Raw genomic sequence first — 228,973 nt, 5'->3', positions numbered from 1 at the left:
ATGCCCAGGGCGGCGAGGATGGCGCCCACCGAACCCAGCAGGTCACCGGCCACATGGAGCAGGGCGCCGCGCAGGTTGCTGTCGTCCTTGTGTCCGCTGTTGAGCACCACGAAGCCGACGATATTGACCACCAGGCCGATCACCGCCACCACCAGCATGGGGCCGGACAGCACCTCGGTGGGCTCGCGCAGCCGCATGATGGCTTCCCAGCCGATCCACAGGACCAGCAGCAACAGGGCGACGCCATTGGTCAGGGCGGCGAGGATGCGTACCCGGTGGAAGCCATAGGTGAAGCGCGCATTGGCCGCCTTGGCCGCCACGCGGTAGGCCACCAGGGCCAGCAGCAGGGCCGCGGCATCCGAGACCATGTGCCCGGAATCGGCGATCAGCGCCAGGGAGCCGGACCACCAGCCGCCCACGGCCTGGACGATGGCGTAGCCAAAGGTGAGGACGAAGACCAGCTTGAGCTTGCGCTCGTTGGCGGCGGTCACCCGCGGGGCATGGGAATGACCATGGCCGTGGTCGTGGCCATGCTGATGATCGTGGTCGTGGTCGTGGTCGTGGTCGTGGTGAGGGGTGGAGCCACTCATCTACAGGTCTCCGAAGCGTTGAGGAGGCAGTGGGCGCAGGCCCTTTGCTGACCATCCTGAAGCCTGAAGTGACTTCAGGGTCAAGCCGGTCGGCTCGTATCCGACCCTTGGCTCATCTGTTACCGCGCATGAGCCGCTAAGACTTCATTAAGGTTCGTCCCTCAGGGTAGCGGCTCCCTGTCGCTGGAGCCCGCCATGCCCGCCTGCCTTTGCCTTTCCTCGCGCCTGCGCAGGGCACCCTGATGCTGCTCGCGGCCTTCTCTCGCCCCCGCGCCTCGGGCTGGCGGCACTGGCGCAATCTGCTGCTCCTGAGCAGTCTGAGTTGCCTGCTGTTGCTGGCCGACGACGTCCTGCAGCAAGGCTTCACGCCAAACAACCGCGCCGAGCTGGAGGCGGGCTATGTGGCCGCGCTCTGGGTGTTCAGCCTGGCGCTCTGGCTGAGCAATCTGCCGCGCCTGGCGGCGGTCATCCTGCTGCTGTTCGCCCTGATGCAGCTGCTGCAACTGGGCAACCTGAGTTTCTTCGGCGAGCCGCTCAGCGCCATCGACATCCAGGCCCTGCTGGGCGATACCGCCGAAGTGCGCCAGACGCTGTGGCTCAGCCTGCCCGCGCACTGGCCGGTGCTGCTGTGCGTGGGGCTGCCCTATGGCCTGCTGATCGCCCTGCATCTTCAGTTGCCAGGCCGGGTACCGCTGCCGGCCAGTCGCTGGGCGCTGCTGCTGATCGCCGTGGTGCTGCTGTCCAAACCCTATCGCGCCACCTACCGTAACCTCGATGCCTTCGTGCCCAGCCCCAGTCGCAGCGGCCTGCACAACAGCCTCAACGCCTTTTCCGCCTGGGCGGTGCGCCTGGCCGGACGTGACGATGTCGTCCTGCCGCCCACCGCCTATGCACCCTATGGCCTGGCCCCGGTACCCAGCGCCGCGCGGCATGTCTGGCTGGTGGTGGCCGATTCCCTGCGCAGCGATCGCCTGGGCGCCTTTGGCTATCAGCGCGATACCACCCCCAAGCTGTCGGCCTACCTGGCGGCCAATCCCCAGGCGCTGATCCGACCCGGGGTGGCGGCGGGGGTGGCCACCGACGTGAGCCTGCCCTATCTGCTCAATCCGATCCGCGAACCGGGCCAGGACCAGCGCCTGCGCAGCGGCGAGATCAATCTGTTCCGCTTCGCCCAGGCCGCCGGCTTTCGCACCCACTGGCTGTCCTCCCAGGAATCCAAGCTGCTGGCGCACCTGGGCAGTCGCTACCTGGACGTCTCAATCACCCGCGAGGACCATCCGTTGCGCTTCCTGCAGCGCCAGGATCGCGCCCTGCTGGAGATCCTCGACGAGCAGCAGTGGGCGCCGCGCAACTTCGTGGTGCTGAATCTGCGCACCGCACACCTGCCCTATGCGCAGAACTACCGGCACGAGGGCACCCCGGTGCCCTGGCCGGATAGCGGGGCCGAGGGCCAGGCCAATGCCTACGACAATTCCCTGCACTACCTGGATGGCCTGCTCGCCGAGATCCTCGCCGACTTCGATCGCCTGGACGGCGAGCGCTATCTGATCATCACCGGCGACCACGGCCAGCGGCTGGGGGAGGATGGGCACTGGGGGCACAACGACCTGGTGCCCGAAGTCAGCGACGTACCGGTGATCGTGGTGGCGCGGGACGCACCGCCGCAACCCCTGGCCGAGCTGCAGGGCGAGCGCTGGATCAGCCACTACGAGGCCGGCAGCTGGGTGGCGGAGCGCCTGGGGACCCGCATCGACAATCCCAATCGTCGCCCCGAGGAGTACTTCGTCCATGGCAAGCTCCTGTTCAGCGACAATTTCGTGCAGCGCGTCTGCGAATCGCCCACCGGCCTGGTGCACCAGCCGCCGCAGCAGTTGAGCAAGCTGCTGCTGGATACCGCGGAAAGCCCCTGTGGCTAGGGCCTTGCGGCCATACCTTCAACCCCCGGGCGCCGCTACACTGCCGGCGCCTTTTCACCTCAGTAGCAGGATCCCGTCATGCCCTCCGCTTCTCCTGTTTCCCGCTATGCGCGCAGCGCTCGGCTGCTGCACTGGCTCATGGCCCTGCTGGTACTACTGGCCTATGTACTGATCCTCAATCGCGGGCAGTTCGAGCGGGGCTCGCTGGAGCGCCAATGGGTGGTGCTCAGTCATTTCTGGGTCGGTCTGCTGGTGCTGGCACTGGTCCTGCCGCGGCTGCTGGTGCGCCACCGCCATCCGGTACCGCCGATCACGCCGCCGCTGGCGAAGAGCCTGGAGACCGTCGGCCGGCTGACCCACTACGGACTCTATGCCTTTCTGCTGGCCCAGCCGCTGCTCGGACTGTTCACCGTCTGGCTGACCATCGGAGCGGTCAAGATCCCTTCCAGCACCTGGGCGCTGCCTTCACCCTTCCCGGTGGACCCGGAACTGGCGAAGACGCTCAAGGGCGTGCACCTCTGGCTGGGCAAGGCCTTTTATTGGGTGATCGGCCTGCACGTGCTGGCCGCCCTCTGGCATCACCTGGTGCGCAAGGACGACACCCTGAAGCGCATGCGCTAGCGCGGATCGAGGGCGATGATGCGGTTGCGTCCGCCTTCGGCCAGCAGATAGCCGTCGCCCCGTGGCAGCAAGGCCTGGGGGGCGCGCAGGAAGGTCAGGATGGCGCGCGGGGCTGACTGGCGATCCCAGAGCAGCAGGCGGGCGCGGTGCGTGGAGTCTTCGCTGATCCACAGGCCGCGTCGGTCGCAGAGCAGAAAGCTCGGCTCGCGCAACTCGCTCAGCGCCGGCGGATCACGGCCGTCGTCGCTCAGCTGGCGCACCAGACCGCGGGCTTTCTCGGTATAGAAGGCAGTGCCATCCGGGCAACGGGTAAAGGACTCCGCCTCGTCCAGGTGGTCACGCAGCACGGTCAGGCTGCCATCGGCGGCGTCGTAACGCAGCAGGCGTCCGGCCCTCTTGCGGTCTTCCACGGCATAGAGGCGTTCGCCTTCGGCCCAGAGGCCCTGGGCATTGATACCGGTGAAGAGATCGCGACTGCCGGTGGCGTCGAGCCAGCGGATGGGATGGGTGCCGCCTTCCTGGCTGTAGGCGAAACCGTTGCGGTAGGGCACCAGGCCATCGGGCTTATACAGCCCCTCGCTGAGTACGCTGCGTCGGCCCTGGGCATCGATACGCAGCAGCCGGCCCTTGCCGTCCTTGAGTTCTTCCGCGGTGATCAGGGCATCGCCCTGCCAGGCCAGGGCACTGGCCTTGGCGATGTCGGCATGGGCCACTTCGTAGCGCCAGCCGGGGGCGGCCTGGGCCGGCCAGAAGCGCTGCCAGGCGAGAAAGCCCAAGGCGGCCAGCAGCAGGACGGCCAGGACGAAGAGGACGCTACGCCAGGGCCGGGCCATCAGCTGGCCACGGTGGCCAGGTGCTCATGGAGGATGGCCGCGCCGATCACGATCAGCACCACGCCACCGAGCATCTCCGCGCGCTTGCCGACCAGATTGCCCATCACCCGACCCAGCATCACCCCGGTGGTGACCATGATCATGGTGGCGAGGCCGATGGCCAGGGCGGCGGTGATGATGTTGACGTCGATGAAGGCCAGGCCCACGCCCACGGCGAGGGCATCGATGCTGGTGGCCACGGCGGTCAGGGCGAGCAGCATGAAGGAATGCTGGCGGGGCTTTTCCTCTTCGGCCTCGGGCGCGCCGAAGCCGGCCCAGATCATGCGCAGGCCGAGCACGGTGAGCAGGGTGAAGGCGATCCAGTGATCCCAGGGCTGGACGTACTGGGCGGCGGTGAGGCCGACGGCCCAGCCGATCACCGGGGTGATGGCTTCGATGACGCCAAAGATGGCACCGGTACGCAGGGCTTCGCGCAGGCAGGGCTTGTGCAGGCTGGCACCCTTGCCGACGGCGGCGGCAAAGGCATCGGTGGACATGGCGAAGGCCAGGAACATCAGGGAAGCGGGATTCATCGTGACAGCGCCGGCCGGGCTCGATCCACAAGGCACCCCCGCACGCCCGGCATGGCGCGGTGATGCCTCTGGTCTCGCCAACCCTGACTGGCTGTCCTGACCACGGCGGTTGCCGAGTATGTTGATCAGGACGCTTTCCACCGCGGTGGAAGCAGGCTACTCCCCAAAGAGGCCGCCACCTTACCCATCCGGATAGAGAAAGTCTATCTTGTAGATAGTTCTAATATATATAGCCTTGGCTAAATTCCTGCTGCCAAGCCGCCTACACGGATGCGCCAAAAGGCCTGCAAGGCCCGTCGTAACTGGATCGTGGCCACGGCACAGGCTGCTGAGACGACCGCGGGCGGCGGACAGGCGTGTCGTCTGGTGACCACCGGAGGTCGCCTGTAGAGGCTGGTCGGGACGTAGGCGGCCCCTTTGCCATCGGCAGTTGGTCGAAGCGGTCTGCTGTGAGGCCCAGGCGCGGACACCTTCGCCTGCCTGCGCAGGAGCCATTGCCGTCGCCCTCAATGATGGCGCTCTGCCGTCCCCGTTTCGTCATGCCGCTGACACTTAATTGTCACATTTCGGCAATAGCCTAGCGCCAGCCCTCACTAGGTAATGGAGCCACCATGAAACGCACGTTCAGCCTCTCTCTGTTGTTGTCGGCCTTTTGCCTGAGCACCGCCGCTCATGCCGTGGATGTCACGGGCGCAGGCTCGAGCTTCGTCTTCCCCGTTCTGTCGAAGTGGTCGCAAGGCTTCAGCGAGAAGACTGGCAACCGTATCAACTATCAGTCCATTGGCTCCGGCGGCGGCATCGCCCAGATCAAGGCCGGCACCGTGGACTTCGGCGCCACCGACGCCCCCATGAGCACCGACGACCTGCAGAAGGGCGGTCTGGGCCAGTTCCCGACCATCATTGGCGGCATCGTGCCGGTGATCAACGTGGAAGGCATCGAGCCCGGCAAGCTGAAGCTCGACGGTCCGACCATGGCCAAGATCTTCATGGGCGAGATCAAGACCTGGAACGACCCGGCCATCGCCGCGCTGAACCCCGGTATGAAGCTGCCTGAAGGCGCCATCACCGTGGTGCGTCGTTCCGACGGCTCCGGCACCTCCTACAACTTCACCAACTACCTGGCCAAGGTCAGCCCGGAGTGGAAGGAGAAGTTCAACTTCGGCACCACCGTCAACTGGCCGGTCGGTGTGGGTGGCAAGGGTAACGAGGGTATCGCCGCCTACGTGAAGCAGATCAAGGGCTCCATCGGCTACGTCGAGTACGCCTATGCGCTGACCAACAAGATGACCCACGTGCAGCTGAAGAACGCCGCCGGCAACTTCGTGCAGCCCGAAGCCAAGAGCTTCCAGGCCGCCGCCGCCACCGCCGACTGGAAGAGCGCCAAGGACTTCAACCTGCTGATGACCAACGCCCCGGGCGCCGATGCCTGGCCGATCACCGCCACCACCTGGATCGTGATGTACAAGGAACCCAAGAACGAAGAGCGCAGCAAGGTCGCCTTCGACTTCTTCAAGTGGTCCCTGGAGCATGGCCAGAAGGATGCCGCGGCCCTGGATTACGTCCCGGTCCCGGACACCCTGGTCAAGCAGATCGAAGGCTACTGGGCGTCCGACTTCAAGAAGTAAGCACGACTGTCCCGCCGCCTGGATCCCCTGGGGTCCAGGCGGTTTCGCGCGTCCTTCCAGGTAGACGGAAAGCTCCATGACCGACCAGACCCTGCCCCTCTCCGCCGCTCAGGAACAGCGCATCCGCCGGGATACCCGCGCCGATGTCTGGTTCCGCCGGCTGCTGTTTTCCGCCGCGCTGCTGGTACTGCTGGTACTGGTCGGCGCCGCCGCGTCCACCCTCTGGGGCGGTCGCCACGCCTTCATGACCTTTGGCCTGGACTTCATCACCTCGGCCGAATGGGATGTCGGCGCCGAGAAGTTCGGCGCCCTGGTGCCCATCTACGGCACCCTGATGACCTCCTTCATCGCCCTGCTGCTGGCCGTGCCCACCGCCTTCGGCATCGCCCTGTTCCTCTCGGAGATCGCGCCGCCCTGGCTGCGCGGCCCGGTGGCCACCGCGGTCGAGCTGCTGGCGGGCATTCCCTCGATCATCTACGGCATGTGGGGCCTGTTCGTCTTCGGCCCGTTCATGGCCGCCTACATCTCGCCCTTCATCAACGACTACCTCGGCGCCATCCCGGTGATCGGGGTGCTGTTCCAGGGGCCGCCGCTGGGCATCGGCATGCTGACCGCCGGCATCATCCTGGCGATCATGATCCTGCCCTTCATCACCTCGGTGATGTACGAGGTGTTCCGCAGCGTGCCGGCCCAGCTCAAGGAATCGGCCTACGCCCTGGGTTCCACCACCTGGGAAGTCTGCTGGGACATCGTGCTGCCCTACACCCGCTCGGCGGTGGTCGGCGGTGCCTTCCTCGGCCTGGGGCGCGCCCTGGGCGAGACCATGGCGGTGACCTTCGTGCTGGGCAACGCCCACCAGTTCTCCCTCTCGCTGATGATGCCGAGCAGTTCCATCGCCTCGGTGATCGCCAACGAATTCAACGAGGCCTACACCGATCTGCACCGCTCTTCGCTGATCGCCCTGGGCTTCCTGCTGTTCGTGGTGACCTTCTTCGTGCTGCTGGCGGCACGGCTGATGCTGACGCAACTGTCGCGCAAGGCAGGTAACTGATGCACATCGACGCCTATCTCTATCGCAAGCGGCGGATCAAGAACGGCATCGCGCTGATCTTTGGCAGCGCCGCCGCCGTGCTCGGCCTGGGTTTCCTGGCCTGGATCCTCGGCACCACCCTGATCAAGGGCGTCAGCGCCCTGAGCCCGGCCCTCTTCGTCGAGATGACGCCGCCGCCCGGCGCCGCCGACGGTGGTCTGGCCAACGCCCTGTTCGGCAGCGTGCTGATCACCCTGCTGGCCACCGCCATCGGCGCGCCCATCGGCATCCTCGCCGGGCTCTGGCTGGCCGAATACGCCCGCCACTCCAAGCTCGGGCTGGTGGTGCGTTTCGTCAACGACATCCTGCTGTCGGCGCCGTCGATCGTCATCGGCCTGTTCATCTACACCGCCGTGGTGGTGACGCTGAACCAGTACTCCGGTGGCAGCCTGGGCTTCTCCGGTTTCGCCGGCTCCCTGGCGCTGGCCATGCTGGTGGTGCCGGTGGTGACCCGTACCACCGACGAGATGATGCAGCTGCAGCCGCCGGCCATGCGCGAAGCGGCCCTGGCCCTGGGCATTCCCCAGTGGAAGGTGACCCTGCAGATTCTGCTGCGCGCCTCCCGCGCCGGCGTGGTGACCGGGGTGCTGCTGTCCATCGCCCGCATCACCGGCGAGACCGCACCGCTGCTGTTCACCGCCTTTGGCAACCAGTACTGGAACGCCGACGTGCTCAAGCCCATGGCCACCGTGCCGGTGACCATCTTCCAGTTCGCCATGAGTCCGTTCGAGAACTGGCAGCACCTGGCCTGGGCCGGCGCCTTGCTGCTGACACTGTTCGTGCTGCTCCTGAACCTCTCCTCTCGCTTCTTCTTTCGTAACCGGGATTCCAAGTGACTACCATGCAGACGCAGATACCGGAACTGCAGGCGCGCGACGTCGGCTTCCGTTACAAGGGCCACCAGGCGCTCAAGTCGATCAACCTGGACATCGCGGCCAAGCAGATCACCGCCATCATCGGCCCGTCCGGATGCGGCAAATCCACGCTGCTGCGCATCTTCAACCGCATCTACTCGGAATACCCGGGGCTGGAAGCGAGCGGCGAGATCCTCATGGACGGGGAGAACATCCTCGATCCCAAGTATTCGCTGAGCCGCCTGCGCAGCACCATCGGCATGGTGTTCCAGAAGCCGGTGCCCTTCCCGATGTCGATCGCCGACAACGTCGCCTACGGCATCCGCCACCACGAGCGCCTGTCTCGCGTGGAGCTGCAGGATCGCGTCGAGCAGGCGCTGCGCGGTGCGGCGCTGTGGGACGAGGTCAAGGACAAGCTCAACCAGAGCGCCCTGGGTCTCTCCGGCGGTCAGCAGCAGCGGCTATGCATCGCCCGCACCATCGCCCTGCGTCCGCGGGTGCTGCTGCTGGACGAGCCGACTTCGGCCCTGGACCCCATCTCCACCGCGCGCATCGAGCAGTTGCTGGCCGAACTCAAGCAGGAGTTCACCGTGGTCATCGTCACCCACAACATGCAGCAGGCGGCGCGCTGCTCCGACGTCACCGCCTTCATGTACCTGGGCGAGCTGATCGAAGTGGACAAGACCGACAAGATCTTCACCAAGCCGGACAAGAAGCAGACCGAGGACTACATCACCGGTCGCTTCGGCTGAGGATTTCGCCGGCGCTTGGCAAGGCCACTCCCCGGAGTGGCCTTTTTCATGGGCGGTCGGAAAGCGCCGGGCCAGGGCCTCGGGTCATCGTGTTCCATTCCGAGCCACTGCCGAGTCGTCCGGGATGGATGAAGGTTTGATTAAATTTTGCTTTATATTCAATGACTTGAATTAAAAGCTTTATCTTACTGCAAGCAAAACGACATCTCTTCTGCCGAGACTGGCCCAGCTTCGTGACGGGCTGCACTGCCAGCCCTCACTCCCTGGATTGTCTTGCAAGGAGATCTGCCGATGTCTGTTAACCCTTATCGATTCACGGCGCTGTTCTCGGGCGTGCTCCTGGCCACCTGCTCGGCCGCCGCGAGTGCCGCGGTCGATGAGAAGCTGCTCGACATGCTCAAGGCCAACGGCTCCATTACCCCCGCCCAGTACGCCGAATTGCGCGGCGATCTGCAGCAGGAGCAGCAGGCGCGTGCCGCCCAGGTCGCCCAGCAGCAGAAGACCTCCGACTTCGAGAAGAAACTGGCCTGGGCCGCCAAGACCCAGATCAAGGGCGACGTGCGGGTGCGCCACGAGAGCATCGATATCAGCGGCGAACCGGACAACGGCCTCGATCGGGACCGCCAGCGCATCCGCGCGCGGCTGGGCGCCTACAGCGAGATCAATCCGCAGGTGGATACCGGCATCCGCATCGCCACCGGCGGCGGCGACGATGCCCGCTCCACCAACCAGGACCTCAACGGCTACTTCAACAAGAAGCAGCTCTGGCTGGATCAGGCCTACATCGACTACCACCCCACGGCGCTGCCGAATCTGCATCTGGTGGGTGGCAAGATGGGCCAGCAGTGGGTCAGCACCGGCGATGTCATCTGGGACGCCGACATCAACCCCGAAGGCCTGGCCGGCACCTACAGGTACGACCTGGGCGGTGGCGCCGAGCTGTTCGGCAGCACCGGCTACTACGTGCTCAAGGACAATGTCGACGGCGAAGGCTACGAGTTCAGGCACGACCTGCGCCTCTATGCCGGCCAGCTGGGCAGCCGCTTCAACCTGGGTGATGCCGCCAAGCTGATGGTCGGTGGCAGCGTCTATGCCTACGACAAGGACCAGGACAGCGCCTGCCCGACCACCGGCTCGGTCACCTCGCCCTGCGCCCTGGCGGTCAATGGCAACACCACCGACCGCTTCCAGCTCTACGAGGGCTTCGCCCAGCTGGACCTGACCAAGCTGTGGGTGCCGCTGTCCTTCTATGGCCAGTATGTGGTCAACGACAAGGCCGACGACGGCGAGGACACCGCCTGGCTGGTGGGCGCCAAGACCAAGCTGCTGCAGCGGGTCGGGCTGGAATACAACTACCGTGATGTCCAGCGCAACGCCGTGGTGGGTGCCTTTACCGACTCGGACTTCGGCAACGGCTCGACCGGGGCCCGCGGCCACAAGCTCAAGCTCGGCTACGACATCGACAAGAACTTCGGTGTCGGCCTGACCTACTTCCTCGCCGAGTCCGATACCGCCAGCCGCTTCCGCCGCGACGCCGACGTCAAGACCCTGCAGCTGGACCTGGAAGCCAAGTTCTAACCACGACCCTGAGGTCGTGCTCCTCTTGAACCGCCCTCGAGCGGTTCTTTTTTGCCTGCTCGATGGAGAGAGCCGCCTGGCAACTGTTGGGCTTCGCTGCGCTCAACCCAACCTACGCTGCCTTTCCCTTACGTCGGAGCTGCTGGTTTTGCCTCTCTCCCTCCAGGAGAGGGTTGGGGCGAGGGAGGCTTCCCACTAACGCTCGACCCTGATCTCCACCAGCTTGCCATCGATGAACTTGAGGTGACGCGAGGCGCCGTTCTGTGGGGCATAGGTCCAGAACTGGGTCTCGGCGGCATTGAACTTGGGCACGTTGTTGTTGCGCAGGGCCGGCGGATTGATCTTGCGCTCGGCCGGGGCGCCGCAGGCGGCGAGGACCTGTTCGACGCTGTCGCCTTCCTCGACGAGACTCTGGCCACAGCGCAGGCTGGCCTGGGCGAGCGTGGGCAGCAGCAGGGGAATCAGCAACAGATGACGAGCGCGCATCGAAACTCCGAGAGGTAGCGGCAGAGGCCATTGCCTTTAGCCTAGCTGTTCTCTCCGTAATGGGGCGCCTTGGCAAAGCCACGACTCAGATAGCGCGAACCGGCCAGACCGAAGCGCCAGGGCACCTCGCGCGCGCGGCTGATACCGATGCGTGGGCCCGCGATCACGGCTACTTCGGCAGCGGCTGGCTCCAGCAGGAAGGGCAACTCGGTCAGCGGCAGACCGTCGTGACTGCCGTCGATGGCGAGGGCCTGGCACAGTCGGCCAGGGCCGGCGCATAGCAGGCGGTCGGCCAGGCCGCCACGGCGTTCGCGCATCGCCTCCAGCCCCCACAGCGGCTCCAGCGCGCGGATCAGCACGCCCGCGCCATGCCCGGCCTCGCGGCAGACCAGATTGAAGCACCAGTGGATGCCATAGGAGCGATAGACATAGGCATGCCCGGGCGGACCGAACATGGCGCGGTTGCGCGGGGTGGGGCCAGAAAAGCTGTGGGAGGCCGGGTCTTCGCCGTCGTAGGCCTCGGTCTCGACGATCAGGCCGCCCACACCTTCGAGTCTGAGCGTGGCGCCGATCAGTTGCCGGGCGACCTCGTCCACCGGGCGGGTGAAATCCAGATCGCTCACGCCTCGGGCTCCGGTTCTTCCAGGATCAGCGCCGCATGCACCATGGCCAGGTGACTCAGGCCCTGGGGAAAGTTGCCCAGGGCCGTGCCGTCGCGGGGATCACGCATCTCGGTCATCAGGCCGACGCCATTGAGACTGGCGGCCAGTACCTCGCGCATCAATTCCCGCGCCTGGTCCACCTCGCCCAGCACGGCATGGGCCTCGACCATCCAGTAGGAACAGGCCAGGAACGCACCTTCTTCCTGCTCGGCACCGCTATAGCGGTAGACCAGAGGTCCATGGGCCAACTCACGACGAATGGCCGCCAGGGTGCTGACCGAACGCTCGCCGCCGTCGAAGCCGAAGCGGATGCCGAGCAGCAGCCCGGCGTCCAGACGCTCGGTACCGGCATAGAAGGTGTAGGCCTGCTTGCGCTCGCTCCAGCAGTGTTCGTTGACCCAGTCGCGGATGCGATCACGCTCGCGCTCCCAGCGACCGCACATGGCGTCGGGGATATGGCCGTCGCGGGCGAGGGTCACGGCGCGATCCAGGGCGAACCAGCAGCCCAGCTTGGAGAGGGTGTAGTGGCGCTCTTCAGGCAATTCCCACATGCCGGCATCCGTCTGCCGCCAGCCATCGGCGCAGAGATTGGCCAGGTCGGTGAGCAGGCTGGCGGTGGCGAAATCCAGCACATGGCCCTTGCTGGCATAGAGGCGGAAGGTCTCCAGCAGATCGCCATAGAGACTCAGCTGGCACTGGGCGCTGGCGCGATTGCCGACGCGTACCGGCTGGGAGTCGCGATAGCCAGGAACCGGGATGATGCGTTCCTCGGGGGCCAGTTCGCCCTCCAGGGTAAAGCAGGTGTGCAGGCGATTACCGTGGCGGCGGATGACGTTCTGGATCCAGGCCAGGGCCGCCTGGGCCTCGCCGAGGGCGCCCAGACGCAGGAAGGCCTTGATGGTAAAGACCGCATCACGCACCCAGGCATAGCGGTATTCGTAATTCTTGTCGCCGCCGATTCGCTCCGGCAGCGAGGTGGTCGCTGCGGCGACGATGGCGCCGGTGGGGGAGTAGAGCAACAGCTTGAGGGCCAGCGCCGAGCGCTTCACCTCGCTGAGGAATTCGCCCCGGTAGGCGAAGCCCTGGGCCCATTCGCGCCAGGCCTGGTCACTGCGGTCGATGCGCTGGTCCACCTCGTCCAGGGACGGCACCACGAGGGGTTCGTTCTCGGTCGCGGTCAGGGCCAGGACACTGCGTTGCCCGGCTTCCAGCACCAGGCGCGCTACCAGTCGGCGGTCATCGCACTGGAGGATCTCCAGTCGCTCGCAATAGCGCAGGGTGGCCATCACGCCATCGACGTGCATGACCTCGCCATTGGGGGTGCTGCGCATCCAGGGCGAGACGGTCTGGCCCTGGGTCCCGGGTACCAGTTCGATACGCAACTCGACCCGTCCGGAAAGGCCTTCGACGCGGCGACCCAATTCGCACCAGGGCAGGCGACCGGCTGAGCCGCTGTTGAGCGATTCGGTAAGGCGCACGCTGCCGTCAGCGGTGTGGAAGCAGGTTTCTAGGACGTTACTGTCTTCGCGGTAGGCACGCTCGACGCGATAGTCGGCCACTGGCGCGATCGAAAAGAAACCGCCCGCCGGGGCATCCAGCAGGCGGTCGAACAGCGGTGCGGAATCCATGTTGGGCACGCACCACCAGTCCAGTGAGCCGTCCGGCGCCACCAGGGCGACCGAACGGCCATCGGAAAGGGCAGCGTAGCCCGCCAGGGGCGCGTAGCCGTCCTGGCGGGCGGGATCGAAGGCCGCCATGGCCGTCAGCCCATGCCTCCGGTGGCGCCATAGACCTCACCGGTCACATAGCTCGACTCCTGGGAAGCCAGCAGCACATAGATGGGCGCCAGTTCCGCCGGCTGCCCGGGACGCTTGAACACCGTTTCGCCGCCGAAGGTGGGGATCTTTTCCTGGGGCTGGCCACCGCTGGGCTGCAGCGGCGTCCAGAAGGGGCCAGGGGCCACGGCGTTGACGCGGATGCCCTTGCTGGCGACCTGCTTGGCCAGCGCCTTGGTGAAGTTGGTGATGGCCGCCTTGGTCGATGCGTAGTCCAGCAGGAACTCGGAAGGCTGTGTGGCCTGGATCGAGGTGGTGTTGATGATGGCGGCACCGGCCGGCAGATGCGGCAGCGCGGCCTTGCACAGCCAGAACAGGGCGTAGACGTTGGTCTTGTAGGTAGCGTCGAATTGCTCGGTGGTCAGCTCGGCGATGTCCTGCACGGCGGTCTGCTTGCCAGCCACATTGACCAGGATGTCGAGGCCGCCCAGAGCCTCCCTGGCCTTGCTCACCAGTTGAGTGCAGAAGGCTTCGTCCTTCAGGTCACCGGGCACGCAGACGGCCTTGCGACCCTCGGCTTCCACCAGCTTGACCACTTCCTGGGCGTCGGCCTCTTCCTCGGGCAGGTAGTTGAGCACCAGATCGGCACCCTCCCGGGCGTAGGCGATGGCCGTGGCCCGACCGATCCCCGAATCCGCGCCGGTGATCAGCGCCTTGCGCCCGGCCAGACGACCGAAGCCCTTGTAGCTGGCCTCGCCATGATCGGGACGCGGCTCCATGACCTGGGCCAGGCCCGGGGCCTGCTGGGGCTGCTTGGGGAATTCCGGCTGGGGATACTGGGTGAGGGGGTTCTGCATGCTGTACTGGTTGTCGCTGGACATGACATCTCCTGAAGGGGGCCAAAAGGCGCCCGTTTGGCATCTTTTCGATGACGTTCAAGGAAATGGAGCGACAAGGTGCATGAGAGGTTCCCACCGATCGGCGGCGGATGTATCGGGCCAGACAGCGTTCTTACCTGACGTTTACCCAGGGCTACGTCTTTTTCGGCCTGGCCTGGCGTCCAATGACGGCGAGAAGGGGAGGGTCCTTCGGCAGGAGAGATCGTCGTGATGGCGAGAAGCACGAAAGTGGCCGTGCTGGCGGCACTGCTGTCGTTGTCCGGGTGCTGGCTGTTCATGCCGCCGCCCGGCGGCGGAGGTCATGGTGGCCATGGGAGCGGGCCGGGAGGTAGCCCCGAGCAGAGGGGACCGCGCTAGCCGTCCTGCCTCAGGCGTCGAGTGGCTCCAGCCGCAGGGCTACGCCAGTTCGCTGCAGGGTGAGGATATCCGCGTCGCGGCAGCCGATCAGCCGGCCCTCGGCGGTGCGCAACTGGTCATCTTCCAGCTGCGCATAGGACTGCGGTTGCTTTCCATCGCCCGCGACCATGATGTACAGCTGCCCACACAGCAATTGCCCAGCCAGACGACCATCGTCCAGGCCGATCAGGCGGTAGCTGCGGCGGGCATCGTAGGTAAAGCGCATGGGAGCATCCATTCAGGTCTTTATGCTCAGAACCGTACTGGCATGCAATGTTCAATTCCGAACACCGGCGCGTCACCTCTGCAAACCCATGGCTGCGCCGGAAGCCCGCCACTCGCTGGGGCGAGGGCAGGCTGACCGCCGGTCGGAAGGTCCCTGGGTGGCCGATCAGTAACGGAATTGCGCCACCAGGCTCTGGAAGGAGGTGGCCAGTCGCGACAGCTCCTGGCTGGAGGCGGCGGTCTGCTGGGCCCCGGTTGCGGTCTGGGTGGACAGGTCCTGGATATTGACCAGATTGCGATCCACTTCGCGGGCGACCTGGGCCTGCTCCTCGGCGGCACTGGCGATCACCAGGTTGCGCTCCTCGATCTGGGCGACCCTGGCGGCGATGCGGTCCAGGGCTTCACCCGCCTGGTTGGCGCGCGCCTGGGTACTGTCGGCCAGGGACTGGCTCTTGTGCATGGCGCCCACCGCTTCCTCGGCGCTGCTGCGCACGGCGCTCATCATGCGTTCGATCTCGCCGGTGGAACCCTGGGTGCGATGGGCCAGGGCGCGGACCTCGTCCGCCACCACGGCGAAGCCGCGGCCCTGTTCGCCCGCCCGGGCGGCCTCGATGGCGGCATTGAGCGCCAGCAGGTTGGTCTGCTCGGCGATCCCGCGGATCACCTCCAGCAACTTGCCGATCTCGCGCACCTGGCCTTCCAGGGTCTGCACCTTCTGGGTCGAATCGGTGATCTCGCCGGTCATTACCGCCATGGCCTGGGCGGCCTGTTGCACCTGCTCGCGACCCTGCTGGGCTTCGCGGCTGGTGTCCTGGGAGGCGGTGGAGGTGGAGGCGGCATTGCGCGCCACCTCTTCCACCGCGGCGGTCATCTGGTTGACGGCAGTGGCAGCCTGCTGCACCTCGTCGTGCTGGCGGACCTGGCCACGCGAGCTCTCCTCGGTTACCGCGTGCAATTCCTCGGCGGCCGCGGCGAGCTGGTTGGAGGCGCCGGCCATCTGTTGCACGGTGTCTTTCAGGCTGCGCTGCATGCCACCCAGCGCTTGCAGCAGCTGCCCGGCTTCGTCACGGCGCGAACTCTGGATCGACTGGGTCAGATCGCCCTGGGCGACGCGCTCGGCGCTGGTCACTGCCTGGCGGATTGGTGCAACGATCATCCGGGTGATGACGATGCCCAGCGCCAGGGCGCAGAGTGAGGCCAGCAGCAGACCCAGGCCCAGTGCCCAGACCGCCTGCTGGTAGGCGGCATGCGCCGCGGTGCCGGCTTCGGCGCTCTGGCGCTTGTTGGACTGGATCATGATCTTGAACGAGGCCATGGTCTTGCGGTAGGTGGGTTGCACCTGCTCGTTCAACAACTTGGCGGCACCGGCTACGTCCTTGGCGGCCAGCCGCGCCAGGATGGCGTCGGTACCGGCGATATAGCTCTTCCAGTCCTGCTCGAAGGCATCGCCGGCCTGCTTTTCATCGGCCTGCAGTGGCGTGGCGCGATAGGCGGCGAAGGGTTTCTCGGCATCGGCCTGGTTGTCACGCAGGGAGGTGATGACGGTCTGGAGGTCGCTCTGGGGTGCCTCGCCATAGGCCATGGACAGCACGCGGAACAGATCGCGGTTGTGGCCGATGACATTGCTCTTGGCATCGTTGAGCAGGCTGATGGAGAGCAGCGTGTCGTTCAACACGTTATCCAGCTGGGCGTTGACGCTGCGGATACCGCTGAGGCCGACGGCGCCGATGCCCAGGGTGATGGCCGTGCACAGGCCAAAGGCCACGGCGAGTTTCTTCGCCAGCGCCAGATTGTTGAACCAGACCATGGAGCCTTCCTTTCTGCGAAGTGGGTATCAGCCAAGTTGCGCTGGATACCCTCGCTATCGGCACCAACAGTCCGACCTTTAGGTGGCCCAGGAGCGTCCGATCCGCCTTCAATCGCGCCCATAAAGGCTATCAAGCAGCCGATTGGCCTTCAGGGCGTCCGCCAGACTGGCCAGTTCCGGTCGCGACTGGCCGAGCAACTGATCGAACACCGCCTGGGCGCCCTGGGGCACGCCAGGGTCCACCCCCTCGGCCAGCACCTGCCGATTTCCCTGGGCATCGTTTAGCACCAGGCGCCCCGCGGAAAGCTCCAGGGTTCCGGCGCTACCGTCCAGTCGAATGGCCAGCCGCGGACCGCGCAGGGTGGCGCTGGCGCGCAGATGAATCGGCAGATCACCGGCCTGGAGCAAAGCCTCGCCACCATGATCCAGTGGCCAGCGCGGATCGCGCTCCAGTCGGCTATGGGCGACCGTCAGGGCCTCACCGCATAGCCAGGCGCTGAAATCCAGCAGGTGCACGGCCAGATCGCCAAAGGCGCCATAGCCCATGCGGCGCTCGTCCAGATGCGCTGGCCAGTCGCTGAGCCAGCCCTCCAGCAGTCCCGGGTGGCCGGCGGTCAGTGACAGGTGACTGAGGCTGCCGATGGCGCCGTCCCGCGCCCGCTGGCGCAGCAGCTGCAGGGCCGGGTCGGTACGCAGATAGAAGCCGCTGAAGCAGGAACGCCCGGCGAGCTGATCGGCCAGGGCGGTGGCGCGGGCTGCCGAGACGGCCAGCGGTTTTTCCACGAAGAGATGACGGGCCCGGGGGAGCAGAGTGGTCACCGTCGCCTCGTGATCCTCGATGGCGGTGGTGACGAAGGCCAGGTCCACTTCGGGCAATCGGGCGAAGTCATCCAGTACCGGCAGGCCATGGGGCGCGGCGAGGCGCCGGGCGCGGGCGGGATCGCGTTCGCTGGCCACCGCCACTACCCGCACTCGCGGATCGGCCAGGCTGGTGTCCAGATAGTCCTGGGCGTGGATCTGTTCGCAACCGACGATGGCGACGCTGAGCATGACAAGGGGTCCTCCAACGGTAACTGTTCCGTTATGGACCCCTGGTGTGCCGCGAAGCTTCCCCGATCAGACCGGCTGGTAGGCCCTGCCGAAACGGTTGGCCAGGAAGGCCTCCATATCCACCTGCTCCTGGGCGATGAAGCCGCGCTGCGGCAGCTTGCCTTCGCGGAACAGATCCAGGGCGGTGCAGATGCCGGCCGCGGTGGTGATCTGGATGGCGCTGGTCAGGCGACCGTCGCGCTCGGCGGCAAAGATCTTGCGGCTGAACACCTCCTGCACCAGCTTGCCACCACGCATCCCGCTGACGGTGACGAACACCAGCACCACGTCCTGCATGGTGGTGGGCACGGCGCCGCGCAGGATGTTCTTGAGCTGCTCCTGGTCACCGGCCAGGCGCAGGTCTTCCAGCAGGAATTTCATCAGGTCGCGGTGACCGGGATAGCGCACGGTCTTGTAGTCCAGGGTTTCCACCTGGCCCTGCAGCGTCTCGCAGAGGGTGCCCAGGCCGCCCGAGGTGTTGAAGGCCTCGTATTCCACGCCGTCCAGGGAGAAGTGCTCCAGGCCTTCCAGCGGCTGCACCAGTTGCAGTTCGCCGTTGCGCACGGCCTCGCAGGGGTGGCAGTACTCGTTGACCAGGCCGTCGACGCTCCAGGTCAGGTTGTACTTCAGGGCATTGGTGGGGAATTCCGGCAGGGCGCCGACGCGCATCTTCACCTCGCGCACGCTGTCGAAGCGCTTGGCCAGCGAATGGGCGGCGATACCGATGAAGCCCGGCGCCAGACCGCACTGGGGCATGAAGGCATTGCTCGCGCCCTCGGCCAGCTGGCGGATGGTCTTGGTCGCCTTGACGTCTTCGGTCAGGTCGAAATAGTGGGTATTGGTGGCCTTGGCCGCCTGGGCCACCGGAATTGCCAGGTGATAGGGCAGGGCGTTGAGCACCACGTCTTGGTCGTCCAGGGCCGCGGCCAGGGCGCTGGCGTCGGCGGTATCCAGGGTGCGGGTCTGCACACCCAGCGCGGCGATGGCCGCCAGGGCGCGCTCGTCGCGATCCGCCACCGTCACCTGATAGTCGCCACTTTCGTGCAGCAATTGCGAAATGGTGTAGCCGATATGGCCGGCGCCGAGCAGGGTGACTTTCATCGCGGGATCCTCCGTGGTTGAGGCTCCAGCTTAGAAAGCGGCGCTGCCAGATGTGAGCGTCAGAGCGTCGAAGTGTCGTTACTTATTTAGCGAAACGTCGGATTTTTCGACGATATGACCAGGGTGCTCGTTTCTTCCGGCTTTTTGCTTATCGCTCTAGGCGAAAGGCTGTCGAGCACGCCACAGGAATCCCGACACAGGTCGGCGCCGCGTACCGCCGCCTTCTATAAGCCAGGGACTCGGCCACAGCGGGTGGCCGCTTCAAGGAGGAGAGACCATGGTCGTGGACAATGCAGCACGGGTGGACGCCTGCTACTGGGGCGTACTGGGTCGTGCCCCGGATACGGAAGGCTTCCGCTTCTGGGTCGCCAAACTGGACGAGGGCCTGGGCGAAGAGCAACTCATCCGCCTGTTCCTCAATGGCGCCGAACGCCAGCAGGCGCAGCCCGCGGACGAAAGCGCCAGTGCCTTCATCGACGGCTGCTATGGCGACCTGCTCGGCCGCAGCGCCGATGCCGATGGCAAGGCCTTCTGGTTGGGCCGGCTGGAGGCGCTGGGCAGTACCCATCAGGATGCCAGAGCGGCAGTCATCGTCGAGATGATCGACTACCTCGGCCGCCCGGATGGCCAGAGCGCTGATCAGCAGCTGTTCCAGACGCGTCTCGCGCACTGGGAGCCGCTCATGCCTGGCCTTGTCCTGCACGAGGACAGCGGGGTATCGGCCACCGATGGGATCACCCGCAACGGCCAGGTGGACGTGACCCTGCCGGATGGGGTTGAGAACTGGAGCTACAGCCTGGATGGCGGGCAGCACTGGACCCTGGCGAGCGCCGGCAGCACTACGCTGCAGTTGGGGGCGGGCTACTATCAGGCGGATCAGCTGCAGGTCAGTTACCTTGGTGACGACGGTAACGCCCGGACCCAGGCGAACCAGGCGCAGTGGAGGATCGACACCCAGGGTGCGGAGCTTCATCTCTTCACCACCCGCGGCCCCACCACCGAGAACCTGTTGCAATTCCGCTTCTTCGACGATGGCGACATCTTGCAGTGGCGCAGTTCCAGCGATGGCGGCCAGACCTGGCAGCAGGGTGAGGGACGCTGGCCTGCGCCCAAGCTGGAGCCGGGCTTCTATGTGCAGGGATCGATTCTGGTCGAGACCACCGATACCGCCGGAAATGTCGCGGTGACAGCCCTGCCGCGCGACCTCACCGTCCTGCCTGCCGACCTCACGCCGCCGCGGTTGACCGGTATCCATCAGCAGTCCTACTTCAATCCCTATGCGGATGACTTCATCAGCCTGCTGTTCGACGACTCCATCTATCGCGGCACGCGCGACCTGTACTCGGAAGCCTATCCGATACCGGTGAAGGTAGACCCGACGCTGCTGGAGAAAGCCTTTCTGCTCGATGTCACCACGGGTGCGAGGATCGGCTTCGAGATGGCGAACCCGGTGCGTCAACTGACCAATCTGCTGGACATCCGTCTGACCAGTGAGTTGGAGGAGGGCCATCAGTACAGCGTCTATCTGCCAGGGGCTTTCGTCTATGACGGCTACAACAATCCCAGCGACGAGCTGACCCTGCTGGGCGCCAGCAACACCTTCATCGCTGCCTGACCAGGTCCTGGGGGGGCTCCTGCAGTGGCCCCTGCTACCCCGGCACCACCCGCAACAGCTGCCCCTCCTCGCCATCGGTGAGCAGCCAGAGATTACCGTCCGGTCCGCTGCGCACGTCGCGCAGACGCTGGTCCAGCTCCTGGAACAGCAGCTCCCGCGGACCAGGCACACCTGCCACCAGCGGTATCCGCCGCACCGATTTCTCCCGCAGCGCCGCCACGAACAGACTGCCGCGCCAGGCGGGAAAGCCCGGGCCGGCGTACCAGGTCATCCCGGCGGGCGCGATCGACGGCGTCCACTCCAGCAGCGGCGGGGTGATGCCCGGCAATTCGCGAAAGGGCGAGATGCGCGCGCCGGTGTAGTCCACGCCGCCGGTGGTCAGCGGCCAGCCGTAGTTGGCGCCCGCGCGAATCAGATTGAGTTCGTCGCCACCCTTGGAGCCGTGCTCGTGCTCGTACAGCGCCTGGCGCTCGGCCACCCAGACCAGGCCCTGGGGATTGCGATGGCCAAGGCTGTAGATCTCCGGCAGGGCGCCGGGTCGCTTGACGAAGGGATTATCCGCCGGCACCTGGCCGTCGCGGGTGATGCGGACGATCTTGCCCAGGTGGGTATCCAGTCGCTGGGCGTCGGTGCGCTCGACGTTGCCGTCGCCCAGGGCGATGGCCAGGGTGCCGTCACCGAGCAGGGCCATCCGCGCCCCGAAGTGCTGCCCGAAGGCCTTGGCCGGCTGGCTGGTGAACAGCGGCTGCAAGTCCTGCAGGCGTCCACCGTCCAGCCGCGCGCGTACCACCCTCAAGTGATTGGCCTGGCGCGTGCCTGTCGCATAGGAAAGATAGATCAGCTGGTTCCGGGCGAAATCCGGATCCGGCAACACCTCGAACAGACCGGCCTGGCCGTCGGTATAGAGCTCCGGCAGTCCGGTGATGGCTTGCGCCTGCAGCCCGAGGCGACCTGCACCGTCCCGTACCAGCAGCCGCAAGCGCCCGGCGCCTTCGGTCAGGAGTGCCCGGCCATCGGGCAGGAAGGCCAGCGACCAGGGTCTATCCAGCCCGGTCGCCACCGTTTCGATCCGATAGGCCGGCGCCGCCAGCCCCAGCGGCGCCGCCAGCAGGGCTAGCCACGCCAGCCAGGCCAAGCGGCCGGAAGCTTTAGGTAACGCTTGAGGTCTGTTCCGGGTACCCGCTTTCGCTAGCATCTGCCTCTCTCCAAGGGATCTTCCGACCATGCCCCAACCGCTCTGGCGCGCCCTGTTGCAACCGCGCACCCTGCTGGCGTTCGCCGCGGCCCTATTGCTCGCTACGGCCTGGGGCAGCCTGGTGCAGACCCAGTACAACCTGGCGGCCCTCCAGGGACTCGGCCAGCCGATCGACCTGGCCACGCGCTGGCGGACCTCGCTGGAGGATCTGCTGGGCTTCGGACCCGTCTATGCCGCCATCGTGCTCGCCGCTTGGTTACCAGCCTTTGCCGCGGCCCTCTGGCTGGGTCGTCACGGCGGTGCCTATCGCGCCTGCCTGCTGCCACTGGCCAGCAGTGTCAGCCTGATCGCCGCCATCCGCCTGATCGACGCCTTCGCGCCCATGCCGGTGCTCATCTATGCCACGCGCACCCTGGAGGGATTGCTGGCGATGGCCGTGGGTGGGCTGCTCGGCGGGCTGCTGTTCATCTGGCTAGCCCGCTCGGTGATCCCGCGCTAGGGGAGGGCGCTCAGGACGAGGTCAGCTTCATCAGCACCAGCCCGCTGACGATCAGCGCGGCGGCCAGGATGCGCAGCGGACTCGCCGCCTCGCCCAGCACCAGGATGCCGACCATGAAGGCGCCGATCGCGCCGATACCGGTCCAGATCGTATAGGCGGTGCCCAGCGGCAGGCTGCGCATGGAGATCGACAGCAACGCCACGCTGGCCACCATGGCGACCCCGGTGATGATCGTCGGCGTGAGGCGGGTGAAGCCCGCGGACTGCTTCATGTAGAACGCCCAGACCACTTCGAGCAGTCCCGCGCACACCAGATAGAACCAAGCCAACGACGGCCTCCTGTGACACCGGGCCGTCCCGGAACGCTGCCCACCGATCGCCGGGGTCGTCCCCGTGGGCCAAGAGAAAAGGGCGGCAGGCTGCCCTACCGCCTGATCGGCCCCATTATCCTAGCCGTTCATGGCCGTACCTTTCGACCCGACCTGGCAGGCGCTACCCACCAACCGCTAGCGCGGCTGGCAGATCTGCCTAGCGATCCCGTCGAATTCGCGGTCGAAACTGGCGCGTTCGGCCGCGCTGAGAAAGCCCTGCTGCTTGACCAGGTCATCGGTCTGGCTGCGCACCGCGGCGATGCGCTCGCTGAAGGCCGTTGCCTGTTCCTGACTGATCCGCCGCGCCTTGCGCGCCGTGCTCACATCCGCCAGCAGCACATTGGCGCGCAGCGAGACATGCGCCTGCCGTGGATCACTGATGGCGCCGCCCAGCTCACCCGGAAGTTCATGCTGCTGCTGCAGATCGCAGCTCGGCAAACCGAGGTCGTTCTGGCGAATCGGCTCCCGGGTACAGGCGCCCAGGGCGAGCGGCAGCAGCAACAGGGGAATCAGGGATTTCATCCAGGTCTCCTCGGGATGGCCGTAGTGGAGACCTTGAGAGCCCCGGACGGGCGCTTCGTTCAAGAAGGCCTCTGCGCCGGGCCTTGGCAAAGCCCTGAGGCTAGTCGTCCCGCCGCGCCTGCCGTTCCAGCACCGCCAGCTGCAGCCGCGCCTCGTCGGCCACCGGGCCCCTGCCGACCGCACTGCTCTGCAGCAGCGATAGATTCAGGGAGTACACAGCTGCCTCTATCCCCGGACGGAGGGCATGGCCGGCCTGGGCCAGGGCGGTGTCTTCGGTCAGGAGCGGAGCGGCGAGAAAGAGGGTGACCGAGCTGGTCAGGAGGTATCTCATGAGGCGTCCTTGCTGGGTGGATCACCAGGGTATCGGCATCCGGCCGGCTGGTTGGAGCGGATCTAGAGGTCAGAGCTTAGATCAGAATCGCGAGCGTGGTAGTGATAATGGTCAGATAAATCACGCCGGCAATCTGGCGTAGGTTCTTTCGCGAACGGTCTGTGCGTCTTGGAAAGGCTTGAACGACGGCCAGAAACAGCAAAGCCCGCGCGATGGCGGGCTTTGCTGAGGTTCACGCGGCGGTGAACGGAAGATGGCGCACTCGGCGGGATTCGAACCCACGACCCCTCCTTCGGAGGCCAATACGGTACAGGAATCTTGACTGGCGGTAAGCGTTCAAAAATGCCTCAAAGTGCCGTACTGCAAGGGTTTAGTCTTTTAGCGTGCCTTGCAGTTTAGGGCTAATAGTGACATCTGGGGGTGGTTACCCTTGGCACAAAAAACGAAATCCGAGATATCGATTTTGACCACTAGCCAGACCCTGATACGTCCTACCGTCTTCTCATTGAGCCAAAGCTTTGCTCGCGACACGCAGCGGGATGGGCCAAGTACGCTCACCGGTGGGCGTGGAGCTTAACGGATCGCTAGCACCTGGCGCTGCTTTGGCTCCAGCGGCGTGTGGTATGCATGACTTCAGCCTTGCTGCGCCTGAGCCTGAGTTCGTACCAACCTGTTTCTTGTCCTGGGCGTTTACATATGCGCAACCCAAGCATGGGCTGGTCAAAAGTTACCGGCACCTATCTATGCGTGTAGGACTTTGCTCTTGCAGGAGGCAACAGAGTCGCAAGCAACAAGATTTGCGGGCGAGAGGCGTTGCGGTTAGCTCACTCGTCCTTGGCGTTTACGTCGGCAGAGACTTTGCCAAACGACTCCCAGTGGCCAACCAGCTCATCTACGCTATCAGGGATGCGCGGAGATTTACTGAGCACCAGGCAACGGGTAGTGCCTACGTACTCTTCAAGCAGATAGAGCGTGTCCCCAACGTCGACGCCCATCTCCTGCAGAACGTCGTCGGGTAGGCGAATAGCACCGTCGCCGTCCCAGTCCTCAATCACTACATGATTCCGCATGGTGACCTCAGGCAGCGGCTGAATGAAGTGTCCGCAGGGGGAGGCAACGGCGAGCCGATGCCAACAAAGTCCCGCGGCGCAGATCGATAGGATACCAAAAACGATTGGTCTCAAAAGGGACTAACGAACGCAAATTATTCGCTGTTCAGGGACGCATCGGAAAGAATTAACGAGCGGCGTTGGCCGCAAGCAGAGCGATACCTCATGTGAAGGTGCTCTTGCGGGACCGACGTACGATGTGCAAATAGCGCTACACTTGCGTCATATTTTGCAGCTGGCGATCAGCGAGTTCCGCCGAGACCCTACGCGCAAGACAGTCGCAGCTCAACGGAATCCTTCTCGGTATTGCTCACGCCAGCTCAGCTGGGCCATGCTCTGCGGGATGATAGTCAACGTCTTTGGAGTGAAACGTCGAAGACATACTTTCGAGAAAAATCATGAATCGAATCGTGGGTAAGCCCAGCAGGACAGCTGGAGGTCAGACAGCAGTAAGCAGCCTGCACATCCCGATTCCCAGCAGAGCACCGTTGCCTTCCAATACGCAAAGGTGATGGAGCACGCTATCAAAGTGTTCGGCGCTCAAAAACTGGCGGAAGAATGGCTAGGTCGCCCTTGTAAGTATCTGGGCGGCGACGTACTGATGAACATTGACAAGAGCCCCGTGCGATTTCGGGCGGTCGTGCTTGGTCTGTTTTCGCGGGCAAGTACTTGGTTTGTCGATGAAGCCGCAAATGACCAGCAACCTGGTTATCGATGCCTTGCTGATGGCGGTTTGCCGGCCTAAGCCAAAGCAGGACGTGATGACTGACTCAGACCAGGGTGGCCGGTTCAGCAGCTGTGACTGGCAGAGTTTCCTGAAAGCCAACAACTGCTTGGCAACATGAGTCGACGTGGCGACTGCACTGAAAATGGCCTTCTTCACAGCGTTGCGTGCGACATCGACCATGGCACAGTCAGTTTATGTCGCACTCAAACCTCCTCCAGGACCAGAAGCTTCAGGCCGTATCCCTGATAGCCTTCGGTGAACAGAAACACATCCGCCGTAGTGATGCCTAGAGCGTCCTCGACAAGGTTTTTCAGCGAGGCCGAGTCGCCGAGTAAAAAGTCAAGATTAGCCTCGATTAACAGCACGGCATCACTAGTTGCCAGGTACACCTCGGGTGGTGCATCGATGAGCAATGCATTCACGGCGGCGACGCGGGTGGCGCCCCAGCCCGTCGCGATTTGGCATATGGCCCCGGAAAGCGTTGTCGATTCATAGCTACTCCAGTCGAGCCCGAGGACGTTGTGCCATATCTGCGCCCGGTGAAAGCTGGCCCAGAACCGTGCCAGTTCATCTGTACTGCTCCATAAGTAAGTGCGGCTGCCTGAGTGGCGCGGCGGCTGTGCACCGGCCAGATAGTGAATATGCACAATCGCTGCGCGCGCGGTGATGTCTTGCGCTGGCTTGGGCATCTGCTCATTGGTGCACAGCCAATGCAGCTCAGCGAAAGGCTGATCTGGCCACTCCTGGTTCCAGGCCAGTGCGGTAAACGAAATGCCTACTATGCCGCTGGCCGCATTGCCGGCGGAACCGGCGTGCTGCTGAAGACATTCGGCTAACTCATGCGCTTCGATCAGCGTGGCGGCGACCACTGCGATGGTTTTGTGGCTCATCTTCAACGCGCCGGTACCGGAGCGTTGATGCATTTGTAGCCAGGGTATTGCGCTTCGGCCGTAATCCGCGCCATTTCCGAACTCACGGCCTGCACGGTCATTCTGAAGTTGGCGCGCGGGCCGGCGTTGGCGACTACGCGTTGCAGCGAGGCGGTATAGGTTTTCATGGATGACTCTCCTGTGAAGTGACAGGAGAGAGAATCTGTTGGCCTTACGACATTCGATGGCGCAATGAAATACTTTTTTGTGCCTAGCGTGAGTAGGCGATTCGCTCACGCCTTCCCCGCGGCAGGATGCCGGGGAGGGCTGAGCTACCCGGCTTCAGGAGAACCATTGCTTTAGTATTTCTTTGGCCTTGGCGACGTGTTCTTCCTTGATATGACTTGCCGTCGCTGCCAATGCCGCGCAGAGCACGCCGATGTCGTCGGTGTAGCCCACCATCGGAGTGATGTCCGGAATAACGTCAACAGGCGATATGAAGTAGCCGAGTGCCCCGTAAATGGTGGTTTTCGCCCAGACCGGCGTGTCTGCATCAATCGCGGCGTAGTACATCTTCAACGCGGGTTCGAGCGCCGTTTCACCGGCGGATTTTGCGTAGGTTTTAACCTTCGTCCAGAACGAGTCGTCTGAGTAATCTTTTTCAAATGTATGGTTTGACATAACGTCTTTGCTCCGTGTCGTGTGGTTTATTTGACTTGATCGCCAGGCTTCGGCATTCCTACGACAAACTGTGTCGCGCTGCCTAGGTGACGGCGTAAAGCGCCGCCATGCGTTTCGCCGTGTCGGCAATCTGTTCTCTTAGCGCCTTTGGCGCCAATACTTCCAAGTGTTCGCCCTGGCTAAGCAACCATAAATCCAGGCCCTGGCTCAGATGCAGGCTTGCCGTTACCTGCCACCAGCCATCTTCACAGGGGGACAGCTGTTGGTCGAGGCTGAGCGGGTTTTCCTGCAGCCGCTGACAGAGCGTATGGCTAACACGTAGTTGCAGCTGCACCGGCGTGTCGGATTTGAGGCCAATCAGACTGCGCTGCGCTGCGCCGCTACCGATTTAATGTCGTAATTCTCCGGAGCCGGGATATTTTCAAAGGTCTCTTTGGCTGCTACGAATCGGTGCATCGGCAAGGCGGCGATGCTGCCTGGCTCCATTCCCTTGAACACACAGGACAGGTAGATATTGGAGTCTTGGTAGGACAGGCCTAAGGGTTTCAGGTGCATCGACCGCGGCTCGGTCGCGCCTCGCTTCAAATACAGCACATCGACGCAAGCCCCCGCTAATAGCGCGTTCTGAATTACTTCGAGTACCTCCGGTGAAATGGTGCCGGGCAACAAGGTGACGAAGCGCGTACTGCTCATCACTTTACCGGTGAAGTCCTGAACTACCCGGTTGCCGCTAAGCAGCGATCTGGCGTAGTCATGCAGGGGCTGGAGCTTGTCTACCTGTGCCGCCATATCAAAGCGCGCGGCGTGGTCCATGATCATCACTAGGTTCATCGCATCGCTGGGCAGCATGCTCAAACGAGATAGCGATTTGTCCGCCCACCAAAGTTTTGCGCTGCCTTCTCCACGACTGCGTACGTGGGGGTACTTTGCCTCGAGTTCCTTAAGGTCACGCTGGATGGAACGCGTGCTTTTTTCAACACCCTGGTTTGCAAGCCTGGCTACCACTGTCGTGGTGTCGATCGCGTTTTCCTTTCTCAGAAGCATACGCAAAATCAAGTCATGGCGATAAAGCCGATCCAATTTCGCATCCTTGCTGGAGTGCGACATGAGCTGTCGCAACGCTGTTGATAATGGCCTGATGCAATCAGTAGCGAGGGCGCAGCATGAACAAAACTGTCGATGTGTTCAATCTGCTAGACCACCTTTTGCCTTCCCTTGAGCAGGTCAGTGTCTGCGAGCCAGGACTGTTGCAGCAGTTGTATGCGGGCGTCGGCATCTCGGTGTCGGCGCAGGGCGGACTCAATGATCGCGCAGTCATTCGCAGCAATACGGCATGCTCCGTACTCAGGCCTTGCAGGGCGATGCAGACGCGCTCAATGACTTGGGCTGGCTTTGGCTCAATGGCACACGCCTGGCTGCCAACCCTCAATTGGCAAAGCGTCTGTTCATATCGGCCGCGTGCCTGAGCTCAGCGCATTCGTTGTTCAATCTTGCCGAACTTGCCTATTTCGGCAAAGGGCTTGAAGTCGATGTGCCGTTGGCTGTCGGCTACTACCAGCAGGCATACGAAGCCGGCATCACCTGCGCGGCGCAGGCGCTGGGGAGCATTTACGAGGACGGCGAAGAAGGCGTTGTTGCTGATCATGCCAAGGCCGTCACTTGGTACAAGCAAGCAGCGGCGGAGCTGGACCCCATGGCTTGTTTCCTGCTCGGTAAGTTGCTGTTGGAAGAACAGTCCGCTGAGTACGACGTGGCGAGCGGTCTCCATTGGCTGCAAGTCGCTGCAATGCAGGGGCAGGTTTCTGCCAGCGAGCGGTTAGCGGATTTCTACGCCTGGAGTTCGACGCGCCGCCGGACCCTGATGGTGTGACGTATCGGTTCTGGCGAGATAGGGCGCTGTCTCAGGGAGGGACTGGTCTGAAATCCGCTGCACCGTGAGGGTAGATGTCAATTGGCCATGATGCGAGAATAAGATGCACGCTCATGGATGTATTCGTAGCGTTTCAAATCAAGGAAACCCCTCCCAATGGCTCTGAGCAGTATCCAGGTTGGCGTGTTAGAACAGGCAGTCTTGAACTATCAATTTCCGCTTGATTATTACGATTTCAAGCTCGCTCCGACGGCCAATCCGCGAGTGGCTTTGAACGTGCAGGAGCTTGAGTCAGTAATCGCTGCGCAGTTGAGCTCCTGTATTCCGGGCGCTGTCGAGGAGGGGCTGGCTAACGTTATCTATTGGGGAAACGCTAGCGCTGGATATCGCGACGATCGCTTCAACCGGTTTCTCAAAACGATCAAACCCTTTCATCCATACGCTGACTTTTGCTCGCTCCACAGTTCGGGCACCTTGTCCCTGGGGAGCATCAAAAAGCTTGGCTACCCCGCCTACTCAGGCATTTCCTTTGTTTCCAAAGTCCTGATGTTTCTCGATCCACTGAATTTTTGTGTGCTCGATTTGCAGATAAGTAAATTGGCAGTGCCTGGCCGCTCTGTGCCCAGAGCGCTGGATACGTTAAGGGTTTATCCAACCAGCATCCCTATCACCGTACACAACGAAAAGGTGTATGACCTCTGGCGTGAGGAGTGTCGGAGTATCAGCGGCACCTACTATGCAGGCAAGTATCGGGTTGCTGATATCGAGCGTGGTTTTTTTGAGTTGATCCGCAGCGGAAAACTCAGCGATGCGCTCGGCATTTACACCGATTTTTGATGCCTCTCTTCTTCTGCCTGTGAGTACCGCCATGCAGCTTTTTCGAGCGATTCCCGCCAGCCGGCTTGCAGATGCCGCCATTGGTATTGGTCGGCAGTCTACCGTTCGTGTACACAGTAATGTGCCCTATGTGGTGGATAACCTGTGGGAGTCACTGCGGCCGAAAAAAATGCCGTATCGCCGCCACGCAATTTACGCCGGTTGGTATCATACCTGACAAGATCTTCGTCCTGCAGGCGATGGATAACCTGTAGCCATTGATCTGCGGTCCATCCGAATTCTGCGCCGGCAATGCGCGTCGGAGGCTAATGCGGTACAGAAGTATTGGGCGGCGGAAGGCGTTCAAAAATGTCTCTAGGTGCCGTACGGCAAGGTTTTCGCCTTTTGCTGCGCCTAGCAGTTTAAGGCAGATAGCGGCATCTGAACGTGGTTATCCTTGGCACAATAAACGAAATTTGGGGTATCGTTTTTTTGACTATTGGCCAGGCCCTGGTGCGTCCTACCGTCTTCCCATTGAGCTTGAGCTCTGTTTGCGGTCCGCGGCGAGCAAAGTAGCGCAATGCTCTCACCGGTGGGCTTAGAGCGTAAAGGAGCTTAGGTGCGTTTTTGGACCCGTCGGTGCGTGTGATGCAAGGCTAAGTCGTGCCGCTTCTGAGCTCGCTAACCTATCGCAGGTTCTAGGCTGTCACATATGCGCAACCCAAGCATGGGGCTGGCCAAATTATCGGCGCATGGCGGACCCTGCTTTGGCAAAAGGCAATGCCAGCGTCGTAATCAAGGACACTTGCGGGCAAGTGGCTTTGCAGTTTACTCACTCGTCCTTGGCGTTTATCTCGGCGGAAAGTTTGCCAAATGGTGCCGAATGGCCAGTTAGCTCATCCACACGATCAGGTATGCGAGGTGACCTACTAAGCACTAGGCGGCAGGCCGTACCCCACATACTCCTCAAGGAGGTAGAGCGTGCCCCCGACCTCGACGCCCAGTTCCTGCACGATCTCTTAAGGAAGCCGAGCAGCACCGTCACCGTTCCAGTCTTCGAGCACCACATAGTGCTTCATCGTAACTCTTAGAGCGGTTAAATGGATGTCCGCAGGGGGAGGCAACGGAGCTGTTGCCAACGAAGTCCCGCGGCGCAGATCAAAAGCATAAAACTCTAGCGCGGAATTCTGCAACCACCGTTTAGGAATGGCTGCTGTCACTTTTCTGAGCAATCGCACCGGCTTTTCAGAAACCTAGGGTTATCGAATGATGCTTAGCGCAGCCGCAGGTATTTGGCCAGGCAGCCAATACCAATTCCTGCAAAGGCTGCGGCTCGGCCGCTTCAAGCGGTGAGTGCGAAATTTCCAGACTCGGATTCTAGAAGCGGATTATAAGGCCTGTCGTCTGCTGAGGTCTGCTGACCCGAAATGGCGGCTTATAGGTCGTTGAGGTCTTCACTATCAGAAAGTCCCGATTCAGCCTTGCTTGCGCTGATCCGAACGACGTGATTTCGGGGCTTGAAAAGGTTGGCGCTGACCTGCGGAGCCCATTCTCAATTCCCCATGTGGGAGTTGAGAAAATTTTCAGTGCAGGCGTTAGCACAGCCGAGCATCCGGTTATCTTGGTGTTTCGTATCTAATCGGAAGAATAACTGATGAGATGGTTGTTTATGGTGATGCTTAGCGGAGGCGCAGGGCTTTGGCTAAGTAGCCAGTACCAGTTTCCGCAATGGCTACTTTGGGCCTTGTTGACGCTAGGGGCCGCGACGTGGTGTTTTGCTAAGTGGACGGAATGGAAGGATTCTAAAAAAGGACGTAATCATGATGGCGCGCGCTGATCGTAGTTGGAATGCATGGCATGTTCAAGCGGCAAGAACTCTACAGATTTTAACTCAGAAGATCTGATGAAATGGAATTCTTAATAGCTTAGGAAGAGGTCGTGATGCGTAAACGGCGTTCAGTAAAGAAACACTCGGTCCAGTTCAACTCAGAACATTACAAGAGGGTGCTGGAGCTGGCAATTGACGTCTTTGGTAACCGAGTACTAGCTGAGGAATGGCTTGGCCGACCTTGCAGGTACTTCAATGGTGAATCACCATCGGCAATTATCGCTGATCCGGTAGGATTGCAAACTGTCGAGGCTTACTTGCAGCGCATTGAGTATGGCGTGTATCACTAGAAATGCAGTCGATGCCTGCCCAATGTTCCGGGTCAATTTTCTACTTTGAGGAAAGTAACTAGCCGGTGCCGGTCGTTTGGAATGTATCGCGCGTCGATGTTAGTTCCGCTTGCTTCCCCGATCGATTATAACTATTCAGGCAGACCTTGCCCTCTCCTGATTCAGCTGGATGTGGCCCTTCAGTTAAGCGCTGCTTATCTTGTTGATCTTGCTCATGAGTCATAGCATTAAAGCTGATCCAATTTCGCATCCTTGCTAAGGCGAGACAAGAGTCGCCGCAGCGCTGTCAATGTGTTCGATCTGCTAGATCACCTTTGGATTCCACCCGGTTTTATCGCTTCTTGATCTGCAGCATGGTCTCTCGCACCTGGAATGGCAGTGCTTACTGAAGGTGTGCCACGAGGTGTCACTCCAAAACCAGTCATCCGGCAGCAACTAGGTTCGACTAGGTAGGCATCGAAAATCCGCGCATGCGCGGATCGTGTGCGCCCGTGATTAGGGGATTTGGCTCTCCCACTATGGAGGTGAACCCTTTGTAGAGCGGTAACCATATGAACCGAAAAGCGCTAATTTCTCTGGCCATAGAGCAAGGCCAATCCGGCCAAGTAGTTGGAGAAATCCTTGATGTCCTTTGTGCACACCCAGATCTGATCGACTTGCCACGTATGGTGGCAGGGCTGCTGCGCGCATTGCGTATATCCGAGCTTGGTTCACCTATCAGAATAGGGAGCTGTGACCCGCTCGTGTGGCGAGAGGTATGCCTGTGGATCGTCTCGCTGAGCAGACAGCCCCAAATCTCGGAGCGTTTGGGGAACCGCTTCTGGTTGGGAACACCACCACCTATTCGAAACCCAGTGCTGAGCAAGGGGGTGAAAAAGTATGGGTTCCCTTATGCAGCGCTGTGGCATGCGCCACGAGATACGGAGAATGCACCGGACTACGACCGTCTGGTCGCTCAGCTACTTGCGGCAACGCAGCCCCCTAGCCATTCGCCACTGTCCGCTCAGCGGTATGCCGCGTTTCTAGATCTGAGGTGGTTGTGCGAAACGCGTCATCTGATCATTCCCCCCGAACTGAGGGTTTGGGGGGACACAGCCAGCTTCGTGGCGGCATGTCGAGGTTTCTCGGCGCTCGACTCCAGCTCTGAGAATTCAGATCGATTCGCTTCTATTACTCGATTGGTTCGTTACAGCCAAGGGGAGGAGCCGCCAACGAGATCAGGCGGCGGCGGTAGCCGCGGCCGGCGCGGAAAACCGGTCGCTCTTGAATTGACGCATTTCATTGCTGAGGATCGCGATGGTTTTGCATTGGGCGATCCAGATGATCCTGACCAGTTGCCGGGTCATTATCAAATCCTCACCCAGCCCCCGACTACTGATACCGACATGGCTGAGTTAGCTCCAGATGAGTTGAGCCCTGTTGCTGAAATCTGGGTGCTGGACGACGTGTGTGCAGAGCGGCCATTTGTTGCTGATTTGCTCAGTCAGCGGAGCATCGAAAATCACATAATACGAAGTCGCCAGCAGTTGCCGTTCACATATACCCAATTCACTCTGACAGAGTTGAGGGGTCTGCTGTTCGGTGCCAGTGATATGTTTGAGGAATGTCGGCGGGCGCTAACCCATAGCCAGAATAAGGTGCACCTTCAGCTGCGGATGGAAGCCATCCTAATGCTGCACATAAGCCTCTGGCTCGGACAGGCTCCATACCACGTCGTTCAGCTAACGGTGGTTGATCGGGAAGCAAATTGCACCGACGGTATGTGCCTATTGAGAGGGGCAGTCTCGCAGTTCTGTGTTCGTGTTCGTCACCCGGAATTGGTGGGAGATGAGCGTTGGCAGGCTAAATACGGATTTCGATCTTCACAGGCCTGCTTGCTGCTGCCTGATCTGGCCGGCAGCTCTGCTTTAATAGCAGTGCTGTTGAGACATTTTCCTCGCACGTCCGATTATGTTTTTACCCATCAGGTCGAAGAGCTGGTCGCAGAAGTCAGGGAGGTTCTCGCGGTTCTAGGCAAGAGCGATCCCAGATACACCCTGAGCAAGGTCAGGAACTACTTGTTCTATCAGATCACCGCGGATACGCAGGACGTAGCTATCGCTGGAATGCTGTCTGGTGTCCGAGTGCCTTCCGCACAAACGCCACAGTATTACCTGCAGCCCAGGGCCAGCCATTTACAGCACATCTACCGTTCTTCTCTGGGACGCGTCCTACAACGAGTCTATGCCTGTGCTGGCTTAGCATACCAATTGCCAGAAATGGATAAGGTCGGTCAGCACGGAAGTGTGGGCGCCACGCACTGCCTATTGCCCGAGACGATTGCATCCAATGTAAGATCCATGGCGAGCATACTGCGTAAGAAGCCGTCGTCGACCCTTATTCACCAAATTACGTGGCATAACGTCTATACCCTATGGGTTGTGCAAATGTTCATGCTATCCACGGGCTGCCGGGCGATCAGCAACCCGTTGCGGTTCGTCGACGAATTTGATTCGCTACTAAGGATTGGCGCGATAGCTGACAAGGACAACGGCGATCGGCACATGAGCCGGCTGGTCTGGGTGCCTGAAATGCTGCAACGGCAATTGGCCCACTACCTCGCACACTGCGTGGCTATCTCGAACGTGCTTCTCGCTGGCTCCTCGGAGGATCATGAGCGATGGTCTCGCGGGTTCTTCCTCTCGCATAGTGATAGCGGAGTCCGCCGCATAGAGATCAGGCCCGCCACTCTTTACCTGTATATGGAGCAGGTAGCTGATTACATTCCACATCGGGTCAATGCTTACCGAAAATTTGTACGCACAGAGCTGTTCGAGCGTGGCTGTCCTGCAGAGGTCCTTGCTGCATTTATGGGGCACTGGCTGCGCGGAGAAGAGCCTCAAGACCCGTATTCATCGTTTTGTCCCGCAGCCTATGCCGGGGTGGTGAGCGACTGGATAACGCAACTGCTGAAAACACTGGGCTGGTACGTCCAGGGAAGTCGGTGGGGGTGATGAGATGACACGTCTGAGCGACCAAGAGGTTGAGTATTTATGGTCTGCAGCACCTCATGAGCCGGACTGGAGAGGAATGGTTCGTGAGCGTTTGAGGCGAATCGTTGAGGAATGTGGAGTGCCACTTGGGCAGTGGTTACTAGGTGCATGTGCCATTCGAGACATCACTGTCGAGCATGTACGCGAGTTGGAGGCTCAATTGGGAACAGATCACGCGCTGCGTAACATGCTGCGAAGCATTACCCAGCGGGTGCGGAACCACCTCCCCAGATTCCCACTAGCGCGCCTGGCTATCGCGGTTGAACGTCCCGCAAACCCGTTCAACCCAGATATTTACACCGCTGAGCGATTACGCCTCAGCCGTCAGTTGCTCAGGGCCTTGCAGATGGGTTACCGGCGCGATCTCGAGTCGCTCCATCCTCCACAGCGCGTCGGACTATTGCTAATGAGCGCTGCCTATAGCGGTGGGTTGCTAGATATCGCTCAGCTGGATGCTCTCGTTTCAGTACCCTTGGAGCGGATCGAATGGCTGGCGGGTGTGCCTGAGGTAAGGCTTCCTTTATCGCTTCGTGGCAAGCGAGAGGCCGAGCACAGACAGTGGTTCCCGGATCCGGCGACGCTGATGTTGATGTTTCGGTGCGCGGACGATCTTCGCTTATTGAAGGAGCAACTGCAGCGTAGAGGCGGCATGCTCCGATGCGTTAACGCATTTTTGACGTCATCTGGGATGCCTGTTAAAGATCTCCCGGGCAGTCTGAGAGAACTACTGGAGCTGCTACGTATGCAGGTGCAGTTGCACCTGCCTCAGATGATAGTCAATTTTGCCTGCCGACAGATGTTCGTGTCCCATTCACTGCGCCCTTCCTCATGGGGAGAAATATTTGGGGTCGCCGGACTAGATGACCCCGCTAATGCTTATGGAAGAAGTGCTGGTGGGGAGGCTGAAATAGAGGAGGGGGCGGACGCGCCAGATTGGTTACTGGAGATATGTCAAAAGATTCGCTCGGAACAACGCATTGAGGCACCCCAAGATGCCAGTGAGCTTCAGCTCTTGGTGACGGAGTGGGCAGGCTGCATGCTCTCTGGGGGCTCGGTATATGGAAACAGTATCGGCCGGTCAACGGTTGCCCGCTATGTTCGGCTGCTAGGGCAGGCGTTGGAGCAGCTAGATGGTCTGACGGTATTCAGACTGGAGCCAGATGCACTGGAGAACATTTATGAAGGTTTGCTCGAGGCCCAGCCCAGCAATGGCAAGCGCCGGACTCTGGCTAGAGCAATTTATGAGTTTCATACGTTTCTGGAGCGCCATCACCATTATCCTCCCATCAGCCCCTTTGCAGTATTGGGTATCGGCCAGGACGTCTCAAGCGTTGATGCACGTATCCTCTCCGAAGATCAGTATCAGGCGGTTTTACGCGCTATTTCTATCTGCGGACTAGAGCTTCGAACACCGCGTTTGGTGACAGCGGCCAAGTTGTTCCTCATCTTAGGATTCCGGCTAGGCTTGCGGCGTAACGAGGCCCTGAAGCTACGGCTATGCGATATACATTTTCCCTTGCTAGAAGCGGATTGCAGCGAACGCATTCACCAGCGTCAACCAAACATGCGCAGACTGTCTCTACCAGAGCTTGTTCATCTGGACTTGCCCATTGACCTGCTCGTTCGACCTCACGCCCTGCGCGGCCTGAAAACACAGAACTCGGTCAGAAGGCTGCCCCTTGTGATGCTGCTGGAGCCTGACGAGCTTACTTTGTTGATGAGCTGGTGCCAGCAACGTCAGGCAGAGGAAGGTAAAAAGCCATTTTCGGAGTTTCTGCTCTGTATCCCAGAGTTGAGATCACAGTGGATAAGCGAAAGCACTTTAATGCCGGCATTACATGCCTGCATGCGTGCTGTGACGGGTTCGGACGTCATTCATTACCATCATCTGCGCCACTCATGCGCCACCTGGCTGATGCTCAAGCTGAGCGGTTTAGTTACCAATGTCACACCGAAGCTTATTTTCGATGATCTACCGCAGACCAGCCGGTGGCTGCAGGATCTAGAAAGATTGCGTGCTGGGCTAGCACCGCCCGGTGGCGGGCCAACACGGCGTGTTGCCCATATCGTCAGCGCCCTTCTCGGCCATAGCAGCCCGAAGGTGTCGCTTCTGCACTATGTTCACTGCCTGCCGCAGATGTTGGCACTAGCCTGGCAGTGGAACCCCAAAGCCTGGCTGTTTAGCGCTTCCAATGTAGCGTCGATTGCACAGGTGAGTCTGCCTACGATGGAGGCGTCTTCGGAAGCTGAGCACCTTCTGAAGGTTATCCGTCGGGTCAGGTCTCTCAGAGCGCATAGGCGCACTCGAAAAGCTGTAATGCGTCCAGTCGCGCAGTTCGTTGAGCAAAACTGGGCGATAAAGCGAATTTGCCAAATCGAGTCCATGCTGGCCTATGCCTCTTATGCGGAGGAAGCCAATCAGCAGATTAATCTGGATTGGCTGGAATTTTCTCCAGAGGATCGGGCCTTGATGCTTGAGCGGGCGCGCTATATACGAGATTTGGCACAGAGCTCTCTGTCTAGTAATGGCAACAAGCACCGATTGCGTTTTTCATTACACGCCAATGCGCCATCGCTAGTGCCGATGCCGCCGCGCCATGGGGGGCGCAACTCAGTAGCTATTTACGCCCACTGTCTATACACGATCTTGGAAGGCGCCGAAGGCGATCGCGCCAATCGAGTTCTAGATGATTTTGTAGAGCGAAGCTGGTTCTCGGAAAGCACTCTGCGCTTTTACCGTAACCGTGATGAGGACCAGGCACGGGACTATTTGTGGCTGCTGAATGCGCTAGGCATTCCTGCGCGGTCGATTGAGCTGATCGTTTATGACAGGCGAAAGCCGAGAGCGAGCAAAGCATATTGGCGCCGCGCGCTTGGAACCCCCCGGAAGCCAGTCGCGCTGCTCCAGCCGGAGAATACCGAGGTGGAGAATCTGCATTTAGGCATTCGCGCCACACTGGAGCTCCAAGATGGATTGCAGCAGAACAGGCATTCAGGCGCGGCCTTACGTTACCTGCTGCTGATGGCTTCCATCGACTGGCATTTCCGCGCCTGACCAGGTCCGGAGGACATTCAGCCTTCCGGATCATCCTGCAATTCTAGCAAGTCTCCCACTTGGCAGTTCAGGTACTGGCAGATCGCTTCCAGGTCCTTGAGCTCTACCCTCTGCGCAGTCTCGTGATACAGCCGCGTGAGGGTTCCGCGGTTGATGCCGGTGTCCCTGACCACGTCACTGATCTTCAGTTTCCGCTCGCCCAGTAAGCGAGATAAATGGCACTTGACCATCCTAATCTCCAAAAATGATCTTCAGAAGATCATTTTGTTCTTGCAAAGCTCAAAATGAGCGTTATATTGATCTGCAGGAGATCATTATGAGTATTCAGGAGCTCATAAGAATCCGCTGTCGTTCAATTTAGCAGAGAGGGCATATCCATGTCTCACACATACCTGACTACCGAAGAGCTGGCCACGCGCATGAAGTACGACGCGCGCACCATCCGTAATCGCTTGAAAGACTCAGTCCTGCTCGAAGGGATTCACTACTTCCGTCCCTTTGGCGGCCGCAAGATCCTTTTCATCTGGGAAGCCGTCGAAGAAGACATGCAGAAATTCTCGCGGGCTTCTGGTTTGGTTCCGATGGCTGGTGGAGGTATCTGCCATGGGTAAGGTTCGCGCCCGCGCTGACAACGAGAAGTTGTTCTTTGACTTCACCTATTTGGATCAGCGGTGCCGCGAGCAGACTACGTTGCCTGATACGCCTGCTAACCGGAAAAAGCTGGAGAAGATCCTGGAGCGCATAGAGGCGGAAATCACCCTCGGCTGCTTCGACTACGCCACCTACTTCCCTCAAAGCAGCAAGGTGCAAGAGATCAGTCGGCTGCAGGCTGGCTGTGCATCACTGAAAACACCACTTTTCAAGGATTTTGCCGAATTGTGGTTTGAGGAGATGAGGGTCGAATGGCGTGATACGCACGCCAAAACCGTGCGCCTTACCCTTGATAAGCACTTGCTGCCTGAGTTCGGCAAAAAAGAGGTCAGCGCCATCACCAAAGCAGAACTTCTGTCATTCCGCTCGGCACTCGGCAAAGTTCCCGGGCAGAAAGGTCAGAGTCTGACAGCGACGAGAATCAACCACATCATGACGCCATTGCGCATGATCCTTAGTGAGGCAGCTGACCGCTTCGAGTTTACCTCGCCATATCTCAACATCAAATCACTGAAAGTCCCCAAGACAGACGTGGAACCCTTCACCTTGGATGAGGTACTGCAGGTCCTCAGCACAGTGCGTGATGACTTTCGCAACTACTACACCGTGCGCTTTTTCACAGGCATGCGGACGGCAGAAGTTGATGGTCTGCAATGGAAGTATGTCGACTTTCAGCGACGGCAGATTCTGATCCGTGAAACCTGGGTGGGCGGCAAGCTCGACTACACCAAGAACGACGGCTCACAGCGTGAGATCGATATGTCTGGGCCGGTTTACCAGGCGCTACTCGGCCAGCGGGAGAAAACCGGCAGCGGACAGTTTGTCTTTAGCACCCGCGAAGGTACGCCGCACGCATACCGCAACATCAACGACCGGGTTTGGTATCCGCTGCTGCGTCACCTGGGTCTGCGTAGGCGGCGTCCCTACCAAACTCGTCATACGGCCGCGACCCTCTGGCTAGCTGCAGGCGAAAACCCGGAGTGGATCGCCAGGCAAATGGGACACACCACCACCGAGATGCTGTTCCGTGTCTATTCGCGCTATGTCCCCAACCTGACCCGGCGTGATGGCAGTGCCTTCGACAACCTGATCAAAGCCAATCTCAAGGGCTGAGGAGTTCCACCATGAAACTGATCAAACGTGACAACGTGACCCCTCTGCATCCATCGATGGAGGCTCGCGAGCATAAGTACCTTAAGCATCTGGCTTCAGCCATGAGTCTCTACCTTGAGAATCCCCATGGCACCGAGCTTGTCTGCATCCTCGGCTCCGGCTACGAGAAGGATAATCGGCACGCCCTCGAAACCTGGATTGCTTACCACCGGAATGAAGTTTTCGAGACGCGCCTGCAGGGTCGAAGTCCCCTGCATCATCTGATCGAGAAGCTTGAGAACCTGTTGGTTAACTAAGTTCGGAAGGGGCCGAAAGGCTCCTTCATTGTTCCCCCTTGGTAGTGGCAAGACTGCTCCATTCACTCGCTAATCTTCGTTTGGTGGAGTCACCAGTCCCTGCCGGCTACACCTCAGCTTGTACATGTAGTCAGACATTTGAAGACCCGGATCGACGGATTGGTTTACTATCCATGGCGCGAACCAGAGCACATTTTTTCCTGCCTGCAGGCAGGCAAGAGGGAAGCCGGGGGTACAGGAACAGTGGTAAAGAAGCAAAGCGTATTGGCAAGCTGGGTGGGCGGGAATGATCTCAAGGCAGTTGAGGGCGGTGAAATAGGCCCGATTCTATCGACCCTAAACAGGGTAGATTTTGATAGCGTCGAGCTGCTCTGTTCATATCCCGCCGAGATCGTTGAACCCTACCTGGACTGGCTGCGCCAGCAGGTCGATGTATCAATCGCAGCGCATTACGTTTCCCTGTCTTCTCCCGTTCATTTCGGGGAAATCTACCAGGCCGCCAGCCAGCAGTTAAAACGCCTGAGCATCTCCAGCAATCAGCTTTCCATTCTGCTCAGTCCCGGCACACCGGCCATGCAAGCAGTGTGGATTCTGCTGGGCAAAACACGCTATCCGGCAACCTTCTACCAGTCGTCACTTGAGCAAGGCGTGCAGCAGGTCGAGGTGCCGTTTGAGATCGCCGCCGAGTATGTCCCGGCTGCCGATACCATAAGCACCGACAAGCTGGTTCAGCTTGCCGGGCTGGATGCCCCCGTGGATGCAGCCTTCGACAGCATTGTGACGCAGAGCGAGCGTATGCTGGCGCTCAAGGCTCAGGCGCAGATACTCGCAGCGAAGCAGATCCCAGTGTTGATTTACGGCGAAACCGGCACTGGCAAAGAGTTGTTTGCTCGCGCCATTCACAACGCTGGTCCACGTTCTGCAGCGCCCTTTGTTGCGGTGAACTGCGGTGCCATCGTGCCGGAACTGATCGACTCCACCTTGTTTGGCCACAAGAAGGGCGCATTCACTGGCGCGATTACAGATCGACCCGGAGTGTTCCAACAGGCCCATGGCGGCACGCTTTTTCTGGATGAGTTCGGTGAGCTAACGCCGGATGTCCAAGTGCGCCTCCTGCGCGTACTGCAGGAGGGCACCTTCACTCCGGTAGGCTCTAGCCAGGAGCTCAAGGTCGATGTGCGGCTGATTGCCGCCACTCACCGCAATCTGATGCAGGAAGTTGCTCGTGGGCGCTTCCGTGAAGACCTGTTTTATCGCATCGCTGTAGGTGTACTGCACCTCCCGCCGCTTCGAGAGCGCGAAGGTGATCTGCTGTTACTGTCGGAAAAGCTGCTGGCCGGCATTGCTAGCCAGGATGCCAGCCTTGGCGATAAGAAAATTTCTGCCGAAGCAAAAAATCTTATCCTTCAGCATCCCTGGCGTGGCAACGTTCGCGAACTGCAATCTACTCTGTTGCGCGCGGCTCTCTGGTGCTCGGGCAATCTAATTGCTGCTCATGATATCGAGCAGGCACTGTTCAAATTGCCGCACGCGCAGGCCGATGTACTGGCAATGAATGTTGCGCAAGGCATTGATTTACAAAAGATAATTGCTGGGGTAGCAGGGCATTATCTGCGTAAGGCTTTGGCGCTTACCGGCAACAACAAGACCCGTGCGGCTAGCCTGCTTGGCCTCAAAAGCCAGCAGACGCTGAGCAATTGGATGGACAAGTACGGCATCGAATAAAACCTGGCACGGTCCTCGCTAAAAGACCGTTATGAACAGAATCGCCCACATGAAATCAGTTAACTTCGAGTTTCTTCGCACCGGTAACGATTTGCTGGCAAACCTTGCCGGCCTCGCCGAAGCCGTTCTGCACATCGATCCGGGCAGTGCGCTTACTCGCTTGCGTAGCTTCGCCGAAGAGCTCACCAAAGCCATCTACAAGGAAGAGCTGCTGCCGCGCATGCCGCAGTCGACCTTCTACGACCTGGTGAAAAACCCGGTGTTTGCCGATTGCGTCAGCAAGCCGCTGGTTCACCAGATCAACTTCCTGCGCATCCAGGGTAACGACACCGCTCACGGCGCTGAAGGTGACCTGCGTAACGCCCAGCTGGCGCTAAAGACGGCCCATCAATTGGCCATGTACATGGCCATCAAGTACTACGCTACTGCACAGGCCAATATTCCTGTCTTTATCGAAGTGCAAGATCCAACCGCAGCCCTCGCCCGCCTGCAGAAAACCGTTTCCAGCTACGAGAAGGAGCTCAATCAGCAGCAGGAAGAGCTGCAGCGCGTCATGGAGAAGCTGGAGCAGGAGCGCACCCGCAATCTTGACAAGCTGGAACCGCCTGCCAAGCCGGACCAGCAGAAGCGTCAGCAGCAGAGCCAGAGGGTTGCAGATAGCCTGCAGTGGAACGAGGCCAAGACCCGCGCCCTGTTGATCGACGTCATGCTGACGCAGGCGGGTTGGGATGTCAGCAATCCCGCGCAGGTCGGTCAGGAAGTCGAAGTTGATTTCCCCAGCAACGTTTCCGGCAAGGGTCGTGCGGACTACGTGCTATGGGGCGACAACGGTCAGCCCCTGGCGGTGATCGAGGCCAAGAAATCCGGCAATGTCAGCCTGCAAGCCGGACGCGAACAGGCGCGCATGTACGCCGATGGCTTCGAGCGCATGGGCATGCAACGTCCGGTGATTTTCTACAGCAACGGATACGAGACCTTCATCTGGGACGACGCGCAGTACAACACCTACCGCCCGGTGTATGGCCTCTACAGCAAGGACAGCCTCGAATACCTGATCTACCAGCGGCAATACCGCAAAGCGGAGCTAGAGCGTCATAACCCTGATCTGAACATTGCTGACCGTCCCTATCAGATCGAAGCGATCAAAACGGTCGCCGCTCACTTCCAGCAGCAGCAGCGCCGCCGTGCGCTGATCATCCAGGCCACCGGCACGGGCAAGACCCGCGTGGCCATCGCACTGGCCGAATTGCTACTGCGCACCGGTTGGGCCAAGCGCGTGCTGTTTCTCTGTGACCGCAAGGAACTGCGCGTGCAGGCCGATGAGGCCTTCAAGCAGAACCTGCCTAGCGAGCCGCGCTGCGTTATCGGGGAAACCAACAAGGTGGATCAGACCGCACGCGTCTACATCGCCACCTACCCAGGCATGATGAACCGCTTCGCCCAGCTTGATGTGGGCTTCTTCGACCTGATCATTGCCGACGAAAGCCACCGCAGCATCTACAACAAGTACCGCGACCTGTTCGACTACTTCGATGCCCTGCAGGTAGGCCTCACCGCCACCCCGGTGAAGTTCATCAGCCGCAACACCTTCGACATGTTCGACTGCGAGACCACCGACCCGACCTTCGAGTTCGGCCTCGATGCCGCCATCAACAACGATCCGCCTTACCTGGTGCCGTTCCGCGTCAAAGACCTCACCACCGACTTCCTGCGCGATGGCATTCACTACAACGACCTGAGTGAAGAACAGCAGCGTCAGCTCGAAGAGGACCTCGGCGAGGAGGAGGCCAAGCGCACCACCATTGCCGGCAAGGACATCGGTCGCAAGATCTTCAGCGAAGACACCGACCGCATCATCCTGGAAAACCTGATCAACAACGGTATCAAGGATGAAACCGGCTCACTGGTCGGCAAGACCATCGTCTTTGCCCAGCGTCAGGACCATGCCGAGCACCTGGAAAAGCTCTTCTGCAAGCTCTACCCCCAGTACGGCAGCAAGGTCTGCAAGGTCATTCACAACCAAATCCCGCACGTGGATACCCTGATCAAGGAATTCAAAAAGCCGGGCAACGACTTCCGTATCGCCATCTCGGTGGACATGCTTGATACCGGCATTGACGTGCCCGAAGTGGTCAACCTGGTCTTCGCCAAACCCGTCAAATCCTGGGTCAAGTTCTGGCAAATGATCGGTCGCGGCACGCGTCTGCGCCCCAACTTGTTTGGTCAGGGAAAGCACAAGACCGAGTTCCTCATCTTCGACCACTACGGCAACTTCGACTTCTTCGAGCAGGAGTACGAGGAGCCGGAAGACCAGGGCGGCAAGTCGCTCCTGCAGACCACCTTCGAAGCACGTCTGGAGCTGGCGCAGGCGGCCCTCAAGCACAATCATGCCGCTGCCTTCGATGCCGCCATCGAGCTGCTGCGTGCCGACATCAACGACCTGCCGGAGAGCAGCGTGGCCGTTAAACGCGAGCTGCGCGCCGTGCACCAGTTGCAGCAGGGCGACCAACTGCAGAAGTTCGACGCCAAAACCCAGCACCTGCTGGCGACCACCATCGCTCCGCTGATGTCGGCTCGTGTGTTGCGTGACAAACATGCCACCGCGCTCGACAAACTCATCGCCGGTATCGAGCGCTGCCTGGTGGAACAGGCCAGTTGTTTCGAGGATGGCAAGATCATCCTGCTGGAGGAGATCGACAAGCTCGCCATCAATATCCAAGCCGTGCGCCAGAAAGATGCCCTGATTGCGGAGGTACGCAGCGCGGATTTCTGGCACAACGCCAATGTGGGCAAGCTGGAGCGTGCTCGGCAGGAACTGCGCGGCATCATGAAGTACCGCCAATCGGGCAATGGTCCGCTCTATGCCACCCCAGGCACTCGCACTTTCGATGGTGGAGTACAGGAGGCGGAGCGTGTCATCACCATTGCCGGCGCCAACGAGGCGCTGGCTTACCGGCGCCGCCTCAAGGACATCCTCGACGGCATGCTGGCTGCCAACCCGACCCTGCAGAAAATCCACAAGGGCGAGCCGATTGCTGAGCAGGAGCTGAGTTCGCTCACCTCGACCATCCTTACCACCCATCCCGGCGTCAGCCTGCAGGTGCTCAACGAGTTCTATGGCCGTACCGCCAGCGAGCTGCAGTTGACCGTGCGGGAGCTGATCGGTCTGGACGTGCAGGCCATCGAGCAGCATTTCGCCCAGTTCCTGCATACCCATCCCAGCCTCACGGCCCAGCAGGTGCGCTTTATGAACCTGCTCAAAAGCTACATCGCCCAGCACGGCAGCATCGTCATCGAAAAGCTCTACGACGCGCCGTTCTCCAGCATTTCCCACGAAGGCATCGACGGTGTGTTTACCCCTGCCGATGTGGGTGAGCTGGTGGCAGTGCTCAAGCCCTTCTTGCGCGGGGAAACCCCGCCTACCAGTCACTAGGAGTGCACATGCAAGCCAGTCAATGGACAACCGAGATCATCGTCATCACAGCCGTACTCGCACTGACCGGTGTGCTGTTGGGGTATTTCGCGGCAGCGCTACGCCAAGGGCGGCAACTCAGTCTGCTGGCGGCCCAGCTTGAGCAGGCCCAGCAGGCTCAAACAACTGCACTGGCAGGCAGCACAGCACTGAGTGATCAGCTCAAGGCCGCAGAGGCGCGCGGCCATGAACTGCAGGTCGCAGAGTCCAAACTGAAGGCGCAGCTGCAGGCCGCCGTCGACAATGTGACTCGGCTGAATCAGGAGCAGCAGGCAGGCAAAGACGCACAGGCTGCGTTGCAACTGAAGCTGGACGATGCCAGCCGGCAGCATCACGAAGCCGCCAAACGCCTGGAAAGCGCTCAAGCCGAAGGGCGAGCGCTGCAGGAGCAAATCTCTGAACTGCGTGATCGTCTGACGGCAGCGCAAACTGCAATCACCTCATTGCAAGGTGAGCGCGACACTCTCAAGGACGAACTGGCAAATCTGGATGCCAGTGCCAAGGTAGCGGCAACGGGCGAGCGAGAGGCGCGTGAGCAACTTGCTGAGATTCGCCAGAAGATGGCCGCTCAGGCTCAGGATTACAACGAGCTGCTGGGGCGTTATCAGCCGCTCAGCAATCAGCATGCGGAGCTCAAGACCTCCTTGCACAAGCGTGAGGAGCTCGTGGCTGAACTGCGTGATCGACTGCAAGCAGCGGAGGCCGTCAGCGCACAACTGCAAACCGACCGGGATCAGCTGAAGGACGCATTGGCCAGCGAAGGTCAGCGCAGCAAAGCCCTGGAAACCTCCGAGCGCGAAGTGCGTGAGCAACTGCAGGACATCAAGGCTCAACAAGTGGCCGCCGTAGCGCGTTACGACGCGCTTCAGGCCCGCTTTGCCGCACAAAGCAGCGAGTACACTAAGCTCAAGACCGAGCTGGATGAGCGCGAGGCCAGCCATGCCCGTGAGCTGGCCAACTTCGAACAGCAGAAAGCCAGCCTGAGCGAGCAGTTCAAGCTGCTCTCCAACGAGATTCTCGAAGCGAAGACTCAGGCCCTGCAGGAAAGCAGTAAGCTCAGCCTGAGCGCCGTGATGACGCCTTTCCAGCAGTCCATCGACACCTTCAAGCGTGAAGTGCAGGAGATCCACCACCGCGAAACCACCCAGCAGGGTGAGCTGCGCAAAGAGCTGGAGCAGCTGAAAACGCTGAACCAGCAGATCACCACCGAGGCCCATGAGCTCTCCACCGCGCTGCGTGGCCAGAAGAAGCTGCAGGGCAATTGGGGCGAGCTGGTGCTGGAAAACGTCCTCGACCGCTCTGGCCTGCAACTGGGCAAGGACTACCAGCGCGAAGTCAGCATCACTACCGAAGAGGGTCGCCAGCGCCCCGATGCCGTGGTGTACCTGCCCCTGGGCAAGCACCTGATCATCGACGCCAAGGTTTCGCTTAACGCCTATACCCGCTACGTCAACGCAGAAGATGAGTTGGAGCGTAAGCAGGCCCTGAAAGAGCATGTGCAGGCCGTCGCCAGCCGCATCAAGGAACTGGCCGACCGCGACTACTACAAGCTGCCGGGGCTGAACTCGCCGGACATGGTATTCATGTTCATCCCCATCGAGTCTGCCTTCGTTGAGGCGCTCAAGGCGGACGAAACTCTGTTCCAGCAGGCCATCGAGAACAACGTGCTGGTGGCCACGCCGACCACGCTGCTGACCAGCCTCAACATCGTTCGCCAGCTCTGGCGCTATGAGGATCAGAACAAGCACACCGCCGCGCTGGCCAGCCGGGCAGAGGGCGTTTTCAAAAAACTCAATACCTTCCTGGCCAGCTTCGAGAAAATCAAAAAAGGCCTGGAAACCGCCACCGAAGCCTACGTCAAGGCCGAAGGCCAGCTGGTCAGCGGCAAGGGCAACCTGGTCAAGCAGGTGGGTGAATTCAAGAACCTGGCCCCCTCCATCAAGGCGCAGCTACCAGCCTATTTCGCCGACAAGGCCGCGCTGGAAATCGACTTTATCCCGGCTGAACAGAACATCCAGGCGCTGACCGACAGCGCCGACGATGAAGACCTGCTGGCAGAAACCGACACTGAAACTGAATACGAGACCGCCTGATGCTCACCGGCAAAATCCGCACTGATATCGACAAGCTCTGGGAAAAATTCTGGACCGGCGGCATCACCAACCCGCTGACCGTAATCGAACAGATCAGCTACCTGATGTTCGCCCGCATGCTCGACATGCAGGAAGACGTTGCTGAGCGTAAGGCCAACCGCACCGGCAAGCCCTTCGACCGCCTGTTTCCTAATACCCCGGACGGCCAGTTGCTGCGCTGGAAGAACTTCCGCAACATGAGCGGCAAGGAGTTGCACAGCCACCTCAAGCAGAAGGTCTATCCCTTCTTCGCCCAACTCGGCGGCGCTGAAGGTGAGGGCGGTGAGCGCGAGGGCCTCGGTCATATCAGCGAGTACATGCAGGACGCCGATCTAGAGATCAAGAACGAGTCCGTACTCACTTCCGCTGTGGAGATGGTCAACGACCTGCCGCTGACCCAGAGCGACGTGAAGGGCGATATCTACGAATACCTGCTGAGCAAGCTCACCACCGCCGGCATCAACGGCCAGTTCCGCACCCCGCGCCATATCATCGACGCGATGATCGAACTGATCACCCCGCAGCCAAACGAGGTGATCTGCGACCCGTCCTGCGGGACCGCCGGCTTCCTGGCCCGCACCATGGAATACCTCAACCGCGTGCACTCCAGCCCGGAAGGCACCTTCAGCGACGAAGACGGCAACCTGCATTATTCCGGCGACCTGCTCGAACCCTACCGCCAGCACATCAACAGCGAGATGTTCTGGGGCTTCGACTTCGACACCACCATGCTGCGCGTCTCCAGTATGAACATGATGCTGCACGGCGTGAACGGCGCGAACATCCGCTACCAGGACTCCCTGAGTAAATCCATCAAGGAGCACTATCCACGTCAGGAGCAGGACTTCTTCGACGTGGTGCTGGCCAACCCGCCGTTCAAAGGCAGCCTGGACGAAACCAACACCAACCCCGACGTGCTCGGCCTGGTGAAAACCAAGAAGACCGAACTGCTGTTCGTCGCCCATATTCTCCGCTCGCTGAAACTCGGTGGCCGCGCCGCCGTGATCGTGCCGGACGGCGTGCTCTTCGGCTCATCCAAGGCTCACCAACAACTGCGCCAGGAGCTGCTCGATAACAACCAGCTGGAAGGCATCGTCAGCCTGCCCAGTGGCGTGTTCAAACCCTACGCCGGTGTCAGCACCGCCATCCTGATTTTCACCAAGGGCGGCAGCACCGAACGCGTATGGTTCTACGACCTGCAAGCCGATGGCTACTCACTGGATGACAAACGCACCGAGCTAAAAGGCGAGGGCAGCAACGACCTGCCCGATGCTATTGCCCAGTGGCACAAATACCGGCAGATGGTCGAGGGCAATATCAGCGCCAGCACCATCAATACCCTGTTTGGCGACAAGCGCAAAAAGGCCTTTGTCGTTCCGGCTGAGGATATCGCCGCCAACAAGTACGACCTCTCCATCAACCGCTACAAGGAAGTGGAGTACCAGCAGGAGCAGTACGAAGACCCCAAGGTGATTCTGCAGCGGCTTAAAGGGCTGGAGCAGGAGATTTTGGCGGATTTGGATGAGTTGGAGGGGATGCTGTGAGTTGGCCGTTGGTTAAATTGCATGACGTATGTCGTCCTCGTCAGTGGAAAACTATATCCGCCAGTGATCTGCTTGAAGAGGGTTACCCGGTTTATGGTGCCAATGGGAAAATCGGTTTCTACTCAGAGTATACCCACGAATTTGCGACGTTAATGATAACTTGCCGCGGTGCTACTTGCGGAAATGTCCATATATCTGAGCCGAAGTCATACATTAATGGCAATGCAATGGCTTTGGATGTGTTGGATAGTGAGAGGGTAGATATTAGGTTTCTCTACTACTACCTGTTGGGGCGCGGTTTCGATGACGTAATTTCTGGCTCGGCACAGCCTCAAATAACCGGGCAGGGACTGGCAAAAATTGAAATCCCCCTCCCACCCCTGCCCGAACAAAAGCGCATCGCCGCCATCCTCGACAAGGCCGACGCCATCCGCCGCAAACGCCAACAAGCCATCCAGCTCGCCGACGAATTCCTTCGCGCCGTGTTTCTGGACATGTTCGGCGATGTGATTGAGGGTGCAGAAAATGTCGTTAGGTTTTCTGATGTTGCCATGCTGGATGCGCCAATGGTTGATCCGCGAGTCGACGAATATATAGATTTAATACATATCGGTCCGGATCGGATAGAGAAAAAAATTGGCAAGCTGCTTCCCGCGCTAACTGCGCGAGAGGAAGGACTTATTAGTAAGAAATTTCTTTTTGATGACCGCTATGTGTTGTATTCAAAAATACGACCATATCTTAGAAAGTGCGCAATGGCAGAAGGGGTGGGTTTGTGTTCAGCTGACATGTATCCGGTCAGGCCTGTGGAGGGTGTTGCAACTAAGGAGTTCCTATGGATGTTGCTCCTCTCTGATTTCTTCACCGCATATACCGAGTCGTTGCCTGCCCGTGCAAATATTCCAAAGCTCAATCGTGAGGAGCTTGAGGCATTCACTCTTTCGTTGCCGGACTATAGTCGGCAACTTAAATTTTCCTCAATTGTGAGAGCGACCAACATTGCCAGTCAGCGCGTGGTGGAGAGTGCTGCTTATGTTGACGGCGCATTTGAGTCCTTGAGCCAAAAAGCCTTCTCCGGCCAGCTATAGATAAGGAAATCCCCATGCGCCTCAAGTCCGTCAAGCTCACGCATTTCCGCGGCTACCGTGCCACCACCGTCATTCCCATCGACGAAGCCAGGACCGGCATCGTCGGCCGCAATGACTATGGCAAATCGACCATCTTCGAAGCCCTGGCCATCTTCTTCGAGAGCGGCGATGTCAAGGCGGACAAGAGTGATATGAACTGCTTCAGCCTGGCCGAGGGTGCCGAGCAGTTCGAGATTGCCTGTGAGTTCGATGATCTGCCTGAGGCGCTGGTGCTCGATGAAAATGCCGAGACCTCCTTGGCGCAGGAATACCTGCTCAACGCCTAGGGTGCGCTGGAGATTGTCAAAACCTTCAAGGGCAACACCGGCAAGCTGGAGCGAACCGCTATCCGCTGCCAGCACCCTGCGGATGAGGCGCTGGCTGGGTTGCTAAGCCTGAAAATGGCCGAACTGAAAAAGCTCGGTGAGCAGCAGGGCATTGCTGAGCAATTGGCAGACAAGCGCGTGGCCTCACAGTGGCGGCAGGCTATCCGTGCGGCAGCACAGCCTATCGCCTGTCAGGAGATGCTGCTCGACGTCAGCAAAGGACTTTCGACTGACAGCAAATCTATCTGGGAAAAAATCGAGGCTCAGCTGCCCACCTTCGCCCTGTTCAAGGCGGATCGTGAAAGCAGCGATGGTGACGCCGAAGCCAAGAACCCCCTGCAGCAAGCGGTCAAGGAAGCCCAGGCTGCGCTGCAGAATGAAATCAGCGCACTGGAGCAGCAGATCGAAGCCAGCGTCCTCGATGTCGCCGCCCGCACCCTCGACAAGTTGCGGGAAATGGCTCCAGAGCTGGCCAACGAACTGACCCCACGCTTCAAGGAAAAGCCCAAGTGGAGTTTCAGCTTCACTCTGGATGGTGAGAATGGCATTCCGATCAACAAGCGCGGCAGCGGCGTGCGCCGCCTGATTCTGCTCAACTTCTTCCGCGCCGAGGCGGAGAAGGCGGTAGTGGGCTCCCAGCGCAACGTGATTTACGCCATCGAAGAGCCGGAGACCTCCCAGCACCCGAACTACCAGATGATGCTGATGAAGGCGCTGCTGGAGCTTTCCAACCAGCCCAACCGGCAGATCATCGTCACCACTCACGTCCCGGCCCTGGCCGGCCTAATGCCCATCGATGGCATCCGCTATGTCACCAAGGATGAGAACGGTAACTACCGCCGCTATATGCAGGAGCGTGAGGATGAGCCGCTGGCGCCGGGTACCGGGTATCACCTGGTCAAGGCACTGCTAGACCTCAACCGGCATATGAAAGGTGGCGAGACCTCGCCATTGGTCGAGGTGGTGGTGATGTCGCGCAACAGTCCGGACACCGGCATCCGCGTGCTCAAGACCATTCGCCGTGACCAGTTGGCGATAACCCGTTCGGCCTTTACCGGTGGCGAGTCGGTGGCCGACTACATGGATGCCTTCGATGTGGACCTGTTCCTGACCACCAATGTGGAGGATGCGCAAAAGGTCATCGACTCCCGGCAATGTGCCGCCGCGATCCTCAAGGCTCCACCGGCCAACGCCCCGCAAATCCCTGAGGGCCAGGTGCGCATCGCCTTCGACGGGGACGCGGTGCTGTTCTCCGACGCCAGCGAGCTGGTTTACAAAACCCAGGGGTTGGAGGCTTTTAAGGCCCAGGAGGATGCGCTGCAGCACACGCCGATGGAAGAGGGCCCTTACGCCAGTCTGCTGAAGAAACTGGCCCGCCTGCAGGAGCGCCTGCCCACCGGTGGCAAGGACTCACCGATCAGAATCGCCATCGTCACCGCACGAAATTCCCCATCCGAGATGCGCGTCATCAATACCCTGCGAGCCTGGGGCGTGTACGTTGATGAGGCCTTTTTCCTGGGGGGCGTCGGCAAAGCCAAAGTGCTCAGTGCCTTCACCCCGCATATCTTCTTCGATGATCAGGATGTGCACTTGGAAGCCGCTGCCAATCTGGTACCGTCTGGCAAAGTGCCATATATCACCCGGTCCGGTCTGGCAGAACTGCTGCCAGCTGCGAGCGCGTAGATTCGTTTTATACGTATGCAAAGGAATGCCCATGTCAGCGCAGAAATACTCCGTCAATCAGCACCTGATCGAAACCTTGCTGACTTGGGTGATATCCGGAGAGATCGCCATCCCGGAAATCCAGCGGCCGTTCGTGTGGGATGCCACCAAAGTGCGCGATCTGATGGACAGCTTGTATCAGGGCTTTCCGGTGGGTTACATCATTGCCTGGCGCAACCCGACGGTGAAGCTAAAGGACGGCTCGCTGGCCGAAGGCAAGAAGGTGTTGATCGATGGTCAGCAGCGGGTAACGGCACTGACTGCCGCCATCGCCGGGCAGCAGGTAATCAACCAGGATTACCAGCAGGTGCGTATCCGCATCGCCTTTCACCCTATTGAGGAGCGCTTTGAGGTCAGCAACCCGGCTATCGAGAAGGACAAAACTTGGTTTTCCGATATCGCCCCCATCGTCAGCGGTGAGCTCAAGGCGCACAAGGTGGGCCGTGACTATCTGGAGCTGAATCCCGGGGTGGACGAAGATCTGCTCTACGAACGGCTGGACAGGCTGTGCGATATCACCAAGAAGCAAATCGGTCTGATCGAGCTGGCAGCTGATCTGGATATCGAGACGGTCACTGAAATCTTTATCCGCATCAATTCCAAGGGTGTGGTGTTGAGTCAGGCGGACTTTGCCATGTCGAAGATCGCTGCCAACGAGGAGTTCGACGGCAACACGCTACGCAAGGCGATCGATTATTTTTGCCACCTGTCCATTGCGCCGGAGTTTTACGCGCACATCGAGAACAACGACAAAGCGTTCGTGCAGACCGATTACTTCAAGGCCATGCGTTGGCTGAAGGGCGAGAACGACGACTTGTACGACCCCAGCTACTCGGACATGTTGCGGGTTGCATTCACCACTCGTTTCAACCGTGGACGACTGTCGGACCTGGTCGGCCTGCTCTCGGGGCGTAACTTCGAGACTCGCAGCTACGAGAAGGAAATCGAAGAGGCGTCGTTCAAGACCCTGAGCGAAGGGGTGAAAGAGTTCATCAACGAGACGCACTTCAAGCGCTTTCTGATGATCGTCCGCTCGGCCGGTTACGTGGATAGCTCCACGATCGGTTCGGTCAACGCGCTCAACTTCGCCTACGTACTGTACCTCAAGCTCAAACGCGACCTGGGCAACAACCCCAATATCGAAAGCTGGGTGCGCCGCTGGTTTGTGATGTCGCTGCTTACCGGGCGCTACTCGGGCTCTCCGGAATCGCGGTTCGACAAGGACATCAAGGCCGTGCACGACCGGCCATTTGCCGAGGTGTTGGCGGAAATCGAAGCCGCAGATTTGTCCGACGCCTTCTGGGATTTCGGCTTGCCGCAGGCGCTGAACACCTCCTCAGTCAACGCCCCGGCCATCAAGGTATTCTGGGCCGCGCAGGCCAATCGCGGGGACAAGGGCTTCCTGTCCAAGGACATCACCGTGCGCGACATGCTTACGCACCACGGTGACATCCACCACATCTTCCCGAAGAACTTCCTCAAGCAGCGGGGGCTGCTCAGAAGCAAGTACAACCAGGTGGCCAACTACGTGTACGTGCAGCAGGAAGTGAACATCAAAATCGGCGACACCGCCCCGGCGGCCTACATGGACGCTGTTTTCGCGCAGTGCTAGAAGGGTGAGGCCCGCTACGGTGCGATCACCCGAGTGGATGATCTCAAGGCCAATCTGGCCGCCAACTGTCTCCCGGAGGATCTGGCAGCCTACCAGCCCGAGCGGTTCGAAGCGTTTCTGGCCGAGCGTCGTAGGCTGATGGCGCAGAAGATCAAGCAGTATTACTGGGCGTTGTAAATGACGCAGGCAGCGCAAATAAGTTTACTTTCACATAAGAAATATTACTTTTCACGGCAATTTCCTCAGCCTTTACTGTTGCCTAACATAATGTTTTAACTGAATAAAACGAGTTGGCACGGAATGCGCTATAGGACTGAACACCTGAATACCAAGGAAGTATGAAAATGTCAGAGCTCAAGAAATTCCAAGTCCAAAGCGCTCGTCCACTACCGGTCATCGTATTGGCGGATACCAGCGGCAGTATGTCCGTCGACGGCAAGATCGAAGCCTTGAACAAAGGGCTCAAGGACATGATCGCCAGCTTTTCAGCCGAGAGCCGCCTGCGCGCGGAGATCCAGGTCAGCGTGATCACCTTTGGCGGCAGCCAAGCTGAGTTGAGCCTGCCTCTGACCCCGGCTCATCAGCTGCAAAGCTTTACACCGCTACTTGCAGAAGGCACGACCCCACTGGGCGGCGCTCTATCGCTGGCCAGCCAGATGATCGAAGACAAAGATTGCATCCCTTCCCGTGCCTACAAGCCGGTAATCGTGCTGGTATCCGATGGCTACCCCAATGATGACTGGCAAGGTTCCTTCGCTAGTCTGGTCAATGGTGAACGCTCCTCCAAGGCCACTCGCTTTGCCATGGCTATCGGTGCCGATGCTGATGAGGCCATGCTCGGCGACTTCGCCAATGACCCTGAGGCACCGCTGTTCCGTGCCGAAAATGCTCGCGATATTCACCGCTTCTTCCGTGCGGTGACTATGAGCGTCAGTGCGCGGAGTCAGTCGGCTACGCCTAATCAATCTACACCCTTACAGATTCCCAACGCTGACGACCAAGACTGGGAATTCTGATGCCCTTGTTGGCAGCTGGGGCATCCGTGCGAGGCCCTTCGCATCAGCTGGATGGTGCGCCCAATCAGGATGCCTTATGCGTCAGCGGTAACCGAGGCGGCTGGTGTGTCGCTGTGGCTGATGGGCTGGGCAGCCGGCCACTTAGTCATATTGGCTCGCAGAAGGCCGTCCAACTGCTCAGGCAGTTGGCCCGACAGCGACAGGGCATTCCGCCCGGTGAAGTTGTCCCGGCTTTGCGTGATGCCTGGCTGGCGCATTTTGGTGATCGCTACAGAGCCCATGAGACGACCTGTCTCTGGGCCAGGGTGGATGCATCCGGACAAGGTGCGGCTGGTCAGGTTGGGGATGGTCTGCTGCTGGTCAGAAACCAGGGTGTATTTCAGGTGCTTACTGACCAGCGCCAGGGGTTCGGCAATCAGACCAATACCTTGGCGCAGGCTGGCACGCAGGGTTGTTACAGCACAGTGCTTGAGTTGAGCCAGCCGGGTGATGGCGTGTTGCTGATGACGGACGGCATATCGGATGACCTAATTCCAGAACAGCTAGAGCCATTCTTCGATGCGATCTACCAGCGTCAGTTGCGCTGCAGCAAACGCCGCATGCGCCAGTGGCTGACACGAGAGCTACACAGCTGGTCCACACCTCGTCATGGCGACGACAAGAGCATCGCTGGAATTTTCAGAGCGGATTGAAGCAGATGACCACGACTACGACAGCGCCGCAGAAGCGCGTGGTGCAGGACACCAAAGGCTCGGTTTATGAGCTGCGGGAGGAATTGAGCCGCGGTGGCCAGGGTATCGTCTACCGGACTCAGTATCCCCAGGTTCTGATCAAGGGTTTTACCAATAAAGATGAGCAAGTCCGCCAACGTTGGCATCGCCATATTGCTTGGCTGATTCACCAAGATCTCAGTGATCTGAAACTGGCCAGGCCGCTGGCTCTGCTGGCTGAGCCGCGCTTCGGCTACGTTATGGAGCTGATGGATGGTCTGGTTCCGTTGCAAGGCCTTCTAGACAGCTTCATCAATGCAGAAGATGAGGCGTCTGCCGATTATCTTCGGCAGGGTGGCCTGCGGCGGCGTATCCGTATTCTGAGCCAGCTGGCCAGAACACTGAATCAACTACATGCGCGCGGCATGCTTTACGGCGATCTATCCCCGAGCAACATCTTCGTATCGGATGACCCCATCCATGCGGAAACCTGGCTGATCGACTGCGACAACATCAGTCTCGAAGCGCACAGCGGCATGACTTTGCACACGGCTGACTATGGCGCCCCAGAAGTGGTGCGTGGTGACGCGCTGCTGTCCAGTCTGACGGACATTTGGAGTTTTGCTGTCATCGCCTATCAGTTGCTGACCCATAACCACCCCTTTAAGGGCGAGTTGGTCAGTGATGGGGAGCCTGAAGAGGAGGAGGCCGCGCTGCGTGGTGAACACCCTTGGATCAATGACACGCGGGACGATGCCAATCAGTGTTTTGCCAACCTGCCCATCCAACTGATTGAGCACAGTCGGCTGCCAGTGCTCTTCAGCCGCTGCTTCGAGCAGGGGCGGCATCGCGCCAGTGAGCGACCGTGTATGGCCGAGTGGCTTGAGGCGCTGGCGGAAATTGACGAGCGCCTCTACTGCTGCGCCGGTTGCGGAGGCACTACCTTGCTGCCTGCGAAGCTTGATTCACTCGATGAAGCGTCATGCTTTTTCTGCGACGAACCTGCCGATAGCCGGCTGGTGTTGTTCGAGGAGTTTATCGCTCTGCCGGACGAAGCAGAGGGTTCGCCTGAGGAGCCAGGCAACATGATTGCCACTGGCCGCAAGGTATGGCTGCAACCGGGGGGCGATCTGGAGCTCAAGCGTTTGATGCCCACCTTCAGCTATGACCGTTGGCCCGCGGACCATCTCCGCATCGAATACTCCGATCAGGGGCTTGGCATCTACCCGCTGCCGCAGAGCAAATTGCATTTGCAGCGGGGCTCAGCGAAGAAGCCACTGGAGCGATACCAGGGGCTCAAGGAAAGTCTGCGCGGACAGCATGAGGAGCCTTATCGGCTCCATGTGGGTGAGCTGGCAGAGTCCCATGTCATTTGGCAGTTCCGGTGGTGATGGCGTATGGAATTTAAAGACTTTCCCCTGCTGTCCGAGGATGTGTTGGCGCTTTCTTCAGATGAGCTCATCGATGGCTTTCAGGCTGGTCAGGTGATTTTTCTCCAGAGCTATCAGGACGAGTGGCTGGCGATTCAGGGCGACTTACGTGTCAGGGTGAGCTGCGCTCCGGCTGATCATGGTCTTTTTAGCCGCCTAGTAATGCGCGATCAGAGCCGCTGGCTGCTGACCAGCAAACAGAGCAGCCAGCTACTGGTGCAGTACTGCGCACCAGTCGAAGTGTCCGCCATGCAGCTTGAGCTTGGGGTCGACGAGCTGATTGCCGATGATCTCTATGGGAAGCAGGAAATCGCCGATAAGAGCATCGAGCTCGCCTGCCGATGGTTCGCGGAGCAGTTCCTGGTGCGTGGGCTGGACGAGGGTGACTGGCTCACAGTCGCGCGCTTTAGCAACAGCACCTCCAAGGGAGGCTTCCAACTGCTGGGCAAGGGTTGGCGCGCCGATGTGGAGCAACGACAGGACCGTGGACTGCTGATCAAGCGCATTACCCGCCACTCGCGCCGTGACGGCGCGTTTTCCTTGCTGATCGGCCAGTTTGAGTTCCGTGATGCTTCTGTTGCCGCGGTTCTCAATAGCGCCAGTCAACAGGCGTTGCTGGATGCCGCGCTGAGAGATAGCGCCAGCTATTTGGAGTTGTGGAATCTCTACAACGACAAGGAGTGGCAGGGTGCGCTGATGAAGGCAGAGACGTTGCGCTCGCTGCGCTTCGTTCACTGGGAGGGTGCCGAAGAGGGACGTGAGAACGTATGGCGTCTGACGCCGAAATCTCAAGATGACTATCGGGAGTTCAGGGAGCGTTGGCGCAATCTTGAGTTGTCGGCAGACACTCAGGTTGACTTGGGTGCTGAGCGCCCTGACTGGTCGGAAGAGCTCACCACTGAGGAAGCAAATAAGGCTGCAAGCACTCCGCGTGGCACCATCCGCTTCGAGGCGGACTGCGTCATCTTTAAGCCAGCCTCAAACCGTCGTGGTGTTCGCCCTAAACAGGCAGAGGGCTGGTTGTACCTCTCATTGGCAGGTCATCGCTCCGTAGGGAAGCGGCGCTTGGCGGCGAAGCGTTCGATTGATTCGGGTAAGCGGTTGCCTCAACTGAAGTGGCTTTTGGAGGGGGTTGCGGTACCTGCAGCTAGGCATCGAACTATTCCAGCGATGACGCCCTACGCACGGGAAACGTTCAAAGGAGGGGAACCTACCCCGACGCAAAAGGATGCCTTGTATGCGGCACTGAACACACCGGATTTAGCCATCATCATTGGCCCTCCAGGTACAGGCAAGACTCAGGTGATCGCGGCGCTTCAGCGGCGCTTGGCTGAAGAGGCACGGGATCAGAACATTTCTGCGCAGGTTTTGATCAGCAGTTTTCAGCACGATGCTGTAGACAACGCTCTGGATCGCAGTGATGTGTTCGGCTTACCTGGCGCGCGCGTGGGTGGTAAGCGCGGCGCGAGCGATGAGGCGTCACTGATCGATCCCTGGCTTGAGCGGCATGCAGCCCATTTGCAGGAAAAAATTACTGCGGAGTACAGCAAATACCCGGAGCTGGAGCTAATCAGGGATTTGTCGACCAGGTTAGCGCTAGCTCGAGTTGTCGGTGTATCGCAAGTTCAGCAGGCGGAAGCATTCGACCGCATTTTGGATGGACTGCAAGGTTTGGATCAGAGCGGTCTGGTATTGCCGCCCAGGCTGGAAAGTCAGCTCGAAGACTATATCGAGCAACTCAAGAAGCAGGCGCCCAGCTTGGCCGAGAGCCAGCCGGACGGACAAGCCTTGCGACGCATTCGAGCACTACGTATCGAGGCCTCTTCATTTGGCGACGATGGTCCTGATCGAGCCTGGGATTTGTTCAGTTGGTTGAAGCGTCATGGCCAAGGCAGCGCCGAGTTGCTGGCATTGCTGCAAGACGCTGCGGATAGCTCGCAGCTAGAGGAATCTGCCCTACATGCGCTTGCGGACTGCCAGGCTCGTCTACTCGAACAGTATTTGCCCGACTACCGGCCTACGGAGTTGAGGCGTCAGGCGGATCCTGAGGGTCAGACTCTGCTTGATGAAATCGACAGGCATCTAGAGAGCAAGCTGCGCCAGCGCAAACAGGGTGTGGCCTGGGTGCTGGAGCAGCTAGCCGACAGCCTGGCGATGGACCGCAATGCTGCTCAGGCTGTCGTTAATGAGTACTCCATGGTGGTGGGGGCAACCTGCCAGCAAGCTGCTGGCCGGCAGATGGCGAGCCTGAAGTCAGTGGCTGGTCTGGATAGCACCGATATTGAGTTCGACACCGTGGTGATCGACGAGGCCGCACGCGCCAATCCTCTGGATCTGTTTGTGCCGATGTCCATGGCCAAGCGGCGCATCGTCCTGGTAGGAGATGACCGGCAGTTGCCGCACATGCTCGAGCCTAACATTGAAGGGCAACTGCAGGAGGAGCACGAGCTGACCGAACTGCAATTGGCTGCGTTTCGCTCCAGCCTGTTCGAGCGCATGCGTGTGAAGCTGCAAGACCTGGAGAAGCAGGACACGATTCGCCGGGTCGTGATGCTGGATACCCAGTTCCGGATGCATCCCATACTGGGGAATTTCGTCAGCAAACAGTTCTACGAGGCTGTTGGTCTTGGGGAGGTACGCTCCGGCAAGGCTGCGGGAGATTTTGTTTTCTCCCAGGATTTTCTGGGTGCTCTAGGGGAGCTTGAGCAGCACTACCGAGGCCGGGTATGTCAATGGATCGACGTATCCGTTTCCCAGGGCAAGGATCAGCGCCCCGGGACCGGGACGAGTCGAGTCCGGGATATTGAGGCCCAGCGCATTGCTGAAGAAGTGGTCAGGCTGATGCAGGCCGGAGGTGACAGCCTCTCGATTGGCATCATCACTTTCTATGCGGCGCAACGTGATCTGATCATGGAGAAGCTTGCTCAGCAGCGGATAGAGGGGGTTGCGTTGATGGAGCGGCGCAACGGCTCCTATGAGCCACACGAGCATTTCAAATGGGCCAGAAAGGTGCGAAGCGATGGCTCAGTCAGCCTCGAAGAGCGACTGCGTATAGGTTCAGTCGATGCCTTTCAAGGCAAGGAGTTTGATGTCGTCTTATTGTCCTGCGTACGTACCTATCAGCAGGCAAGGCCTGGGCAAGCGAGCGGAGATGTAGTCGCTGACCGTGAGAAGCAATTGAATCGCCAGTTTGGCTTCCTGCGTTTGCCGAACCGAATGAACGTGGCCATGAGTCGCCAGCGGCAAATGTTGATCTGCGTGGGGGATGCTGCACTGGCAACCAGTCCCGAGGCGGAAGAGGCTATGCCGGCATTGGCGGCTTTCTACCGGATGTGCAGAGGTGAGCATGGCAGTCTTCGTTGAAACCGGCACATACCTCAGGTTCGGCCTTGCTCCGAGGAGCAAGAAAAGGCCGGTGCTTTGGCCTGTGCTGGTGCATCGAGTGCTATACCCGGACGCCAAGCGAACGCAGTTGAATTTTTTTCAGCGTGCGGTGCTTGGGTTGATTCGTGCGCGCACTGTCCGCGACGAGGCTATCGCCGAGTTGACCGGGCTTCACCAGAACCTGATTAAGCTGATATTGGCTCAGGGCGTGAGTAATGGCTGGCTGGTGGAGAATGCTCAGGCATTGACGGCCAAGGGTGAGCGCCTGCTAGACGACGAGGAGATAGACGAGGCCAACCTGAAAACTGGCTATTTGCTACAGGACGCACTAACGGGACAGTTTTGGCCGCGCCTTGTTGCTCAGCTAAATCTACTAGAGCCAAAGGATCCGCTGGCTCACTATCCTGAATTCCTGAGCGAAAGAAAGACCGGAACTACCATCCGACCGTACATGATCGCAAGCGGAAGAGCTGATCTACCTGCACTTGATCATGAGTCCTTGACGCTAGCCTACCGGGATTATCGTGAAGACTATCGATCGAGCCAGCAGCTCGGCCAAGGCAACCAACTGTCGAAACAGATCAGTTTGCAGGGCGTGCAGCGACTGGATGATGCACCGCAATCTGCGCGGGCGCTTATCTGGGTGACGGCTGATGACGATGGCGTTGATCTTTGGTCGGTCAAGGATCCATTTGAGCTACGTGAGAATGCCTGGTGGCTGCAGGGCACACTTCTTCAGGTGATTGAGCGTGACGCCAAACTGCTCGCTCGTCTTGAGCCATTGGTGAGTGCGCCGCGTGCCGACAATCAAAGTGTCGAGCAATGGTTGGAGGCCTTGCGCAAGCAGACAGAGCTGCAGGTGCTAATTGAGTTCCCCTGGGTTGATCGCCAACCTGACATCAAGCGCCATTTGGCAGCACTGCTGGTGCGCAGGGAGAAGCTTCATCAAGGAGACAGCCACGACCAAGAGTTGGATGCGGCGATGATGGAGTGCCAGAAGCTGCTAGAGGTTGTCATGCAATGGCTAATTCGCACGTATCCAGCCGACGTCGGGCAGCTACCAAAACAGCAGCGGCCCGATCCGAAGCTCAATCGGCGGATTCTCTCAGCGTTGCAGATTCCTGCATTCACTGAGGATGTAATCAGGCTGCTATCTAGGCAGAAGATCGATCAAGTTGTCAGGGCCTGCTCCAAGCCAAGCGACTCACTCAAGGCCCTCCTGTTTGCCGCATCCATGGGCACTCTTAAGGCTCGGCAGCACCCGCTCAAGGTGCTGGGTGATAGGGATCTACAGTTGGCCAAGCTCCTGGAGCTTGCGGCCCTACGTAACCAGAGCAGCCACGCCCAGAGCAGTTTTACCGGACGAGAAACAACTCAAATCACCAGTTGCATGGCGCTGGGCAGTATTCAATACGCCTTGGGCTTCACCGCATGTTTTAAGGAATGGATGTGATGGGGAAGAAGAGCTCGAATAAATTTGGCCCTCAGCAGATGCCTGCTGCTGCAACTGCCACGGCAGGAGTTCCGCGCCCTTCGTTGGAAAAGCTGATCCCTGTGTGGAGTGCTTCATTTGAGAACGCATCCAAGGTTTATCAGTCGTTTGATATGAGCCTTGATATTCATGTCGAGCCGGATTGGTTGCGTAGCGTGTGCGAGCGCTTCCAGTCTGATGGCGACACTGATCTTGCACGATGGATTGAGCAGTTCGCGGATGTGTGCAAGGAGCTTGTGCGGTTCAAGGAGCGCCTGTGTGATGAGGCTTCAGAGCGTTGGAACGAGGCTAACAAGCTAGCGTCCACTGTTGAGGTTCGGGAGCAAGTCATTGCTACAGAGCAGCAAGCGCTTGAGGTGGCGAGAGCAGCGTTGGCTCTTGCTCAGGCCGATTTTTCCGGCGACCAGCAGGCGCTGGCCAAGAGGAAGTCAGAACTGCTGGATGCTGAGCGTTCACTCAACATGCGCGAAACAAATGCGCAAGCCGGCTTCGTCGAGCAAAACGAAGATGCTCTGCGCCAGCTTGAGGATCGCCAGCGTCAGATGGTTCAGCAGCATGAGATTCAGTTACAGCGTTTGCAGGAGGAGAAGCGCCAGCTTGATAGCGAGCTTTCTTCGGTCGCCCGACGTCTGGCAGAGGTCAAATTTAACTGTACCGAGGCTGAGGCTGAACGCGTTAGTCAATTGGATCAGCGCGAGCACGAAATCAAGCAAAGCAAGATGGAACTTGATCGTGCGCGCAGCAGGCTTGATCGCGAGTGGTCCGAAATAAAAACGGCAGAAGTGGAAATGGAACAGCGCATTGCCACTGAAATGGCGGCAGAGCGTACGAGCCACGCTCAAACCATTTCTAGCCTGGAAAGTCAGCGTGATAGGGCCTGGAATAAAGCTGAAGAGTTAAAGAAACAGCTGGCTGATATGCAGGAGCTAAAGCTGGCGCTGGGTGAGCGAACAGGTAGAGAGATTCTGGAGCAGCTTGACAGCCTGACCCAGGAAAACAGGGTCCTGAAGCGTGACTTGGAACAGTCGGACACCGCTGAGCTTCAGCGGGAAAATGAATACCTGCGTAACAGCAAGGCTGATCTGGAGCGGGATCTTTCAGCTCTGCGACCCGAGCTCGATGAGCTGCGGCGAGAACTGAGCAGCAAGCGTGTCGCATCGACTGAGTTGGAGGCTGTTGCGCGTGAGAAACGAGTGTTGGAACAGCACAAAAATACGCTGGCAGTGCATATAGATGATCTGGAAAGCCGCATTGAGCAACTGACCAGCGCACAGAAGACGCAGACTCCATTCCCGGCAATGTCGCTGATGGACTCGGGTCGTGAGTACCGAGCCAGCATGGAGCTTGAGGAAGTGCCCGATCTCAAGTTGTTCGCCGAAGAGCTGCAGCACCGGATTGCCAAGGCCGAAAAGCATGTAGAGCTGTTCTATCCACTCGAAGATATTCGCGTGCTGCTTGGCGGCTTGTCCATGAGCCAATTGCATATATTCCAAGGCATCAGCGGAACTGGCAAAACAAGTCTGGCCAAGGCTTTTGCCAAGGCAATGGGGGGCTTCTGCACGGACATCGCCGTCCAAGCCGGTTGGCGTGATCGCGACGATCTACTGGGGCATTACAACGCTTTCGAGCGGCGCTTTTACGAGAAAGACTGTTTGCAGGCCCTGTACAAGGCTCAGACCCCCCGCTGGCAGGACACCTGTAACGTCATCCTGCTGGACGAAATGAATCTATCTCGCCCCGAGCAGTACTTTGCCGAGTTCCTCTCCGCATTGGAGAAGAACAATCGGGACGAGCGCTTGATCAGTCTGTCCGAGACGGCCCTACCAAATGCACCCACGATGCTACATGAGGGGCGCAAGATCCTGGTGCCAGGAAATGTCTGGTTCATTGGTACGGCCAATCATGATGAAACTACCAATGAACTGGCTGACAAGACCTATGACCGTGCTCATGTGATGACACTGCCCAAGCAGGATCATCGTTTCGATATCAAGAAAATGGAGCCGGTGAACTACTCCTATCGCTCTTTGCGCAAAGCATTTGACCGCGCTCGTGAAGGGCGAAAGGTGGAGGTTGTTGAGTTGCTGAAGCGCTTGACTAGTGACGCATTCACTGAGCAGTTGGGCAGCCAGTTTGCGCTTGGGTGGGGCAATCGCTTTGAAAAGCAGGCTCTGGATTTCATTCCCGTGATGCAGGCTTGCGGAGCTTCTTCTGGTGATGCGCTGGATCACCTGTTGTCCACAAGAGTTATGCGACAAGGCAAGGTCACCGGTCGCTACAACGTGGGCGTAGAGGCCGTCAGAAATCTGAAAGATGCCTTGGAGGCTTTCTGGGTCGAGACCAACCTTGATGGGGAGCCACAAAAGTCTCTTGAGCTACTGGACGCTGATATTCGACGCCTGGAAGGCCGCAGCTGATGTGGGTTGATCGACTCACTGGCGCGCAATGTTGCCAGCTACCATCGGTCATTGAACAAGGTCGCTATCAGCTTGCTGCCGGCGGACCAGCCTTCAATGGTCATACGCCGGCTTTTTCAGGCGTTTTGGTGAGTGATGGAGGCGATCGCTGCCAGCTGGGCAGTGAGGTGCGCTCCTTTGTTCTACCGCAGCAGGCTCAGACTGCGGCGACAGAGCTGTTGTACAAGGCCATCGAAACCATCGACGCTGATGTACAACAACAGCCTTCACTGATGTCGCCGTTAATGCCAGCAGCGATCATTGATGCTCAAAGCCATCTTCAACCCTTTGAAGAGTGCTTGCTTGATGTGGTGCAACAAGGGCATCTACATCAGATATCTCAACGTCCGCGCCTAGATCTTCACTATGAGGATGAGGTGACCGATGTCGCAAGGGCGCGGCGACTAGCAAAAGGTGCTTTGGTGCATTTGGCATCACATTCAGAATGCTGGCAGCGGCAGACGCTGAGCGGAGTGATTCCCAAGAAGGTTTTAGCGCGATTCAGCGAGGATGATTGGGGCATCTACGAAAACCGCGTTTATGCCCGGTTGCTGGATAAGATTGAGCGGCATCTGCAGAGGAGGCTGTCGGCACTGAAGAGCCTTCAAGCAACCTTGGATCAGGCATTGAAGTTCTATCAATCTGAGGATGTTGATTTTCGTCTTTCTCACGAGGTTTGCCGACTTTGGGGGATGACATTTGATCAAGCGGCAACCAGCAAGGCTTCTGAGCTTCTAAGCGAAACATTAGGGACTCTTCAGCGTCTTCATCGAACCATTTCGGGGTTGCAGCAAAGAGGCTTGTACCTGCTGGTCAGCCGGCAGGCACAGGTCACAGGAGCGTTGCATCTAACCAACATCCTCAGCCATGACCCGCATTACCGGCATCTAGCGATTCTTTGGGATCTTTTGGCTAAGACGACGGTAGCTAATCGCAAGACTCCTGAGGAGCGGTTCAGGCAGAACCAATATCTGGCCAATGCCTATTCACGTTATGCCGGGTTAGTTCTGCGCCATGCGCTGAATCCTTACCTACATGGGCAAGATGATGGTACTTGGGGCGGTAGGCGCATACGTCTTCAGCAACGAGGGCTGGAGTGGCAGTTGGTGAGCACCGCCCCAAGCGGGGAGGTATCCGATGAGCCTCTTCTCACCGTGGTGCCCTGGCTGAGCGATGTCTCTTTGGTGGAGGAGCTTCAACAGCCTTCTGTGGATAGATACATAGCTTGGCCCGCTATTGGTCAGGAACCTCCACAATCGGCATATCAGGGTAACTGGATAGCGCTCTCCCCATCAGACATGTACTGCGTTGAGCGTTTTGGTCAGCTCGTTGATCAGGCACTTTATCGCATGGTTCTGTTGTCGTATGCCCAGCCGATCACCAAGATTCCGATGCAAGCGCTTACATTGGCTGGCTCTATCAAGGGAGTGCATGTTGACCATCAGAATCATGTGCTTGAGGTTAGAGAGGCTGTTTCCGAAAGCTCGATTGTCGCACTGACGGACGCCCTGATAGCGGCTAATTCAAAACGCCAAGCAGGTGCACTGAAACAGCACAACCAGGGGATATATGCCTTGGAAAATTGCCCTGTTTGTAAAGCAAAGGTAGCCCTGTCTTTTCAGAGCCCTGCGGGCTTTAGAGCCAATTGCGAGAGATGCAGCACCGAGCGTTACTTGCGGCAACAGGATGGTCGACTCGTATTTGAGCAGACAGTCTCAGGTCGTACTGGTTTTCCTACCTTGGGCCGCAGAGCGTTTTCTATAGAGGTATAGATTAGCGCCAATGCATCCAAATTCTTCAGATGTTACTTAGCTTATTAAGCATAGCTTGATGTAATCCCAGTAATTGCGAAGCAATACTCCTTTGTGGGGGCGGGGGTTCTCCCGTTCGTATGTGCAGTGCGGTTGTCATGAGCAGCGCTGCAACTTCTACAAGACAGTTCCTCGCGCTGCGGGCGCTAGGCTTAACAGAGTCATCGGACATGGATCTTCAAGGTCATCTTCTCTACATCGACATCACCCAGATATGCGGAATCGGCTGTGCCTTCTGTATGTACGCCGACAAGCACAAGGCGGGCATCAGCATGGAGCTATCAACGTTGGCGCGGGAAAACCTCGCTAAATTGATCAATGCCCCGGAGGTCAAGCGCATCTCCATCAGTGGTGAAGGCGAGCCACTAAACAACGCCAAAGTGTTCCACGAGATTCTCGGGTTGTCCGAAGGTGGCAAGTGCTTCGAATTCATCACTAGTGGGTTCTATCCACATGACAAGATGGCGGATTTCTACGACACGACTAACCGCATCGTTTCGGGTAACGGCGACACCTGCAACATCCGCTTGAGCGCCGACAGCCACCATATTGAGAAGGTAAAATGGCGGGCTCATGGGTTCAGCCTGGACTACCAGCGGCGCCGGCGACCGTCCGGGCTGAGCTTCTCGTTTCGCTCGATCGACACCGATCGTGACTTCACTCGCCAGTACCTGAAGTCCGAACTGGCCCGGTGGGGGGTCGAAGCAACCATCGAACCGCGGAGTGTGCTGGAAGACGTGCTGATCGCGGGCGGCGAGTGCTTCGGTATCGACTACAAGAACCTGGTACACCCCGCACCTGGAACCGCCCTGGGTTATCTGGACATGCTGGGCTACATCGAGGCGATTGAGTCCAAGGTCAACAAGCGCTTCACCTTCGGCAGCTTGAACAAAGCGCCGCAGGCCAACGGTCTGGATATCACGGTGAAGCCTAACGGCGGCGTATACCTGTATGGCATCGAGAACCAGCGCCTAGGCAATATCCACTTTGACCGGATCGATTGGCAACGGCTAGTTGCCTACGTACGGGAGACACCTCTGCCCCGAGCGCTCTATACGCAACCCTTGACAGAATTACTGGCTCGCCTGGAGAACACGGATCTGTTGCGTTCAATCATTGTCAAGACAAACAACCCCTACTGGCTGGTGAAGGAACTGGCAGGTCATGCCGGGCTGCTCGAAAAATGGGAGGTAGCATGATCGACTCACACAGCCACACCTCTTATTCGAAGCATGCGATCGGCACCGTCGACGAGTTAGTTCGCGCCTCGGTCGCCGCCGGTGTGACCATCTTAACCATCACCGACCACGCGCCGTTCCCCGTGGATACGGACAATCGTCTGCTCTCCTCCGAACTCGATCACTATTTCGCCGACATCGAGCGGGCGCGGGAGATCTACCGGGGGCAGATCACCATCCTGTGCGGCCTGGAGTTCGACTACATGCCAGGCACCGATGCCTTCAATCGCGAGCTGCTTACTCGTTACCCGATGGACTTCGTAATAGGCTCGATTCATTACGTGGAAGTTCCAGACGAAACCATGGTGAAGGTCTGGGAGCTGCCGCGCCTTGCTGGGCAGGCGTTTCTAGATCGCTACTTCGCCAATCTCGAAGGTCTGCTAGACAGTGGACTGTTCGATGCCGTAGGGCACGCCGACACCTTGCTGCGCGGAGTGCCGGAAGACATCGTCCTGCGCCGTTTCGAACCTTTGCTGGAGCCGCTCGCCCGAAGCGGTATTGCATTCGAGCTCAATGCCTCAGGTCTTCGAAAGTCGAGCCTGGACCCAGCAACGGGGGGGGAGGTTCAGGGCCTTTGGTCTTACCCGTCTCGGGAATTGGTGGCGCAGCTCATCGCACACGCAGTGCCCTTCACGGTTGGGTCTGATGCCCATGACCCGAGTGACGCTGGTGCGGGAATTACCGAGCTGCTCGCGGCCCTGCGGCCTTCGGGGCTGAAGAGCATTAGTTACTACGAGAGGCGCCGACGAATCGATGTTGCCCTCGACAGCCTGGCGTTACCGGGCACACCAGCAGCTTTGGCAGAAGGACTTGAACGGCCTTGAACATGATTTCCCCCGGATATTCCGCGCTATGGTCCGAGGTACTTAATAGCCCGGTTGATGTCCAGTTGGCGATGTTTCGTCAGGCTTCCGCTCAGCCTTGTGCTGATGATGTGAAAACTGGTTTCCGCGCGTTCGCTGCCGACCTGTTTGCACGCGAACTGGTCAGCATGGCCGAGTATGTTTCGATTTTTGGCGGCACTGCCCTGAACTACCTTACACCTGCCGAGCCGGGGTTGTTCCGCGACATGGTCAGGGGAACCGATGCCACAGTACTGGCCGGGATCTACAGCCGTGCAAAATACGGCAGTGTGGGTGATATCCAGTGTCTCGCACGACAGCTGATCGACTACCTCTGCGATGAGCTGGATAGGTCAGACTCGCAATGGTCACGCCTGTTCCGGAAAGCCAAGGCTTGTGGTGACAACGTGGTGATGATGACCACTGGTTGGCGCAACGTGCCGTCCACGGCGAACGTGCTCTATGAGATCGTGGTCGAGGAGGTCAACGTCAAACTAGCGCATATGGCGTTGCCGACAATCATCAACGTCAAGCTGCCCAGGATTGCGCCGCCCTGCGAGGATTACGCCAGCCTCAGCACCGACGAGCGCGAGCACGTCAATCTGATCCAAGATCATGTCATTCCGGCTGAGAATTTCTACCGCTGGAGCGGTGTGCATGTGATTTTCGGCGACGATGTGCTGGTCACCGGATCTACCGCCGACAAAGTGCTTTATGAATCCATGCGTAGCGGTGCCAAGTCGTTCCACGCGATCTACCCGGTGGCGATTGATCCCCGTGTGGCGCTCGGCGATGCCTCAGTCGAGGACCGACTGAATAGCGTGGCGGTCGAGCAGCGGCTGGATGATACCGTTGCGGAGCTGTTGTCTGCGCGGGACTACCAACCAATCCTGCGCACCCTGCGCCTGTTGTTCGGGGAGGGAAACCGAGAGTCGCTCGCCGCCTTCCTGCCGAAGGTGCCTGCGCCGACCTGGCTGCGTCTGTACAAGTCTGCCTTGGGTAACGAGTTTCTAAGTCAGCCGCAATGTGCTCCTTCCTTGGTGTTGCTGAGGGAGTACCTGACAAATGCCGAGTTGTTAAGTACCAATGGCAGGGCGATTCATCCGTGAACAGCTGCCTTCATGGTCCCGTTCGATATGTGAGCTATTGGGAAAATGCCCCTGGGCAGGTCATGCCAGCCTATGTCGCGCTGGCATTGGTCTCGATGCGTAGAGCCCTGGGTGAGCGCTTTCAATTGCTTACACCACGGACAGTCCAGGACCTGATCGACCCTCGAATCCTTGCTAAGCCATGGGCCTTTGAACCGTTGCCATTTACTCTGGCGGAGGGGATCGAGGCCATAGTTGCCAAGAGCGACTTCATCCGCATGGCCTTCGTCCATCGATATGGAGGCGCGTGGGTGGATGCGGACACACTGTTCTTGCGCGACCCAACCAGCTCGCTGTTTCCGGCAGGCCTCAGTCATAAGCTGCATTGGCATAGTGAATGTATTTTCGCGTCCCAACCGGGAAACCCCCTGCTTGCCCGGGCGTTGGCTACTGGACTGGAAGGAGGTGCCCATACGTGGGGCAATCCTGGGCGTATCAAGGACATCGTGGCGCAATCTGCTGACGAGTTGGTGCCTATTGCCGGAGATGTCGTCGACCCCGGCTATCGTCCGCGGTACAACTTCGCAAACTGTGAGGTGATGCGTCGCCGGGATGTCAGCGTTGTAGATTTTCTGGTGAGAGATACAGCCATGCTCAAGCTCTACAACACCTACTTTCGGCGTACGGCAAAGCGTATGGAGTCTGTTGAAGAATTCCTCTCTAGCGGTACCTTGCTGGCCAGATTGTTCCTGCACATAGAGGCTGATCGTGGCTATTGGTTGGGAGAGAGCGAGCGGCTGAGGGGCACCGTTTGTTGATGTGTAAGTGTCAGTGTTACTGCGCTTGCGCGCAGATGAATTTGGCACTCACTGACCTCACTCAGGTTTAACTGCTGAGTTATCACCTCATGGACGGTCGGTGTGCCACGGTGAGGGGATGCGTGGGCAACGTACAACCATGCGGGCACGCGCGTTGGTAGTGGGCCGAACTCGAGCTCAATGCGTACCAGGTCGAATACTTCAGTCGTCCGTCCGCTCGGAGTCCAGGCGAGCGGGGCAGTGCGATGATCGGGCTGCGTTACTTCGAGAGGACATTCGAGCTCCAAGTTTATGGTCCCTGGGTGACAGTCTGCGACCTCGGGGAAGTCCTTGCTGATCAGGGGCAACTGGCGGGCGAGGGTTCCCTGCGCGACGCCCAGACCGGGCACTATCCGCGCTCTGAGCGAATGGAGTTGCTCAGTTTCGGATCTAGTGGCCAACAACTCGTGAAGATTGTCCAACAGAGTTGCTATTGAGAACGCATTCATGTCCTTCTTGCCGGTGCGCCGGATCTGACCAGTGTTTTGCTGGCTATAGACGACCCGAGTCAAAGGAGACGGTGGGGGTAGCCACGGGTTGGCTTGTCCGGGCATGGCTGGGTAGATTGCCACCAGCTTTGTTTCTAGGCCGACCGCCATGTGAACAATTGCCGTGTCGACACTGATTACGACCTGTGCGCAGCAGATGTACCTGGCGGCATCCTTGGGGGATGCCAGTCCATGGACGACGCGCACGTTTCGTCTAGCCGCCGCGACTTCCATACTCAGCGCATCTGCTCGGGTCGCGGGGCTACACAGGATGCCGATAGACCAGGTTGGATAAGCATCGGCGATGGCGTGCAGCAAGCTCACGGATCTATCGAAGGCCAAGCATTTGTCTGGGCGGCTGGCGTAGGGATTGAATAGGATTCTCGGGGCGAGGTTGGGGTTCTGCATCTTGTCAGGAAGAGGAACTATGTACTTTCTATCGACCAGGCGTACACCCAAGTCTATGAGTACGCGTCGGTAGCGCTCGGCCATGTCGAGGCCGGCAGTCATTTCTCCGAGCTTGCGATTGACACAGCGTAAATGGTCATCAAGGGAGTACACGCGGGACGGGCGCAAGAGTCGCAAAAAAAGGATCTCCGCAGGCTGGATCCTCCCTACCAGATGCACCACGGCATCGACCTGTCCAAGCTGCTGCGCCAGGCGACGAAGTTCGAGTAGTCCTGGGTTGGCGTTCGTAATCACGACCTGATCCACACCAAAGTCCAGCGCGTGCATCTGGGCAAGCTCTGCGACCGTCAGTACGGTCACTCTGGCATTGAGTTTGCGAGCCTCGCGAAAGAAGAAGGATGAAACGATCGAGTCGCCTAGCTTGGCATCCCAGCGAGGGACAAGAATGTGCAGATTTCCCTCCGTAGGCCTGGGCTGCAACGACCTATCGACAAGTAAGCGAAACACCACACGCATGCATGCTTTAGATGCGTTTCGCAGGAATGACATTTTATGTAGGCTCAATTTTCCACGGGACCGGGTGGACACTAAAGCAGGGCCGAAAGTTTGCCTATCAAAACAGGCTTGGTTCGATCTGTATGTGTCATTTGAGGTGGCCTTGACTGGCATATATGGACGTCGGTCGTTGGCTATCTGTGCTTCTCTCTGGGACGCTGGAGCAGCGAACAAGGCAACTCACCTTCTACCAGTCGAGTGACTGTAGTCATGCAATAAGTGGTTGCTCTCAGCTCAGTAACGAGTTGCAGCCTATACTCCAGCTTATGGCTAGTACTCAAAATTCTGGTTCGCCGAACGGGCGGGCCAGGCTTGGGGGCACGGTTTAGGCACAGAATTGGCACAACCCGAAAACCAACCTAAATCGAGCTGTTCAGGCAGTGCTCATTTTCCGCTTCAAGCAGGGCTGATTGAATTCAAGGCGTAGCTGGGATGAGGGCAGGTTGATTTATCGTCTCTTATAAAACGCTTGATAAATCAATGAGATATGGCGCACCAGGCGGGATTCGAACCCACGACCCCCGCCTTCGGAGGGCGGTACTCTATCCAGCTGAGCTACTGGTGCGTATGTGTTGCGGCGGTCTATTTGACCATTAGCTGACACCCTTCTCAACTCGACGAGTATTGCCTTCGGAGGGCAGTACTCTATCCAGCTGAGCTACGAGTGCAACGATTCGGTGACGCTGAATCGGTCGCCATCATACTCACCTTGCCCCCGACCGTCCATGCCCGGATGCACGATGTTGTTGATTTTGAACGACTGTTTCGCGAGGTGTGGTGAGGGCTGCATAAACAAGGAGGAGGGCCGCGCGAAAACCGCTCCGGCGCTCTTGCGCGGGGGTTCAATATTCTCCTAGGATGCGTTCAATATTTCGAACGCCCAGGGTGGTTCGAACGTTGCTCGAGCGGGCGCTGAACGGTGGCGATGCCAGCGTTTCCAGGCCTGACCCTATCGCAGGCGCAGGGGTGTCATGCCCTTGCTTCCGGCCCTTTCAGCCAAGGAGACCGTAATGCAGCTCAAAGACGCTTCCCTGTTTCGCCAGCAAGCCTATGTCGACGGCGCCTGGATCGACGCCGACAGCGGTGCCACCGTCAGCGTGGACAACCCGGCCACCGGCGAGACCCTGGGCACCATTCCCAAGCTCGGCCGCGCCGAGACCAAGCGCGCCATCGACGCCGCCAACCGCGCCCTGCCGGCCTGGCGCGCGCTGACCGCCAAGGAGCGTTCGGCCAAGCTGCGTCGCTGGTACGAGCTGATGATCGAGAACCAGGACGACCTGGGCCGGCTGATGACCCTGGAGCAGGGCAAGCCGCTGGCCGAAGCGAAGGGCGAGATCGCCTATGCCGCCTCCTTCATCGAGTGGTTCGCCGAAGAAGCCAAGCGCATCTATGGCGATACCATCCCCGGTCACCAGGCCGACAAGCGCATCCTGGTGATCAAGCAGCCCATCGGCGTCACCGCCGCCATCACGCCGTGGAATTTCCCCACCGCGATGATCACCCGCAAGGCCGGTCCGGCCCTGGCCGCCGGCTGCACCATGGTCATCAAGCCCGCCAGCCAGACCCCGTACTCGGCCCTGGCCCTGGTCGAACTGGCCGAGCGCGCCGGCATTCCCAAGGGCGTGCTGAGCGTGGTCACCGGTTCCGCCGCCGAAATTGGCGCCGAGCTGACCGAAAGCCCCATCGTGCGCAAGATCTCTTTTACCGGCTCCACCGAGATCGGTGCCAAGCTGATGGAGCAGAGCGCGCCCACCATCAAGAAGCTGTCGCTGGAGCTGGGCGGCAACGCGCCCTTCATCGTCTTCGACGACGCCGACCTGGACAAGGCCGTGGAAGGCGCCATCGCCTCCAAGTACCGCAACGCCGGCCAGACCTGCGTCTGCGTCAACCGCCTCTATATCCAGGACGGTGTCTACGACGCCTTCGCCGAGAAGTTCAAGGCCGCGGTAGCCAAGCTCAAGGTCGGCAACGGCCTGGAAGAGGGTGTGACCATCGGCCCGCTGATCGACGCCAAGGCTGCGGCCAAGGTCAAGGAACACATCGACGACGCCGTGAGCCAGGGCGCCAAGGTCATCGCCGGGGGCAAGGCCCACGCCAACGGTGGCAGCTACTTCGAACCGACCATCCTCGCCGACGTGCCCAAGAGCGCCAAGGTGTCCAAGGAAGAGACTTTCGGCCCGCTGGCGCCGCTGTTCCGCTTCAAGGACGAGGCCGAGGTCATCGAACTGGCCAACGACACCGAGTTCGGCCTGGCCTCCTACTTCTATGCCCGCGACCTGTCCCGCGTGTTTCGCGTGGCCGAGGCGCTGGAGTACGGCATGGTCGGCATCAACACCGGCCTGATCTCCAACGAGGTCGCGCCCTTCGGCGGCGTCAAGGCCTCGGGCCTGGGCCGCGAAGGCTCCAAGTACGGCATCGAGGAATACCTGGAGATCAAGTACCTCTGCCTGGGCGTCTGATACCGCTTTCGGCTGGGCCTGTTGGGCTTCGCGGCGCTCAACCCAACCTACGATAAATGTAGGTTGGGTTGAGACGGCTTTATGGTCGCAGCCCAACAGCCCCTCGGTCTGATCCAAAGCTTTTCCCGGCGCGGACGCCGGGCCGTTGGCAGTCGATCATCGTATGCTGCCCGGAATCCGGTCCGCGTCTTTCCCGTAGCCGGCCGCCACGATGAGCGGCCATCGAGGACTGCAATGAGCCACACCAATGATTCCCTGATGCACCGTCGCAGCGCCGCCGTCGCCCGTGGCGTCGGCCAGACCCACCCGATCTTCGTCGCCCGCGCGGAGAACGCCAAGGTCTGGGACGTCGAGGGCAACGAGTTCCTGGACTTCGCCGGCGGCATTGCCGTGCTCAACACCGGCCACCTGCATCCGCGCGTGGTGGCGGCCGTGCAGGAGCAGCTGACCAAGGTCTCCCACACCTGCTTCCAGGTGCTGGCCTACGAGCCCTACGTCGAGGTCTGCGAAAAGCTCAACGAACTGGTGCCGGGCAACTTCCCAAAAAAGACCGCACTGTTCAACTCCGGCTCCGAAGCCGTGGAGAACGCCGTCAAGATCGCCCGCGCCGCCACCCAGCGCGCCGGCGTCATCGCCTTCTCCAGTGCCTATCACGGCCGCACCATGATGACCCTGTCGCTGACCGGCAAGGTCGCGCCCTATTCAGCCGGCATGGGCCTGATGCCCGGCGGCGTCTATCGCGCGCTCTATCCCTGCGAACTGCACGGCATCAGCGTCGATGACGCCATCGCCAGCGTCGAGCGCATCTTCAAGAACGATGCGGCCCCTGGCGACATCGCGGCCATCATCCTCGAGCCGGTGCAGGGCGAGGGCGGTTTCTATGCCGCGCCCAAGGAATTCATGCAGCGCCTGCGCAAGCTGTGCGACACCCACGGCATCCTGCTGATCGCCGATGAAGTCCAGTCCGGCGCCGGTCGGACCGGCACCTTCTTCGCCATGGAGCAGATGGGCGTCGATGCCGACCTGGTGACCTTCGCCAAATCCATCGCCGGCGGTTTCCCGCTGTCGGGCGTGACCGGCCGGGCCACGGTGATGGATGCCGTCACCCCGGGTGGCCTGGGCGGCACCTACGCCGGCAGCCCCATCGCCTGCGCCGCGGCCCTGGCGGTGATCGAGACCTTCGAGGAAGAGCAGCTGCTGGACCGCTCCAAGGCCGTGGGTGAACGCCTCACCGCAGGTCTGCGCGAACTGGCCGCCAAGCACGCGCAGATCTGTGACGTCCGTGGCCTGGGCGCCATGATCGCCATGGAGCTGGGCAAGGGGGGCGACATCGAGCAGCCCGATGCCGAGCTGACCAGCCAGATCGTGGTCCGGGCGCGCCAGAAGGGCCTGATCCTGCTCAGCTGCGGCAGCTACGGCAACGTGCTGCGCATCCTCGTGCCGCTGACCGCCAGCGACGAAGAGCTGGATCGCGGCTTGGCCATTATCGGCGAGTGCTTTGCCGAATTGGCCTGAGTCCTGATCGGACCGCCCTCCCAGAGGGCGGTTTTTCTGTGACGCGCTTGGCATTAAGTCCGCTTTGCCGCATCATCCGCCGCTTCGCTTTCCTCAAGCAGGAGTGGGTTGGGATGCCGCCCCTGATACTTATCGTCGACGCCAATCCCTGGACCCGTGACCTGCTCAAGTCACTGGTGCTGGCCGTGCGTGCCGATGCCCTGGTGCACGAATACGGCCATGGCTATCAGGCCCTCGCCGAACTGGATCAGCGCAAGAGATGCGCGCTGATCATCGTCGAGCGACCGGCCGATTGCGATGGACTCGACCTGCTGCGCCGCATCCGCCAGCGCGGCGCCCAGCCGCTGCAGCCGGTGATCCTGCTGTCCGAACAGGCCGATGCCGCCTATGTGCGCGCTGCCCTGCGCCTGGCACCCACGGCCTATCTGGTCAAACCCTATGCGGCGGAAGAGGTGTTGCGCCGTCTGCGCAGTCTGTTGCCACCGGCGGGAGACGCGTCCCGGGCGGCCAGTAGTGCCGCGGCCCTGGGATCGCTCGACGATCATCTGCAGCGGATGGCCGCCGAAATCGACGCCGTGCCACTGTTCGCCGATCTGCCGGCCACCATCGAGCGCTGTCGCGAGAGCGAGAGTTGCAGCCTGGGGGAGCTGGAAACCGAGTTCGGCCAGGATCCCCTGGTCACGGCGACCCTGATCGCGGCGGCCAACAGCGCTTCCCAGCGCGTTGGCCAATCCTGCCAGACCCTCAGCCAGGCCCTGCCGCGGCTGGGCGTCGGCTTCACCCTCAATCTGGTCCTAGGCCTGAGTCTGCGGCGAGCAACCCGCCTGGCCGAGCCGCTGCTGGCCGGACGCGCCGAGGGCTATCTGCGCCTGGCCCAGCGCGCCGCCGACTGCGCCCGGCTGCTGGCGCTGCGCTATGTGCGCGAAGACGCCGAGCGCTGCTATACCGCCGGCCTGCTGCATCGCCTGGGTGAACTGGCGGTGCTGCAAGGCGTGCAGCGCTGGTGCGACGGGGGTGGCGTCATCGAGGAGGCCGCGCTGGAGCGCGCGCTGCTGAGCTACAGCCTGGAGTTTTCCGCGGAATTGCAGCGGCACTGGCGGCTGCCACTGGAGTTGCGCGAGCTGGTGGCCGCGGTGCACAGCCTGCATGGCGTGCTGCCCAAGCCGTCACTGATCCTGCACCTGGCGGCGCAGGCGGCGAACCCCGCCCCGGGCGAGTCTCTCGACACCCTGCTCGAGCACAAGGCCGGGCGCATGCTCGGTCTGGAGGCCGCCGTCTGGCAACTGGCGGTCACCCAGCTCCAGCTGGGTTAGCGTGCGCTGTCGGGGCGATAGCCCAGGCGCAGGCCGCCCCAGTGCCGGCCGTTCACCAGAATCGGCACCGAAAGGTCGTGCATCACCTCACCGGTGTCTCTCATGTAGGTCTGCAGCAGCAGGCGGCGCTGATGGCTGCCGCAGCGCTTGCCGGTGCGATCGCTGAACAGGCGCTTGCTGCGACTGCGCGCCGTATCCACTGCCACGTCGCCGGTGGGTGCATGGGCGAAGGCGCGGTTGTGGGTGGGCACATAGCCTTCCGGCGTACAGGCGATGGCGAAGACCAGGCCGGGATGCTGGTCCAGCAGCGGCTCCTGGATCGCCGGTAGCACGCCATCGGTATAGCTGTCGAAACGGGTGCGGTACTTGGCCGGCTGACTGCCGGGCACGGGCTGGTACTGGCGGTCGAAGAGGGCGTCCTGGGTGATGCGCCCGGCGGCCAGGTCTTCCTCGAAGCGCCGGCCGATGGCATCCGCGCCCTGGCGCGCCAGTTCGAAGATGCGCTGGTGATAGCTGTCCAGGCCGACCTCGGCCAGGCGTTCGCTGCTGGCTTCGGCCATGTCCACCAGTTCGTCGGCGGCGCCGCTGAGCCGGCTGGTCTGGCGCTCGCTGTCGGCGAGATCGCTGTGCACCTGCTCCATCGCCTGGGCCAGGCTTTCCAGCTGGGCGAGATTGGCCGAGGTGCCCTGGGCGATATCCGCCGCCTGGCGCTCGGCGGTCCGCGCCAGCTGGGCGATCTCCTGCAGGCCTTCGCCAGTGCGCTCGACCTGGCGCACCCCGTCGTCCAGCGCCTGGGCCAGTTGCTGGATCTGCGCCACCACGGCGTCGGTCTGCTGGCTGATGTCGGCGACGATCAGCCCCACCTCGCCGGTCGCGCTGGAGGTCCGCGCCGCCAGGCCCCGGACCTCATCGGCGACCACCGCGAAGCCGCGCCCATGTTCCCTGGCGCGCGCGGCCTCGATGGCGGCATTGAGCGCCAGCAGGTTGGTCTGGCTGGCGATACCCTGGATGACCTCGGTGACCTGCTGGATCTTGTCGGTGCGGGCACTCAGGCCGGCGATCAGTTCGCGGCTCTGGCGGGCGTGCTCGCTGAGGGCGCGGATGGCGGCGATCGCCGTACTCAGGGCGTCCTGGCCGGCCTCGCTGCGCCGGTGCACCTGCTGCGCCACCGCCAGGGCCTGGCGGGCGCTGTCGGCGCTGTCATGCTCGGTCTGGGTGAGGGCAGCGGCGCTGCTGGAAATCTGCGCGGCCGTGCTGGCCTGGGATTGCACCCGTGCCGCCAGTTGCTGGGCGGCAAAGGCCACACCGGCGATGGCCACGGCGTTGCGCGCCGTGCTGCGCGAGAGATCGCTGGTCAGCTCGTCGAAGGACTGGCTCGGCGCGGGCGGCGCTGTAGGCCTGCGCAGCAGCAACCAGGGCCAGAGGGCAGCGGCGAGCACCAGTCCCATACCGGCGGCGATGGGTAGCGCCAGCCACTGCCAGAGCAGCAGCGTGGCCATGAGGATGGCCAGGTGAAGCGACAAAACGACGGGCCAGCGCCTGGGCATGCGACCTCCTTGTTATTCTGCTCGATCGAGGACGAAGTGTGACGGCTGTCAGTTTCGTCGATCATGGAGCCCGCTTTCCGGAGGTTGCAACCGCTGTCTGGTCCCGGCGGCTACGACTTTGGTCTTAGCCGCCTGCGGGGGACTCAGGGCGTACGCGGCAGGAAATGCAGCGGCGCACCCCGTTGCAGCCCGGCCAGTACCGGGTGGTCCTTGACCAGTTCCACCTCGATCACCTCGCTCTGCTCCGGCACCCTCAGGGTGATCCGGGTGGTGGCGCCCAGCGGCCGGATGTCGCGCACTTCGGCCGCGTGATAACCCGCTCGCGGCTCGCGCTCCAGTTCCACCTCGTGCGGACGGAACAGTACCTCCTGCTCGCCCAGGGCCAGGCGGTTGGAGTCACCGAGGAAGTGATAGACGAAGTCGCTCGCCGGCTGTTCGTAGACTTCGGCGGGCGAGCCGACCTGCTCGATCTGGCCCTTGTTCATCACCACGATGCGATCGGCCACCTCCATGGCTTCCTCCTGGTCGTGGGTGACGAATACCGAGGTCAGGTGGATCTCCTCGTGCAGCCGTGCCAGCCAGCGACGCAACTCCTTGCGCACCTTGGCATCCAGCGCGCCGAAGGGTTCGTCGAGCAGCAAGATCTTGGGCTCCACCGCCAGCGCGCGGGCCAGGGCGATGCGCTGGCGCTGGCCGCCGGAGAGTTGCTCGGGATAGCGATCGGCCAGCCAGTCGAGCTGCACCATGTTCAGCAACTCGTGCACCTTGCTGGCGATCTGCGCCTCGCTCGGCCGCTCGCGGCGCGGCTTCATGCGCAGGCCGAAGGCCACGTTGTCGAACACCGTCATGTGGCGGAACAGCGCGTAGTGCTGGAAGACGAAGCCGACATTGCGATCGCGCACGTCACGCCCGGAGACGTCTTCGCCATGGAAACCGATGTTGCCGGTATCCGGCGCTTCCAGGCCGGCGATGATGCGCAGCAGGGTGGTCTTGCCGCAGCCCGAGGGGCCGAGCAGGGCGACCAGCTCGCCACTCTCGATGTGCAGGTTGATGTCCTTGAGCGCCTGGAAGGCGCCAAACCTCTTGTTGATACCCTGGATCTCGATACTCATGGCGCCTTATTCCTCGTCACGGTGCTGCAGTTGGCGGCTCAGGCGACTCTCGCTCCACTGCCGCAGCAGCAGGATCACCAGGGCCATCATCAGCAGCAGGATCGCCACGCTGAAGGCGGCGACGATGTTGTACTCGTTGTAGAGAATCTCGATGTGCAGCGGCAGGGTGTTGGTCAGGCCGCGGATATGGCCGGAGACCACCGACACCGCACCGAACTCGCCCATGGCCCGCGCGGTGCAGAGCACCACGCCATAGATCAGCGCCCATTTCACGTTGGGCAGGGTCACGTGCCAGAACAGTTGCCAGCCGCTGGCGCCCAGCAGGCGTGCCGCTTCTTCTTCCTGGGTACCCTGTTCCTGCATCAGCGGGATCAGTTCGCGGGCCACATAGGGAAAGGTGACGAAGATCGTCGCCAGCACGATGCCGGGCACGGCGAAGACGATCTGCACATCGACGCTCTGCAGATAGGGGCCCAGCAGCCCCTGGGCGCCGAACAGCAGCACATAGATGAGACCGGCGATCACCGGTGACACCGAGAAGGGCAGGTCGATCAGGGTGATCAGCAGGCTCTTGCCGGTGAACTCGAACTTGGTGACGCACCAGGCCGCGGCCAGGCCGAAGGCCAGATTCAGGGGCACCGAGATGGCGGTGGCGAACAGCGTCAGCTTGAGCGCCGAGAGCGCATCCGGTTCGCTGATGGCGTCCCAGAAGGCGCCGATGCCGTTGGCCAGGCCCTGGCTCAGCACCATGTACAGCGGCAGCACCAGGACCAGCAGGAAGATCAGCCAGGCGCTGGCGATCAGCGCGATGGCCACCGGGGTGCGCTGCTTGATGGCGCGCGCATCGGCCTTGGTCGAAGTCATGAGGCTCATGCGGTCGTCCTTAGATGTTGGGCTGGATGCGGCGCTGCAGGATGTTGATCAGCAGCAGCATGACAAAGGACACCAGCAGCATGAACACGCCGATGCCGGTGGCACCGGTGTAGTCGTACTGGTCCAGCTTGGAGACGATGAGCAGCGGCAGGATCTCGGTCTTGAACGGGATGTTGCCGGCGATGAACACCACCGAACCGTACTCGCCCACGCCGCGGGCGAAGGCCAGGGCGAAACCGGTCAGCCAGGCCGGCAGCAGGGTCGGCACCAGCACGTAGCGGAACACCTGCCAGGGGCGCGCGCCCAGGCAGGTAGCGGCTTCCTCGATTTCCTTGGGGATGTCCGCCAGCACCGGCTGCAGGGTGCGCACCACGAAGGGCAGGGTGACGAAGATCAGCGCCAGGGTGATGCCGATCGGGGTATAGGCGATCTTGAAGGGAAACAGCGAGCCTATCATGCCGTTGGGCGCATAGAGCGCGGTCAGGGCGATGCCGGCCACGGCGGTGGGCAGGGCGAAGGGCAGGTCGACCATGGCATCGATCAGCTTGCGCCCGGGAAACTCGTAGCGCACCAGCACCCAGGCCAGCAGGGTGCCGAGGATGCCGTTGACCAGCGCGGCGAGCAGGGCCGTGCCAAAGGACAGCTGCAGCGCGGCCAGCACCTGGCGCCCGGTGATCAGCGACCAGAATTGCCCGAGGGTCAGCTGGCTGGCATGGAGGAACATGGCGCCCAGCGGGATCAGCACGATCAGCGCGAGGTAGGTCAGGGAGAATCCCAGGGTCAACCCGAAGCCGGGTATGACCGGGGAGAGACGGCGAGACATGAGACGTCCTTCTGCAAGGCGCCCCGGCGATGCATTCGCCAGGGCGCAGAGGGGTGGAACGATACCTGCTCCGGGCCGGTCAGCGTGAGCCGTCCCGGCCGCGGCGCTATTTGTTGATGTCGGCGAAGATCTTGTCGAACACGCCGCCGTCGGCGAAGTACTTCGGCTGCGCCGCTTTCCAGCCGCCGAATTCCTGGTCGATGGTCACCAGCTTGACCGGCTTGAACTGATCCTTGAATTCCGCCGCCACCTTGGCATCGCGGGGGCGATAGAAATTCTGCGCGGCGATGCGCTGGCCCTCGGGGCTGTACAGATACTGCAGGTAGGCCTCGGCCTGCTTGCGCGTGCCCTTTTTGTCGACCACCTTGTCTACCACGGCTACCGGCGGCTCGGCCAGGATCGACAGCGACGGGGTGACGATCTCCAGCTGGTCGCCACCTTCTTCCTTGAGGGACAGATAGGCTTCGTTTTCCCAGGCGATCAGCACGTCGCCCAGCTGGCGCTGCACGAAGCTGATGGTGGCGCCACGTGCGCCGGTGTCCAGCACCGGGGCGTGGCGATAGAGCTCTGTGACGAACTTGAGGGCCTCGGCATCGCTGCCGTACTTGGCCTTGGCATAGGCCCAGGCGGCGAGGAAGTTCCAGCGGGCACCGCCGGAGGTCTTGGGATTGGGGGTGATGACCTGGACATCCTTCTTCACCAGGTCGTCCCAGTCCTTGATGCCCTTGGGATTGCCCTTGCGCACCAGGAAGACGATGGTCGAGGTGTAGGGGGTGCTGTTGTCCGCCAGACGCCTCTGCCAGTTCGGGTCGACCAGTTGCTGGTGCAGATTGAGGGCATCGATGTCGCCGGACAGCGCCAGGGTCACCACGTCGGCCTGCAGGCCATCGATCACCGAGCGCGCCTGCTTGCCGGAGCCACCATGGGAATTCTTGATGGTCACGTCTTCGCCGGTTTCGGTCTTCCAGTGCTTGGCGAAGGCGGCGTTGTACTGCTGGTAGAGCTCGCGGGTCGGATCGTAGGACACGTTGAGCAATTCAACGGCGTGGACCTGGGTGGCGAACAGGGCTCCGGCCAGCGCGGCCAGGGCGAAACGGCGAATCGACATGAAAAGGCTCCTTGACGTGAGAAAGCCGGACACCGTCTGGCGGGCGCCTTGCCCGCTCGTCCGCTGACCGCGAGAACTCAGGGCTTGTTGGCTTGGCCGGTCTGAGGCCGGAATTTTTCCTTGCGCTCGATCTGCACCACCTGTCCGTTGTGCACGGTGATCTCGATGGCGCCGAATCTCAATCCGCGCAAAGCCTGCTGGATATCGCGGAGCAGTGCGGTTTCGTCCTGGTTTTCCAGGCTGCGGAACGGAACGGAGCTCATGGGGTGGCGTCCTCGTGTACAGCGGTGGGCGGGGAGGTGGCGCCATCTTAGGGGGCTGATCTTTATTTCTTAAAATTGCTAATAATGCTTTGTTTATTCACTTTTAGAATTAGCAGTCTGTGAAGGACACGTTGTGTAGCAAAAGGGAGGGCTGGATTTATCGCCCACCCCGGCAATAATGCGCGAACGCCTGTTCACTGAACTTTCAGCGACAGTTGCACCACACAACCCGCGCGAGGTCCTCTGCGTCCATGAGCTACAACGGCCTGCTTGACCTGTCGGTCTGGCAACTGGTGGTGGTCACCCTGCTGCTGACCCACCTGACCATTGTCAGTGTCACCGTCTACCTGCATCGCTACTCCGCCCACCGTTCGCTGGAGCTGCATCCCGCGCTCAGGCACGCCTTCCGCTTCTGGTTGTGGCTGACCACGGCGATGAACACCCGCGAGTGGACCGCCATTCACCGCAAGCACCACGCCAAGTGCGAAACCGAAGAGGACCCGCACAGCCCGGTGCACAAGGGCCTTGCCACCGTGGTGCGGCGCGGCGCCGAGCTGTACAAGGCCGAGGCGAACAACGCCGATACCCTGCGCATCTATGGCAAGAACTGCCCGGACGACTGGATCGAGCGCAAGCTCTACTCCAATCCACGCACCCGCAACATGGGCGTGGTGCTGTTGCTGCTGATCGACATCGCCCTGTTTGGTGCCCTGGGTCTCACCGTCTGGGCCGTGCAGATGGTCTGGATTCCCTTCTGGGCCGCGGGTGTGGTCAATGGCCTGGGCCATGCCGTGGGCTATCGCAACTTCGAATGCCGCGATGCCGCCACCAACCTCATCCCCTGGGGCATCGTCATCGGCGGCGAAGAGCTGCACAACAATCACCACACCTATCCCAACTCGGCCAAGCTGTCGGTCAAGCGCTGGGAATTCGACATGGGCTGGGCCTGGATCAAGCTGTTCACCTGGCTGCGTCTGGCCAAGGTCAACCGCGTCGCCCCCATCGCCCATCGCATCGAAGGCAAGGGACAGCTGGACATGGACACCGCCATGGCCATCCTCAACAACCGCTTCCAGATCATGGCTCAGTACCGCCAGCAGGTGATCGGCCCGCTGTTGCGCCAGGAGCGGGGCAGTGCGGCGCCCTCCCAGCGTCCGCTGTTCCGTCGCGCCCGGGGTCTGCTGGCCCGCGAGACCAGTCTGCTCAAGGCTCGCCATCAGGTGCGCATCGACGAACTGCTCGAGCACAGTCAGGCGCTGAAGCTGATCTACGAAAAGCGCCTGGCGCTGCAGCAGATCTGGGCCCGGACCAGTGCCAACGGCCACGACATGCTGGCCGCGACCCGGCAGTGGATCGGCGAAGCCGAAGCGAGCGGCATTCAGTCCCTGCGCGAATTCGCCGAACAGCTGAAAACCTATTCCCTGCGGCCGGCCGGAACCGCCTGAGAAAGGCTTCACAAAAGCCCACCGAAGCGGTGGGCTGCCCTATGCGGGGATTGAACCAGGCTGGTTTCAGCTGTCTCTAACTCCCTCAGGACCCCGCGTAGGCGCATGTGTATATGGATGAACAACCCTCTCTGTCTGCTCTTCCCACTCCGGAAGAGAATCTGCTGGCTCTCCTGCATTCGCGGGCCGAGACAGATCGCCTGCGTGACCGGGAGCAGCTGTTCAGCGCGCTGCTGGAAAGCGTCAACGCGGTGCTCTGGGCCCTGGACTGGCGCACTCGCCAGATCATCTATGTCAGCCCCGCCTACGAACAGATCTTCGGTCGCTCCCAGTCCCTGGTACTGAGCGACTACAGCACCTGGCTCAACAACATCTATCCCGACGATCTGGAGTACGCTCAGCGCACCCTGGAACAGGTGATCGAGCAGGGCGCCGTGGAGTCCCGCGAGTACCGCATCATCCGCGCCGACGGCGAGATCCGCTGGCTCAGCGACAAGTGCTTCGTCAGTCAGCGCAGCGAGGCCGGTATGCCGCTGCTGGTGGTGGGTATCGCCGAAGACATCACCGACAAGAAGCGCATGGAGGAGGAGCTGCAACGGCTCGCCACCACCGATGTCCTGACCCGCAGCAGCAATCGTCGACATTTCTTCGAGAGTGCCCAGCGCGCCTTCGAATTCTCCCAGAGCGAAGGCGAGCCCCTGGCCTTCCTGCTTCTCGACATCGACGACTTCAAGAAGATCAACGACCGCTTCGGTCACCAGATGGGCGATCAAGTGTTGCAGCGTGTTGCCGAATGCGGCGCCCAGACCACCCGCCGCGGGGATCTGTTCGGCCGTATCGGCGGCGAAGAATTCGCCCTGTTGCTGCCGGGCTGCGACAGCGACCTGGCGTTGCAGATCGGCGGGCGCCTGCAGCGCGCCGTGCGGCAGTTGGCGGTACCCAGTGCCGAGGGCCCGCTGAAGGTCACCATCAGTCAGGGCGTCACCGTGTTGCGGGAGGGCGACGAGTCCCTCGACACCCTTTATGTGCGGGCGGACGAGGCCATGTACCGCGCCAAGCGCCAGGGCAAGGATCAGGTCGTCCAGGGCTGAATATCCCTTGCCAGGCCGCGCCGGTGACAGCTCGGCCGGCTTGGTTCGCGGTTCCGTCCACCACTGTCACGTCATCCCACCCAGTCCACCGCACCCTTGCTTCCTTGTCCATCTGGCCTGCAGCCGATCTCTTCTCCGTGTCCTGTTGACCGTCCTTGCTGACGCGGCGATGCCCCCTCGATTGGAAGGAATGTGCCTGCGTGATCGACTGGGCAAGGTGGCCCTTGCAGCAGGGCATGCGGTGCGTCATACCGGGCGATAGGCGTCGTCTTCAGGGCAAATCGACTGAAAGAGGCGTCGCAAAAACTTACAAGTCCTTGAAGCAGATAGGGAATTCCTTCAGATCCTGCTTTTTTGATGCTGAGATCGGCCGGTTTTTAAGACCGAGCCAGTGCCTTGGGAGGCCCGTCCCAGAGCCTCAGCGCGTACGGATGGGGATGGCGTCTCCCAGGAAACGGCGAACCGTTCCATAGGCGTAGGCCGCGCAGGTTCCCTTGGGCCATGACCGAACAGTCAGAGCGGAAGACCACAGGGCGGGTTTTCAACCAGGTATCGCTAGACGAAATGCTTTTTTGCAATTAGCTTTCGCAACGTGGAAGACGGTGGCAGGGACCCTGTGCTGGAGGTCGCAACTTAAAAGTCGACCAGGCCCGGGATAATTCTCCAAATTGAAACAAAAGCCCTCTAGCTTTCCCTTCCGCACGGCCCGTCGGGCATACCACCAGCAGGCGCTGACACCTCTGGTGGCCGCATAACAACGATTCACCCCTGGAGCACTCATGGTCAAGAAGCCACTGGTGGTCGCGGTCTCCGCGGCCTGTCTGAACCTGTCCCTCATTGCCGCCGCCCACGCTGCCGGCTTCGTCGAAGACAGCAAAGCTACCCTCAGTCTGCGTAACTTCTACATCAACACAGACAACCGCAACGGTACGGCCAATCCTTCCCGCGTGATGGATTGGGGTCAGGGCTTCATGCTGAACTACCAGTCGGGCTTCACTCAGGGCACCGTTGGCTTCGGCGTCGATGCGGTCGGCATGCTGGGCCTGCGTCTGGACAGCGGTGGCAAGGCCAACGGCGGCACCGGTGGCAGCGTGCAGAACGGCACCATGTTCCCGCGCGATACCGATAACAGCGCTGTAGACGAGTTCAGCAGCCTGGGCGCTACCGCCAAGATGAAGATCTCCGAAACTGAGTTCCGCTACGGCACCCTGATGCCGAAGCTGCCGGTCGTGGTCTCCAATGACGGTCGTCTGCTACCGCAGACCTACCAGGGTGCTCAGATCACGTCCAAGGACATCAAGAACGTGACGCTGACCGCCGGCCAGCTCGAGCGTGCCAAGAACCGTAACTCCACCGACGAGGACGATCTGTCCATCGCCGGCTCCAACGGTGCTGCGAATGCCGCCCTGCGTCGCAACAGCGACCATTTCCGCTTCGTCGGTGCCGACTACAAGGTCACCAAAGACCTGACCCTGCAGTATTACTTCGGTCAGCTGGAAGACTTCTACAACCAGCACTTCCTGGGTCTGGTGCACAGCGTCAAGCTGGGCGACGGTACCTTCAAGACCGACCTGCGCTATTTCGATAGCAACAGCCAGGGCGAGAACCGCAAGGCCGACAGCACCGGTCTCTACGTGTCCAGCGGCTACTACGGTGGTACCCGTACCACTGGCGAGATCGACAACCGCCTCTACAGCGGCCTGTTCACCTACTCGATCTACGGCCACACCTTTGGCCTGGGCTATCAGGGCAGCAACGGCAACAGCGCCTTCCCCTACCTGAACGAGAACGGTGGCGCTTCGACCTATGCCATCACCGATATTCAGATCAACAACTTCACCCGTTCCGGCGAAGACACCTGGCAGGCTCGCTACTCCTATGACTTCGCTCAGCTGGGCGTCAAGGGTCTGACCGCTGGCGTCATCTATCAGCGCGGTGACAACATCCGTACCCGTACTGGCGACGCCATGGAATGGGAACGCGATCTGACCGTCAGCTACGTGATCCCGGAAGGCCAGCTGAAAGGTCTGGGCTTCACCTGGCGTAACGCCATGCTGCGCTCCGACCTGCCGGCCGTTTCCCAAGCCGGTGTGCCGGGCCAGCGTGACGTCGACGAAAACCGTCTGATCGTCAGCTACACCCTGCCGCTGCTCTAAGCCGCGCTCAGGTCAGAAAAAAGCCCGTCGCGAGACGGGCTTTTTCGTTTCCGCCGGAAATCAGCGACCAGTCGGCTGCTGCTGGGTGATGCAGTGGATGTTGCCACCGCCGAGCAGGATCTCGCGCCCCGGAACCTGTACCACCTCGTGCTCCGGGAAGCAGGCCTGCAGGGTACGCAGGGCCTCGGCGTCCTCGGGAACGCCAAAGGTCGGGGCGATGATGCCGCCGTTGACGATGAGGAAGTTGACGTAGGAGGCGGCCAGCCGCTCGCCGGCCCGGCGTGGCTGGGTGCCGAGGCAGGCATCCACGTCGCGGCATTCGTCTTCGCTGGCGAACAGCGGACCCGGGGTGACGATCCGATGCACCTTGAAGGTGCGGCCGCGGGCATCGGTTTCGCGCTCCAGCACTGTCAGGGCCTCGCGGCAGCGGCTGTAGTTGGGGTCGGCCTGGTCGTCGCACCAGCTCAGCAGCACCTCGCCCGGGCGCACGTAGCAGCAGAAGTTGTCCACGTGGCCGTTGGTTTCGTCGTTGTAGAGACCGTGGGGCAGCCAGATGACCTTGTCCACCGCCAGGTAGTCGCTCAGGTAGCGCTCGATCGCCTCGCGATCCAGGTGCGGATTGCGATTGGCGTTGAGCAGGCATTCCTCGGTGGTGATCAGGGTGCCTTCGCCATCGACATGGATGGAGCCGCCTTCAAGGACGAAGTCCGGGGTGCGATAGCCCGGCAGATTCTCGATCGCGAGGATCTTGCCGGCGACCTGGTCATCCCGCTGCCAGGGAAAATAGAGGCCGCCATCCAGGCCGCCCCAGGCATTGAAGCTCCAGTCGACACCGCGCACGCCACCCTGACCGTCGCTGACGAAGGTCGGGCCGGTATCGCGGCACCAGGCGTCGTCATTGCTGATTTCCACCACCCGGATGTTCGGGTGCTGCAGGCGGGCACGGGCATTCTCGTACTGATTTGCCGAGGCGCCGATGGTCACCGGCTCGAAACGGGCAATGGCCTGGGCGACTGCGGTGAAGGCGGCCTGGGCGGGCTTGCCGCCCAGGCGCCAATTGTCCGGGCGCTCGGGCCAGACCATCCAGATCTGGCGCTGGTCGGCCCATTCGGCCGGCATGTGGAAGCCGTCGGCACGCGGCGTGGTGAGGGTGGTCATGGCGAAGCTCTCCGTCCAGAGTCGTCGTTGGCTGAGAAGGGGGAAAGGCCGGCAGGGCGCCGCGGGCGTGAACACGCGCAGGGCTCCGGCGGTACCGCAGAACAGCTGCCGACCGGCGCAGAACCGGTCGGCAGGCAGGTCCCTACACGGTGTGCAGGTACCAGTTGTACTCGAGGTCGGAGATGGAGTGCTCGAACTCCTCCAGCTCGTGCTCCTTGCAGGCGACGAAGATGTCGATGTACTTCGGGTCGATGTACTCCGCCATCACCGAGCTGTCGTCCAGGTAGCGCAAGGCATCGCGCAGGTTGTTCGGCAGGCTCTGCTCGTGCTGTTCGTAGGAGTTGCCCTCGGTGACCGGGCCGGGTTCGATCTGCCGGGTCAGGCCATGGTGCACGCCGGCCAGGACGCCGGCCAGCAGCAGGTAGGGGTTGGCGTCGGCGCCGGCTACCCGATGCTCGATACGGTGCGCCTCCGGCGTACCGGTGGGGACGCGCAGGGCGGTGGTGCGGTTGTCCAGGCCCCAGCTCGGCGCATTGGGCACGAAGAACTGCGAGCCGAAGCGGCGATAGCTGTTCACGTTGGGGCAGAGGAAGGCCATGCAGGCGGGTAGGGTCTCGAGCACACCGCCGATGGCATGACGCAATGCGGCGTTCTGCTCGGGATCCTCACCGGCGAAGATGTTGCGGCCGTCCTTGTCCAGCAGGGAAATATGGACGTGCAGGCCATTGCCCGCCTGGCCCGGATAGGGCTTGGCCATGAAGGTGGTGTCCATCTCATGGTCATAGGCGACGTTCTTGATCAGGCGCTTGAGCAGCACGGCGTAGTCGCAGGCCTTGATCGGGTCGGCAACGTGGTTGAGGTTGACCTCGAATTGCGCCGGAGCCGACTCGGCGACGATGGCGTCGGCCGGAATGCCCTGGGCGCGGGCGCCGTCGATGATGTCCTGCAGGCAGTCCGCATACTCGTCCAGATCGTCCATGGAATAGACCTGGACCGACTGGGGACGCTTGCCGGAAATGGGCGAACGCGGCGGTTGCGGGCGGCCGTTGATGTTCTCCTGATCGATCAGATAGAACTCCAGCTCGAAGGCGGCGCAGACGGTGAGCCCGAGCTCGTCGAAACGCTGGACGACCTGGCGCAGGACCTCGCGGGGATCGGCGAAGAAGGGCTCGCCTTCCATCTCGTGCATGGTCATCAGCAGCTGCGCGGTGGGGCGCTTCTGCCAGGGTTCCATGGAGAGGGTGTCGGTGATGGGGAAGCAGACGCGGTCGGCGTCGCCGATGTCGAGCCCGAGACCGGTGCTTTCGACGGTGGAGCCGGTGATGTCGAGGGCGAACAGCGAAGCGGGGAGGTTGATTCCTTTCTCGAAGACTTTGGGCAGATTGGTGCGCTCGATGCGTTTGCCACGCACCACGCCATTCATATCCGCAATCAGAAGATCGACGAACTGGACCTCAGGGTGTTCCCTGAGGAAGTCGGTCGCTTCATCCAAACGAACGGCACGCGGGGGTACCGACATGATGAAACACCTTTGCTTTTGGCTGCGCTCGACAAAACGGTTAGCGCCTGATGCGCCTGTTTGCCCAGTGGGCCAACCGCAGTGAGGGCACGAGTGCCCGCTGTCGATCCGACAGCGACCTGAGAGTACGGTCTCGCCTGCGCTCCGACGCTTTGTCAGCGCCCCTGTTAAAAATATCAATCAGCGGAGTTACCACCCTGGAGTCAATCCGAAAGGCGGACCAAAGTCAACTGGAGGCAACCCTGCTCAGGGGTGGTGCGCAGGTGCCTGTTTTTGGCGCATTCAGCGGGGCTGAAACGCCTCTGTTTCGCCGCTTCTGTGCAGAATCTCGAAACTTTTTGCCGGTGGTTGTGAAAAATAACGAACAAGACTAGGCTCGGATGATTCCTGTTCAACCCGGTGTCCCATGTCCGCGCTGCCCCTCATAGGTGTCACAGCCTGTACCAGGCAACTAGGCCTGCATCCCTTTCACATTGCCGGCGACAAGTATCTGCGCGCGGTGGTGGAGGGCGCCGAGGGCATGCCACTGGTGATTCCGGCGCTGGCCGATCTCATCGCCACCGAGGCCCTGCTCGAGCGCCTGGACGGTCTGCTGTTCACCGGTTCGCCATCCAACGTCGAGCCCCATCACTACCAGGGTACGCCGAGCGAGCCCGGCACCCTGCACGACGCGGCTCGCGATGCCGTGACCCTGCCGCTGCTGCGCGCCGCCGTGGCGGCCGGGATGCCGGTGCTGGGCATCTGCCGCGGCTTCCAGGAAATGAACGTGGCCTTCGGCGGCAGTCTGCACCAGAAGGTGCACGAGGTCGGCTCCCTCATGGACCACCGCGAGCGCGGCGAGACCCTGGAGGAACACTATGGCCTGCACCATCCGGTCGAGGTCCAGCCGGGTGGCCTGTTCGAGGCCCTGGAGCTGCCGGCACGCTTCGACGTGAATTCCATCCATGGCCAGGGTATTGATCGCCTGGCACCGGGGTTGCGCGCCGAGGCCCTGGCGCCCGATGGCCTGATCGAGGCCGTCTCGGTCCGCGAGGCGCGCGTCTTCGCCTGTGGCGTGCAGTGGCACCCTGAATGGAAGGTGCGCAGTCACCCCGTCTATCTCGCCTTGTTCAAGGCGTTCGGCAAGGCCTGCAAGGCGCGCGCTGCCGAGCGCTGATGCTGTTCACCCCGCTCGAACCTTCGAGGTCTTTATGAGCACCCCGCTTGACCGGCTCACCGCCTGGTTGAAAGAACGCAAGATCACTGAAGTGGAATGCCTGGTCGCCGATCTGACCGGCATCGCCCGCGGCAAGATTTCCCCCACCGCCAAGTTCCTCAACGAAAAGGGCATGCGCCTGCCGGAGAGCGTGCTCCTGCAGAGCGTGACGGGGGACTATGTCGACGACGACATCTACTATGAATTGCTCGATCCGGCCGACATCGACATGCACTGCCGCCCGGACGATCGTGCCGTGTTCCTGGTGCCCTGGGCACTGGAGCCCACTGCCCTGGTGATCCACGACACCTACGACAAGCGCGGCATTCCCATCGAGCTGTCGCCGCGCAACCTGCTCAAGAAGGTGCTCAAGCTCTATGCCGAGCACGGCTGGCAGCCCATCGTCGCACCGGAAATGGAGTTCTACCTGACCAAGCGCAGCGACGACCCCGACTATCCGCTGCAGCCGCCGGTAGGCCGCTCCGGGCGCCAGGAAACCGGGCGCCAGTCCTTTTCCATCGATGCGGCCAACGAATTCGACCCGCTGTTCGAGGACATGTACGACTGGTGCGAGGCCCAGGCACTGGATCTGGATACCCTGATCCACGAGGAAGGCACCGCGCAGATGGAGATCAATTTCCGCCACGGTGATCCGCTGCACCTGGCCGACCAGATCTTCGTCTTCAAGCGCACCCTGCGCGAGGCGGCGCTCAAGCACAACGTCACCGCCACCTTCATGGCCAAGCCCATGACCGGTGAGCCCGGCAGCGCCATGCACCTGCACCAGAGCGTGGTGGATCTCAAGACCGGCAAGACGGTGTTTTCCAACCCCGATGGCAGCATGAGCGAACTCTTCCTGCACCACATCGGTGGCCTGCAGAAATACATTCCCGAGGCGCTGCCGCTGTTCGCGCCCAATGTGAATTCCTTCCGCCGCTTCCTGCCCGACACCTCGGCGCCGGTCAACGTCGAGTGGGGCGAGGAGAATCGCACCGTGGGCCTGCGCGTGCCGGATTCCGATCCGCAGAATCGCCGGGTGGAGAATCGCCTGGCCGGCGCCGATGCCAATCCCTATCTGGCCCTGGCGGCCAGCCTGCTGTGTGGCTATCTGGGCATGATCGAGAATGTCTCGCCCAGCGCCCCGGTGCAGGGACGCGGCTACGAGCGGCGCAACCTGCGCCTGCCGCTGACCCTGGAAGCCGCCCTGGAGCGCATGGAGCAGTCGGCCACCCTGGAGCGTTATCTGGGGAGTCGCTTCACCCGCGGCTACGTCGCGGTCAAGCGTGCCGAGCACGAGAATTACAAGCGCGTGATCAGTTCCTGGGAGCGGGAATTCCTGCTGCTCAGCGTCTGACCGCGATTCGAGGAGAGGCTTCGTGACTACCTTTACCACCGCCCATTGGCAGGACCTGAGTCGCCGGCATCTGCTGGCGCCCTTCACCGACTATCGCCAGCTCAACGAGAAGGGCGCGCGCATCATCACCCGTGCCGAGGGCGTGCATCTCTGGGACAGCGAGGGTCAGCGCATCCTCGACGGCATGGCCGGACTCTGGTGCGTCAACGTCGGCTACGGCCGTGAAGAGCTGGTCGAGGCGGCCAGCCGCCAGATGCGCGAACTGCCCTATTACAACCTGTTCTTCCAGACCGCCCATCCGCCCGTGCTGGAGCTGGCCAAGGCCATCGCCGAGCTGGCACCGGAGGGTATGAACCACGTGTTCTTCACCGGTTCCGGCTCGGAGGCCAACGACACCGTACTGCGCCTGGTACGCCATTACTGGGCAACCAAGGGCCAGCCGGAGAAGCGCGTGGTCATCGGCCGCTGGAATGGTTACCACGGCTCGACCTTGGCCGGTGCCAGCCTGGGTGGCATGGCGGCGATGCACGAGCAGGGCGGCCTGCTGCCCGACATCGTGCACATCCCGCAGCCCTACTGGTTCGGTGAGGGCGGCGAGATGAGGCCGGAGGAATTCGGCATCTGGGCGGCCGATCAGCTGGAGCGGAAGATTCTAGAGGTCGGCGAGGAGCGCGTCGCCGCCTTTATCGCCGAGCCCATCCAGGGCGCCGGCGGAGTGATCATTCCGCCGGAAAGCTACTGGCCGCGGGTGCGCCAGATCCTCGACAAGTACGACATCCTCTTCATCGCCGACGAAGTGATCTGCGGCTTCGGTCGCACCGGCGAATGGTTCGGCAGCCAGTACTACGGCAATGCCCCGGACCTCATGCCCATCGCCAAGGGTCTCACCTCCGGCTATGTGCCCATGGGCGGCGTGGTGGTACGCGACGAAGTGGTCAGGGTGCTCGACGAGGGCGGCGAGTTCTATCACGGCTTCACCTATTCCGGGCATCCGGTGGCCGCGGCCGTGGCCCTGGAAAACATCCGCATCCTGCGTGACGAAGGCATCGTCGACCGGGTTCGCAGCACCACGGCACCCTATTTGCAGAAACGCTGGGCGGAGCTGGCCGACCATCCGCTGGTGGGCGAGACCCGGGGTGTCGGCATGGTGGCGGCACTGGAGCTGGTGCGCGACAAGAAGACGCGGGCGCGGTACGAGGGTGGGGCGGGCATGCTCTGTCGCGAGCACTGCTTCCGCAATGGCCTGGTGATGCGGGCGGTGGGCGATACCATGATCATCGCGCCGCCACTGGTGATCACGCCGGAGTCCATCGACGAACTGGTCACCCTGGCGCGGCTGAGCCTCGATCAGACCCATGGGCTGCTGCGCCAGCGCGGCTAATGGCTGCCAAGGCTTGAGCCCGGCGGCGGACCTTGCCAGACTGCGCGCGGGCGCTGGCCGCGCACCGAATCAAAAGACCAACGATGACTTGAGGAGCACCACCGCATGAATGTTTTTGGCAAGACTCTTCTAGCGCTGAGCCTGGCCGGCCTCTTTGCCGGCAACGCCTCGGCGGACCCCAAGGTCCTGCACGTCTACAACTGGAACGACTACATTGCCGAAGACACCATCGCCAACTTCGAGAAGGAGTCGGGGATCAAGGTGGTCTATGACGTCTACGACAGCAACGAGACCCTCGAGGCCAAGCTGCTCGCCGGCCGTTCCGGCTACGACGTGGTGGTGCCGTCCAACTCCTTCCTGGCCAAGCAGATCAAGGCCGGCGTCTACCAGCCGCTGGACAAGTCCAAGTTGCCCAACTACAGCAACCTGGATCCGCAGCTGATGAAGACCCTGGAAGTCAGCGATCCGGGCAACCAGTACGCCATCCCCTACCTGTGGGGCACCATCGGCATCGGCTACAACCCGGCCAAGGTCAAGGCCGCCCTGGGCGACAACGCCCCGGTGGATTCCTGGGACCTGATCTTCAAGCCCGAGAACCTTTCCAAGCTCAAGGGCTGCGGCGTGGCCGTGCTGGATTCGCCCACCGAGATCATCCCCGCCGGTCTGCACTACCTCGGCTACAAGCCGGATAGCCAGGATCCCAAGGAGATCAAGGCGGCAGAGGAGCTGTTCCTCAAGGTGCGGCCATACATCACCTACTTCCACAGCTCCAAGTACATCTCGGACCTGGCCAACGGCAACGTCTGCGTGGCGGTCGGCTATTCCGGCGACATCGCCCAGGCCAAGGCCCGGGCGGCCGATGCCAAGAACGGCGTGACCGTGGCCTACAACATTCCCAAGGAAGGCGCCGGCACCTTCTTCGACACGATGGCCATTCCCAAGGACGCCGAGAATCCCGAGGGCGCGCTGAAGTTCATCAACTACATCATGGAGCCCAAGGTGATCGCGGCGGTCAGCGACTACGTGCAGTATCCCAACGGCAACAAGGAGGCGACCCCGCTCGTAGCCGAAGCGATCCGCACCAACCCGGGGATCTATCCGACCCAGGAAACCATGACCAAGCTGTACGCCTTCCCGGATCTTCCGGCCAAGACCCAGCGTCTGATGACCCGTACCTGGACCACCATCAAGTCCGGCAAGTGAGTTCGGTCGCCGCGTGCGACTGAAAGGACGGCACGCCGGAGTCACTCCGGCGTGCCGTACGTCTGTATGGACCGCTGAAAGGGTGTCGCCGCCGATGCCCACCATGAAAGGAGCCGCCCGTGCTTTCGTTGCGTAAAACCCTGCTGGCCATGACCACCCTGACCGTCATGGGAACCGCCGTCGCCGAGCCGACGGTACGCGTCTACAACTGGAGCGATTACGTCGGCGAGACCACGCTCGAGGATTTCCAGAAGGCCACCGGCATCACGCCGGTCTATGACGTCTTCGATTCCAACGAAACCCTCGAAGGCAAGCTCCTGGCCGGCCACACCGGCTATGACGTGGTGGTGCCCTCGAGCAACTTCCTCGCCAAGCAGATCAAGGCGGGCGCCTTCCAGAAACTGGACAAGAGCCAGCTGCCGAACTGGCAGAATCTCGATCCGGCGCTGCTCAAGCAGCTGGAAAAGAGCGATCCGGGTAACCAATACGGCGTGCCCTACCTGTGGGGCACCAACGGCATCGGGTACAATGTCGACAAGGTCAAGGCCGCGCTGGGCACCGACAAGCTCGATTCCTGGGCCATCCTGTTCGAACCCGAGAACCTCAAGAAGCTGAGCAAGTGCGGCGTCTCCTTCATGGACTCGCCCGATGAGGTCTATCCGGCAGTCCTGCAATACCTGGGACTCGATCCCAACAGCACCAATCCCGACGACTACAAGAAGGCCGAGGCCCAGCTGCTCAAGGTGCGGCCATACATCACCTATTTCCATTCCTCCAAGTACATCTCGGATCTGGCCAACGGCAACATCTGCGTGGCCTTCGGCTATTCCGGCGATGTCTTTCAGGCGCGTTCGCGTGCCGAGGAAGCGAAGAAGGGCGTCAACATCGGCTACGCGATTCCCAAGGAGGGCGCGAACCTCTGGTTCGACCTCCTGGCCATCCCCAAGGATGCCAAGAACGTGAAGGAGGCCCATGCCTTCATCAACTATCTGCTGCAGCCCGAGGTCATCGCCAAGGTCAGTGACTATGTCGGCTACGCCAACCCCAATCCGAAGGCGGGCGAGCTGATGAATGCCGAGCTGCGGCAGGACGAGACGGTCTATCCGCCACAGGCGGTGATGGACAAGCTGTACGTCATGAAGGAGCTGCCCCCGCAACTCCTGCGCCTGGAGACCCGCAGCTGGACGCGGGTCAAGTCCGGCAAATAACCAATGCTAAAGTGGACCGGCCCGACCGGTCCCCGATTTTCCTGGGGAGATGTACATGGCGACTGCCACCAGTGCCTTCAAGAAAGCCGCCACCGGCGACAAGAAAGCCAAGGAAGTCCTGGTCAAGATCGACCGGGTCACCAAGAAGTTCGACGAAACCGTCGCTGTCGACGACGTCTCCCTGACCATCAACAAGGGCGAGATCTTCGCCCTGCTCGGCGGCTCGGGTTCGGGCAAGTCGACCCTGCTGCGCATGCTGGCCGGTTTCGAGCGACCCAGCGAAGGGCGCATCTTCCTCGATGGCGTGGACATCACCGACATGCCGCCCTACGAGCGGCCGATCAACATGATGTTCCAGTCCTATGCGCTGTTCCCGCACATGAGCGTGGAGCAGAACATCGCCTTCGGCCTCAAGCAGGACAAGCTGCCCAAGGCCGAGATCGACGCCCGCGTGGCCGAGATGCTCAAGCTGGTGCACATGACCCAGTACGCCAAGCGCAAGCCGCACCAGCTCTCCGGTGGCCAGCGCCAGCGGGTGGCCCTGGCGCGTTCCCTGGCCAAGCGGCCCAAGCTGCTGCTGCTCGACGAGCCAATGGGCGCCCTGGACAAGAAGCTGCGCTCGCAGATGCAGCTGGAACTGGTGGAGATCATCGAGCGCGTGGGCGTGACCTGCGTGATGGTGACCCACGACCAGGAAGAGGCCATGACCATGGCCGAGCGCATCGCCATCATGCACCTGGGCTGGATCGCCCAGGTGGGCAGCCCGATGGACATCTACGAGACCCCGGCGAGCCGGCTGGTCTGCGAGTTCATCGGCAGCGTCAACGTCTTCGACGGCGAGCTGACCGACGACGGTGCCGACCACGCCATCATCCACAGTCCGCAACTGGAGCGACCGATCTACATCGGTCACGGCATCAGCACCCGCGCCCAGGAAAAGCAGGTCACCTTCGCCCTGCGCCCCGAGAAGCTGCTGATGGGCACCAGCCTGCCGGCGGATCACGAGCATCCCGACTACAACTGGTGCAGCGGCACCGTGCACGACATCGCCTACCTGGGCGGGCACTCGGTCTATCACGTCAAGCTGGGCACCGGTCCCATCGTGCAGTGCTTCATCGCCAACGCCGAGCGCCTCGGCAAGCGACCCACCTGGGATGACGCCGTGGTGGTGTACTGGGAAGACGACAGCGGCGTGGTACTGCAAGCATGACCAGACCCCCCTTGCTCAAGCGCCTGCTCGATGGCCGCCGCCTGACCATCGGCGTGCCCTTCGTGTGGCTGTTCCTGTTCTTCCTGCTGCCGTTCCTGATCGTGCTCAAGATCAGCTTCTCGGTCGCGGACGTGGCCATTCCGCCCTATACCGAGCTGTTCAGCTACGCCGATCAGCAACTGGATATCGCGCTCAACTTCGGCAACTACCTGATGTTCGCCGACGATCCGCTGTATCTGGACGCCTACCTCGGCTCGCTGAAGATGGCCGGCATCAGCACCCTGATCTGTCTGCTGATCGGCTATCCCATGGCCTATGCCATCGCCCGGGCCAGTCGCGAGAAGCAGACGGTGCTGCTGCTGCTGATCATGATGCCGACCTGGACCGCCATCCTCATCCGCGTCTACGCCTGGATGGGGCTGCTGTCCACCAACGGCCTGATCAACAGCTTCCTGATGAACCTGGGGATCATCAGCAGTCCGCTGCAGATGCTCAACACCAACTTCGCGGTGTACCTGGGGATCGTCTATTCCTATCTGCCGTTCATGATCCTGCCGCTGTTCGCCAATCTGGTGAAGCATGACCTGACCCTGCTGGAAGCCGCCGGCGACCTGGGTGCCAGTCGCTTCACCAGCTTCTGGAGGATCACCGTGCCGCTGTCCAAGAACGGCATCATCGCCGGCTGCATGCTGGTGTTCATTCCGGCGGTGGGCGAGTTCGTCATTCCCGAGCTGCTGGGTGGCCCGGAGACCCTGATGATCGGCCGCGTGCTTTGGCAGGAATTCTTCAACAACCGTGACTGGCCGGTGGCCTCGGCCCTGGCGGTGGTGATGCTGGTGATCCTCATCGTGCCCATCGTGCTGTTCAATAGGAACCAAGCCAAGGAACTGGAGGGCAAGCTATGAAGGGCCTCAAGTTCACCAACCTGATGCTGGTGCTCGGGCTGCTGTTCATCTATCTGCCGATGGTCATCCTGGTCATCTACTCCTTCAACGAGTCGCGGCTGGTGACCGTCTGGGGGGGCTGGTCGGTGAAGTGGTACGTCGGCCTGCTGGACAATACCCAGCTGATGAGCGCGGTGTTCCGCTCGCTGGAGATCGCCTTCTACACGGCCATCTCTTCGGTGATCCTCGGCACCCTGGCGGCCTTCGTGCTGACCCGCATCCCGCGCTTCCGCGGCCGCACCGTCTTCGGCGGCATGGTCACCGCACCGCTGGTGATGCCCGAGGTGATCACCGGTCTGTCGCTGCTGCTGCTGTTCGTCTCCATGGCGCAACTGATCGGCTGGCCGCAGGACCGGGGCGTGACCACCATCTGGATCGCCCACACCAGCTTCTGCTCCTCCTATGTAGCGGTAGTGGTCTCCTCGCGCCTGCGCGAGCTGGACCTGTCCATCGAGGAGGCGGCCATGGACCTGGGCGCCCGGCCGTGGAAGGTGTTCCTGCTGATCACCATTCCCATGATCGCGCCCTCGCTGGCGGCGGGCGGCATGATGTCCTTCGCCCTGTCGCTGGACGACCTGGTGCTGGCGAGCTTCGTCTCGGGCCCCGGCTCGACCACCCTGCCGATGGAGGTGTTCTCCGCGGTGCGCCTGGGCGTGAAGCCGGAGATCAATGCCATCGCCAGCCTGATCCTCCTGGCGGTCTCGCTGTTCACCTTCTTCGCCTGGTACTTCACCCGCCGCGCCGAGAAGAAGCGCCTGCAGGGCCTGCAGGAAGCCATGGACGCCACGGCCTCGGAGATCACCCGGCGCGAACGCGAAACGGCGACCCTCATGGCGCCGCCGGCCAACAGCTGAGGGTTGGTGGAAAAGGCGGCCCCAGGGCCGCTTTTTTTGTGTCCGATGGTCAGGGCTGCGACAAGCGCGACCGCTCTCGCAGGGCGCGATTTGATACCATTTGCCTTTTGCCAGGTAGCGCTCCCGCCATGAAACAGTACCTCGACCTGATGCGCCATGTGCGCGAACACGGCACCTTCAAGAGCGACCGCACCGGCACCGGGACCTACAGCGTCTTCGGCTACCAGATGAGATTCGATCTGGCGGAGGGCTTTCCCCTGGTCACCACCAAGAAGTGCCATCTGCGATCCATCATCCACGAACTGCTGTGGTTCCTGCAGGGCGAGACCAACATCCGCTACCTCAAGGACAACGGCGTGTCCATCTGGGACGAGTGGGCCGACGAGAACGGCGAACTGGGCCCGGTCTATGGCTACCAGTGGCGCAGCTGGCCGGCACCGGACGGTCGCCATATCGACCAGATCGCGGGGGTGGTGGACATGATCCGCGCCAAGCCCGACTCGCGGCGTCTGATCGTCTCGGCCTGGAATCCGGCGCTGGTGGACGAGATGGCGCTGCCGCCGTGCCATGCGCTGTTCCAGTTCTATGTCGCCGATGGCCGCCTGAGCTGCCAGCTGTATCAGCGTTCCGCCGACATCTTCCTCGGCGTGCCCTTCAACATCGCCAGCTACGCGCTGCTGACCCTGATGGTGGCCCAGGTCACCGGACTGCAACCGGGCGAATTCATCTGGACCGGCGGTGATTGCCATCTCTATGCCAATCACCTGGAGCAGACCGATCTGCAGCTGACCCGTGAACCGCTGCCGCTGCCGACCATGACGCTCAATCCGGCGGTCACGGACCTGTTCGCCTTCCGCTTCGAGGATTTCGAACTGGCAGGCTACCAGGCCCATCCGCACATCAAGGCGCCGGTCGCGGTCTGAGCCGGCGGCCGCAGCGCTCAGGCGCCGTGGCCGTGCGCAAGCACCTCGTCCACCAGCTGCCCGGGTGCCTTGCGTACGTCCAGCACCTGGGCTTCCAGGTGATCCGGCGCCTCCAGGGTGTCGAGCTGGCTCTGCAGGAGCTTGGGATCGAAGAAGTGCCCGCGGCGACTGCCGATGCGCTCGGCAAGCAGCTCGGGTGAGCCCTTGAGGAACAGCAGCCGGACGCCTTCCAGGCCGTTCAGCAGGCGATCGCGATAGACCTTCTTCAGCGCCGAGCAGGCAAACACCCGGGTGGTGCCTTCGGCCTGTGCCTGCTGCATGGCGTCGTGGATGGCATCCAGCCAGGGCCAGCGATCCTCGTCGGTGAGGGCGACGCCCTTGGCCATCTTGTCCTTGTTGGCCTGGCTGTGAAAGGTATCGGCATCGTCGAAACGGCAGTCCAGCCGGCTGGCCAGGAGTTCGCCCAGGGTGGTCTTGCCACTGCCCGAGACGCCCATTATCAGATAGATCATCGTCGTCGCTCCGCGTGAGGATTCGCCTCGCTATAGAGTGTCTAGAGCGGCGTTTGCTCCGGGGTCAGCCGGCTGCTCCAGGTGGCGCCGATGGACGCGACGATGATGCAGGCGAGGGCGAACCACTGGGCGACGCCCAGGATCTCGCCGAGGAATACCCAGCCGGAAAGGGCGCCCAGCGCCGGTTCCAGACTCATCAGCGTGCCAAAGGTGGAGGCTGGCAGGCGGGTCAGGACGATCATTTCCAGGGCATAGGGAATGGCCGTGGACATCAGCGCCAGGGCCAGCGCCAGCGGCCAGATTTCCGGTTGCAAGAGATTGCTGCCGCTGTGGACGATGCCGATGGGCAGCACGACCAGGGCGGCGATGGAGGCACCGAAAGCCACCGTGCCGGTACCGTGAACCGCGCCGGCGCGCTTGCCCAGGACGATGTAGATCGCCCAGCAGGCGCCAGCACCCAGGGCCAGCGTGGTGCCCAGCGGATCCAGTGCGGAGGCGTTGTGGCCGAAGGGCAGGAGCACGGCCAGGCCGGCCACCACCAGCACGATCCACAGCAGGTCCAGCCAGCGACGCAGGGCGCACAGCGCCACCACCAGCGGACCGACGAATTCCAGGCCGACGGCGATGCCTATCGGCAGCCGCTGCATGGCCAGGTAGATGGTCAGGTTCATCACGCCCATGGCGACGCCATAGCCCAGCAGGCTGCCCAGCGCCGCGCGGCGGAAGTTGCGCCAGGGGCGCAGCACGATCAGCAGGACCAGGGCCGCGAAGATCAGCCTAAGGGTGGTGACACCGACCGGATCGAGACGCAGGAACAGGGTCTTGGCCAGGCTGGCGCTGGTCTGGATCGAGGTCATGGCGACCAGCAGCAGGGCGACGGCGAACAGCGGAGAGCGGGCAGACATCGGCAGGGCTCGACTAGCGGGCCCGCCAGCATAGGTCATCCGGTCAGGGCCGCAAGGTTGGCTGCGACCTCAACGTGTTCTCGAGCGCTGCAACAGCGATTCGGCGCTTTCGCGATTTTCCCGAACCTGCTCGATGAAGCGCTGCTGCTCCTCGCGCTGGGCCACCTGCACGCATTGCGCGTAGCCCGCGTCCCACCCTTGCTGGTAGGGCTTTTCCGCGGCGAAGCGACGGGCGTCCTTGTGCTCGTAACCGACGCCATTGACCGCCTGCTTGCCGGTCTGGCAACCGTCGCTGAAGCCGTCGGCATAGGCCGGGGGGTAGCCCTTGGCGATCAACTGGTCGTGGTAACTGGTGCAAGCCGCGAGACTGGCCAGCAGGACGAACAACGAGGCGAGACGACGAGAGACAGCCATGGGAGCCTCCTCACGGGATACTACGTCTGATCCCTATGCAGAAAGCTTAGTTGGCGCCTGGTGAGAATTTCGTCAAAAAACGCCTGGGTCGAAAAATACCGACGGACGTCATGGCAAGCCGTTCGAACCGCTGCGCTTAAATACGCGGCGGAGCGCCGCTTGCCTTGCTTCGGCTGTCATCCCGGTCGCAGAATGCGGACACTGCTTGCATGCCTGACAAGGACTTACGATGCACGATCCCGTCGCAGCCGGTCTCCGGCTCGCCCCTGATGAGCTGACCCGCCCCTTCGCCCCCGAACAGTTTTCCTTCGCCGATACCGATCAGCTCGAGCCCTTCCGCGGCATCCTGGGTCAGGAGCGCGCGGTGGAGGCCCTGCAGTTCGGCGTGGCCATGCCGCGGCCCGGCTACAACGTCTTTGTCATGGGCGAGCCGGGCACCGGTCGTTTCTCCTTCGTCCAGCGCTATCTCAAGGCCGAAGCCAAGCGCCAGCCGACGCCCAACGACTGGGTGTACCTGAATCACTTCGAAGAGCCCCGGGCGCCAAGCGTGCTGGAGTTGCCCCCCGGCGAGGGCGAGGCCTTCGTGGCCGACATGGCCCACTTCATCGACAACCTGCTGGCCACCTTCCCGGCGGTATTCGAGCATCCGGCCTTCCAGCAGAAGAAGAGCGCCATCGAGCGCGCCTTCAACCAGCGCTATGACCAGGCGCTGGACGTGGTGGAAAAGCTCGCCCTGGAAAAGGAGATCGCCCTCTACCGCGACGCCAACAATGTCGCCTTCACCCCGATGAAGGAGGGCAAGGCGCTGGATGAAGCCGACTTCGCCCAGTTGCCCGAAGCCGAGCGCGAGCGTTTCCACGCCGACATCTCCAGCCTGGAAGAGCGCCTCAACGAAGAGCTGGCCAGCCTGCCGCAGTGGCGGCGAGAATCGAGCAACCAGCTGCGCGCCCTGAATGAAGACACCATCATCCAGGCCCTGCAGCCGCTGCTGGCGCCGCTGTCGGAAAAGTACAACGACAACCCCGGGGTCTGCGCCTATCTGCAGGCCATGCAGGTGGACCTGCTTAAGACGGTGGTCGAGCAACTGGCCGATGACGCCAAGCCCGACATGCAGCGGCGCAAGGAATTGCGCGAGCAGTACGAGCCCAATCTGATCATCGGCCACCACGTCACCGGGGGGGCGCCGGTGGTGTTCGAGTCCCATCCGACCTACGACAACCTCTTCGGCCGTATCGAATACCAGTCCGATCAGGGCGCGCTCTACACCAACTATCGCCAGCTGCGCCCCGGCGCGCTGCACCGCGCCAATGGCGGCTTCCTCATCGTCGAGGCGGACAAGCTGCTGACCGAGCCCTTCGTCTGGGACGCCCTCAAGCGCGCGCTGCATTCGCGTCAGCTAAAGATGGAATCGCCGCTGGCCGAGCTGGGTCGGCTCACCGCCATGAGCCTGGCGCCGCAGCAGATCCCGCTGCAGCTCAAGGTCATCATCATCGGCTCGCGCAACATCTACTACACCCTGCAGGAGCTGGATTCGGACTTCCAGGAGATGTTCCGGGTGCTGGTGGACTTCGACGAAGAGCTGCCACTGCGCGACGAAAGCCTCGAGCAGTTCGCCCAGTTGCTCAAGACGCGCACCTCGGAAGAGGGCATGGCGCCCCTGACCTCGGCGGCCGTGGCGCGGCTGGCCACCTACAGTGCCCGGCTGGCCGAGCACCAGGGACGGTTGTCGGCGCGTATCGGAGATCTGTTCCAGCTGGTCAGCGAAGCCGACTTCATCCGCCACCTGGCCGGCGACGAGCGTACCGACAAGGGGCATGTCGAGCGCGCGCTCAAGGCCAAGGAAACCCGTACCGGTCGCGTCTGCGCCCGGGTGCTGGACGACATGCTGACCGGACTCATCCTCATCGACACCCAGGGCGCCGCGGTAGGCAAGTGCAATGGCCTCACCGTGCTGGAGGTGGCCGATTCCGCCTTCGGCATGCCGGCGCGCATCTCCGCCACGGTCTACCCGGGCGCCAGCGGCATCCTCGACATCGAGCGCGAGGTCAGCCTCGGGCAACCGATTCACTCCAAGGGCGTGATGATCCTGACCGGCTACCTGGGCAGTCGCTATGCCCAGGAATTTCCGCTGTCGATCTCGGCCAGCATCGCCCTGGAGCAGTCCTATGGCTATGTCGACGGCGACAGCGCCTCCCTCGGCGAAGCCTGCACCCTGATCTCCGCGCTGTCCCGCACGCCGCTCAAGCAGTGCTTCGCCATCACCGGCTCCATCAACCAGTTCGGCGAGGTGCAGCCGGTCGGCGGGGTGAACGAGAAGATCGAAGGCTTCTTCCGCCTCTGCCAGGCCCGCGGTCTGACCGGCGAGCAGGGCGTGATCATCCCGCGTGCCAACGTCACCAACCTGATGCTTGACGAGACCGTGCTGGCAGCGGTGCGCGAAGGACTGTTCCATGTCTATGCCGTCCGCCAGGCGGACGAGGCTCTTTCGCTGCTGGTGGGCGAGCCCGCCGGTGCACCGGATGCCAAGGGGCGCTTCCCAGACGGCAGCGTAAATGCGCGCGTGGTGCAGCGTCTCAAGGAAATCGCCGAGCTCGAGCTGGAAGATGAACTGGCCGACAAACTCAGTGATAACTCCAAGGCAAAAGGGAAAAACAACGAAGCGGAGGAGAACTGAGCTCCGAGGGGCAGGTCGGATTTTGTACAAGGCGTCGCAGCCCAAGTAGCACGGCGCCCAGACCCGCTTGCCCCCTGTTGACCAACAGGGTTGTCCACAGCCTTTGTGGATACCTCTGGCCTAGGACCGGCGAGCATTGAGCGCTTCGAGAGGATGACGCCATGTCCCGCACCATTACCCTGATCCGTCCCTGCCTGGGCCTCGTCACCCGTATCGAATGCGAAATCAAGCCGCTCGGTCAGGAACAGGGCCTCTGGACCCTGTTGTGCGCCGCCGGCCTGAATGGCCAACAGCCCACCGCGATCAAGGCCCAGGGGCCTTTCCACGGTCCCAAGGCGGCCGAAGGCGTCATGACCGCCATCGCCGAGAACCTGGTGGAACAGGGCTATATCCAGGTCGAAGAGACCCAGATCTGGCGCCTGCACATGCAGAGCGAACTGCGCAAGATGAACGGCGAGCGTGCCCACCAGCAGGTGCGCTTCCAGGTCGGCCCCGACGCCTGAGTCAGGTACAACCTGCCGCATTGGTCCGCCTGCACTGCCCCGGTATACTCGCCCGGCCCTGGTAATCCGAGCGAGTCTGCATGGAACGTCTGATCGAAAAAGCCCTTTACGCCTCCCGCTGGCTGCTGGCCCCCATCTACCTGGGGTTGTCCCTGGCATTGGTCCTGCTGGCGCTCAAGTTCTTTCAGGAAGTCTTCCACGTCCTGCCGCACATCTTCCAATCCACCGAAGCCGAACTGATCCTGCTGGTCCTGTCGCTTATCGACATGGCGCTGGTGGGTGGCCTGCTGGTCATGGTGATGATCTCCGGCTACGAGAACTTCGTCTCCCAGCTGGACATCGACGAAGGCTCGGAAAAGCTCGCCTGGCTGGGCAAGATGGATTCGGGCTCGTTGAAGAACAAGGTGGCTGCCTCCATCGTCGCCATCTCCTCGATCCACCTGCTGCGCATCTTCATGGATGCCCAGAACACCAATCCCGAATACCTCAAGTGGTACGTGATCATCCATCTAGTGTTCGTGGTCTCGGCCTTCGCCATGGGCTATCTGGATCGGCTGACCAAGCACTGACGGGTCGGGCGGCCATTCGTCCGCCGCCGGCAGCTTTCGTTTACGCTTTGTGGATTGCGCCGCTGCGCTTGCTTGTCCTAGGTTGTCGAATGCTCACAGCTGCCGATCGATACCATCCCTGGCGTCGATCTCGACCCGGAGGTTTCCATGCAATTGGCGGAATTGACCCAGCGCGCCCAGGCCGGCGAGGTCCGTGAACTCAATCTGCTGTCCATCGAGGGCGGTTTCTATGTGCTCGAGGTGCTCACTCGGAGCGGTCGCACGCGGCTGACCGGGTGGGATGGCCACTTCTACCGCCTGGGCTCCGCTGCCCAGGCCCGGCGTCTATTGGCCGACCTGCCGGCATTGCCGTGCTTTCTCATCCAGCACAGCGCCTATGACGAGATGGTCGGCATGGCGCCACGCTCCTCGGAACCCCTGAAGATCCCGCTGAACTACCGGAACGCCTCTTGAGCGACGGCGCCGCCCGGCGCCTGCTTCCGGTCCTTGGCGATCAGCTGTCGCCCCGGCTGGCCTCCCTGCGCGATGCCGATCCCGCCCAGGACGTGCTGCTGCTCGCCGAGGTCCAGGAAGAAGCCAGCTACGTCCCGCATCACCCGCGCAAGATCGCCCTCGTCTTCAGCGCCATGCGCCACTTCGCCATCGAGATGCGCGCGCGTGGCTTCCAGGTCCATTACCGCACCCTGGATGACCCGGACAACCAGGGCTCGCTGCCGGCCGAGATCGCCTTCTGGGCGAAAAAGACGGGCGCACGCGAGGTGCATCTGACCGAAACCGGCGAATGGCGTCTGGAGCAGGCATTGCGGGGGCTCGCCCTGGCGGTGCCTGTGCAGTGGTACGGCGATGATCGATTCCTCTGCAGCCGCGCCGCCTTTGCCCGCTGGGCCGGGGCCCGTACCGAGTTGCGGATGGAGGCCTTCTACCGCGGCATGCGCAGGCGACACGGCTGGTTGATGGAAGGGGAGGACGAACCCTGTGGCGGGGTCTGGAATCTGGACAGGGACAATCGCCAGGCCCTGCCCAGGGGCCATCCTGTCCCCGAGCCCTTCAGCTGCCCGCCCGATGCCTGTACCCGGGAGGTGCTCCACCTGGTCGGGCAGCGCTTCGCCCACCACTATGGTCGTTTGGAAGGTTTCGACTATCCGGTGACCCGTACCGAGGCCGAGCGCCTCTGGCAGCACTTCCTGGCGTCTGGCCTGCGCGACTTCGGCAGCTACCAGGACGCCATGGCCAGTGGCGAGCCCTATCTGCATCACGCCCGGATCAGCGCGGCGCTCAATATCGGGCTGCTGGATCTGCGTCAGCTCTGCGCCGACGTGGACGCCGCCTATCGCGAGGGCAGGGTGCCGCTCAACAGCGCCGAGGGTTTTCTGCGTCAGCTGATCGGTTGGCGGGAGTACGTCCATGGCGTCTACTGGCTGCGCATGCCCGAATACCGGGAGCTCAATGCGCTGGGCAATACCCGGGCGCTACCGGAGTTCTACTGGACCGGGACGACCAGCATGGCCTGCCTGCGCGAAGCCATCGGCCAGACCCTGGCGCTGGGTTACGCTCACCATATCCAGCGGCTGATGGTGACCGGCAACTTCGCCCTGCTGGCCGGCATCGCGCCCCAGGCCATCGGCGAGTGGTACCTGGCGGTCTACCTGGATGCCTTCGAGTGGGTCGAGCTGCCCAACACCCAGGCCATGGTGATGCACGCGGACGGTGGCTACCTGGCGAGCAAGCCCTATTGCGCCAGCGGCCAGTACATCCGTCGCCAGTCCGACTACTGCAAGGGCTGCCACTATCAGGTCGGCGAGGCCCTGGGCGAGCGGGCCTGCCCCTTCAATGCCCTCTACTGGCATTTCCTGATCCGCCATCGCGGGCGCTTCGCCCACTATCCGCGCATGCTCAATCTCTATCGCAATCTCGATCGTCAGACTCCCGAGCGGCAACAGGCGCTGTGGCAGCGGGGCGAGGCACTGCTGGCGCGTCTCGACGCAGGAGAATCCCTATGAAGAAGGCCGATCTGCCCACCAAGCTCTGCCCGGTCTGCCAGCGGCCCTTCACCTGGCGCAAGAAGTGGGAGCGCAACTGGGACGAGGTGCGCTACTGCTCCGAGCGCTGTCGCCGCCAGCGTGGCAGCCTGGGCGGCGGCGAGTCGAGTCCCTGATGTGCTAGGCTCGGCTCCTTTTTGACGATGGAAACGCTGCTATGAACGACATCCTGCTCGACACCGACGAAGCCCGCGTCAGCTATGGCATCGGCCGCCAGCTGGGCGATCAGCTGCGCCAGAATCCGGTCCCCGGCATGCAGCTGGCGGCCGTGCTCGCCGGTCTCAACGAAGCCTTCGATGGCCAGAATTCCCGGGTGGACGTCGAGTCGCTGAACGCCAGCTTCCGGGTCATCCGCGAGCGCATGCAGGCGGAAGCCCAGATCAAGGCCGCCGCTGCCGCCCAGGAAGGTGTCGACTACCTGAAGGCCAATGCCGAGCGTCCTGGCGTCGTGGTGCTGCCGTCCGGTCTGCAGTACGAGGTGCTCACCCAGGGTGAAGGCGCTACGCCGACTCGCGAAGACCAGGTACGTACCCACTACCACGGCACCCTCATCGATGGCAGCGTGTTCGACAGCTCCTACCAGCGCGGCCAGCCGGCCGAGTTTCCGGTGGGCGGCGTGATCGCCGGCTGGACCGAAGCCCTGCAACTGATGCCTGCCGGCAGCAAGTGGCGCCTGCATGTGCCCAGCGAACTGGCCTATGGCGCCCAGGGCGTCGGCGGCATCCCGCCGCACAGCGTGCTGGTGTTCGACGTCGAGCTGCTCGACGTCCTTTAACGCTAGCAGTCCAGCTGCAGCGCCTCGTTGTCCGGGCGCAGGGCCAGGGCGTAGCTGAACAGGAAGACCTGGCGGATCTGCTCCTTCACTACCCGCGGTTCGCTGGAGGTGAGGCTGTGCAGATCCAGCTCGCCCAGGTCCTTGAGTTCTTCCAGGGCCGTCTCGTCCAGTTCCGCGCAGACCTTGCCGGTTTCCCGGTTGAGGATGCGCAGATAGGGATGCGGCCGGTCCAGCCAGGCGTCGATCAGATAAGTCATGGCAAGAGCTCCTGCTGTGCTATTTATGAGAATAATTCTTATTCAATAAATAGCAAGCCGATTACCTGACTTTTTTAGTAGGACATGAAAAAGCCCGCAGTTTGGCGACGGCGGGCTTGGTCAGTCGACGGCAGGCCTCAGTGGGTACGGGCCACCGAGAAGCGACCCAGGTCGGCGAGCGCGTCGCGATATTCGCTGGCGGGCAGGGCGTCCAGGCAGGCGATGGCCCGCTCGGCAAATTCCTGCGCCTTGCGCGCGGTATAGTCCAGGGCGCCGGCGGCTTCGACGGCGGCGCGCACGCCTTCCAGATCCTGGCTACCGCCCTGGCGGATCGCCTGGCGTACCAGTGCGGCCTGTTCGGCAGTGCCTTCGCGCATGGTCACGATCAGCGGCAGGGTCGGTTTGCCTTCGGCCAGGTCGTCACCGACGTTCTTGCCCAGGGCCACGGCGTCGCCCTGGTAGTCGAGCAGGTCGTCGACCAGCTGGAAGGCCACGCCCAGATGATCGCCATAGCGGCGTAGGGCGTCGGCCTGTGCGGCGCTGGCGCCGGCCAGGATCGCCGCGCTGTGGGTGGAGGCCTCGAAGAGCATGGCGGTCTTGCCGCGAATGACCTCCATGTAGATCTCTTCGGTGGTGCTGGCGTCGCGGATCTTCGACAGCTGCAGCACCTCGCCCTCGGCGATGACGCGAGTGGCCTGGGAGATGATGCGCATCACCTCCATGGAGCCCAGCGCCACCATCATCTCGAAGGAGCGGGCATAGAGGAAGTCGCCGACCAGCACGCTGGGGGCATTGCCCCAGAGGGCGTTGGCGGTGGAACGGCCACGGCGCATCCCCGAGGCATCGACGACGTCGTCGTGCAGCAGGGTGGAGGTGTGCAGGAATTCGATGGTCGCCGCCAGCAGCTGCAGATCGTGGTCGGCGCGCCCGAGCGCCTTGCCGGCCAGCAGTACCAGCAGCGGACGCAGGCGTTTGCCGCCCGCGGAGACGATGTAGTCGCCAATCTTCTCGACCAGCGGCACGCGCGAGGTCAGCTGCTGGCGGATGATGCCGTCTACGGCGGCGAAATCGTCCGTCACCACGCGATAGAAGGACTGGGATTGCTGCGTCATTGAGAGGTGTCCACTGGAGGTCCGGGCAATATTCAGGCGGCCGGATGGCGCATGACCGCCAGACTATGCCCTAGGGACAGGCACGAGTGCCATGCCCAGGGATTGCCATCGCGCTCCCGCGGCTCGCCGCTCCTGCCGATTCGGCTGGGCACCGGCCCGGCATGGCCGCTGAACGAGGTTGCGCGGCATGCTAGGGGTGGGGTGGGGGGCTGTCAAGGCGCGGGCGGACGGCTCTTGCCTCCTGGCCCGGGCTTGCGTAGAATCGCGGGCCCTGAACATTCCTAGGGTTGACCCCCTGTCTTACGCAATTGCGCGGCGGTCCTTCCGGTCCCGTGCAGCCATGCCGGTCGACGATACCTCCTATAAAGCACCGGGTGAGCAGGTTTAACGGAGATTTACCATGTCCTACGCAGTTATCGTTACCGGTGGCAAGCAATACAAGGTCGCCGAAGGCGAATACCTGAAGGTCGAGAAGCTCGACATCGCCACCGGTGAAACCGTCACCTTCGACCAGGTTCTGCTGGTTGGCAACGGTGACGACGTCAAGATCGGTCTGCCGGTCGTTGATGGTGCCAAAGTGACCGCCGAAGTGACCGCCCAAGGCCGTCACGACAAGGTCACCATCATCAAATTCCGTCGTCGTAAGCATCACATGAAGCGTCAGGGCCACCGTCAGTGGTTCACTGAAATCAAGATCACTGGCATCCAGGCCTGATCTCGCCTCTAACGGAGAATTGACTCATGGCACACAAAAAAGCGGGTGGTTCTACTCGTAACGGTCGCGATTCCGAAAGCAAACGCCTTGGCGTGAAGCTGTACGGCGGCCAGGTCGTCAAGGCCGGTAACATCATCGTGCGTCAGCGCGGCACCCAGTACCATGCCGGTTACGGCGTGGGCCTCGGCAAGGATCACACCCTGTTCGCGAAAGTGGACGGCGTGATCAAGTTCGACGTGAAGGGCGCCTTTGGCCGTCGTTACGTGAGCATCGTCGCCGCCGCCTAAGGCCTGTGACGAAAGAAAAGCCCTGTCTACCCGACGGGGCTTTTTCGTTTGTAGTTAAGCTATTTCCTTGTTTGCAGCGGCCCGCGAGCGCGGGAGGTCCAGATGAAATTCGTCGATGAAGTATCCATACACGTAAAAGCGGGTGACGGCGGCAACGGCATGATGAGTTTCCGCCGGGAGAAATTCATCGAGAAGGGTGGCCCCAATGGCGGTGACGGCGGCGATGGCGGGTCGATCTGGCTCGAAGCCGACATCAACCTGAACACCCTGGTCGATTACCGTTACACCCGACGTTTCACCGCGCAGAACGGTGAAAAGGGTGGGAGCACCGAGTGCACCGGCGCCAAGGGTGAAGACCTGGTGCTGCCGGTCCCCGTGGGCACCACGGTGATCGATGCGGCGACCCAGGAGATCATCGGTGACCTGACCCAGCCCGGTCAGCGCATCCGTGTGGTCCAGGGCGGCTGGCACGGCCTTGGCAATACCCGTTTCAAATCCAGCACCAACCGTGCGCCGCGGCAAACCACGCCTGGCAAGCCCGGCGAAGAACGTGATCTCAAGCTGGAGCTCAAGGTGCTGGCGGACATCGGTCTGCTGGGTCTGCCCAATGCCGGCAAGAGCACCTTCATCCGTGCGGTGTCGGCCGCTAAGCCCAAGGTGGCGGACTATCCCTTCACTACCCTGGTGCCGAACCTGGGTGTGGTCAGCGTGGGGCGCTTCAAGAGCTTCGTGGTCGCCGACATCCCAGGGCTGATCGAGGGTGCCTCCGAAGGCGCCGGTCTGGGGATCCGCTTCCTCAAGCACCTGGCGCGAACCCGCCTGCTGCTGCACCTTGTCGACATGGCGCCCCTGGATGAGAGCGATCCGGCCGAGGCGGCCGAGACCATCATCAACGAGCTGACCAAGTTCAGCCCGGCGCTCGGCGAGCGTGACCGCTGGCTGGTGCTGAACAAGGCCGACCAGCTGCTCGATGATGAGCGCGAAGAGCGCCTCAAGGCGGTGGTCGAGCACCTGGACTGGCAGGGTCCGGTCTTTGTCATCTCCGCGCTTGAGCGCGAGGGCACCGAGCAGCTCTGTCAGGCGATCATGCAGTATCTCGACGAGCGCACCCTGCGCCTCGCCGAGGATCCGGCCTATGCCGAAGCGCTGGAAGAACTCGATCAGCGAATCGAGGACGAGGCGCGGGCGCGGCTGCAGGCGCTGGATGACCAGCGTGCCCTGCGTCGTTCCGGGGTCAAGGCGGTGGACGATGCCGATGACGACTTCGATGACGAAGACGACGGCGACGGTCCGGAAATCTTCTACGTACGGTAAGAAAGGAGCTTGCCCATGCGTGATCAGGTGTCTGGCGCCCAGCGCTGGGTGGTGAAGATCGGCAGTGCCCTGCTGACCGACGACGGTCGTTGTCTGGACGGTGGGGCCATGGCCGGTTGGGTCGAGCAGATGGTGGCCCTGCATCGGGCGGGCATCGAGCTGGTGCTGGTGTCCTCGGGCGCGGTGGCGGCGGGCATGAGTCGGCTCGGCTGGGCGCAGCGCCCGACCGCCATCAACGAGTTGCAGGCGGCCGCGGCGGTGGGGCAGATGGGGTTGGTGCAGGCCTGGGAATCCAGCTTTGCCGAGCACCAGGTGCAGACCGCGCAGATCCTGCTGACCCATGACGACCTGTCCGATCGCAAGCGCTATCTCAACGCCCGCAGTACCTTGCGGACGCTGGTGAGCCTGGGCGTGGTGCCGGTGATCAACGAAAACGATACCGTCGTGACCGACGAGATCCGCTTTGGCGACAACGACACCCTGGCTGCCCTGGTGGCCAACCTGGTCGAGGCCGATCTGCTGGTCATCCTTACCGATCGCGATGGCATGTTCGACGCCGATCCACGCAACAACCCCGACGCCAGCCTTATCAGCGAGGCGCGTGCCGACGATCCGGCCCTGGATCTGGTCGCTGGCGGTACCGGCGGTGCCCTGGGGCGTGGCGGCATGCAGACCAAGCTGCGCGCTGCCCGTCTGGCGGCACGTTCCGGTGCCTATACCGTCATCGTCGGGGGACGCATCCAGCAGGTGCTCAGTCGCCTGCAGCAGGGCGAGCAGCTGGGGACCCTGCTGTCACCCGAGCGCGGCCTGGTGGCGGCGCGCAAGCAGTGGCTGGCCGGGCATCTGCAGGTGCGTGGCACCCTGCGCCTGGATGCCGGTGCGGTGCAGGCCCTGGTGGGCGGTCATCGCAGTCTGTTGCCGGTGGGTGTGCGGGAGCTGGAAGGCAGCTTCCGGCGTGGCGAGATGGTCGCCTGCGTCGGTCCGGACGGGCGCGAGGTGGCGCGCGGCCTGGTCAACTACAGTGCGACCGAGGCGCGACGCATCCTGGGGCGGCCCTCGGATGCCATCGTCGTCGAGCTGGGCTACGTCTACGAACCCGAGCTGATCCACAGGGACAATCTGGTCCTGGTCTGACGATCCTGGCGCCTCTCCGGAGGCGCTGGGCGCTCAAATCGCAGGCAATAAAAAACCGGCCTGGGCCGGTTTTTTGTTCGAACGCTTATCAGGCAGCGGCGGGGGTAGCCAGGGCCTTGATGTGAGCGTTCAGGCGGCTCTTGTGACGAGCGGCCTTGTTCTTGTCGATGATGCCCTTGTCGGCCATGCGGTCGATGACCGGAACGGCAGCAACGTAAGCGGACTTGGCTTTTTCCAGGTCCTTGGCTTCGATCGCCTTGACGACGTTCTTGATGTAGGTACGCACCATGGAGCGCAGGCTCGCATTGTGGCTGCGACGCTTCTCAGCCTGTTTGGCGCGTTTTTTGGCGGAGGGGGAGTTAGCCACCGTGGAGCTCCTTCGAAAAAGACTGTATTGGGTACAGAGCGAACTCTGTAGCAAGTACAGAGCTAAATTAAGGTCGCGAATCTTGACGTCCCTGGCGGCGGCTGTCAAGGCCGTCTGGATGGATATCCGGCTGGTCGCCGATGAAGGGCCTCGTTACACTCGATCGCTTGTGCCCATCGCACGACTGCGCTCGCGCGCTTCCTTCGTCACGTCCCGCTGCGCTCACCGAGTCCTCTTCCAGCCATGAATCTGCTCAAGTCCCTGGCCGCCGTCAGCTCCATGACCATGCTGTCCCGCGTGCTGGGTTTCGTGCGCGACACCATCGTCGCCCGCACCTTTGGCGCCGGCATGGCCACCGACGCCTTCTTCGTCGCCTTCAAGCTGCCCAATCTCCTGCGCCGCATCTTCGCCGAGGGCGCCTTTTCCCAGGCCTTCGTGCCCATCCTGGCCGAATACAAGGCCCAGCAGGGCGAGGAGGCCACCCGTACCTTCCTGGCCTATGTCAGCGGCCTGCTGACCCTGGTGCTGGCGGTGGTCACGGTGCTGGGCATGCTGGCCGCGCCCCTGGTGATCTGGATCACCGCGCCGGGCTTTGCCGATACCCCGGAGAAATTCGCCCTCACGTCCAGCCTGCTGCGGGTGACCTTTCCCTACATCCTGCTGATCTCCCTGGCCTCCCTGGCCGGCGCCGTGCTCAATACCTGGAACAGATTCAACGTGCCGGCCTTCGTGCCGACCCTGCTCAACATCAGCATGATCGTCTTCGCGCTGTTCCTGACGCCCTATTTCGATCCGCCGATCATGGCGCTGGCCTGGGCGACCCTGGTGGGCGGCCTGGCCCAGTTCCTCTATCAGCTGCCCCACCTCAAGCGCATCGGCATGCTGGTGCTGCCGCGGCTGAATCTGCGCGACACCGGCGTCTGGCGGGTCATGAGGCAGATGGGCCCGGCGATCCTCGGGGTCTCGGTCAGTCAGATCTCGCTGATCATCAACACCATCTTCGCCTCCTTCCTGGCGGCCGGCTCGGTGTCCTGGATGTACTACGCCGATCGCCTGATGGAGCTGCCGTCGGGGGTGCTCGGCGTGGCGCTGGGGACCATCCTGCTGCCGGCGCTGTCGCGTACCTACGCCAAGGCCGATCGCCAGGAGTATTCGCGACTGCTCGACTGGGGTCTGCGCCTGTGCTTCCTGCTGGTGCTGCCCTGTTCCGCGGCCCTGGCGCTGCTGTCCGAGCCCCTGACCGTCTCGCTGTTCCAGTACGGTCGCTTCGATGCCCATGACGCCCTGATGACCCAGCGGGCGCTGGTCGCCTATGCCGTGGGGCTGCTCGGCATCATCCTGGTCAAGGTGCTGGCGCCGGGCTTCTATGCCCAGCAGAACATCAAGACGCCGGTGAAGATCGCCCTCTTCACCCTGGCGGTGACCCAGGTGCTCAACCTGATCCTGATCGGGCCGCTGCAGCACGTCGGCCTGGCCCTGGCCATAGGCCTGGCGGCCTGTCTCAACGCCGGCCTTTTATTCTGGCAGTTGCGCCGCCATAACCTGTTCATCCCCCAGCCCGGCTGGACGGGCTTCCTGCTCCGGCTGCTGATCGCGGTGGTGGTGATGACCGCCGTCCTGTTCGGTCTGATGCAACTGCTGCCCAGCTGGAGCGAAGGGCTGATGTGGCAGCGCCTGCTGCGTCTGGGTGGGCTGGTCGCGGCGGGGGTGCTGGCCTATTTCACCAGTCTCTTCCTGCTCGGCTTCCGCGTGCGCGATTTCAATCGGCGCGCGGTGCTGTGATTGCACAAGGCCGGGTGTGCGCCTGTCCTCGCGGCGGGCATCCGGATATAATCGATTAATTTCTGAGCAATCCCTATCCATGCAGCTGTTTCGCGGTCTCCATCATCTCGACGCCTTTCCCAAGGGCTGCGTTGCCACCATTGGCAACTTCGACGGGGTTCACCTGGGGCACCAGGCCATCCTCGCGCGGCTGCGTGAGCGGGCGGCGGAGCTCGGGGTACCCAGTTGCGTGGTGATCTTCGAGCCGCAGCCCCGCGAATTCTTCCTGCCCGACATCGCGCCGGTGCGCCTCACCCGCCTGCGCGAGAAGCTGGAATGCTTCGCGCGCCTGGGCGTCGACAACGTGCTCTGCCTGAATTTCAATCGGCGGCTGCGCGAGCTGTCCGCCGAGGCCTTCGTCCAGCAGGTGCTGGTGGACGGCCTGGGCGTGAAGCACCTGGAGATCGGCGACGACTTCCGTTTCGGCTGCGACCGCGCCGGCGATTTCACCTACCTGAATCTGGCCGCTCGCGACCATGGCTTCACCCTGGAAGCCGCCACCACCGTCGAACTGGATGGCCTGCGGGTAAGCAGTACCCTGATCCGCCAGGCCCTGGCCGACGGCGATCTGGCCCTGGCCGCGCGCATGCTGGGACGCCCCTACAGCCTCTCGGGGCGAGTGTTGCACGGCCAGAAGCTGGCGCGTCAGCTGGGTTGGCCGACCGCCAATGTCCAGCTCAAGCGGCGCCGACCGCCGCTGCGCGGCGTCTATCTGGTCAGCAGCCTGATCGATGGGCGGGTGGTGCCGGGCGTGGCCAACATCGGCCAGCGGCCGACGGTGCAGGGCGATGGCCGTCCACACCTGGAAATCCATCTGCTGGACTTTTCCGGCGACCTCTATGGTCGCCACCTCAGCGTGACCTTCGTGCAGAAGGTCCGCGACGAACAGAAATTCGCCTCTCTGGAGGCCCTCAAGGCGGCGATCGAAGCGGACGTCGCCACGGCCCGCGCCTACTGGCAGGGGCAACCGTCAACGAGCCTGGACTGACATGACCGATTACAAAGCGACGCTCAACCTGCCGGAAACGGCATTCCCGATGAAAGCCGGCCTGCCGCAGCGCGAGCCGGAAGCGCTCAAGCGCTGGCAGGACATCGACCTGTACGGGAAGCTGCGCGCCATCGGCAAGGGCCGTCCGACCTTCATCCTGCATGACGGTCCGCCCTATGCCAACGGCAGCATCCACATCGGTCATGCGCTGAACAAGATCCTCAAGGACATCATCACCCGTTCCAAGACCCTGGCCGGCTTCGATGCCCCCTATGTGCCGGGCTGGGACTGCCATGGCCTGCCCATCGAGCACAAGGTGGAAACCACCTTCGGCAAGAATCAGCCGGCGGACCTGACCCGCGAGCGCTGCCGCGCCTATGCCAGCGAGCAGATCGAAGAGCAGAAGGCCGGCTTCGTCCGCCTGGGCGTGCTCGGTGACTGGAGCAATCCCTACCTGACCATGAACTTCGCCAACGAGGCCGGCGAGATCCGTGCCCTTGGCGAACTGGTCAAGAAGGGCTTCGTCTTCAAGGGCCTCAAGCCGGTCAATTTCTGCTTCGACTGCGGCTCGGCCCTGGCCGAGGCCGAGGTGGAATACCAGGACAAGAGGTCCGACGCCATCGACGTGGCCTTCCCGGTCGCCGATGCCGACAAGCTGGCGGCCGCCTTCGGCCTCGGCGCGCTGGCCAAGCCCACCGCCATCGTCATCTGGACCACCACCCCCTGGACCATCCCGGCCAACCAGGCGCTCAACGTGCATCCCGAATTCACCTATGCGCTGGTGGACGTCGGCGATCGCCTGCTGCTGCTGGCCGAGGAGCTGGTGGAAAGCTGCCTGGCGCGCTACGGCCTGCAGGGCGAAGTGATCGCCACCGCCCCGGGTACCGCCCTGGAACTGATCAACTTCCGCCATCCGCTGTACGAGCGGCTGTCGCCCATCTACCTGGCCGAGTACGTCGAGCTGGGCGCCGGGACAGGTGTGGTGCACTGCTCGCCCGCCTATGGCGAGGACGACTTCCGCATCTGCAAGCAATATGGCCTGAGCAACGACGACATCCTCAATCCGGTGCAGAGCACTGGCGTCTACGCCGAGTCGCTGCCGCTGTTTGGTGGCCAGTTCATCTGGAAGGCCAATCCGGCCATCGTCGCCGCGCTGCAAGAGGCGGGCGCCCTGCTCAAGCACGAGGCGATCAACCACAGCTACATGCACTGCTGGCGCCACAAGACCCCGCTGATCTATCGCGCCACCGCCCAGTGGTTCGTCGGCATGGACAAGCAGCCCAAAGAGGGCGCTACCCTGCGCGAGCGTTCCCTGGCGGCCATCGAGCAGACCCAGTTCGTCCCGGCCTGGGGCCAGGCGCGGCTGCACGGCATGATCGCCGGCCGGCCCGACTGGTGCATCTCGCGCCAGCGCAACTGGGGCGTGCCGATTCCCTTCTTCACCCACAGGGAAAGCGGCGAGCTGCATCCGCGCACCGTCGAGCTGATGGAAGCCGTCGCCCAGCGCGTCGAGCGCGAGGGCATCGAAGCCTGGTTCAAGCTCGATCCCGCTGAACTGCTCGGCGAAGAAGCCGGCCAGTACGACAAGAGTCGCGACACCCTCGACGTCTGGTTCGATTCCGGCACCACCCACTGGCACGTGCTGCGTGGCTCCCATGCCGAGCTGGCCCATGACCAGGGGCCGGTGGCCGATCTCTACCTCGAGGGTTCCGACCAGCATCGCGGCTGGTTCCACTCCTCGCTGCTGACCGGTTGCGCCATAGACGGCCATGCCCCCTACAAGGAACTGCTGACCCACGGTTTCACCGTGGACGAGCAGGGCCGCAAGCAGTCCAAGTCGCTGGGCAACGTGGTCGCCCCGCAAAAGGTCATCGACAGCCTGGGTGCCGACATCCTGCGTCTCTGGGTCGCTTCGACCGACTACACCGGCGAGATGGCGGTCTCCGACCAGATCCTGCAGCGCAGCGCCGACTCCTATCGCCGCATCCGCAATACCGCGCGCTTCCTGCTCTCCAACCTGTCCGGCTTCGATCCGGCAGTCAATCGGGTCGCCCCCGAGGACATGATCGACCTGGATCGCTGGGCCGTGGATCGCGCCCTGCTGCTGCAGCAGGAAATCGAGCAGGCTTACGCCGAGTACCGCTTCCTCAACGTCTACCAGAAGGTGCACAACTTCTGCGTGCAGGAGCTGGGCGGCTTCTACCTGGACATCATCAAGGACCGCCAGTACACCACCGGCGCCGACAGCCTGCCGCGGCGCTCCTGCCAGACTGCGCTGTATCTCATCGCCGAGGCCCTGGTGCGCTGGATCGCGCCCATCCTGTCCTTTACCGCCGATGAAATCTGGCAGTATCTGCCAGGCGAGCGTGAAGAGTCGGTGATGCTGACCACCTGGTACGACGGCCTCTTCGCCCTGCCCGAGGGTGCGACCCTGGATCGCGCCTACTGGGATCAGGTCATGGCGGTCAAGGCCGCGGTCAACAAGGAGCTGGAGAACCAGCGCGCCGCCAAGACCCTGGGTGGCAGCCTGCAGGCGGAGATCACCCTCTACGCCGACAGCGCCCTGCAGACCGTACTGGAGGCCCTGGGCAACGAGCTCAGATTCGTGCTGATCTCGTCTCAGGCCGCTGTCCAGCCGCTGGAAAAGGCCCCGGAAAGCGCCGTGGCCAGCGAACTGAGCGGGCTCAAGCTGGTGGTGCGCAAGTCCGAGGCACCCAAGTGCGCCCGCTGCTGGCACCACAGCCACAGCGTCGGCCAGGATGCCGCGCACCCGGAGATCTGCGAGCGCTGCGTGACCAACGTCTACGGCGCGGGCGAGGTGCGCGAGCATGCGTGACGCCCCGCGTTTCGGTGCCTTGCCCTGGTTGGCCCTGAGTGTGCTGGTGATCCTGCTGGATCAACTGACCAAGCTCTACTTCCAGGCCAATCTGTCGCTCTACCAGCGGGTGCCGGTGATTCCGGACATCCTCAGCTGGACCCTGGCCTACAACCCGGGCGCTGCCTTCAGCTTCCTGGCCGATCACTCCGGCTGGCAGCGCTGGTTCTTTGCCGGTATCGCGGCGGTGGTGAGCGTGGTCCTGGTGGTCTGGCTCAAGCGCCTGCGCAACGACACCTGGACCGCCATCGCCCTGGCCCTGATCCTTGGTGGTGCCCTGGGCAATCTCTATGACCGCCTGGTGCTGGGCCATGTCATCGACTTCATCCTGGTGCACTGGCGCCAGGAGTGGTACTACCCGGCCTTCAATCTGGCCGACAGTGCCATCACCGTCGGTGCCGTGATGCTGGCTCTGGACATGTTCCGCAAGAAGAAGCCCGAGGAAGCCCATGGCTGAAATCACCATCGGCCCGGATACCCGGGTCACCCTGCATTTCGCCATCAAGCTGCAGAACGGCGACGTGGTGGACAGCACCTTCGACAAGGCGCCGGCCACCTTCACCGTCGGCGACGGCAATCTGCTGCCCGGTTTCGAGCAGGCGCTGTTCGGCCTGGAAGCCGGTACCAAGACCAGCCTGACCATTCCGCCGGAGCGCGGCTTCGGCCAGCCCAACGACGGCAACCTGCAGACCATGGCCCGGGACGACTTCAGTGACATGGAGCTTTCGCCCGGGCTGCTGATCATCTTCAGCGACGCCGCCGGCGGCGAGATGCCCGGCGTGGTCAAGAGCTACGACGACGAGCAGGTGATCATCGACTTCAACCACCCGCTGGCCGGCCGTGTGCTGACCTTCGACGTGGACATCCTGGCCATCGAGCCTGCCGTCTCCCATTGATCTACCGCCGCCCCGTGAAGCGGGCAGAGGAGCCTATGCAGATCAAGCTCGCCAATCCCCGCGGCTTCTGCGCCGGCGTGGACCGCGCCATCGACATCGTCGACCGGGCGCTGGACGTTTTCGGTCCGCCCATCTATGTGCGTCACGAAGTGGTGCACAACAAGTTCGTGGTCGACAACCTACGCGCCCGGGGCGCCGTCTTCGTCGAAGACGTGGCCGACGTGCCTGACGACGTCATCCTCATCTTCAGCGCCCATGGCGTCTCCCAGGCCGTGCGCCGCGAGGCCGCCGCGCGTGGCCTCAAGGTATTCGACGCCACCTGTCCGTTGGTGACCAAGGTGCACATGGAAGTTGCGCGCTACAGCCGCGACGGCCAGGAATGCATCCTCATCGGCCACGCCGGGCATCCGGAAGTGGAGGGCACCATGGGCCAGTACGACGACCGTGCCGGCGGTGCCATCTACCTGGTGGAAGACGAAGACGACGTGGCAAGGCTCGAGGTGCGCAACCCCGAAGCCCTGTTCTACGTCTCCCAGACCACCCTGTCGATGGACGACACCCGCATTGTGATCGACGCCCTGCGCGCCAAGTTTCCCCACATCAACGGCCCGCGCAAGAACGACATCTGCTACGCCACCACCAACCGCCAGGACGCGGTAAAGACCCTGGCGCTGGAAAGCGACGTGGTGCTGGTCGTGGGCAGCCCCAGCAGCTCCAACTCCAACCGTCTGCGCGAACTCGCCGAACGTCTGGGCACCCCGGCTTACCTCATCGACGGCGCCGAGGATATGCAGCAGAGCTGGTTCGAGGGCGTGCAGCGCATCGGCGTCACCGCCGGCGCCTCGGCTCCCGAGGTCCTGGTGCGCGGCGTCATCGACCAGTTGCAGAGCTGGGGCGCCACCGGCGAAGTCGAGCTGGAAGGCGAGCCGGAACACATCACCTTCACCCTGCCGCGAGAGCTCAGGGTAAAGGCGGTCTAGGACGTCGCTGGCGCCCTAGCGGCGCCAGCAGTCGGCGGTAGTAGCGCCGGTGCCGCTTTGGCCCTTCAAACCGGCATTGTCGAGCGTCAAGTTGCCGCAGCGATCGCCGGCCATGAGGCCGCCTGCACGAGGTGTCGCCTGAAGGGTGTAGCCAGTAGCCGTCACCGCACTCAGGCTCAAATCATAGACGGGCCGCCCTCCATCCTTGGGAGCGGTAGCGAACGGCAGGGTGGGTGCCGTACCGGCCGCATCCGTGGTGTAGCGTCCTAGGCGGGTGTAGTTTCGCTCCATGAACTGTGCCAACTCCATGAGCGAGGCCTGGGCATCGGCTCTGTTAGCCCTGCGTATGTGTTCCTGATACGACGGATAGGCGATGGCGGCCAGGATGCCAACGATGGCCACCACGATCATCAGTTCGATAAGGGTGAAGCCTCTTTGCAGGGGCTTAGCAGATTTCTTCATCACTGGTTCCTGATCTCTCGCCAAGACATTCTTCCAGAGGTGCGGTTGCCCTGCGGAATGACACTACATTTTATCCCGCCATTGGCTTGAGAGACGCAGATCGTGTCAGTTCCCTCAGTCTGTTTGTTACCCAGAAAGACTCCTTTGGAGGCTCCTCCCTCATTGAGTACCCCTGAGGCCGGTATCGACAGGTTGCCGTTGGTAAGGTAATCGCTGGTGTCGAGTCGACCGTCTTTATTGAGGTCGAAGTAGCTGTAGTTGAACCGGCTACCGTCCAACGCGTTGATCGCCATGACCCAACTGGTGCCACCACCGGTACAGGGGTCGCTGGAGGGCGTCAGGCTGGTGAAAATAACCGCGCCGCCGTGCAACGAAGCCTTGGCTATTACCCTTTCACCCGTCAAAGCGCCTGTGCCTCCTGCCGCTGCTTTCCAGATCAAGTCCATGAACCAGCCCGCCTGGCCTGAGCCAAGAGCCAAATTGCTCGTTGCTCTTGCCTGGCTCGTACCTACCGCTCCCTGGGCAATGATTCGCTGTTCGAGCAACTGATTACGGTTGACTGTCTGGCCTCTATCGATGATGGCGTAGAAGCTTTCCAGGCGTGGCTGGGCAGGAATTATATTGTCGCTGACGCGATAATAGCTGCCTGTGCCGAAGAGAATAATGGCTCTGCCGTCGGTATTTAGTGCGGCACTAAGAGGGGCGGTGATCGGCTGGGGGACGCTGCCGTAGCTCGAGCCGGTAGTGGCAGTAAATAACGGGGTGGTGGGGGTCTGCCAATTGTTTGGGTCGGTGCTGGAGATATCGAACTTCCACAGATTGCCGACTGTATCGCCCACATAGAGAGAGTCGGCCATGCGGTCGTTGTTCAAGTCTACGGCCAAGGGGGCGCCTAGTCCGCCCGTAGTTGTCAAGGTGAAAGCTTTGAGTACTTGGCCGTTGCTCGCATCCAATATCCAAACTTTGCCGTTGGTTACGTCGCTATCGCTGAAGCCGCTGGTGACGATAACACCAAATTTGCCATTGGGTAGGGCAACGATAGCTGGCTTTTGAATAGGATAGTGCATGTCGGGAGACGAGAATTCCCAGAGTACATTGGCACTGGCCATTTGGCCATTAGCGGGCAGATCCAGCGCGAATACGGAATTGCCACCCGCACCCGTAGTACCTACCAGCTGGGTGTGCCAGGCATTGTTGTAATAGACGTCGGAAGAGGCTGCAGGGCCGTCTACGTAATACTTGTGGCTATAGTCCTGTCGAGTCAGTTGATACAGGTTGCTCAAGACCCCTCGAGGTACATAAGCGAAGAGTTCGTTGCCGCCCGATGTGCCGAGGCTACCATCGAACACGTGCAACATGCCGTCGTTGGCGCCGACGGCTACGAAGGGCGTGCGGCTCGCATTACCTGTGCGGAAATCTATATATTTTTGACCGCCACCCATGGCATCTGGCAGTAGGTTGTAGCCGTAATCTGGCTGGCCTATATATAGAGGGTCGGAATTGACAATGTCACCCAGGCGGCTAGCTCTTTTCCGTAGGGGATTCACGGCAACCGTTTCCTGGCTGCGATCACCTTGAAGATAGGCCAGGCGCCGCTGGCCTTCGGCATCACTGACTGAGGTGCCGTCTCCATTGTTACGCAATGCCGCCTTGGCAGCGTCGTCCAGGCTGGTCCAATTGAAGTTGAGTCCGCCTGTGGCAAGCAGGCTTCCGCTGGCCGGCGCGCCGATGGTAAAGATATTGCCGCTACGCGTAGCCAGATCTTGGGCGTCCAGTTTGGTTGCGGCGCTCCAGGTACTGGTCGTGCTCAGGGTGCCGTCCGAATTGAATGCCTGGGCAACCAAATTGCCACTCCAGTATTTTGGACTGAAGCTGGCCTGGAACAGGGCTGCGCCAGTATTGAGCTCGGTACCACTTGCCCCGAGTGCGGTACTCGTTGTGCTGGTTTCACTGGCGATCTGGGCAAAGGCTTTCTTCAGGCTGGTCGTCATCGCCTGGGCATCGCTGGCCACAAAGAAATTATCGGGTCTTTTGTCTCCAGTGGCCAGGATGTCACCGCTGGTCCACCAGAGATTGTCGGAGATGCTGGCGCTGGTGGCATCTTTCGAAGAAAAGCTCTGGGGCACGCTGAAGCCGCCGTATTTGGCGGCTAGCCAATACTGGTTGCTCGCGCGCCCAGCCAATGTCTGGTTCTCACGCACATCCATCCAGTAGGTGGAGATCGTTTGATCGCCCTTAAGGTCGCTACGCTGGTCCTTGGTATGGGCATCGTAGGCAAGTCCGGCGATATAAGCGGAGTTACCGCGACCTGTAAAAGGGGTGTTGATAGTGATTCCTTCAAGTGATGCGACTTTCTGAGTGACGGTTTCCACGTTCACAGTCTTATCCGCAGTGACCTCTGCAGGTATCGCAGGCTCGCCGCCAGATGACGTATTGCCTCCGGGCAGATTCTTATCATTCCAGGTATTGGTATCGCCGATGCCGAGAATGACGTTTTTCTGACAGGAATAGGTAATGGGATCATCCCATTGAGTAACAACGGGAAAGCCATCCGCCTGTGCATAGCCGTTGGCGGCATCTCCCGTCAGATTGCTATAAGTGGCAACGTTACCTTGGTTTTTGAAATAGCGAATGGCGGTGTAATAGAGCTCGCTGACGGGGTCGAAGCTTTTCAGGACGCGATAGTTGTTTTGATTGTCATAGGGCATCGAGCCGAACTTGTTCAGATAGTTCAGGACGCCGCTATTAGTAATGCCAGTGGTTCCTAGCGTATTGCTAGCCTCCAGAGGGGAGGGGTTGCTGCTTTGGATGCCGGTTGTGTTATCCCATTCGGCACGGTTATTGGTAGTTTGGTCGGGATTGAACGGGCCGATGAATTTTTGGTTGGCACGCAGCACTCCGCCATCTCGGAGTGAGTTTGAGTCATTGAGGTAGCTGAATACCGAATAACGTAGTCGGTCGGAGTATTGCTGCAGTAGGCCCTCAGGTTTGTAGTTCGTGGCGGAGTAACGCTTACAGTTACTTTCCAGTCCAATGTTTGGGTCACATACCTTTACCTGGACGCGAACTCTATAGACGCTATATCTTGGTTGTTGAGTATTGTTGTTTGGGTAGTAGTCCTTATTCAGTGCGTCTCCATTCCACTGGCCTGAGGTATCGTTGGGGTTAAGGTCTGTCCAAACACTCTGCAATTCTCCCTGAGAGCCCCCGCCACCGATTCGATCATTCCAATAGGAAAACAGCATGTCGAAGCCTTGTCCTTGGAGTCGAACATACAGTCGATCCCACGCGGCTGCGAATGGAGTAGCTCCGGCAATCTCAGATTGAGGAATCAATCCTTGGTTTGAATTGAGGCGGTTGCCTGCATCGTTTTGGCCATCGTGGCGGGCCTTCTGCAAGACAGTTAGACTTGTAGTATCTCTGATGCGCGCGCCCCCCGTAAGGGCGCTGCGAAAAGGGTCAACGGTGGGGGTCGCAACCCAGTTGAGAAAGTTTCCGCTCCATTGCCTGGCTCCGCTGCATTGGCGGTTGGTAGTGGTGGAGTTAGGCTGGAACCAACTTTTGTCTAAGTTAGAAGAACCTGAGGGGCCGCCGGCATTGGCGTAGGTATATAGGTAGCATTTGTTGGAGTCAAAATAGCCGCTGTAGGTTTTGGCGGAGCTATAGCTGCCAAGGTTAGCGACCGAAAGCACGGTTGGCCACTCTACCGAGGGTACCAAGGCTAGACTGCCCGGAATGTTGCCACCGGTGGCTAAGGGCGTCTGGGAAACCGCAGGTTGAGCGGCTTGGACGAGCGGGATCAGAGCCAGGCTGGCAAAAAAGCTCAAGGGGCGGAGGTAGTTATGGAATGCGGAAGATCGATACATGAAAGGCTCTCCGAAACCTAACGCCTGATGTAGAGGGTGCTGATGTTGACGGTCGAGCTGGTAGTGGGTGCCGCAGTGCTGCTTTGGGATGCATCCTGAGCGGCACCCTGACCGCGACTGGTGATACGTATGACGCTGACCTTGCTAGGCTCAGTCGAGTCGATACTTTCGCCAGCAGCCACGAATCTCACTCCCGGCAACGGGACCAAGGTGTAGGTGCTGGGCTGTAGGTCTATTGGATTCAGAGTGGTTGTCTGAGCAGCGGTCATCCCTTGCAACTGCGCGACGCTGATACCTTTCAGCTGTACCTCTGCCGCTCGCTGAGCCATTTCTGCTGCCTGGAAGGCTTGGCTCTCATCACGCAGGTTACCGGCCATGCGTTCCTCAAGCGTGGTCCCGCGCATACTGCCAAAGGCCAGCAGGGTCAACAGCAGTAGCATTACCAGGGTGACGATCAAGATCGCCCCACGCTGGGATGAGGGGAGCGGATTCATGGCAGGTGGTTCCGCAGGCTGACGGTCAAGGTGAACACCTGAGCAAGGCGGCCATTGGGAATGGTCACCAAGGTGCCGTTGAATAAAACTTGCTGATTAGGCGCAACGACATTGGTGGCGCTGCTCATTGCGATCAGGCTGATCTGGGCAGCGATCACGCTCGGCCAGTCAGTGATGGTGCTGGCATCCTGGTAGGCCTGGCCGTTTGCATCAAGGCTGATCTGGCCGTTGACCTGCCCCATTGCATAACGGATCTGTAGTTGCTGAATGCCCCCGACCAGCTCCTCCGCAGGCTGATTAGGCGCGTTATAGACCTGTCTCCAGAGCGATGGGACGCCCGTGCCATTGTCTCGGAGAAAGTAGACCGCGCTCTGATAGAGGAGTAAATGCGCCGTGGTGCGGTACAGTCGACCAAAATTCTGGCTCCCTCCCACGGAGACATTGCTGTCAGTAGGTCCACTCTGATTGGCAAACAAGAAGCATGCACTCGGATCATCAATGACGAGAAGCCTGCCCTGGGGTAGTCCAGTCGCACTAGCCGTGGAAATCTGCGAAGTCGTCGATCCATTGATGACCACGCCAGCCGGTGGGTCCGCTGCGTGTTTGAGCAGGATCACATCGGAACCATTGGCCCTTGCGTTGAAAATAGGTGTCAGCCACGCAGGCGTATTGGCTGGATTTTGGGCATTGCTCGCGGTGCTCCAGCCCTGAATGCCTGCGCCCATGACAAGGCGAAGGTCGTCTTGGCCGTTGGCTTGTTGGGTGAGCGTGGTAGGCAAGGGTTGTAGCGGGCTAAGACATTCACCTCTATAGCCCGCGTTGCGTAGATCATAGGCGAGGAATTCGAGCGCGAAACGCCCGGACTCCTGTACCTGAGACAGTGCTGCGTTGGTTAGGTAGGTACGTTTGGATGATAAGAACAGCTGGAGTACGCCGCCCATCAGCAGCAGCCCGAGCAACATAGCGATCATCAACTCGATGATGGACAGACCGCGTTGGCGTTGTGCTGAAACGGTCCTCATAGCTGTGTCCTGTAGGTGAAGAGCTCGAGACTGCTACCAGTGCTAGCTGGACTGCTGCAGCTGTCGTTCGCCACCGCCACGGCCTGAGCCGATTTGATGGCTGCCCGGCGGTCGTTCCAGCAGACGGTGACGATAACGTTGTTGCTGTTATCGAGACTCAGACTGCCCGTGCCCTGGGGAAGGCTAAGAGCCAGGGCATTCAACCAGCCATCGGTGTCTTGCTTGGCGACAGTGCCGGAGATCTCGCGATCACCCCTCGAAGCTGGGAAGCTAGCCGAGTAGATGCTTCTGTCCGCCAGGGCGGCAACCCGGTTCGCTCGTATACGATCCACGATGTCATTGGCCAGGATGGTGGCCTGGGAACGGTAGTAAGCGCCCTGGTTGCTCTGAACACTCACGGTTTGCAGCCCAGCCAGGCCAAGCAGGCCGATAGCCAGGATAAGCATGGCGACCAGCACCTCGATCAGGGTGGCGCCGCCTTGGCGCAAGGGACGGGTCATGGGCAGCCACCTGCGCTAACCGTGGCATTACCGGTCGTGCTGACCTGGATAGTACGGCTGCAGGTGGAGGTAGTCCTAATCGTGAATGTTGCCTGAGCGCCACTGACCTGCGTGGTCAGACCATTGCCTTGATAGGTCATGCCAGCACTGGGACCAATGAGAGTAGCGCCGCTAAGAGGCTCCCAGGTCCTAAGTACAGTAGTTCCTTGCATTAGCAGCCAGCCGGACGACCAATCCGTACCGTTCACACAGGTATTGCTCCCCACGATGCTACGGCACAGCACAACGTTGGTCCGCCGCTTTAGCGCTTCGGAACGAGCGATTTGCAGTGTGCCCAGCAACTCGTTGCTCAAAACAGCTGCACGATTGCTCTGCAGCATGCGGGTAAACGACGGCGCAGCAATGCTGACCACGATCGCCAGAATGGCGATCGCTACCAGGGTTTCGATCAGGGTAAAGCCGTACTCGGTACGCATCGTCGGTTTCGCCGGGCTGGAAGGCCAAGCATGGGGTATGACGGGCGGCTGGAACAGCGTACGGCAGATATCCGGTCGAAACGGGAAGGTGTCTGGTCAAGGGTTTCAGGCGCAGCGGTCGCTGTCGCGAAGATCCGCGGTCTCTATCCGTCCGGCCTTGTTCAGGACCAGTCGTGCGCGCGGCTCGGTGCCCTGGCAGAGGATGAAGCTGCCGTTCAGGGCGTTGGTCACGCCACTGTTCAAAAACGTCAGATGAGGTAGCGTACGGAAATTGTTCCAGCGCCAGTGCAGGCCCTCTGGGAGCTGACTGATCAGTAGAGTGGGCTCTTCGGCTGACTGAAGGCCATCGCGATCCCAGTCGCGGAAGACGCGCGTGGTGGCCGACCAAAGGTTCGAGCTGTCGCATTCGCCTGCCGGTGCATGACAGATGGACACACTGCCAGAGCCGTTGATGGCGGCCGCCCGTGCGAAGTTGACCGTTTCCCTGAGTTGTTGAACGGCGAGCTGCTGACGATTGCGCTGCAGCATGCCACCGAAGGCGGGAATGGCCAGGGAAACGACGATACTCAGCACGCTGAGGCAGATCAAGGCTTCGAAGAGGCTGAAGCCTCGCGAGATGCGATAGGTCATGTTGACGTCCTTGTGGGTAGGCGGCCTTCCTGGCCGCGATAGCCGTTTTGCGCCAAGACGGCGGAACAGTCAATTGCAGGATGTAGAGGTGTGACGTGATCTTTGACGTAGCGGTGGTCGGCGCGGGTGCGCTAGGGCTGATGTCGGCCTATTCCCTGTCCTTGAGCGGTCGGCGGGTGATAGTGGTCGAGCGCGGTGAGCCGGGGCGGGAGGCGTCCTGGGCTGGCGGCGGGATCGTTTCGCCGCTGTATCCCTGGCGCTATCAGCCGGCGGTGACGGCGCTGGCGCACTGGTCGCAGGATTTCTATCCGGCGCTGGGGGAACGGTTGCGGCAGGAGACGGGGGTGGACCCCGAGGTCGAGGTGACCGGGCTGTACTGGCTCGATCTGGAGGACGAGGCCGAGGCGCTGGACTGGGCGCGGCGCAATGTGCGGCCGCTGGCGGCGGTGTCGGTCGCGGAGGTGCGGCAGCGGGTGCCGGTGCTGGGACCAGGCTATGAACGAGCGGTCTTCATGGCGGGAGTGGCCAATGTGCGCAATCCCCGGCTGGTGCGCTCCCTGCGCGAAGCCCTGCTGCGCATGCCGAATGTGACGCTATTGAGCGAGTCGCCGGTGACCGGCTTCCTGCGCCAGGGCGAGCGCGTGGTGGGGGTGCAGACCGCGCGCGAGGCCATCCATGCCGAATCCGTGGTGGTGTGTGCGGGCGCCTGGAGTGGTGAGTTGCTGCAGACCCTGGGGCTGGCGGTGCCGGTGCGGCCGGTGAAGGGGCAGATGCTGCTGTATCGCCAGCCGGTGGGCTTTCTGACCAGCATGGTGCTGGCCAAGGGGCGCTACGCCATTCCGCGCCGCGATGGTCATATCCTCATCGGCAGCACCTTGGAGCACGCCGAATTCGACAAGACGCCGACTGCCGAGGCGTTGGCCAGTCTGCAGGCGTCGGCCGCCGAGTTGCTGCCGGCGCTGGCCGGCCAGGCGCCGGTGGGGCACTGGGCAGGCCTGCGGCCAGGGTCGCCGGATGGCGTGCCCTTCATCGGGCCGGTGCCGGAGCTGCCCGGCCTGTGGCTCAACTGCGGGCACTATCGCAACGGCCTGGTGCTGGCACCGGCCTCCTGCCAGTTGCTGACCGATCTGCTCACCGAACGCACGCCGATCATCGATCCGGCGCCCTATGCGCCAGGCACGCGGCTGGCGGCGGGCTGATCAGTCGATGCCGAGCTTCTTCAGACGGTAGCGCATCGAACGGAAGGAGAGACCCAGGCGTTCCGCGGCGGCGGTGCGATTCCAGCGGGTCTCTTCGAGCGCCTGCATGATCAGTTGGCGCTCGATGGATTCCAGGTGGTCTTCGAGATTAGCGATGTTGGCCAGGCTGGCTTCGCCGGTGGCGGTGGCCGCCGGCGCATCGGCCAGGCGCAGATCGGCCGGGCGGATGACGTCGCCTTCGCAGAGGGTATAGGCCCGCTCCAGCATGTTTTCCAGCTCCCGCACGTTGCCGGGAAAACGGTAGCTCTTGAGCCTGGCTAGGGCATCGTCGCTCAGCGTGGCCGGGGCAAGGCCCGAGTCCCGCGCCAGGCGTTCGAGCATGTGGCTGGCCAGGGCACCGATGTCTTCGCGGCGCTCGCGCAGGGCCGGCACCTGCAATTCGATGACGTTGAGGCGGTAGTAGAGATCCTGGCGGAAGGTCCCGGCGGCGACCTCGGCGGCGAGATCCCGGTGGGTGGCGCTGAGGATGCGCACGTCCAGGCTGATCTCCTGCTGGCTGCCTACCGGGCGCACGGCCTTTTCCTGGATGGCGCGCAGCAGCTTGACCTGCATCGGCAGCGGCAGGTCGGCCACCTCGTCGAGAAACAGGGTGCCGCCCTGGGCGGCCTGGAACAGGCCCTGCTTGTCCTCGATGGCACCGGTGAAGCTGCCCTTGCGGTGGCCGAAGAATTCGCTTTCCACCAGTTCCGAGGGGATGGCGCCGCAGTTGACCGGGACGAAGGGTCGACCTGCGCGCGGACCCTGCTCATGGATCAGTCGTGCCACCCGCTCCTTGCCGCTGCCCGATTCCCCGCTGATGTAGACCGGCGCCTGGCTGCGCGCCAGCTTGGCGATCTGGCCACGCAGGGCGCGCATGGGCGGCGATTCGCCGAGCAGCTGGGTTTCACTGGCACCGGCCGCTGCCGGGGCAGGTCCGGACAGCCGCAGGGCGGTGCCTACCAGCTCGCGCAGGCGCGGCAGGTCCACCGGCTTGGTGAGGTAGTCGAAAGCACCGGCCTTGAGGGCCTGGACCGCGGTTTCCAGGCTGCCGAAGGCGGTGATCATGGCCACCGGCAGTTGTGGAAAGCGCTGCTGGATGAACTGGATCAGATCGAGCCCGGAGCCATCGGGCAGACGCATGTCGGTCAGGCAGAGGTCGAAGCTTTCCCGTTCGAGGATGGTCCGGGCGTCGGCGATGTTCTTGGCGCTGGCGGTGTCGAGTTTCATCCGCCCCAGGGTGATCTCCAGGAGTTCGCGGATATCGGGTTCATCATCGACGATCAGGACTTTCTGTCGGGCCATGCTCAGCTCATTGTGCGGGGATGGGCGAAGGTGATGCGAAAACAGCTGCCATTCGCCAAGGGATGATAGCCAAGTCTGGCCTGGTTGCTCTCGCAAAGCTCACGGGAGATGTACAGGCCCAGTCCGGTCCCCTTGTTTTCGGTAGTGAAGAAGGGCTCGAACAGGTGGTCGAGTTGCTCGGCGGCGACGCCCGCTCCGTCGTCGACCACCTCGAGGATGGGCAGGTCGCTTTCCGGATCGCGGTAGGTGCTGAGCCAGACCTGGCCGATGCCGTGCTTCTGGCAGCTGTAGCGCAGGCCGTTCTGCACCAGGTTGGTCAGGATCTGGCCCAGCTGGTGCGGATCCATGTGCGTCTGCAAGGTGCCCGGCTCGGTCTTGACGTGCAGCGTCTGGCCGGCGGGCAGGGTAGGGCGCAGCTCCCCGGCGAAACGGTGCGCCCAGTAGCGCAGATCGATCAGCTGGGGGGCGGCCTGCTGGCGGCGAGACAGTTGCAGGACGTTTTCCACCACCCGGTTCATCCGCCGCGACTGGTCCTGGATGATCTGTGCCAGGCGCCGGTCCGGCGTGGTCAGTTCTTCGGATTCCTGCAGCAGTTGCGCGGCATGACTGATGGCCCCCAGCGGATTGCGGATCTCGTGGGCGATGCCGGCGGTGAGGCGGCCGAGGGAGGCGAGCTTGAGTTGCTGGGCCTGCTGGGCGATGCGCGAGACGTCTTCGAGAAAGGTCAGCACCCGCTCGCCCTCGCCCTGCTGCAAACGGGCGAAGCTGGGTTGCAACAGGGGGCCATTGGCATAGGCGCGCCAGGGCGCGGGCCGGATACTGGGATTGCGCTCCCATTCCTCCAGGCGCTGGGCGAGCCCCAGAGCCAGGGGCGCGATGGTGTCCTCGTCGTCCACGCCCAGCAGGCGGCGGGCTGCCGGATTCACCAGCAGCACCTGGTATTCGGCATCGAACACCAGGATGCCGGTCCGCATGCGTTCGAGGATCAGGGCATTGAGGGCTTCCAGTTCGGCCACGGCGGTGGCGCGGGTTTCGGCCAGGGCCTGGCTGTCCAGCAGGCGCCGGACCAGGCCCTGCACCAGCAGCGCCGTGGCGAAGCAGAGGGTGCCCAGGCCGGCAGCCTGCACATAGCCACTGCCACTGTCGCCGCGGCGCAGGTCGAGATAGCCGGTCGCCAGCAGCAGGGCGATGGCCGCCAGGGCAGCGATCAGCAGGCCGCGGCGGCCACGGATCAGGACGTTGGACACCCCGACGGTCACCACCAGCAGACTGCCCATGCCGCTGGCGATGCCGCCGGCCAGGAAGAACAGGCCGCCGAGGGCGAGGATATCGATCAGCGCCAGGGTGAAGGCGCGACCGCGCAACAGCCGCTGGCCGACCGCCAGCACGGCGTTGACGGCGAGATAGGCCCAGCTGGCCTGGCGGAACAGCTGGCCGTCGACGGTACGCAGCCAGTGCTGGTCCAGGTCGCTGGAGATCAGCACCACCAGCGCCAGGCCGATGACGATGCGATAGAGGTGATAGAGCCGCAGGACCGCGTCGGCTCTCAGGGTGCCTGGATCAGTCGCGGCGCTCATGCTGCAACCGGCGGTGTTCGGCGCTGCAATACCAGCGCTGGCCTTCGCCATCGGCCAGAGCTCTTGCCTGGGGCACATGCACGCCGCAATGGGCGCAGCGCACCATGGCGTCGGGCGGCAGCGTGGGCGCCTTGGCGGCGGGCGTCTGCGTCTTGCCGCGCCACCAGCGTCTGATCATCCAGAACAGCGCGCCCAGGAGGACGAGCCACAACAGCAGGCGAAGCAGACCCATGGCGATCTCGCAGCGTGAAGGAGGCTGGAGTTTAGCAGGGCTACCGCAGCCGGTGAGCCCCGCATGGCATCGATTGTCCCGCTTCGCCGCTTGCGGGAAAATGCGCCGATCAATCGGGCAAGGAAGAGTGCATGAGTCAGCTGCTGAACGTCGTGATGGCGCAAGTGAACCTCAAGGTCGGCGACATCCACGGCAATGTGGATCGGATCATCGCCGCGGCCCAGGAGGCCCGGGATGACTTGCACGGCGATCTCATCGTCTTCCCGGAATTGTCGCTGTGCGGCTATCCCCCGGAGGACCTGCTGCTGCGCTCGAGCATGCAGCGCCGGATCGAGCAGGGCCTGCAGCGGATCCGCCAGGAGATCGCCGGTATCCATGTGCTGGTGGGTTTTCCCTGGATCGAGGAGGGGCGCCGCTACAACGCCTGCGCGGTCTATCGCGACGGCGCCGAGCTAACCTTCTATCGCAAGCAGCAACTGCCCAACTATCGGGTGTTCGACGAGAAGCGTTATTTCGAGCCGGGCGACGGTGCGGCGGTGTTCGATTACCAGGGCGTACCCATTGGCGTCACCATCTGCGAGGACATCTGGTTCGCCGAACCCATGGCCAAGGCCCGCGCGGCCGGGGCACGGCTGATGCTCAACCTCAATGCCTCGCCCTTCCATGGCGGCAAGCAGCCGGAGCGCGAGGCCGTGGTGGGCGAACGTGCCCGCGAGGGTGGCATGCCGGTGGTCTACGTCAACCAGGTGGGTGGCCAGGACGAACTGGTGTTCGACGGCCACTCCTTCGTGGTCGATGCCCGGGGGCAGGTCAGCCAGCGCGCGCCGGCCTTCGTCGAGGGACTCTATCCGGTCATCTTCGATGAGGCTCTGCAACCGCAGCCGGCCGCCCTGGCCCCGGTCGCCTCGCTGGATGCCAGCGTCTATGACGCCCTGGTGCTCGGGGTACGCGACTACGTGCGCAAGAACGGCTTCAAGGGGGTGGTGCTGGGGCTGTCCGGTGGTATCGATTCGGCCCTCGTGCTGGCGGTCGCCGTGGATGCGCTGGGCGCGGAGCAGGTGGAGGCGGTGATGATGCCCTACCACTACACCGCCCAGATCAGCCTGGACGACGCCGAAGCCGAGGCCCGGACGCTGGGCGTGCGCTACAGCGTGCTGCCCATCGCGGCCATGGTCGAAGCCTTCCAGGAGACCCTGGCCGGCGAATTCGCCGGGCTCGGGCGGGATACCACCGAGGAGAATCTGCAGGCGCGCTGCCGCGGGACCCTGCTGATGGCCATCTCCAACAAGAAGGGCTATCTGGTGCTCACCACCGGCAACAAGAGCGAGATGGCCGTCGGTTACGCCACCCTCTATGGCGACATGGCCGGCGGCTTCGACGTGCTCAAGGATGTGCCCAAGACCCTGGTGTTCCGTCTTTGCAGGTACCGCAATCGAGCTGGCGAGGTGATTCCACAGCGCGTCATCGACCGCCCGCCGTCGGCCGAGCTGTCGCCCGACCAGAAGGACGAGGACTCGCTGCCGCCCTATCCGGTGCTCGACGAGATTCTGCGCCTGTATGTCGAGCAGGATCTCTCGGCGGTGGATATCGTCGCCGCCGGCTTCGACGAGGAAACGGTGCGCAGGGTGCTGCGCCTGGTGGATCTCAACGAATACAAGCGGCGCCAGGCGGCGGTGGGGGCCCGGGTCACCCAGCGCGGTTTCGGACGTGACCGGCGCTATCCGATCACCTCGGGCTGGCGGATCGGCGACTAGGTCGCCGGTTCCGGCGCCATAAAAAAGGGGAAGCCGATGGCTTCCCCTTTTCACGTCCGGCGCCGGATCAGTCGAACAGACCAAAGGTCAGGCGGCTGAACAAGGACCGCTTGGCCGGCGCCGGCGTGGCGCCACCGGCCTTCTCGGCTTCGGCCGGATCGACGATGCGCAGCTCGGGCGCCAGGTTGTCACGCTCTTCCTGGTACTTGCGCTGGATGTCCTGGCTGGCGCGGGTCTCGCCGGGCGGCAGCGGATCACTCGGGCGATCGATCAGGCCCAGGGTCGCACGGGTCAGCCAGGAGCGCTGCTGATCCTTGTCGTCCGGCTCGCGCAGCTGGAATTCGCCATCCTTGAGGCTGACGTTGTCCGGGTAGTTGAGCTTGAGGGTTTCCAGACTGGTGGCCGCCAGGTCGTTGAGACCCAGGTGCCTGTAGGCTTCGGTCATGATCGCCAGGCCATCACCCACGGACGGGGTGCCCTGGAAGTTCTCGACCACGTAGCGACCGCGGTTGGCGGCGGCCACATAGGCCTTGCGGGTCAGGTAGTAGTGGCCGACGTGCACGTCGTAGGCCGCCAGCAGGTTGCGCAGATAGACCATGCGCGCCTTGGCGTCCGGGGCGTAACGGCTGTTGGGGAAGCGGCTGGTGAACTGGGCGAAGTCATTGAAGGAGTCGCGCGCCGCGCCCGGATCACGCTTGGTCATGTCCAGCGGCAGGAAGCGCGCCAGCAGGCCGCGATCCTGTTCGAAGGAGGACACGCCCTTCATGTAGTAGGCGTAGTCGACGTTCGGGTGCTGCGGATGCAGCCGGATGAAGCGATCCGCCGCCGTGCGCGCCGCTTCCGGCTCGCCGTTCTTGTAGTTGGCGTAGATCAGCTCGAGCTGGGCCTGCTCGGCATAGCGACCGAAGGGATACCGCGACTCCAGGGCCTTCAGCTTGCTGATGGCATCCGTGTAGCTGCTGTTGGAGATATCGCGCTGAGCCTGGGTATAGAGCTCGCCCTCCGGCAGATTTTCCGGAACCTCGGGCGCTTTCGAGGAGCAGGCGGCGGTGAGGACTAGGCTGGTGACCAGCAGCAGGTGCTTCAATTGCATGGCGGCTTGGATTCCCCGAAACGGTCGGCGGTGCAGGGATGAGCGCGGAGAGCACTCACCTAGCCTGTGACGGGGCCGGAACCGTCCTGTTATGATGATCGACCCGGAATGCCGGGGCAAAAAAGTCGCCGTATTTAACCACAGGGTCGGGCCGATTCCAAAAGCCCCGCCATTGCCCGCGCAGATCCATGTCCGAATCCATCGTTCTCAATGCCGAAGTCCCCTACGAACTCGGTGGCCAGCGCCTCGATCAGGTCGCTGCCCAGCTGTTCGCCGAACACTCCCGCTCGCGTCTCGCCGCCTGGATCAAGGACGGCAGCCTGACCGTCGACGGCGCCGTGTTGCGCCCGCGTGACACCGTCCATGGCGGCGCCCAGCTGGCGCTGCGTGCCGAACGCGAGGCCCAGGGCGAATGGGTGGCCCAGGACATCGAGCTGGACATCGTCTACGAAGACGATTACCTGCTGGTGCTCGACAAGCCGTCCGGACTGGTGGTGCATCCGGCCGCCGGCCATGCCGATGGCACCCTGCTCAACGCTCTCTTGCACCATGTGCCGGGACTGGAAAGCGTGCCGCGTGCCGGCATCGTCCATCGCCTGGACAAGGACACCACCGGACTCATGGTGGTGGCCAAGACCCTGGAAGCCCATACCCATCTGGTCGCCCAATTGCAGGCGCGCTCGGTGAGCCGCATCTATGAAGCCGTCGTCGCCGGGGTGATCGTCGCCGGCGGCACGGTCAACGCGCCCATCGGCCGTCATTCCCAGCGTCGCCAGCAGATGGCGGTGATCGCCGGCGGCAAGCCCGCCGTCAGTCACTACCGGGTGCTGGAGCGCTTCCGGGCCTATACCCATACCCGGGTCAAGCTGGAAACCGGGCGCACCCACCAGATCCGCGTGCACATGACCCACGTCGGTTTTCCGCTGGTGGGCGATCCGGTCTATGGTGGGCGCTTCAAGATCCCGCCGGCGACCAATCCGACCCTGATCAAGACCCTGCGCGAGTTTCCGCGCCAGGCGCTGCACGCGCGCTTCCTCGAATTGGATCATCCGGTGACCGGCGAGCGCCTGCGCTGGGAATCGCCGCTGCCGGAAGACCTGGTCTGGCTGCTGGATCTGCTGCGCCAGGACCGGGAATCCTTCGAATGATCGGCGCCGACTGGCTGCGGCCGGACTGGCCGGCGCCGGTCGGCGTCCAGGCCTGCGTCACCACCCGTTTGGGTGGGGTCAGCCGGCTGCCTTTCGCCAGCTTCAACCTAGGTAACCACGTCGGTGACGATCCGGTGGCGGTCGCCGAGAATCGCCGTCGTCTGGGCGAAACCCTGGGGTGTCAGCCGGCCTGGCTCGAACAGGTCCATGGTACCGAGGTGGTCGAAGCCGATCCTATGCAGGTGCTGTGTGCCGATGCGGCCTGGACGGCCACGCCCGGTGTCGCGGTGACCATGATGACCGCCGACTGTCTGCCGGCGCTGTTCTGCCGGCGTGACGGCTCCCGCGTCGCGGCGGCCCATGCCGGCTGGCGCGGTCTGGCGGGTGGGGTGCTGGAAGCTGCCGCGGCCAGTCTGGAGGTGGCTCCCGCCGAGGTGCTGGTCTGGCTGGGCCCGGCCATTGGTCCGGCCAGCTTCGAGGTCGGTGCCGAGGTGCGTGAGGCCTTTGTCGCCCAGCAGGCCGACGCCGCGCACTGCTTCGTGGCCAGCGGTGGGGACAAGTACCTGGGCGATCTCTATGCCCTGGCCCGTCTGCGTCTCGCCGCCAAGGGCATCACGGCGGTCCATGGTGGCGGCTTCGACACCTTCGCCGATGACCGGCGCTTCTTCTCCTATCGGCGCGCCGCCCGTACCGGACGCTTCGCCAGCCTGATCTGGATCAAGCCCTAGGTCTTTTTTTGGGATGTCAAGCCTTCCCGGCTTGAATCGTTACGCATCGCCCCTATCTAAAGGTCATTCCCGCGGGTAATCGAAAGCGCCCACTGTCGCGCCGTCCCGCGTTTCAGATAGGACCTTGCCCATGCGTATAGACCGTTTCACCAGCAAACTGCAGCTCGCCCTGTCGGATGCCCAGTCCCTGGCCGTTGGCCACGACCATCCGGCCATCGAGCCACTGCACCTGTTCTCTGCCCTGCTCGAACAGCAGGGCGGTTCCATTTCCCCGCTGCTGCGCCAGGTCGGCTTCGACCTCGCCAGCCTGCGCAAGACCCTCGCCGAAGAGCTGGACAAGCTGCCCAAGATCCAGAATCCCAACGGCGATGTGAATCTCTCCCAGGACCTGGCGCGCCTGCTCAATCAGGCCGATCGCCTGGCCCAGCAGAAGGGTGACCAGTTCATCTCCAGCGAGCTGGTGCTGCTCGCCGCCATGGACGAGAACACCCGCCTCGGCAAGTTGCTGCTGGGGCAGGGCGTCTCGCGCAAGGCGCTGGAGAACGCCATCAACAACCTGCGTGGCGGCGAGGCGGTCAACGACCCCAACGCCGAGGACAGCCGCAAGGCGCTGGACAAGTTCACCGTCGATCTCACCAAGCGCGCCGAGGACGGCAAGCTCGACCCGGTGATCGGCCGGGACGACGAGATCCGCCGCACCATCCAGGTCCTGCAGCGCCGGACCAAGAACAATCCGGTGCTGATCGGCGAACCCGGCGTCGGCAAGACCGCCATCGCCGAGGGCCTGGCCCAGCGCATCATCAATGGTGAGGTACCCGACGGCCTCAAGGACAAGCGCCTGCTGGCGCTGGACATGGGTGCCCTGATCGCCGGCGCCAAGTTCCGCGGTGAATTCGAGGAGCGCCTCAAGGGCGTGCTCAATGAACTGAGCAAGCAGGAAGGGCGCATCATCCTGTTCATCGACGAACTGCACACCATGGTCGGCGCCGGCAAGGCCGAGGGCGCGATGGATGCCGGCAACATGCTCAAGCCGGCCCTGGCCCGTGGCGAGCTGCACTGCGTCGGTGCCACCACCCTCGACGAGTATCGCCAGTTCATCGAGAAGGACGCCGCCCTGGAGCGGCGCTTCCAGAAGGTGCTGGTGGACGAGCCGAGCGAAGAGGACACCATCGCCATCCTGCGTGGCCTCAAGGAGCGCTACGAGGTACACCACAAGGTGGCCATCACCGACGGCGCCATCATTGCCGCGGCCAAGTTGTCTCATCGCTACATCACCGACCGCCAGCTGCCGGACAAGGCCATCGACCTGATCGACGAGGCTGCCAGCCGTATCCGCATGGAGATCGACTCCAAGCCGGAGGCCCTGGATCGCCTCGATCGCCGGCTGATCCAGCTCAAGGTGGAACGTCAGGCGCTGAAGAAGGAAGAGGACGAGGCCGCGCGCAAGCGTCTGGAAAAGCTCGACGAAGACATCGCCCGCCTCGAACAGGAATACGCCGACCTGGAGGAAATCTGGAAAGCCGAGAAGGCCGAGGTCCAGGATTCCGCCCAGTTGCAGCAGCGCATCGAGCAGGCGCGCACCGAGCTGGAGGCCGCCCGCCGCAAGGGCGATCTCAACCGCATGGCCGAGTTGCAGTACGGCACCATCCCCGACCTGGAGCGCAGTCTGCAGATGGTCGACCAGCACGAGAAGCCGGCCAACCAGCTCTTGCGCAACAAGGTCACCGAAGACGAGATCGCCGAGGTGGTCTCCAAGTGGACCGGCATTCCGGTCAGCAAGATGCTCGAAGGCGAGCGCGACAAGCTGCTGCGCATGGAAGAAGCCCTGCACAATCGGGTGATCGGCCAGGACGAGGCGGTCACCGCCGTGGCCAACGCCGTGCGTCGCTCGCGGGCCGGGTTGTCGGATCCCAACAAGCCCAGCGGTTCCTTCCTCTTCCTCGGCCCGACCGGGGTGGGCAAGACCGAGCTGTGCAAGTCGTTGGCGGAATTTCTCTTCGATACCGAAGACGCCATGGTGCGCATCGACATGTCCGAGTTCATGGAGAAGCACTCCGTGGCTCGCTTGATCGGCGCACCGCCCGGCTATGTCGGCTACGAGGAGGGCGGCTACCTGACCGAGGCCGTACGGCGCAAACCCTATTCGGTGGTCCTGCTCGACGAGGTGGAAAAGGCGCATCCGGATGTCTTCAACATCCTCCTGCAGGTGCTGGACGACGGTCGCCTGACTGACAGCCAGGGGCGTACCGTGGACTTCCGCAATGCGGTGATCGTCATGACCTCTAACCTGGGCTCGGCGCAGATACAGGAGCTGGTGGGCGATCCCGATGCCCAGCGGGCGGCGGTGATGGACGCGGTGGCGGGTCATTTCCGTCCCGAGTTCATCAACCGTATCGACGAGGTGGTGGTGTTCGAACCCCTGGGTCGCGAGCAGATCGCCGGCATCGCCGAGATCCAGCTGCAGCAACTGGGTCAGCGACTGGCCGAGCGCGATCTGCAACTCGAGCTGACGCCGGAGGCCTTGGACAAGCTGGTCGCGGTGGGTTACGACCCGGTCTATGGGGCGCGTCCGCTCAAGCGGGCGATCCAGCGCTGGATCGAGAACCCGCTGGCCCAGCGCATCCTGTCCGGCGCCTTCGCCCCGAACAGCCGGATCCAGGGCCGCCTAGAGGGCGACGAGATCGTCTTCGCCTAGCAAATGGCCGGGCGATCCCAGGATTGCCCGGCGTTTCCGATAAATTTGTGAAAAAACAGCAGGCTAGGTGTTGACGTCTGTTTCTACTTCCGTAAAATGGCGCACCTCACTTACGGCAAAGCTCGAAAGGCACTTACGTAAGAGGGGTTGGAAGAGAGAAATTCCGCGATAGCTCAGTCGGTAGAGCAAATGACTGTTAATCATTGGGTCCCTGGTTCGAGTCCAGGTCGCGGAGCCACTTCCATTCTCGGGGTATAGCGCAGCCCGGTAGCGCGCCTGCTTTGGGAGCAGGATGTCGGGAGTTCGAATCCCCCTACCCCGACCATATTTGGGTCGTTAGCTCAGTTGGTAGAGCAGTTGGCTTTTAACCAATTGGTCGCAGGTTCGAATCCTGCACGACCCACCATTTTACCAGAAACCCTCCTCCAGGAGGGTTTTTGCGTTTCCAGGTCATTATTTTCTCTGGGGACTCAGCGCCAGGCTGAGCGTCATCCCGAAATCTTTCTGCTTTCAGTATTCCGGCTGGCCATCCTCGGCTCATCACGCCACGCTCTATTTCGCTCATCTCCCGCGAACGCCTTGATCCAGGTAGCTTCCCCCGCAAATAGAAGCGATAGCCGGTCATAGCGGCCGCCTGAGCCCTTACTACTATCAGGTGAAGTAACGGGTTTTCAGGCGGTGGGAATGCAGTCGAAGCGCCTCTCGGGTTTCACGCTCATCGAGGTCCTGGTCGTCATCGCGCTGCTGGGCATCGTCACGGCGCTAGCGGCGCCTGGCTTCGCGAGCCTGGTGCAAAGCAATCGCGTCCAGGCGGCAGCCGGGGAGTTGCAACGCGCCCTCTATTACGCGCGCAGTGAAGCCATGAGCCGGGGGGTGAATGTCGTGGTCACCACCGAGCCGGAAGATACCAATGGTTGGATGGGCGCGCTGAAGATATCCACTGCCAAGACGGTCGTGCTGCCCAATGCCGAGGTTTTGCGGCAATACAGTGGCGGGCTGGGAAATGGCGTCAACGGGACGGGTTTCATTGGCGGTGCTCCCCTTACCAGTCTGACCTTCCAGCCCAATGGCAGTCTGAAACTCAGCGGCGAAGCCACCATCCGCGTCTGCGCCACCAATGCGCTTACCCAGGGCAAGCAGTTCACCCTCAGCCAGGGTGGGGTACTGACCGTAATCGACTACACGCCTAACCGTGCCAGTGCCGTGGGGTGCAGCTAGATGAAGCGCTGCAAAGGTGGGTTCAGCATGATCGAGGTGCTGGTCAGTCTGGTGATCATCTGCATCGGCGTGCTGGGTATGGTCGCCCTGCAGACGCGCAGCGTGGCGCTGTCCCAGGACTCGGTGCAACGCAGCAATGCGATGGTTCTGGCCAACGACCTGCTCGAACTCATGCGTAGCAACCGCGACCAGGTGGTGGCGAGCGACAAGGTCAAGATCGATGGGGCCTACATCAAACAGCCCGGTACCAACTTTCGCACCAAGGCCCTCGATGCCGGCAAGACCTGCTTGACCCGGGATCGCTCTGCGGGCGGGGAGACGGTAGCGGGGCAGGATCTGGGTTGCTGGTTGAACCAGGTGAAGGCCTTGCTGCCGGTAACGGACGCGCTGATCGCCAGCAGTTTCGCGGTCTGTCCGGCCTCCGGCGTGCCCCCCTTGCCAGCTAGCGACACCACGGGCAATACCACGCCGCTCAAGGCTTGCGAGGCCAATACGGTGGCGACGGTGATGGTCGTCGTCGCCTGGCAGGACGTCAGCAACGATTCGCTGAACTGTCCAAAGGGCGTCTGCTACTACGCCCTGCGCTCGGAGCTGTAGGTCATGGACCTTAAACCGCGTAGACAGAGGGGCTTTTCCCTCATCGAGATGATGATCGCTCTGACCGTAGGCACCTTCCTGGTATTGGGCGTCTCGCAGATCTATATCAACAACAAGCGCAGCTTTCTCTTCCAGCAGGGCCAGACCGGCAATCGCAACAACGCCCAGCTGACCTTGCAGGTGCTCGACCGGCAACTGGCCCGTACCGGCTTTCGCGCCGAAATTCGCTATCAGGGTAGCCTGCAGGCAGCCTTTCCGGCGGTGGGTGAGGTCAAGGATGCCGATGGCATAAGCTGTCCAGCCTTTGCTGCCGGCGCCACCTTCGCGGCGACCACAGACAGCGCCAACGCACCCACTGGCGTCTGCATTCGCTATCAGGGCGCACTGGACAGCAAGGATCAGGACTGCCTGGGCAACCCCATCCCCCGGGTGAATCTCAATGCCGGCGGCAACGTCCTGCTCAAGCTGCGTTACACGGCAGGCAATACCCCTGGCGGTGGCACCCTGAGCTGCACCGTCTGGAGCGAGCGCGGGGGCGCGCTGACACCCAAGGGGAGTGCGGTGCTGGTTCAGGGGCTGCAGGACTTTCGTTGGTCCATTCCACCCAAGGCGGATGCACCGGCCGTGCGCTATGCGGCGTTGCTCAGCACCACTGAGGCGCTAACCAGCGATGTGGCCAGTAACACGGCTACCAATTGGCAGACCTTGACCGGGCTACAGATCGCTGACGCCAGCCGACCCATGCAGATACTGCAGAGCACCGTCACCCTGAGGAATCTTGCGCTATGAGCCCGGTCCTTGGCAGACAGCGCGGCGCGACCTTGCTAATCGCCCTGGTGATGTTGTTGCTGCTATCGCTACTAGCCGCCTCCAGCATGCGTCAGACCTTGCTGCAGGCCCGCAGCGGCGGTGCTGCCCTGGAAAACACCCAAGCCTTCAATGCCGCGGAGGCTGCGTTACGTGAAGGTGAGCGGCGATTGGTGGCCCTTAGTCAGCAACCGTCCTTTACCGCCTTCAGTGCAGGTTTCGCCAGTTGCCCGGAAAGCGTGCCGGCGGTACGCAGCGCCTTCGCCAAGGTGCCAACCGGCGACCTGTGCATCCTGACCAAGGCGAGTGATCTCAATACCGGTGCCCTGACCCAGACCTGGGCAGCAGCGGCGCTTCAGGCAAGCGGGACCGATCCTACGGCGCGTACCGTCGCCTATCGCGGCTCCGATGGCAGCGCTTCCTTCGCCCAGACACCCCGTTGGGTAGTGACGGCCATCGGTAGCAGCTCGGTCGATGTCTCGGCACCAGCTACCAACCTGTTTCGGATCACCGCCGTGGCCCAGGATCGCGGCAAGCGCTTTCCGGTAATCCTGCAAAGTGTCGTCGCCCTGGAGGTGCCATGAGCCGAGCTATACCGGGCATCGGGTCTCTGGCCCTGCTGCTGACCCTGGCCGCACCTGCGACCCAGGCGGCGGCCCTGAATCTGAGCCAGCAGCCACTGTTTCTGACCAACAGTGTCGGCCCCAATCTGTTCGTTACCCTGGACAATTCCACCAGCATGCAGATGGCGGTGGTGCCGGATGCCTCCAATACCGATGCCATCCGCCCAACCCGCCGTGCCAAATCGGCGGCCTTCAACAGTCTCTACTACAACCCGGCGATCAGCTATCCGGCGCCCTATGCGGTGAGCTACAGCAGTACGGGCGGGCTGACCCGTACGCGACTGTCCACCAGCTTTACCAGTGCCTATGTAAACGGCTATCGATCGAGCCTGGGTAGCGTCAATCTGGCCACCGACTACCGCGTCAGCTGGAGTTATAACCCCAATCTGGTCACTACAGATCCCAATGTGGCGCGAGGCAACTCCTACGGAAATCCGGGGCTGCAGAACACCAGCCCGAGCATGCTGGCGGAAAATCCAGCGCAGGATTTCCAAAGCGCGGGCAGCTACCAAGGCACGAGTCGTAGTTATGGACGAGTGACGCTGCTGGATATCCTATTGGGTGGCAGCTTTACCGAAACCATCAACGGCGTTCAGGTCTCCATCAGTGATTCGTCCCTGCTCGGCTGGTTGCTGCGGGCGGAAGCGCTGGGGGGGTGCACGGCGAGCATCGCCAACACCGCGTCGATCACCTACAGCGGCGTGACCTGCACGCGGAACGTGAGCTACGCCGTGGGCGGTGTTTTCTCGTCGGTGACCTATACCATCACCGCAACGGTCGTGTCGAGCGTCTCGGCTTATTACTACCTTTACGACGCCACCTTAACCAGCTGCCGGTCTGCTTCGCTGCAGAACGATGACTGCTATCGCCGCGTATTCGTGACCGCCACCTCCGGGCCCAACGGCACGGACGAGCGGCAGAACTTCGCCAACTGGTACTCCTTCTACCGCAGCCGCGCCCTGGCCGCCCAAACCGCCACCAACCTGGCCCTGGCAGAAGCATCGGAAAACATTCGGGTGGGTTGGCAGGCGCTAGGTACCAATCAAAGCTGCGTTCTAGCTGCGGTAGACCCAAACTGCCGTGGTATCAGTCCGACAACATCCTACGATAATCGCTTACGACCGTTCACTGGCGCACACCGCGTCGCCTTCTTTAGTTGGCTCGGCGATGTTTACTACAACCAGAGTACTCCTTTGCTGGAGGCAGTTGCTCGAGTCGGCGATCTACTCAAGGCTACTGGCAGCAATAGTCCCTATGCTTATGATCCTGGGAATAGTGAGAAGCCAGTCTACGGTTGTCGAGCCAGCTACAGCCTAGTTGTCACCGACGGTATCTGGAACGCTCCCCTTGCCTCCAGCAACGCTGATGGCACGGCCGTCGACTTGCCTGATGGCCAGAAATATTCACCTCAGGCTCCCTTTCAGGACGCTACCTCCAGTACTCTCGCAGACCTGGCCTTCCTCTACTGGAGCACCGATGCCCAACCCGGGCTCGACAACAAGGTACCGCCCTACAATACCGTGACCAACAGCGAGGTTCGGGGCCCCAATACGCTTTCGCCCTACTGGAATCCGCGCAATGACCCCGCCACCTGGCAGCATCTCACGGGGTTCTACGTGGGTATCGGCTTGAGCAGTGCGCTGATCAATCCGGATTGGGATGGCGATACCTTCGCCGGTGGCTACGCTGGCTTGGCCGCAGGCACTACGCCCTGGCCGGTGGCGGGGGCGGCCGACTCGGTCAACCAGAACAACGTCTACGACCTCTGGCACGCGGCGATCAATTCGCGGGGCGAGTTCTTCAGTGCGGAAAACGCCAGTGATCTCATCACCTCCCTTGGCAAGGTCGTCACGCGGATCACCCAATCCACCAGCGTGGGGGCAAGCCAGACGGTATCGCCCACCCGCGTAGGGGATGCCAACGCGCTCTTTACCTATTCCCCGTCCTTCTCCAGTGCCGACTGGAGTGGGGACGTAATCAAGTACCAACGCACGGGTACCACCCAGACGAGAATTTGGAGCGCCGCTCAACAACTCGATGGCAAGTACGCTGCAGGTAATACCGTCTTCGGCACTCGCAAGATCTATATGGCCAAGGGCGGCGCCTTGACCGATTTCGCCTGGGCGAATCTGAATGCCGATCAAAGACTCAGTCTCAACAAGGCCTTCGGGGGTGCCACCGATACCTATGGCAGTCGCCGAGTGGATTATCTGCGCGGCGATCGCAGTCTGGAGGCGCCCGGGGCCGCGCCGGCGTTCCGTCCGCGCGGCCATATCCTCGGGGACATCGTGAATTCCTCACCGGTGGTCGTGGACGGCCCCAATAGTCCCATCGCCCTGATGAACGCGACCGTTGGCGACAATTCCTACGCGACGTTCCGTACTACCAATGCAGCCCGTGAGCGGCGTATCTATGTGGGTGCCAATGACGGCATGCTGCATGCCTTTAACGACCAGGGACAGGAGGTCTATGCCTTCGTTCCCAGCGCCGTCATCGGCACTCTCAACCGGCTAACCGAGCGCAGCTACAACGGCGGCGGGCATCAGTCCTATGTCGACAATACACCGGTGGTGGGGGACGTCTATTTCAACGGGGCCTGGCGCACGGTACTGATCGGCACGCTGCGCGGGGGAGGGCGGGGCATCTTTGCACTGGACATCACCAATCCCAATGCTCCGGTGCTGCTCTGGGAAAAGTCTGACGGCGACGCCAGCTACAAGGACCTGGGCTTCACCTACGCCCAACCCGTCATTACCCGGCTGCATACCGGCGGCTGGGGCGTGGTAGTCAGCAATGGCTACAACAGTGCCCAGGACAACGCCGTGCTCTATGTAATGAACGTGGCCGATGGCAGCCTGATCAAGGCGCTGCCCGCCACTGATAACGTGGCGGCACCCAATGGGCTGAGTTCGTCCTTCGTGGCCGATGTCGACGGCGACCTGATCGCCGACTATGCCTATGCCGGTGACCTGCACGGCAATCTTTGGCGCTTCGATCTGATTAGTACCTCCCTGACCGCAACGGCTGCAGCGGACAACTTCCGTGTCGCCTTCGGGGGTCGACCCCTCTATACCGCCCAGGCCAGTAGCCTGGCGCCCGGTACCACCAATCTGGTCCAGCCGATCACCGCCAGTCCTGCGGTCGTGGCTCATCCGAGTGGAACGGGACATCTGGTGCTCTTTGGTACCGGCAAGTATCTCGAGGCCAACGATGCCCTCGCCAATACCAGCAAAGCCATGACTCTCTACGGCATCTGGGATCGCCAGACTGATGGATCGCCGGCCAGCAGCACTCCATTACTGACGATCGCCAGTCTGCAGCAACAGAACCTGGGGAATGATCAGCGCATCAATTACACCAGCTCTGCCGGTTCCAGCGTCAGCAGTACGGCGAACACTATCTCCACGACGTCGGTCAGCTATGACGCCAATACGGCGACCAATGGCAAACAGGGCTGGTATCTGAATCTGCCCTTGAATGGCGAGCTGGTGATCAACAAGCCCCAGCTGTTCAGCGGCACCCTGTTGATGAGCTCTCTGATACCCAGCACTGACGCCTGCACCGCCGGGGTCACCACCTACCTCTATGCCCTGGATCCCTACACCGGCGGCAACAACAGTGGCCTATTCAATCTGGGGACGGATACGGTCTATGGGCGTATCCAGCTCGATGGCCTGCTCGGCGGGATCGTCCCCTTCGTCTACGGTGACGGCAGTTTCAGCATGGAAGGTACGCTGGCCGATGCCGCGATATATGGTAGCGACGGCAAGGCGCCGAATGGCTTGCGGGGTGACCTGCCCGCCAGCCGCCGTCAGACCTGGCGCGTCATTACCAACCAGGATTAGTGAAAAGGCTTTCACGCAGGCATGAAAAAGCCCGGCACTAGGCCGGGCTTTTTCATGGAACGGTGCGTCTCAGCGTGCGTAGGTTAGCAGCACGTCGCCCGGGATCTGGAAGTCCACCGACATCATGACGCTCAGGGCGGTGATGGCGATGATGGAGAACCCGAACAGCTTGCGTGCCCATTGCACGTCGTTCTCGGCCTGATAGCCCATGAAGGCCAGGCGCAGCCACCAGGCGCCGATCACGGCGGCTACTGCCAGATAGACGTAGCCGGCATAGCCGAGCACGGTCAGCAGCAGGGTGGCGACCATGAAGGCCACGGTGTACCAGACGATGTGACGCTTGGTCACCGCGATACCCTTGGCCACCGGCAGTACCGGAATCGAGGCCGCGGTGTAGTCCTTGAGACGGAAGATGGCGATGGCATAGGAATGCGGCATCTGCCAGAGGCAGAAGATCAGCAGCAGTACCGCAGCGCCACTGTCGAACTGGCCGCTGGCGGCGCAGTAGCCGATCACCGGCGGTGCGGCACCGGACAGGCTGCCGACCAGGGTGCCGTATACCGAGGTGCGCTTCAGCCAGAGGCTGTAGAGCCCTACATACACCACGAAACCCATCACCGCGAAGGCGGTGGCGACCAGATTGGTCGCCCCGTACAGCAGCCCCACCCCGGCCAGGCCGAGGAGGGTGGCATAGGCCAGCGCCATCTTCGAGGAGATCGTGCCCTGGACCAGGGCGCGATTGCAGGTTCTTTCCATCTTCTGATCGATGTCCCTATCGATCACGTTGTTGAACACACAGCCGGAAGCAATGACCAACGACACCCCGATCGCCGTCGCCAGCAGCAACAGCGGGTCGATGCTCCCTTTGGACGCCAGGAAGAACCCGCCGGCAACCGAGATCAGGTTGCCGAAGATGATGCCCGGCTTCGTCACGAGAAGGTACTTCTTGATCATCACGTCGGCCCGGTTCAGTGGATCATCATGTTGTTGTGCATGTGGTACATGATCCACAGGGATCCCACGACCACGATACCGACGATGACCACGGTGAAACCAAAGGAGATCACGTTCCAACGCTGCTCTTCGGAGGTGTTCAGGTGCAGGAAGAAGTACAGGTGCACCAGCAGCTGTACCACCGCCATGATCACCACGATCGCCAGGGTCGCGCCCTTGGAGAAGGTGGGGAACATCACCAGACCGAAGGGAATGACCGTCAGGATGACCGACAGGATGAAGCCGACCATGTAGCTCTTGAAAGTGCCATGGCTCTCGGCAGTGTGCCCGTGGGCGTTATGATCGTGCGCCATTACAGAACCCCCATCAGATAGACGATGGTGAAGACGAAGATCCAGATGATGTCCAGGAAGTGCCAGAACAGGCTCAGGCACGACAGGCGGGTCACGTTGGTGGTGGTCAGGCCCTTGGAAGCGACCTGCAGCATCAACACGATCATCCAGATCAGACCCGAGCTCACGTGCAGACCGTGGGTACCGACCAGCGCGAAGAACGACGACAGGAAGGCACTGCGATCCGGACCGTAGCCCTCTTCGATCAGGTGATGGAACTCATAGACTTCCATGCCGATGAAGCCGGCACCGAACAGCCAGGTGACCGCCAGCCAACCCAGAACGCCACCCTTGCTGCCATGGTGCTGAGCAATCATGGCGAAGCCGTAGGTGATACTGGAGAACAGCAGCAGGAAGGTTTCGACCAGGACGAACGACAGTTCGAAGATGTCCTTCTGGGAGGGGCCATCGGCATGGGCCCCGCTCAGGACTGCATAGGTCGCAAACAGCGTCCCGAACAGAATGCAGTCGGTCATCAGGTAGGACCAGAAGCCGAACGTCTTCATCGATCCGGCGTCGTGGTGCCCATGCTCCTCGGCATGGGCGACTTCGTTATGCATAACTTGATTCGCCATTGGATTAGGCCTGCTTGAATTTCGCCAGGGACTGAATGCGCGCGGTTTCGATTCGCGCCACTTCTTCCGCCGGTACGTAGTAGTCGACATCGTCGTCGTAGCTGCGGACGACCGCACTGACGATGCAACCCACGAAGCTGGCGATGGCCAGCCACCAGATGTGCCAGATCAGGGCGAAGCCGAGGATCAGAGCGAAGAAGCTGATCACGATGCCGGCAGCGGTGTTGCGCGGCATGTGGATCTTCTTGTAATCCGCATCCTTCTTCTCGGTGATGCCTTTTTCCTTCATGCCCCAGTAGGCGTCGATGTCGTGCACTTCCGGCACTTCAGCGAAGTTGTAGAAGGGCGGCGGCGACGAGGTCGACCATTCCAGGGTACGGCCATCCCACGGATCGCCCGTCACGTCCACGTTTTCCGGCAGATTGCGGTCGCGGATACTGACGTAGAACATCCACAGCTGGCTGAGGATGCCCAGGGCGATGATGCCGGCGCCAATGGCGGCGGTCACCAGGAAGGGGTGCCAGTCAGGGTTGTCGTAGTGGTTCAGACGACGGGTCATGCCCATGAAGCCCAGCATGTACAGCGGCATGAAGGCGACATAGAAACCGATCAGCCAGCACCAGAAGGCCTGCTTGTTCAGCTTCTCGTTCAGCTTGAAGCCGAACACCTTCGGGAACCAGTAGATCATGCCGGCGAAGTAGCCGAACACGGCGCCGCCGATGATCACGTTGTGGAAGTGGGCGATCAGGAACAGGCTGTTGTGCAGCACGAAGTCGGCACCCGGTACCGCCAGCAGTACGCCGGTCATGCCGCCGATGCTGAAGGTCACGATGAAGCCCAGGGTCCAGAGCATCGGCGAGGTGAACTGGATACGACCCTGGTACATGGTGAACAGCCAGGTGAAGATCTTCACCCCTGTCGGGATCGCAATGATCATCGTCGCGATGCCGAAGAAGGCGTTGACGTTACCGCCCGAACCCATGGTGAAGAAGTGGTGCAGCCAGACGATGAAGGACAGCACGGTAATGGCTACCGTCGCCCAGACCATCGATACATAGCCGAACAGACGCTTCTTGCTGAAGGTGGAGGTCACTTCCGAGAACACGCCGAAGGCCGGCAGGATCAGGATGTATACCTCGGGGTGGCCCCAGGCCCAGATCAGGTTGGTGTACATCATCTGGTTGCCACCGGCTTCCGCGGTGAAGAAGTGGAAGCCCAGGTAGCGGTCCAGGGTCAGCAGCGCCAGAGTCACGGTCAGGATCGGGAAGGCCGCCATGATCAGAATGGCAGTACACCACGAGGTCCAGGTGAAGATCGGCATGCGCATCAGGGTCATGCCCTTGGTACGCATCTTCAGCACGGTCACGAAGAAGTTGACGCCGGTCAGGGTCGTCCCGATACCGGAAAGCTGAAGGGCCCAGATGTAGTAGTCCATCCCTACGCCTGGACTGTACTTGATGCCTGACAGCGGCGGATAGGCCACCCAGCCGGTCGCGGCGAATTCGCCCACGAACAGCGACATCATGATCAGCACGGCGCCGGCCACGAACAGCCAGAAGCTCAGCGAGTTCAGGAAGGGGAAGGCCACGTCGCGGGCACCGATCTGCAGCGGTGTCACCACGTTCATCAGGCCGGCCACGAACGGCATCGCCACGAAGAAGATCATGATCACGCCGTGGGCGGTGAAGATCTGGTCGTAGTGGTGCGGTGGCAGGTAGCCCTCGGCGCCGCCAGAGGCGATGGCCTGCTGGCTACGCATCAGGATGGCGTCGGAGAAGCCACGGAGCAGCATGACCAGCGCGACGATGAAGTACATCACGCCGATCTTCTTGTGGTCGACGGTGGTCAGCCACTCTTTCCAGAGATAGCCCCACTTGCCGAAATAGCTGAGCGCCCCGATGAGTCCCAGGCCGCCCAGGGCGACCACAACGAACGTCACGAGAATGATCGGCTCGTGATACGGAATATCCGCCAGAGTTAATTTACCGAACATAACTTATTCCTCGGTACCGTGTTGACCACCGTGCTGGCTCATGTCCATCACGTGATCGGTCTGCTTGCTGAAGTCGGACTTCATGAACTTCTTGATGACCGTTCTGAACAGATCCGGCTCGACCGTCGAGTAGTAGGCGATCGGCTGCTTCTCGCTGGGCTTGGCCAGCTCGGTGTAGCTCGCCTGGTCCAGGGTCTTGCCACCCGACTGCTTGACCTTGTTCACCCAGGCGTCGAAATCGCCGGCGGTGGGTACCGCGTGCACGGTAAAGATCATGTCGGAGAAGCCGGCGCCGCTGTAGTTGGCCGAGCGACCCTCGAACTCGCCGGGATGATCGGCGATCAGGTGCAGCTGGCTCTGCATGCCGGACATTGCGTAGATCATGCCGCCCAGGGCCGGGATGGATAGGGTGTTCATGACCGACTCGGAGGTGATCTTGAACTGCACCGGACGATTGACCGGGATGGCGATCTCGTTCACCGAGGCGATGCCCTGCTCGGGATAGATGAACAGCCATTTCCAGTCCATCGAGACCGCTTCGATCACCAGCGGCTGCTCGGGATGATCGAGCGGCTTGAAGGGATCCAGTTCGTGGGAGGTCTTCCAGGACAGGATGCTCAAGAACACCACGATGGCCAGGGGGACCAGCCAGACCACGGCTTCGATCTTGTAGGAGTGGGCCCAGTTCGGGGTGTACTTGGCTTCCTTGTTGGTAGCGCGGTACTTCCAGGCGAACAGGAAGGTCATCACGATGACCGGGATCACCACGATCAGCATGAGGCCGAACGCTGTGTAGATGAGGTTGCGTTCTTGCACGCCGATGGAGCCTTTCGGATCCAGCAGCACGGCGTCGCACCCGCTGAGCAGCAGCGCGGCGGCACCGGCCAGAAGCCAACCGGTTGGTTTTAGATACTTCGTTAGTTTCATCTCACGACCTCAGTAGAGCGGCTCATCGTGGTTATTCTCTCAACGTGCCTGTCGCCAGCCTCATGCTCCGCAACGGACAGGCATCCGTGCGGCAGACTGATGGATTGCAGAAATTGCGGGATTTCGCAGCGCGGTATGGTGCCACAGAGGGGCTGGATATTCGACCCTTTGGTCAGCCGCCGTTCAGGTCTTGCCGGCCGTCAAGAAAGCCGAAATCAGGCGGTGTAAGGCACTGTCATGCGCTGGGTAAGAGTAGCCGAGGGACAGAGAGCCGCCAGTTTGCTCCGGCGTTTGCCGTCGGCTCGCATGCAAGGCGCAGATCGGAAAGGAGCGCACAAAGGCGCGGCCCAAGGCGGCTAAGGCCTTGAAGGCTTTGAAAAGAGCGAGGAGGGATGAAACGGAGGAATGGTGCCGGAGATAGGAGTCGAACCTACGACCTTCGCATTACGAATGCGCCGCTCTACCAACTGAGCTACACCGGCACGAAGCTTTCAATGATAAGTCTTCGGTTATCTGCTGTGCAAGCCTGGTCGTTAAGCATGCAGGAAGGCCTGTGGCGATGTGTCGCACTGCTGCCTGCCCGGGATTCCACGATTCCCTGCCTCTCGACCTGACGCAATTTTTCGAGAGAGGAGGTCAGCGGTCAGGGCGGCATGCATTCGGGAAACCTTTGCCCGAGTCGTCATACCTAATTCTTCGCGGATCCAGCCTTGCCGCAGCTTCGACCCCATGATTCTGCCAATAGATAGCTGCCCATGCGGAGAGCCTCGATGACCGATTACTCCCTTACCCGTCGTAACGTGCTCGTCGGCTCCGCCGTGGGGCTCGCCGCCGCTGCGTCAGGCGCTGCCGTCGCCCAGGAAGGCACCCGCGCGACTCGTCCCGCCAGGCCGCTGCAGGACCCACGCACCAAGTACACCCGCGAGCCCTTCAAGGAGCAGCGCCAGGAATGGCCGGCGCTCACCAGCAAGATGGAGCCGCGCCCTGACCATGGCGAGACCAGCTATCAAGGGTCGGGTCGCCTGGCCGGGCGCAAGGCCCTCATCACCGGCGGCGACAGCGGCATCGGTCGCGCCGTGGCCATCGCCTTCGCCCGGGAAGGAGCGGACGTGGCCATCAACTACCACCCTTCCGAAGAATCCGACGCCCAGGAGGTGGTCAAGCTGATCCAGGAAGCCGGCCGCAAGGCCATTACCCTGCCGGCTGACATCCGTACCCAGGAGGCTTGCGAAGACGTGGTGAGCAAGGCCATCCAGCAACTCGGCGGCCTGGACCTGCTGGTGAACAACGCGGCCTACCAGCAGAGCAAGGCCGATATCCTCGAGATCACTGACGAGCAATTCGACCGCACCTTCAAGACCAACGTCTATCACGTCTTCCGCTTCAGCAAGGCCGCCATCCCGCATCTGCCGCCGGGCGCCAGCATCATCAATACCGTCTCGGTGAATTCCTACGACCCCGGCGAAGAGCTCATCGACTACGCCTCAACCAAGGCCGCCATCCTCAACCTCACCAAGGGCATGGCCAAGCAACTGGCCAAGAAGGGCATTCGCGTAAATGCTGTAGCACCAGGTCCGGTGTGGACGCCGCTGCAGGTGGCAGGTGGGCAATTAGAAGGACAGATGAAGGAGTTCGGTCAGGACACGCCGCTGGGAAGGGCAGGGCAGCCGGCGGAGTTGGCGGGGTTGTATGTTGCGCTGGCCGAAGAGGATGCGAGTTTTAGTACGGGGACGGTGGTAGGAGCGTTTGGGGGGAAGGGGATGCCGTGATTTAAATTAAGCTATAGATATATCGGCAGGTAGTCGCGTCCCCTTATATTTCTCTTCTATTACTAGAATTCGAATAAACCAAGGCAGGGTAAATAAGTAGGAGCTAAATAGGCCTGCCAAGAGATAGCTCTCGTTGAGGTGAATGGCTATTAACGTGCTGATGCTTGCTATATAAATTCCTGAGAATAACGACACCGCAGCAAATGGTTCTTTTCTTTGTGATCTAACGTATCCTGCTATTCCGTTTATTACTAGTTGCGGAATCCAGCACAGGGTTGCTATGTAAATCGATTGATTATCAGCCATTCTGTCTATGATCAGTTGAATAAATGGAAATTGTGGATAATTTATAATTATAAAAAAGAAAGTGCTTGCTGAGAGGTATGATAGCAATGAGGCAGTGGTTGCTATTATTGCTATTCTGCGAGCTTCAAGGTTTTTCCCCTCACTAAAAAGTCTTCCTATTTTTGGCATGGTAAGGCTTATTAGCGTTGAGGATAAGGCGTACATTACAGAAAACAGTCCTAGAGTTATACCGATCCGGCCTGCGGTAATTTCGTCGTAAAAACAAAATGCGATTATGGATATCGATTGGAAGCTTAAGCATCCTCCAATAGAGCACAGTGCTGATTTTCCAGTTATTTCCGATAGCTTTTGATTTATTTTCTTTTCTTTGGGTTTTGCTAGTAATAGTTTTGAGCTTATGCGGCCAAAATTTTTTTTTATAAGTACGCTGGTGATTGCGGCTCCTGCTAAATAGCCTATGGCCAGTGCAAATATGCCCATTCCGGTAATCAGCAGCGCTAATGTGGTAAGTAAGTAACTTAAAGTTCCGGCGCACTTTGTCCATTGGCTTTTGGTTACAAGGCCAATGCCTTCCATGAATGACAGGAGTGTCAGGTTCCTGAGATTTAAATAGGCTGATATAACTATTATGATCCATGGGATCTGCCAGTGTGTGGTGCTGCTTCTCAAAGTCATTAGAAATGCGCCAAAGATGCCAATGATAAATATGTAGAAAAGTCCAGCCGAGCTTATCCATCGAAGTGAAAATGCCAGAATCGCACCGGCGGTCTTGAGGTCTTCTAGATTGCCTTGATTTATGGTCGATGAGATCAGATTCTTGGACTCGTGCGCGCTGAAATTTCCGCACACTGTCAGCACTCCAAGTTCTGCTAGCATGAAGAAGCCGATAAAGCCCAAAAAGAAGTACCAGTAACCTTGGTCTTCAATCGATAGATAATGAGTAATGGAAATTAGCAGGCACGGTCCTGCAGCAATTTTGATTATTTGGTTTGTAATGCCTGCTATATATATATTTTTCAACATGGCTGAGCGGCTCGTTGATCTGTCATGGCTCTATGCTAGGCTTTCTTTATGGCGCTATTTCCTTTCTTGCTAAAATTAATATTCTTTGTGGTATGCCAGGTACGTGACTTAGGTTTTTTACGGCCTCTTCATATTTTTCCGGTCCATAGAGTCTTCTGATATTTTTGAGGGCATCTAGGGATTCTGGCTCAAACCCATTTAAAGCTAACGCTATGCTGTAGCGAAAAATGCATGGCGGATAAGGATAGCGATAACTAACCTTCTTCATCCACGATAGCTCTTCTTCTGTCATTTCGCTATGTGCTTTACTTTTTGCGAATTTGATGAAATTACTCAGCTGGGTGAGTAGGTAGGTTTTTGGAGTTGGCTCTTCGCTGGTGATGTCGATGCCAGCTGACTGAAGTCTCATTATCCGCGCATCAGATTCGATCTGTAGGTATTCATGCCACGTTATGAGTACAAGAACTACGCATGCAATGGGAAATAGGCACTCTATGTTCTTTCTGCTTTCTTGATTTGCAGGCTCAAGCTGATTGGAAGAGATGCCGAAAAGTAAGCCCAGCGGTATTAAAAAGAAAGCATAGGCGTGGGGGTACTCAAGTAGGGAGTGAGTTATTATTGGAGTAATTGCAAGCAATGAAAATATTTTTTCTTTTGACTTGCTTTCATGTGTATTTTTGAGTAAATGCAAAGATAGAACGAGTATTATAAGTGAGCCTGGAATGAGGCCAAACCAAATCATCAAGTCCAAGGCAAAGCTATGAGTGTACTCTACCTGTATAGGTACGCTAAACTTTTTTGCGGTTAGCAGCTGGGCTTCTGCAATTTGATTTGCGCCATAGCCGAATATAGGGCCGTCCCATATGGCAATTGCAAATTGCTTATATATTCCGATTCTCTCTAGGCTGCTTGCTCTTTCCGCAAGGCTGCTGGAATTTAACAAAAGCGCTGTGCTAATCCTTGGGATTGCATATGCTAGGCCTAATAGTGCGATTATAATCAAAGAAAAGTGCCATATTTTTATTCTTTTATCTAGGCTGTCTCTTTTGTATAGCCATAGTAGTGATATTAAAAATACGCTTACTATTGCTGTTCTCGATTGTGTCAGTGCGATACCGAAGATAAATATTGTTGTTAGTGTGATGAGGAGTTGGGTGGTAATTTTTTTTTGTTCGTAGAAGAAATAAATGCCTACCAAGCCAAGGCATAACAATGTTGCAAGGTTGTTAGGTTGTGCCATGTTTCCAAAAGGTCTGGAGTTGGGTGGCATGGCAGCAATCCAAACTCCATAATCAACTCTAAACCATTGCATTATCGCTATGAAAACAGATAGGAGCGATGCGGCAATGCTAAAGAAGAAAAGCCAATCAATAAACCCGCTTCTTTCTTCTTGTGACCAGGTTCTGCCCGTAATATAAGATAGACAAAAGGCGAATAAGTATCCGAAAAATACCCACAAATCGCCGAAAAAAATTTGATCTTGATACAGCTTCGTGATTGAAGGTGCTAGCAGGGTAAGAAGGGTTAGGATGGTGGCTATAAGTATTTTTATATGATTTATTTTTAAAATTATGATTAAAGCCAGGAATGCTAGTAGGTCTTGTGAGGCTGATACCCATGGATAATAGTGGTAGGGTATTGTCCAGGCCAAGAAGAAAAGAAATGAGCTGATAGCATATCTAAGGCTAGATGACATGATATTCAGCTCAAATAAATCCCCTGCTAAATGCAGGGGCTTTGTCAGTGGAGTTACCCGCGGCAAGATCCGGGGCGGTATTTGGCTGGAATCGTGCCGCCACATACCCACTGGCCAATAGCGGTGCCTGCTGTAGGTGCAGTAGTGCCGGTTGCACCTACGTAAGGAGTAAGGGTAATTGTTCCATTCGCGCCCGTAGGCAAGTTCTGGGAGGTGACCGTGACTACCCCAGCAGCGTCAGTTTCAACCTTCGAAACGTACTTACTAGTAGCAGAAGCACTTTCACAACCCCAGTTGTTAGCAGTTGGTAGACTACCAGAAGAACTCTGAACAACTTCAGTAATAGTGGTTCTGCAGGCCGAAGCTGCAAGCATTACTTCGGAAACTTTCGCCCGAGTTGTATAATCTTGGTATGCAGGCAACGCGATGGCCGCCAAAATACCGATGATCGCTACCACGATCATCAATTCAATCAAGGTAAAGCCTTTCTGAGCTTTCATTCCAAATCTCCGAGGTTGGATCAGGCCAACGTGCCTTTTTGAGGTATAGCACAGGCCGTGCCAAAGAAAAGTGGCGACTGCAGCACGCTTTCCATGTGGTGCAAGTCAATAAAAGGTCAGCACATGACAAAAAATGTCAGCTGTCTGGCGCCATTTTGCGGACGGTCTGGGGGGTGCTATAACGCCTACTGTAGCCAAGGGTGGGAATAATGATGAACGAGACGGTGATGCTGTCAGGGCTGGCGCGGCAGTTGGTGGATGCTCAGCTGCTGGCGGAGGCGGCAGCCCAGCAGGCGGTGGTCAAGGCCAAGCAGGCCAAGGTACCCCTGGTGACCTATCTCGTTCAGCAGCGGCTGGTGCAGAGTCGCCCTTTGGCGGAGTTGGCAGCCCAGGAGTTTGGTGTACCTTTTCTCGATCTGTCGGCGATCGATAAGGAGCAGCTGCCCAAGGACATCGTCAACGAAAAGCTGATGCAGCAGCATCATTTTCTGCCTTTGAGCAAAAGAGGCAACAAACTTTTCATCGCGCTTTCTGATCCGACTAACCAACAGGCCATCAATGATGTGTCCTTTGGCAGCAAGCTCGCTGTCGAGGTGGTGCTGGTCGAGGATGACAAGCTGCACCAGGCCATCGAAAAGTATCTCGATGGCGGTACGGGGGGACTGGATCTGGGCGATATCGACCTTGATCTGGAGACTGAGGGTGGCGAGCGGCCTCAGGAAGCCGTTGCGGGTACCGACGCCGACGATGCGCCCGTGGTGAAGTTCGTCAACAAGATGCTGCTCGATGCCATTAAGAAGGGCTCGTCCGACCTGCACTTCGAGCCCTATGAAAAGATGTACCGGGTACGCTTTCGTACCGACGGCGTCTTGCACGAGGCGGCGCGGCCGCCCGTGCAGCTGGTGTCGCGGATCTCGGCGCGGCTCAAGGTGATGTCCAATATGGATATCTCCGAGCGGCGCAAGCCCCAGGATGGCCGGGTCAAGCTCAAGGTCTCCAAGACCAAGTCCATCGACTTCCGTGTCAACACCCTGCCCACCCTCTGGGGCGAAAAGATCGTAATGCGGATTCTGGATTCCTCCAGCGCCCAGATGGGGATCGATGCCCTGGGCTATGAGGATGTGCAGAAGGAACTCTATCTGCAGGCGCTCAAGCAGCCGCAGGGGATGATCCTGGTGACCGGCCCGACCGGTTCGGGCAAGACGGTATCCCTCTATACCGGCCTCAATATCCTCAATACCGAAGACATCAATATTTCCACCGCCGAGGATCCGGTGGAGATCAACCTGGAAGGCATCAACCAGGTCAACGTCAACCCACGGCAGGGCCTCGACTTCTCCCAGGCGCTGCGGGCCTTTCTGCGTCAGGATCCTGACGTGATCATGGTCGGCGAGATCCGGGACCTGGAAACGGCGGAGATCGCCATCAAGGCAGCCCAGACCGGTCACATGGTGATGTCGACCCTGCACACCAACAGCGCGGCGGAAACCCTGACGCGCCTGCGGAACATGGGGGTGCCCGCCTTCAACCTGGCGACCTCGGTCAACCTCATTATCGCCCAGCGGTTGGCGCGCAAGCTGTGCAACAAGTGCAAGAGAGTCCATGAGGTACCTCGTGAGGCCCTGCTGGCCGAAGGCTTCCGCGAGGAAGAGATCGGCAGTTTCACCCTTTACCAGCCTATCGGCTGTGAGGACTGTAATGCCGGCTACCGCGGGCGGGTGGGGATCTACGAGGTGGTGAAGGTCACCCCGGCGCTACAGCAGATGATCATGGAGGAGGGCAACTCCATCGAGATCGCGGCGCGGATGCGCAAGGAGGGCTTCAATGATCTGCGGCGGTCGGGACTGGTAAAGGCGATGCAGGGGATTACCAGCCTGGAAGAGATCAATAGGGTCACTAAGGATTAACGGCTTCCCTCACCCTAGCCCTCTCCCTGAGGGAGAGGGAACTTGATCGGCGCGTCGGTTAATGCCTGAGCATAGGGCATTGGCATCAAGGGGTGCCTAGTACGTTGGTATTTGGCGCGATGCTTGCTCTCAAAGCTCCAAACCGCTCTGCACAGAGCATTCTTTTGACGGGCTCGCCACGGCGGGCCGAGCCTTTGATGAGTCGAGGCCATGGCCGATAAAGCTATCAAGATGGGCAGCTTCACCTGGGAGGGGACCGATCGCAAAGGGACCAAGGTGAAGGGCGAGATGACGGGCCTGAATCCCGCCTTGATCAAGGCGCAGTTGCGCAAGCAGGGGATCAATCCGACCCGGGTGCGCAAGAAATCGGTGTCGCTGTTCGGCAAGGGCAAGAAGATCAAGCCCATGGACATCGCCCTGTTTACTCGACAGCTGGCAACCATGATGAGCGCGGGCGTACCCCTGCTGCAGGCCTTCGACATCATCGGCGAGGGCTTCGACAATCCCAACATGCGCAAGATGGTCGACGACATCAAGCAGGATGTCGCCGCGGGTAATAGCCTGGCCAACTCCTTGCGCAAACAGCCGCAGTATTTCGACGACCTCTATTGCAACCTGGTGGATGCCGGCGAGCAATCGGGTGCCTTGGAGACCCTGCTGGATCGGGTAGCCACCTACAAGGAAAAGACCGAGGCGCTGAAGAAGAAGATCAAGAAGGCCATGACCTATCCGGCGGCGGTAGTGGTAGTCGCGGTGATCGTGTCGGCCATTCTGTTGATCAAGGTAGTACCTCAGTTCCAGTCGGTGTTCGAAGGTTTCGGTGCTCAATTACCGGCCTTTACCCTTATGGTCATCGCCATTTCCGAGGTCTTGCAGGAGTGGTGGTTGCTGGTACTGGGCGGGATCTTCGTGCTGGCTTTCGTCCTGCGACACTTCTACAAGAAGTCGGAGAAATTTCGTGACGCTACGGATCGGGGGCTGCTGAAGATCCCCCTCATTGGCTCAATTCTCTATAAGTCGGCCATTGCCCGTTATGCACGGACCCTGGCCACTACCTTCGCGGCGGGTGTCCCGCTGGTGGATGCCTTGGACTCGGTAGCAGGAGCAACCGGTAACGTGGTGTTCCGCAACGCCGTGGAGAAGATCAAAGGCGACGTTTCTACCGGTATGCAGCTCAACTTCTCCATGCGCACTACCGGGGTTTTCTCTTCCATGGCTATCCAGATGACGGCCATTGGCGAGGAGTCGGGTTCGCTGGACGAGATGTTGTCCAAGGTCGCGACCTTCTATGAAGACGAGGTCGACAATATGGTCGACAACCTCACCACCCTGATGGAGCCGATGATCATGGCGGTCCTCGGGGTTCTGGTAGGTGGTCTGATCATCGCCATGTACCTGCCCATCTTCCAGCTCGGCTCGGTGGTCTGATGGCGCTGTTGGAATTTTTGGTCGGCGCGCCGCTGGCCGCGACGCTGTGCGCGCTGGTCCTGGGGTTGCTGGTAGGCAGCTTTCTCAATGTGGTGGTCTATCGCTTGCCGGTGATGCTGAAGCGAGACTGGCAGGCCGAGGCGCGTGAGGTGCTCGAGTTGCCGGCTGAGCCGGTCGGAGTGCCTTTCAATCTGGCGCGACCTGCCTCTCGCTGTCCCCATTGCCAGCGCGCCGTGCAGCCCTGGGAAAATGTGCCGGTGCTGAGTTATCTGCTCCTAAGCGGTCGCTGCAAAGGCTGTCAGGCCACTATCAGCCTGCGTTATCCGCTGGTGGAGCTGGCCTGCGGACTGCTGTCGGCCTGGGTCATCTGGCATCTGGGCGTGACCTGGCAGGGTGGGGCCTTTCTGCTACTGACCTGGGGGCTGTTGGCGGCCAGTCTGATCGATGCCGATCACCAACTGTTGCCTGACGTGATCGTCCTGCCGTTGCTGTGGCTGGGGCTGATTGCCAATCAGTTCGGGCTGTTCACCAGTCTCGGCGATGCGGTCTGGGGCGCGGTGGCGGGCTATCTGAGTCTGTGGCTGGTATTCCAGCTGTTCCGCCTGGTGACCGGCAAGGAAGGCATGGGCTACGGCGACTTCAAGTTGCTGGCGCTGCTCGGTGCCTGGGGTGGTTGGCAGATCCTGCCGTTGACCATCCTGCTGTCGTCGCTGGTGGGCGCCATCCTGGGTGTCATCACCCTGCGTCTGCGGCGGGCGGAAACCAGTACGCCCTTGCCCTTCGGTCCCTATCTCGCCGTGGCGGGGTGGATTGCCTTGCTCTGGGGTGATCAAATAACCGGCCTGTACCTGAACTTCGCCGGATTCCGATGACTTCTGCCTGGACCCTCGGCCTGACCGGGGGCATCGGCAGTGGCAAGAGCGCCGCTGCCGAGCATTTCGCCCGCCTGGGCATCACCTGTGTCGACGCCGATCAGGCCGCCCGTTGGGTGGTGGAGCCGGGCCGCCCAGCGCTGTCCGAAATCGCCGGGCATTTTTCGCCGGCGGTCTTGCAGCCGGATGGCAGTCTGGACCGTGCGGTGCTGCGCGCGGCGATCTTTGCCGATCCGGCCGAGCGGCGCTGGCTCGAAGCCCTGCTGCATCCTCTCATTCGTCAGGAAATCCTGGCAGCCTTGGCCCGCGCAGCGTCGCCCTATGCCATCCTGGTGTCGCCGCTGCTGTTCGAATCCGGGCAGCGGGCACTGGTCCGCCGCGGATTGGTGATAGACGCGCCGGAAGCGCTGCAGCTGGAGCGGGCCATGCGCCGTGACGGGGTGGACGAGGCTCAGGTGCGGGCCATCCTGGCGGCGCAGCTGCCGCGTGCCGAGCGGCTGGCCAAGGCCGATGACGTCATCTGCAACGACCGCGATCTCGCCGCGCTCCACGCCGAGGTGGAGCGCCTGCATTCCTTTTATCTGACCCTTGACGGAGGCCAAGCATGAGCACTCTTACCGTGGACTGCCCCACCTGTGGCGCACCCGTGGAATGGAGCGAGAAGAGCGCCAACCGGCCCTTTTGTTCCGACCGCTGCAAACTGATCGACCTGGGTGCCTGGGCAGCGGAAGAGCACGCCATCCCGGGTAATGACCTGGAAGACGATCTCTATTCGGAAGATCTCAATCGGCGCGGCCACTAGGGCGCGCCTTCCTCCTATAGCCGCTGCGCCCAAGCCTGGGCGGTCGCCTGGGCCGCCTGGCGCAACTTGGCCGCCAGCTCGGGTTTCTCGTATTCCAGCGGACTGGACGCCGTGACCGTATGGATGCGGTCGCGCTTGATAAAGAACACCTGGGTGCCCAGCAGCGGCTTGCTGCAGGCGCTGGCGCCTTCGCCCAGGCCATCGATGGCCTTGCATTCCAGTTGCTCGCTGAGCGATTGCACCTGCCGCCGCAGCTTGGGCAGCGCCCGACCGCCATTCTCGTAACCCGCCGACAGGCCCAGCAGGTAGTTGGCCGGTTGCCCGGTGTCGCGATCGGTAAAGGCGCAGCCGCCGGCGATCTGGCGAGCATAGGCCAGCGGCAGGCCGGAGCTCTGCTGCAGCAGGGGCAGTGGCAACTGGGCCTGCAGGCTGGCGCAATCGACGGGCTCGCCGTTATCGGCATGGGCGAGGGCGGCACTCAGCAGCAGGGGAAGGGCAACGAGGAAACGCATGAAAACATCCTGGCGATGGCCGACGGCCGATAGACCCTGAGTCTACCGGCTGGAGCCCCGTTGCAGGCGGGGAGACGAGGGCGGCTGTGCACTGCGTCATGCGTCGGTCAACACATTGCGGGCTGGTGTCCGGCGCGGGTGATCCTTACCCTGGCCGCAGACAGCGAACAGCGAGGCGTAGGATGTCCGAGGCGCTCACTCCCGGATTCATGGTGGTACACGGCAATCGGCTCGAAGAGCTGCGCGGCCTGGCGGTCGGCTGGATGCGGCGCTATCCCCTGGCGCCACTAGAAAACGAACAGGTGCTGGTGCAGAGCAATGGCATCGCCCAGTGGCTCAAGCTGGCGCTGGCCGAGGATCCGCGCGGGGACGACGAGGGCGGCTGCGGGGTGGCCGCGGCGCTGGAAGTGCAACTGCCGGCGGCCTTTCTCTGGCGGACCTATCGGCAGGTGCTGGGCCGTGACCAGGTCCCGCCATCCTCGCCGCTGGATCGCGCGCCCCTGACCTGGCGCCTGATGCGGCTCTTGCCGACGCTGCTCCTGCAACCGGACTTCGCTGCGCTGCGGCGCTTTCTCGACGATGACGGCGATCTGCGCAAGCGCTATCAGCTGGCCGAGCGGCTGGCCGATCTCTATGACGGCTACCAGGTCTATCGCGCCGACTGGCTCAACGACTGGGCGGCGGGACGCGATCTGCTGGCCAGCCTGCGTGACGGCCGGCGTGCCCTGCCGGAGAGTTGCCGCTGGCAGGCGCAGCTGTGGCGGGCGCTGCTGGACGACGTGGGCGACGGTGGCCTGGCCCGCAGTCGCGCCGGGGTGCACCGGCGTTTTCTGGAGGTCATGCAGGCGGCGACCGAGCCGCCAGCCGGTCTGCCGCGGAGGGTGGTGATCTTTGGGCTGTCGGCGATTCCGGCGCAGACGCTGGAAGCCCTGGCCGCGCTGGCGCGCTTCAGCCAGGTGCTGCTCTGCGTGCACAATCCCTGTCGCCATCACTGGTCCGACATCGTCGCCGACCAGGATCTCCTGCGGCAGAACTACCGGCGCCAGCAGCGCAAGCCGGGCATGCCGCAGACCCTGGATGCCGAGGCGCTGCACCAGCACGGCCAGCCGCTGCTGGCGAGCTGGGGCAAGCAGGGCCGCGACTACATCCACCTGCTGGACGAATTCGACGAACCCGATGGCTATCGGCGCCTGTTCGAGGACCTCAATGGCGGGCGCATCGACCTCTTCGCCGACACCGAACCCCAGCACCTGCTCGGCCAGTTGCAGGATGACATTCTCGAATTGCGCCCGCTGAGCGAGACCCGTGAACATTGGCCAACAGTGGATCCGGCGCGGGACAGGTCCATGCGCTTCCATGTGGCCCACAGTCCGCAGCGCGAAGTGGAGATCCTCCATGACCAGTTGCTGGCGCGCTTCAGCAGCGACAGCAGCCTCAGGCCGCGCGACGTCATCGTCATGGTGCCGGACATCGATGCCTATGCGCCGCACATCCGCGCGGTGTTCGGCCAGCTGGAGCGCCAGGATCCGCGCTTCATCCCCTTCAGCCTGGCCGATCAGCACCAGCGCGGTTTCCAGCCGCTGCTGATCGCCCTGGAGCATCTGCTGCAGCTGCCCGACAGTCGCTTCGCCCTGAGCGAGATCCTCGACCTGCTGGATGTGCCGGCGCTGCGCACCCGCTTCGGGCTGCGCGAGGGCGATCTGCCGACCCTGCACCTCTGGCTGGAAGGCGCGGGCGTGCGCTGGGGGCTGGATGCCGAGCAGCGCAGTCGCCTCGATCTGCCCGAGGGGCTGACGCAAAACACCTGGCGCTTCGGCCTGAGGCGCATGCTGCTGGGCTACGCCGTGGGCAGCGGCGCCGCCCTGGGCGATATCGAGCCCTTCGACGAGGTGGGTGGCCTGGATGCGGCCCTGGTCGGGCCGCTGGTGGATCTGCTCGATGCGCTGGACGCGGCCCAGGCGGCGCTGGCCCAGCCAGCCCGACCGGGGGAGTGGGGCGCCCGCCTGCAGGCGCTGCTGGCGCTGTTCTTCAGCGCCCAGGACGAGCACGACGAATACCTGCTGGAGCAGCTGGAAAACCTCCGTGAGCGCTGGCTGGAGTTGTGCGAGGACGTGGCCCTGGATGAAGAGCTGCCGCTCACCGTGGTCCGCGAGGCCTGGCTGGCCGGACTGGATTCCGGGGGACTGGCGCAGCGCTTTCTCGCCGGGGCGGTCAATTTCTGCACCCTGATGCCCATGCGCGCCATTCCCTTCCGCGTGGTCTGTCTGCTGGGCATGCACGATGGCGCCTATCCGCGCATCCAGTCGCCACTGGATTTCGATCTCATGGCCCAGGACTATCGTCCCGGTGACCGCTCGCGGCGCGAGGATGATCGCTATCTGCTGCTGGAGGCGCTGCTCTCGGCGCGCGATCAGTTCTATGTCAGTTGGGTGGGGCGCAGCATTCGCGACAACAGCGAGCGCCCGCCATCGGTGCTGGTCGCCCAGTTGCGTGACCATCTCCAGTCCGGTTGGCGGCTGGCGGGGCATGAAGCAGAGCCGGAGCGCCTGCTGGCCGCCCTGACCCAGGAGCATCCGCTGCAGCCCTTCAGCGCCCGTTACTTCCGCGGCGAGCGCGGCTATTTCAGCTTTGCCGCCGAATGGCTGGGCGTGCATGACCGCACCACCCGCGCCGAGGATGCCCTGTTGCCGCCACTGGTGCCCGAAGAACCCCTGGGTCTCGATGACCTGGCGCGCTTTCTGCGCGGACCGGTGGACCTGTTCTTCGCCAATCGCCTCAAGGTGCACTTCGCGGCGCCCGATGCGCCGGCGGAAGACGAGGAACCCTTCGGCCTGGACGCCCTGACCCGCTACCAGTTGGGCGAAGACCTGCTGACGGCGGCTCTGGCCGTGCCGGCCGAGGCGGAGCCGGCGCTGATGGCCGCCGCCGAGCGCCTGCGCGGCAGCGGTCGTTTGCCGCTGGCGGGCTTTGGTGAACGGGCCGGGCGGGCCTTGCGCGAGCCTCTGCCCGCCGTGGTCGCCCAGGTCGAGGCCTTGGCGCTGCGCTGGCCCGAACCCCTGGAAGAGGCCGTGACCCTGGATCTCGAACACAAAGAGCTGCAACTGGTGGCCAACCTCGAACGGCTGCGTCGTGGCCCCGAAGGGCTGCTGGCCCTGACCGCCCAGGCCAATGGCCTGGGCAATACCCGCACTCGCAAGTGGCATCGGCTGCTGCGACCCTGGGTGCAGCACCTGGTCGCCGCGGCCGGTGGCCTGCAGCTGACCACCGCGGTGGTGGCGACCGATCTGACCCTGCTGCTGGCACCGCTGGACGCTGAGCTGGCCCGGCGTCAGCTGAACGAGTTGCTTGATGCCTGGGCGCTGGGCCAGCGGCGTCCGCTGCCCGTCGCGCCGCGCACCGCCTTCGCCTGGCTGGCCAATGACCCGGACCAGGCCCTGGCCGCCGCCGAGCAGGCCTATCAGGGCGAGGCCGCGACCCACCCGGCACTGCGTCGGCAGTATCCGGACTTCGCCGCCTTGCTGGCCGACGAGGAATTCGATGGCTGGTGCCAGACCCTCTATGCGCCGGTGTACACCGCCGGCTGGCAGGTGGTTGGCGGGGAGGCACAAGCATGAGTCAGCGTCCGCTCGCCCTGCGCTTTCCGCTGCAGGGCAATCAGCTCATCGAAGCCAGTGCCGGCACCGGCAAGACCTTCACCATCTCCGCGCTCTATGTGCGTCTGGTGCTGGGCCACGGTACACCCGAGACGGCCTTCGGGCGTGAATTGCTGCCGCCGCAGATCCTGGTGGTGACCTTTACCGAGGCCGCCACCCAGGAATTGCGCGATCGCATTCGCCATCGCCTGGCCGAGGCGGCGCGCTTCTTTCGCGACGAGATCGCGGCGCCCGATGCGCTGCTCGCCGAATTGCGCGAGGACTTTCCCGCCGAGGCCTGGGCCGATTGCGCCCGGCGCCTGGACATCGCCGCCCAGTGGATGGACGAGGCGGCCGTCTCCACCATTCACAGCTGGTGCCAGCGCATGCTCCGAGAGCACGCCTTCGACAGTGGCAGCCTCTTCGTGCAGAACCTGGAGCAGGACCAGAGCGAGTTGCTCGCCCAGGTGGTGCGCGACTACTGGCGGCGCTTCTGCTATCCCCTCGAAGGGGAGGCGCTGGACTGGGTGATCGAGCATTGGGGCGAACCCCGCGCCCTGGCTGCACGCCTGCGCCCCCTGTTGAGCGAGGCCCTGGGCGCGCCCCAGGGCGAACCCGCCGCCTTGCTGGCCACCGCCCTGGCCGAACGCCGAGAGCGGTTGGCACGACTCAAGGCGCCGTGGGCCAAATGGGCCGAAGAGTTGCGTGAACTCTGCCAGGCCGGCTGCGACGCCAAGGTGGTCGACGGCCGCAAGTTGCAGAAGAGGTTCTTCGGGCCCTGGTGCGACAAGCTGGTCGCCTGGGCGGACAACCCCGCCAGCGAGGACCTGGATATCGGCACCGGCTTTACCCGGCTGACCGAGGAGGGCTTCGCCGAGGCCTGGACCAAGGCCAGTCCGCCGGATCATCCGGCCCTGGCGGCCATGGCGCGTCTGCCCGGGCAACTGGCCGAGCTGCCCAGCCCCGAGGTGCCGCTGCTGGAGCACGCGGCGGCCTGGGTGCAGCAGAAATTCGAGCGCGAGAAGCTGCGCCGCGCCGAGCTGGGTTTCGACGACATCCTTACCCGCCTGGACCGGGCGCTGCAGGCCGATGGCGCCGGGGCGCGGCTGGCGGCGCTGATCCGCGAGCAGTTCCCGGTGGCGCTGATCGACGAATTCCAGGACACCGACCCGGTGCAGTACCGCATCTTCAACACTGTCTATGGCGCGGGCGAGGGCACCGGGCTGTTCCTGATCGGCGATCCCAAGCAGGCCATCTATGCCTTCCGTGGCGCGGACATCCACACCTATCTGCAGGCGCGTCGTGCCAATGCCGGCCACCTGCATTCGCTGGACACCAACTTCCGTTCCACCGCCGCCGTGGTCGCGGCGGTCAACCAGGTATTCCAGCATGGCGAGATGACGGCACCGCGCGCAGCCTTCCTGTTCCGCCAGGGCGAGGACAATCCGGTGCCCTTCGAGCCGGTCCGCGCCCAGGGCCGGCGCGAAGCCCTAGAAATCGACGGCCTACCGGGTGCGGCCCTGACCTTCTGGCAGCTGGCCGGCGACGAGCCCCTGGCCGGCACCGCCTATCGCGCCACCCTGGCCGAGAGCACCGCTAGCGAGATCGTGCGGCTGCTGAGCCTGGCCGCCGAGGGCAGGGCCGGCTTTCGCCGTGAAGACGGCGAACTGGTGCCCCTGCGGCCCGCCGATATCGCCATCCTGGTGCGCGCCGGCAGCGAGGCCCAGGCGGTGCGCCAGGCGCTGGTGCGGCGCGGGGTGCGCAGCGTCTATCTGTCGGATAAGGACTCGGTATTCACCGCCCAGGAGGCCCGCTGCCTGCTGGACTGGCTCAAGGCCTGTGCCGAGCCCGATGTGGATCGCCGGCTGCGCGCGGCTCTGGGCAGCCTGACCCTCGACCTGCCGCTGGCCGAACTGGATGCCCTCAACCACGACGAGCAGGCCTGGGAGTCGCGGGTGCTGCAATTCCGTGGCTATCGCCAGCTCTGGCGTGGCCAGGGCGTACTGCCCATGCTGCGCCGCCTGCTGCAGGACTTCCGGCTGCCACAGCGGCTGATGGCCCGCGCCGATGGCGAGCGGGTGCTGACCAATCTGCTGCACCTCGCCGAACTCTTGCAGCGCGCCGCTGGCGAGCTGGACGGCGAACAGGCGCTGATTCGCCACCTGGCCGAGCAGCTGGCCGCCCAGGGCGCCGCCGAGGAGCAGATCCTGCGCCTGGAAAGCGACGCCGAGCTGGTCAAGGTGGTGACGGTGCACAAGTCCAAGGGCCTGGAATACCCGCTGGTGTTCCTACCCTTCGCCTGCGCCTATCGTGCCGAGGAAGGCACCACCCTGCCGCTGCGCTATCACGATGACCAGGGCCGGGTACGCCGGACCTACAAGCCCTCCGCCGAGGAACTGGCCCGCGCCGATGACGAACGTCTGGCCGAGGACCTGCGCCTGCTCTATGTCGCCCTGACCCGGGCCCGTCATGCCTGCTGGGTCGGAGTGGCCGATCTCAAGCGCGGGCGCAGCAAGGAATCCGGCTTCGCCCGCAGCGCCCTGGGCTACCTGGCCACCGGCGGTGAGCCCCTGGCGAGTTCGGCGGCCCTGGGCACCGCCCTCGGTACTCTGATCGACGCGCAACCCGATACCCTCGTCCTGCCACTGCCTGAAGCCGATCCGGCCCGACTGCCCGAGTCCCGTGAAGCCCCGGTAACCCTCAAGGCGCTGACGGCGCGGCGGGCGGCCCGCGAGGACTGGTGGATCGCCTCCTACAGCGCCCTGCGCATCGGCACGCGGCTGGGTGAGGCGCAGGAGAAGGGCCCGTTCAACCTGGAGCTGGACCTGGATACCCCGGCGGCCCAGAAACTGTTCGACGACGATCGCCTCGCTCCGGACGAGGCGCGTCAGCCGGCGGCCGGCGAAGACCTGCACCGCTTTCCCCGCGGCCCCGGTCCGGGCACCTTCCTGCACAGCCTGCTGGAGTGGGTCGGCGAGGAAGGCTTCACCGCCATCCAGGCCGCGCCCGAGCGGCTGGACGACCTGATCGCCCGGCGTTGCCAGCGGCGTGGCTGGAATCACTGGATTCCCATCCTGCAGGGCTGGCTGCGCCAGTTGCTGGCACTGCCGCTGCCCTTGCCGGGAGGCAGCCAGCCCCTGGGCGAACTGGCGCGCTACCAGGTGGAAATGGAATTCTGGTTCGCCACCCATGGCGTCGATCTGGAGCGGCTGGATGACCTGGTGAGTCGTGGCACCCTTGGCGGCCAGGCGCGGCCGATGCTGGAGCCGGGACAGCTCAACGGCCTGTTCAAGGGCTTCATCGACCTGGTTTTCGAGCACGAGGGCCGCTATTTCGTGGTGGACTACAAGTCCAACTGGCTGGGGGCCGAAGCCGGGGCCTATACCCGCGCGGCCATGGAAGCCGCCGTCCTGGCCAAGCGCTACGACCTGCAGTACGTGCTCTACAGCCTGGCCGTGCACCGCCTGCTCAAGGCGCGGCTGCCCGACTACCGCTACGAGCGCCATTTCGGCGGCGCCGTCTACCTCTTCCTGCGCGGCTGCGATCCGGCTGGCCACGGCGTCTTCGTCGAGCGACCCGCCCAGGCCCTGATCGAGACCCTGGATCTGCTGTTCAGTGGTGCGGAGAATGCCCATGTCTGATTTCAGCCCCGCCACCGAACGGCTGCTGCGCCTGGCATCCCTGGCCCAGGAACGTCCCCTCGCCCCGCTCGAACAGCGTGACGACCTCTTTCGCCTGCTGGAGCTCTGGGTGCAGCGCGGCTGGCTCCGTCAGGTGGACCGGGCCTTCACCAGCTTTCTCGGCGAACTCGAACCCCAGGGCGACTCGGCGGTGCTGCTGGCCGCGGCCCTGGCCAGCCATCAGCTCGGCCATGGCCATGTCTGCCTGGATCTCGCCGCCACCCTGCGCAATCCCGACGCCGCCCTGTCGCTGCCACCCGAGGGCGACGAGGCGCGCGCTTCGCTCCTGCCGTCGCAGTTGCTGCATGGCCAGACCCTCGACGCCTGGCAGCGGGCATTGCTGGCCAGCGCCCTGGTCGATGGCGACGGCAGCTGTCCGGAGCGACCGCTGGTGCTGGGCGGCGAGCGCCTCTACCTGCGGCGCTACTGGAGTTACGAACGGGCGGTGGCCGCCAGCCTGCGTCAGCGTCTGGCCACTCCCGAGCCGCTGCCGGCGGATTTAGCGGAGCGCCTCGACCGGCTGTTTCCGCCGGATCCCGATGCGGGTGGCGAACCCGACTGGCAGAAACTGGCCTGCGCCTTGGCGGTACGGGGCGCCTTCAGCATCATTACCGGCGGCCCCGGCACCGGCAAGACCACCACCGTGGTGCGACTGCTGGCGCTGCTTCAGGCGCCCGCGGTGGCGGCCGGTCGCCCCTTGCGTATCCGCCTGGCCGCACCGACCGGCAAGGCGGCTGCGCGCCTCACCGAATCCATCGGCGGCCAGGTCAGTCGTCTGCCGGTGGATGATGAGCTGCGCCGGCACATCCCCACCGGGGTGACCACGGTGCACCGGCTGCTGGGCAGTCGCCCCAACACCCGGCACTTCCGCCACCACCGCGGGCATCCCTTGCCGCTGGATGTGCTGGTGGTGGACGAAGCCTCGATGATCGACCTGGAAATGATGGCCAGCCTGCTGGCGGCCTTGCCGCCCAGGGCGCGCCTGGTCCTGCTCGGTGACAAGGATCAGCTGGCCTCGGTGGAAGCGGGCGCGGTGCTGGGCGATCTCTGCCGGGATGCCGAGGCCGGACGCTACAGTCCGGCCACCCGCGCCTGGCTGGAAGCCGTGAGTGGCCAGTCGCTGGCCCGGACGCCGCTGACGGTCGGCGACGACCAGGGTGACGCCCTGGCGCAGCAGGTGGTGATGCTCAGGCGCTCGCGGCGTTTCGGCGCCGGCAGCGGCATCGGCCAGCTGGCCCGCCGGGTCAATGCCCAGGACGGTCCGGGTGCGCAGCAGGTGCTGGTCGACGGCGGCTACGCCGATCTTCATCGGGTGCTGCTCAAGGGCCCGGAGGATCGTGCCCTGGAACGCCTGGTGCTGGAAGGGCGCGGGCGCGCCCGCGGCTATCGTCATTATCTGCAGGTCCTGCATGAGACCCGGCCCCAGCTCGACACCGTGATGGAGGACCCGGCCTGGACGCGCTGGGCCGGCCAGGTGCTGGCCGCTTTCGACGATTTCCAGCTGCTCTGCGCTGTGCGCAAAGGGCCCTGGGGCGTGGAAGGCCTCAACCTGCGCATCGCCAGCGCCCTGCTGGCGGCCGGTCTGCTCGCGGGCGAGCATGGCTGGTACGAGGGCCGCCCGGTGCTGGTGACGCGCAACGACTACAGCCTGGGGCTAATGAACGGCGACATCGGCATCACCCTCTGCCTGCCGGACGCCAGCCAGCCCGGGCGCAAGGTCCTGCGGGTCGCCTTTCCCCGCGGCGATGGCAGCGGCGGCCTCAGATTCGTCCTGCCCAGCCGGCTGGCGGCGGTGGAGACGGTGTTCGCCATGACCGTGCACAAATCCCAGGGCTCGGAATTCGCCCACACCGCCCTGCTGCTGCCCGAGCAGCTCAGTCCGGTGCTGACCAAGGAGCTGGTCTATACCGGCATCACCCGGGCGCGCGATGATTTCACCCTGATCGAGGCCCGCGGCGGCATCTTCGCCGAGGCCGTGGCCCGGCGGGTCCGCCGCGTCAGCGGGCTGGATCTGGATTTGCGAAACACTGTGTAAATGTACAGATAAATGCTGGACGCTCCCCGTGCGCCTGCCTAAGGTGAGGGGAGCCGTCCGCGATGAGAGCGCCATGACTTCCCTGCCTTTCGTTTCCCTTGTGCTTCCCCTGTTGCTGCTGGCTGGCTGGGCGGGTTCGGCCGTCTGGCTGACTGGGCGCCAGCGCTATCTGCAACAGCAACTCGACAGCGCCGCCGAGCGCTACGACATGCTGCGCGACGACCTGCAACGGGCCGAGCTGGCCAATGGTCGCCAGGTGGTGGAACTGGGCGCCGAGCGCGAACGCACCGCCACCCTGCAGCGCCAGCTGGAGGCCAATCGCGAGCTGGAGGCCGAGTTGCGCCAGCAGACCCGCCAGGCCCAGTTGCAGGCCGCCGAACAGCACGCCCTGGCCGAGGCCACCCGCGCCCAGCTGCAGGGCAGCCAGGAACAGCTCGCCGAATTGCGCGAGCGCCAGCACCGCGAGCAGCAGCTGCACGCCGAGGTGCAGGAACGCCATGCGCGCCTGGCCGAAGAACACGCGACGCTCAGGACCACCCTGGAGCAGAAGGAGGAGCACTTCCAGGCGCAGCAGCTACTACTGCGCGAGAGTCGCGAGCAACTCAAGCTGGAATTCGAGCAACTGGCCGGGCGCATCTTCGACGCCAAGGGCCAGGCTTTCGCCCAGCACAGCCAGCAATCGCTGGATGCCCTGTTGCGGCCGTTTCGCGAGCAGATCGAAGGCTTTCGTGCCAAGGTCGAGGACATCCACCACAAGGATGTCCAGCAGCAGGCGGCGCTCGGCCAGCAACTGCTCGACCTCAAGGAGCTCAACCGCCAGATCACCCAGGAGGCCCACGACCTGGCCACCGCCCTGCGCGGCCAGAAGAAGGCGCAGGGCAACTGGGGCGAACTCATCCTGGAAAACGTGCTGGAGCGCTCCGGCCTGCGCGAGGGCCGCGACTTCGTCCGCGAGCGCAGCTTCACCACCGAGACCGGCCGCCGCCGGCCGGACGTGCTGGTCCATCTGCCGCAGAAGAAGCACCTGGTGGTGGACGCCAAGGTGTCGCTCAACGCCTATACCCGCTACGTCAACAGCGAGGACGAGGGCGAGCGGCGCCTGGCCCTGGGCGAGCACGTGCGCGCCGTGGGCGAGCGCATCCGCGAGCTGGCCGATCGCGAATACTTCAGCCTGCCGGGGCTCAATTCGCCGGAGATGGTCTTTCTGTTCATTCCCATCGAATCGGCCTTCGTCGAGGCGCTCAAGGCCGACGAAAGCCTGTTCCAGCGCGCCATCGAGCAGAACGTGCTGGTGGCGACGCCCACCACTCTGCTGACCAGCCTCAACATCGTCCGCCAGCTGTGGCGCTTTGAAGACCAGAATCGCCATACCGCCGAACTGGCCGAGCGCGCCGGCAAGGTCTACGACAAGCTGCGCACCTTTCTCGGCAGCATGGACGGCATCGGCAGGAGTCTGGACAAGGCCGGCGAGGCCTATCGCAAGGCCTGCGGCCAGCTGGTGGGCGGCCCGGGCAACCTGGTCAAGCAGGTGGCGGACTTCAAGGAACTGGGCGTGGCGGTACGCACCGAACTGGACGGCCAGTGGACCGAGCGGGCGGAGCTGGAGCTGACGATGGTGGAGCTGGAAGCCGCAGCCGAGTCTTCCGACCGGGACTGATTCGGGAAGACCTGGCAGGAGAGCCGGCGATCCGCCTGGACGATGCAGGGAGGAGGACGGTACGCCTGACCGGCGCCAGGTGCACCGGTCAGGCAGTAGGGCTCAGTGGTGCTCGCGGGTGGCGCGGAATTTGATCTCCGGCCAGCGCTCTTCCATCAGCGCCAGATTGACCCGGGTCGGCGCCAGGTAGGTGAGGTGACCACCGCCATCCACCGCCAGGTTCTCGAAGGCCTTGTTCTTGAAGTCTTCGAGCTTCTTCTTGTCGTCGCACTCGATCCAGCGCGCCGACCAGACGTTGATGGCCTCGTAGGCGCACTCCACCTTGTATTCTTCCTTCAGGCGACTGGCGACCACGTCGAACTGCAGCACGCCCACGGCGCCGAGCACGATGTCGTTGTTGCGCTCGGGGAAGAACACCTGGGTGGCGCCTTCCTCGGCCAGTTCCTGCAGACCCTGGCGCAGCTGCTTGGATTTCAGCGGATCCTTCAGGCGCACGCGGCGGAACAGTTCCGGGGCGAAATGCGGGATACCGGTGAAGCCCAGCAGCTCGCCTTCGGTGAAGGTGTCGCCGATCTGGATGGTGCCGTGGTTGTGCAGGCCGATGATGTCGCCGGCGAAGGCCTCTTCCAGGTGCTCGCGCTCGCTGGAGAAGAAGGTCAGGGCATCGGCGATCTTGAGGTCCTTCTTGATCCGCACGTGGCGCAGTTTCATGCCCTTCTCGTACCTGCCCGAGCAGATGCGCATGAAGGCGATGCGGTCGCGGTGCTTGGGATCCATGTTCGCCTGGATCTTGAACACGAAGCCGGAAAACTTCTCTTCCACCGGTTCCACTACCCGCTCGTGGGCGGCGCGCGACAGCGGGCGCGGCGCCCAGTCGACCACGGCGTCGAGCACCTGGTCGACGCCGAAGTTGCCCAGGGCGGTACCAAAGAACACCGGGGTCATCTCGCCGCGCAGGAAGGCCTCGCCATCGAACTCGTGGCAGGCGCCCTGCACCAGCTCCAGCTCCTCGACGAAGCGCTCATAGAGATCGCCCAGGTGGGCGCGGGCCTCGTCGGAGTCCAGCTTGTCGATGGTCTTGGTGGCGATGCGCTCGTGACCATGGCCGGGGGTGTAGACGTAGATGCGGTCATCCGAGAGGTGATAGACGCCCTTGAAGTCGCGATAGCTGCCGATCGGCCAGGTGATGGGCGCGGCCTTGATCTTGAGCACCGCCTCGATCTCGTCGAGCAGTTCGATGGGATCGCGGATATCGCGGTCGAGCTTGTTGATAAAGCTGACGATGGGGGTGTCGCGCAGGCGGCAGACGTCCATCAGGGCGATGGTGCGGGGTTCGACGCCCTTGCCGCCGTCGAGCACCATCAGCGCCGAATCCACCGCGGTCAGGGTGCGGTAGGTGTCTTCGGAGAAGTCTTCGTGGCCGGGGGTGTCGAGCAGGTTGATCATGTGCTCGCGGTAGGGGAACTGCATCACCGAAGTGGTGATGGAGATGCCGCGCTGCTTTTCCATCTCCATCCAGTCGGAGGTCGCATGGCGGTCGGATTTGCGCGACTTCACCGTGCCCGCGACGGCGATGGCCTGGCCCATCAGCAGCAGCTTTTCGGTGATGGTGGTCTTGCCCGCGTCGGGGTGGGAAATGATGGCGAAGGTACGGCGCTTGGCGACTTCGGCGGCCTGGGTGGTCATGGATGAACCTGGGCGGGAAGAAAAAAGAGGGGGCGGAGTATAGCAGAGGGCAGCCCCACCGGCTTGAGGTCGGTGGGGCTGCGCCAGGCGCCGCTCAGCGCTGCGGCTGGATGTTGCCGTCGCAGCAGGGCGGGGTGCGTTTGCGGCGGACCAGCCGCTTGCCCAGGGCCATGCCCGGGATCTCGATGTATCTGTGGGTCAGGCAGGCGAAGGCGAAGACCACCGCCAGTTCCACCAGCACCACCAGGTTGTCCAGCACGACGCTGCCGGTGGCGATGTAGCGGATCATGAAGGGCAGCGGCGCATCATGGGAGGGCGCCACCACTGTGAGGTCCTGGTGGAGCAGCTTGCCCAGCACGATGAAGGCGCTCTTGACCACGAAGATCACCGCGGCGTGGCACAGGTAGATCGAATAGGACAGCACGCCCAGGCGTACGAAGAGCCCCTGGTGCAGCACGCTGGAGACCAGGCCGCGCTCGAAGGCGAAGGTGAGGACGGTGACGCAGAACACAAGAGTCGCCAGCACGCCCTTCTTGGGCACCGGCAGATCGGAGGTCATCACCGCGGCACCGGCGATCAGGCAGGCCAGCTCTAGCAGGGTGCCACCGAATTGCCCCTGGTTGTGCTGCTTGATCCAGACGTAGAGGCGATAGGTGCAGGCGCCGGCGAAAAAGCACGACAGGCCGCGGAAGATCTCGGTCTTCAGCGGCAGGAAGGGAAACAGCAGCTGCACGAAGGCCAGCAGGGCGATCGCCAGGAACCACTGGCGCTGATGACCCTGGCCCTTGAGTACCAGCAGACCGAAGATCAGATAGAGGTAGAACTCGATGCTGATGCTCCAGGACGGGTAGTTGAACGAACCGGTGATGGCCTGGCCCAGCCAGGATTGCAGCAGCAGCAGATTGGGCAGGAATTGCTCGGGTGCGGTGGCGCCGCTGAAAGCCGGATCGTTGAAGCCGACCCCCAGCTTTTCCGCCAGCAGGCGACCGCATTCCAGCAGTACATAGAGCCCGAGCATGGCCAGGTGCAGCGGCAGGATCCGCGCCGAGCGACTGATGGCGAAATCGCGATAGTCGTCCAGGGTCCGCAGACGGTTTTCGTAGGTGTGCATGAGTACGAAGCCGCTGAGCACGAAGAAGAATTCAACGAACAGGTAGGCGTTGGCGATCAGCGGATTTTCCGAGGCGGCCTGAGCGACATAAGTATGGAACAGGACGACGGCGACGGCGAGCAGGCCGCGAAAGCTATCCAAAGCGACAAATCTTTCCATGGGAGATCCCTGAGGGTGCGGCAAGAAAGGCGAACGGATGCAGCGCTGCCGTTAGGGGGAAAGAGCGCAGGGGTAGTGCGGAAAAACGATAGCTGACATGGCATCCTTTCTCTTGTGCGTCGCAAGCGTCTTAATAGTCGCACTATTACTTGCTGTTACATTTTGATCGCTAAATGCCAGCAAGTTCTTGCCAGGCCGTCCATGGCGAGGCGTTTTGTGATTGCAGTCACCGATTTCCGGACATGTTGTCGCATAACTGCAAGAAGGCGCCGCCTGGTTCGCCTGGCGGCGCTTCGGTCAGCGCGGGCCCAGCGCCTGGCAGTCGGCGGGCTTCACGTACTTCTGCAGCACGCTCCACTGCGGCCGGGGTTTGCCCTTGACCGGCTCGATTGCCAGTGGGTAGTCGCCCCAGTTGGGGCCGGCTGCCCAGTACATGGCCGGGATGCATTCCTGCCGCAGCCGTGCCAGCAACCTGTCCATGGCTGCCAGCCAGCGCGGATCGTTGTCCGGTACGCCGAACTCGCCGATGTGACCGCGCTTGCCGTGCTGCTTGAGCCAGGTGATGAAAGGCTCGACCCGGCGGATGCCGACATCCGGGTCGAAATCGGTCATGTCCTTCCTGAGGTATTTGCCGCCACCGTCATTGTCGAAATAGACGTGCGCCGAATAGATCAGGTTGTCGGCCGGGTCCTTGAGGCCGAGCAGCTTGGCGTTGTAGCGCGGCCAGAGATAGCTGCTGGACCAGCCGTTGCCTTCGATCAGGATCGGTCGCGCCCGATCGACGTCACGCACGGCGTCGATGCCATGCTGCGCCGCCACCGGCCACTGCTCAACCGCATCGTGGGGCTCGTTCATGATGTCGTAGGCGGCCAGGGCAGGGTGCTCGTGCCAGCGCTGGGCGATTCGCTGCAGGACATCGGCATAGGCCGGATAGGGCACCGCCGCGCTGCCGATGAGCTGGCCGCGGTATCTCATGTAGTTGTGCAGATCCAGGATCACGCTCATGCGATAGCGCTTGGCATTGTCCAGGGTCTGGTCGATCAGCTTGGCGTAGGCGGGGTCCAGGGGTTGCCCCAGACGCGGCTGCAGGCGCTCCCAGATGACCGGGAAGCGGATCACCCGGATACCCTTGGCCGCCCAGCGCCGGTAATGACCGGCGTCGGGAAAGAAATAGTTGGTGCCCGGTTTGCCCGGCAGTACGTGAGGGGCGAAGCCGGCGCCGGAGAAATTCAGGCCGATCAGATCGGTGGGAAAATCCCGCGGAGTGGCCTGGGTGACCGGTGTGGCTGCCAGGCTGAGCAGGGCGAACAGGGTGGTGATAGCGGATTTCAGGCGTAGCGTCATCGGCAAGGTCCCGGACAGTGACGGAAGACGTTGGGTGATCGGGCGCAGGGGCTCGACTCGCCATCAGGCCTGAAGAGACGCCGGGAAGTTGCAGTGCAACGCTCAGAAGGTGCGCCAGACAACGTTAATGCCAGGCGAAATCAGTGGAAATGCGAGCTGGGTAGGGCTGGCGGGCAGCGCAAGGCTGGACGTTGGGGTGTCTGGCGAGGGGCGGGATGAAAGCCGCTGGAGCGGGTAATGAGCTGCCTGTGACTACTTTCCATCGGTTGATGGCGCAGGCAGATCATTCGAAAGCGGTGTTTAGCGACGCAGGCAGATTCCAGCCCACTGCTCTGCTTCGCGGCGGGCCGAAGCCTCGTCATCGAAGTCGGCGATCAGGCCGCCATGAGCATAGACCACGACCCAATTTTCCACCTTGGGTTGCAGCAGCATTACCGGGGCAGAGGATAGAACAGCAGAGTCCAACGATGCACAAGCCGTCATGTCATTCATAACGTTCCCTTTGAAGTTAGCTCGATGAATAGTCTGTTTTTATGGCGGTACCAGGAATGGCGCTTGGTGCTATCACTGGGCCACCTATTGACCTTGGTATGGCTGAATGTTCCCTCAAAGCGTCAGCCACTCGTCGGCATGATAAAGAGGTGCCAAAACCTCGTCATCGCACTGGCGCACAAAAAGATGTTTCAGTGATGACCGTACGTCAGCCAGGCTGTGTGGCGCTCCACGAAACCGAGGCGGCTCGCGACGCTATCTGCGACGGGGTTCGCGCTGGTGCTGCAAAGCAGCTAACAGTAAGTGTATTAAATTTATCGTCACATATTTGTCAGCGGCTCTAGCCCGCGCCTCTCCCTTTTGATGCGATATGAAAGCCTCTCGCCCGGGCCTTTCACTCTGTCAAGTCATGCAGTTTTCGCGATCGGATTGGCATTGAGCGAGTCTATTGGGTTAGCCTGAAAAGGAGCTGACGAACTATCGACTGCGATGGGCGTCAATCTCTTCGGTCGAGGCAAGGCGCCATGTCGTTCCCCAGGGAGCGACACCCAAGGGCTAGGCAGATCCGAGATCCGCAGTGCCCCGTTGGTCCAGCCGGCATACCCGCCATGCCCTGCTGTGTCTCGACCCTGAACCCGGACAGCCGTCCTGCGCCTCGCTCCTGTCGCGAGGTCCGCACTCGGAAGGCATGCGGCCTGTCCGCCCGTTGAAGGAGCCTGACATGGCGAAGTTCAAGACCCTCCTGCTCGGCACGGCCGCGGGAGTGGTGATCCTGGCGCTGCTGGTGCACTGGATCGGTAGGGATACCCTCGCTACCTATCGCGCGGATCTGCTGTTCTATCTCCAGGCCCATCTCTACCTGGTGGTCGTTTCCATGGTATTGGCGCTGCTGGTGGGACTCCCCGCCGGGGTCCTGCTCAGTCGACCGCGATTCGCCCGCAGCGCCGAGCGCTTCATGCAGGTGTTCAACATCGGCAATACCGTCCCCCCGCTGGCGGTGCTGGCCATTGCCCTGGGCATCGTCGGCATTGGCGACGGACCGGCGATCCTGGCGCTGTTCCTCGCCTCGCTGCTGCCCATCGTGCGCAACACCTACGAGGGGCTGAAGAACGTGCCCGCCTCGCTCAAGGAAGCGGCCACCGGCATCGGCATGACGCCTGCCCAGGTGCTGACCAAGGTGGAGCTGCCCAATGCCGTGCCCATCATCATCGGCGGGGTTCGGGTTGCCCTGGCGATCAATGTCGGCACCACGCCGCTGGTATTTCTCATCGGCGCCAACAGCCTGGGCAGCCTGATCTTTCCTGCCATCGCCCTGGAGAACCAGTCACAGCTGCTGCTGGGCGCCGCCGCCACCGCACTGCTGGCGCTGCTGCTGGATGGCCTGGTGCTGCTTGCCAGTCGCCTCTGGCTGGAACGCGGCCTGGCCCGCTAAGGAGACGAGATGAAGAAGTTGCTTATCGCCCTGGGCGCCGCCTGGTTCGGATTGACACTGGCCAGTGGTGCCCAGGCCGATCCGATCCGCATCGGTGCCAAGGTCTTCACCGAGCAGGCCATCCTCGCCGAACTCACCGGGCAGTATCTGTCCAGGCACGGCTACCAGCCGGAGATCGTCGGCGGCCTGGGCAGCACCATCGCCTGGAACGGCGTGAAGAACGCCCAGCTCGACCTCACCTGGGAATACACCGGTACCTCGCTGGTGGCCTACAACCATGTCACCGAACGACTGGACAAGGACGCCTCCTACCAGCGAGTCAAGCAGCTGGACGCCAAGGTCGGTCTGGCGTGGCTGGCGCCCACCCGCTTCAACAACACCTATGCCCTGGCGCTGCCGGAGAAGGTCGCCCGGCAGCATCCCGAACTCAACAGCATCAGTGACCTGGCCGGACTGCTCGAGGCCGAGGCGGGCAAGCGCCACCTCACCGCGCTGGACATCGAGTTCGCCAACCGCTCCGACGGCCTCGCCGGTCTGGTCAAGGCCTATGGCCTGAGCTACACCCGCGATGACATCCGCCAGATGGACCCGGGCCTGGTCTACACCGCCCTGCGCAACGGCCAGGTCTTCACCGGTCTGGTCTACACCACCGACGGCCGCCTGGACGCCTTCAAGCTCAAGGTGCTGGAAGACGACAAGGGTTACTTCCCCGACTACACCGCCGCGCCGGTGGTGAACGCCCGTTACCTGGAAAGGCATCCGGATCTCGCCACGCTGCTCAAGCCCCTGGCGGAAAGCCTGGACCAGGCCACCATGCGCCAGCTCAACGCCAAGGTGGACATCGAGCGACAGACTCCGGCCCAGGTAGCTCGCGACTTCCTTGCCCGGCATCCCCTAGACGGAGGGCAGTGACCCATGGATTTCGTCACCTCCTTCAATCACATCGACTGGTTGCAGGTCCTCGAACTGACCCGCCAGCACATCACCCTGGTAGGCGTCGCCGTGACCCTGGCGATCCTGGTGGGCGTGCCCCTGGGCATCCTCATGACCCGCTATCCCTGGCTGGCCGGGCCGCTGCAGGCGGTGGCCACGATGGTCATGACGCTGCCTTCCATCGCCCTGTTCGGTCTCCTGCTGCCGTTCTACTCCAAGTTCGGCCAGGGCCTCGGTCCGCTGCCGGCGATCACCGCGGTGTTCCTCTATTCACTGCTGCCGATCCTGAGAAACACCTACCTGGCGCTGACCAGCGTCGAGCCGGGGATCCGCGAGGCGGGCGCCGGCATCGGCATGACCTTCTGGCAGCGCCTGCGTATGGTCGAGCTGCCCATCGCCCTGCCGGTGATCCTGGCCGGGGTGCGCACCGCCGTGGTCATGAACATCGGCGTCATGACCATCGCCGCCACCATCGGCGCCGGTGGCCTGGGCGTGCTCATCCTCACCGCCATCAGTCGCAGCGACATGGCCACCCTCATCGTCGGCGCCGTGCTGGTCAGCCTGCTGGCCATCGTCGCCGACCTCGTCCTGCAGTGGCTGCAACGCCGCCTCACCCCGCGCGGCCTGCGCAGCGCCTCTTAAGGAGCCCCAGATGATCGAACTCGACCGCCTGACCAAGACCTTCAAGCAGCACGGCAAGGACGTGACCGCGGTGGACGCTGTGAGCCTCACCGTGGAGGAGGGCCAGATCTGCGTCTTCCTCGGCCCCTCCGGCTGCGGCAAGACCACCACCCTGAAGATGATCAACCGCCTGATCGAACCCACCTCGGGACGGGTACTGATCAATGGCGAGGACACCACCGGCATCGACGAGGTGACCCTCAGAAGGCATATCGGCTACGTGATCCAGCAGATCGGTCTGTTTCCCAACATGACCATCGAGGAAAACATCACCGTGGTGCCCAAGCTGCTGGGTTGGGACAAGAAGCGATGCCGCGAGCGCGCCACCGAGCTGATGAGCATGGTGCAGCTCGAGCCCAAGCAGTACCTGTCGCGCTATCCGCGCGAACTGTCTGGTGGCCAGCAGCAGCGCATCGGGGTGATTCGCGCCCTGGCGGCCGAGGCGCCGCTGCTGCTGATGGACGAACCCTTCGGTGCGGTGGACCCGATCAACCGCGACGCCATCCAGAACGAGTTCTTCCAGATGCAACGGGCGCTGAACAAGACGGTGATCATGGTCAGCCATGACATCGACGAAGCCATCCGCCTGGGCGACAAGATCGCCGTGTTCCGTGGCGGCCGCCTGGTGCAGTTCGATCATCCGGACACCCTGCTGGCCCATCCCAAGGATGAATTCGTCAGCAACTTCGTCGGCCAGGACAGCACCCTCAAGCGCCTCTTGCTGATCCGTGCCGAGGACGCGGCCGACAATGCGCCCTCGATCCAGGCCGAAACCCTGATCGGCGATGCCGTGGAATTGATGGAAGAGCACGACCGCCGCCATGTGGTGGTGACGGATGCCGCCAACAAAGGCCTGGGCTACGTACGTCGGCGTGACCTGCGCGGCCAGAGCGGACCGGTGGCGCCTTTCGTTACCCCGTTCAAGGCCACTGCGGCCTTCGACGAGCACCTGCGCATCCTGCTGTCACGCATGTACCAGTTCAACACCTCCTGGCTGCCGGTACTCAGCGCCGACAACGACTTCCTAGGCGAGGTCACCCAGGAATCCATTGCCGACTATCTCAGCAGCGGTCGTTCGCGTGGCAAGACCGCCATCGTCTCGCCGGCGGAGCAGGTGGCGGGGTAGGGCAGGGGAAGCCTGTCGGCGCAGCGTCCGTGCAAAGGCTCGCGAGCTAGAGCCAGGCAAGGCCTAGGCGGCCCCGCGAAGATACCTGAAGAGGCGGGATCGGACTCGCGCTCGACCGGGCTCGCGCGCGAGTTTACGAGGGGTAAATGAGCATTGCGACGGGGCCGCCCAGACCGGACTGGCGACCCAGGGCCTCTTCAGCGCGGTTTGGCCGACGCGCAGCAGCCTTTGGATAGACTCTCAGGGGCGAATCTCGATCAGGGTACCGTCCTTGACCAGGCCCCAGACCTCGCGCATGTCATGGTTGGTCAGCGCGACGCAGCCATTCGTCCAGTTCAGTGAGTTGAAGTACCACTCGGGGTATTCCTCGTCGATGGGCGTACCGTGCAGCATGATCATGCTGCCTGGGGGTACGCCGGCCTGATGCGCGCGGGCCAGATCCTCCCGGTTGGGATAGGAGATGTGCATGGCCAGGTTGAACTTGTCGCTGGTCTTGCGCCAGTCGATCCAGTAGAAGCCTTCCGGCGTACGCTGGTCGCCCTCGCGCAGCTTGGGGCCGCGGGGATTCTTGCCCAGCGAGATGCGATAGGACTTCATCACGGTATCACCGCTGAGCAGTTGCAGCTGATTGCGCGACTTGATCACCAGCACCTTGTCGATCAGCGGCGCGGCCGGCTGGCGGATCACCGTGACGCTGGTGCTGGCCTGGGCCAACTGGGGAAGCAACGAACCGCACAGCACATAGCAGAGCGCCAACAACAGGTGCAACGGACGCATGTCGGGAAGATCCTCGGAAGAGCTCAGGGCCTGTGCAAGGTCTCGCGAGCTAGAGACAAACAAGGCGAAAATGGCTGAGGAAGCGGAGTTTACGGATAGTAAATGAGCATTCCGAAGGCATTTTCAACGACGTTGGGCCGACGCGCAGCAGACTTTGAACAGGCCTTAGGCAGGCTTGGGGGCGACCACCATGGGCGCCATGCCCTCATGACGCAACGGATACTCGCCGCGACGGCGGTCGGCGAAAAAGCATTCTAGTGTTCGCTTGATGGTCGGAAAAGCCAGAGACGACCAGGGGATGTCGGCTTCGTCCAGAAGGCGCACATCGAGACTTTCCTCGCCGACGGCAAAGCGGCCGTCGACCAGCTCGCCACGGAACAGCATGTAGATCTGATCGATGTGCGGCAGATCGAAGAGGGTATAGAGCTCCAGGCCCTGCACGTGCGCGCCGGCTTCCTCGAAGGTCTCGCGGGCGGCAGCCTCGGTGGTGGTCTCGCCGTTTTCCATGAAGCCCGCCGGCAGTGTCCAGTAACCCTTGCGCGGCTCGATCGCGCGCTGGCAGAGCAGCACCTTGCCCTCCCAGGTCGCCAGGCAGCCGGCCACCACCCGCGGATTCTGATAATGCACTGCGCCGCACTGACTGCAGACCAGGCGCATCCGGTTGTCACCCGCGGGAATGCGCGCTTCCAGCAGTCCGCCACAGTGATTGCAATGCTTCATGGTTCATCCTCGTTTTGCTGCAGTGTGCCGGGGCGCTCCCGGGCCTCGCAAGCGATGGCTGGACTTGGGATTGCCCGGCGGGCGTGCCATGATCCAGGGGATACGATGAGCAAGGGAGAATCTTGGCGTGGATGAGTTGCTCCAGCGCCTGCGTCACTATCAGCCGCGCACCCTGAGCGGGACCGAAAGCTACCAGGAAGCGGCGGTGCTGGTGCCCATCATTCGGGGCGAGCATCCCGAGTTGCTGCTCACCCTGAGGGCCAGCAACCTGTCCACCCACGGCGGCGAGGTGGCCCTGCCGGGCGGCCGTCGTGATCCCGAGGATGCCGACCTGGTGGCCACCGCCCTGCGCGAAGCCGAGGAAGAGGTCGGCCTGCCGCCGGGCCTGGTGGAGGTGATCGCACCCCTGAGTCCGCTGGTGTCGCGCTACGGCCTGGCGGTGACCCCCATCGTCGCGCTGATTCCCGATCAGCTCGAATACATCCCCAGCGAAGCCGAGATCGCCGCGATCTTCACCGTGCCCCTGCGGTTCTTCTGCGAGGTGCCACCGGACTACACCTTCCGGGTCGACCACGATGGCCTGCGCTGGCAGGTGCCCAGCTATCAATATGGCGAGCACCGCATCTGGGGGCTGACCGCGGTGATCATCGTCGAACTGGTCAACCTGCTGTACGACGCCGGCATCGTGCTCAAGGCACCGCCCAAGCGGGATTGAGCGGTATCGGCAAGGTAAAGGCACATGCCAAATTTGGTATTAACGGGCACAATGCGCGGCCATTCGAGGGAAGCCGCATGACCACCGCCGATTCACCCGTGCGTTCGCCCTGCGTCCATGTCTGTGCCCTGGACGAACAGGACATCTGCATCGGTTGCCAGCGCAGCGCCGCCGAGATCACCCGCTGGATGTCCATGAGCGACAGCGAGCGCCGCGAGGTGCTGCTGCGCTGCGACGAGCGGGCGCGGGCGAGCGGTGCGGCCTTCCTGACCTGATATCAGCCGGAGAGATCTGTCATGCCCCGTATCGGTACCCCCCTGTCCCCCAGCGCCACCCGCGTGCTGCTCTGCGGCTCCGGCGAACTGGGCAAGGAAGTCGTCATCGAACTGCAGCGCCTGGGCGTCGAAGTCATCGCCGTGGATCGCTACGCCGATGCCCCGGCCATGCAGGTCGCCCACCGCAGTCACGTCATCGACATGCTCGACGGCGCCGCCCTGCGCGCGGTGATCGAGCGCGAGCAGCCGCATTTCATCGTGCCGGAGATCGAAGCCATCGCCACCGCCACCCTGGTGGAGCTGGAGGGCGAGGGCTACACCGTGGTGCCCACCGCCCGTGCGGCCCAGCTGACCATGAATCGCGAAGGCATCCGTCGCCTCGCCGCCGAGGAGCTGGGCCTGCCCACCTCGCCCTATCACTTCGCCGACACCTACGAGGACTACGCCGCCGCCGCCGAGGCGCTGGGCTATCCCTGCGTGGTCAAGCCGATCATGAGCTCCTCGGGCAAGGGCCAGAGTCTGCTGCGCAGCGCCGACGAGCTGCAGGCCGCCTGGCAGTACGCCCAGGAGGGCGGGCGTGCCGGCAAGGGCCGGGTGATCGTCGAGGGTTTCGTCGACTTCGACTACGAGATCACCCTGCTGACCGTGCGCCACGTCGGCGGCACCTCCTTCTGCGCGCCGGTCGGGCATCGCCAGGTCAAGGGCGACTACCACGAGTCCTGGCAGCCCCAGGCCATGAGCGAGCAGGCCCTGGCCGAATCCGAGCGGGTCGCCCGTGCCGTCACCGAGGCCCTGGGCGGTCGTGGCCTGTTCGGCGTGGAGCTGTTCGTCAAGGGCGATCAGGTCTGGTTCAGCGAGGTCTCGCCGCGGCCCCATGACACCGGCCTGGTGACCCTGATCTCCCAGGATCTCTCCGAATTCGCCCTGCATGCCCGGGCCATCCTCGGCCTGCCGATTCCCACCATCCGCCAGTTCGGGCCCTCGGCCTCGGCGGTGATCCTGGTGGACGGCGACTCGCGCCAGACCGCCTTCGCCAACCTGGGCGCGGCCCTGGCCGAACCCGACACCGCGCTGCGCCTGTTCGGCAAGCCCGAGGTGAAGGGACAGCGGCGCATGGGCGTGGCCCTGGCTCGCGATGAAAGCATCGAGGCCGCGCGGGCCAAGGCCGTGCGTGCGTCCCAGGCGGTGAAGGTCGAGTTGTAACGGCGTCCGCGCATCACGAAAAAGGGCCCCGCGGGGCCCTTTTTTCTTGGGTGGAGAAAGCTACAGCGACTGGTCGCGCGTTTCGCGCATGCAGAGCACCGCCACCAGGCTGATGGCCGCCGCCGCCGAGACATAGCCGCCCACCCAGCTCAGGCCGCCGGCTTCCACCAGTTGCTGCGCGGCGTAGGGGGCCAGGGAGGCGCCGAGGATGCCACCCAGGTTATAGGCGGCCGAGGCGCCGGTGTAGCGTACCTGGGTGGGGAAGATTTCCGGCAGCAGGGCGCCCATGGGGCCGAAGGTCATGCCCATGAGAAACAGCTCCAGGGCCAGGAACAGGCCGACCGCCTGACTGGAGCCGTGGGTCAGCAGCGGCTCCATGGCGAAGCCCGACAGCAGGGCGGCGACGGCGCTCACCGCCAGTACCGGCTTGCGGCCGAAGCGATCCGCCAGCCAGGCCGACAGCGGCGTGGCCAGGGCCATGAACAGCACCGCCACGCAGAGCAGGCCGAGGAATTCCTGGCGGCTGTAGCCGAGGTTCTTCACCCCGTAGCTCAGCGAGAACACCGTGGAGATGTAGAAGAGGGCGTAGCACACCACCATGCTCAGGGCGCCCAGCAGCACTGCCTTGCCGTGTTTGCCGAAGGTCTCGACCATGGGCAGGCGCAGCTTCTCGCGGCGGGCCATGGCTTCGGCGAACACCGGCGTCTCGTGCAGTGACAGCCGCACATAGAGGCCGACCACCACCAGCAGGGCGCTGAGCAGGAAGGGGATGCGCCAGCCCCAGGCGCGGAATTGCTCGTCGTCCAGCAGCAGCGCCAGGGCCAGGAACAGGCCGTTGGCCATGAGAAAGCCGATGGAGGGGCCGAGCTGGGGGAACATGCCGAACCAGGCGCGCTTGCCGGGTGGGGCATTCTCGGTGGCCAGCAGCGCCGCGCCGCCCCATTCGCCACCCAGGCCCAGGCCCTGGCCGAATCTCAGTAGACACAGCAGGATCGGTGCCCAGACGCCGATGCTGGCATAGCCGGGCAGGAGGCCGATCAGGGTGGTGGAGATGCCCATCAGCAGCAATGAGGCCACCAGTGTGGACTTGCGGCCGATGCGATCGCCGAAATGGCCGAACAGCAGCGAACCCAGGGGGCGCGCCAGGAAGGCGATGCCAAAGGTGATGAAGGCGCTGAGGGTCTGGGCCATGCCCGCGCCCTGGGGAAAGAATACGGGGCCGATCACCAGGGCCGCGGCCGTGGCATAGACATAGAAGTCGTAGAACTCGATGGCGGTGCCGATGAAGCTGGCAGTGGCCACGCGGGTAGGGGAATTACGCGGCACGGAGGTGGGCGCGTCGAAGGCGGCAGCGGTCGTGGACATGCAGGGGTACCGGGCAGTCGTTCTTGTAGGAGGCGTCTGCCGGAGCGGCCCGATGGGGCAGCGGCTGTCCGAGGATGGGGACGGGCGGGACGACCTGTTATGACGTGCCGGGCGCGAAGCGGCTGTTGGCCGGGTCGCGCCGAACGTGGTTCGGTCGCCTGATTATGCAGGTAGTGGAACGACGACTGTCAACGATGCAGGATGAATTCCCGCACCAGCTTGCTACCGAAGTAGGCCAGCATCAGCAGGATGAAGCCCAGCAGCGTCCAGCGGATCGCCGTATGGCCGCGCCAGCCCAGGCGATGGCGGCCCCACAGCAGGATGCCGAACACCACCCAGGCGATGCAGGAGAGCACCGTCTTGTGGATCAGGTGTTGGGCGAACATATCCTCGACGAAGAACCAGCCGGAGATCAGCGCCAGCGACAGCACTACCCAGCCCGCCCAGAGAAAGCCGAACAGCAGGCTTTCCATGGTCTGTAGCGGCGGAAAGCTGCGGATCAGTCCCGAGGGGTGCTTGTTCTTGAGTTGATGGTTCTGCAGCAGCACCAGGCAGGACTGCAGCACCGCCAGGGTGAAGAGACCATAGGCGATGATCGACAGCAGTACGTGCACGACGATCTTGGGCGATACGTCCAGCGGGGTCACGGTACCCGGCGGCACGAATTCGGCCAGCAGCGCGGTGATGGCGCCGAGGGGATAGACCAGTACCAGCAAGGGTTGCAGCGGCATGCGCAGGCAACCGATCAGCATCAGGGCGATGGCGGTCGCCGAGATCAGGCTCGAGGCGTCGAAGAAGTCCAGGCTCAGGGTCGGCTCGAGGATCAGCTGCAGGTAGACGGCCAGGGCGTGGGGCAGCAGGGCCAGGATGCCGGCGCCCAGGACCAGGGGCTTGTTCGATGGCTGTTTGCGCAGCAGGCAACTGCCCTGGTAGAGGGTCGCGAGCAGATAGAGGGCGGCGGCCAGGAGGGTGGGCAGCAGGGCGTGCATGGTCCGGATTCAGCAGAGCGGAAAGCAGGCGAGTGTGGCACAGACAGGGCGGTACAGAAAGTCTGAGCCGCGCCCTGGCGCCGGCCGGCCAGACCGGGCGAACCCTTGCCGCCACCGGGTGGTCCCAAGAGGTACATATCTAGAAGAGGTCGCGACCATGCTTAAATTTCTCGGCGGTACCATGGGCATCATCTTTCTGATCGGCCTGGTGGTGGTCATCGGCATCTTCTCGCTGATTTTCTGATCCCGTCCCCTCGGGCACCGGCCTTGGCGCCGGTGCCTGTCTTTCCTTTCTCGGCTGCTCGCCGAATCGGGCATTGCTGACGGATTCACGCGGTACAGGCCCCAGCAGCTATCCCTGGTCAGGCGCTCTTTCGTTATACTTGTCGGTCAGCCGCCGTTTCTGCCCTGGATGTCCGCATGTTCGAGAATCTCACAGACCGCCTGTCCCAAAGCCTGCGCCACATTACCGGCAAGGCCAAGCTCACCGAAGACAACATCAAGGACACCCTGCGCGAGGTGCGCATGGCGCTGCTCGAGGCGGACGTCGCCCTGCCGGTGGTCAAGGAGTTCGTCAACCGGGTCAAGGAGCGGGCGGTCGGCACCGAGGTGTCCAAGAGCCTGACGCCGGGGCAGGCCTTCGTGAAGATCGTGCGCGCCGAACTCGAAGCCATCATGGGCGCGGCGAACGAGGATCTGGCGCTCAACGTCGCGCCGCCGGCGGTCATCCTCATGGCCGGCCTGCAGGGCGCGGGGAAGACCACCACCGCGGGCAAGCTGGCGCGCTTCCTCAAGGAACGCAAGAAGAAGACCGTCATGGTCGTCTCCGCCGACGTCTACCGCCCGGCCGCCATCAAGCAGCTGGAAACCCTGGCCGGGGAGGTGGGGGTCACCTTCTTCCCCTCCGACATCAGCCAGAAGCCGGTGGAGATCGCCCAGGCCGCCATCCGTGAAGCCAAGCTCAAGTTCATCGACGTGGTTATCGTCGACACCGCCGGTCGCCTGCACATCGATAGCGAGATGATGGCGGAGATCCAGCAGGTCCATGCCGCCACCAGGGCCGGCCGAGACCCTGTTCGTGGTCGACGCCATGACCGGCCAGGACGCCGCCAACACCGCCAAGGCCTTCAACGACGCCCTGCCGCTGACCGGCGTGATCCTGACCAAGGTCGATGGCGATGCCCGGGGCGGTGCCGCCCTGTCGGTCCGCCACATCACCGGCAAGCCGATCAAGTTCATCGGCATGGGCGAGAAGAGCGAAGCCCTCGATCCCTTCCACCCGGATCGCGTCGCCTCGCGCATCCTCGGTATGGGCGACGTCCTCTCGCTGATCGAGCAGGCCGAGCAGACCCTGGATCGCGAGAAGGCCGACAAACTGGCCAAGAAGCTCAAGAAGGGCAAGGGCTTCGATCTCGAAGACTTCCGCGACCAGTTGCGGCAGATGAAGAACATGGGCGGCCTGGGTTCGCTGATGGACAAGCTGCCGACCATGATGGGCGGCATGAACATCCAGCAGATGGGCAACGCCCAGGGCGCCGCGGAAAAGCATTTCAAGCAGATGGAAGCCATCATCGACTCCATGACCCCGGCCGAGCGCCGTGATCCGGAGCTGATCAGTGGCTCGCGCAAGAAGCGTATCGCCCTGGGCTCCGGTACCCAGGTGCAGGACGTCGGCCGCCTCATCAAGCAGCACAAGCAGATGCAGAAGATGATGAAGAAGGTCACCGCCAAGGGTGGCATGGCCAAGATGATGCGCGGCATGGGCAGCATGCTCCCCGGCGGCGGCATGCCCAAGATGTGATTTCCTGGTGCCGCCCGTCGCCAGATGGTCGGCACTGGAAAGGGCTCTGCAAGGGGTGTCGGCACCAGTGCTGATGCACCTTCGCGAGCGACGAGGCTCCGCTGCTGGAGTCTCCAGGCTGCCGCAATGCCGAGGGCACCGTTTAAAGCCATTGGCAAACCGGGTGACAGCCCTTAGAATATGCGGCCTTTCGGGCCATGTGGCCCAGTGTGCCCACAGCTACAAGCACCGACTACAGGAACGAAGTTCAATGGTAACCATCCGTCTAGCCCGTGGCGGCTCCAAGAAGCGCCCCTTCTACCACCTGACCGTGACCAACAGCCGCAATGCGCGTGATGGTCGTTTCGTCGAGCGCATCGGTTTCTTCAATCCGGTGGCCAGCGGCGCCGAAATCCGTCTGTCGGTGGACCAAGAGCGTGCCAGCTACTGGCTGTCGCAGGGCGCCCAGCCGTCCGAGCGCGTCGCTCAGCTGCTCAAGAGCGCTCAGGCTACCGCCTGAAGATCATGAGTACGCCGACCTCCGCCCCCGACCTGGTGGTCCTGGGCAAGATAGTTTCGGTCTTCGGCGTACGCGGTGAGCTCAAGATCTACTCCTTTACCGATCCGCTCGACAATCTGCTGGACTATCGGACCTGGACGCTAAGGCGCGAAGGCGAGACCCGGCAGGTCAAGGTGCTCGGCGGTCGGTTGCACGGCAAGGTCCTGACGGTACGTTTGCAGGGCCTGGACGATCGTGAAGAAGCCCGCCTGATGGCCGGTTTCGAGATCTGCGTGCCGCGCAGCGAATTGCCCCAGCTGGGCGCCGGTGACTACTACTGGCATCAGTTGGAAGGTCTCAAGGTGATCAATCGCGAAGGCCAGTGGCTGGGTGTGGTGGATCATCTGCTGGAGACCGGGGCCAACGACGTCATGGTGGTCATGCCCTGTGCTGGCAGCCTCGACGATCGGGAGCGTCTGTTGCCCTATCTGCCCGACCAGTACGTGCTGGCGGTGGATCTGGCCAAGGGCGAGATGCAGGTCGACTGGGACGCGGATTTCTGATCCATGCGTATCGCTGTCATCAGCCTCTTTCCCGAGATGTTCGAAGCCGTGAGCGCCTATGGCGTGAGCGGTCGCGCGATGAAGCAGGGGCTCCTGGAGCTGACCTGCTACAACCCGCGCAGCTATACCGAGGATCGCCACCAGACCGTGGACGACCGGCCCTTCGGCGGCGGTCCGGGCATGGTCATGAAGATCCAGCCGCTGGAACGCGCCCTGGCCGATGCCAAAGGTGATTCGGCGGCGAAGGTGATCTACCTGTCCCCCCAGGGTCGCAAGCTCGACCAGGCGGCGGTACGGGAACTGGCGCAGGAGGAACATCTGATCCTCATCGCCGGGCGTTACGAAGGTATCGACGAGCGTTTCATCGAGACGCACGTGGATGAAGAATGGTCGATTGGCGACTATGTGCTGTCCGGCGGTGAATTGCCGGCCATGGTGCTGATCGATGGGGTTACGCGACTGCTGCCCGGAGCCTTGGGGCATGTGGATTCCGCCGAGCAGGACTCGTTTACCGACGGTCTGCTCGATTGCCCGCACTACACCCGACCCGAGGTGTACGAGGGCCGTCGCGTACCCGACGTGTTGCTCAGTGGTAACCACGAGCATATCCGGCGCTGGCGCCTGCAGCAGTCCCTGGGACGTACTGCGGAGCGACGCGCCGATCTTCTGGATGGCCGCTCGCTTTCTGGGGAAGAGCAGAACCTGTTGGCGGAATATCTCCGTCAGCGGAACGATAGTTAGGTATCGATGGCGGGCCGCGGCCTGTCTTAGGAGCAGAGTGACATGACCAACAAAATCATTGCCCAGATCGAAGCTGAGCAGATGAACAAAGAAATCCCGGCGTTCGCCCCCGGCGACACCGTGATTGTCCAGGTTAAGGTGAAGGAAGGCGATCGTCAGCGTCTGCAGGCCTTCGAAGGCGTGGTGATCGGCAAGCGTAACCGCGGCCTGAACAGCGCCTTCACCGTACGCAAGATCTCCAACGGCGTTGGCGTCGAGCGTACCTTCCAGACCTACAGCCCGCTGGTCGACAGCCTGAGCGTCAAGCGTCGCGGTGACGTGCGCAAGGCCAAGCTGTACTACCTGCGCGAACTGTCCGGCAAGGCTGCCCGCATCAAGGAAAAGCTTTCCTGATCGCGGCGTGACCAGAAAAAAGCAGCTTCGGCTGCTTTTTTCGTTTCTGAGGTTCGAGGTATGGCAGACATGACGACCCGCGAAGCGGAAATCCAGCGGCGCACGGCGCTGTCGGAAACCCGGGTGGCCAAGGCGGTCTTCCCGCCCACCACCAATCATCACGACACCCTGTTCGGCGGCACCGCCCTGGCCTGGATGGACGAGGTGTCCTTCATCACCGCCACGCGCTTCTGCCGCAAGCCGCTGGTGACGGTCTCCACCGACCGGATCGATTTCAACCACCCCATTCCCGCCGGCTCCATCGTCGAGCTTATCGGCCGGGTGGTGAAGGTCGGCAACACCAGCATCAAGGTGCAGGTGGAGGTCTTCGTCGAAGGCATGCTGGCGGAAGGGCGCGAGCGCGCCATCAACGGTGCCTTCAGCTTCGTCGCCGTCGATGACCAGGGCAAGCCGACGCCGGTGCTGCCCGGCTTCGCCGCGTGAGCGCCGAGCGGCTGATCGAGGAATTCCTCGACGCCCTGTGGCTGGAAAAGGGGCTGTCGCCCCATACCCGCAGCGCCTATCGCACAGATCTGCTGGCCTTTGCCCGGTGGCTCGAGGGCAGGGGGCTGACCCTGGAGACGGTCGGCCGTGACGCCGTGCTCGATCACCTCGGCTGGCGCCTGAGCGAGGGTTACCAGGCACGTTCCACGGCGCGCTTTCTCTCCGGTCTGCGCAGCTTCTACAAGTACGGCGTACGCGAAGGGCGGATCGCCGAGGACCCGACGCTGCTGGTGAGCATGCCGCAACTGGGCGCGCCGCTGCCCAAGAGTCTGTCCGAGGCGGATGTGGAGGCGCTGCTGGCCGCGCCGGATACCGAAGACAGTCTCGGCCTGCGCGATCGCACCATGCTCGAGGTGCTCTATGCCACCGGATTGCGGGTGACCGAGCTGATCAGCCTGACCCTCGACGAGATCAACCTGCGCGAGGGTTCGTTGCGGGTGTTCGGCAAGGGCAGCAAGGAACGGCTGATTCCCCTGGGCGAAGAGGCCATCGCCTGGCTGGAAAGCTATCTGAAGACCGCGCGTCCGCTGCTGCTGGGCGGCCAGCCCGACGATATCCTCTTTCCCAGCCAGCGGGGCACGCCCATGACCCGGCAGACCTTCTGGCACCGCATCAAGCTGCATGCCCAGGTGGCCGGCATCCGTACCTCGCTGTCGCCGCACACCCTCAGGCACGCCTTCGCCACCCATCTGCTCAACCACGGCGCGGATCTGCGCACGGTGCAGATGCTGCTCGGCCATACCAGCCTGTCCACCACCCAGATCTATACCCACGTCGCCCGCGTGCGGCTGCAGCAACTGCACGCCCAGCACCATCCGCGCGGCTAGGGCCCACCGCCGTAGCCGGCAGGTCTGTGGTAGGCTTGCCGGCGTCTCAACAGGAGTCAAACATGCGTATTTCCCAACTGTTGCTCGCCGCTTGCCTGGGGCTCGGCGTGCAACTGGCTCAGGCCGAACCTGAGCAGGCCATTCGCCAGAGCCTGACCGCGCTGCAACCCAATCTCGCCATCGAGTCCATCGCCAAGAGTCCGCTGGAAGGCCTCTACCAGGTCCAGCTCAAGGGCGGCCGCGTGCTCTATGCCAGCGGCGATGGCCAGTTCGTCATGCAGGGCTATCTGTATCAGGTCAAGGACGGCAAGGCCTCCAACCTGACCGAGAAGGCCGAGAACGTCGCCGTGGCGCGGCAGATCAATGGCCTCGATCGCAACCAGATGATCGTCTATCCCGCCCAGGGCGAGACCAAGGCGCACATCACCGTCTTCACCGACACCACCTGCCCCTATTGCCAGAAGCTGCACGCCGAGGTGCCCGAGCTGAACAAGCGCGGCATCGAGGTACGCTACCTGGCCTTCCCGCGCCAGGGCATGGGCTCGCCGGGTTCCAAGCAGCTGGAGGCGGTCTGGTGCGCCAAGGACAAGCCGGCGGCGCTGAATCAGATGTTCACCGGCCGTGAGGTCAAGTCCGAGAGCTGCCAGAATCCGGTCGCCCAGCAATTCGCGCTGGGGCAGAACATGGGCATCCAGGGCACGCCGGCGATCATCCTCGCCGATGGCCAGATGATCCCAGGCTACCAGCCGGCCGACCAGTTGGCGGAAGCGGCAATCAGCGCCCGCTAGGCGCTGCGAAAGATTTCAACGGCGCTGCGGAGCGGCGCCACCTGATAGGGGGATAAGGGTGTGAAGCCGGTCAAAGTAGGCATCTGTGGTCTGGGTACCGTGGGCAGCGGGACCTTCAACGTGCTCAAGCGCAACGCCGAGGAAATCGCCCGGCGCGCCGGGCGGGGTATCGAGGTGGCGCAGATCGCCCAGCGCCGACTCAATCCCCAGTGCGACACCGGCAGTACGCCGATCACCGCCGATGTCCTGGCGGTGGCCGACAATCCCGAGATCGACGTGGTGGTGGAGCTGATCGGCGGCTACACCCTGGCCCGCGAACTGGTGCTGCGCGCCATCGCCAACGGCAAGCACGTGGTCACCGCCAACAAGGCGCTGATCGCCGTGCACGGCAACGAGATCTTCGCCAAGGCGCGCGAGCAGGGCGTGATCGTCGCCTTCGAGGCCTCGGTGGCCGGCGGCATCCCGGTGATCAAGGCGCTGCGCGAAGGCCTGGCCGCCAACCGTATCAACTGGGTGGCCGGCATCATCAACGGCACCGGCAACTTCATCCTCTCCGAGATGCGCGAGAAGGGGCGCACCTTTCCCGATGTCCTGGCCGAAGCCCAGGCGCTGGGCTATGCCGAGGCCGATCCGACCTTTGACGTCGAAGGCATCGATGCTGCCCACAAGCTGACCATCCTGGCCTCCATCGCCTTCGGCATTCCGCTGCAATTCGACAAGGCCTACACCGAGGGCATCACCCGCCTGACCACCGCCGATGTCGGCTACGCCGAGGCGCTGGGCTATCGCATCAAGCACCTGGGCGTGGCGCGCAGCACCGCCCAGGGCATCGAGCTGCGGGTGCACCCGACGCTGATCCCGGCCGATCGCCTGATCGCCAACGTCAACGGCGTGATGAACGCGGTGATGGTCAATGGCGATGCCGTCGGCTCGACGCTGTTCTACGGCGCCGGTGCCGGGCAGGAGCCGACCGCCTCGGCGGTGGTGGCCGACCTGGTGGACGTGGTTCGCGCCATGACCTCGGATCCCGAGAATCGCGTGCCGCACCTGGCCTTCCAGCCCGATGCGCTGTCCGACCATCCGGTGCTGTCGATCGAGGCCTGCGAGAGCGCCTACTATCTGCGCATCCAGGCCAAGGATCACCCGGGCGTGCTGGCCCAGGTGGCGAGCATCCTCTCGGCGCGTGGCATCAACATCGAGTCCATCATGCAGAAGGAAGCCGAGGAACATGACGGCCTGGTGCCCATGATCCTGCTGACCCATCGCGTGACCGAGCGCCACATGGTCGAGGCCATCACCGCGCTGGAAGCCCTGGACGATGTCGTCGGCGATGTCGTCCGCATCCGCGTCGAGCACCTGAACTGAGCAGCCTGGCGGCGCCCGGCGCCGCCGTCTTTCCCGAGGTCGAGTCATGCGTTACATCAGTACCCGCGGCCAGGCGCCCGCGCTGAATTTCGAAGAAGTGCTGCTGGCGGGTCTCGCCAGCGATGGCGGTCTCTACGTACCGGAAAACCTGCCGCGCTTTTCCCTGGAGGAGATCGCTTCCTGGGCCGGCCTGCCCTATCACGAGCTGGCCTTCCGGGTGATGAAGCCCTTCGTCGCCGGCTCCATCGCCGATGCCGAATTCAAGGCCATCCTGGAAGAGACCTACGCCGGTTTCGCCCATGGCTCGATTGCGCCGCTGCGCCAGCTGGACGCCAACGAGTGGGTGCTGGAGCTGTTCCACGGCCCGACCCTGGCCTTCAAGGACTTCGCCCTGCAACTGCTGGGACGGCTGCTTGATCACGTGCTGGCCAAGCGTGGCGAGCGCGTGGTGATCATGGGCGCCACCTCCGGCGACACTGGCTCGGCGGCCATCGAAGGCTGCAAGCGCTGCGAGAACGTCGACATCTTCATCCTCCATCCGCACCAGCGGGTGTCGGAAGTGCAGCGCCGGCAGATGACCACGCTGCTGGGTGACAACATCCACAACATCGCCATCGAAGGCAACTTCGACGACTGCCAGGAGATGGTCAAGGCCAGCTTCGCCGACCAGGGTTTCCTCAAGGGCACCCCGCTGGTGGCGGTCAACTCGATCAACTGGGCGCGGATCATGGCCCAGATCGTCTACTACTTCCACGCGGCCCTGCAGCTGGGCGCCCCGGCGCGCTCCATCGCCTTCTCGGTGCCCACCGGCAACTTCGGCGACATCTTCGCCGGCTACCTGGCACGCAACATGGGGCTGCCGGTGAGCCAGCTGGTGGTGGCCACCAACCGCAACGACATCCTGCACCGCTTCATGTCCGGCAATCGCTACGACAAGCAGCAGCTGGAAGCCACGCTGTCGCCGTCCATGGACATCATGGTCTCGTCCAACTTCGAGCGCCTGCTGTTCGACCTGCACGGTCGCGATGGCCTGGCCCTGGCCGAGCTGATGGCGAACTTCCGCAGCAGCGGCACCCTGACGGTGGCGGACGATCGCTGGACCGAAGCGCGCAAGCTGTTCGACTCCCTTGCCGTGAGCGATGAAGAGACCTGCGCCACCATCGCCGAGGTCCATGCCGCCACCGGCGAGGTGCTGGATCCGCACACCGCCATCGGCGTGCGCGCCGCTCGCGAATGCCGGCGCAGCCTGGCCACGCCCATGGTGGTGCTGGGTACGGCCCACCCGGTGAAATTCCCCGAAGCGGTGGAAAAGGCCGGCATCGGCGCGACCCTCAGCCTGCCGACCCACCTGGCCGACCTGCTGCAACGCGAAGAGCGCTGCACCGTTCTGCCCAACGACCTCGCTGCCGTCCAGGCCTTCGTCAGCCGCCACGGCAAGCGCGGTCAGCCGCTGTAGGGTTTTAGCCCTCCAGATCGCGACTATCGCGACTATCGCGGCCATGGGCCGCTCCTACGGGTATGGAGTAACGTAGGAGCGGCCCATGGCCGCGATGAGCGGCGTAGGGTGGGTAACGGCGCAGCCTTACCCACCGGTGCCCGAAGCCCGGCGTGGAAAACGCTGCGCGGTTTTCCACCCTACGTATCAGGTAGGTTGGGTTGAGACAGCTCCAGCGTCGAAGCCCAACAAGGCAGACTCCAACCGTCGCTGCTGCGCGCAACCCAACCTACGGATCCGCGGTCCCAAGCCCCCCTGCCTTTTCCGGTACAATGCCCGGCTTTCCCTGCCGGTGACCCGCCCATGGCTCTGCAAGCCACGCCCTACAAAGTCGAACTCAACCTCACCGATCTGGATCGCGGGGTCTACGAGAATCTGCGTCTGACCGTGGCGCGGCATCCCTCCGAGACCGAGGAGCGAATGGCGGTGCGGTTGCTGGCCTATGTGCTCTGGTACAACGAGCAGCTGGCCTTCGGCCGCGGCCTGTCCGACGTCGACGAGCCGGCGCTGTGGGAAAAGAGTCTCGATGGCCGGGTGCTGCACTGGATCGAAGTCGGCCAGCCCGATGCCGACCGCCTGACCTGGTGCAGCCGTCGCACCGAGCGCACCAGCCTGCTGGCCTACGGCAACCTGCGCGTCTGGCAGACCAAGGTGGTGGACGCGGTCAGGACGCTGAAGAATCTGCATATCGCCGCGGTTCCCGCCGAGCCCCTGGCCGAGCTGGCCCGCGATCTGCCGCGCAGCATTTCCTGGCAGGTGACGATCAGCGAAGGCACCCTGTTCGTCACCGACGACCGCGGTCAGCACGAATTGCAGCTGGAATGGCTGCTGGGCGAACGTTGATGCGCCTGGAGCCCCGTCCGCTGCCGGCGGTGTTGCCCAACCTGGGCGACCTGCCGCCGCTGCTCACCCGGCTCTATGCCGCGCGCGGCGTGACCTTGCCGGAAGAACTGGACAAGGGCCTGGCGCGGCTGGTGCCCTATCACCAGCTCAAGGGTATCGAGGCGGCGGTGGAGCTGCTGGCGCGCGCCCTGGAAGAACGCCGGCGCATCCTCATCGTCGGCGATTTCGATGCCGACGGCGCCACCGCCAGTGCCGTGGGCGTGCTGGCCCTGCGTCGCCTGGGCGCGGCCTGGGTCGACTACCTGGTGCCCAATCGTTTCGAATACGGCTACGGCCTGACGCCCGAGATCGTCGCCGTGGCCCTGCAGCGCGAACCCGAGGTACTGCTTACCGTCGACAACGGCATCTCCAGTCTGGACGGCGTGGCTGCGGCCAAGGCGGCCGGGCTGCAGGTGGTCATCACCGACCACCACCTGCCGGGCGCCGAATTGCCCGCCGCCGATGCCATCGTCAATCCGAATCAGCCGGCCTGCGCCTTTCCCAGCAAATGCATCGCTGGGGTCGGGGTGATCTTCTATGTGATGCTGGCCCTGCGCAGTCGCCTGCGCGAGAACGGCTGGTTCGCCCGTCAGGGCCTGGCCGAGCCCAATCTGGCCGAGTTGCTGGATCTGGTCGCCCTCGGCAGCGTCGCCGACGTGGTGCCGCTGGACGCCAACAACCGCATCCTGGTGCACCAGGGGCTGATGCGTATCCGCGCCGGTCGGGCACGGCCGGGGCTCAAGGCGCTACTGGAAGTGGCCGGGCGCCAGCCGGGCAAGGTGGCCTCCAGCGACCTCGGTTTCATTCTCGGCCCGCGGCTCAATGCGGCGGGGCGCCTGGACGACATGTCCATCGGCATCGAGCTGCTGCTCTGCGAAGACCCACAGCTGGCGCAGGAATATGCCCAGCAGCTGGACGACTTCAACAAGGATCGCAAGAGCATCGAGCAGGGCATGCAGCGCGAGGCGCTCAAGCAGCTCAAGGAGTTGCCGGAAGACAATCTGCCCTTCGGTCTCTGCCTGTTCGATCCGGAGTGGCACCAGGGCGTGATCGGCATCCTCGCCTCGCGCCTCAAGGAAAAGTATCACCGCCCGGCGCTGGCCTTTGCCGACGACGGCAGTGGCAACGGCATGCTCAAGGGCTCGGCGCGTTCGGTACCCGGGCTGCACATCCGCGATGCCCTGGACGCCGTGGCGACCTGTCATCCGGGACTCATCACCAAGTTCGGCGGTCACGCCATGGCCGCCGGCCTCAGTCTGCCCCAGGCGCACTACGAGACTTTTGCCGCCGCCTTCGATGCCGAGGTGCGGCGCCACCTGCAGGCCGAGGATCTCAGCGGTCGCCTGCAGACCGATGGCTGCCTGGCCCCGACCGAATTCCAGCTCGGCCTGGCCCAGGCCCTGCGCCAGGCCGGTCCCTGGGGCCAGCAGTTTCCCGAGCCGCTGTTCCACGGCACCTTCGAGATCCTCTCCCAGCGGCTGCTCAAGGAACGGCACCTCAAGCTGACCCTGCGCAGCGAGCAGGGCGGTCCCGAGCTGGACGGCATCGCCTTCAACATCGACCGCGACACCTGGCCCGATCCCAACATCCGCTGGGCCGAACTGGCCTATCGGCTGGACGTGAACGAATTCCGCGGCAACGAGAGCGTGCAGTTGCTGGTGGTGCACCTGGCATCGCGTTAGGTCTCGCTTGAAAAGTGCCTGCGCGCGGTGATGCCGCGTTGAAAATCAGCTGGATCGCCAGTCCGAGCAGAATGCCCATTTACCGCTCGCAAACTCGAGCGCGAGTCCGATCCGCTTCCGCGCTGATCTGATTCGCTGGCGCTCACCCTCCGCGCCAGCCGTTGGCTGTTACTCCCGTTGGTCGTTGCGCCTTGCCTGACCTTCGCTCGGCGACTTTTCCGGTGAACCCGGTCGGATCGGCGATCTATTCTGGTCGGACGCACTCCAATGCCGTGCATCCCGACTAGACGAGGTCCGCCATGAGTCTCCTGTTCCAACCCCTGACCCTGCGTCAGCTGACCCTGCCCAATCGCGTGGTGGTCTCCCCAATGTGCCAGTATTCCAGCGAAGACGGCTTCGCCAACGACTGGCACCTGGTTCACCTTGGCAGTCGTGCCACCGGTGGCGCCGGTCTGGTGATCTTCGAGGCCACCGCGGTCACTGCCGATGGGCGCATCACGCCCCAGGACCTGGGGCTGTGGAAGGACGAGCAGATCGAGCCCCTGCGGCGCATCACCCAGTTCATCGAAGGCCAGGGTAGCGTCGCCGGCATCCAGCTGGCCCATGCCGGCCGCAAGGCCAGCACCTGGCAGCCCTGGCTCGGCAAGCACGGCAGCGTGCCCATCGCCGAAGGCGGCTGGGTGCCGGTGGCGCCTTCGGCCATCGCCTTCGATCCCCAGCACACCCGGCCCACGGCGGTGGATCGCGACGACATCGCCAGCATCCGCCGGGCCTTCGTGGACACCGCCGAGCGGGCCCTGGCGGCCGGCTTCAAGGTGGCCGAGATCCATGCCGCCCACGGCTACCTGCTGCACCAGTTCCTCTCGCCGCTCTCCAACCGCCGCGAAGACGACTACGGCGGCAATTTCGAGAATCGCATCCGCTTGCTGCTGGAAGTGACCGCCGATGTGCGGGCGGTCTGGCCGGAAGAGTTGCCGCTGTTCGTGCGGGTCTCGGCCACCGATTGGGTGGAAGACGGCTGGGACGTCGACGAGACGGTGGAATTGGCGCGGCGGCTGAAGACCCTGGGCGTCGACCTGATCGACGTCTCTTCCGGCGGTACCGCGGCCCAGGCCGACATTCCCACCGGGCCCGGCTACCAGACCCAGTTCGCCGAGCGGGTACGCAAGGAAGCCGGGATTCCCAGTGGCGCGGTGGGCATGATCACCGATGCCGCCCAGGCCGAGCACGTGCTGCGTACCGGCCAGGCCGACCTGGTGTTGCTGGCCCGCGAACTGCTGCGCGATCCCTACTGGCCGCTGAATGCCGCCGAGGCCCTGCGTGAGAAGGTCTCCTGGCCGCCACAGTACGTGCGCGCCGCCCACCGGGATACGCCGCTGCGCAAGCCGTTCGGGGCGGAATAGGGCGCGGGACGGAGCCATCCGTGCGGATGGCTCCCCGGGTCAGGGCTTGACCGGGCGCAGCATCGCCTCCAGGGCGTCGCTGTCGTAGTAGTCGCCCAGGTACCAGATGCGGCCGTCGCGGATCTTCATGATGCTGGCGCCGCGGATCTTGACCGGTTGCTTGCCGGTGGCGGTGACGCGGTTGCCGGTCAGTTCCCATTCGAAGGCAATGCTGCGCGGGCCGATGACCGGCTTGTGCACCATCTTCACCTGCAGATCCGGAACGGCCTTGAGGGTAACCTTGACGATCCGGTCGCGGGCCTGGGTGCGGCTGGTCTCGGTGGTGGCGGCGCCACTGTCGAAATACTGCACCTTGGGATCGAGCAGAGCGCTGGCGGCCTCGGCGTCGTGATCGTTCCAGGCATCGAGATAGCGATTGGCGATGAGGCGCGCGTCCTCGGCGGCGGCCTGAACCTGGCCGGCGGTGAGGGCGAGCGAAAGCGCGAACAGCACAGCCAGACGCGAGCGCATGGGGGTCTCCGGCAACTGCAGGGGGAAGGCGCAAGAGTAGCGCCGTGGGCGGCCCGCGGTCAGCAATATTTTGTATCGACCGGCTGGTCGTGACGGCGACCCGGCAACATTCGGTAAGCAGGTGCCGGGAGCCAGACGGCGTGGTCGGCGGTCCTAAAGGGCTGAATCCTGACTCTGTGGAGGTCATCCATGAACACCCGCGGTTTGCTTGATCAATTGCTCAAGGCGGGCCAGCAGGCGCTGGCCAAGAAGACCGGTCACTCGGCCCCCCGGCCCGGCACGGCGTCCACCGGCAAGGATCCCCTGGGCGGTCTGCTCTCCGGACTGGGCAACAGCGGTCTAGCGGCCGGGGCCCTCACCGCGCTGCTGGGCAGCAAGCGCGGTCGCGCCATGGGTGGCAAGGCGGTCGGCTATGGCGGTCTAGCGGCGCTCGGCATGGTGGCCTACAAGGCTTATCAGTCCTGGCAGGCCAATCAGGCCCAGGGTACGGCGGCCGTCGAGCCGCGTACCGTGGATCGGGTACCGGAGCACGAAGCCGAGGCCCATGGCCGGGCGGTGCTGATCGCCCTGATCGCGGCAGCCAAGGCCGACGGTCATGTCGATGACCAGGAGCGCCAGGCCATCGAGGCCGAGATGGCCAAGCTGGACAACGATCCCGAGTTGCGCGGCTGGCTGCAGCGCGAACTGGAGCAGCCGCTGGATCCGGCCAAGGTCGCCGCGGCGGCGGAAACGCCCGAGATGGCCGCCGAGATGTACCTGGCCAGCCTGATGCTGATCGACGATCAGCAATACATGGAAAAGGCCTACCTGGACGAGCTGGCCCGCCAGCTGCGCCTGGATCCCGGCCTGCGCGCCGAGCTGGAGCGTGAGGCCGCGGCGGTCTGACGGCTAGGCGAGCGGGCGTTCCTCGCCCAGCAGGACGCTCCGCTCCGCCGCGCAGAGGTGCAGCAGGAAATCCCAGACCACGCGCAGGCGCGCTGAGCGGTGCAACTCCCGGTGGGTCGAGATCCAGTACTCGCGGGTGAAGGACCGCTCCGGGAGCACGCCTTCCAAGGGGGTGTTCTGGCCCACCAGGTAGCAGGGCAGCACCGCGATGCCGATGCCGGCGCAGGCGGCTTCGCGCTGGGCGATGACGCTGGTGCTGCGAAAGACGATGCGCGGCTCGGGGCAGAGCCCCTGGATGAATTGCAGTTCACGGGTGTACAGCAGGTCGTCGACGTAACCGATGAAGGTCTGTTCGCCGAGGTCGGCTTCGGCGTCCAGCGCCGGTGCTCGATCCAGATAGGCGCGACTGGCATAGAACCTCAGGCGATAGGGCGTCAGTCGCCGGCCGATCAGGCCTTCGGCGGTGGGTCTTTCCAGGGTGATGGCGATGTCGGCCTCGCGGTTGGTGACGCTGACGAAGCGCGGCACCGAGACCAGCTCCACTTCCAGCCCCGGATAGTCGCGCAGCAGCGCCCCCAGGCGCTGGGCGAGAAAGCCGGTGCCCAGGCCTTCGGTCACTCCGACCCGCACCTGGCCCAGCGGATTGAGTCGCTGGGTGACCGCCTCCTGGGCCAGCAGGGCGGCTTCCTCCATCGCCTGGGCGTGCGCCAGCAGGGCCTGACCGGCCGGGGTGAGCTGGTAGCCGCTGGCCTGTTGCACCAGCAACTGGCTGCCCAGGGCGCGTTCCAGAGCCTCCAGGTGGCGGGCGACGGTCGCATGACTGACGCCCAGACTGCGGGCGGCGGTGAGCAGGCGGCCATGGCGCTGGACCTCCAGAAAAACCCGCAGATCGTTCCAGTCGAACATCCCTTTTCCTCGTCTAGGCCTGTCTGCCCGGCCGCTTGCTGGTCACTGTTCAGAAATGCACAGCCGTTGCCCGTTTTCTGCGACTGTTGTTCGCGGATGACGACACTAGGATAGGGACCACAACAACAAAAAAGCGAGGGAACGTCATGCTCGGTCCTGCTGCGGAATATGACTTCATCATCGTCGGCGCCGGTCCGGCCGGCTGCCTGCTGGCCAATCGGCTGTCCGCCGATCCGGCCCATCGCGTGCTGCTGCTGGAAGCCGGCGGCCGTGATAACCATCCCTGGATCCACATCCCCGTCGGCTACCTGTTCTGCATCGGCAATCCGCGCACCGACTGGTGCTTCAAGACCGAGGTGGAAGCGGGCCTGGGTGGCCGCGCGCTCAATTATCCCCGTGGGCGGGTGCTGGGCGGCTGCTCCTCCATCAACGGCATGATCTACATGCGCGGCCAGGCCCGCGACTATGACGGCTGGGCCGCCGCCGGCAATCCCGGCTGGGGCTGGCAGGACGTACTGCCGCTGTTCAAGCGCATGGAAGATCATTGCGATGGCGCCTCGGCCTTTCATGGTGCCGGGGGCGAATGGCGGGTCGAGCGGCAGCGCCTGCACTGGACGCTGCTCGACGCCTTTCGTAGCGCCGCGGGCGAAACCGGCATCGCGCCGGTGGACGACTTCAACACCGGCGACAACGAAGGCTGCGGCTACTTCCAGGTCAATCAGCGCAATGGCGTGCGCTGGAATGCCGCCAAGGCCTTTCTCAAGCCCATCCGCCAGCGCGCCAATCTGCAGGTGCTGACCGGTGTGCAGGTGGAGCGGGTGCTGCTGGAGCAGGGCAGGGCACGGGCGGTGCTGGCGCGGTTGCCGGGCCAGGCCGAACCCCAGCGCCTGGTGGCACGGCGGGAGATCGTGCTCTGTGCCGGCGCCATCGGCTCGCCGACCCTGTTGCAGCGCTCCGGCATCGGTCCGCGCGGTCTGCTCGAAGGCCTGGGCATCGGCGTCCGGCACCGGCTGGAAGGCGTGGGCGGCAATCTGCAGGATCACCTGCAACTGCGCCTGATCTACCGGGTGCACGGCGTGCCGACCCTCAATGCCCTGGCCGGCAGTCTCTGGGGCAAGCTGGGCATGGGCCTGGAATACCTTTGCAAGCGCAGTGGTCCCCTGGCGATGGCGCCGAGCCAGCTGGGCGCCTTCGCTCGCTCCGATCCGGCGCAGCCCTCGGCCAACCTGCAGTATCACGTGCAGCCACTGTCGCTGGAGCGCTTCGGCGAGCCGCTGCACGGCTTTCCCGCCTTTACCGCCTCGGTGTGCAACCTGCGACCGGCCAGTCGCGGCCAGGTGAGCATCCGCAGCGCCGACCCGCTGGCCGCGCCGCTGATCCAGCCGCGCTACCTCAGCGCGGAAGAAGACCTCAGGGTGGCCGCCGATGCCATTCGCCTGACCCGGCGCCTCGTCGCCGCCCCGGCCCTGGCCGCCTATCGGCCCGAGGAATACCTGCCGGGACCGGCCTACCAGAGCGAGGAGGAGTTGCGACAGGCCGCCGGCGCCATAGGCACCACCATCTTCCATCCGTCCGGCACCTGCCGCATGGGCCAGGACGCCGCCGCCGTGGTCGATGCGCGCCTGCGGGTGCATGGCATCCCGGGGCTGCGGGTGGCCGATGCCTCCATCATGCCGACCCTGGTCTCGGGCAACAGCTGCTCGCCGACCCTGATGATCGCCGAGCAGGCGGCCAACTTCATGCTGGCCGAGGCCCGCGAACAGGGCAGCATCGAGGTGCCCGCCGCGATCGCCAGGGCCAGCGCGGTCTCCGCTGCCTAGACGCGTCCATCCGGTTTCACCGACGGCGGGGCCTCCCGCCGTTTCCACCGTAGTAGCTGTCGCCCATAACAACAATCAGCCCGGCGATCCCGGGTCAGGAGAACGTGCGATGTCCGACTATGCCCAACCCCGGGTACAACCCAGCGCGGCCAGCAGTCGCCGCGAAGAGCGCAAGGTGATCTTCGCCTCGTCCCTGGGGACCGTCTTCGAGTGGTATGACTTCTTTCTCTATGGCGCCCTGGCGGCGGTGATCAGCAAGCAGTTCTTCGCCGGCGTCAACGACACCACCGCCTTCATCTTCGCCCTGCTGGCCTTTGCCGCCGGCTTCGTGGTGCGGCCCTTCGGCGCCCTGCTGTTCGGGCGCCTGGGCGATCTGGTCGGCCGCAAGTACACCTTTCTCGCCACCATCATCCTCATGGGCATCGCCACCTTCGGCGTCGGCCTGCTGCCCACCTACGCCAGCATCGGCGTGGCCGCGCCCATCATCCTGGTGGTGCTGCGGCTGCTGCAGGGCCTGGCCCTGGGCGGGGAGTACGGCGGTGCCGCCACCTATATCGCCGAGCACGCGCCGCCCGGCAAGCGCGGCGCCCACACCAGCTGGCTGCAATCCACCGCGACCCTGGGGCTGTTGCTGTCGCTGGTGGTGATCCTGGTCTGCCGCTACCTGACCGGCGACCAGTTCGAGGTCTGGGGCTGGCGCCTGCCGTTCCTGCTGTCGATCTTCCTGCTGGCCATCTCCACCTGGATCCGCATGTCCATGCACGAATCGCCGGCCTTCCTGCGCATGAAGGCCGAAGGCAAGCAGAGCAAGGCGCCGATCCGCGATTCCTTCACCAACTGGAGCAATCTCAAGGTGGTGCTGATCGCGCTGTTCAGCATCAACGGCGGCCAGGCGGTGACCTTCTACCTGGCGCAGTTCTATGTGATGTTCTTTCTCACCCAGACCCTCAAGCTCGACCCGGTGCTGGCCAACAACCTGCTGATCATCAGCGTGATCCTCGGCGCACCCTTCTTCGTCATCGCCGGCTGGCTGTCGGACAGGGTCGGGCGCAAGCCGATCCTGATGCTGGGGCTGCTGCTGGCCACGGTGCTCTACTTTCCGCTGTTCAAGGCCCTGACCCACTACGCCAATCCGCAGATCTACCAGGCCAGCCAGCAGGCGCCCATCGTGGTGACCGCCGATCCGGCCACCTGCACCTTCCAGTTCGATCCGGTGGGCAAGGCGCGCTTCGACAGTCCCTGCGACCGGGTCAAGACGCTGCTGGCCAAGAGCGGGCTGCCCTACCGCAGCGTGGCGGCGGCGCCGGGGGACGCGGTGCAGGTCAACGTCGGCGACAAGGTCATCGTCGGCTTCGACGAGCCGGCCCTGCGCGCGGCGGTACAGGCCGCCGGCTATCCGGCCAAGGCCGATGCGTCCCAGGTCAACAAGCCCATGGTGGTGGCGGTGATCTTCGCCCTGATCCTGATCGCGACCCTCTGCTACGGTCCCCTGGCGGCGCTGATGGTGGAGCTGTTCCCCACGCGCATCCGCTACACCTCCATGTCGCTGCCGTACCACATCGGCAACGGCTGGTTCGGCGGCTTCCTGCCGACGGTGTCCTTTGCCCTGGTGGTCTATACCGGCGACATCTTCTACGGCCTCTGGTACCCGGTGCTGGTGACCGGCGTCAGCCTGGTGGTGGGGCTGCTGTGCCTGCCGGAAACCCGCCACCGCGATCTCGACGCCGATTGAGGCCGGTGCGGGCGGCGCACCCCGCCGGCCGCTGAGTTTCGCCGCCGATTGGGTTATACTCGCGAGCTTTTCCACAGCTTTTCTCGCGAGTGTTTCCCCCATGGAAATCAACCCGATCGTCACCAGCATCAAGGACCTCTCCAGCCGCACCGAGACCATTCGGGGGTATCTTTGACTACGATCTGAAGAAGGATCGTCTGGTCGAAGTCGAGCGCGAGCTCGAAGACCCCGCTGTCTGGAACAAGCCCGAGTACGCCCAGAATCTTGGCCGCGAGCGCGCCTTGCTGGCCCAGGTGGTCGGTACCCTGGACGAGCTGAACGGCGGCCTGGCCGATGCCACCGATCTGCTGGAAATGGCCGCCGAAGAGCAAGACCAGGGCGCGGTCGATGACGTGGCGGCCGAGGTGGAGCGCCTGCGCGGCATCCTCGAGAAGCTGGAATTCCGCCGCATGTTCAGCGGCGAGATGGACCCCAACAACTGCTACCTGGACATCCAGGCCGGCTCCGGCGGCACCGAGGCCCAGGACTGGGCCAACATGCTCCTGCGCATGTACCTGCGCTGGGCCGACCAGCATGGCTTCAGCGCCGAGATCGTCGAGCTGTCGGAAGGCGAGGTCGCCGGCATCAAGGGCGCCACCGTGCACATCAAGGGCGAATACGCCTTCGGCTGGCTGCGCACCGAGATCGGCGTGCACCGCCTAGTGCGCAAGAGTCCCTTCGACTCGGGCAACCGTCGCCACACCTCCTTCACCGCGGTGTTCGTCTCGCCCGAGATCGATGACAACATCGACATCGAGATCAACCCCTCGGATCTGCGCGTCGACACCTACCGCTCCTCGGGCGCCGGCGGTCAGCACGTGAACACCACCGACTCCGCGGTGCGGATCACCCACGTGCCCACCAACACCGTGGTGGCCTGCCAGAACGAACGCTCCCAGCACGCCAACAGGGACACCGCCATGAAGATGCTGCGGGCCAAGTTGTACGAGCTGGAGATGCAGAAGCGCAACGCCGCGTCCCAGGCGCTGGAAGACTCCAAGTCCGATATCGGCTGGGGCCACCAGATCCGCTCCTATGTGCTCGACGCCTCGCGGATCAAGGATCTGCGCACCGGCGTGGAACGCAGCGACTGCGACAAGGTGCTCGACGGCGATCTGGACGAATACCTCGAAGCCAGCCTCAAGCAGGGCGTTTAATCCATCATTTCCTGTAGGAGCGGCCCATGGCCGCGATAAAGCTCTATCGCGGCCATGGGCCGCTCCTACGGTCAGCACCCCAGGTAAACAGCAGACATGAGCGAACAACCCCTAGATTCCCAAGCCCAGGAACAGGAAGACAACAAGCTGATCGCCCAGCGTAAGGAAAAGCTTTCCGCGTTGCGCGACCAGCAGGCCATTCCCTTCCCCAACGACTTCCGCCGCGACAGCCTGGCCGGTGACCTGCAGCAGCAGTACGCCGACAAGACCAAGGAAGAGCTGGAAGCCGCAGGCATCAAGGTCAAGGTGGCCGGGCGCATCATGCTCAACCGCGGCGCCTTCATGGTGCTGCAGGACACCAGCGGACGCATCCAGGTCTACGTCGACCGCAAGACCCTGCCGGCGGAAACCCTGGAAGCGGTCAAGAGCTGGGACCTGGGCGACATCATCGCCACCGAAGGCACCCTGGCCCGCTCCGGCAAGGGCGATCTCTACGTCAACATGAGCGACGTGCGCCTGCTGACCAAGTCGCTGCGCCCGCTGCCCGACAAGCACCACGGCCTGACCGACACCGAGCTGCGCTATCGCCAGCGCTATGTCGACCTGATCGTCAACGAGGAGGTGCGCCAGACCTTCCGCGTGCGTTCCCAGGTCATCGCCCATATCCGCCGCTTCCTCATGGAGCGGGGCTTCCTCGAAGTGGAAACCCCCATGCTGCAGACCATTCCCGGCGGCGCGGCGGCCAAGCCGTTCGAGACCCACCACAACGCCCTGGACCTGGCCATGTTCCTGCGCATCGCGCCGGAGCTGTACCTCAAGCGCCTGGTGGTCGGTGGCTTCGAGAAGGTCTTCGAGATCAACCGCAACTTCCGTAACGAAGGCGTCTCGACCCGGCACAACCCCGAGTTCACCATGCTCGAGTTCTACCAGGCCTACGCCGACTACCACGACAACATGGACCTCACCGAGGAGCTGTTCCGCGAATTGGCCATGGCCGTGCTCGGCAGCACCGACGTGCCCTATGGCGACAAGGTCTTCCATTTCGGCGAGCCCTTCGTGCGCCTGTCGGTGTACGACTCCATCCTCAAGTACAACCCGGACATCACCGCGGCAGACCTGCAGGACGTCGAGAAGGCCCGTGCCATCGCCAAGCGGGCCGGCGCCAAGGTGCTGGGTCACGAAGGCCTGGGCAAGCTGCAGGTGATGATTTTCGAAGAGCTGGTGGAGAGCAAGCTGGAGCAGCCGCACTTCATCACCGAGTACCCCTTCGAGGTCTCGCCGCTGGCGCGTCGCAACGACGACGACCCCAGCGTCACCGACCGCTTCGAGCTGTTCATCGGCGGCCGCGAGATCGCCAATGCCTACTCCGAGCTCAACGACGCCGAAGACCAGGCCGAACGCTTCATGCTGCAGGTCCAGGAAAAGGACGCCGGTGACGACGAGGCCATGCACTACGACGCCGACTTCATCAACGCCCTGGAATACGGCATGCCGCCCACCGCCGGCGAAGGCATCGGCATCGACCGCCTGGTGATGCTGCTGACCAACTCGCCGTCGATCCGCGACGTCATCCTCTTCCCGCACATGCGTCCGCAATAAGCGCCGCGCCTCCTTTCCGGGGGCGCCGCTGGCACCTGCTGACTCGGGGCTCTGTCATCAAAGGTTCATCCGGACCTGCTAACAGAGCCCTGATGTCGCGTTCCTCCGCAGGTAGCCATGACCAATACGTTGATTCCCCTGCATCCGGCCGCCGAACGGCTGGGGCTGCTCTACGCCTACCATTTCACCTCGGGCCAGCCGGGCCGCGCCCTGACCATGGCGCCGGAAGATCCCTGGGAGGCGGAAGAGGGTGGCTTTCGCTGGCTGCACTTCAACCTGGCCCACGCCGCGGCCGAGCGCTGGATGCGCGAGCACCTGGGGCTGCCGGAGGAATTCTTCGAATCCCTGCACGCCGGTTCCCACTCGACCCGGCTGGAGCCGGCCGACGACACCCTGCTCGGGGTGGTGAACGATGTGACCCTGGCCTACGGCCAGGTCTCGGTGGACGTCGCTACCCTCTGGGCCTGCGCCCGCCCAGGGCTGCTGGTGACCGCCCGCGCCCAGCCGCTGCGCTCGGTGGATCGCCTGCGTCATGCGGTACGGCGCGGCGAGGGCTTCGGCTCCACCCTGGAGCTGCTGGTGCACCTCTTGCGCGACCAGGCCGATGTGCTCACCGGCATCATCCGCGACACCACGGTCAAGGTGGATGCCATCGAGGATCGCCTGCTGTCCCAGCGCCTGTCCGCCAGTCGCGCCGAACTCGGCGGCCTTAGACGCGCCCTGGTGCGGCTGCAACGGCTGCTGGCCCTGGAGCCGGGTTCCCTGCTGCGGCTGCTCAACCGGCCACCGGCCTGGCTGCGGCGCGACGACATCCAGACCCTGCGCGAGGCCACCGAAGAATTCGACCGGGTGCTGGACGACCTCGCCGCCCTGGTGGAGCGGCTCAAGCTGCTGCAGGAAGAGATCGCCGCCGCCTCCGCCGAGCAGACCAACCGCACCCTGTTCACCCTGACCTTGGTCACGGTGCTGGCCCTGCCGATCAACATCATCGCCGGCTTCTTCGGCATGAACGTCGGCGGCATCCCGCTCTCCGACTCGCCCCACGGTTTCTGGATCCTGGTGGCGCTGGTGGCGACCTTCACCGTGCTGGCCGGCAGCCTGGCCTTTCGCAAGCGCGGCGACTGACCGGCTGCGTGCAACCCCCAGGCGTGCGTCGCGGTCTCTAGGACAGCCCCCCACTGGAGACCACGATGGACTTCAAGGACTACTACGAGGTGCTCGGCGTCGCTCCCGACGTCGACGACAAGACCCTCAAGACCGCCTATCGCAAGCTGGCGCGCAAGTACCACCCCGATGTGAGCAAGGAGGCCGATGCCGAGGCCCGCTTCAAGGAGGTGGCCGAGGCCTATGATGTCCTGCGCGATCCGCACAAGCGGGCGGAATACGACCAGGTACGCCTCTACCAGCAGCAGGGCGAGCGCTTCCAGGTGCCGCCGGACTGGCAGCCGGGCTCCGGCGCCGACTACAGCGATCCCCATGCCGGCTTCGGCGAGGACTATTCCGATTTCTTCGAGTCCCTGTTCGGCACCGCCGGGCGTTCCCAGCACGGCGGTTTCGCCCGCCGGGGACGCGACATCGAGCTGGAATTGCCGCTGTTTCTCGAAGAGAGCCAGGCCGGCAGCACCAAGCCGCTGAGTTTCAGCCTGCCGCAACGGGATGAACTGGGCCGCCGCGTGGGCGAGACCACCAAGACGCTCAACGTCAAGATTCCCGCTGGCAGCGCCGACGGCGAACGCATCCGCCTGAAAGGTCAGGGCGAGCCGGGGCTCGGCGGTGCCGAGGCGGGAGACCTCTATCTGGTCATCCGCCTGGTGCCCCATCCGCTGTTCGACGTGGACGGCCAGGATCTGGTGGTCAGCGTACCGCTCGCCCCCTGGGAAGCTGCGTTGGGCGCCAAGGTGCAGGTGCCGACGCTGGATGGGCAGATCATGCTCAGTATCCCGCCCGGCAGCCAGAGCGGTGCGCGGCTGCGGGTGCGGGGCAAGGGCCTGGACGGCAAGGCCGGGCAGGGCGATCTGCATGCCCTGCTCAAGGTGGTGATGCCGCCCAAAGGCGATGAGGAAACCCAGGCGCTGTGGCGCCAACTGGCCGAGCGGGCGGCCTTCGATCCCCGCCGCGACTGGAGGAAAGTCTGATGAGCAGTCTGATCGTCCTGCAGGAATTCTGCGTGCTCTGCGAGGTGAGCGAGCCGGTGGTGGTGGAGATCGTCGAGCACGGCATCCTGGCGCCGCAGCGGGGCAAGCGCCCGGCCGAGTGGCACTTTGATACCGGCGCCCTGCACCGCGCCCGTCGCGCCGTGCGCCTGCGCCACGAACTGGACCTGGACTGGTCCGCGACCGCCCTGGCCCTGCACCTACTGGATGAGGTGGAGGAGCTACGGCGCGAGAACCAACGCCTGCGTAGACGACTGGAGCGCTTCGCCGGCGAGCTGCGAGATGTGGGAGCCGACTCGTAGGTTGGAAAACCGCGCAGCGTTTTCCACGCGCCTTGCTTCGCAGGACAGTGAAAAAGGCTGCGCCGTTTTCCACGCTACGGGGTTGCAATGTGTTGGGCTTCGCTGTGCTCAACCCAACCTACATGAGCGCCCCCTCTCCCTTTGGGAGAGGGCTGGGGTGAGGGAGGCCAGGTAGCGCCGGTGAAGGCAGGGATTCCATCGCGGCCATCGCGGCCATCGCGGTGCGCCGATGCGACCGCTCCTGCAGCCGCGGATGAGCCCTGTAGGAGCGGCCCATGGCCGCGGTGTTGTAGGGTGGAAAACCGCGCAGCGTTTTCCACGCGCGTCGCACATTCACAGGGCAGTGGAAAAAGATGCGCCGTTTTCCACGCTTCGGGCTGCAATATGTTGGGCTTCGCTGCGCTCAACCCACCCTACGGAACGTCTATCTGCATCGGATATCCCCCTCTCCCTCCGGGAGAGGGTTGGGGTGAGGGAAGCCAGGTGGCGCCGGTAATGGCCGCGGTGTTGTAGGCTGGAAAACCGCGCAGCGTTTTCCACGCTCCTTGCCCAAACGCAGGACAGTGGAAAAGGCTGTGCCGTTTTCCACGCTACACCAGGAGTCCCACAGCCATGCCCAGCCCTATCCTCGACCACCGCATCCTCGGCGAATCCCTGCAGGCGGTGGAGATCGGTCTCGATCCCGGCGAGACGGTGATCGCCGAGGCCGGCGCCATGACCTACATGGAGGCCGACATCGACTTCACCGCGCGCATGGGCGACGGTTCCGCCGGCTTGCTCGGCAAGCTCTGGGGCGCGGGCAAGCGCATGCTCGGCGGCGAGTCGCTGTTCATGACCCATTTCACCAACGAAGGGCGCGAGAAGCGCCACGTCGCCTTCGCCGCGCCCTATCCGGGACAGGTGATCCCGCTGGATCTCGGCGCCCTGGGCGGCACCCTGTTCTGCCAACGCGATTCCCTTCTCTGCGCCGCCAGGGGCACCCGCATCGGCGTGGCCTTCACCCGGCGCCTGGGCGCCGGCTTCTTCGGTGGCGAGGGCTTCATCCTCCAGCGGCTGGAAGGCGATGGCATGGCCTTCGTACATGCCGGCGGCACGGTGATCCGCAAGGAACTCAAGGGCGAGACCCTGCGCCTGGACACCGGTTGCCTGGTGGGCTTCACCAGCGGCATCGACTACAACATCAAGCTGGCCGGTGGCCTGCGCAGCATGCTGTTCGGCGGCGAAGGCCTGGTGCTGGCGACCCTGAGCGGCCACGGCACGGTGTGGATCCAGACCTTGCCTTTTTCCCGGCTAGCCGGCCGGGTCCAGGCCGCGGCCGGCGGCGTTATCGGTGAGCGCCGCGCGGGTGGCGACTGATCCCTCGCCTACCCTAGGCCCGCTGCAGGGCGCTCTGCGGCGCCATGCGCTCCAGCCAGTCACGCCAGCGCACGCGGCTGTCGTGGACCAGCCAGCCGTCCTGGCGGGCAAAGCTTTCCGACAGCCAGAGGCCGCGGGTCGACACCGGCAGGCGCTGGCCGGCGGACAGGGTGTAGAGCTCGCCAGTGGGCTTGCCGTCGTCCAGGGCGACCAGATAGAGGTCCGGGCGTTGCCGCGCCAGACGCGCCAGCAACTGGCCGTTCTCGATCTTCTCGTCGACGTGGAACAGACTCGGCGCCTTGCACTCCTTGGGCAGCTCCAGCAGCAGGTCATAGACCAGCTGGAGCGAGGCGGTGGGGGTGTGCACATAGGCGCGTGGGCGCTCCAGCAGCGCCAGGCTGCCGCAGCGCACCGGCCGCGCCGCGCCCGAGCGCGGGGTGAGGCGAAAAGCCACGTCTTCGCGATAGGGCAGGGCCGGGGCATAGGGTGTCGGCAGCCAGGTGTCGGCGAAGCGTCCGGCCAGCCAGCCGCGCGGCGTCTCGATCAGGCACTCCTCGGCCACCTCCTGCACGGCGGTGAGCAGCGGCAGGGCCAGTTCGTGGGTCGGGATGTATCCGGAGATCAGCTTGAGCACCACGTCGCCCCGATCGGGCCGGCGCTGGCGCACCAGCAGCCAGTGATCCTGGCCCTGCCAGTTCAGCGTCAGGCGGACCGAGACGCCCAGGTTGGCAAGCTTCGCACTGAAGTGCTGGGCATCGTCGATCTCGATGGGCTTGCGCCGCTCCAGCATCTCGCTGAAATTCAGCGGTTGGCCGAGGGCCTGGTAGGTGAGGCCGTCATGATTGGCCTCGACCGAAAGGGGCAGGGTCTTGAACGCCTTGGGATTGTGGCGGGCGATGAGCTGGGGCATGGCCGACTCCTGTTGTAGTGTGCCGCGGACGCACCGTCCCGGGCGACCGGGCAGGGCGTCCAGCGGACGAAGGCAAGGGTTCAGCGAAACGCTCTGGATCAGGGCCGAGCGGTGATCACTTCGGCCAGGGTACGGACATTATGTGACAGGTGCAGGGGATCGATAGTGCCGACTATCGCACCGCTTACCCCCGGCTCGCCGAACACCCGGGCGAAGCTGGCCCGGACCGGATCCTGGCCGGCGCCCAGCACCGCATGACCGCTGGCCAGCGCCTTCTTGATCAGGATGCCCTTGCCCTGGGCGGCGGCGGCCTGGATCACCGGGATCTCGGCGTCTTCGTTGAGGTTGAAGGTGACCATGGCGCAATCACCGCGCTCCAGGGCCTTGAGGCCGCCGGCGACGGTCTTGCCGGAAAAGCCGAAGGCGCGGATCAGGCCTTCGTGCTTGAGCTCGGCCAGGGTCTCGTAGCAGCCGCTGTCCTGGAGGATGGCCAGGTCGTTGCCATCGGAATGCACCAGCACCAGGTCCAGCCAGTCGGTCTCCAGCCGGCGCAGGCTGCGCTCCACCGAGCGGCGGGTATGGGCCGGGCTGAAGTCGAAGCTGGACAAGCCATCGGTGAATTCCTCGCCGACCTTGCTGGCGATCACCCAGTGCTGGCGCTGGCCACGCAGCAGCGGCCCCAGGCGCTCTTCGCTGCGGCCATAGGCCGGCGCGGTATCCAGCAGGTTGATGCCCAGCTCGCGGGCCAGGCTGAGCAGATCGGCGGCGCTGCGGTCGTCGGGGATGGTGAAGCCGTTGGGGTACTTCACGCCCTGGTCGCGGCCGAACTTGACCGTGCCCAGGCCCAGTGGGGAAATCTGGAGGCCGGTGCTGCCCAGCGGACGCTGCAGGCCGTGCAGGGTGCGCAGGCTCATGGCAGCAGCTCCTCCCAGAAGGGCGCGGCCACCGGCGGTTGCGGATGGGCGGGCAGGGCGGGGTGCTGTCCCGGCGCGATGCCATCGCGGTCGAGATTGGCCAGGACCCGGTCGGCCAGGTCCGGCGACAGGGCCAGCTTGGTCGGCCAGCCCACCAGCAGGCGGCCTTCCTCGGCGAGAAAGGCGTTGTCCGGGCGCACCAGTCCGGATTGCGCCGGCTCGGCGCGATCCACGCGCAGGGTCGCCCAGCGGGCGCCGTCGAAGTCGATCCAGGGCAATAGGCGCTGCAATTCCTCGCGCGCCGCGGCGATCTGCGCCTGGGGTTCCCGCGCCACGCCCTCGGCTTCGGCCAGGTCGCCACCCAGGTACCACAGCCACTGGCCATCGGCGGTGGGGTGGCTGGTGATGGTCACCCGCGGCTTGGCGCCGCCACCCAGGCAGTGGGCATAGAGGGGTTTGAGCATGGGGCCCTTGACCACCACCATGTGCAGCGGGCGGCGCTGCATGGCCGGCTGTTCGAGGTGGAGCGCCTGGAGCAGATCGGCCATGCCGGCGCCGGCGGTGAGCACGATGCGGCGGGCGCGGATGGCCTGGCCGTCCACCACCAGGCCGGTCAGTTCGCCGTCCTCGCGCAGGGGCTGGAGGTCATGCCCGGCCAGCAGGCTGTCGCCGGCCAGCTCGGCCAGGCGCGCGACCAGGCTGGGCACGTCCAGCACCAGCTCGGCCAGGCGATAGACCTTGCCCTTGAAGGCGCGGTCGCGCAGGGCCGGGGGCAGTTCATCGCCCTTGACCGCATCCACCCGGCCGCGCACCGCCTTGCTGGCGAAGAAGCTGGTGAGGTTGCCGGCCAGGCTGCCCGGCGACCAGAGGTAGTGGGCTTCGGAGAGCAGGCGTACGCCGGAGAGATCCAGCTCGCCGCTGCCGGCCAGGCTTTCGCGCCAGCGCCGCGGCATGTCGGCGATGGCCTCGGAGGCACCGGTGAGCATCCCGGTCAGGGCATATTTGGTGCCGCCATGGATGATGCCCTGGGACTTGCCGCTCTGGCCGCCGCCCAGGGCGCCGGTCTCCACCAGCACGGTGGCGTAGCCGGCGCGCCTGAGGCGGGCGTTGAGCCAGAGGCCGGCGACGCCGCCGCCGACGATGAGGATATCGGTGGACCAGGGTTGGGACATGAACGGCCTGCTGGGTAATCGGCAAAGGAGTGATTTTACACGCTCCTCGCCGCCGCTGGTCTCAATGCCCGGTGCTGCCGGAAAACAGCTGGATCACCACCACGCCGGCGACGATCAGCCCCATGCCGAGCAGGGCCGGCAGGTCCAGCTTCTGGTCGTAGAGCACCGCCGCGGCGATGCTGACCAGCACGATGCCCAGCCCGGCCCAGATGGCGTAGGCGACGCCCACCGGGATGCTGCGCACCACCAGGGTCAGCATCCAGAAGGCCAGGCCGTAGCCAGTGATGACCAGAAACAGGGGCAGTGGCTTGCTGAAGCCACTGATGGCCTTCATGGAGGTGGTGGCGACGACTTCGGCGGCGATGGCGATGGCCAGGTAGATGTATCCGCTCATGATGATTCCTCCTGTCGAATACCCCCATTGTGCCTTTCCGGCCGATAGGTGAAAGTTGATACCTATCCGTTTAGGAGATGGGTCATGCAGTGGAATCTGGAGCAACTGGAGATCTTCGTCGGCATCGCCGAGGGCGCGAGTTTCTCGGCCATGGCGCGCCGTCTGGGGCGGGCGCAATCGGCGGTGAGCGCCGCCATCGCCCTGCTGGAGACCGATCTGGGCGTCGTGCTGTTCACGCGCAGCAACGGCCGCACGCCGGTCATCACCGCGGCCGGTCTGGCCCTGCTGGAGGAGGCGCGTGAGGTCTTGCGCCAGTGCCAGCGCCTGGACAGCCGGGCCCAGGCGCTCTGTGCCGGACAGGAACCGCTGTTGCGCCTGGCCCTGGACGAGGCCATGCCCTACCAGCCGGTGCTCGATGCCCTGGACGCCCTGGCTGCGGCCTTCCCGCACCTGGAAGTCCAGCTCACCAGCGGCGCGCAGGGCGATGTGGCGCGCAAGCTGCTGACCGACCAGGCCGACCTCGGCCTGCTGTTTCGCCATGAGCACATGCCCGAGGCCCTGGAGCGCCAGGCCCTGGGCGATGTGGCCCAGGTCACCGCCTGCGGCGCCCAGCATCCCCTGGCCAGCCAGCGTGGGGTAGGGCGGCGGGAGCTGGCCCGCCACCGTCAGCTGCTGATCGCGCCGCTGGAGAATCCCTATCCCGGCGGCGAGCAGATCGCGCCCCAGGTCTGGCGCGCCGACAGCTTCTATCTGCTCGCCGAACTGCTGATGCGCGGCCTCGGCTGGGGTTGGCTGCCGCGGCATGTGGCGCGCTATCCCACCTACCAGGGATTGCTGGCCGAGCTGGAATGCGACTGGGTACCGCCGGCCCTGGTGGTGGAGCTGGCCTGGCGCCGCAACGCCGCGCCGGGGCCGGCCGCGCGCTGGCTGGCGCAGCGGCTGGCCGAAGAGTTGCGGGCGATTGGTTGAGATTGATTTGTTGGGCTTCGCTGCGCTCAGCGCCAACCTACGGGTGCTCTGCGTAGGTTGGGTTGAGCGCAGCGAAGCCCAACAAGCCGAACCCTCAGCACTCGCCTACTGCCCATGCCAACGAAAGTGCCTTTCTGGCCAGATCCGTGGGGCAGCTTGACCAGCGCCAGGTCGCCAGGACTGCAATACTCGACTCACCCCTTCCCAGTCCGTGACGATCGCCATGACCCCACCTCCCGCCCTCGGCCAGCGCTACGTCTTCGTCGTCCTGGCGCTGATCTTTCTCGCCCTGCTGGTCTCGGCCGGGGTGAGGTCCACCCCAGGCGTGCTGCTGCTGCCGTTGCAGGAGACCTTTGGCTGGAGTCGCGAGACGGTCTCGCTTTCCGCCGCCATCGGCATCTTTCTCTATGGCCTGGTCGGACCCTTCGCCGCCGCCCTGATGCAGACCCTGGGCATCCGTCGCACCCTGCTCGGCGGCCTGACCCTGATCAGCCTGGCCACCGCCCTGAGCACCCTGATGCGCGAGCCCTGGCAGCTGGTCGCCACCTGGGGCGTGCTCAGCGGCCTGGGCACCGGGTGCGTGGCCATGGTGCTGGGCGCCGCCATCGTCAATCGCTGGTTCATCGCCCGCCGCGGGCTGATGATGGGCCTGCTGGCCGCCAGCACCGCAACCGGCAACCTGGTGTTCCTGCCGCTGCTGGCTCATCTCGCCAGTCAGGAAGGCTGGCAGACCGTGGTGCTGACCGTGGCCGTGGCCAGCGCCGCCCTGATCCCGCTGGTGGCCTGGCTGCTGCCGGAGCGGCCGGCGGACGTCGGCTTGCGGCCCCATGGCGCCCCGGCGGACTATCAGGCGCCGGTCGCCAGCGCACCGGGCAATCTGTTTCGCGTCACCCTCGGCACCCTGGCCATGGCCAGTCGGCGGCGCGATTTCTGGCTGCTGTTCCTGACCTTCTTCGTCTGCGGCTTCACCACCAATGGCCTGATCGGCACCCACTTCATCGCCATGGGCCACGACCACGGGCTGTCCCAGGTGCAGGCCGCCGGCATCCTCGCGCTGATGGGCATCTTCGACCTGGTGGGCACCACCGCCTCCGGCTGGCTGACCGACAGATACGATCCGCGCCGGCTGCTGTTCGTCTACTACAGCCTGCGCGGCCTCTCGCTGATCTACCTGCCGTTCTCCGGCTTCGCCCCCGAGCAGCTGCTGCTGTTCGGCATCTTCTACGGGCTGGACTGGATCGCCACGGTGCCGCCCACGGTCAAGCTGACCAACCAGAGCTTTGGTGAACGGAGCGCGCCGGTGGTGTTCGGCTGGGTGTTCTGCGGCCACATGCTGGGCGCCGCCTGCGCGGCCTTTCTCGCCGGTGCCCTGCGCGAGCACTTCGGCTCCTACCAGGAGGCCCTGGTGCTGGCTGGGCTGACCGGTCTGCTGGCGGCGCTGATGGCCCTGTGGATCGGGCGACCGAGCGCCGCGGGAGCCGGGCGCTCGGTCGTGCCCGAGGTGGGCTAGGCGGTCTTGAGGTCCAGCGGCACGGCGGTCGGCGTGCGCTGCAGCATCGAGGCCGGGATCGCCAGGATCAGCAGGCCGCTGACGAACAGGCTGGCGCCGAGCACATAGGTGCCGTTGTTGATGTCGCCGGTCAGGGTTTCCATGGTCGCGGTGATCATGGAGCCGGTGAAGCCGGAGAGGTTGCCGATGGCGTTGATCATGCCGATGCCCGCCGCCGCGGCGACGCCGGAAAGCAGGGTGCCGGGCAGCGACCAGAAGATCGGCATCAGCGCCAGCAGGCCCGAGGCGGCCACGGTGAGGAAGAAGATTGACAGCACGATGTTGTGGATGAACCAGGCGCTCAGCACCAGGCCCAGGGCGCCGACGAAGGCCGGCACCGCCGCATGCATCCGCTGCTCGCCGGTGCGTGCCGAGTGGCGGGCGTTGAGCAGCATGACCACCAGGGCGACGCTGTAGGGGATGGCGGTGAGCAGGCCGATCTGCAGGCTGCCGCTGACCCCGGCGTTCTTGATGATCGAGGGCATCCAGAAGGCCAGGCCATAGAAGCCGGTGTTGAAGGTCAGCAGGATGAACACCAGCAGCCAGACCCGCGGATTGAAGAACACCTCGCTGAGGCGCGACGCCTTGCCGGCGTTCTGCTGCTCCAGGTTGCGCTTGAGCAGGGCCTTTTCCCGGGCGTCCAGCCAGGCCGCCTGGTCGATGTTGTCGCTCAGGCAGCAGAACACCACCACCGCCATGATGAGCGAGGGCACCCCTTCCACCAGCAGCATCCACTGCCAGCCGGCCAGGCCATGCCAGTTGTGCAGGCTGCTCATCAGCCAGCCGGAGAGCACGCCACCAAAGCTCAGGCTGAAGGGCAGGGCGATGAGAAAGCCCGACATCACCCGACTCTGCCGGCGGGTCGGGAACCAGTAGTTGAGATAGAGGATTACCCCGGGAAAGAAGCCCGCCTCGCAGACGCCCAGCAGGAAGCGCAGCACATAGAAGAGGGTGCTCGACTGCAGGCCGAAGAATTGCGCCAGCGGCTGGGTGAAGGCCACCGCCATGGAGATGATCGCCCAGGTCAGCATGATGCGGGCGATCCAGAAACGCGCGCCGTAGCGATGCAGCAGCAGGTTGCTGGGGACCTCGAAGAGGAAGTAGCCCCAGAAGAACATGCTGGCGCCAAGGGCATAGACGGTGTTGCTGAAGCCGAGGTCGCCCAGCATGTCCAGCTTGGCGAAGCCGACGTTGACCCGGTCCAGGTAGGCGGCGATGTAGCACAGCAGCAGGATCGGCAGGATGCGCAGCACCACCTTGCGATAGGTGCGTTCTTCGAAGGCGTCGCCAGCGGCGCCCTGGGGAGCGGTGGTCTCGAACATGGGAATGACCTTCGGGGCCTTGGGGCCCGTTGTTGTTATTGAAGAGGTCGAAGGCGGCCGGGGATGCAGGATGGCCGTCTGAATCGCCAGGCCACTCTAGGAGCGAGAGCGATTCTTTCCCAATGGCATTTGCAGATCATTCGATAACGGCGCGTTATCGAAGCCTCTAGGCCGAGGCCTTCTCGCGACCGGCATGGCTCAGCAGGATGGCGGCGAATTCCCGGGCCGCCTCGCCGAGGGGTTCGCCCTTGCGGGTGAGGATGCCGTAGTCCTGCGCCGGCAGGTGCAAGGGCAACTCCAGGGCACTGAGGGCGCCGCTGGCGAGATAGGGCTCGACCATGGCCTCCGGCAGCATGCCGATCATGGGGCCGGCGCGCAGCACCTGGAGAAAGGTCTGCATGGAGATGGTATCGATGGTGTTGCTCGGCACCGGCAGGCCGGCGGCGGCGAAGGCCCGCTCCATGCGCCCGCGGATGGGCGTGCCCCTGGGATAGAGGATCCAGGGCCAGGCCAGCACCTGATCGAGGCCTACGCGGCCGCTACCCACCAGCGGGTGATCGGCGTTGACCACGAAGCGGAAGGGCTCCGGCGCCAGGGGCTGGAAGTCGAAGCGCTGAGCCTGGGCTTCGTCGGTGAAGCGCGCCACCGCCAGGTGCAGCAGCTTGTCGTCGAGCATCTCCATCAGGTGATCGCTGGTCTGTTCCACCACCTCGATGGCCAGCAGCGGCCAGCGCTGCTTGATCGCGACGATGGCCTGCGGCAGGGCCACCGCCGTGGCGGCGAAGATGCCGCCGACCTTGAGCTGGCCGTGGCCGCCGCGTCTCAGGCTGTCGATCTGCTCGGCGAAATCGCGGGCATCGTTGAGCGCCACCCGGGCGTAGCGCAGCACGTGCTCGCCCAGCGCCGTGGGCGGCATGCTGCGCGGCTGGCGCTCGAACAGGGCGAAGCCCAGCAGGTGCTCGATCTCCTTGAGCATCTTGCTGATGGCCGGCTGGCTGAGGTTCATCTGCTGCGCCGCCAGGTGCATGTTGCGGGTGCGCCCCAGGGTGTCGATCAGCAGCAGGTGGCGAAACTTGAGCCAGTGGCAGATCTGGCTGAACGACGGCTCGGACACGCATGCCTCCCAGGCGATAAGCGCAGGTTATCGAATGATGAAATAAGCCCATTTGAGTTTATCAGTCCGGCTGCCTAGCGTGGACCCATCAGCCCTGGAGTCCTGCCCATGTCCCTTCGTCTCTCGCCTGCCAATACCCTTCCCGTCGATGGCCTGGCCGGTACCCTGGTGGGCCGCGCCTGGGTGCCCGGTCCGCTGGCCGGTCCCTCGCCCGTGGTGCTGCGCGAAGACGGCGTCTTCGACGTTTCCCAGAGCTTCGCCACCCTGAGCGCCCTGTTCGAGGAGGAAGCGCCGCTGCAGGCCCTGCGCGACACACCCGGGCGCTACCTCGGCAGCGTGGAGGAACTACTGGCCAACAGCGGCGAGCAGGCCGATCCGGATCGCCTGCACCTGCTGCCGCCGGCCGATCTGCAGGTGATCAAGGCCGCCGGGGTGACCTTTGCCGCCAGCATGCTGGAACGGGTGATCGAAGAGCAGGCCGGCGGCGATGCCGGGCGCGCCGTGGCCATCCGCGAGCAGGTGCAGGCGGTGATCGGCGCGGACCTGCAGGGCCTGGAGCCGGGCAGTCCGCGTGCCCAGGCGCTCAAGGCACTGCTGATCGAGAAGGGCATGTGGTCGCAGTACCTGGAGGTGGGCATCGGGCCGGACGCCGAGATCTTCACCAAGGCGCCGGTGCTGGCCTCTGTCGGCAGTGGCAGCGCCATCGGCATCCACCCGGTGTCCCAGTGGAACAATCCCGAGCCCGAGGTGGTGCTGGTGGCCGACAGCCGTGGCCGCCTGCATGGCGCCACCCTGGGCAATGACGTCAACCTGCGCGACATCGAGGGCCGCAGCGCCCTGCTGCTGAGCAAGGCCAAGGACAACAACGCCTCCTGCGCCCTGGGGCCCTTCATCCGCCTGTTCGACGAGACCTTCGATCTCGACCGGGTCCGCCAGTGCGTGGTGACCCTGGAGGTCCAGGGCGAGGACGGCTTTCACCTCAAGGGCAGCAGCTCCATGGCGCAGATCAGTCGTGATCCCACCGATCTCGCCGCCCAGACCCTCAATGCCAACCACCAGTATCCCGACGGCTTCGTGCTGTTTCTCGGCACCCTGTTCGCCCCGACCCAGGACCGTGACGCCCCGGGCGGCGGCTTCACCCACAAGGTGGGTGACCGGGTGAGCATCGCCAGCCCGCTGCTGGGTACCCTGCACAATAGGGTGACCACCAGCGACCAGGCCCCGGCCTGGCGCTTCGGCCTCGGTGCCCTGATGCACAACTTGGCCGCCCGAGGCCTGCTGGGTCGCTGAGCCTTTCCCTTGGTTCAGGACGAAAGTCGCCGAGCGAAGGTCAAGCGAAGCCTTTCCAATGAAGCATCACCGATGCGCAGGCACTTTTCGTGCAGAACCCAATAACAAACAGAGATAACCATGACTTCCGCCAAACGCCCTCTGCGCAGCCAGCAATGGTTCGATGATCCTGCCCACGCCGACATGACCGCGCTCTATGTCGAGCGCTACATGAACTACGGCCTGACCCGTGACGAACTGCAGTCCGGCCGCCCCATCATCGGCATCGCCCAGACCGGCAGCGATCTCACCCCCTGCAATCGCCATCACCTGGAGTTGGCCCAGCGGGTCAAGGCCGGCATCCGCGACGCCGGTGGCATCCCCATGGAATTCCCGGTGCACCCCATCGCCGAACAGAGTCGCCGCCCCACCGCGGCCCTGGATCGCAACCTGGCCTACCTCGGCCTGGTGGAGATCCTGCACGGCTTCCCGCTGGACGGCGTGGTGCTCACCACGGGCTGCGACAAGACCACCCCGGCCTGCCTGATGGCCGCGGCCACCACCGACCTGCCGGCCATCGTGCTGTCCGGTGGCCCCATGCTGGACGGGCATTTCAAGGGCGAGCTGATCGGTTCGGGTACCGTGCTCTGGCACGCGCGCAACCTGCTGGCGACCGGCGAGATCGACTACGAGGGCTTCATGGCGCTGACCACCGCCGCCTCGCCCTCGGTGGGCCACTGCAACACCATGGGCACGGCCCTGTCGATGAATGCCCTGGCCGAGACCCTGGGCATGTCGCTGCCCGGTTGCGCCAGTATCCCCGCGCCCTACCGCGAGCGCGGCCAGATGGCCTATGCCACCGGCAAGCGCATCTGCCAGCTGGTGCTGGACGACGTCCGCCCCTCGCAGATCATGACCCGCGAGGCCTTCGAGAACGCCATCGTGGTGGCCTCGGCCCTGGGCGCCTCCAGCAACTGCCCGCCGCACCTGATCGCCATTGCCCGCCACATGGGCGTGGAGCTGTCGCTGGACGACTGGCAGCGGCTGGGCGAGGACATCCCGCTGCTGGCCAACTGCATGCCCGCCGGCAAGTACCTGGGCGAGGGCTTCCACCGCGCTGGCGGGGTGCCGGCGGTGCTCCACGAACTGCTCAAGGCGGGGCGCCTGCACGGCGATTGCCTGACGGTATCCGGGCGCACCATCGGTGCCATCGCCGAAGGCGCGGCCAGCACCGATCCCGCCGTGATCCAGCCCTATGAGGCGCCGCTCAAGCACCGCGCCGGCTTCATCGTGCTCAGCGGCAATTTCTTCGATAGCGCCATCATGAAGATGTCGGTGGTGGGCGAGGCCTTCCGCCAGACCTACCTGGCCGAGCCCGGGGCGGAAAACAGCTTCGAGGCGCGGGCCATCGTCTTCGAGGGGCCGGAGGACTACCACGCGCGCATCGATGACCCTGCGCTCGACATCGACGAGCGCTGCATCCTGGTGATCCGCGGCGCCGGTCCGGTGGGCTATCCGGGCAGCGCCGAGGTGGTCAACATGGCCCCGCCGGCGGCGCTGATCAAGAAGGGCATCGACTCCCTGCCGTGCCTGGGCGACGGGCGCCAGAGCGGCACCTCGGCCAGTCCCTCGATCCTCAACATGTCGCCGGAAGCGGCGGTGGGTGGCGGCCTGGCGCTGCTCAAGACCAACGACCGGTTGCGCGTGGACCTCAATGCCCGCAGCGTCGACGTGCTGCTCGACGATGCCGAGCTGGAACGCCGCCGCGCCGAATGGACGCCCAACCTGCCGCCGGCCCAGACCCCCTGGCAGGAACTCTACCGGCAACTGGTGGGCCAGCTCTCCACCGGCGGCTGCCTGGAGCCGGCCACCCTGCACCTCAAGGTGATCGCCCGCGAGGGCGGGGTACCGCGGCATTCGCATTAAGGCTTGTCTGAAAAGTGCCTGCGCTCGGTCAGGCAGCGTTAAAAATCCGCTGGATCGCCAGCCCGGCCGGAATGCTCATTTACCGCACGTAAACTCCGCTTCCTCACGGACTTTTGCCTTGCCTGACCTTCGCTCGGCGACTTTTCAGACGAAGCCTTGGAATGGCTCGCACTGGCGGCCGGGCTTCATTAAGCTCTGCCGCCATGAACCGTACCCTCTATAGCCTGATCTTCACCCTGGCCTTGCCCTTCATCCTGCTGCGCCTGCTCTGGCGCGGACGCAAGGCGCCCGCCTATCGGCAACGCATCGGCGAGCGCCTGGCACTGGGGTTGCCAGAGGTGCCACCCGGCGGCATCTGGGTGCATGCGGTGTCGGTGGGGGAGAGCATCGCCGCCGCGCCGGTGATCCGTGCGCTGCGCCAGCGCCATCCCGAATTGCCGATCACCGTGACCTGCATGACGCCCACCGGCTCGGAGCGCATTCGCGCCCTGTTCGGTAGCGAGGTCCATCACTGCTATCTGCCCTACGACCTGCCGGGACTGGCCGGGCGCTTCCTCGACCGGCTGCGGCCAAGCCTGGGGGTGGTGATGGAAACCGAACTCTGGCCCAACCTCATCCACCAGGCGGCGCGCCGTGACCTTCCCATCGCCCTGGCCAACGGCCGGCTGTCCGAGCGTTCCGCCCGGGGCTACGGAAAACTGGGCGGAGTGACCGCGCCGATGCTGGCGGAGCTGGCCTGGCTGGCGGTGCAGACGCCGGTGGAAGCCGAGCGCTTCCGGGCCCTCGGTGCCCGTGCCGAGCGGGTCACGGTCACCGGTTCCATCAAGTTCGACCTGCGCATCGATCCCGAGCTGCCGATCCGTGCGGATGCGCTACGCCAGGGCTGGGGCAGTCGCCCGGTGTGGATCGCCGCCAGTACCCACGCCGGCGAAGACGAGATCCTGCTCCAGGCCCAGCGTCAACTGCTGGCCACACGCCCCGATGCCCTGCTGATCCTGGTGCCGCGTCATCCCGAACGCTTTCCCGAGGTGCTGGGCGAGGTGCGCGGTAAAGGCTTCAGCGTGATCCAGCGCTCGACGGGGGAGGCGGTGCAGCCGCAGACCCAGGTGCTGCTGGGCGACACCATGGGCGAGTTGCTGTTTCTCTACGCCCTGGCCGACGTCGCCTTCGTCGGCGGCAGCCTGATCGAACGTGGCGGGCACAATCCGCTGGAGCCGGCCGCTCTCGGCGTGCCGGTGCTCAGCGGACCGCATGTATTCAACTTCTTCGACATCGTCGCCCAGCTACGCGACGCCGGCGCTTTGGAAACAGTCGCGGAAGCCCCGGCCATTGCCGCGGCCGTGAGCCGACTCTGGGCCGAACCGGCGGAAACCGAGCGGCGCCGGCAGGCGGGCCTGGCGGTACTGGCCGCCAATCAGGGCGCGCTGGAGCGGCTGCTCTCCGGGCTCGACGGACTGCTTAGAGCCTGCTCATGATCTGCTGCGCGTCGGCCAAACTGCGTTGAAAATGCCTTCGGAATGCTCATTTACCGCACGTAAACTCCGCTTCCTCAGGCACTTTCGCCTTGTTTGTCTCTAGCTCGCGAGATCCTGAGCAGGCTCTCAAGCCCTGAGCGGAACGCGCCGGCAGGACGTCGGCGCGGGTCTTGGCCAGGTCCGGCGGCAGGAAGTCGCGATCCGGGTCGTAGTGGGGATCGAGATAGCCCGACAGCGCCAGAAGGTCATTGGGCGCCAGGGTGCCGGCCGCCTGCTTGAGCCTCAGAGTGTCCAGGATGTAGTTGTAGCGGGCGTCGTTGTACTGGCGCACGGCGTTGTACAGCAGCCGCTGGGCGTCGAGCACGTCGACGATGGTGCGGCTGCCCACCTGGTAGGCGATCTCGGTGGCTCTCAGGGCGCGCTGGCTGGAGGCGATGGACAGCCGCCGGGCGCGCACCTGCTCGATGTCGGTGTTGATCGCCCGATGGGCATTGCGGGTGTTCTGCACCACCTGGCGACGCAGGCTTTCCTGCTGCTGCTCACTGCGGTCCAGCTGCTGGTAGGCCTGGCGCGCCTGGGAGCTGGTGGCGCCGCCGCTGTACAGCGGCACCTCCACCTGGATACCGATGCTGCGGCTGTTGACCGGGCTGCCGAACAGGGACAGCTGCTCGGCGTTGGGCAGATTCACCGCGTCGTTGTCGCTGTGGCTGTAGCGCGCCACCGCATCCACCGTCGGCAGGTGCCCGGCGCGGCGCTGGCGCAGGGTTTCCTGGGCCGCATTGACGCCCTGGCCGGCAGCCAGCAGCTGCAGGTTCTGGCGCATGGCGGTGTCCACCCACTGGCGGGCATCGTTGGGTTGTGGCGGCAGGATCGGCAGGTCGTGGCGGATGCCGGCGATGCTGCCGTAGTCGCGATCGGTCAGCCGGGTCAGGGCCTGGAAGGCGTCGGCCACCTGCTGCTCGCTCTGGGAGCGGTTGGCCTGGGCATTGTCGAAGCTGGCCTGGGCCTGGAGCACGTCGGTGTCGTCGGTCAGGCCGACCTTGTAGCGCTCGCGGGACTGGTCCAGCTGACGGTACAGCGCCTTTTCCTCGGCGCGAGCGGTGGCCAGGGCGTCCTGGGCGCGCAGGGCGCTGAAATAGCCCTCGGCGGTCTGCAGGATGAGTTGCTGCTGGGCGGCGGAAAAATGCAGCTCGGCCTGCTCGGTGGCGGCCTGGGCCGCCTTGAGCTGGAACCAGCGATCGGCGCGGAACAGCGGCTGGCTGAGGGTCGCCTGGATCAGCTGGCTGCTGCGGTCGCTGCTGTAGCGGCCACCCTGGACGCCCAGCGCCGGATTGTCCTTGAGCTGCAGGCTGGTATGGGTGTCGTTGAATTGGGCACCGAGCCCGATCTGCGGCAGCAGGCCGGCGCGCGCCTGGGGCACCGCCTCGCGCTGGGCGCCAAGTCCGGCACGTTCGGCGGCGAGGTCGGCGTTGTTGTCCAGCGCTTCGCGGTAGACGTCGAGCAGGCCATTGCCGGCGACCTGGGCCTGGGCCAGGCCG

General features: G+C 62.8%; 194 protein-coding genes, 5 tRNA genes, 5 pseudogenes and 1 riboswitch (2 of these 205 only partly in view). Of the genes and pseudogenes, 127 read left to right on the top strand and 77 right to left on the bottom strand.

Features of this window, described 5'->3' with window-relative positions:
* On the bottom strand, positions 1–590 hold the 5' portion of the coding sequence (locus tag QE393_RS15875) for a cation diffusion facilitator family transporter (RefSeq protein WP_310044583.1). 373 nt of this gene lie to the left of the window's left edge; only the first 590 of its 963 coding nucleotides appear in the window; its start codon is at positions 588–590; the stop codon falls past the left edge of the window.
* A 242-nt stretch (positions 591–832) separates the two neighbouring features.
* On the opposite strand from QE393_RS15875, the gene QE393_RS15870 reads away from it, so the two are divergent.
* Together QE393_RS15870 and QE393_RS15865 are read left to right on the top strand one after the other, a co-directional pair.
* Positions 833–2,506, top strand: a complete 1,674-nt coding sequence (locus QE393_RS15870) for a phosphoethanolamine transferase (RefSeq protein ID WP_310044580.1) — start codon at positions 833–835, stop codon at positions 2,504–2,506.
* Between the two features lie 78 nt (positions 2,507–2,584).
* Positions 2,585–3,127, top strand: a complete 543-nt coding sequence (locus QE393_RS15865; RefSeq protein ID WP_208693960.1) for a cytochrome b — start codon at positions 2,585–2,587, stop codon at positions 3,125–3,127.
* Here the strand turns inward: QE393_RS15865 and QE393_RS15860 are convergent.
* Both QE393_RS15860 and mntP read right to left on the bottom strand, forming a co-directional pair.
* Complete coding sequence (locus tag QE393_RS15860) at positions 3,124–3,960, bottom strand: hypothetical protein (RefSeq protein ID WP_310044578.1); 837 nt, start codon at positions 3,958–3,960, stop codon at positions 3,124–3,126. The genes QE393_RS15865 and QE393_RS15860 overlap by 4 nt on opposite strands.
* Positions 3,960–4,532, bottom strand: coding sequence for a manganese efflux pump MntP (gene mntP / locus QE393_RS15855; protein ID WP_133861361.1), 573 nt, complete (start codon positions 4,530–4,532; stop codon positions 3,960–3,962). Before mntP ends, QE393_RS15860 begins: the two co-directional genes overlap by 1 nt.
* A gap of 5 nt (positions 4,533–4,537) precedes the next feature.
* A riboswitch (yybP-ykoY riboswitch) is annotated at positions 4,538–4,704 on the bottom strand.
* A gap of 439 nt (positions 4,705–5,143) precedes the next feature.
* On the opposite strand from mntP, the gene pstS reads away from it, so the two are divergent.
* The 5 genes from pstS to QE393_RS15830 all read left to right on the top strand — a co-directional run bounded on the left by pstS (position 5,144) and on the right by QE393_RS15830 (position 10,431).
* Positions 5,144–6,157, top strand: a complete 1,014-nt coding sequence (pstS, locus tag QE393_RS15850) for a phosphate ABC transporter substrate-binding protein PstS (protein ID WP_007160735.1) — start codon at positions 5,144–5,146, stop codon at positions 6,155–6,157.
* A 76-nt stretch (positions 6,158–6,233) separates the two neighbouring features.
* Positions 6,234–7,208: a phosphate ABC transporter permease subunit PstC gene (pstC, locus tag QE393_RS15845; RefSeq protein WP_273806599.1), complete on the top strand. Its 975-nt coding sequence runs from the start codon at positions 6,234–6,236 to the stop codon at positions 7,206–7,208.
* Positions 7,208–8,083, top strand: a complete 876-nt coding sequence (gene pstA / locus QE393_RS15840) for a phosphate ABC transporter permease PstA (RefSeq protein WP_183633064.1) — start codon at positions 7,208–7,210, stop codon at positions 8,081–8,083. The genes pstC and pstA overlap by 1 nt, the downstream gene beginning before the upstream one ends.
* Before the next feature lie 5 nt (positions 8,084–8,088).
* Complete coding sequence (pstB, locus tag QE393_RS15835; protein WP_044341611.1) at positions 8,089–8,853, top strand: phosphate ABC transporter ATP-binding protein PstB; 765 nt, start codon at positions 8,089–8,091, stop codon at positions 8,851–8,853.
* 291 nt (positions 8,854–9,144) lie between these two features.
* A complete protein-coding gene (locus QE393_RS15830) occupies positions 9,145–10,431 on the top strand; it encodes a putative porin (RefSeq protein ID WP_310044575.1) in 1,287 nt (428 codons plus the stop codon).
* Between the two features lie 195 nt (positions 10,432–10,626).
* Here the strand turns inward: QE393_RS15830 and QE393_RS15825 are convergent, their stop codons facing one another.
* From QE393_RS15825 to QE393_RS15790, 8 genes are all read right to left on the bottom strand, one after another.
* Complete coding sequence (locus tag QE393_RS15825) at positions 10,627–10,917, bottom strand: DUF2845 domain-containing protein (protein WP_273806598.1); 291 nt, start codon at positions 10,915–10,917, stop codon at positions 10,627–10,629.
* Between the two features lie 41 nt (positions 10,918–10,958).
* Complete coding sequence (locus QE393_RS15820) at positions 10,959–11,540, bottom strand: DNA-3-methyladenine glycosylase (RefSeq protein ID WP_310044571.1); 582 nt, start codon at positions 11,538–11,540, stop codon at positions 10,959–10,961.
* Positions 11,537–13,336, bottom strand: coding sequence for a glycoside hydrolase family 15 protein (locus QE393_RS15815; protein ID WP_273806596.1), 1,800 nt, complete (start codon positions 13,334–13,336; stop codon positions 11,537–11,539). Before QE393_RS15815 ends, QE393_RS15820 begins: the two co-directional genes overlap by 4 nt.
* Positions 13,337–13,341: 5 nt before the next feature.
* The gene (locus tag QE393_RS15810) at positions 13,342–14,235 is read right to left on the bottom strand and encodes an SDR family oxidoreductase (protein ID WP_273806595.1); all 894 of its coding nucleotides are present in this window, start codon (positions 14,233–14,235) and stop codon (positions 13,342–13,344) included.
* A gap of 385 nt (positions 14,236–14,620) precedes the next feature.
* Positions 14,621–14,875 (bottom strand): hypothetical protein, encoded by a 255-nt coding sequence (locus QE393_RS15805; RefSeq protein WP_183633058.1) that lies wholly within the window; start codon positions 14,873–14,875, stop codon positions 14,621–14,623.
* Positions 14,876–15,040: 165 nt separating this feature from the next.
* Positions 15,041–16,681 carry a methyl-accepting chemotaxis protein gene (locus QE393_RS15800; protein WP_310044567.1) on the bottom strand — a complete coding sequence of 547 codons (1,641 nt, stop codon included), beginning with the start codon at positions 16,679–16,681 and terminating at the stop codon, positions 15,041–15,043.
* Positions 16,682–16,789: 108 nt separating this feature from the next.
* The gene (locus tag QE393_RS15795) at positions 16,790–17,731 is read right to left on the bottom strand and encodes a Gfo/Idh/MocA family oxidoreductase (protein ID WP_310044565.1); all 942 of its coding nucleotides are present in this window, start codon (positions 17,729–17,731) and stop codon (positions 16,790–16,792) included.
* 66 nt (positions 17,732–17,797) lie between these two features.
* Positions 17,798–18,871 carry a saccharopine dehydrogenase C-terminal domain-containing protein gene (locus tag QE393_RS15790; protein WP_310044564.1) on the bottom strand — a complete coding sequence of 358 codons (1,074 nt, stop codon included), beginning with the start codon at positions 18,869–18,871 and terminating at the stop codon, positions 17,798–17,800.
* 277 nt (positions 18,872–19,148) lie between these two features.
* On the opposite strand from QE393_RS15790, the gene QE393_RS15785 reads away from it, so the two are divergent.
* The gene (locus QE393_RS15785) at positions 19,149–20,486 is read left to right on the top strand and encodes a DUF4214 domain-containing protein (protein ID WP_310044561.1); all 1,338 of its coding nucleotides are present in this window, start codon (positions 19,149–19,151) and stop codon (positions 20,484–20,486) included.
* Between the two features lie 34 nt (positions 20,487–20,520).
* Here the strand turns inward: QE393_RS15785 and QE393_RS15780 are convergent, their stop codons facing one another.
* Positions 20,521–21,681: a PQQ-dependent sugar dehydrogenase gene (locus QE393_RS15780; RefSeq protein WP_405046258.1), complete on the bottom strand. Its 1,161-nt coding sequence runs from the start codon at positions 21,679–21,681 to the stop codon at positions 20,521–20,523.
* A 28-nt stretch (positions 21,682–21,709) separates the two neighbouring features.
* On the opposite strand from QE393_RS15780, the gene QE393_RS15775 reads away from it, so the two are divergent.
* Positions 21,710–22,180 carry a hypothetical protein gene (locus QE393_RS15775; RefSeq protein WP_310044556.1) on the top strand — a complete coding sequence of 157 codons (471 nt, stop codon included), beginning with the start codon at positions 21,710–21,712 and terminating at the stop codon, positions 22,178–22,180.
* Positions 22,181–22,190: 10 nt separating this feature from the next.
* Here QE393_RS15775 and sugE read toward each other — a convergent pair whose 3' ends face one another.
* The 4 genes from sugE to QE393_RS15755 form a co-directional block, all read right to left on the bottom strand.
* Positions 22,191–22,508, bottom strand: coding sequence for a quaternary ammonium compound efflux SMR transporter SugE (gene sugE / locus QE393_RS15770; RefSeq protein ID WP_158896176.1), 318 nt, complete (start codon positions 22,506–22,508; stop codon positions 22,191–22,193).
* 177 nt (positions 22,509–22,685) lie between these two features.
* Positions 22,686–23,072 (bottom strand): hypothetical protein, encoded by a 387-nt coding sequence (locus QE393_RS15765; protein ID WP_310044554.1) that lies wholly within the window; start codon positions 23,070–23,072, stop codon positions 22,686–22,688.
* 100 nt (positions 23,073–23,172) lie between these two features.
* Positions 23,173–23,403 carry a hypothetical protein gene (locus tag QE393_RS15760; RefSeq protein WP_310044551.1) on the bottom strand — a complete coding sequence of 77 codons (231 nt, stop codon included), beginning with the start codon at positions 23,401–23,403 and terminating at the stop codon, positions 23,173–23,175.
* Positions 23,404–24,227: 824 nt separating this feature from the next.
* On the bottom strand, positions 24,228–24,473 hold the full coding sequence (locus QE393_RS15755) for an AbrB/MazE/SpoVT family DNA-binding domain-containing protein (protein ID WP_145156039.1): 246 nt from the start codon (positions 24,471–24,473) through the stop codon (positions 24,228–24,230).
* 370 nt (positions 24,474–24,843) lie between these two features.
* Here QE393_RS15755 and QE393_RS15750 point away from each other — a divergent pair.
* Positions 24,844–25,152 (top strand): annotated as a pseudogene (locus QE393_RS15750) (hypothetical protein); the annotation flags it as partial.
* Positions 25,141–25,398: pseudogene (locus tag QE393_RS15745) on the top strand (DDE-type integrase/transposase/recombinase); the annotation flags it as partial. The pseudogenes QE393_RS15750 and QE393_RS15745, both read left to right, overlap by 12 nt.
* 44 nt (positions 25,399–25,442) lie before the next feature.
* On the opposite strand, the gene QE393_RS15740 reads toward QE393_RS15745, so the two are convergent.
* The 5 genes from QE393_RS15740 to QE393_RS15720 form a co-directional block, all read right to left on the bottom strand.
* Positions 25,443–26,129: a hypothetical protein gene (locus QE393_RS15740; protein WP_145156041.1), complete on the bottom strand. Its 687-nt coding sequence runs from the start codon at positions 26,127–26,129 to the stop codon at positions 25,443–25,445.
* Between the two features lie 2 nt (positions 26,130–26,131).
* A complete protein-coding gene (locus QE393_RS15735) occupies positions 26,132–26,296 on the bottom strand; it encodes a hypothetical protein (protein WP_186375347.1) in 165 nt (54 codons plus the stop codon).
* 154 nt (positions 26,297–26,450) lie between these two features.
* Complete coding sequence (locus QE393_RS15730; RefSeq protein WP_310044546.1) at positions 26,451–26,789, bottom strand: YkvA family protein; 339 nt, start codon at positions 26,787–26,789, stop codon at positions 26,451–26,453.
* Positions 26,790–26,871: 82 nt separating this feature from the next.
* Complete coding sequence (locus QE393_RS15725; RefSeq protein WP_310044544.1) at positions 26,872–27,123, bottom strand: WYL domain-containing protein; 252 nt, start codon at positions 27,121–27,123, stop codon at positions 26,872–26,874.
* Positions 27,124–27,146: 23 nt separating this feature from the next.
* Positions 27,147–27,896, bottom strand: coding sequence for a transcriptional regulator (locus tag QE393_RS15720; protein WP_310044541.1), 750 nt, complete (start codon positions 27,894–27,896; stop codon positions 27,147–27,149).
* A gap of 226 nt (positions 27,897–28,122) precedes the next feature.
* Here QE393_RS15720 and QE393_RS15715 point away from each other — a divergent pair, with 226 nt between their 5' ends.
* On the top strand, positions 28,123–28,659 hold the full coding sequence (locus tag QE393_RS15715; protein ID WP_310044538.1) for a tetratricopeptide repeat protein: 537 nt from the start codon (positions 28,123–28,125) through the stop codon (positions 28,657–28,659).
* Between the two features lie 156 nt (positions 28,660–28,815).
* Positions 28,816–29,496: a hypothetical protein gene (locus QE393_RS15710; RefSeq protein WP_286736621.1), complete on the top strand. Its 681-nt coding sequence runs from the start codon at positions 28,816–28,818 to the stop codon at positions 29,494–29,496.
* Positions 29,497–30,307: 811 nt separating this feature from the next.
* Here QE393_RS15710 and QE393_RS15705 read toward each other — a convergent pair.
* Positions 30,308–30,491 (bottom strand): annotated as a pseudogene (locus QE393_RS15705) (AbrB/MazE/SpoVT family DNA-binding domain-containing protein).
* Between the two features lie 925 nt (positions 30,492–31,416).
* On the opposite strand from QE393_RS15705, the gene QE393_RS15700 reads away from it, so the two are divergent.
* The 3 genes from QE393_RS15700 (at position 31,417) to QE393_RS15690 (ending at position 37,740) form a co-directional block, all read left to right on the top strand.
* Positions 31,417–31,653, top strand: a complete 237-nt coding sequence (locus QE393_RS15700; RefSeq protein ID WP_145156049.1) for an MbcA/ParS/Xre antitoxin family protein — start codon at positions 31,417–31,419, stop codon at positions 31,651–31,653.
* Between the two features lie 551 nt (positions 31,654–32,204).
* A complete protein-coding gene (locus tag QE393_RS15695; protein ID WP_310044535.1) occupies positions 32,205–34,646 on the top strand; it encodes a hypothetical protein in 2,442 nt (813 codons plus the stop codon).
* A gap of 4 nt (positions 34,647–34,650) precedes the next feature.
* Positions 34,651–37,740, top strand: coding sequence for a hypothetical protein (locus QE393_RS15690; RefSeq protein WP_310044534.1), 3,090 nt, complete (start codon positions 34,651–34,653; stop codon positions 37,738–37,740).
* A gap of 17 nt (positions 37,741–37,757) precedes the next feature.
* On the opposite strand, the gene QE393_RS15685 is transcribed toward QE393_RS15690, so the two are convergent.
* A complete protein-coding gene (locus QE393_RS15685; protein ID WP_023123783.1) occupies positions 37,758–37,970 on the bottom strand; it encodes a helix-turn-helix transcriptional regulator in 213 nt (70 codons plus the stop codon).
* Between the two features lie 147 nt (positions 37,971–38,117).
* On the opposite strand from QE393_RS15685, the gene QE393_RS15680 reads away from it, so the two are divergent.
* The 22 genes and pseudogenes from QE393_RS15680 (at position 38,118) to QE393_RS15570 (ending at position 69,745) form a co-directional block, all read left to right on the top strand.
* Positions 38,118–38,351 carry a hypothetical protein gene (locus QE393_RS15680; RefSeq protein WP_003292744.1) on the top strand — a complete coding sequence of 78 codons (234 nt, stop codon included), beginning with the start codon at positions 38,118–38,120 and terminating at the stop codon, positions 38,349–38,351.
* Complete coding sequence (locus QE393_RS15675; protein WP_310044528.1) at positions 38,344–39,504, top strand: site-specific integrase; 1,161 nt, start codon at positions 38,344–38,346, stop codon at positions 39,502–39,504. Before QE393_RS15680 ends, QE393_RS15675 begins: the two co-directional genes overlap by 8 nt.
* 11 nt (positions 39,505–39,515) lie before the next feature.
* Positions 39,516–39,800 carry a hypothetical protein gene (locus tag QE393_RS15670; protein ID WP_144956921.1) on the top strand — a complete coding sequence of 95 codons (285 nt, stop codon included), beginning with the start codon at positions 39,516–39,518 and terminating at the stop codon, positions 39,798–39,800.
* Positions 39,801–39,938: 138 nt separating this feature from the next.
* Positions 39,939–41,525 (top strand): sigma 54-interacting transcriptional regulator, encoded by a 1,587-nt coding sequence (locus QE393_RS15665; protein ID WP_310044526.1) that lies wholly within the window; start codon positions 39,939–39,941, stop codon positions 41,523–41,525.
* A gap of 49 nt (positions 41,526–41,574) precedes the next feature.
* Complete coding sequence (locus QE393_RS15660; RefSeq protein WP_310044524.1) at positions 41,575–44,958, top strand: DEAD/DEAH box helicase family protein; 3,384 nt, start codon at positions 41,575–41,577, stop codon at positions 44,956–44,958.
* An 8-nt stretch (positions 44,959–44,966) separates the two neighbouring features.
* Entirely contained in the window at positions 44,967–47,090 is a 2,124-nt protein-coding gene (gene rmuC / locus QE393_RS15655; protein ID WP_310044522.1) for a DNA recombination protein RmuC, read from the top strand.
* On the top strand, positions 47,090–48,673 hold the full coding sequence (locus QE393_RS15650; RefSeq protein ID WP_310044520.1) for a class I SAM-dependent DNA methyltransferase: 1,584 nt from the start codon (positions 47,090–47,092) through the stop codon (positions 48,671–48,673). Before rmuC (QE393_RS15655) ends, QE393_RS15650 begins: the two co-directional genes overlap by 1 nt.
* Positions 48,670–49,761, top strand: a complete 1,092-nt coding sequence (locus QE393_RS15645; protein WP_310044519.1) for a restriction endonuclease subunit S — start codon at positions 48,670–48,672, stop codon at positions 49,759–49,761. The genes QE393_RS15650 and QE393_RS15645 overlap by 4 nt, the downstream gene beginning before the upstream one ends.
* Positions 49,762–49,775: 14 nt before the next feature.
* Positions 49,776–51,809: pseudogene (locus QE393_RS15635) on the top strand (5'-nucleotidase).
* A 31-nt stretch (positions 51,810–51,840) separates the two neighbouring features.
* The gene (locus tag QE393_RS15630) at positions 51,841–53,460 is read left to right on the top strand and encodes a DUF262 domain-containing protein (RefSeq protein WP_310044516.1); all 1,620 of its coding nucleotides are present in this window, start codon (positions 51,841–51,843) and stop codon (positions 53,458–53,460) included.
* A 33-nt stretch (positions 53,461–53,493) separates the two neighbouring features.
* Positions 53,494–53,637: a hypothetical protein gene (locus QE393_RS15625; RefSeq protein WP_310044515.1), complete on the top strand. Its 144-nt coding sequence runs from the start codon at positions 53,494–53,496 to the stop codon at positions 53,635–53,637.
* 167 nt (positions 53,638–53,804) lie between these two features.
* The gene (locus QE393_RS15620) at positions 53,805–54,476 is read left to right on the top strand and encodes a VWA domain-containing protein (protein WP_310044513.1); all 672 of its coding nucleotides are present in this window, start codon (positions 53,805–53,807) and stop codon (positions 54,474–54,476) included.
* Positions 54,476–55,168, top strand: coding sequence for a PP2C family serine/threonine-protein phosphatase (locus QE393_RS15615; RefSeq protein WP_310044511.1), 693 nt, complete (start codon positions 54,476–54,478; stop codon positions 55,166–55,168). Before QE393_RS15620 ends, QE393_RS15615 begins: the two co-directional genes overlap by 1 nt.
* Positions 55,169–55,173: 5 nt before the next feature.
* Positions 55,174–56,577, top strand: coding sequence for a protein kinase domain-containing protein (locus QE393_RS15610; RefSeq protein ID WP_310044508.1), 1,404 nt, complete (start codon positions 55,174–55,176; stop codon positions 56,575–56,577).
* A gap of 6 nt (positions 56,578–56,583) precedes the next feature.
* Positions 56,584–59,979 (top strand): AAA domain-containing protein, encoded by a 3,396-nt coding sequence (locus QE393_RS15605; protein ID WP_310044505.1) that lies wholly within the window; start codon positions 56,584–56,586, stop codon positions 59,977–59,979.
* Entirely contained in the window at positions 59,963–61,453 is a 1,491-nt protein-coding gene (locus tag QE393_RS15600; RefSeq protein ID WP_310044503.1) for a hypothetical protein, read from the top strand. Before QE393_RS15605 ends, QE393_RS15600 begins: the two co-directional genes overlap by 17 nt.
* Entirely contained in the window at positions 61,453–63,909 is a 2,457-nt protein-coding gene (locus QE393_RS15595) for an AAA family ATPase (protein WP_310044501.1), read from the top strand. Before QE393_RS15600 ends, QE393_RS15595 begins: the two co-directional genes overlap by 1 nt.
* Positions 63,909–65,720, top strand: a complete 1,812-nt coding sequence (locus tag QE393_RS15590; RefSeq protein ID WP_310044499.1) for a hypothetical protein — start codon at positions 63,909–63,911, stop codon at positions 65,718–65,720. The genes QE393_RS15595 and QE393_RS15590 overlap by 1 nt, the downstream gene beginning before the upstream one ends.
* A gap of 209 nt (positions 65,721–65,929) precedes the next feature.
* Positions 65,930–66,958: a radical SAM protein gene (locus tag QE393_RS15585; RefSeq protein ID WP_310044498.1), complete on the top strand. Its 1,029-nt coding sequence runs from the start codon at positions 65,930–65,932 to the stop codon at positions 66,956–66,958.
* On the top strand, positions 66,955–67,821 hold the full coding sequence (locus QE393_RS15580; protein ID WP_310044495.1) for a histidinol-phosphatase: 867 nt from the start codon (positions 66,955–66,957) through the stop codon (positions 67,819–67,821). The genes QE393_RS15585 and QE393_RS15580 overlap by 4 nt, the downstream gene beginning before the upstream one ends.
* A 2-nt stretch (positions 67,822–67,823) precedes the next feature.
* Positions 67,824–68,948 (top strand): hypothetical protein, encoded by a 1,125-nt coding sequence (locus tag QE393_RS15575; protein WP_310045643.1) that lies wholly within the window; start codon positions 67,824–67,826, stop codon positions 68,946–68,948.
* Positions 68,945–69,745: a glycosyltransferase gene (locus QE393_RS15570; RefSeq protein ID WP_169917700.1), complete on the top strand. Its 801-nt coding sequence runs from the start codon at positions 68,945–68,947 to the stop codon at positions 69,743–69,745. The genes QE393_RS15575 and QE393_RS15570 overlap by 4 nt, the downstream gene beginning before the upstream one ends.
* Here QE393_RS15570 and QE393_RS15565 read toward each other — a convergent pair.
* Positions 69,700–71,229, bottom strand: a complete 1,530-nt coding sequence (locus QE393_RS15565; RefSeq protein WP_310044493.1) for a glycosyltransferase family 9 protein — start codon at positions 71,227–71,229, stop codon at positions 69,700–69,702. The two genes, QE393_RS15570 and QE393_RS15565, sit on opposite strands and share 46 nt — an antisense overlap.
* Positions 71,230–71,723: 494 nt before the next feature.
* Positions 71,724–71,800 (bottom strand) — tRNA-Arg (locus QE393_RS15560).
* 445 nt (positions 71,801–72,245) lie between these two features.
* Here QE393_RS15560 and gabD point away from each other — a divergent pair.
* The 3 genes from gabD (at position 72,246) to QE393_RS15545 (ending at position 76,522) form a co-directional block, all read left to right on the top strand.
* The gene (gene gabD / locus QE393_RS15555) at positions 72,246–73,694 is read left to right on the top strand and encodes an NADP-dependent succinate-semialdehyde dehydrogenase (protein ID WP_144956941.1); all 1,449 of its coding nucleotides are present in this window, start codon (positions 72,246–72,248) and stop codon (positions 73,692–73,694) included.
* Positions 73,695–73,928: 234 nt separating this feature from the next.
* A complete protein-coding gene (gene gabT / locus QE393_RS15550; RefSeq protein ID WP_273806584.1) occupies positions 73,929–75,209 on the top strand; it encodes a 4-aminobutyrate--2-oxoglutarate transaminase in 1,281 nt (426 codons plus the stop codon).
* A gap of 113 nt (positions 75,210–75,322) precedes the next feature.
* Entirely contained in the window at positions 75,323–76,522 is a 1,200-nt protein-coding gene (locus tag QE393_RS15545) for an HDOD domain-containing protein (protein WP_310044490.1), read from the top strand.
* Here QE393_RS15545 and QE393_RS15540 read toward each other — a convergent pair.
* The 6 genes from QE393_RS15540 to oscA form a co-directional block, all read right to left on the bottom strand.
* On the bottom strand, positions 76,519–77,970 hold the full coding sequence (locus QE393_RS15540; RefSeq protein WP_405046306.1) for a methyl-accepting chemotaxis protein: 1,452 nt from the start codon (positions 77,968–77,970) through the stop codon (positions 76,519–76,521). The two genes, QE393_RS15545 and QE393_RS15540, sit on opposite strands and share 4 nt — an antisense overlap.
* A 242-nt stretch (positions 77,971–78,212) precedes the next feature.
* On the bottom strand, positions 78,213–79,181 hold the full coding sequence (locus QE393_RS15535; RefSeq protein WP_310044485.1) for a sulfate ABC transporter ATP-binding protein: 969 nt from the start codon (positions 79,179–79,181) through the stop codon (positions 78,213–78,215).
* 6 nt (positions 79,182–79,187) lie between these two features.
* A complete protein-coding gene (gene cysW, locus QE393_RS15530) occupies positions 79,188–80,045 on the bottom strand; it encodes a sulfate ABC transporter permease subunit CysW (protein ID WP_405046305.1) in 858 nt (285 codons plus the stop codon).
* A gap of 19 nt (positions 80,046–80,064) precedes the next feature.
* Entirely contained in the window at positions 80,065–80,877 is an 813-nt protein-coding gene (cysT, locus tag QE393_RS15525) for a sulfate ABC transporter permease subunit CysT (RefSeq protein ID WP_133861341.1), read from the bottom strand.
* A 106-nt stretch (positions 80,878–80,983) separates the two neighbouring features.
* On the bottom strand, positions 80,984–81,985 hold the full coding sequence (locus QE393_RS15520; RefSeq protein WP_273806579.1) for a sulfate ABC transporter substrate-binding protein: 1,002 nt from the start codon (positions 81,983–81,985) through the stop codon (positions 80,984–80,986).
* A gap of 77 nt (positions 81,986–82,062) precedes the next feature.
* A complete protein-coding gene (gene oscA / locus QE393_RS15515; protein WP_133861339.1) occupies positions 82,063–82,248 on the bottom strand; it encodes a sulfur starvation response protein OscA in 186 nt (61 codons plus the stop codon).
* Between the two features lie 251 nt (positions 82,249–82,499).
* Here oscA and desA point away from each other — a divergent pair, with 251 nt between their 5' ends.
* The 3 genes from desA (at position 82,500) to QE393_RS15500 (ending at position 86,940) form a co-directional block, all read left to right on the top strand.
* Positions 82,500–83,693 carry a delta-9 fatty acid desaturase DesA gene (gene desA / locus QE393_RS15510; protein WP_133861338.1) on the top strand — a complete coding sequence of 398 codons (1,194 nt, stop codon included), beginning with the start codon at positions 82,500–82,502 and terminating at the stop codon, positions 83,691–83,693.
* A 113-nt stretch (positions 83,694–83,806) separates the two neighbouring features.
* Positions 83,807–84,784, top strand: coding sequence for a sensor domain-containing diguanylate cyclase (locus QE393_RS15505; protein ID WP_310044481.1), 978 nt, complete (start codon positions 83,807–83,809; stop codon positions 84,782–84,784).
* 779 nt (positions 84,785–85,563) lie between these two features.
* Complete coding sequence (locus tag QE393_RS15500) at positions 85,564–86,940, top strand: OprD family porin (RefSeq protein WP_273806577.1); 1,377 nt, start codon at positions 85,564–85,566, stop codon at positions 86,938–86,940.
* A 60-nt stretch (positions 86,941–87,000) separates the two neighbouring features.
* On the opposite strand, the gene aguA is transcribed toward QE393_RS15500, so the two are convergent.
* Positions 87,001–88,098: an agmatine deiminase gene (aguA, locus tag QE393_RS15495; protein WP_310044479.1), complete on the bottom strand. Its 1,098-nt coding sequence runs from the start codon at positions 88,096–88,098 to the stop codon at positions 87,001–87,003.
* A 142-nt stretch (positions 88,099–88,240) separates the two neighbouring features.
* On the bottom strand, positions 88,241–89,617 hold the full coding sequence (locus QE393_RS15490) for a glutamine synthetase family protein (RefSeq protein ID WP_133861334.1): 1,377 nt from the start codon (positions 89,615–89,617) through the stop codon (positions 88,241–88,243).
* A gap of 406 nt (positions 89,618–90,023) precedes the next feature.
* Between QE393_RS15490 and QE393_RS15485 the strand changes: the two genes are divergently transcribed.
* The 9 genes from QE393_RS15485 (at position 90,024) to QE393_RS15445 (ending at position 99,889) form a co-directional block, all read left to right on the top strand.
* A complete protein-coding gene (locus QE393_RS15485; protein ID WP_310044477.1) occupies positions 90,024–90,773 on the top strand; it encodes a gamma-glutamyl-gamma-aminobutyrate hydrolase family protein in 750 nt (249 codons plus the stop codon).
* Positions 90,774–90,807: 34 nt separating this feature from the next.
* Entirely contained in the window at positions 90,808–92,166 is a 1,359-nt protein-coding gene (locus QE393_RS15480; RefSeq protein WP_133861332.1) for a glutamine synthetase family protein, read from the top strand.
* Positions 92,167–92,188: 22 nt separating this feature from the next.
* Positions 92,189–93,547 (top strand): aspartate aminotransferase family protein, encoded by a 1,359-nt coding sequence (locus tag QE393_RS15475; RefSeq protein ID WP_273806574.1) that lies wholly within the window; start codon positions 92,189–92,191, stop codon positions 93,545–93,547.
* 105 nt (positions 93,548–93,652) lie between these two features.
* Entirely contained in the window at positions 93,653–94,750 is a 1,098-nt protein-coding gene (locus tag QE393_RS15470) for a polyamine ABC transporter substrate-binding protein (protein ID WP_133861330.1), read from the top strand.
* A 149-nt stretch (positions 94,751–94,899) separates the two neighbouring features.
* The gene (locus QE393_RS15465) at positions 94,900–95,958 is read left to right on the top strand and encodes a polyamine ABC transporter substrate-binding protein (RefSeq protein WP_169853377.1); all 1,059 of its coding nucleotides are present in this window, start codon (positions 94,900–94,902) and stop codon (positions 95,956–95,958) included.
* A gap of 55 nt (positions 95,959–96,013) precedes the next feature.
* A complete protein-coding gene (gene potA, locus QE393_RS15460) occupies positions 96,014–97,168 on the top strand; it encodes a polyamine ABC transporter ATP-binding protein (RefSeq protein ID WP_133861329.1) in 1,155 nt (384 codons plus the stop codon).
* Positions 97,165–98,073, top strand: coding sequence for an ABC transporter permease subunit (locus QE393_RS15455; protein WP_273806573.1), 909 nt, complete (start codon positions 97,165–97,167; stop codon positions 98,071–98,073). The genes potA and QE393_RS15455 overlap by 4 nt, the downstream gene beginning before the upstream one ends.
* Positions 98,070–98,966 carry an ABC transporter permease subunit gene (locus tag QE393_RS15450; protein ID WP_133861327.1) on the top strand — a complete coding sequence of 299 codons (897 nt, stop codon included), beginning with the start codon at positions 98,070–98,072 and terminating at the stop codon, positions 98,964–98,966. Before QE393_RS15455 ends, QE393_RS15450 begins: the two co-directional genes overlap by 4 nt.
* 128 nt (positions 98,967–99,094) lie before the next feature.
* Positions 99,095–99,889 carry a thymidylate synthase gene (locus QE393_RS15445; RefSeq protein ID WP_310044473.1) on the top strand — a complete coding sequence of 265 codons (795 nt, stop codon included), beginning with the start codon at positions 99,095–99,097 and terminating at the stop codon, positions 99,887–99,889.
* A 17-nt stretch (positions 99,890–99,906) separates the two neighbouring features.
* Here the strand turns inward: QE393_RS15445 and QE393_RS15440 are convergent, their stop codons facing one another.
* From QE393_RS15440 to QE393_RS15430, 3 genes are all read right to left on the bottom strand, one after another.
* Positions 99,907–100,401 (bottom strand): gluconokinase, encoded by a 495-nt coding sequence (locus tag QE393_RS15440; RefSeq protein WP_273806571.1) that lies wholly within the window; start codon positions 100,399–100,401, stop codon positions 99,907–99,909.
* A 41-nt stretch (positions 100,402–100,442) separates the two neighbouring features.
* A complete protein-coding gene (locus tag QE393_RS15435) occupies positions 100,443–101,306 on the bottom strand; it encodes an EamA family transporter (protein ID WP_310044471.1) in 864 nt (287 codons plus the stop codon).
* Between the two features lie 69 nt (positions 101,307–101,375).
* Positions 101,376–101,720 (bottom strand): hypothetical protein, encoded by a 345-nt coding sequence (locus tag QE393_RS15430; protein WP_310044468.1) that lies wholly within the window; start codon positions 101,718–101,720, stop codon positions 101,376–101,378.
* A gap of 229 nt (positions 101,721–101,949) precedes the next feature.
* Between QE393_RS15430 and QE393_RS15425 the strand changes: the two genes are divergently transcribed.
* From QE393_RS15425 to QE393_RS15395, 7 genes are all read left to right on the top strand, one after another.
* The gene (locus QE393_RS15425; RefSeq protein ID WP_310044465.1) at positions 101,950–104,394 is read left to right on the top strand and encodes an AAA family ATPase; all 2,445 of its coding nucleotides are present in this window, start codon (positions 101,950–101,952) and stop codon (positions 104,392–104,394) included.
* A 161-nt stretch (positions 104,395–104,555) separates the two neighbouring features.
* Positions 104,556–104,897: a hypothetical protein gene (locus QE393_RS15420; protein WP_007160783.1), complete on the top strand. Its 342-nt coding sequence runs from the start codon at positions 104,556–104,558 to the stop codon at positions 104,895–104,897.
* Positions 104,898–104,977: 80 nt separating this feature from the next.
* The gene (locus QE393_RS15415) at positions 104,978–105,466 is read left to right on the top strand and encodes a TIGR00645 family protein (RefSeq protein ID WP_273806567.1); all 489 of its coding nucleotides are present in this window, start codon (positions 104,978–104,980) and stop codon (positions 105,464–105,466) included.
* A gap of 147 nt (positions 105,467–105,613) precedes the next feature.
* Complete coding sequence (locus QE393_RS15410; RefSeq protein WP_310044461.1) at positions 105,614–105,919, top strand: DUF6482 family protein; 306 nt, start codon at positions 105,614–105,616, stop codon at positions 105,917–105,919.
* Positions 105,916–107,466, top strand: a complete 1,551-nt coding sequence (locus tag QE393_RS15405) for a cryptochrome/photolyase family protein (RefSeq protein WP_310044459.1) — start codon at positions 105,916–105,918, stop codon at positions 107,464–107,466. Before QE393_RS15410 ends, QE393_RS15405 begins: the two co-directional genes overlap by 4 nt.
* Positions 107,463–107,621: a DUF2256 domain-containing protein gene (locus tag QE393_RS15400; RefSeq protein ID WP_158891806.1), complete on the top strand. Its 159-nt coding sequence runs from the start codon at positions 107,463–107,465 to the stop codon at positions 107,619–107,621. The genes QE393_RS15405 and QE393_RS15400 overlap by 4 nt, the downstream gene beginning before the upstream one ends.
* Before the next feature lie 41 nt (positions 107,622–107,662).
* The gene (locus tag QE393_RS15395) at positions 107,663–108,280 is read left to right on the top strand and encodes an FKBP-type peptidyl-prolyl cis-trans isomerase (RefSeq protein ID WP_310044456.1); all 618 of its coding nucleotides are present in this window, start codon (positions 107,663–107,665) and stop codon (positions 108,278–108,280) included.
* A 2-nt stretch (positions 108,281–108,282) separates the two neighbouring features.
* Here the strand turns inward: QE393_RS15395 and QE393_RS15390 are convergent, their stop codons facing one another.
* Positions 108,283–108,537: a hypothetical protein gene (locus tag QE393_RS15390; protein ID WP_310044454.1), complete on the bottom strand. Its 255-nt coding sequence runs from the start codon at positions 108,535–108,537 to the stop codon at positions 108,283–108,285.
* A 137-nt stretch (positions 108,538–108,674) separates the two neighbouring features.
* A complete protein-coding gene (locus QE393_RS15385; protein ID WP_273806562.1) occupies positions 108,675–109,649 on the bottom strand; it encodes a polyprenyl synthetase family protein in 975 nt (324 codons plus the stop codon).
* Between the two features lie 400 nt (positions 109,650–110,049).
* Here QE393_RS15385 and rplU point away from each other — a divergent pair, with 400 nt between their 5' ends.
* The 4 genes from rplU to proB all read left to right on the top strand — a co-directional run bounded on the left by rplU (position 110,050) and on the right by proB (position 113,099).
* Entirely contained in the window at positions 110,050–110,364 is a 315-nt protein-coding gene (gene rplU / locus QE393_RS15380; RefSeq protein WP_007160791.1) for a 50S ribosomal protein L21, read from the top strand.
* 26 nt (positions 110,365–110,390) lie between these two features.
* A complete protein-coding gene (rpmA, locus tag QE393_RS15375; RefSeq protein WP_007160792.1) occupies positions 110,391–110,651 on the top strand; it encodes a 50S ribosomal protein L27 in 261 nt (86 codons plus the stop codon).
* 102 nt (positions 110,652–110,753) lie between these two features.
* Entirely contained in the window at positions 110,754–111,965 is a 1,212-nt protein-coding gene (cgtA, locus tag QE393_RS15370) for an Obg family GTPase CgtA (protein ID WP_133861314.1), read from the top strand.
* Positions 111,966–111,980: 15 nt separating this feature from the next.
* Positions 111,981–113,099 (top strand): glutamate 5-kinase, encoded by a 1,119-nt coding sequence (gene proB, locus QE393_RS15365; RefSeq protein ID WP_160923903.1) that lies wholly within the window; start codon positions 111,981–111,983, stop codon positions 113,097–113,099.
* 88 nt (positions 113,100–113,187) lie between these two features.
* Here the strand turns inward: proB and rpsT are convergent, their stop codons facing one another.
* Positions 113,188–113,466: a 30S ribosomal protein S20 gene (gene rpsT, locus QE393_RS15360; protein WP_007160795.1), complete on the bottom strand. Its 279-nt coding sequence runs from the start codon at positions 113,464–113,466 to the stop codon at positions 113,188–113,190.
* A 243-nt stretch (positions 113,467–113,709) separates the two neighbouring features.
* Between rpsT and murJ the strand changes: the two genes are divergently transcribed.
* The 6 genes from murJ to ispH all read left to right on the top strand — a co-directional run bounded on the left by murJ (position 113,710) and on the right by ispH (position 121,026).
* Positions 113,710–115,248, top strand: a complete 1,539-nt coding sequence (gene murJ, locus QE393_RS15355) for a murein biosynthesis integral membrane protein MurJ (RefSeq protein ID WP_310044450.1) — start codon at positions 113,710–113,712, stop codon at positions 115,246–115,248.
* 79 nt (positions 115,249–115,327) lie between these two features.
* Positions 115,328–116,275 carry a bifunctional riboflavin kinase/FAD synthetase gene (gene ribF / locus QE393_RS15350; protein ID WP_310044448.1) on the top strand — a complete coding sequence of 316 codons (948 nt, stop codon included), beginning with the start codon at positions 115,328–115,330 and terminating at the stop codon, positions 116,273–116,275.
* Between the two features lies 1 nt (position 116,276).
* A complete protein-coding gene (gene ileS / locus QE393_RS15345; RefSeq protein ID WP_310044444.1) occupies positions 116,277–119,111 on the top strand; it encodes an isoleucine--tRNA ligase in 2,835 nt (944 codons plus the stop codon).
* Positions 119,104–119,607 carry a signal peptidase II gene (lspA, locus tag QE393_RS15340; protein WP_273806557.1) on the top strand — a complete coding sequence of 168 codons (504 nt, stop codon included), beginning with the start codon at positions 119,104–119,106 and terminating at the stop codon, positions 119,605–119,607. The genes ileS and lspA overlap by 8 nt, the downstream gene beginning before the upstream one ends.
* Positions 119,600–120,046 (top strand): peptidylprolyl isomerase, encoded by a 447-nt coding sequence (locus QE393_RS15335; protein WP_183633015.1) that lies wholly within the window; start codon positions 119,600–119,602, stop codon positions 120,044–120,046. The genes lspA and QE393_RS15335 overlap by 8 nt, the downstream gene beginning before the upstream one ends.
* Positions 120,047–120,081: 35 nt before the next feature.
* A complete protein-coding gene (gene ispH / locus QE393_RS15330) occupies positions 120,082–121,026 on the top strand; it encodes a 4-hydroxy-3-methylbut-2-enyl diphosphate reductase (protein WP_310044438.1) in 945 nt (314 codons plus the stop codon).
* A 15-nt stretch (positions 121,027–121,041) separates the two neighbouring features.
* Here the strand turns inward: ispH and QE393_RS15325 are convergent, their stop codons facing one another.
* The 7 genes from QE393_RS15325 to QE393_RS15295 all read right to left on the bottom strand — a co-directional run bounded on the left by QE393_RS15325 (position 121,042) and on the right by QE393_RS15295 (position 128,476).
* Positions 121,042–121,488, bottom strand: coding sequence for a type IV pilin protein (locus QE393_RS15325; protein WP_310044437.1), 447 nt, complete (start codon positions 121,486–121,488; stop codon positions 121,042–121,044).
* On the bottom strand, positions 121,488–125,354 hold the full coding sequence (locus QE393_RS15320) for a PilC/PilY family type IV pilus protein (protein ID WP_310044436.1): 3,867 nt from the start codon (positions 125,352–125,354) through the stop codon (positions 121,488–121,490). The genes QE393_RS15325 and QE393_RS15320 overlap by 1 nt, the downstream gene beginning before the upstream one ends.
* Before the next feature lie 17 nt (positions 125,355–125,371).
* Entirely contained in the window at positions 125,372–125,848 is a 477-nt protein-coding gene (locus tag QE393_RS15315; protein WP_310044435.1) for a PilX N-terminal domain-containing pilus assembly protein, read from the bottom strand.
* Complete coding sequence (locus QE393_RS15310) at positions 125,845–126,870, bottom strand: PilW family protein (RefSeq protein ID WP_310044433.1); 1,026 nt, start codon at positions 126,868–126,870, stop codon at positions 125,845–125,847. The genes QE393_RS15315 and QE393_RS15310 overlap by 4 nt, the downstream gene beginning before the upstream one ends.
* A complete protein-coding gene (gene pilV / locus QE393_RS15305; RefSeq protein ID WP_310044432.1) occupies positions 126,867–127,370 on the bottom strand; it encodes a type IV pilus modification protein PilV in 504 nt (167 codons plus the stop codon). The genes QE393_RS15310 and pilV (QE393_RS15305) overlap by 4 nt, the downstream gene beginning before the upstream one ends.
* The gene (locus QE393_RS15300) at positions 127,367–127,846 is read right to left on the bottom strand and encodes a GspH/FimT family pseudopilin (protein ID WP_310044430.1); all 480 of its coding nucleotides are present in this window, start codon (positions 127,844–127,846) and stop codon (positions 127,367–127,369) included. The genes pilV (QE393_RS15305) and QE393_RS15300 overlap by 4 nt, the downstream gene beginning before the upstream one ends.
* Before the next feature lie 105 nt (positions 127,847–127,951).
* Complete coding sequence (locus QE393_RS15295) at positions 127,952–128,476, bottom strand: GspH/FimT family pseudopilin (RefSeq protein WP_310044429.1); 525 nt, start codon at positions 128,474–128,476, stop codon at positions 127,952–127,954.
* A 95-nt stretch (positions 128,477–128,571) separates the two neighbouring features.
* Here QE393_RS15295 and thiO point away from each other — a divergent pair, with 95 nt between their 5' ends.
* Positions 128,572–129,675, top strand: coding sequence for a glycine oxidase ThiO (gene thiO / locus QE393_RS15290; protein ID WP_310044427.1), 1,104 nt, complete (start codon positions 128,572–128,574; stop codon positions 129,673–129,675).
* Here the strand turns inward: thiO and QE393_RS15285 are convergent, their stop codons facing one another.
* From QE393_RS15285 to QE393_RS15275, 3 genes are read right to left on the bottom strand one after another with little or no spacing between them, the layout of a single operon-like run.
* Positions 129,676–131,016 carry a sigma-54 dependent transcriptional regulator gene (locus QE393_RS15285; protein WP_310044425.1) on the bottom strand — a complete coding sequence of 447 codons (1,341 nt, stop codon included), beginning with the start codon at positions 131,014–131,016 and terminating at the stop codon, positions 129,676–129,678.
* A gap of 2 nt (positions 131,017–131,018) precedes the next feature.
* Entirely contained in the window at positions 131,019–132,593 is a 1,575-nt protein-coding gene (locus QE393_RS15280) for a PAS domain-containing sensor histidine kinase (RefSeq protein ID WP_273806545.1), read from the bottom strand.
* Positions 132,577–132,825 carry a PP0621 family protein gene (locus QE393_RS15275; RefSeq protein ID WP_273806544.1) on the bottom strand — a complete coding sequence of 83 codons (249 nt, stop codon included), beginning with the start codon at positions 132,823–132,825 and terminating at the stop codon, positions 132,577–132,579. The genes QE393_RS15280 and QE393_RS15275 overlap by 17 nt, the downstream gene beginning before the upstream one ends.
* Positions 132,826–132,956: 131 nt before the next feature.
* Here QE393_RS15275 and QE393_RS15270 point away from each other — a divergent pair, with 131 nt between their 5' ends.
* Entirely contained in the window at positions 132,957–134,579 is a 1,623-nt protein-coding gene (locus tag QE393_RS15270; RefSeq protein ID WP_310044423.1) for an NAD+ synthase, read from the top strand.
* Positions 134,580–134,646: 67 nt separating this feature from the next.
* On the opposite strand, the gene QE393_RS15265 is transcribed toward QE393_RS15270, so the two are convergent.
* Positions 134,647–135,672, bottom strand: a complete 1,026-nt coding sequence (locus QE393_RS15265) for an outer membrane protein assembly factor BamD (protein ID WP_310044420.1) — start codon at positions 135,670–135,672, stop codon at positions 134,647–134,649.
* 188 nt (positions 135,673–135,860) lie between these two features.
* Between QE393_RS15265 and rluD the strand changes: the two genes are divergently transcribed.
* The 11 genes from rluD to QE393_RS15210 all read left to right on the top strand — a co-directional run bounded on the left by rluD (position 135,861) and on the right by QE393_RS15210 (position 147,333).
* Positions 135,861–136,820, top strand: a complete 960-nt coding sequence (gene rluD, locus QE393_RS15260; protein ID WP_310044419.1) for a 23S rRNA pseudouridine(1911/1915/1917) synthase RluD — start codon at positions 135,861–135,863, stop codon at positions 136,818–136,820.
* Positions 136,817–137,548, top strand: a complete 732-nt coding sequence (gene pgeF / locus QE393_RS15255) for a peptidoglycan editing factor PgeF (protein WP_310044417.1) — start codon at positions 136,817–136,819, stop codon at positions 137,546–137,548. The genes rluD and pgeF overlap by 4 nt, the downstream gene beginning before the upstream one ends.
* A gap of 130 nt (positions 137,549–137,678) precedes the next feature.
* Entirely contained in the window at positions 137,679–140,243 is a 2,565-nt protein-coding gene (clpB, locus tag QE393_RS15250; RefSeq protein ID WP_310044415.1) for an ATP-dependent chaperone ClpB, read from the top strand.
* Between the two features lie 162 nt (positions 140,244–140,405).
* Positions 140,406–140,481: transfer RNA gene (locus QE393_RS15245), tRNA-Asn, on the top strand.
* A 10-nt stretch (positions 140,482–140,491) separates the two neighbouring features.
* Positions 140,492–140,568, top strand: a tRNA-Pro gene (locus QE393_RS15240).
* A 5-nt stretch (positions 140,569–140,573) separates the two neighbouring features.
* A tRNA-Lys gene (locus QE393_RS15235) sits at positions 140,574–140,649 on the top strand.
* 278 nt (positions 140,650–140,927) lie between these two features.
* Positions 140,928–141,461: a GspH/FimT family pseudopilin gene (locus QE393_RS15230; RefSeq protein WP_310044414.1), complete on the top strand. Its 534-nt coding sequence runs from the start codon at positions 140,928–140,930 to the stop codon at positions 141,459–141,461.
* Positions 141,462–142,058: a type IV pilus modification protein PilV gene (gene pilV / locus QE393_RS15225; protein ID WP_405046257.1), complete on the top strand. Its 597-nt coding sequence runs from the start codon at positions 141,462–141,464 to the stop codon at positions 142,056–142,058.
* 3 nt (positions 142,059–142,061) lie between these two features.
* Complete coding sequence (locus tag QE393_RS15220) at positions 142,062–142,847, top strand: PilW family protein (RefSeq protein ID WP_405046256.1); 786 nt, start codon at positions 142,062–142,064, stop codon at positions 142,845–142,847.
* Entirely contained in the window at positions 142,844–143,449 is a 606-nt protein-coding gene (locus tag QE393_RS15215; protein WP_310044410.1) for a PilX N-terminal domain-containing pilus assembly protein, read from the top strand. Before QE393_RS15220 ends, QE393_RS15215 begins: the two co-directional genes overlap by 4 nt.
* Positions 143,446–147,333 (top strand): PilC/PilY family type IV pilus protein, encoded by a 3,888-nt coding sequence (locus QE393_RS15210; RefSeq protein ID WP_310044408.1) that lies wholly within the window; start codon positions 143,446–143,448, stop codon positions 147,331–147,333. Before QE393_RS15215 ends, QE393_RS15210 begins: the two co-directional genes overlap by 4 nt.
* 69 nt (positions 147,334–147,402) lie before the next feature.
* Here the strand turns inward: QE393_RS15210 and cyoE are convergent, their stop codons facing one another.
* From cyoE to QE393_RS15180, 6 genes are all read right to left on the bottom strand, one after another.
* Complete coding sequence (gene cyoE, locus QE393_RS15205) at positions 147,403–148,290, bottom strand: heme o synthase (RefSeq protein WP_273806533.1); 888 nt, start codon at positions 148,288–148,290, stop codon at positions 147,403–147,405.
* Between the two features lie 11 nt (positions 148,291–148,301).
* Positions 148,302–148,640 (bottom strand): cytochrome o ubiquinol oxidase subunit IV, encoded by a 339-nt coding sequence (gene cyoD, locus QE393_RS15200; RefSeq protein ID WP_133861289.1) that lies wholly within the window; start codon positions 148,638–148,640, stop codon positions 148,302–148,304.
* On the bottom strand, positions 148,640–149,254 hold the full coding sequence (locus QE393_RS15195) for a cytochrome o ubiquinol oxidase subunit III (RefSeq protein WP_133861288.1): 615 nt from the start codon (positions 149,252–149,254) through the stop codon (positions 148,640–148,642). Before QE393_RS15195 ends, cyoD begins: the two co-directional genes overlap by 1 nt.
* Before the next feature lie 4 nt (positions 149,255–149,258).
* Complete coding sequence (cyoB, locus tag QE393_RS15190; protein WP_158896248.1) at positions 149,259–151,247, bottom strand: cytochrome o ubiquinol oxidase subunit I; 1,989 nt, start codon at positions 151,245–151,247, stop codon at positions 149,259–149,261.
* 3 nt (positions 151,248–151,250) lie between these two features.
* Positions 151,251–152,174, bottom strand: coding sequence for a ubiquinol oxidase subunit II (cyoA, locus tag QE393_RS15185; protein ID WP_133861286.1), 924 nt, complete (start codon positions 152,172–152,174; stop codon positions 151,251–151,253).
* Positions 152,175–152,580: 406 nt separating this feature from the next.
* A tRNA-Thr gene (locus QE393_RS15180) sits at positions 152,581–152,656 on the bottom strand.
* A 288-nt stretch (positions 152,657–152,944) separates the two neighbouring features.
* Between QE393_RS15180 and QE393_RS15175 the strand changes: the two genes are divergently transcribed.
* A complete protein-coding gene (locus QE393_RS15175) occupies positions 152,945–153,943 on the top strand; it encodes an SDR family oxidoreductase (protein WP_310044404.1) in 999 nt (332 codons plus the stop codon).
* A gap of 6 nt (positions 153,944–153,949) precedes the next feature.
* Here QE393_RS15175 and QE393_RS15170 read toward each other — a convergent pair whose 3' ends face one another.
* Genes QE393_RS15170 through QE393_RS15160 form a run of 3 tightly spaced genes read right to left on the bottom strand, consistent with a single transcriptional unit; the run spans position 153,950 to position 157,468 of the window.
* The gene (locus tag QE393_RS15170) at positions 153,950–155,272 is read right to left on the bottom strand and encodes a hypothetical protein (RefSeq protein WP_310044401.1); all 1,323 of its coding nucleotides are present in this window, start codon (positions 155,270–155,272) and stop codon (positions 153,950–153,952) included.
* Between the two features lie 46 nt (positions 155,273–155,318).
* On the bottom strand, positions 155,319–156,968 hold the full coding sequence (locus QE393_RS15165) for a Wzy polymerase domain-containing protein (protein ID WP_310044398.1): 1,650 nt from the start codon (positions 156,966–156,968) through the stop codon (positions 155,319–155,321).
* Between the two features lie 53 nt (positions 156,969–157,021).
* Positions 157,022–157,468, bottom strand: coding sequence for a pilin (locus tag QE393_RS15160; protein ID WP_042137102.1), 447 nt, complete (start codon positions 157,466–157,468; stop codon positions 157,022–157,024).
* Between the two features lie 212 nt (positions 157,469–157,680).
* Between QE393_RS15160 and pilB the strand changes: the two genes are divergently transcribed.
* The 5 genes from pilB (at position 157,681) to yacG (ending at position 162,477) form a co-directional block, all read left to right on the top strand.
* Positions 157,681–159,375, top strand: coding sequence for a type IV-A pilus assembly ATPase PilB (gene pilB / locus QE393_RS15155; protein WP_310045642.1), 1,695 nt, complete (start codon positions 157,681–157,683; stop codon positions 159,373–159,375).
* A 210-nt stretch (positions 159,376–159,585) separates the two neighbouring features.
* A complete protein-coding gene (locus QE393_RS15150; RefSeq protein WP_310044394.1) occupies positions 159,586–160,803 on the top strand; it encodes a type II secretion system F family protein in 1,218 nt (405 codons plus the stop codon).
* Entirely contained in the window at positions 160,803–161,675 is an 873-nt protein-coding gene (locus QE393_RS15145) for an A24 family peptidase (RefSeq protein ID WP_310044393.1), read from the top strand. Before QE393_RS15150 ends, QE393_RS15145 begins: the two co-directional genes overlap by 1 nt.
* The gene (gene coaE / locus QE393_RS15140) at positions 161,672–162,283 is read left to right on the top strand and encodes a dephospho-CoA kinase (RefSeq protein WP_310044391.1); all 612 of its coding nucleotides are present in this window, start codon (positions 161,672–161,674) and stop codon (positions 162,281–162,283) included. Before QE393_RS15145 ends, coaE begins: the two co-directional genes overlap by 4 nt.
* The gene (yacG, locus tag QE393_RS15135) at positions 162,280–162,477 is read left to right on the top strand and encodes a DNA gyrase inhibitor YacG (RefSeq protein WP_273806525.1); all 198 of its coding nucleotides are present in this window, start codon (positions 162,280–162,282) and stop codon (positions 162,475–162,477) included. The genes coaE and yacG overlap by 4 nt, the downstream gene beginning before the upstream one ends.
* A 14-nt stretch (positions 162,478–162,491) precedes the next feature.
* On the opposite strand, the gene QE393_RS15130 is transcribed toward yacG, so the two are convergent.
* Positions 162,492–162,989, bottom strand: coding sequence for a hypothetical protein (locus tag QE393_RS15130; protein WP_310044388.1), 498 nt, complete (start codon positions 162,987–162,989; stop codon positions 162,492–162,494).
* 182 nt (positions 162,990–163,171) lie between these two features.
* Between QE393_RS15130 and recC the strand changes: the two genes are divergently transcribed.
* The 4 genes from recC (at position 163,172) to rmuC (QE393_RS15110) (ending at position 173,993) form a co-directional block, all read left to right on the top strand.
* Positions 163,172–166,603: an exodeoxyribonuclease V subunit gamma gene (gene recC / locus QE393_RS15125; RefSeq protein ID WP_310044387.1), complete on the top strand. Its 3,432-nt coding sequence runs from the start codon at positions 163,172–163,174 to the stop codon at positions 166,601–166,603.
* Positions 166,600–170,262 carry an exodeoxyribonuclease V subunit beta gene (recB, locus tag QE393_RS15120; RefSeq protein ID WP_310044386.1) on the top strand — a complete coding sequence of 1,221 codons (3,663 nt, stop codon included), beginning with the start codon at positions 166,600–166,602 and terminating at the stop codon, positions 170,260–170,262. Before recC ends, recB begins: the two co-directional genes overlap by 4 nt.
* Positions 170,255–172,336 (top strand): exodeoxyribonuclease V subunit alpha, encoded by a 2,082-nt coding sequence (gene recD / locus QE393_RS15115; protein WP_310044384.1) that lies wholly within the window; start codon positions 170,255–170,257, stop codon positions 172,334–172,336. Before recB ends, recD begins: the two co-directional genes overlap by 8 nt.
* Positions 172,337–172,409: 73 nt before the next feature.
* Positions 172,410–173,993, top strand: coding sequence for a DNA recombination protein RmuC (rmuC, locus tag QE393_RS15110; protein WP_310044381.1), 1,584 nt, complete (start codon positions 172,410–172,412; stop codon positions 173,991–173,993).
* Between the two features lie 102 nt (positions 173,994–174,095).
* On the opposite strand, the gene QE393_RS15105 is transcribed toward rmuC (QE393_RS15110), so the two are convergent.
* The 4 genes from QE393_RS15105 to QE393_RS15090 all read right to left on the bottom strand — a co-directional run bounded on the left by QE393_RS15105 (position 174,096) and on the right by QE393_RS15090 (position 178,785).
* A complete protein-coding gene (locus QE393_RS15105; RefSeq protein ID WP_133861275.1) occupies positions 174,096–175,679 on the bottom strand; it encodes a peptide chain release factor 3 in 1,584 nt (527 codons plus the stop codon).
* A gap of 94 nt (positions 175,680–175,773) precedes the next feature.
* Positions 175,774–176,949, bottom strand: coding sequence for an acyltransferase (locus QE393_RS15100; protein WP_273861799.1), 1,176 nt, complete (start codon positions 176,947–176,949; stop codon positions 175,774–175,776).
* 297 nt (positions 176,950–177,246) lie between these two features.
* The gene (locus tag QE393_RS15095) at positions 177,247–178,293 is read right to left on the bottom strand and encodes a glycoside hydrolase family 5 protein (protein ID WP_310044377.1); all 1,047 of its coding nucleotides are present in this window, start codon (positions 178,291–178,293) and stop codon (positions 177,247–177,249) included.
* Positions 178,294–178,593: 300 nt separating this feature from the next.
* On the bottom strand, positions 178,594–178,785 hold the full coding sequence (locus QE393_RS15090; RefSeq protein WP_158891359.1) for a hypothetical protein: 192 nt from the start codon (positions 178,783–178,785) through the stop codon (positions 178,594–178,596).
* A 721-nt stretch (positions 178,786–179,506) separates the two neighbouring features.
* On the opposite strand from QE393_RS15090, the gene QE393_RS15085 reads away from it, so the two are divergent.
* Genes QE393_RS15085 through QE393_RS15070 form a run of 4 tightly spaced genes read left to right on the top strand, consistent with a single transcriptional unit; the run spans position 179,507 to position 182,957 of the window.
* Complete coding sequence (locus QE393_RS15085) at positions 179,507–180,217, top strand: ABC transporter permease (protein WP_310044375.1); 711 nt, start codon at positions 179,507–179,509, stop codon at positions 180,215–180,217.
* Positions 180,218–180,226: 9 nt separating this feature from the next.
* Positions 180,227–181,129 (top strand): glycine betaine ABC transporter substrate-binding protein, encoded by a 903-nt coding sequence (locus QE393_RS15080; RefSeq protein ID WP_310044373.1) that lies wholly within the window; start codon positions 180,227–180,229, stop codon positions 181,127–181,129.
* A gap of 3 nt (positions 181,130–181,132) precedes the next feature.
* Positions 181,133–181,792: an ABC transporter permease gene (locus tag QE393_RS15075; RefSeq protein ID WP_310044371.1), complete on the top strand. Its 660-nt coding sequence runs from the start codon at positions 181,133–181,135 to the stop codon at positions 181,790–181,792.
* A gap of 10 nt (positions 181,793–181,802) precedes the next feature.
* Positions 181,803–182,957, top strand: coding sequence for an ABC transporter ATP-binding protein (locus tag QE393_RS15070; RefSeq protein WP_310044370.1), 1,155 nt, complete (start codon positions 181,803–181,805; stop codon positions 182,955–182,957).
* A 240-nt stretch (positions 182,958–183,197) separates the two neighbouring features.
* On the opposite strand, the gene QE393_RS15065 is transcribed toward QE393_RS15070, so the two are convergent.
* Entirely contained in the window at positions 183,198–183,671 is a 474-nt protein-coding gene (locus tag QE393_RS15065; protein WP_405046304.1) for a murein L,D-transpeptidase family protein, read from the bottom strand.
* A gap of 228 nt (positions 183,672–183,899) precedes the next feature.
* Positions 183,900–184,454, bottom strand: coding sequence for an NUDIX hydrolase (locus QE393_RS15060; protein ID WP_310044367.1), 555 nt, complete (start codon positions 184,452–184,454; stop codon positions 183,900–183,902).
* A gap of 127 nt (positions 184,455–184,581) precedes the next feature.
* On the opposite strand from QE393_RS15060, the gene QE393_RS15055 reads away from it, so the two are divergent.
* The 3 genes from QE393_RS15055 to purT all read left to right on the top strand — a co-directional run bounded on the left by QE393_RS15055 (position 184,582) and on the right by purT (position 186,647).
* Positions 184,582–185,169: a CoA pyrophosphatase gene (locus QE393_RS15055; protein WP_158891347.1), complete on the top strand. Its 588-nt coding sequence runs from the start codon at positions 184,582–184,584 to the stop codon at positions 185,167–185,169.
* Between the two features lie 77 nt (positions 185,170–185,246).
* Entirely contained in the window at positions 185,247–185,444 is a 198-nt protein-coding gene (locus QE393_RS15050; RefSeq protein ID WP_310044365.1) for a DUF1289 domain-containing protein, read from the top strand.
* A gap of 21 nt (positions 185,445–185,465) precedes the next feature.
* A complete protein-coding gene (gene purT / locus QE393_RS15045; RefSeq protein WP_310044362.1) occupies positions 185,466–186,647 on the top strand; it encodes a formate-dependent phosphoribosylglycinamide formyltransferase in 1,182 nt (393 codons plus the stop codon).
* Positions 186,648–186,707: 60 nt separating this feature from the next.
* On the opposite strand, the gene QE393_RS15040 is transcribed toward purT, so the two are convergent.
* Positions 186,708–188,012, bottom strand: a complete 1,305-nt coding sequence (locus tag QE393_RS15040; protein WP_310044360.1) for an MFS transporter — start codon at positions 188,010–188,012, stop codon at positions 186,708–186,710.
* A gap of 188 nt (positions 188,013–188,200) precedes the next feature.
* The gene (locus QE393_RS15035; RefSeq protein ID WP_183632952.1) at positions 188,201–189,001 is read right to left on the bottom strand and encodes an inner membrane protein YpjD; all 801 of its coding nucleotides are present in this window, start codon (positions 188,999–189,001) and stop codon (positions 188,201–188,203) included.
* Between the two features lie 420 nt (positions 189,002–189,421).
* On the opposite strand from QE393_RS15035, the pseudogene ffh reads away from it, so the two are divergent.
* From ffh to QE393_RS14970, 13 genes and pseudogenes are all read left to right on the top strand, one after another.
* Positions 189,422–190,802: pseudogene (gene ffh, locus QE393_RS15030) on the top strand (signal recognition particle protein).
* A gap of 250 nt (positions 190,803–191,052) precedes the next feature.
* On the top strand, positions 191,053–191,301 hold the full coding sequence (rpsP, locus tag QE393_RS15025; protein WP_017640797.1) for a 30S ribosomal protein S16: 249 nt from the start codon (positions 191,053–191,055) through the stop codon (positions 191,299–191,301).
* Between the two features lie 5 nt (positions 191,302–191,306).
* Positions 191,307–191,843, top strand: coding sequence for a ribosome maturation factor RimM (gene rimM / locus QE393_RS15020; protein WP_064307868.1), 537 nt, complete (start codon positions 191,307–191,309; stop codon positions 191,841–191,843).
* Positions 191,844–191,846: 3 nt separating this feature from the next.
* Positions 191,847–192,584, top strand: a complete 738-nt coding sequence (gene trmD / locus QE393_RS15015) for a tRNA (guanosine(37)-N1)-methyltransferase TrmD (protein WP_310044357.1) — start codon at positions 191,847–191,849, stop codon at positions 192,582–192,584.
* Between the two features lie 42 nt (positions 192,585–192,626).
* On the top strand, positions 192,627–192,977 hold the full coding sequence (rplS, locus tag QE393_RS15010; protein WP_007160957.1) for a 50S ribosomal protein L19: 351 nt from the start codon (positions 192,627–192,629) through the stop codon (positions 192,975–192,977).
* A 69-nt stretch (positions 192,978–193,046) separates the two neighbouring features.
* The gene (locus QE393_RS15005; RefSeq protein ID WP_310045641.1) at positions 193,047–193,460 is read left to right on the top strand and encodes an acyl-CoA thioesterase; all 414 of its coding nucleotides are present in this window, start codon (positions 193,047–193,049) and stop codon (positions 193,458–193,460) included.
* A complete protein-coding gene (gene xerD / locus QE393_RS15000; protein WP_310044355.1) occupies positions 193,457–194,347 on the top strand; it encodes a site-specific tyrosine recombinase XerD in 891 nt (296 codons plus the stop codon). The genes QE393_RS15005 and xerD overlap by 4 nt, the downstream gene beginning before the upstream one ends.
* A 62-nt stretch (positions 194,348–194,409) precedes the next feature.
* Positions 194,410–195,135 (top strand): thioredoxin fold domain-containing protein, encoded by a 726-nt coding sequence (locus QE393_RS14995; RefSeq protein ID WP_158891329.1) that lies wholly within the window; start codon positions 194,410–194,412, stop codon positions 195,133–195,135.
* 60 nt (positions 195,136–195,195) lie between these two features.
* Positions 195,196–196,500 (top strand): homoserine dehydrogenase, encoded by a 1,305-nt coding sequence (locus tag QE393_RS14990; RefSeq protein WP_310044353.1) that lies wholly within the window; start codon positions 195,196–195,198, stop codon positions 196,498–196,500.
* A 46-nt stretch (positions 196,501–196,546) separates the two neighbouring features.
* On the top strand, positions 196,547–197,956 hold the full coding sequence (gene thrC, locus QE393_RS14985; RefSeq protein ID WP_310044351.1) for a threonine synthase: 1,410 nt from the start codon (positions 196,547–196,549) through the stop codon (positions 197,954–197,956).
* 342 nt (positions 197,957–198,298) lie between these two features.
* On the top strand, positions 198,299–198,838 hold the full coding sequence (locus QE393_RS14980) for a YaeQ family protein (protein WP_158891322.1): 540 nt from the start codon (positions 198,299–198,301) through the stop codon (positions 198,836–198,838).
* Positions 198,838–200,559: a single-stranded-DNA-specific exonuclease RecJ gene (gene recJ, locus QE393_RS14975; protein WP_310044349.1), complete on the top strand. Its 1,722-nt coding sequence runs from the start codon at positions 198,838–198,840 to the stop codon at positions 200,557–200,559. Before QE393_RS14980 ends, recJ begins: the two co-directional genes overlap by 1 nt.
* 299 nt (positions 200,560–200,858) lie before the next feature.
* Entirely contained in the window at positions 200,859–201,962 is a 1,104-nt protein-coding gene (locus QE393_RS14970) for an NADH:flavin oxidoreductase/NADH oxidase (protein WP_310044346.1), read from the top strand.
* Between the two features lie 39 nt (positions 201,963–202,001).
* Here the strand turns inward: QE393_RS14970 and QE393_RS14965 are convergent, their stop codons facing one another.
* Positions 202,002–202,472 (bottom strand): nuclear transport factor 2 family protein, encoded by a 471-nt coding sequence (locus QE393_RS14965; RefSeq protein ID WP_093256106.1) that lies wholly within the window; start codon positions 202,470–202,472, stop codon positions 202,002–202,004.
* 189 nt (positions 202,473–202,661) lie between these two features.
* Here QE393_RS14965 and QE393_RS14960 point away from each other — a divergent pair, with 189 nt between their 5' ends.
* Positions 202,662–203,357 (top strand): tellurite resistance TerB family protein, encoded by a 696-nt coding sequence (locus QE393_RS14960; RefSeq protein ID WP_310044343.1) that lies wholly within the window; start codon positions 202,662–202,664, stop codon positions 203,355–203,357.
* Positions 203,358–203,360: 3 nt separating this feature from the next.
* On the opposite strand, the gene QE393_RS14955 is transcribed toward QE393_RS14960, so the two are convergent.
* The gene (locus tag QE393_RS14955; RefSeq protein WP_273806503.1) at positions 203,361–204,263 is read right to left on the bottom strand and encodes a LysR family transcriptional regulator; all 903 of its coding nucleotides are present in this window, start codon (positions 204,261–204,263) and stop codon (positions 203,361–203,363) included.
* 146 nt (positions 204,264–204,409) lie between these two features.
* Here QE393_RS14955 and QE393_RS14950 point away from each other — a divergent pair, with 146 nt between their 5' ends.
* The 8 genes from QE393_RS14950 to QE393_RS14915 all read left to right on the top strand — a co-directional run bounded on the left by QE393_RS14950 (position 204,410) and on the right by QE393_RS14915 (position 214,421).
* Positions 204,410–206,083: a GMC family oxidoreductase gene (locus QE393_RS14950; protein ID WP_310044341.1), complete on the top strand. Its 1,674-nt coding sequence runs from the start codon at positions 204,410–204,412 to the stop codon at positions 206,081–206,083.
* Positions 206,084–206,192: 109 nt separating this feature from the next.
* Positions 206,193–207,815, top strand: a complete 1,623-nt coding sequence (locus tag QE393_RS14945; RefSeq protein ID WP_310044338.1) for an MFS transporter — start codon at positions 206,193–206,195, stop codon at positions 207,813–207,815.
* 100 nt (positions 207,816–207,915) lie between these two features.
* A protein-coding gene (gene prfB, locus QE393_RS14940) for a peptide chain release factor 2 (protein ID WP_273806500.1) occupies positions 207,916–209,011 on the top strand; the annotation gives its coding sequence in 2 pieces (ribosomal slippage) (positions 207,916–207,987 and positions 207,989–209,011; 1,095 coding nt in all).
* Between the two features lie 96 nt (positions 209,012–209,107).
* Positions 209,108–210,610 (top strand): lysine--tRNA ligase, encoded by a 1,503-nt coding sequence (gene lysS / locus QE393_RS14935; protein WP_310044335.1) that lies wholly within the window; start codon positions 209,108–209,110, stop codon positions 210,608–210,610.
* Between the two features lie 117 nt (positions 210,611–210,727).
* A complete protein-coding gene (locus QE393_RS14930) occupies positions 210,728–211,735 on the top strand; it encodes a transporter (RefSeq protein ID WP_158891300.1) in 1,008 nt (335 codons plus the stop codon).
* A 65-nt stretch (positions 211,736–211,800) separates the two neighbouring features.
* Positions 211,801–212,745: a curved DNA-binding protein gene (gene cbpA / locus QE393_RS14925; RefSeq protein WP_310044332.1), complete on the top strand. Its 945-nt coding sequence runs from the start codon at positions 211,801–211,803 to the stop codon at positions 212,743–212,745.
* Positions 212,745–213,065: a chaperone modulator CbpM gene (locus QE393_RS14920; RefSeq protein ID WP_310044330.1), complete on the top strand. Its 321-nt coding sequence runs from the start codon at positions 212,745–212,747 to the stop codon at positions 213,063–213,065. Before cbpA ends, QE393_RS14920 begins: the two co-directional genes overlap by 1 nt.
* Positions 213,066–213,677: 612 nt before the next feature.
* A complete protein-coding gene (locus QE393_RS14915; protein WP_310044328.1) occupies positions 213,678–214,421 on the top strand; it encodes a TIGR00266 family protein in 744 nt (247 codons plus the stop codon).
* Positions 214,422–214,434: 13 nt separating this feature from the next.
* Here QE393_RS14915 and QE393_RS14910 read toward each other — a convergent pair whose 3' ends face one another.
* From QE393_RS14910 to QE393_RS14895, 4 genes are all read right to left on the bottom strand, one after another.
* Positions 214,435–215,331, bottom strand: coding sequence for a metal ABC transporter ATPase (locus QE393_RS14910; RefSeq protein WP_133862602.1), 897 nt, complete (start codon positions 215,329–215,331; stop codon positions 214,435–214,437).
* Between the two features lie 98 nt (positions 215,332–215,429).
* Positions 215,430–216,245 carry an aldo/keto reductase gene (locus tag QE393_RS14905; protein ID WP_310044325.1) on the bottom strand — a complete coding sequence of 272 codons (816 nt, stop codon included), beginning with the start codon at positions 216,243–216,245 and terminating at the stop codon, positions 215,430–215,432.
* The gene (locus QE393_RS14900) at positions 216,242–217,417 is read right to left on the bottom strand and encodes an FAD-dependent oxidoreductase (protein ID WP_310044324.1); all 1,176 of its coding nucleotides are present in this window, start codon (positions 217,415–217,417) and stop codon (positions 216,242–216,244) included. Before QE393_RS14900 ends, QE393_RS14905 begins: the two co-directional genes overlap by 4 nt.
* 61 nt (positions 217,418–217,478) lie before the next feature.
* On the bottom strand, positions 217,479–217,811 hold the full coding sequence (locus tag QE393_RS14895) for a multidrug efflux SMR transporter (protein ID WP_273806492.1): 333 nt from the start codon (positions 217,809–217,811) through the stop codon (positions 217,479–217,481).
* A gap of 84 nt (positions 217,812–217,895) precedes the next feature.
* On the opposite strand from QE393_RS14895, the gene QE393_RS14890 reads away from it, so the two are divergent.
* Positions 217,896–218,780, top strand: coding sequence for a LysR family transcriptional regulator (locus QE393_RS14890; RefSeq protein WP_310044320.1), 885 nt, complete (start codon positions 217,896–217,898; stop codon positions 218,778–218,780).
* A gap of 223 nt (positions 218,781–219,003) precedes the next feature.
* Positions 219,004–220,290: an MFS transporter gene (locus QE393_RS14885; protein ID WP_310044318.1), complete on the top strand. Its 1,287-nt coding sequence runs from the start codon at positions 219,004–219,006 to the stop codon at positions 220,288–220,290.
* Here the strand turns inward: QE393_RS14885 and QE393_RS14880 are convergent.
* Positions 220,287–221,651: an MFS transporter gene (locus QE393_RS14880; protein ID WP_310044316.1), complete on the bottom strand. Its 1,365-nt coding sequence runs from the start codon at positions 221,649–221,651 to the stop codon at positions 220,287–220,289. The two genes, QE393_RS14885 and QE393_RS14880, sit on opposite strands and share 4 nt — an antisense overlap.
* A 166-nt stretch (positions 221,652–221,817) precedes the next feature.
* Complete coding sequence (locus tag QE393_RS14875) at positions 221,818–222,765, bottom strand: LysR family transcriptional regulator (protein WP_273806488.1); 948 nt, start codon at positions 222,763–222,765, stop codon at positions 221,818–221,820.
* A 108-nt stretch (positions 222,766–222,873) separates the two neighbouring features.
* On the opposite strand from QE393_RS14875, the gene QE393_RS14870 reads away from it, so the two are divergent.
* The 3 genes from QE393_RS14870 to waaA all read left to right on the top strand — a co-directional run bounded on the left by QE393_RS14870 (position 222,874) and on the right by waaA (position 227,435).
* Positions 222,874–224,055 carry a fumarylacetoacetate hydrolase family protein gene (locus QE393_RS14870; protein WP_310044315.1) on the top strand — a complete coding sequence of 394 codons (1,182 nt, stop codon included), beginning with the start codon at positions 222,874–222,876 and terminating at the stop codon, positions 224,053–224,055.
* A gap of 120 nt (positions 224,056–224,175) precedes the next feature.
* Positions 224,176–225,960 (top strand): IlvD/Edd family dehydratase, encoded by a 1,785-nt coding sequence (locus QE393_RS14865; RefSeq protein ID WP_273806486.1) that lies wholly within the window; start codon positions 224,176–224,178, stop codon positions 225,958–225,960.
* Between the two features lie 203 nt (positions 225,961–226,163).
* Positions 226,164–227,435, top strand: coding sequence for a lipid IV(A) 3-deoxy-D-manno-octulosonic acid transferase (gene waaA, locus QE393_RS14860; RefSeq protein ID WP_310044314.1), 1,272 nt, complete (start codon positions 226,164–226,166; stop codon positions 227,433–227,435).
* 46 nt (positions 227,436–227,481) lie between these two features.
* Here the strand turns inward: waaA and QE393_RS14855 are convergent, their stop codons facing one another.
* Positions 227,482–228,973, bottom strand: partial view of a TolC family outer membrane protein gene (locus QE393_RS14855; protein ID WP_310044312.1) — the 3' portion only. It continues 41 nt past the right edge of the window; the window shows 1,492 of its 1,533 coding nt (coding positions 42–1,533); its start codon lies beyond the right edge, outside the window — the gene reads right to left on this strand; the stop codon is at positions 227,482–227,484.

This window comes from Pseudomonas sp. SORGH_AS_0211 (assembly GCF_031453455.1).
In the GTDB taxonomy this organism is placed as follows: domain Bacteria; phylum Pseudomonadota; class Gammaproteobacteria; order Pseudomonadales; family Pseudomonadaceae; genus Chryseomonas; species Chryseomonas aestiva.
This window is presented reverse-complemented; position numbering and strand designations above follow the sequence as displayed.

Bases quoted from the DNA above. Each gene is read 5' to 3' on its own strand.
- QE393_RS15430 (WP_310044468.1), bottom strand. From the start codon at position 101,720: ATGGCTGTCTCTCGTCGTCTCGCCTCGTTGTTCGTCCTGCTGGCCAGT.
- QE393_RS15275 (WP_273806544.1), bottom strand. From the start codon at position 132,825: ATGGGTCTGCTTCGCCTGCTGTTGTGGCTCGTCCTCCTGGGCGCGCTG.
- pstS (WP_007160735.1), top strand. From the start codon at position 5,144: ATGAAACGCACGTTCAGCCTCTCTCTGTTGTTGTCGGCCTTTTGCCTG.
- QE393_RS15420 (WP_007160783.1), top strand. From the start codon at position 104,556: ATGTCCCGCACCATTACCCTGATCCGTCCCTGCCTGGGCCTCGTCACC.
- QE393_RS15040 (WP_310044360.1), bottom strand. From the start codon at position 188,012: ATGTCCACGACCGCTGCCGCCTTCGACGCGCCCACCTCCGTGCCGCGT.
- QE393_RS15320 (WP_310044436.1), bottom strand. From the start codon at position 125,354: ATGTATCGATCTTCCGCATTCCATAACTACCTCCGCCCCTTGAGCTTT.
- QE393_RS14920 (WP_310044330.1), top strand. From the start codon at position 212,745: ATGAGCAGTCTGATCGTCCTGCAGGAATTCTGCGTGCTCTGCGAGGTG.
- QE393_RS15105 (WP_133861275.1), bottom strand. From the start codon at position 175,679: ATGACCACCCAGGCCGCCGAAGTCGCCAAGCGCCGTACCTTCGCCATC.
- QE393_RS15800 (WP_310044567.1), bottom strand. From the start codon at position 16,681: ATGGTCTGGTTCAACAATCTGGCGCTGGCGAAGAAACTCGCCGTGGCC.
- QE393_RS15175 (WP_310044404.1), top strand. From the start codon at position 152,945: ATGACCGATTACTCCCTTACCCGTCGTAACGTGCTCGTCGGCTCCGCC.
- QE393_RS15790 (WP_310044564.1), bottom strand. From the start codon at position 18,871: ATGAAAGTCACCCTGCTCGGCGCCGGCCATATCGGCTACACCATTTCG.
- gabD (WP_144956941.1), top strand. From the start codon at position 72,246: ATGCAGCTCAAAGACGCTTCCCTGTTTCGCCAGCAAGCCTATGTCGAC.
- QE393_RS15150 (WP_310044394.1), top strand. From the start codon at position 159,586: ATGGCCGATAAAGCTATCAAGATGGGCAGCTTCACCTGGGAGGGGACC.
- QE393_RS14965 (WP_093256106.1), bottom strand. From the start codon at position 202,472: ATGCGCTCGCGTCTGGCTGTGCTGTTCGCGCTTTCGCTCGCCCTCACC.
- rplS (WP_007160957.1), top strand. From the start codon at position 192,627: ATGACCAACAAAATCATTGCCCAGATCGAAGCTGAGCAGATGAACAAA.
- QE393_RS15535 (WP_310044485.1), bottom strand. From the start codon at position 79,181: ATGAGTATCGAGATCCAGGGTATCAACAAGAGGTTTGGCGCCTTCCAG.
- QE393_RS15450 (WP_133861327.1), top strand. From the start codon at position 98,070: ATGAAGGGCCTCAAGTTCACCAACCTGATGCTGGTGCTCGGGCTGCTG.
- QE393_RS15415 (WP_273806567.1), top strand. From the start codon at position 104,978: ATGGAACGTCTGATCGAAAAAGCCCTTTACGCCTCCCGCTGGCTGCTG.
- thrC (WP_310044351.1), top strand. From the start codon at position 196,547: ATGCGTTACATCAGTACCCGCGGCCAGGCGCCCGCGCTGAATTTCGAA.
- QE393_RS15285 (WP_310044425.1), bottom strand. From the start codon at position 131,016: ATGGCCCGACAGAAAGTCCTGATCGTCGATGATGAACCCGATATCCGC.
- pgeF (WP_310044417.1), top strand. From the start codon at position 136,817: ATGATCGGCGCCGACTGGCTGCGGCCGGACTGGCCGGCGCCGGTCGGC.
- QE393_RS15735 (WP_186375347.1), bottom strand. From the start codon at position 26,296: ATGAAAACCTATACCGCCTCGCTGCAACGCGTAGTCGCCAACGCCGGC.
- QE393_RS15690 (WP_310044534.1), top strand. From the start codon at position 34,651: ATGACACGTCTGAGCGACCAAGAGGTTGAGTATTTATGGTCTGCAGCA.
- QE393_RS15710 (WP_286736621.1), top strand. From the start codon at position 28,816: ATGGCTCTGAGCAGTATCCAGGTTGGCGTGTTAGAACAGGCAGTCTTG.
- QE393_RS15425 (WP_310044465.1), top strand. From the start codon at position 101,950: ATGCACGATCCCGTCGCAGCCGGTCTCCGGCTCGCCCCTGATGAGCTG.
- QE393_RS15630 (WP_310044516.1), top strand. From the start codon at position 51,841: ATGTCAGCGCAGAAATACTCCGTCAATCAGCACCTGATCGAAACCTTG.
- QE393_RS15440 (WP_273806571.1), bottom strand. From the start codon at position 100,401: ATGATCTATCTGATAATGGGCGTCTCGGGCAGTGGCAAGACCACCCTG.
- QE393_RS15400 (WP_158891806.1), top strand. From the start codon at position 107,463: ATGAAGAAGGCCGATCTGCCCACCAAGCTCTGCCCGGTCTGCCAGCGG.
- cbpA (WP_310044332.1), top strand. From the start codon at position 211,801: ATGGACTTCAAGGACTACTACGAGGTGCTCGGCGTCGCTCCCGACGTC.
- QE393_RS15295 (WP_310044429.1), bottom strand. From the start codon at position 128,476: ATGACCTATCGCATCTCGCGAGGCTTCAGCCTCTTCGAAGCCTTGATC.
- pilV (WP_405046257.1), top strand. From the start codon at position 141,462: ATGAAGCGCTGCAAAGGTGGGTTCAGCATGATCGAGGTGCTGGTCAGT.
- QE393_RS15060 (WP_310044367.1), bottom strand. From the start codon at position 184,454: ATGAAGCATTGCAATCACTGTGGCGGACTGCTGGAAGCGCGCATTCCC.
- mntP (WP_133861361.1), bottom strand. From the start codon at position 4,532: ATGAATCCCGCTTCCCTGATGTTCCTGGCCTTCGCCATGTCCACCGAT.
- QE393_RS15485 (WP_310044477.1), top strand. From the start codon at position 90,024: ATGTCCGCGCTGCCCCTCATAGGTGTCACAGCCTGTACCAGGCAACTA.
- QE393_RS15130 (WP_310044388.1), bottom strand. From the start codon at position 162,989: ATGCGTTTCCTCGTTGCCCTTCCCCTGCTGCTGAGTGCCGCCCTCGCC.
- rimM (WP_064307868.1), top strand. From the start codon at position 191,307: ATGAGTACGCCGACCTCCGCCCCCGACCTGGTGGTCCTGGGCAAGATA.
- potA (WP_133861329.1), top strand. From the start codon at position 96,014: ATGGCGACTGCCACCAGTGCCTTCAAGAAAGCCGCCACCGGCGACAAG.
- QE393_RS15680 (WP_003292744.1), top strand. From the start codon at position 38,118: ATGTCTCACACATACCTGACTACCGAAGAGCTGGCCACGCGCATGAAG.
- QE393_RS15580 (WP_310044495.1), top strand. From the start codon at position 66,955: ATGATCGACTCACACAGCCACACCTCTTATTCGAAGCATGCGATCGGC.
- QE393_RS14890 (WP_310044320.1), top strand. From the start codon at position 217,896: ATGCAGTGGAATCTGGAGCAACTGGAGATCTTCGTCGGCATCGCCGAG.
- QE393_RS15160 (WP_042137102.1), bottom strand. From the start codon at position 157,468: ATGAAAGCTCAGAAAGGCTTTACCTTGATTGAATTGATGATCGTGGTA.
- QE393_RS15730 (WP_310044546.1), bottom strand. From the start codon at position 26,789: ATGTCAAACCATACATTTGAAAAAGATTACTCAGACGACTCGTTCTGG.
- lspA (WP_273806557.1), top strand. From the start codon at position 119,104: ATGCGTGACGCCCCGCGTTTCGGTGCCTTGCCCTGGTTGGCCCTGAGT.
- pstB (WP_044341611.1), top strand. From the start codon at position 8,089: ATGCAGACGCAGATACCGGAACTGCAGGCGCGCGACGTCGGCTTCCGT.
- pstC (WP_273806599.1), top strand. From the start codon at position 6,234: ATGACCGACCAGACCCTGCCCCTCTCCGCCGCTCAGGAACAGCGCATC.
- QE393_RS14905 (WP_310044325.1), bottom strand. From the start codon at position 216,245: ATGAGCCTGCGCACCCTGCACGGCCTGCAGCGTCCGCTGGGCAGCACC.
- QE393_RS14900 (WP_310044324.1), bottom strand. From the start codon at position 217,417: ATGTCCCAACCCTGGTCCACCGATATCCTCATCGTCGGCGGCGGCGTC.
- QE393_RS14960 (WP_310044343.1), top strand. From the start codon at position 202,662: ATGAACACCCGCGGTTTGCTTGATCAATTGCTCAAGGCGGGCCAGCAG.
- QE393_RS15075 (WP_310044371.1), top strand. From the start codon at position 181,133: ATGGATTTCGTCACCTCCTTCAATCACATCGACTGGTTGCAGGTCCTC.
- QE393_RS15230 (WP_310044414.1), top strand. From the start codon at position 140,928: ATGCAGTCGAAGCGCCTCTCGGGTTTCACGCTCATCGAGGTCCTGGTC.
- QE393_RS14945 (WP_310044338.1), top strand. From the start codon at position 206,193: ATGTCCGACTATGCCCAACCCCGGGTACAACCCAGCGCGGCCAGCAGT.
- cysW (WP_405046305.1), bottom strand. From the start codon at position 80,045: ATGACTTCGACCAAGGCCGATGCGCGCGCCATCAAGCAGCGCACCCCG.
- QE393_RS15310 (WP_310044433.1), bottom strand. From the start codon at position 126,870: ATGAGGACCGTTTCAGCACAACGCCAACGCGGTCTGTCCATCATCGAG.
- rluD (WP_310044419.1), top strand. From the start codon at position 135,861: ATGTCCGAATCCATCGTTCTCAATGCCGAAGTCCCCTACGAACTCGGT.
- recC (WP_310044387.1), top strand. From the start codon at position 163,172: ATGTCCGAGGCGCTCACTCCCGGATTCATGGTGGTACACGGCAATCGG.
- cyoB (WP_158896248.1), bottom strand. From the start codon at position 151,247: ATGTTCGGTAAATTAACTCTGGCGGATATTCCGTATCACGAGCCGATC.
- QE393_RS14885 (WP_310044318.1), top strand. From the start codon at position 219,004: ATGACCCCACCTCCCGCCCTCGGCCAGCGCTACGTCTTCGTCGTCCTG.
- QE393_RS15605 (WP_310044505.1), top strand. From the start codon at position 56,584: ATGGAATTTAAAGACTTTCCCCTGCTGTCCGAGGATGTGTTGGCGCTT.
- QE393_RS14970 (WP_310044346.1), top strand. From the start codon at position 200,859: ATGAGTCTCCTGTTCCAACCCCTGACCCTGCGTCAGCTGACCCTGCCC.
- QE393_RS15080 (WP_310044373.1), top strand. From the start codon at position 180,227: ATGAAGAAGTTGCTTATCGCCCTGGGCGCCGCCTGGTTCGGATTGACA.
- cysT (WP_133861341.1), bottom strand. From the start codon at position 80,877: ATGTCTCGCCGTCTCTCCCCGGTCATACCCGGCTTCGGGTTGACCCTG.
- QE393_RS15390 (WP_310044454.1), bottom strand. From the start codon at position 108,537: ATGACTTATCTGATCGACGCCTGGCTGGACCGGCCGCATCCCTATCTG.
- gabT (WP_273806584.1), top strand. From the start codon at position 73,929: ATGAGCCACACCAATGATTCCCTGATGCACCGTCGCAGCGCCGCCGTC.
- QE393_RS15385 (WP_273806562.1), bottom strand. From the start codon at position 109,649: ATGACGCAGCAATCCCAGTCCTTCTATCGCGTGGTGACGGACGATTTC.
- coaE (WP_310044391.1), top strand. From the start codon at position 161,672: ATGACTTCTGCCTGGACCCTCGGCCTGACCGGGGGCATCGGCAGTGGC.
- QE393_RS15600 (WP_310044503.1), top strand. From the start codon at position 59,963: ATGGCAGTCTTCGTTGAAACCGGCACATACCTCAGGTTCGGCCTTGCT.
- QE393_RS15810 (WP_273806595.1), bottom strand. From the start codon at position 14,235: ATGTCCAGCGACAACCAGTACAGCATGCAGAACCCCCTCACCCAGTAT.
- QE393_RS15195 (WP_133861288.1), bottom strand. From the start codon at position 149,254: ATGGCGAATCAAGTTATGCATAACGAAGTCGCCCATGCCGAGGAGCAT.
- QE393_RS15265 (WP_310044420.1), bottom strand. From the start codon at position 135,672: ATGCAATTGAAGCACCTGCTGCTGGTCACCAGCCTAGTCCTCACCGCC.
- QE393_RS15145 (WP_310044393.1), top strand. From the start codon at position 160,803: ATGGCGCTGTTGGAATTTTTGGTCGGCGCGCCGCTGGCCGCGACGCTG.
- recD (WP_310044384.1), top strand. From the start codon at position 170,255: ATGTCTGATTTCAGCCCCGCCACCGAACGGCTGCTGCGCCTGGCATCC.
- rpmA (WP_007160792.1), top strand. From the start codon at position 110,391: ATGGCACACAAAAAAGCGGGTGGTTCTACTCGTAACGGTCGCGATTCC.
- QE393_RS15620 (WP_310044513.1), top strand. From the start codon at position 53,805: ATGTCAGAGCTCAAGAAATTCCAAGTCCAAAGCGCTCGTCCACTACCG.
- cgtA (WP_133861314.1), top strand. From the start codon at position 110,754: ATGAAATTCGTCGATGAAGTATCCATACACGTAAAAGCGGGTGACGGC.
- QE393_RS14880 (WP_310044316.1), bottom strand. From the start codon at position 221,651: ATGTTCGAGACCACCGCTCCCCAGGGCGCCGCTGGCGACGCCTTCGAA.
- QE393_RS15830 (WP_310044575.1), top strand. From the start codon at position 9,145: ATGTCTGTTAACCCTTATCGATTCACGGCGCTGTTCTCGGGCGTGCTC.
- QE393_RS15455 (WP_273806573.1), top strand. From the start codon at position 97,165: ATGACCAGACCCCCCTTGCTCAAGCGCCTGCTCGATGGCCGCCGCCTG.
- QE393_RS15445 (WP_310044473.1), top strand. From the start codon at position 99,095: ATGAAACAGTACCTCGACCTGATGCGCCATGTGCGCGAACACGGCACC.
- QE393_RS15700 (WP_145156049.1), top strand. From the start codon at position 31,417: ATGCGTAAACGGCGTTCAGTAAAGAAACACTCGGTCCAGTTCAACTCA.
- QE393_RS14865 (WP_273806486.1), top strand. From the start codon at position 224,176: ATGACTTCCGCCAAACGCCCTCTGCGCAGCCAGCAATGGTTCGATGAT.
- clpB (WP_310044415.1), top strand. From the start codon at position 137,679: ATGCGTATAGACCGTTTCACCAGCAAACTGCAGCTCGCCCTGTCGGAT.
- QE393_RS15210 (WP_310044408.1), top strand. From the start codon at position 143,446: ATGAGCCGAGCTATACCGGGCATCGGGTCTCTGGCCCTGCTGCTGACC.
- QE393_RS15775 (WP_310044556.1), top strand. From the start codon at position 21,710: ATGCCCCAACCGCTCTGGCGCGCCCTGTTGCAACCGCGCACCCTGCTG.
- desA (WP_133861338.1), top strand. From the start codon at position 82,500: ATGAGCTACAACGGCCTGCTTGACCTGTCGGTCTGGCAACTGGTGGTG.
- QE393_RS15520 (WP_273806579.1), bottom strand. From the start codon at position 81,985: ATGTCGATTCGCCGTTTCGCCCTGGCCGCGCTGGCCGGAGCCCTGTTC.
- QE393_RS15760 (WP_310044551.1), bottom strand. From the start codon at position 23,403: ATGAGATACCTCCTGACCAGCTCGGTCACCCTCTTTCTCGCCGCTCCG.
- QE393_RS15480 (WP_133861332.1), top strand. From the start codon at position 90,808: ATGAGCACCCCGCTTGACCGGCTCACCGCCTGGTTGAAAGAACGCAAG.
- QE393_RS15335 (WP_183633015.1), top strand. From the start codon at position 119,600: ATGGCTGAAATCACCATCGGCCCGGATACCCGGGTCACCCTGCATTTC.
- QE393_RS15695 (WP_310044535.1), top strand. From the start codon at position 32,205: ATGAACCGAAAAGCGCTAATTTCTCTGGCCATAGAGCAAGGCCAATCC.
- QE393_RS15005 (WP_310045641.1), top strand. From the start codon at position 193,047: ATGACGACCCGCGAAGCGGAAATCCAGCGGCGCACGGCGCTGTCGGAA.
- QE393_RS15070 (WP_310044370.1), top strand. From the start codon at position 181,803: ATGATCGAACTCGACCGCCTGACCAAGACCTTCAAGCAGCACGGCAAG.
- QE393_RS15670 (WP_144956921.1), top strand. From the start codon at position 39,516: ATGAAACTGATCAAACGTGACAACGTGACCCCTCTGCATCCATCGATG.
- QE393_RS15490 (WP_133861334.1), bottom strand. From the start codon at position 89,617: ATGTCGGTACCCCCGCGTGCCGTTCGTTTGGATGAAGCGACCGACTTC.
- recJ (WP_310044349.1), top strand. From the start codon at position 198,838: ATGCGCCTGGAGCCCCGTCCGCTGCCGGCGGTGTTGCCCAACCTGGGC.
- recB (WP_310044386.1), top strand. From the start codon at position 166,600: ATGAGTCAGCGTCCGCTCGCCCTGCGCTTTCCGCTGCAGGGCAATCAG.
- QE393_RS14870 (WP_310044315.1), top strand. From the start codon at position 222,874: ATGTCCCTTCGTCTCTCGCCTGCCAATACCCTTCCCGTCGATGGCCTG.
- QE393_RS14930 (WP_158891300.1), top strand. From the start codon at position 210,728: ATGACCAATACGTTGATTCCCCTGCATCCGGCCGCCGAACGGCTGGGG.
- cyoD (WP_133861289.1), bottom strand. From the start codon at position 148,640: ATGGCGCACGATCATAACGCCCACGGGCACACTGCCGAGAGCCATGGC.
- QE393_RS15315 (WP_310044435.1), bottom strand. From the start codon at position 125,848: ATGAATCCGCTCCCCTCATCCCAGCGTGGGGCGATCTTGATCGTCACC.
- QE393_RS15660 (WP_310044524.1), top strand. From the start codon at position 41,575: ATGAAATCAGTTAACTTCGAGTTTCTTCGCACCGGTAACGATTTGCTG.
- rmuC (WP_310044522.1), top strand. From the start codon at position 44,967: ATGCAAGCCAGTCAATGGACAACCGAGATCATCGTCATCACAGCCGTA.
- QE393_RS15465 (WP_169853377.1), top strand. From the start codon at position 94,900: ATGACCACCCTGACCGTCATGGGAACCGCCGTCGCCGAGCCGACGGTA.
- QE393_RS15720 (WP_310044541.1), bottom strand. From the start codon at position 27,896: ATGTCGCACTCCAGCAAGGATGCGAAATTGGATCGGCTTTATCGCCAT.
- QE393_RS15095 (WP_310044377.1), bottom strand. From the start codon at position 178,293: ATGACGCTACGCCTGAAATCCGCTATCACCACCCTGTTCGCCCTGCTC.
- QE393_RS15870 (WP_310044580.1), top strand. From the start codon at position 833: ATGCTGCTCGCGGCCTTCTCTCGCCCCCGCGCCTCGGGCTGGCGGCAC.
- rmuC (WP_310044381.1), top strand. From the start codon at position 172,410: ATGACTTCCCTGCCTTTCGTTTCCCTTGTGCTTCCCCTGTTGCTGCTG.
- QE393_RS15825 (WP_273806598.1), bottom strand. From the start codon at position 10,917: ATGCGCGCTCGTCATCTGTTGCTGATTCCCCTGCTGCTGCCCACGCTC.
- QE393_RS15780 (WP_405046258.1), bottom strand. From the start codon at position 21,681: ATGCTAGCGAAAGCGGGTACCCGGAACAGACCTCAAGCGTTACCTAAA.
- QE393_RS15410 (WP_310044461.1), top strand. From the start codon at position 105,614: ATGCAATTGGCGGAATTGACCCAGCGCGCCCAGGCCGGCGAGGTCCGT.
- QE393_RS15590 (WP_310044499.1), top strand. From the start codon at position 63,909: ATGTGGGTTGATCGACTCACTGGCGCGCAATGTTGCCAGCTACCATCG.
- QE393_RS14950 (WP_310044341.1), top strand. From the start codon at position 204,410: ATGCTCGGTCCTGCTGCGGAATATGACTTCATCATCGTCGGCGCCGGT.
- QE393_RS15085 (WP_310044375.1), top strand. From the start codon at position 179,507: ATGGCGAAGTTCAAGACCCTCCTGCTCGGCACGGCCGCGGGAGTGGTG.
- QE393_RS15300 (WP_310044430.1), bottom strand. From the start codon at position 127,846: ATGCGTACCGAGTACGGCTTTACCCTGATCGAAACCCTGGTAGCGATC.
- trmD (WP_310044357.1), top strand. From the start codon at position 191,847: ATGCGTATCGCTGTCATCAGCCTCTTTCCCGAGATGTTCGAAGCCGTG.
- QE393_RS14995 (WP_158891329.1), top strand. From the start codon at position 194,410: ATGCGTATTTCCCAACTGTTGCTCGCCGCTTGCCTGGGGCTCGGCGTG.
- proB (WP_160923903.1), top strand. From the start codon at position 111,981: ATGCGTGATCAGGTGTCTGGCGCCCAGCGCTGGGTGGTGAAGATCGGC.
- QE393_RS15795 (WP_310044565.1), bottom strand. From the start codon at position 17,731: ATGCTCAGCGTCGCCATCGTCGGTTGCGAACAGATCCACGCCCAGGAC.
- yacG (WP_273806525.1), top strand. From the start codon at position 162,280: ATGAGCACTCTTACCGTGGACTGCCCCACCTGTGGCGCACCCGTGGAA.
- waaA (WP_310044314.1), top strand. From the start codon at position 226,164: ATGAACCGTACCCTCTATAGCCTGATCTTCACCCTGGCCTTGCCCTTC.
- pilB (WP_310045642.1), top strand. From the start codon at position 157,681: ATGAACGAGACGGTGATGCTGTCAGGGCTGGCGCGGCAGTTGGTGGAT.
- QE393_RS14910 (WP_133862602.1), bottom strand. From the start codon at position 215,331: ATGCCCCAGCTCATCGCCCGCCACAATCCCAAGGCGTTCAAGACCCTG.
- QE393_RS15435 (WP_310044471.1), bottom strand. From the start codon at position 101,306: ATGTCTGCCCGCTCTCCGCTGTTCGCCGTCGCCCTGCTGCTGGTCGCC.
- QE393_RS15595 (WP_310044501.1), top strand. From the start codon at position 61,453: ATGGGGAAGAAGAGCTCGAATAAATTTGGCCCTCAGCAGATGCCTGCT.
- QE393_RS15565 (WP_310044493.1), bottom strand. From the start codon at position 71,229: ATGTCATTCCTGCGAAACGCATCTAAAGCATGCATGCGTGTGGTGTTT.
- QE393_RS15715 (WP_310044538.1), top strand. From the start codon at position 28,123: ATGCTCCGTACTCAGGCCTTGCAGGGCGATGCAGACGCGCTCAATGAC.
- QE393_RS15050 (WP_310044365.1), top strand. From the start codon at position 185,247: ATGACCACCGCCGATTCACCCGTGCGTTCGCCCTGCGTCCATGTCTGT.
- QE393_RS15170 (WP_310044401.1), bottom strand. From the start codon at position 155,272: ATGTTGAAAAATATATATATAGCAGGCATTACAAACCAAATAATCAAA.
- QE393_RS15675 (WP_310044528.1), top strand. From the start codon at position 38,344: ATGGGTAAGGTTCGCGCCCGCGCTGACAACGAGAAGTTGTTCTTTGAC.
- QE393_RS15165 (WP_310044398.1), bottom strand. From the start codon at position 156,968: ATGTCATCTAGCCTTAGATATGCTATCAGCTCATTTCTTTTCTTCTTG.
- ribF (WP_310044448.1), top strand. From the start codon at position 115,328: ATGCAGCTGTTTCGCGGTCTCCATCATCTCGACGCCTTTCCCAAGGGC.
- QE393_RS15615 (WP_310044511.1), top strand. From the start codon at position 54,476: ATGCCCTTGTTGGCAGCTGGGGCATCCGTGCGAGGCCCTTCGCATCAG.
- QE393_RS15755 (WP_145156039.1), bottom strand. From the start codon at position 24,473: ATGCGGAATCATGTAGTGATTGAGGACTGGGACGGCGACGGTGCTATT.
- murJ (WP_310044450.1), top strand. From the start codon at position 113,710: ATGAATCTGCTCAAGTCCCTGGCCGCCGTCAGCTCCATGACCATGCTG.
- QE393_RS15395 (WP_310044456.1), top strand. From the start codon at position 107,663: ATGAACGACATCCTGCTCGACACCGACGAAGCCCGCGTCAGCTATGGC.
- QE393_RS15765 (WP_310044554.1), bottom strand. From the start codon at position 23,072: ATGAAATCCCTGATTCCCCTGTTGCTGCTGCCGCTCGCCCTGGGCGCC.
- QE393_RS15090 (WP_158891359.1), bottom strand. From the start codon at position 178,785: ATGAATGACATGACGGCTTGTGCATCGTTGGACTCTGCTGTTCTATCC.
- pstA (WP_183633064.1), top strand. From the start codon at position 7,208: ATGCACATCGACGCCTATCTCTATCGCAAGCGGCGGATCAAGAACGGC.
- QE393_RS15815 (WP_273806596.1), bottom strand. From the start codon at position 13,336: ATGGCGGCCTTCGATCCCGCCCGCCAGGACGGCTACGCGCCCCTGGCG.
- QE393_RS15610 (WP_310044508.1), top strand. From the start codon at position 55,174: ATGACCACGACTACGACAGCGCCGCAGAAGCGCGTGGTGCAGGACACC.
- lysS (WP_310044335.1), top strand. From the start codon at position 209,108: ATGAGCGAACAACCCCTAGATTCCCAAGCCCAGGAACAGGAAGACAAC.
- cyoA (WP_133861286.1), bottom strand. From the start codon at position 152,174: ATGAAACTAACGAAGTATCTAAAACCAACCGGTTGGCTTCTGGCCGGT.
- oscA (WP_133861339.1), bottom strand. From the start codon at position 82,248: ATGAGCTCCGTTCCGTTCCGCAGCCTGGAAAACCAGGACGAAACCGCA.
- QE393_RS15545 (WP_310044490.1), top strand. From the start codon at position 75,323: ATGCCGCCCCTGATACTTATCGTCGACGCCAATCCCTGGACCCGTGAC.
- QE393_RS15325 (WP_310044437.1), bottom strand. From the start codon at position 121,488: ATGAAGAAATCTGCTAAGCCCCTGCAAAGAGGCTTCACCCTTATCGAA.
- aguA (WP_310044479.1), bottom strand. From the start codon at position 88,098: ATGACCACCCTCACCACGCCGCGTGCCGACGGCTTCCACATGCCGGCC.
- rplU (WP_007160791.1), top strand. From the start codon at position 110,050: ATGTCCTACGCAGTTATCGTTACCGGTGGCAAGCAATACAAGGTCGCC.
- QE393_RS15470 (WP_133861330.1), top strand. From the start codon at position 93,653: ATGAATGTTTTTGGCAAGACTCTTCTAGCGCTGAGCCTGGCCGGCCTC.
- QE393_RS15785 (WP_310044561.1), top strand. From the start codon at position 19,149: ATGGTCGTGGACAATGCAGCACGGGTGGACGCCTGCTACTGGGGCGTA.
- QE393_RS15100 (WP_273861799.1), bottom strand. From the start codon at position 176,949: ATGGAAAGATTTGTCGCTTTGGATAGCTTTCGCGGCCTGCTCGCCGTC.
- QE393_RS15540 (WP_405046306.1), bottom strand. From the start codon at position 77,970: ATGGGACTGGTGCTCGCCGCTGCCCTCTGGCCCTGGTTGCTGCTGCGC.
- QE393_RS15215 (WP_310044410.1), top strand. From the start codon at position 142,844: ATGAGCCCGGTCCTTGGCAGACAGCGCGGCGCGACCTTGCTAATCGCC.
- QE393_RS14895 (WP_273806492.1), bottom strand. From the start codon at position 217,811: ATGAGCGGATACATCTACCTGGCCATCGCCATCGCCGCCGAAGTCGTC.
- QE393_RS15280 (WP_273806545.1), bottom strand. From the start codon at position 132,593: ATGAGCGCCGCGACTGATCCAGGCACCCTGAGAGCCGACGCGGTCCTG.
- ileS (WP_310044444.1), top strand. From the start codon at position 116,277: ATGACCGATTACAAAGCGACGCTCAACCTGCCGGAAACGGCATTCCCG.
- pilV (WP_310044432.1), bottom strand. From the start codon at position 127,370: ATGACCCGTCCCTTGCGCCAAGGCGGCGCCACCCTGATCGAGGTGCTG.
- QE393_RS15500 (WP_273806577.1), top strand. From the start codon at position 85,564: ATGGTCAAGAAGCCACTGGTGGTCGCGGTCTCCGCGGCCTGTCTGAAC.
- QE393_RS15650 (WP_310044520.1), top strand. From the start codon at position 47,090: ATGCTCACCGGCAAAATCCGCACTGATATCGACAAGCTCTGGGAAAAA.
- QE393_RS15270 (WP_310044423.1), top strand. From the start codon at position 132,957: ATGAGTCAGCTGCTGAACGTCGTGATGGCGCAAGTGAACCTCAAGGTC.
- QE393_RS14980 (WP_158891322.1), top strand. From the start codon at position 198,299: ATGGCTCTGCAAGCCACGCCCTACAAAGTCGAACTCAACCTCACCGAT.
- QE393_RS15220 (WP_405046256.1), top strand. From the start codon at position 142,062: ATGGACCTTAAACCGCGTAGACAGAGGGGCTTTTCCCTCATCGAGATG.
- QE393_RS14915 (WP_310044328.1), top strand. From the start codon at position 213,678: ATGCCCAGCCCTATCCTCGACCACCGCATCCTCGGCGAATCCCTGCAG.
- QE393_RS15740 (WP_145156041.1), bottom strand. From the start codon at position 26,129: ATGAGCCACAAAACCATCGCAGTGGTCGCCGCCACGCTGATCGAAGCG.
- purT (WP_310044362.1), top strand. From the start codon at position 185,466: ATGCCCCGTATCGGTACCCCCCTGTCCCCCAGCGCCACCCGCGTGCTG.
- QE393_RS15505 (WP_310044481.1), top strand. From the start codon at position 83,807: ATGGATGAACAACCCTCTCTGTCTGCTCTTCCCACTCCGGAAGAGAAT.
- ispH (WP_310044438.1), top strand. From the start codon at position 120,082: ATGCAGATCAAGCTCGCCAATCCCCGCGGCTTCTGCGCCGGCGTGGAC.
- QE393_RS15685 (WP_023123783.1), bottom strand. From the start codon at position 37,970: ATGGTCAAGTGCCATTTATCTCGCTTACTGGGCGAGCGGAAACTGAAG.
- QE393_RS15035 (WP_183632952.1), bottom strand. From the start codon at position 189,001: ATGCACGCCCTGCTGCCCACCCTCCTGGCCGCCGCCCTCTATCTGCTC.
- rpsP (WP_017640797.1), top strand. From the start codon at position 191,053: ATGGTAACCATCCGTCTAGCCCGTGGCGGCTCCAAGAAGCGCCCCTTC.
- QE393_RS15585 (WP_310044498.1), top strand. From the start codon at position 65,930: ATGGATCTTCAAGGTCATCTTCTCTACATCGACATCACCCAGATATGC.
- QE393_RS15860 (WP_310044578.1), bottom strand. From the start codon at position 3,960: ATGGCCCGGCCCTGGCGTAGCGTCCTCTTCGTCCTGGCCGTCCTGCTG.
- QE393_RS15805 (WP_183633058.1), bottom strand. From the start codon at position 14,875: ATGCGCTTTACCTACGATGCCCGCCGCAGCTACCGCCTGATCGGCCTG.
- QE393_RS14955 (WP_273806503.1), bottom strand. From the start codon at position 204,263: ATGTTCGACTGGAACGATCTGCGGGTTTTTCTGGAGGTCCAGCGCCAT.
- QE393_RS15865 (WP_208693960.1), top strand. From the start codon at position 2,585: ATGCCCTCCGCTTCTCCTGTTTCCCGCTATGCGCGCAGCGCTCGGCTG.
- QE393_RS15575 (WP_310045643.1), top strand. From the start codon at position 67,824: ATGATTTCCCCCGGATATTCCGCGCTATGGTCCGAGGTACTTAATAGC.